This is a genomic window from Mesorhizobium hawassense (assembly GCF_003289945.1).
GTDB lineage: Bacteria > Pseudomonadota > Alphaproteobacteria > Rhizobiales > Rhizobiaceae > Mesorhizobium > Mesorhizobium hawassense.
In genome coordinates, this window is sequence record NZ_QMBP01000003.1 from 57382 (window position 1) to 287339 (window position 229958).

At 64.2% G+C, this 229958-nt stretch carries 208 protein-coding genes, 1 tRNA gene and 1 pseudogene (2 of these 210 only partly in view); 88 read left to right on the plus strand and 122 right to left on the minus strand.

Annotation, left to right across the window (positions count from 1 at the left end; genetic code table 11):
• Positions 1-1720, plus strand: the 3' portion of a protein-coding gene (locus DPM33_RS07635) for a GcvT family protein (protein ID WP_112096816.1). Its footprint begins 722 nt before the window's first position; 1720 of the gene's 2442 nt are visible here — the last part of the coding sequence; its start codon lies beyond the left edge, outside the window; the stop codon is at positions 1718-1720.
• A gap of 12 nt (positions 1721-1732) precedes the next feature.
• Here DPM33_RS07635 and DPM33_RS07640 read toward each other — a convergent pair whose 3' ends face one another.
• Positions 1733-2365 (minus strand): class I SAM-dependent DNA methyltransferase, encoded by a 633-nt coding sequence (locus DPM33_RS07640; RefSeq protein WP_112096817.1) that lies wholly within the window; start codon positions 2363-2365, stop codon positions 1733-1735.
• 102 nt (positions 2366-2467) lie between these two features.
• Between DPM33_RS07640 and DPM33_RS07645 the strand changes: the two genes are divergently transcribed.
• Positions 2468-3367: a phosphotransferase family protein gene (locus DPM33_RS07645; protein ID WP_112096818.1), complete on the plus strand. Its 900-nt coding sequence runs from the start codon at positions 2468-2470 to the stop codon at positions 3365-3367.
• 73 nt (positions 3368-3440) lie between these two features.
• Here the strand turns inward: DPM33_RS07645 and DPM33_RS07650 are convergent, their stop codons facing one another.
• Positions 3441-4364, minus strand: coding sequence for a DMT family transporter (locus DPM33_RS07650; RefSeq protein ID WP_112096819.1), 924 nt, complete (start codon positions 4362-4364; stop codon positions 3441-3443).
• A 354-nt stretch (positions 4365-4718) separates the two neighbouring features.
• Positions 4719-5999, minus strand: a complete 1281-nt coding sequence (locus tag DPM33_RS07655) for an amidohydrolase family protein (RefSeq protein ID WP_112096820.1) — start codon at positions 5997-5999, stop codon at positions 4719-4721.
• A gap of 175 nt (positions 6000-6174) precedes the next feature.
• Between DPM33_RS07655 and DPM33_RS07660 the strand changes: the two genes are divergently transcribed.
• Together DPM33_RS07660 and DPM33_RS07665 are read left to right on the plus strand one after the other, a co-directional pair.
• A complete protein-coding gene (locus DPM33_RS07660) occupies positions 6175-7929 on the plus strand; it encodes an ABC transporter ATP-binding protein (protein WP_112096821.1) in 1755 nt (584 codons plus the stop codon).
• A gap of 53 nt (positions 7930-7982) precedes the next feature.
• Positions 7983-8456, plus strand: a complete 474-nt coding sequence (locus DPM33_RS07665) for a hypothetical protein (protein ID WP_146770217.1) — start codon at positions 7983-7985, stop codon at positions 8454-8456.
• 10 nt (positions 8457-8466) lie between these two features.
• Here the strand turns inward: DPM33_RS07665 and ilvD are convergent, their stop codons facing one another.
• Positions 8467-10311, minus strand: coding sequence for a dihydroxy-acid dehydratase (gene ilvD, locus DPM33_RS07670; RefSeq protein ID WP_112097262.1), 1845 nt, complete (start codon positions 10309-10311; stop codon positions 8467-8469).
• Positions 10312-10556: 245 nt separating this feature from the next.
• Between ilvD and DPM33_RS07675 the strand changes: the two genes are divergently transcribed.
• Positions 10557-11027 carry a VOC family protein gene (locus tag DPM33_RS07675; RefSeq protein ID WP_112097263.1) on the plus strand — a complete coding sequence of 157 codons (471 nt, stop codon included), beginning with the start codon at positions 10557-10559 and terminating at the stop codon, positions 11025-11027.
• 91 nt (positions 11028-11118) lie between these two features.
• On the opposite strand, the gene DPM33_RS07680 is transcribed toward DPM33_RS07675, so the two are convergent.
• The 3 genes from DPM33_RS07680 to DPM33_RS07690 all read right to left on the minus strand — a co-directional run bounded on the left by DPM33_RS07680 (position 11119) and on the right by DPM33_RS07690 (position 13461).
• Positions 11119-12711 (minus strand): peptide chain release factor 3, encoded by a 1593-nt coding sequence (locus DPM33_RS07680; RefSeq protein ID WP_112096823.1) that lies wholly within the window; start codon positions 12709-12711, stop codon positions 11119-11121.
• A 100-nt stretch (positions 12712-12811) separates the two neighbouring features.
• Complete coding sequence (locus DPM33_RS07685; protein ID WP_167448986.1) at positions 12812-13048, minus strand: YjiS-like domain-containing protein; 237 nt, start codon at positions 13046-13048, stop codon at positions 12812-12814.
• A 131-nt stretch (positions 13049-13179) separates the two neighbouring features.
• Positions 13180-13461 (minus strand): DUF4242 domain-containing protein, encoded by a 282-nt coding sequence (locus DPM33_RS07690; protein WP_112096825.1) that lies wholly within the window; start codon positions 13459-13461, stop codon positions 13180-13182.
• 204 nt (positions 13462-13665) lie between these two features.
• Between DPM33_RS07690 and DPM33_RS07695 the strand changes: the two genes are divergently transcribed.
• Both DPM33_RS07695 and DPM33_RS07700 read left to right on the plus strand, forming a co-directional pair.
• Entirely contained in the window at positions 13666-15477 is a 1812-nt protein-coding gene (locus tag DPM33_RS07695) for a winged helix-turn-helix domain-containing protein (RefSeq protein WP_112096826.1), read from the plus strand.
• Between the two features lie 69 nt (positions 15478-15546).
• Entirely contained in the window at positions 15547-16620 is a 1074-nt protein-coding gene (locus DPM33_RS07700; RefSeq protein WP_112096827.1) for an NAD(P)/FAD-dependent oxidoreductase, read from the plus strand.
• Between the two features lie 102 nt (positions 16621-16722).
• On the opposite strand, the gene DPM33_RS07705 is transcribed toward DPM33_RS07700, so the two are convergent.
• The 3 genes from DPM33_RS07705 to DPM33_RS07715 all read right to left on the minus strand — a co-directional run bounded on the left by DPM33_RS07705 (position 16723) and on the right by DPM33_RS07715 (position 18729).
• Complete coding sequence (locus DPM33_RS07705) at positions 16723-17523, minus strand: class II glutamine amidotransferase (protein ID WP_112096828.1); 801 nt, start codon at positions 17521-17523, stop codon at positions 16723-16725.
• Positions 17524-17657: 134 nt separating this feature from the next.
• Positions 17658-18458 carry a class II glutamine amidotransferase gene (locus tag DPM33_RS07710; RefSeq protein ID WP_112096829.1) on the minus strand — a complete coding sequence of 267 codons (801 nt, stop codon included), beginning with the start codon at positions 18456-18458 and terminating at the stop codon, positions 17658-17660.
• A gap of 16 nt (positions 18459-18474) precedes the next feature.
• Complete coding sequence (locus DPM33_RS07715; RefSeq protein WP_112096830.1) at positions 18475-18729, minus strand: DUF6356 family protein; 255 nt, start codon at positions 18727-18729, stop codon at positions 18475-18477.
• 115 nt (positions 18730-18844) lie between these two features.
• On the opposite strand from DPM33_RS07715, the gene DPM33_RS07720 reads away from it, so the two are divergent.
• From DPM33_RS07720 to DPM33_RS07740, 5 genes are all read left to right on the plus strand, one after another.
• Positions 18845-19315, plus strand: a complete 471-nt coding sequence (locus tag DPM33_RS07720) for an Lrp/AsnC family transcriptional regulator (protein WP_112096831.1) — start codon at positions 18845-18847, stop codon at positions 19313-19315.
• Positions 19316-19404: 89 nt separating this feature from the next.
• A complete protein-coding gene (gene dut / locus DPM33_RS07725) occupies positions 19405-19890 on the plus strand; it encodes a dUTP diphosphatase (protein WP_112096832.1) in 486 nt (161 codons plus the stop codon).
• Positions 19891-20550: an HAD family hydrolase gene (locus DPM33_RS07730; protein WP_112096833.1), complete on the plus strand. Its 660-nt coding sequence runs from the start codon at positions 19891-19893 to the stop codon at positions 20548-20550.
• Between the two features lie 72 nt (positions 20551-20622).
• Positions 20623-21477 (plus strand): hypothetical protein, encoded by an 855-nt coding sequence (locus DPM33_RS07735; protein ID WP_112096834.1) that lies wholly within the window; start codon positions 20623-20625, stop codon positions 21475-21477.
• 79 nt (positions 21478-21556) lie between these two features.
• Entirely contained in the window at positions 21557-22360 is an 804-nt protein-coding gene (locus DPM33_RS07740; protein WP_112096835.1) for an isocitrate lyase/PEP mutase family protein, read from the plus strand.
• Between the two features lie 2 nt (positions 22361-22362).
• Here the strand turns inward: DPM33_RS07740 and DPM33_RS07745 are convergent, their stop codons facing one another.
• Both DPM33_RS07745 and DPM33_RS07750 read right to left on the minus strand, forming a co-directional pair.
• The gene (locus DPM33_RS07745) at positions 22363-23058 is read right to left on the minus strand and encodes a sulfate transporter family protein (protein WP_112096836.1); all 696 of its coding nucleotides are present in this window, start codon (positions 23056-23058) and stop codon (positions 22363-22365) included.
• 127 nt (positions 23059-23185) lie between these two features.
• Complete coding sequence (locus DPM33_RS07750; RefSeq protein ID WP_167448987.1) at positions 23186-24079, minus strand: EamA family transporter; 894 nt, start codon at positions 24077-24079, stop codon at positions 23186-23188.
• A gap of 409 nt (positions 24080-24488) precedes the next feature.
• On the opposite strand from DPM33_RS07750, the gene DPM33_RS07755 reads away from it, so the two are divergent.
• The 3 genes from DPM33_RS07755 to DPM33_RS07765 all read left to right on the plus strand — a co-directional run bounded on the left by DPM33_RS07755 (position 24489) and on the right by DPM33_RS07765 (position 27978).
• Positions 24489-25481: an adenosine kinase gene (locus tag DPM33_RS07755; RefSeq protein ID WP_112096838.1), complete on the plus strand. Its 993-nt coding sequence runs from the start codon at positions 24489-24491 to the stop codon at positions 25479-25481.
• Positions 25482-25759: 278 nt separating this feature from the next.
• Positions 25760-26458, plus strand: a complete 699-nt coding sequence (locus DPM33_RS07760; protein ID WP_112096839.1) for an antitoxin Xre/MbcA/ParS-like domain-containing protein — start codon at positions 25760-25762, stop codon at positions 26456-26458.
• A gap of 377 nt (positions 26459-26835) precedes the next feature.
• A complete protein-coding gene (locus DPM33_RS07765) occupies positions 26836-27978 on the plus strand; it encodes a porin (RefSeq protein ID WP_112096840.1) in 1143 nt (380 codons plus the stop codon).
• A gap of 91 nt (positions 27979-28069) precedes the next feature.
• On the opposite strand, the gene DPM33_RS07770 is transcribed toward DPM33_RS07765, so the two are convergent.
• Positions 28070-30349 carry an NADP-dependent malic enzyme gene (locus DPM33_RS07770; RefSeq protein ID WP_112096841.1) on the minus strand — a complete coding sequence of 760 codons (2280 nt, stop codon included), beginning with the start codon at positions 30347-30349 and terminating at the stop codon, positions 28070-28072.
• A 239-nt stretch (positions 30350-30588) separates the two neighbouring features.
• On the opposite strand from DPM33_RS07770, the gene mutS reads away from it, so the two are divergent.
• The 4 genes from mutS to DPM33_RS07790 all read left to right on the plus strand — a co-directional run bounded on the left by mutS (position 30589) and on the right by DPM33_RS07790 (position 36393).
• Positions 30589-33336, plus strand: coding sequence for a DNA mismatch repair protein MutS (mutS, locus tag DPM33_RS07775; RefSeq protein WP_112096842.1), 2748 nt, complete (start codon positions 30589-30591; stop codon positions 33334-33336).
• A 47-nt stretch (positions 33337-33383) separates the two neighbouring features.
• Positions 33384-35156: an AAA family ATPase gene (locus tag DPM33_RS07780; protein WP_146770218.1), complete on the plus strand. Its 1773-nt coding sequence runs from the start codon at positions 33384-33386 to the stop codon at positions 35154-35156.
• A 133-nt stretch (positions 35157-35289) separates the two neighbouring features.
• The gene (locus DPM33_RS07785) at positions 35290-35754 is read left to right on the plus strand and encodes a nuclear transport factor 2 family protein (protein WP_112096844.1); all 465 of its coding nucleotides are present in this window, start codon (positions 35290-35292) and stop codon (positions 35752-35754) included.
• Positions 35755-35823: 69 nt separating this feature from the next.
• Positions 35824-36393, plus strand: coding sequence for a TetR/AcrR family transcriptional regulator (locus tag DPM33_RS07790; protein ID WP_112096845.1), 570 nt, complete (start codon positions 35824-35826; stop codon positions 36391-36393).
• A gap of 9 nt (positions 36394-36402) precedes the next feature.
• Here the strand turns inward: DPM33_RS07790 and DPM33_RS07795 are convergent, their stop codons facing one another.
• The 4 genes and pseudogenes from DPM33_RS07795 to DPM33_RS07810 form a co-directional block, all read right to left on the minus strand.
• Positions 36403-37212, minus strand: coding sequence for an MBL fold metallo-hydrolase (locus DPM33_RS07795; RefSeq protein ID WP_112096846.1), 810 nt, complete (start codon positions 37210-37212; stop codon positions 36403-36405).
• 41 nt (positions 37213-37253) lie between these two features.
• Positions 37254-38114, minus strand: a pseudogene (locus DPM33_RS07800) (aldo/keto reductase).
• Positions 38115-38204: 90 nt separating this feature from the next.
• Positions 38205-38594 (minus strand): CopM family metallochaperone, encoded by a 390-nt coding sequence (copM, locus tag DPM33_RS07805; protein WP_112096847.1) that lies wholly within the window; start codon positions 38592-38594, stop codon positions 38205-38207.
• 41 nt (positions 38595-38635) lie between these two features.
• Entirely contained in the window at positions 38636-41143 is a 2508-nt protein-coding gene (locus DPM33_RS07810; protein WP_112096848.1) for a heavy metal translocating P-type ATPase, read from the minus strand.
• Between the two features lie 184 nt (positions 41144-41327).
• Between DPM33_RS07810 and DPM33_RS07815 the strand changes: the two genes are divergently transcribed.
• From DPM33_RS07815 to DPM33_RS07835, 5 genes are all read left to right on the plus strand, one after another.
• Positions 41328-44129 (plus strand): [protein-PII] uridylyltransferase, encoded by a 2802-nt coding sequence (locus tag DPM33_RS07815; RefSeq protein WP_112096849.1) that lies wholly within the window; start codon positions 41328-41330, stop codon positions 44127-44129.
• Positions 44130-44169: 40 nt separating this feature from the next.
• Positions 44170-45774, plus strand: coding sequence for a murein biosynthesis integral membrane protein MurJ (gene murJ / locus DPM33_RS07820; protein ID WP_112096850.1), 1605 nt, complete (start codon positions 44170-44172; stop codon positions 45772-45774).
• Between the two features lie 175 nt (positions 45775-45949).
• The gene (trpS, locus tag DPM33_RS07825; RefSeq protein ID WP_112096851.1) at positions 45950-47017 is read left to right on the plus strand and encodes a tryptophan--tRNA ligase; all 1068 of its coding nucleotides are present in this window, start codon (positions 45950-45952) and stop codon (positions 47015-47017) included.
• A 98-nt stretch (positions 47018-47115) separates the two neighbouring features.
• Positions 47116-47607, plus strand: a complete 492-nt coding sequence (locus DPM33_RS07830) for a universal stress protein (RefSeq protein ID WP_112096852.1) — start codon at positions 47116-47118, stop codon at positions 47605-47607.
• A 340-nt stretch (positions 47608-47947) separates the two neighbouring features.
• Positions 47948-48517, plus strand: a complete 570-nt coding sequence (locus DPM33_RS07835) for a NifU family protein (RefSeq protein ID WP_112096853.1) — start codon at positions 47948-47950, stop codon at positions 48515-48517.
• Between the two features lie 335 nt (positions 48518-48852).
• Here DPM33_RS07835 and DPM33_RS07840 read toward each other — a convergent pair whose 3' ends face one another.
• Positions 48853-49470 (minus strand): L,D-transpeptidase, encoded by a 618-nt coding sequence (locus DPM33_RS07840; protein ID WP_112096854.1) that lies wholly within the window; start codon positions 49468-49470, stop codon positions 48853-48855.
• A 226-nt stretch (positions 49471-49696) separates the two neighbouring features.
• Between DPM33_RS07840 and cueR the strand changes: the two genes are divergently transcribed.
• Positions 49697-50086, plus strand: coding sequence for a Cu(I)-responsive transcriptional regulator (gene cueR / locus DPM33_RS07845; RefSeq protein ID WP_112096855.1), 390 nt, complete (start codon positions 49697-49699; stop codon positions 50084-50086).
• A gap of 13 nt (positions 50087-50099) precedes the next feature.
• Here the strand turns inward: cueR and DPM33_RS07850 are convergent, their stop codons facing one another.
• Positions 50100-50570 (minus strand): nucleoside deaminase, encoded by a 471-nt coding sequence (locus DPM33_RS07850; protein ID WP_167448988.1) that lies wholly within the window; start codon positions 50568-50570, stop codon positions 50100-50102.
• 169 nt (positions 50571-50739) lie between these two features.
• On the opposite strand from DPM33_RS07850, the gene DPM33_RS07855 reads away from it, so the two are divergent.
• Positions 50740-50961, plus strand: coding sequence for a hypothetical protein (locus DPM33_RS07855; protein ID WP_112096857.1), 222 nt, complete (start codon positions 50740-50742; stop codon positions 50959-50961).
• A gap of 47 nt (positions 50962-51008) precedes the next feature.
• On the opposite strand, the gene DPM33_RS35780 is transcribed toward DPM33_RS07855, so the two are convergent.
• Both DPM33_RS35780 and DPM33_RS36140 read right to left on the minus strand, forming a co-directional pair.
• Positions 51009-51410 carry a hypothetical protein gene (locus tag DPM33_RS35780; protein ID WP_146770219.1) on the minus strand — a complete coding sequence of 134 codons (402 nt, stop codon included), beginning with the start codon at positions 51408-51410 and terminating at the stop codon, positions 51009-51011.
• Positions 51411-51548: 138 nt separating this feature from the next.
• A complete protein-coding gene (locus DPM33_RS36140; RefSeq protein ID WP_112096858.1) occupies positions 51549-51773 on the minus strand; it encodes a hypothetical protein in 225 nt (74 codons plus the stop codon).
• A gap of 237 nt (positions 51774-52010) precedes the next feature.
• On the opposite strand from DPM33_RS36140, the gene DPM33_RS07865 reads away from it, so the two are divergent.
• The 3 genes from DPM33_RS07865 (at position 52011) to DPM33_RS07875 (ending at position 54527) form a co-directional block, all read left to right on the plus strand.
• Positions 52011-52511 (plus strand): MmcB family DNA repair protein, encoded by a 501-nt coding sequence (locus DPM33_RS07865; RefSeq protein ID WP_164772367.1) that lies wholly within the window; start codon positions 52011-52013, stop codon positions 52509-52511.
• Between the two features lie 180 nt (positions 52512-52691).
• Positions 52692-53438: an SDR family NAD(P)-dependent oxidoreductase gene (locus DPM33_RS07870; RefSeq protein ID WP_112096860.1), complete on the plus strand. Its 747-nt coding sequence runs from the start codon at positions 52692-52694 to the stop codon at positions 53436-53438.
• Between the two features lie 42 nt (positions 53439-53480).
• Positions 53481-54527 carry an RNA polymerase subunit sigma-70 gene (locus DPM33_RS07875; RefSeq protein ID WP_112096861.1) on the plus strand — a complete coding sequence of 349 codons (1047 nt, stop codon included), beginning with the start codon at positions 53481-53483 and terminating at the stop codon, positions 54525-54527.
• A gap of 6 nt (positions 54528-54533) precedes the next feature.
• Here DPM33_RS07875 and nhaA read toward each other — a convergent pair whose 3' ends face one another.
• The 5 genes from nhaA to DPM33_RS07900 form a co-directional block, all read right to left on the minus strand.
• Positions 54534-55724, minus strand: a complete 1191-nt coding sequence (gene nhaA, locus DPM33_RS07880) for a Na+/H+ antiporter NhaA (RefSeq protein ID WP_112097264.1) — start codon at positions 55722-55724, stop codon at positions 54534-54536.
• Positions 55725-56045: 321 nt separating this feature from the next.
• A complete protein-coding gene (locus tag DPM33_RS07885) occupies positions 56046-56609 on the minus strand; it encodes an ActR/PrrA/RegA family redox response regulator transcription factor (protein ID WP_040993706.1) in 564 nt (187 codons plus the stop codon).
• Between the two features lie 269 nt (positions 56610-56878).
• Positions 56879-58204 (minus strand): ActS/PrrB/RegB family redox-sensitive histidine kinase, encoded by a 1326-nt coding sequence (locus DPM33_RS07890; protein WP_112096862.1) that lies wholly within the window; start codon positions 58202-58204, stop codon positions 56879-56881.
• A 264-nt stretch (positions 58205-58468) separates the two neighbouring features.
• The gene (gene hrpB / locus DPM33_RS07895; protein ID WP_112096863.1) at positions 58469-60931 is read right to left on the minus strand and encodes an ATP-dependent helicase HrpB; all 2463 of its coding nucleotides are present in this window, start codon (positions 60929-60931) and stop codon (positions 58469-58471) included.
• A 56-nt stretch (positions 60932-60987) separates the two neighbouring features.
• Positions 60988-61878 (minus strand): DMT family transporter, encoded by an 891-nt coding sequence (locus DPM33_RS07900; RefSeq protein ID WP_112096864.1) that lies wholly within the window; start codon positions 61876-61878, stop codon positions 60988-60990.
• A gap of 23 nt (positions 61879-61901) precedes the next feature.
• Here DPM33_RS07900 and DPM33_RS07905 point away from each other — a divergent pair, with 23 nt between their 5' ends.
• The 15 genes from DPM33_RS07905 to DPM33_RS07980 all read left to right on the plus strand — a co-directional run bounded on the left by DPM33_RS07905 (position 61902) and on the right by DPM33_RS07980 (position 76106).
• Positions 61902-62591 (plus strand): PIG-L deacetylase family protein, encoded by a 690-nt coding sequence (locus DPM33_RS07905; RefSeq protein ID WP_112096865.1) that lies wholly within the window; start codon positions 61902-61904, stop codon positions 62589-62591.
• 230 nt (positions 62592-62821) lie between these two features.
• On the plus strand, positions 62822-64153 hold the full coding sequence (locus DPM33_RS07910; protein WP_112096866.1) for an ABC transporter substrate-binding protein: 1332 nt from the start codon (positions 62822-62824) through the stop codon (positions 64151-64153).
• Positions 64154-64279: 126 nt separating this feature from the next.
• The gene (locus DPM33_RS07915) at positions 64280-65227 is read left to right on the plus strand and encodes a carbohydrate ABC transporter permease (RefSeq protein WP_112096867.1); all 948 of its coding nucleotides are present in this window, start codon (positions 64280-64282) and stop codon (positions 65225-65227) included.
• On the plus strand, positions 65224-66174 hold the full coding sequence (locus tag DPM33_RS07920) for a carbohydrate ABC transporter permease (protein WP_112096868.1): 951 nt from the start codon (positions 65224-65226) through the stop codon (positions 66172-66174). Before DPM33_RS07915 ends, DPM33_RS07920 begins: the two co-directional genes overlap by 4 nt.
• 232 nt (positions 66175-66406) lie before the next feature.
• On the plus strand, positions 66407-66610 hold the full coding sequence (locus DPM33_RS07925) for a hypothetical protein (protein ID WP_112096869.1): 204 nt from the start codon (positions 66407-66409) through the stop codon (positions 66608-66610).
• Between the two features lie 2 nt (positions 66611-66612).
• Positions 66613-67719, plus strand: coding sequence for an ABC transporter ATP-binding protein (locus DPM33_RS07930; protein WP_112096870.1), 1107 nt, complete (start codon positions 66613-66615; stop codon positions 67717-67719).
• Positions 67712-68725, plus strand: a complete 1014-nt coding sequence (locus tag DPM33_RS07935; RefSeq protein ID WP_112097265.1) for an ABC transporter ATP-binding protein — start codon at positions 67712-67714, stop codon at positions 68723-68725. Before DPM33_RS07930 ends, DPM33_RS07935 begins: the two co-directional genes overlap by 8 nt.
• 78 nt (positions 68726-68803) lie before the next feature.
• Positions 68804-70447 (plus strand): dihydroxyacetone kinase subunit DhaK, encoded by a 1644-nt coding sequence (locus DPM33_RS07940; RefSeq protein WP_112096871.1) that lies wholly within the window; start codon positions 68804-68806, stop codon positions 70445-70447.
• Positions 70448-70528: 81 nt separating this feature from the next.
• Positions 70529-71128 (plus strand): dihydroxyacetone kinase subunit DhaL, encoded by a 600-nt coding sequence (gene dhaL / locus DPM33_RS07945; RefSeq protein ID WP_112096872.1) that lies wholly within the window; start codon positions 70529-70531, stop codon positions 71126-71128.
• Positions 71128-71517, plus strand: coding sequence for a dihydroxyacetone kinase phosphoryl donor subunit DhaM (dhaM, locus tag DPM33_RS07950; RefSeq protein WP_112096873.1), 390 nt, complete (start codon positions 71128-71130; stop codon positions 71515-71517). The genes dhaL and dhaM overlap by 1 nt, the downstream gene beginning before the upstream one ends.
• Positions 71518-71536: 19 nt before the next feature.
• A complete protein-coding gene (locus DPM33_RS07955) occupies positions 71537-71839 on the plus strand; it encodes an HPr family phosphocarrier protein (protein WP_112096874.1) in 303 nt (100 codons plus the stop codon).
• Positions 71840-71880: 41 nt separating this feature from the next.
• On the plus strand, positions 71881-73455 hold the full coding sequence (gene ptsP, locus DPM33_RS07960; protein ID WP_112096875.1) for a phosphoenolpyruvate--protein phosphotransferase: 1575 nt from the start codon (positions 71881-71883) through the stop codon (positions 73453-73455).
• Positions 73456-73459: 4 nt separating this feature from the next.
• Positions 73460-73891, plus strand: coding sequence for a hypothetical protein (locus DPM33_RS07965; RefSeq protein ID WP_112096876.1), 432 nt, complete (start codon positions 73460-73462; stop codon positions 73889-73891).
• A 32-nt stretch (positions 73892-73923) separates the two neighbouring features.
• Positions 73924-74910, plus strand: coding sequence for a dihydroxyacetone kinase subunit DhaK (gene dhaK / locus DPM33_RS07970; RefSeq protein WP_112096877.1), 987 nt, complete (start codon positions 73924-73926; stop codon positions 74908-74910).
• Positions 74911-75080: 170 nt separating this feature from the next.
• The gene (locus DPM33_RS07980; protein ID WP_112097266.1) at positions 75081-76106 is read left to right on the plus strand and encodes a nucleotidyltransferase family protein; all 1026 of its coding nucleotides are present in this window, start codon (positions 75081-75083) and stop codon (positions 76104-76106) included.
• Positions 76107-76127: 21 nt separating this feature from the next.
• Here the strand turns inward: DPM33_RS07980 and DPM33_RS07985 are convergent, their stop codons facing one another.
• The 4 genes from DPM33_RS07985 to DPM33_RS36860 form a co-directional block, all read right to left on the minus strand.
• Positions 76128-77114 carry a serine kinase gene (locus DPM33_RS07985; protein WP_112096878.1) on the minus strand — a complete coding sequence of 329 codons (987 nt, stop codon included), beginning with the start codon at positions 77112-77114 and terminating at the stop codon, positions 76128-76130.
• Positions 77111-77542, minus strand: coding sequence for a lasso peptide biosynthesis B2 protein (locus tag DPM33_RS07990; RefSeq protein ID WP_112096879.1), 432 nt, complete (start codon positions 77540-77542; stop codon positions 77111-77113). Before DPM33_RS07990 ends, DPM33_RS07985 begins: the two co-directional genes overlap by 4 nt.
• Positions 77542-77829, minus strand: coding sequence for a PqqD family protein (locus DPM33_RS07995; RefSeq protein ID WP_112096880.1), 288 nt, complete (start codon positions 77827-77829; stop codon positions 77542-77544). Before DPM33_RS07995 ends, DPM33_RS07990 begins: the two co-directional genes overlap by 1 nt.
• A gap of 113 nt (positions 77830-77942) precedes the next feature.
• A complete protein-coding gene (locus DPM33_RS36860) occupies positions 77943-78086 on the minus strand; it encodes a hypothetical protein (RefSeq protein WP_245442042.1) in 144 nt (47 codons plus the stop codon).
• A 357-nt stretch (positions 78087-78443) separates the two neighbouring features.
• Here DPM33_RS36860 and DPM33_RS08005 point away from each other — a divergent pair, with 357 nt between their 5' ends.
• From DPM33_RS08005 to DPM33_RS08015, 3 genes are all read left to right on the plus strand, one after another.
• On the plus strand, positions 78444-80351 hold the full coding sequence (locus tag DPM33_RS08005; RefSeq protein WP_112097267.1) for a propionyl-CoA synthetase: 1908 nt from the start codon (positions 78444-78446) through the stop codon (positions 80349-80351).
• 123 nt (positions 80352-80474) lie between these two features.
• Positions 80475-80702 carry a hypothetical protein gene (locus DPM33_RS36865; RefSeq protein WP_245442043.1) on the plus strand — a complete coding sequence of 76 codons (228 nt, stop codon included), beginning with the start codon at positions 80475-80477 and terminating at the stop codon, positions 80700-80702.
• A 164-nt stretch (positions 80703-80866) separates the two neighbouring features.
• Positions 80867-81580 (plus strand): metallophosphoesterase, encoded by a 714-nt coding sequence (locus tag DPM33_RS08015; RefSeq protein ID WP_167448989.1) that lies wholly within the window; start codon positions 80867-80869, stop codon positions 81578-81580.
• A gap of 63 nt (positions 81581-81643) precedes the next feature.
• Here the strand turns inward: DPM33_RS08015 and DPM33_RS08020 are convergent, their stop codons facing one another.
• The 6 genes from DPM33_RS08020 to DPM33_RS08045 all read right to left on the minus strand — a co-directional run bounded on the left by DPM33_RS08020 (position 81644) and on the right by DPM33_RS08045 (position 89252).
• On the minus strand, positions 81644-84025 hold the full coding sequence (locus DPM33_RS08020; RefSeq protein ID WP_112096883.1) for a polysaccharide biosynthesis tyrosine autokinase: 2382 nt from the start codon (positions 84023-84025) through the stop codon (positions 81644-81646).
• Between the two features lie 167 nt (positions 84026-84192).
• Positions 84193-85089: a UTP--glucose-1-phosphate uridylyltransferase GalU gene (galU, locus tag DPM33_RS08025; protein WP_112096884.1), complete on the minus strand. Its 897-nt coding sequence runs from the start codon at positions 85087-85089 to the stop codon at positions 84193-84195.
• A gap of 78 nt (positions 85090-85167) precedes the next feature.
• Complete coding sequence (locus DPM33_RS08030) at positions 85168-86139, minus strand: glycosyltransferase family 2 protein (protein WP_112096885.1); 972 nt, start codon at positions 86137-86139, stop codon at positions 85168-85170.
• Positions 86129-87070 (minus strand): glycosyltransferase family 2 protein, encoded by a 942-nt coding sequence (locus DPM33_RS08035; RefSeq protein ID WP_112096886.1) that lies wholly within the window; start codon positions 87068-87070, stop codon positions 86129-86131. The genes DPM33_RS08030 and DPM33_RS08035 overlap by 11 nt, the downstream gene beginning before the upstream one ends.
• Positions 87067-88056 (minus strand): glycosyltransferase family 2 protein, encoded by a 990-nt coding sequence (locus tag DPM33_RS08040; RefSeq protein WP_112097268.1) that lies wholly within the window; start codon positions 88054-88056, stop codon positions 87067-87069. Before DPM33_RS08040 ends, DPM33_RS08035 begins: the two co-directional genes overlap by 4 nt.
• Positions 88057-88079: 23 nt before the next feature.
• Positions 88080-89252 (minus strand): HAD family hydrolase, encoded by a 1173-nt coding sequence (locus DPM33_RS08045; RefSeq protein WP_112096887.1) that lies wholly within the window; start codon positions 89250-89252, stop codon positions 88080-88082.
• Here DPM33_RS08045 and DPM33_RS08050 point away from each other — a divergent pair.
• The gene (locus DPM33_RS08050; protein WP_245442044.1) at positions 89251-90909 is read left to right on the plus strand and encodes a polysaccharide pyruvyl transferase family protein; all 1659 of its coding nucleotides are present in this window, start codon (positions 89251-89253) and stop codon (positions 90907-90909) included. The genes DPM33_RS08045 and DPM33_RS08050 overlap by 2 nt on opposite strands.
• Here the strand turns inward: DPM33_RS08050 and DPM33_RS08055 are convergent.
• The 9 genes from DPM33_RS08055 to DPM33_RS08095 form a co-directional block, all read right to left on the minus strand.
• Entirely contained in the window at positions 90811-92277 is a 1467-nt protein-coding gene (locus tag DPM33_RS08055; RefSeq protein ID WP_112096889.1) for a lipopolysaccharide biosynthesis protein, read from the minus strand. The genes DPM33_RS08050 and DPM33_RS08055 overlap by 99 nt on opposite strands.
• Positions 92274-93443, minus strand: coding sequence for a glycosyltransferase (locus DPM33_RS08060; protein ID WP_112096890.1), 1170 nt, complete (start codon positions 93441-93443; stop codon positions 92274-92276). Before DPM33_RS08060 ends, DPM33_RS08055 begins: the two co-directional genes overlap by 4 nt.
• Positions 93444-93605: 162 nt before the next feature.
• Positions 93606-94685, minus strand: a complete 1080-nt coding sequence (locus DPM33_RS08065; protein ID WP_112096891.1) for a glycosyltransferase — start codon at positions 94683-94685, stop codon at positions 93606-93608.
• Between the two features lie 59 nt (positions 94686-94744).
• On the minus strand, positions 94745-95965 hold the full coding sequence (locus DPM33_RS08070; RefSeq protein WP_167448990.1) for a glycosyltransferase family 2 protein: 1221 nt from the start codon (positions 95963-95965) through the stop codon (positions 94745-94747).
• 91 nt (positions 95966-96056) lie between these two features.
• Positions 96057-97388, minus strand: coding sequence for a UDP-glucose dehydrogenase family protein (locus DPM33_RS08075; protein ID WP_112096893.1), 1332 nt, complete (start codon positions 97386-97388; stop codon positions 96057-96059).
• 131 nt (positions 97389-97519) lie between these two features.
• Positions 97520-98404: an endo-1,3-1,4-beta-glycanase ExoK gene (exoK, locus tag DPM33_RS08080; protein WP_112096894.1), complete on the minus strand. Its 885-nt coding sequence runs from the start codon at positions 98402-98404 to the stop codon at positions 97520-97522.
• A 128-nt stretch (positions 98405-98532) separates the two neighbouring features.
• Positions 98533-98910 carry a single stranded DNA-binding domain-containing protein gene (locus DPM33_RS08085; protein WP_112096895.1) on the minus strand — a complete coding sequence of 126 codons (378 nt, stop codon included), beginning with the start codon at positions 98908-98910 and terminating at the stop codon, positions 98533-98535.
• A gap of 126 nt (positions 98911-99036) precedes the next feature.
• Positions 99037-100044: a glycosyltransferase family 2 protein gene (locus tag DPM33_RS08090; RefSeq protein WP_112097269.1), complete on the minus strand. Its 1008-nt coding sequence runs from the start codon at positions 100042-100044 to the stop codon at positions 99037-99039.
• A 22-nt stretch (positions 100045-100066) separates the two neighbouring features.
• Positions 100067-101293, minus strand: a complete 1227-nt coding sequence (locus DPM33_RS08095) for a nucleotidyltransferase family protein (protein WP_112096896.1) — start codon at positions 101291-101293, stop codon at positions 100067-100069.
• Between the two features lie 156 nt (positions 101294-101449).
• Between DPM33_RS08095 and DPM33_RS35785 the strand changes: the two genes are divergently transcribed.
• The 7 genes from DPM33_RS35785 to DPM33_RS08125 all read left to right on the plus strand — a co-directional run bounded on the left by DPM33_RS35785 (position 101450) and on the right by DPM33_RS08125 (position 107598).
• Complete coding sequence (locus DPM33_RS35785) at positions 101450-101689, plus strand: hypothetical protein (RefSeq protein ID WP_146770220.1); 240 nt, start codon at positions 101450-101452, stop codon at positions 101687-101689.
• A 104-nt stretch (positions 101690-101793) separates the two neighbouring features.
• A complete protein-coding gene (locus tag DPM33_RS08100) occupies positions 101794-101946 on the plus strand; it encodes a lasso peptide (RefSeq protein ID WP_112096897.1) in 153 nt (50 codons plus the stop codon).
• A gap of 160 nt (positions 101947-102106) precedes the next feature.
• Positions 102107-102406 (plus strand): PqqD family protein, encoded by a 300-nt coding sequence (locus tag DPM33_RS08105; protein ID WP_112096898.1) that lies wholly within the window; start codon positions 102107-102109, stop codon positions 102404-102406.
• A 25-nt stretch (positions 102407-102431) separates the two neighbouring features.
• Positions 102432-102806 (plus strand): lasso peptide biosynthesis B2 protein, encoded by a 375-nt coding sequence (locus tag DPM33_RS08110; RefSeq protein ID WP_112096899.1) that lies wholly within the window; start codon positions 102432-102434, stop codon positions 102804-102806.
• A gap of 3 nt (positions 102807-102809) precedes the next feature.
• The gene (locus DPM33_RS08115; RefSeq protein ID WP_112096900.1) at positions 102810-104723 is read left to right on the plus strand and encodes a lasso peptide isopeptide bond-forming cyclase; all 1914 of its coding nucleotides are present in this window, start codon (positions 102810-102812) and stop codon (positions 104721-104723) included.
• Positions 104720-105694: a serine kinase gene (locus DPM33_RS08120; protein ID WP_112096901.1), complete on the plus strand. Its 975-nt coding sequence runs from the start codon at positions 104720-104722 to the stop codon at positions 105692-105694. The genes DPM33_RS08115 and DPM33_RS08120 overlap by 4 nt, the downstream gene beginning before the upstream one ends.
• A gap of 8 nt (positions 105695-105702) precedes the next feature.
• Positions 105703-107598, plus strand: coding sequence for an ABC transporter ATP-binding protein (locus DPM33_RS08125; protein WP_112096902.1), 1896 nt, complete (start codon positions 105703-105705; stop codon positions 107596-107598).
• Here DPM33_RS08125 and DPM33_RS08130 read toward each other — a convergent pair.
• Complete coding sequence (locus DPM33_RS08130) at positions 107572-107973, minus strand: hypothetical protein (RefSeq protein ID WP_245442047.1); 402 nt, start codon at positions 107971-107973, stop codon at positions 107572-107574. The two genes, DPM33_RS08125 and DPM33_RS08130, sit on opposite strands and share 27 nt — an antisense overlap.
• Before the next feature lie 476 nt (positions 107974-108449).
• Between DPM33_RS08130 and DPM33_RS08135 the strand changes: the two genes are divergently transcribed.
• From DPM33_RS08135 to DPM33_RS08150, 4 genes are all read left to right on the plus strand, one after another.
• Positions 108450-109127 (plus strand): sugar transferase, encoded by a 678-nt coding sequence (locus tag DPM33_RS08135; protein WP_112096904.1) that lies wholly within the window; start codon positions 108450-108452, stop codon positions 109125-109127.
• Positions 109128-109257: 130 nt separating this feature from the next.
• The gene (locus DPM33_RS08140) at positions 109258-110490 is read left to right on the plus strand and encodes a polysaccharide biosynthesis/export family protein (RefSeq protein WP_112097270.1); all 1233 of its coding nucleotides are present in this window, start codon (positions 109258-109260) and stop codon (positions 110488-110490) included.
• Between the two features lie 119 nt (positions 110491-110609).
• Complete coding sequence (locus DPM33_RS08145) at positions 110610-111701, plus strand: acyltransferase family protein (RefSeq protein ID WP_112096905.1); 1092 nt, start codon at positions 110610-110612, stop codon at positions 111699-111701.
• Between the two features lie 26 nt (positions 111702-111727).
• Positions 111728-112999, plus strand: a complete 1272-nt coding sequence (locus DPM33_RS08150; protein ID WP_112096906.1) for an O-antigen ligase family protein — start codon at positions 111728-111730, stop codon at positions 112997-112999.
• Here the strand turns inward: DPM33_RS08150 and DPM33_RS08155 are convergent.
• The 4 genes from DPM33_RS08155 to DPM33_RS08170 all read right to left on the minus strand — a co-directional run bounded on the left by DPM33_RS08155 (position 112996) and on the right by DPM33_RS08170 (position 118330).
• Positions 112996-115086 carry an ABC transporter permease gene (locus DPM33_RS08155; protein ID WP_112096907.1) on the minus strand — a complete coding sequence of 697 codons (2091 nt, stop codon included), beginning with the start codon at positions 115084-115086 and terminating at the stop codon, positions 112996-112998. The genes DPM33_RS08150 and DPM33_RS08155 overlap by 4 nt on opposite strands.
• Positions 115083-116144, minus strand: coding sequence for a quaternary amine ABC transporter ATP-binding protein (locus DPM33_RS08160; RefSeq protein WP_112097271.1), 1062 nt, complete (start codon positions 116142-116144; stop codon positions 115083-115085). The genes DPM33_RS08155 and DPM33_RS08160 overlap by 4 nt, the downstream gene beginning before the upstream one ends.
• A 93-nt stretch (positions 116145-116237) precedes the next feature.
• Positions 116238-117179 (minus strand): ABC transporter substrate-binding protein, encoded by a 942-nt coding sequence (locus DPM33_RS08165; RefSeq protein ID WP_112096908.1) that lies wholly within the window; start codon positions 117177-117179, stop codon positions 116238-116240.
• A 113-nt stretch (positions 117180-117292) separates the two neighbouring features.
• Positions 117293-118330 carry an alcohol dehydrogenase catalytic domain-containing protein gene (locus DPM33_RS08170; RefSeq protein ID WP_167448991.1) on the minus strand — a complete coding sequence of 346 codons (1038 nt, stop codon included), beginning with the start codon at positions 118328-118330 and terminating at the stop codon, positions 117293-117295.
• A 111-nt stretch (positions 118331-118441) separates the two neighbouring features.
• On the opposite strand from DPM33_RS08170, the gene betI reads away from it, so the two are divergent.
• A complete protein-coding gene (gene betI, locus DPM33_RS08175; RefSeq protein ID WP_167448992.1) occupies positions 118442-119080 on the plus strand; it encodes a transcriptional regulator BetI in 639 nt (212 codons plus the stop codon).
• A gap of 59 nt (positions 119081-119139) precedes the next feature.
• On the opposite strand, the gene DPM33_RS08180 is transcribed toward betI, so the two are convergent.
• Genes DPM33_RS08180 through DPM33_RS08200 form a run of 5 tightly spaced genes read right to left on the minus strand, consistent with a single transcriptional unit; the run spans position 119140 to position 125600 of the window.
• Positions 119140-119967, minus strand: coding sequence for an SDR family NAD(P)-dependent oxidoreductase (locus DPM33_RS08180; RefSeq protein WP_112096911.1), 828 nt, complete (start codon positions 119965-119967; stop codon positions 119140-119142).
• A gap of 18 nt (positions 119968-119985) precedes the next feature.
• Complete coding sequence (locus DPM33_RS08185) at positions 119986-120756, minus strand: glucose 1-dehydrogenase (protein WP_112096912.1); 771 nt, start codon at positions 120754-120756, stop codon at positions 119986-119988.
• Between the two features lie 13 nt (positions 120757-120769).
• Entirely contained in the window at positions 120770-121255 is a 486-nt protein-coding gene (locus DPM33_RS08190; protein ID WP_112096913.1) for an acetone carboxylase subunit gamma, read from the minus strand.
• Positions 121256-121260: 5 nt separating this feature from the next.
• Positions 121261-123456 (minus strand): hydantoinase B/oxoprolinase family protein, encoded by a 2196-nt coding sequence (locus DPM33_RS08195; protein ID WP_112096914.1) that lies wholly within the window; start codon positions 123454-123456, stop codon positions 121261-121263.
• 14 nt (positions 123457-123470) lie between these two features.
• On the minus strand, positions 123471-125600 hold the full coding sequence (locus tag DPM33_RS08200; protein ID WP_112097272.1) for a hydantoinase/oxoprolinase family protein: 2130 nt from the start codon (positions 125598-125600) through the stop codon (positions 123471-123473).
• A gap of 122 nt (positions 125601-125722) precedes the next feature.
• Here DPM33_RS08200 and DPM33_RS08205 point away from each other — a divergent pair, with 122 nt between their 5' ends.
• The gene (locus DPM33_RS08205; protein WP_112096915.1) at positions 125723-126502 is read left to right on the plus strand and encodes a helix-turn-helix domain-containing protein; all 780 of its coding nucleotides are present in this window, start codon (positions 125723-125725) and stop codon (positions 126500-126502) included.
• A gap of 23 nt (positions 126503-126525) precedes the next feature.
• Here DPM33_RS08205 and DPM33_RS08210 read toward each other — a convergent pair whose 3' ends face one another.
• From DPM33_RS08210 to DPM33_RS08255, 10 genes are all read right to left on the minus strand, one after another.
• Positions 126526-127101, minus strand: coding sequence for a DUF1349 domain-containing protein (locus tag DPM33_RS08210; RefSeq protein ID WP_112096916.1), 576 nt, complete (start codon positions 127099-127101; stop codon positions 126526-126528).
• Between the two features lie 121 nt (positions 127102-127222).
• Positions 127223-128662 (minus strand): aldehyde dehydrogenase family protein, encoded by a 1440-nt coding sequence (locus DPM33_RS08215; protein WP_112096917.1) that lies wholly within the window; start codon positions 128660-128662, stop codon positions 127223-127225.
• Positions 128663-128779: 117 nt separating this feature from the next.
• On the minus strand, positions 128780-129265 hold the full coding sequence (locus tag DPM33_RS08220; protein WP_112096918.1) for a hypothetical protein: 486 nt from the start codon (positions 129263-129265) through the stop codon (positions 128780-128782).
• Positions 129266-129333: 68 nt separating this feature from the next.
• Positions 129334-130401 carry an ABC transporter ATP-binding protein gene (locus DPM33_RS08225; protein ID WP_112096919.1) on the minus strand — a complete coding sequence of 356 codons (1068 nt, stop codon included), beginning with the start codon at positions 130399-130401 and terminating at the stop codon, positions 129334-129336.
• 3 nt (positions 130402-130404) lie between these two features.
• The gene (locus DPM33_RS08230) at positions 130405-131253 is read right to left on the minus strand and encodes a carbohydrate ABC transporter permease (protein WP_112096920.1); all 849 of its coding nucleotides are present in this window, start codon (positions 131251-131253) and stop codon (positions 130405-130407) included.
• A complete protein-coding gene (locus DPM33_RS08235; protein WP_112096921.1) occupies positions 131253-132176 on the minus strand; it encodes a carbohydrate ABC transporter permease in 924 nt (307 codons plus the stop codon). The genes DPM33_RS08230 and DPM33_RS08235 overlap by 1 nt, the downstream gene beginning before the upstream one ends.
• Before the next feature lie 277 nt (positions 132177-132453).
• Entirely contained in the window at positions 132454-133731 is a 1278-nt protein-coding gene (locus DPM33_RS08240; protein WP_112096922.1) for an ABC transporter substrate-binding protein, read from the minus strand.
• 26 nt (positions 133732-133757) lie between these two features.
• Positions 133758-134960, minus strand: coding sequence for a PLP-dependent transferase (locus DPM33_RS08245; RefSeq protein ID WP_112096923.1), 1203 nt, complete (start codon positions 134958-134960; stop codon positions 133758-133760).
• Positions 134957-135688, minus strand: coding sequence for a FadR/GntR family transcriptional regulator (locus DPM33_RS08250; RefSeq protein ID WP_112096924.1), 732 nt, complete (start codon positions 135686-135688; stop codon positions 134957-134959). Before DPM33_RS08250 ends, DPM33_RS08245 begins: the two co-directional genes overlap by 4 nt.
• A gap of 121 nt (positions 135689-135809) precedes the next feature.
• On the minus strand, positions 135810-136517 hold the full coding sequence (locus DPM33_RS08255) for a DJ-1/PfpI family protein (RefSeq protein ID WP_112096925.1): 708 nt from the start codon (positions 136515-136517) through the stop codon (positions 135810-135812).
• Positions 136518-136632: 115 nt separating this feature from the next.
• Here DPM33_RS08255 and DPM33_RS08260 point away from each other — a divergent pair, with 115 nt between their 5' ends.
• Positions 136633-137580 carry a GlxA family transcriptional regulator gene (locus DPM33_RS08260; protein ID WP_112096926.1) on the plus strand — a complete coding sequence of 316 codons (948 nt, stop codon included), beginning with the start codon at positions 136633-136635 and terminating at the stop codon, positions 137578-137580.
• 43 nt (positions 137581-137623) lie between these two features.
• Here DPM33_RS08260 and DPM33_RS08265 read toward each other — a convergent pair whose 3' ends face one another.
• From DPM33_RS08265 to DPM33_RS08305, 9 genes are all read right to left on the minus strand, one after another.
• Complete coding sequence (locus DPM33_RS08265) at positions 137624-138496, minus strand: SMP-30/gluconolactonase/LRE family protein (protein ID WP_112096927.1); 873 nt, start codon at positions 138494-138496, stop codon at positions 137624-137626.
• Positions 138493-139392: an aldose 1-epimerase gene (locus DPM33_RS08270; protein ID WP_112096928.1), complete on the minus strand. Its 900-nt coding sequence runs from the start codon at positions 139390-139392 to the stop codon at positions 138493-138495. The genes DPM33_RS08265 and DPM33_RS08270 overlap by 4 nt, the downstream gene beginning before the upstream one ends.
• 2 nt (positions 139393-139394) lie before the next feature.
• Positions 139395-140249: a carbohydrate ABC transporter permease gene (locus tag DPM33_RS08275; protein WP_112096929.1), complete on the minus strand. Its 855-nt coding sequence runs from the start codon at positions 140247-140249 to the stop codon at positions 139395-139397.
• On the minus strand, positions 140249-141178 hold the full coding sequence (locus tag DPM33_RS08280; RefSeq protein ID WP_112096930.1) for a carbohydrate ABC transporter permease: 930 nt from the start codon (positions 141176-141178) through the stop codon (positions 140249-140251). Before DPM33_RS08280 ends, DPM33_RS08275 begins: the two co-directional genes overlap by 1 nt.
• On the minus strand, positions 141178-142485 hold the full coding sequence (locus tag DPM33_RS08285) for an ABC transporter substrate-binding protein (protein ID WP_112096931.1): 1308 nt from the start codon (positions 142483-142485) through the stop codon (positions 141178-141180). Before DPM33_RS08285 ends, DPM33_RS08280 begins: the two co-directional genes overlap by 1 nt.
• 25 nt (positions 142486-142510) lie before the next feature.
• Positions 142511-143275: an SDR family oxidoreductase gene (locus DPM33_RS08290; RefSeq protein ID WP_112097273.1), complete on the minus strand. Its 765-nt coding sequence runs from the start codon at positions 143273-143275 to the stop codon at positions 142511-142513.
• Complete coding sequence (araH, locus tag DPM33_RS08295; protein ID WP_112096932.1) at positions 143272-144222, minus strand: L-arabinose ABC transporter permease AraH; 951 nt, start codon at positions 144220-144222, stop codon at positions 143272-143274. The genes DPM33_RS08290 and araH overlap by 4 nt, the downstream gene beginning before the upstream one ends.
• A gap of 8 nt (positions 144223-144230) precedes the next feature.
• Positions 144231-145742, minus strand: coding sequence for an L-arabinose ABC transporter ATP-binding protein AraG (gene araG, locus DPM33_RS08300; protein WP_112096933.1), 1512 nt, complete (start codon positions 145740-145742; stop codon positions 144231-144233).
• Positions 145743-145812: 70 nt separating this feature from the next.
• Positions 145813-146805, minus strand: a complete 993-nt coding sequence (locus tag DPM33_RS08305; RefSeq protein ID WP_112096934.1) for an arabinose ABC transporter substrate-binding protein — start codon at positions 146803-146805, stop codon at positions 145813-145815.
• Between the two features lie 270 nt (positions 146806-147075).
• Here DPM33_RS08305 and DPM33_RS08310 point away from each other — a divergent pair, with 270 nt between their 5' ends.
• Positions 147076-147765, plus strand: a complete 690-nt coding sequence (locus tag DPM33_RS08310; protein WP_112097274.1) for a FadR/GntR family transcriptional regulator — start codon at positions 147076-147078, stop codon at positions 147763-147765.
• A 14-nt stretch (positions 147766-147779) separates the two neighbouring features.
• Entirely contained in the window at positions 147780-148928 is a 1149-nt protein-coding gene (gene dgoD / locus DPM33_RS08315; protein ID WP_112096935.1) for a galactonate dehydratase, read from the plus strand.
• A 43-nt stretch (positions 148929-148971) separates the two neighbouring features.
• Here the strand turns inward: dgoD and DPM33_RS08320 are convergent, their stop codons facing one another.
• Both DPM33_RS08320 and DPM33_RS08325 read right to left on the minus strand, forming a co-directional pair.
• Entirely contained in the window at positions 148972-149631 is a 660-nt protein-coding gene (locus DPM33_RS08320; protein ID WP_112096936.1) for a DUF2161 family putative PD-(D/E)XK-type phosphodiesterase, read from the minus strand.
• 67 nt (positions 149632-149698) lie between these two features.
• Entirely contained in the window at positions 149699-150499 is an 801-nt protein-coding gene (locus DPM33_RS08325) for a SapC family protein (RefSeq protein WP_112096937.1), read from the minus strand.
• 258 nt (positions 150500-150757) lie between these two features.
• Between DPM33_RS08325 and DPM33_RS08330 the strand changes: the two genes are divergently transcribed.
• Positions 150758-151033, plus strand: coding sequence for a DUF6916 family protein (locus DPM33_RS08330; protein WP_112096938.1), 276 nt, complete (start codon positions 150758-150760; stop codon positions 151031-151033).
• Here DPM33_RS08330 and DPM33_RS08335 read toward each other — a convergent pair.
• From DPM33_RS08335 to DPM33_RS08360, 6 genes are all read right to left on the minus strand, one after another.
• Positions 151012-151560, minus strand: coding sequence for a GNAT family N-acetyltransferase (locus tag DPM33_RS08335; RefSeq protein ID WP_112096939.1), 549 nt, complete (start codon positions 151558-151560; stop codon positions 151012-151014). The two genes, DPM33_RS08330 and DPM33_RS08335, sit on opposite strands and share 22 nt — an antisense overlap.
• Before the next feature lie 16 nt (positions 151561-151576).
• Positions 151577-152815 carry a DUF8189 domain-containing protein gene (locus DPM33_RS08340; protein ID WP_167448994.1) on the minus strand — a complete coding sequence of 413 codons (1239 nt, stop codon included), beginning with the start codon at positions 152813-152815 and terminating at the stop codon, positions 151577-151579.
• 29 nt (positions 152816-152844) lie between these two features.
• Positions 152845-153366, minus strand: coding sequence for a phage tail protein (locus DPM33_RS08345; protein ID WP_112096940.1), 522 nt, complete (start codon positions 153364-153366; stop codon positions 152845-152847).
• Between the two features lie 10 nt (positions 153367-153376).
• On the minus strand, positions 153377-153880 hold the full coding sequence (locus DPM33_RS08350; RefSeq protein WP_112096941.1) for a phage tail protein: 504 nt from the start codon (positions 153878-153880) through the stop codon (positions 153377-153379).
• 11 nt (positions 153881-153891) lie between these two features.
• Positions 153892-154389, minus strand: a complete 498-nt coding sequence (locus tag DPM33_RS08355; protein ID WP_112096942.1) for a phage tail protein — start codon at positions 154387-154389, stop codon at positions 153892-153894.
• A gap of 152 nt (positions 154390-154541) precedes the next feature.
• Entirely contained in the window at positions 154542-166178 is an 11637-nt protein-coding gene (locus DPM33_RS08360; protein WP_245442048.1) for an inverse autotransporter beta domain-containing protein, read from the minus strand.
• Positions 166179-166500: 322 nt separating this feature from the next.
• Here DPM33_RS08360 and DPM33_RS08365 point away from each other — a divergent pair, with 322 nt between their 5' ends.
• The gene (locus DPM33_RS08365) at positions 166501-167004 is read left to right on the plus strand and encodes an invasion associated locus B family protein (protein ID WP_245442049.1); all 504 of its coding nucleotides are present in this window, start codon (positions 166501-166503) and stop codon (positions 167002-167004) included.
• 110 nt (positions 167005-167114) lie between these two features.
• On the opposite strand, the gene DPM33_RS08370 is transcribed toward DPM33_RS08365, so the two are convergent.
• The 10 genes from DPM33_RS08370 to DPM33_RS08415 all read right to left on the minus strand — a co-directional run bounded on the left by DPM33_RS08370 (position 167115) and on the right by DPM33_RS08415 (position 176476).
• Positions 167115-168392 carry an L-fuconate dehydratase gene (locus tag DPM33_RS08370; RefSeq protein ID WP_112096943.1) on the minus strand — a complete coding sequence of 426 codons (1278 nt, stop codon included), beginning with the start codon at positions 168390-168392 and terminating at the stop codon, positions 167115-167117.
• Positions 168393-168445: 53 nt separating this feature from the next.
• Positions 168446-169177 carry an SDR family oxidoreductase gene (locus DPM33_RS08375; protein WP_112096944.1) on the minus strand — a complete coding sequence of 244 codons (732 nt, stop codon included), beginning with the start codon at positions 169175-169177 and terminating at the stop codon, positions 168446-168448.
• 19 nt (positions 169178-169196) lie between these two features.
• Positions 169197-169643: a MaoC/PaaZ C-terminal domain-containing protein gene (locus DPM33_RS08380; protein ID WP_112096945.1), complete on the minus strand. Its 447-nt coding sequence runs from the start codon at positions 169641-169643 to the stop codon at positions 169197-169199.
• Positions 169644-169651: 8 nt separating this feature from the next.
• The gene (locus DPM33_RS08385) at positions 169652-170725 is read right to left on the minus strand and encodes a Gfo/Idh/MocA family protein (RefSeq protein WP_112096946.1); all 1074 of its coding nucleotides are present in this window, start codon (positions 170723-170725) and stop codon (positions 169652-169654) included.
• The gene (locus tag DPM33_RS08390) at positions 170718-171047 is read right to left on the minus strand and encodes an L-rhamnose mutarotase (RefSeq protein ID WP_112097277.1); all 330 of its coding nucleotides are present in this window, start codon (positions 171045-171047) and stop codon (positions 170718-170720) included. Before DPM33_RS08390 ends, DPM33_RS08385 begins: the two co-directional genes overlap by 8 nt.
• A 10-nt stretch (positions 171048-171057) precedes the next feature.
• Positions 171058-172170 (minus strand): mandelate racemase/muconate lactonizing enzyme family protein, encoded by a 1113-nt coding sequence (locus DPM33_RS08395; protein ID WP_112096947.1) that lies wholly within the window; start codon positions 172168-172170, stop codon positions 171058-171060.
• 1 nt (position 172171) lies between these two features.
• Complete coding sequence (locus DPM33_RS08400; protein WP_112096948.1) at positions 172172-173269, minus strand: ABC transporter ATP-binding protein; 1098 nt, start codon at positions 173267-173269, stop codon at positions 172172-172174.
• 4 nt (positions 173270-173273) lie between these two features.
• Entirely contained in the window at positions 173274-174140 is an 867-nt protein-coding gene (locus tag DPM33_RS08405; protein WP_112096949.1) for a carbohydrate ABC transporter permease, read from the minus strand.
• Positions 174141-174142: 2 nt separating this feature from the next.
• Positions 174143-175039, minus strand: a complete 897-nt coding sequence (locus tag DPM33_RS08410) for a carbohydrate ABC transporter permease (protein ID WP_112096950.1) — start codon at positions 175037-175039, stop codon at positions 174143-174145.
• A 120-nt stretch (positions 175040-175159) separates the two neighbouring features.
• Positions 175160-176476, minus strand: a complete 1317-nt coding sequence (locus tag DPM33_RS08415) for an ABC transporter substrate-binding protein (RefSeq protein ID WP_112096951.1) — start codon at positions 176474-176476, stop codon at positions 175160-175162.
• A 166-nt stretch (positions 176477-176642) separates the two neighbouring features.
• Between DPM33_RS08415 and DPM33_RS08420 the strand changes: the two genes are divergently transcribed.
• Together DPM33_RS08420 and DPM33_RS08425 are read left to right on the plus strand one after the other, a co-directional pair.
• Positions 176643-177431: an IclR family transcriptional regulator gene (locus tag DPM33_RS08420; RefSeq protein WP_112096952.1), complete on the plus strand. Its 789-nt coding sequence runs from the start codon at positions 176643-176645 to the stop codon at positions 177429-177431.
• A gap of 64 nt (positions 177432-177495) precedes the next feature.
• Positions 177496-178335 (plus strand): amidohydrolase family protein, encoded by an 840-nt coding sequence (locus DPM33_RS08425; protein ID WP_112096953.1) that lies wholly within the window; start codon positions 177496-177498, stop codon positions 178333-178335.
• Here the strand turns inward: DPM33_RS08425 and DPM33_RS08430 are convergent.
• Genes DPM33_RS08430 through DPM33_RS08440 form a run of 3 tightly spaced genes read right to left on the minus strand, consistent with a single transcriptional unit; the run spans position 178332 to position 181195 of the window.
• On the minus strand, positions 178332-179459 hold the full coding sequence (locus DPM33_RS08430; RefSeq protein WP_208648379.1) for an extracellular solute-binding protein: 1128 nt from the start codon (positions 179457-179459) through the stop codon (positions 178332-178334). The genes DPM33_RS08425 and DPM33_RS08430 overlap by 4 nt on opposite strands.
• Positions 179460-179479: 20 nt before the next feature.
• Positions 179480-180640 carry a CaiB/BaiF CoA transferase family protein gene (locus tag DPM33_RS08435; RefSeq protein WP_112096955.1) on the minus strand — a complete coding sequence of 387 codons (1161 nt, stop codon included), beginning with the start codon at positions 180638-180640 and terminating at the stop codon, positions 179480-179482.
• 3 nt (positions 180641-180643) lie between these two features.
• Positions 180644-181195, minus strand: coding sequence for a MaoC family dehydratase (locus DPM33_RS08440; RefSeq protein WP_112096956.1), 552 nt, complete (start codon positions 181193-181195; stop codon positions 180644-180646).
• A gap of 205 nt (positions 181196-181400) precedes the next feature.
• On the opposite strand from DPM33_RS08440, the gene DPM33_RS08445 reads away from it, so the two are divergent.
• Positions 181401-181559, plus strand: coding sequence for a hypothetical protein (locus DPM33_RS08445; RefSeq protein ID WP_245442050.1), 159 nt, complete (start codon positions 181401-181403; stop codon positions 181557-181559).
• 13 nt (positions 181560-181572) lie between these two features.
• Here DPM33_RS08445 and DPM33_RS36870 read toward each other — a convergent pair whose 3' ends face one another.
• The 3 genes from DPM33_RS36870 to DPM33_RS08460 all read right to left on the minus strand — a co-directional run bounded on the left by DPM33_RS36870 (position 181573) and on the right by DPM33_RS08460 (position 182726).
• Positions 181573-182073 (minus strand): hypothetical protein, encoded by a 501-nt coding sequence (locus tag DPM33_RS36870; RefSeq protein ID WP_245442051.1) that lies wholly within the window; start codon positions 182071-182073, stop codon positions 181573-181575.
• 15 nt (positions 182074-182088) lie between these two features.
• Positions 182089-182164, minus strand: a tRNA-Ala gene (locus tag DPM33_RS08455).
• A gap of 163 nt (positions 182165-182327) precedes the next feature.
• Complete coding sequence (locus DPM33_RS08460) at positions 182328-182726, minus strand: TIGR02300 family protein (protein ID WP_112096958.1); 399 nt, start codon at positions 182724-182726, stop codon at positions 182328-182330.
• Between the two features lie 194 nt (positions 182727-182920).
• On the opposite strand from DPM33_RS08460, the gene aroA reads away from it, so the two are divergent.
• The 3 genes from aroA to rpsA all read left to right on the plus strand — a co-directional run bounded on the left by aroA (position 182921) and on the right by rpsA (position 187074).
• Positions 182921-184273: a 3-phosphoshikimate 1-carboxyvinyltransferase gene (gene aroA / locus DPM33_RS08465; RefSeq protein WP_112097278.1), complete on the plus strand. Its 1353-nt coding sequence runs from the start codon at positions 182921-182923 to the stop codon at positions 184271-184273.
• Between the two features lie 257 nt (positions 184274-184530).
• A complete protein-coding gene (gene cmk / locus DPM33_RS08475) occupies positions 184531-185181 on the plus strand; it encodes a (d)CMP kinase (RefSeq protein ID WP_112096959.1) in 651 nt (216 codons plus the stop codon).
• A 195-nt stretch (positions 185182-185376) separates the two neighbouring features.
• Positions 185377-187074 carry a 30S ribosomal protein S1 gene (gene rpsA, locus DPM33_RS08480; protein ID WP_112096960.1) on the plus strand — a complete coding sequence of 566 codons (1698 nt, stop codon included), beginning with the start codon at positions 185377-185379 and terminating at the stop codon, positions 187072-187074.
• A 144-nt stretch (positions 187075-187218) separates the two neighbouring features.
• Here rpsA and DPM33_RS08485 read toward each other — a convergent pair whose 3' ends face one another.
• The 4 genes from DPM33_RS08485 to DPM33_RS08500 form a co-directional block, all read right to left on the minus strand.
• Complete coding sequence (locus DPM33_RS08485; protein WP_112096961.1) at positions 187219-187926, minus strand: SDR family NAD(P)-dependent oxidoreductase; 708 nt, start codon at positions 187924-187926, stop codon at positions 187219-187221.
• Positions 187927-188126: 200 nt separating this feature from the next.
• Positions 188127-189707: a 5-guanidino-2-oxopentanoate decarboxylase gene (locus DPM33_RS08490; RefSeq protein WP_112096962.1), complete on the minus strand. Its 1581-nt coding sequence runs from the start codon at positions 189705-189707 to the stop codon at positions 188127-188129.
• A 63-nt stretch (positions 189708-189770) separates the two neighbouring features.
• Complete coding sequence (locus DPM33_RS08495; protein ID WP_112096963.1) at positions 189771-190427, minus strand: TetR family transcriptional regulator C-terminal domain-containing protein; 657 nt, start codon at positions 190425-190427, stop codon at positions 189771-189773.
• A complete protein-coding gene (locus DPM33_RS08500; protein WP_112096964.1) occupies positions 190397-191269 on the minus strand; it encodes a dimethylarginine dimethylaminohydrolase family protein in 873 nt (290 codons plus the stop codon). The genes DPM33_RS08495 and DPM33_RS08500 overlap by 31 nt, the downstream gene beginning before the upstream one ends.
• A 211-nt stretch (positions 191270-191480) precedes the next feature.
• Between DPM33_RS08500 and DPM33_RS08505 the strand changes: the two genes are divergently transcribed.
• From DPM33_RS08505 to DPM33_RS08530, 6 genes are all read left to right on the plus strand, one after another.
• Positions 191481-192296 (plus strand): ABC transporter ATP-binding protein, encoded by an 816-nt coding sequence (locus DPM33_RS08505; RefSeq protein ID WP_112096965.1) that lies wholly within the window; start codon positions 191481-191483, stop codon positions 192294-192296.
• Positions 192297-192352: 56 nt separating this feature from the next.
• On the plus strand, positions 192353-193150 hold the full coding sequence (locus DPM33_RS08510) for a transporter substrate-binding domain-containing protein (RefSeq protein WP_112096966.1): 798 nt from the start codon (positions 192353-192355) through the stop codon (positions 193148-193150).
• Between the two features lie 150 nt (positions 193151-193300).
• Positions 193301-194011, plus strand: coding sequence for an ABC transporter permease (locus DPM33_RS08515; RefSeq protein ID WP_112096967.1), 711 nt, complete (start codon positions 193301-193303; stop codon positions 194009-194011).
• Entirely contained in the window at positions 194011-194820 is an 810-nt protein-coding gene (locus DPM33_RS08520; protein WP_112096968.1) for an ABC transporter permease, read from the plus strand. The genes DPM33_RS08515 and DPM33_RS08520 overlap by 1 nt, the downstream gene beginning before the upstream one ends.
• A 91-nt stretch (positions 194821-194911) precedes the next feature.
• Positions 194912-195913, plus strand: a complete 1002-nt coding sequence (locus tag DPM33_RS08525; protein WP_112096969.1) for an Ldh family oxidoreductase — start codon at positions 194912-194914, stop codon at positions 195911-195913.
• A gap of 376 nt (positions 195914-196289) precedes the next feature.
• Positions 196290-197273: a complex I NDUFA9 subunit family protein gene (locus DPM33_RS08530; RefSeq protein WP_112096970.1), complete on the plus strand. Its 984-nt coding sequence runs from the start codon at positions 196290-196292 to the stop codon at positions 197271-197273.
• Between the two features lie 8 nt (positions 197274-197281).
• Here DPM33_RS08530 and DPM33_RS08535 read toward each other — a convergent pair whose 3' ends face one another.
• Complete coding sequence (locus DPM33_RS08535; protein ID WP_112096971.1) at positions 197282-198652, minus strand: cytochrome P450; 1371 nt, start codon at positions 198650-198652, stop codon at positions 197282-197284.
• 181 nt (positions 198653-198833) lie between these two features.
• Here DPM33_RS08535 and DPM33_RS08540 point away from each other — a divergent pair, with 181 nt between their 5' ends.
• Positions 198834-199406, plus strand: coding sequence for an NADPH-dependent FMN reductase (locus DPM33_RS08540; protein WP_112096972.1), 573 nt, complete (start codon positions 198834-198836; stop codon positions 199404-199406).
• 242 nt (positions 199407-199648) lie between these two features.
• Positions 199649-202120, plus strand: a complete 2472-nt coding sequence (gene gyrB, locus DPM33_RS08545) for a DNA topoisomerase (ATP-hydrolyzing) subunit B (RefSeq protein WP_112096973.1) — start codon at positions 199649-199651, stop codon at positions 202118-202120.
• Here gyrB and DPM33_RS08550 read toward each other — a convergent pair.
• From DPM33_RS08550 to DPM33_RS08600, 12 genes are all read right to left on the minus strand, one after another.
• Positions 202104-202871 (minus strand): alpha/beta hydrolase family protein, encoded by a 768-nt coding sequence (locus DPM33_RS08550; RefSeq protein ID WP_245442052.1) that lies wholly within the window; start codon positions 202869-202871, stop codon positions 202104-202106. The two genes, gyrB and DPM33_RS08550, sit on opposite strands and share 17 nt — an antisense overlap.
• Positions 202828-203172: a hypothetical protein gene (locus DPM33_RS36875; RefSeq protein ID WP_245442053.1), complete on the minus strand. Its 345-nt coding sequence runs from the start codon at positions 203170-203172 to the stop codon at positions 202828-202830. Before DPM33_RS36875 ends, DPM33_RS08550 begins: the two co-directional genes overlap by 44 nt.
• 260 nt (positions 203173-203432) lie before the next feature.
• Positions 203433-204839 carry an NAD(P)(+) transhydrogenase (Re/Si-specific) subunit beta gene (locus tag DPM33_RS08555; RefSeq protein WP_112096974.1) on the minus strand — a complete coding sequence of 469 codons (1407 nt, stop codon included), beginning with the start codon at positions 204837-204839 and terminating at the stop codon, positions 203433-203435.
• A gap of 1 nt (position 204840) precedes the next feature.
• Positions 204841-205260, minus strand: coding sequence for a proton-translocating transhydrogenase family protein (locus DPM33_RS08560; protein WP_112096975.1), 420 nt, complete (start codon positions 205258-205260; stop codon positions 204841-204843).
• Positions 205260-206537, minus strand: coding sequence for a Re/Si-specific NAD(P)(+) transhydrogenase subunit alpha (locus tag DPM33_RS08565; RefSeq protein WP_112096976.1), 1278 nt, complete (start codon positions 206535-206537; stop codon positions 205260-205262). Before DPM33_RS08565 ends, DPM33_RS08560 begins: the two co-directional genes overlap by 1 nt.
• Before the next feature lie 86 nt (positions 206538-206623).
• Positions 206624-206848: an aa3-type cytochrome c oxidase subunit IV gene (locus DPM33_RS08570; protein WP_112096977.1), complete on the minus strand. Its 225-nt coding sequence runs from the start codon at positions 206846-206848 to the stop codon at positions 206624-206626.
• Between the two features lie 150 nt (positions 206849-206998).
• Positions 206999-207148, minus strand: coding sequence for a DUF3096 domain-containing protein (locus tag DPM33_RS08575; RefSeq protein WP_112096978.1), 150 nt, complete (start codon positions 207146-207148; stop codon positions 206999-207001).
• Positions 207149-207235: 87 nt separating this feature from the next.
• On the minus strand, positions 207236-207997 hold the full coding sequence (locus DPM33_RS08580) for an N-acyl amino acid synthase FeeM domain-containing protein (protein ID WP_112096979.1): 762 nt from the start codon (positions 207995-207997) through the stop codon (positions 207236-207238).
• A 326-nt stretch (positions 207998-208323) separates the two neighbouring features.
• Positions 208324-210639, minus strand: a complete 2316-nt coding sequence (locus DPM33_RS08585; RefSeq protein ID WP_112096980.1) for a putative bifunctional diguanylate cyclase/phosphodiesterase — start codon at positions 210637-210639, stop codon at positions 208324-208326.
• 146 nt (positions 210640-210785) lie between these two features.
• The gene (locus DPM33_RS08590; protein ID WP_112096981.1) at positions 210786-214259 is read right to left on the minus strand and encodes an indolepyruvate ferredoxin oxidoreductase family protein; all 3474 of its coding nucleotides are present in this window, start codon (positions 214257-214259) and stop codon (positions 210786-210788) included.
• Between the two features lie 208 nt (positions 214260-214467).
• On the minus strand, positions 214468-214998 hold the full coding sequence (locus DPM33_RS08595) for a hypothetical protein (RefSeq protein WP_112096982.1): 531 nt from the start codon (positions 214996-214998) through the stop codon (positions 214468-214470).
• Positions 214991-215599, minus strand: coding sequence for a CGNR zinc finger domain-containing protein (locus DPM33_RS08600; RefSeq protein ID WP_112096983.1), 609 nt, complete (start codon positions 215597-215599; stop codon positions 214991-214993). Before DPM33_RS08600 ends, DPM33_RS08595 begins: the two co-directional genes overlap by 8 nt.
• Positions 215600-215692: 93 nt before the next feature.
• Here DPM33_RS08600 and DPM33_RS08605 point away from each other — a divergent pair, with 93 nt between their 5' ends.
• The 4 genes from DPM33_RS08605 (at position 215693) to DPM33_RS08620 (ending at position 220324) form a co-directional block, all read left to right on the plus strand.
• On the plus strand, positions 215693-216598 hold the full coding sequence (locus tag DPM33_RS08605; protein WP_112096984.1) for a branched-chain amino acid ABC transporter permease: 906 nt from the start codon (positions 215693-215695) through the stop codon (positions 216596-216598).
• A gap of 185 nt (positions 216599-216783) precedes the next feature.
• Positions 216784-217389 carry a TRAP transporter small permease subunit gene (locus DPM33_RS08610; RefSeq protein WP_112096985.1) on the plus strand — a complete coding sequence of 202 codons (606 nt, stop codon included), beginning with the start codon at positions 216784-216786 and terminating at the stop codon, positions 217387-217389.
• Positions 217386-219167 (plus strand): TRAP transporter large permease, encoded by a 1782-nt coding sequence (locus tag DPM33_RS08615; RefSeq protein WP_167448995.1) that lies wholly within the window; start codon positions 217386-217388, stop codon positions 219165-219167. The genes DPM33_RS08610 and DPM33_RS08615 overlap by 4 nt, the downstream gene beginning before the upstream one ends.
• A 128-nt stretch (positions 219168-219295) precedes the next feature.
• Complete coding sequence (locus DPM33_RS08620; RefSeq protein WP_112096986.1) at positions 219296-220324, plus strand: zinc-dependent alcohol dehydrogenase family protein; 1029 nt, start codon at positions 219296-219298, stop codon at positions 220322-220324.
• A gap of 237 nt (positions 220325-220561) precedes the next feature.
• On the opposite strand, the gene DPM33_RS08625 is transcribed toward DPM33_RS08620, so the two are convergent.
• A complete protein-coding gene (locus DPM33_RS08625) occupies positions 220562-221671 on the minus strand; it encodes a TRAP transporter substrate-binding protein (RefSeq protein WP_112096987.1) in 1110 nt (369 codons plus the stop codon).
• 241 nt (positions 221672-221912) lie between these two features.
• Here DPM33_RS08625 and DPM33_RS08630 point away from each other — a divergent pair, with 241 nt between their 5' ends.
• Complete coding sequence (locus tag DPM33_RS08630) at positions 221913-222686, plus strand: gamma-glutamyl-gamma-aminobutyrate hydrolase family protein (protein WP_112096988.1); 774 nt, start codon at positions 221913-221915, stop codon at positions 222684-222686.
• A 12-nt stretch (positions 222687-222698) separates the two neighbouring features.
• Here the strand turns inward: DPM33_RS08630 and DPM33_RS08635 are convergent, their stop codons facing one another.
• The 5 genes from DPM33_RS08635 to DPM33_RS08655 all read right to left on the minus strand — a co-directional run bounded on the left by DPM33_RS08635 (position 222699) and on the right by DPM33_RS08655 (position 226731).
• Positions 222699-223082 carry a hypothetical protein gene (locus tag DPM33_RS08635; protein WP_112096989.1) on the minus strand — a complete coding sequence of 128 codons (384 nt, stop codon included), beginning with the start codon at positions 223080-223082 and terminating at the stop codon, positions 222699-222701.
• Positions 223083-223178: 96 nt separating this feature from the next.
• Positions 223179-224162, minus strand: coding sequence for a 2-hydroxyacid dehydrogenase (locus tag DPM33_RS08640; RefSeq protein ID WP_112096990.1), 984 nt, complete (start codon positions 224160-224162; stop codon positions 223179-223181).
• On the minus strand, positions 224159-225181 hold the full coding sequence (locus DPM33_RS08645) for a LacI family DNA-binding transcriptional regulator (RefSeq protein ID WP_112096991.1): 1023 nt from the start codon (positions 225179-225181) through the stop codon (positions 224159-224161). The genes DPM33_RS08640 and DPM33_RS08645 overlap by 4 nt, the downstream gene beginning before the upstream one ends.
• An 80-nt stretch (positions 225182-225261) precedes the next feature.
• The gene (locus DPM33_RS08650; RefSeq protein WP_167449014.1) at positions 225262-226146 is read right to left on the minus strand and encodes a DMT family transporter; all 885 of its coding nucleotides are present in this window, start codon (positions 226144-226146) and stop codon (positions 225262-225264) included.
• Positions 226147-226323: 177 nt separating this feature from the next.
• The gene (locus DPM33_RS08655; RefSeq protein ID WP_112097281.1) at positions 226324-226731 is read right to left on the minus strand and encodes a DUF2000 family protein; all 408 of its coding nucleotides are present in this window, start codon (positions 226729-226731) and stop codon (positions 226324-226326) included.
• A gap of 27 nt (positions 226732-226758) precedes the next feature.
• Between DPM33_RS08655 and DPM33_RS08660 the strand changes: the two genes are divergently transcribed.
• Entirely contained in the window at positions 226759-227673 is a 915-nt protein-coding gene (locus DPM33_RS08660) for an AraC family transcriptional regulator (RefSeq protein WP_425373478.1), read from the plus strand.
• Between the two features lie 148 nt (positions 227674-227821).
• On the opposite strand, the gene DPM33_RS08665 is transcribed toward DPM33_RS08660, so the two are convergent.
• Positions 227822-228295, minus strand: a complete 474-nt coding sequence (locus DPM33_RS08665; protein WP_112097283.1) for a MarR family winged helix-turn-helix transcriptional regulator — start codon at positions 228293-228295, stop codon at positions 227822-227824.
• Between the two features lie 384 nt (positions 228296-228679).
• On the opposite strand from DPM33_RS08665, the gene DPM33_RS08670 reads away from it, so the two are divergent.
• Positions 228680-229738, plus strand: coding sequence for a CobW family GTP-binding protein (locus tag DPM33_RS08670; RefSeq protein ID WP_112096992.1), 1059 nt, complete (start codon positions 228680-228682; stop codon positions 229736-229738).
• Positions 229739-229748: 10 nt separating this feature from the next.
• On the plus strand, positions 229749-229958 hold the start of the coding sequence (imm45, locus tag DPM33_RS08675; RefSeq protein WP_112096993.1) for an Imm45 family immunity protein. It continues 228 nt past the right edge of the window; only the first 210 of its 438 coding nucleotides appear in the window; its start codon is at positions 229749-229751; the stop codon falls past the right edge of the window.

Sequence of the window (229958 nt, forward strand, 5' to 3'; positions counted from 1 at the left end):
CGCGCCGACGATCCGCGACCCCGACCGTCGCACTTATTTCAAGGAAGAGGTCGGTGGGCTGGTGATGGGCGGCTATGAGCCCAACCCGCAGGCCTGGACGACGGGCGATGTTCCCAACGACTGGGAATTCCGCCTGTTCGACGACGACTACGACCATTTCGAACAGCATATGACGCAGGCGATCGCGCGCGTTCCCGCCTTGGAAACCGTCGGCGTCAAGCAGATGATCAACGGGCCGGAAAGTTTCACGCCGGACGGCAATTTCATCCTCGGCGTCGCTCCCGAATGCGCCAACATGTTCGTCGGCGCCGGCTTCAATGCTTTCGGTATCGCATCCGGCGGCGGCGCCGGTTGGGTGCTGGCGCAATGGGTGGTCGACGGCGAGGCGCCGCTCGACCTGTGGGTGGTCGACATCAGGCGCTTCTCCAGCCTGCATCGCGACCGCGACTGGGTCCGCGACCGCACGCTGGAGGCCTATGGCAAGCACTACACGATCGGCTTTCCGCATGAGGAATATCTGTCCGGACGGCCGCGCATCGTCTCGCCGCTCTATGAGCGGCTGAAGAGGCATCGCGCGGTGTTCGGCTCCAAGCTCGGCTGGGAGCGTCCGAACTGGTTCGCGCCCGACGGCACGGCCGCCGAGGACGCCTATTCGATGGGCCGGCAGAACTGGTTCGGCCCAGTCGGCGACGAGCACCGGCATGTGCGCGAGACGGTCGGCATCTTCGACCAGTCCTCCTTCGCCAAATATGAGCTGACCGGTGCCGACGCGCTGAAGGCGCTCGACTGGATCTGCGCCAACGACATCAACAAGCCGGTCGGGCGGCTGACCTACACGCAGTTGCTGAACACCCGCGGCGGCATCGAGGCGGACCTCACCGTGTCGCGGCTCGGCGAGGATCGGTTCTACATCGTCACCGGCACCGGCTTCCGCACGCATGACCTGTCCTGGATCGGCGACCATATCGGCGCAGGCCTAGACGCAAGACTGAAAGACGTCACGGAGGAGTACGGCACCCTGTCGCTGATGGGGCCACGCGCCCGCGACGTGCTGGCGGCGGTGACGGATGCCGACGTCTCGAACACCGCCTTCCCTTTCGGCCATGCGCGCGAGATTGCAATTGCGGGCCACGGCGTGAAGGCGCTGCGCGTCACCTATGTCGGCGAGCTCGGCTGGGAGCTGCATGTACCGATCGCCGCCACCGGCGAGGTTTTCGACGCCCTGATGGCGGCGGGCAAGGCGCACGACATTCGCCCGGTAGGCTACCGCGCGCTGGAATCGCTGCGGCTGGAAAAGGGCTACCGCGCCTGGGGTTCCGACATCACGCCGAACGACACGCCGCTGGAGGCGGGCCTCGGCTGGGCGGTGAAGCTTCGCAAGAACACAGACTTCGTCGGGCGCAGGGCGCTGGAGAAGGTGGCCGGCAAGCCGCTGACCAAACGCTTTGCCGGCTTCACGGTCGGCGATCCGGAGATCGTGCTGGTGGGGCGCGAAACGATCCTGCGCAGTGGCGAGCCGGTCGGCTACCTCACCAGCGGCGGCTATGGCTATACGCTGGAGAAAAACATCGGCTATGGCTATGTGCGCAATGCCGACGGCGTCAGCGACGATTTCCTCGCCTCAGGCGATTATGAGCTGGTGGTGGCGATGGAACGCACGCCGGCAAAGATCCATCTCGAGCCGATGCATGATCCGGCCGGAGCGAAGATAAAAGCCTGACCGCCGGACCGGTCAGCTGACGCGCAGCACCAGGCCGCGGCTCGGCACGGTGTCGGTTTCGCCGGGCATCGAGGCATAGGGTCGTGTTTCCTCGACGCGCGTCAGCCTGCCCTGCGCTTCGAGCTCGGCGATACGGTCGGCGAAGCCGGCCTGCCAAAGCGTGTTCTTCACCGTCAGCACGATGACGCCGCCGGAACGGCAGATACGGATCAACTCGTCCAGGCCCTCGACCCCGACATGGCCGGATGTGAAGACGCCGGCCGAAATGATGCCGGCATAGGCGCCGTCGGCGAAGGGCAGCGGGTCGCCCATCGCCAGGCGATGCAGCGCCGTGTAGACGCCCTTGGCGCCGGCCTTGTCCAGCATGCCTTGCGAGATGTCGAGCGCCTCGACCTTCGGGTAGCCGGTGATGGAGAGCCATTCGCCGATGAGGCCGGTGCCGGCGCCGGCGTCGAGCAAGGGTTCGGCGCCGCGCGGCAGGTGCCGGGCAAGCAGCGCCAGGCAGATCGTCGGATGGCGATAGCCGGCAGCCGACATGTCGGCATCGTAGGTGTCGGCCCAGTTGTCATAGATGGCGGCCACGTCCTGCGGCCGCTTCGCCGCATAAGCGGCGCCCAGCGCGCTGTTCTGCTTACCGTCTGCCATTGCCGCTCCCGACGCCCGACTCTCGTTCAATGGATGATAGCCAAGCCGCTAAAAATGTGGAACCGTCAGAACCGTAACAAATGGCGTGAAGGGGGACACGACATGACCGACGAGCTGCGCGCGGCGCTGGCGGCCGTTCCGGTGCTGGCGGGCTATGATGGACCTCTGGAGCGGCTCGGCGGCCTGACCAATATGGTCTACAGGGCCGGCGACGTCTGCCTGCGCATTCCCGGCAAGGGCACGGAAGAATATATCAACCGCGCCAACGAGGCGATGGCGGCGCGCGAAGCGGCCAAGGCCGGCGTCAGCCCCGAAGTGCTTTATGCCGATCCGGCAACCGGGCGGATGGCGACGCGTTTCATTGCCGGCGCCGAGACGATGTCGCCCGAAAAATTCAAGGCAAGACCAGGCAGCCCGGCACGTGCAGGCGCGGCCTTCCGCAAGCTGCATGAATCGGGCGCGGTGTTTCCCTTCCGCTTCGAGCTGTTCGCGATGATCGACGACTATCTCAAGGTCTTGTCGACCAAGGATGTGGCGCTGCCGGCCGGGTATCACGACGTGGTGCGCGAGGCAGGCTCGGTGCGCGCCGCGCTTGACACGCACCCGATCCAGCTCGCGGCCTGCCATTGCGATCCGCTGTGCGAGAATTTTCTCGATACCGGCGAGCGGATGTGGATCGTCGACTGGGAATATTCCGGCATGAACGATCCGCTGTGGGATCTCGGCGACCTCTCGGTCGAGGGCAAGTTCGATGACGGCCAGGACGAGGAGCTGATGCGCGCCTATTTCGGCGGCGAGGCGCGACCGGCCGAGCGCGGGCGAGTCGTCATCTACAAGGCGATGTGCGACCTTTTATGGACGCTGTGGGGGCTGATCCAGCTCGCCAACAACAACCCTGTCGACGATTTCCGCGCCTATGCCGACGGCCGCTTCGCCCGCTGCCAGGCTCTGATGGAGACGGCGGAATTCGCCAAGCACCTCGCGGCCGTCCGCAAGGGTTAGGTGCCCAGAAAACTGGGCGCTTTCTTACGCAATTCCGGACAGAAAACCGCTACGCGCTTTTCCTGGAATTGCTCTAATTCACGCCCTTCGGCACGTTCTCCGGCGGCACCTCGGTCTCCACCACCTTCTGGCGGTGGAAGATGAACATGCCGGCGAGCACGACGATGGCCGCGCCGACCAGGATGCGCAGGCTCGGCACGTCGCCGAAGAAGGCGAGGCCGAAGACGATCGCCCAGAGAAGCAGGCTGTAATGCAGCGGCGCCAGCGTGGAGGCCGGCGCCAGCTTCAGTGCCCTCGTAATCATCAGATGAGCGGCGCAGGAGACGACGCCGAGCAACAGCATGGCGCCGAGATCGAGCGCCGACGGCGCGCGCCAGGCGCCAATGGCAAGCGCGCCGCCGACCAGCAGCGTGCCGATGGTCTGCCAGGTGACCAAAGTCGTGTCGCTGGTGCCGCGCAGCAGGCGGCTCAAGATGATGGCGAAGGCGAAAGCGATGCTGCCGACCAGCGCAAAGCCGGAAGACATGGAGAAGGCCGCCGAGGACGGTTTCAGGATGATCAGCACGCCGCAGAAACCGACCAGGATCGCCAGCCAGCGGCGCCAGCCGACCTTTTCGCCGAGCAGCAGGTGCGACAGCGCGGCGACGTAGATCGGTCCGGCCATGTAGAAGCTCATCACGTCGGCGAGCGGCAGATAGACGACCGCGGCGTAGAAAAGCGCCGTATCGGTGGTGGTGGCGACGACACGAAGGACCTGCAGAAGCGGCCGTTCCATGTGAAACAGCTTGCCAGTGCCCTGGTTGGCGATCATCGGGCCGAGCACGATGAAGGCGCCGATCGAGCGGATCAGCACCACTTGTCCGACGGAGAAGCTGGCGACCAGCCATTTGCCCATCGCGTCGTTGAGCGCGAACATGAAATCGCCGGCCAGCATCAGCAGGATGCCGGCGAGCAGCACATTCCTGATCGTAAAGTTGCGGGCAAGGGACTGGGCCATGTCGGCTCCCTAGCCGCAAGCAGCCGCTTTGACGAGGGAAATTCGTAAGACCAGCGCCGGGAATCGAAGTTGGCTGAAGCGCCGGAGCTTCGTCATCCACGGGCGGAGCGGGAGCGAAGCGGACGCGCAGACCCGAGGATCCATGCCGTGACCCCGAGCGAGGAGCGAAGTCGGCGCAAGACAAAAGTTGTTCTGCACTGCCGCACCGCTTAAAGGTAACGGCATGGATTCTAGGGTCTGCGCGCGTCGCTTCGCTCCTTGCTCCGCCCTAGAATGACGACGTCACGGGCGTTCCGACCAATTGGCGGACACGCCGTCCGCCGACGCCCGCGACCGGCCAACCGAGACGCAGACCTACACTGTTTTATGCCGCCGGTTGACCTGCGCGGGCCGGCCAGCGATCGACAGCATGGTCTCCTGCCTCGTCCGTTCCGCCACGACCTTGCCCCTGGCGATGACGCAGAGGCGCTCGGGGCGCAGGCGCACGGCCTCGATCGGATCGCCGGCGTCGAGCACGACGAGGCTGGCGCGCTTGCCGACGGCAAGGCCGAGGTGATCGAGACCCATGATGGCGGCGTTGACGTTGGTGACCATGTCGAAGCAGCGCGCCATGTCGGCCGGGCTCGACATCTGCGCGACGTGCAGGCCCATGAAGGCGACGTCGAGCATGTCGGCGGTGCCCAGCGAATACCAGGGGTCGAGCACGCAATCCTGGCCCCAGCCGACGCGGATGCCCAGCGCCAGCATCTCCTTCACCCGGGTCAGGCCGCGCCGCTTCGGAAACGTGTCGTGGCGGCCCTGCAGCATGATGTTGATCAGCGGGTTGGGGATTGCCGACACGCCGGCTTCGGCGATCAGCGGCAAAAGCTTGGAGACGTAGTAATTGTCCATCGAATGCATGGAAGTGAGATGCGAGCCGGCCACCCTGCCCGCAAGGCCGAGGCGCTGCGTTTCATAGGCAAGCTGCTCGATATGGCGCGACAGCGGATCGTCCGTCTCGTCGCAATGCAGGTCGACCATCAGGCCGCGCTTGGCGGCGATCTCGCAGAGCTCCGTCACCGAGCGCGTGCCGTCGGCCATGGTGCGCTCGAAATGCGGGATGCCGCCGACGATGTCGACGCCCATGTCGAGCGCGCGGATGGTGTTTTTCAGCGCTGTCGGCGAGCGGTAGAGGCCGTCCTGCGGAAAGGCTACCAGCTGCAGGTCGATATAGGGCGCGACGGTCTTCTTGACGTCGAGCAGGGCTTCCACGGCGAGCAGCCGGTCGTCGCAGACATCGACATGCGTGCGGATGGCGAGCAGGCCCATCGACACCGCCCAGTCGCAATAGGCGAGCGCACGGTCTCGCACCGCCTCATGCGTCAGCAGCGGCTTCAGTTCGCCCCACAGCGCGATGCCTTCGAGCAGCGTGCCTGACGCATTGATGCGCGGGATGCCATAGGACAGCGTGGCGTCCATATGGAAATGCGGATCGACGAAGGGCGGCGAGACGAGATTGCCGCGTGCGTCGATCTCGGTCGCTGAGGAGCCCGGCAAGTTCGGTTCTATCGCCCGGATGGTCTCGCCGGCAATGCCGATATCGGCAATCCTGCCATCCGGCAGCGTGCCGCCGCGCACGATGAGGTCGAAATCCATCTGTCGTCATCCCTTTCCAAGAATCGGCACCGATCGTGGCCGAAAAGACAGCCTGAAGCAGCCTTTTCTTTCTCCTGCGGCCGAAAGGTTCCATCGCGCCGCAACTCGCTCTATAAGCCGCCTCGCGCTCTCGTGGCGAATCCGAAATTCGTGCAGCCAGACACAGGACCGGCCGTTGTTTCGCTTCTTCCGTTCGACGGAAAACCAGCGCCTCATCGCGAGGCTGGTGAGGGAATCCTTCCACGAGCACAAGTTCGGCTATGGCGCGGCAATCGTGTCGATGCTGGTGGTGGCAGCGACGACTGCAGGCAGCGCTTGGATCCTGAGCGTCATCACCAATGAGTTCGTTATCTATAAAAGAGCCGACCGCGTTAATTGGATCGCCTTGGCGGTCGCCGCGATCTTCATCGCCAAGGGCATTGCCAACTTCGTCCAAGCGTATTTTATGAGTCGCGTCGGTAACGCCATCATCGCCGACCGGCAACGCAAGATCTATGACCGCATCCTGGCGCAAGGCATCGAATTCTACCACACGACCTCGTCGTCCGACCTGATCACCCGCATGACCAACAATGCGCAGGCCGCGCGTGGCGTGCTCGATCTCGTCGTGACCTCCTATGTGCGCGACCTGGTGACTTTGATTGCCCTGGTGGCAGTCATGGTCTGGAAGCAGCCGATGCTGTCGCTGATCTGCTTCGTCATCGGGCCGGTGGCAATCTATGGCGTCAACCGCATCCTGAAGCGAGTCCGCAGCATCGCTGCCATGGAATTCCGTTCGCTCGGGCAGATCGTGCATGTGATGCAGGAAACGGCGATCGGCGTGCGCGTCGTCAAATCCTTCAACCTCGAAGGCGCGATGCGCAAGCGCATGTACAAGGCCGTCTCCGACGTCGAGAACCGCGCCAACAATATCGCCACACTGGAGGCCGCCACCAGCCCGGTGATGGAAACGCTAGCCGGCCTGGCGATCGCCGGCGCGGTTTTCGTCAGCGGGTTCCTGGTGCTGCAGGGCGGCCAGTTGCCCGGCAACATCATGACCTTCATCGCGGCGCTGCTGTTCGCCTATGAGCCGGCAAAGCGATTGGCCCGCGTGCGCATCTCGCTCGAAACCGGCATCGTCGGCGTGCGCATGATGTTCCAGCTCGCCGACCGGCCGCTGACGCTCGCCGAAAAGCCTGGCGCCAAGCCTCTGCAAGCAGGCCCGGGTGAAATCCGCTTCGACAATGTCAGCTTCGCCTATCCGGAAAGCCCGCCGGTGTTCGAAGGTTTCAATCTGACGCTCAAGGCCGGCAAGATGACGGCGCTGGTCGGGCCGTCGGGCAGCGGCAAGTCGACGATCCTGAACCTGATCATGCGCATGTATGACCCGCAGACCGGCAAGGTCGAGTTCGACGGCCAGGACATTTCTTTCGCCACGCTCGATTCGCTCAGAAGCAAGATCGCCTATGTCAGCCAGGACACGTTCCTGTTTGCCGGCACCGTCATGCACAATATCCGCCTCGGCCGCGAGGATGCGACCGACGCGGAGGTGATCGCCGCCGCCAGGGCCGCCAACGCGCATGAGTTCATCAGCGCCATGGCCAAGGGATATGAGACGGAAGTGGGCGAGAACGGCTCGCTGCTGTCCGGCGGCCAGCGCCAGCGCATTTCGATCGCGCGCGCCATGCTGCGCGACGCCGAGATCCTGCTGCTCGACGAGGCGACCAGCGCGCTCGACGCCGAATCCGAAGCGCTGTTCCGCGACGCGCTGCAGCAGCTGACCGTAGGGCGCACGACGATCGTGATCGCGCACCGACTGTCGACCGTGCACCAGGCCGACACGATCGTGGTGCTGGAAAAGGGCAAGGTGCAGGAAAGCGGCCCGCACAAGACGCTGCTCAGGCAGGGCGGGCTCTATCAGAAGCTTTATGAATATCAGCTGATGCCATAAGGGGTGCGATTGTGCGCGGTGCTCGGCTCATGTCCTTTCTACGAACTGCTTTGTTGGGCACGCTTGCCGTGCAATCCCCAGCCTTGGCCCTCGACTACGACAAGGCGCATCCGCTCGACGCGGAGGACCTGGCCGAACAAGGAATAGTAAAGGCGTACCAGGAGGAGGTTTTGCCCGAGCTTCGGCGGTATGTGAAAAACCCGATCGCGATCGAGGAGAGCGTCGATGCGGATGCGCCCCGATATTCCGTGCGCGCAGCAGGGCAGGATTACGTGATATATGCCCCGGACGTTTCGGACAGCGAGGGCAGAAGCTGGGGCACCGCCACCTACGTGTTCTTCAAGATCATCAATGACCAACTCGCCGGTTCGGACGTGCGCTTCTATGCGCTGAACGGCGGAAATGATCTTTTCGGCATCTTCCTGACGCCGCAGCAAGCGGAGGACGCAAAGCGTTCGCTACCAACCCGAACGGATTGGCCTTATCTTCCTGATGCGGAATGGCCTTGGTACGGCCAGTACCACTAGCCTCGATACATCACTCGGGCACGTGTCTCACAGCGCCCTTGTCGGCGCTGGTGGCGAAGGCGGCGTAGGCGCGCAGCGCGGTCGTCACCTTGCGCTTGCGCTTCTCGGCCGGTTTCCAGGCGTCGGCGCCCTTCGCCGCCATCGCCTTGCGACGCGCGTCGAGCTCGGCGTCGCTGATGGCGAGCCGGATGGTGCGGTTGGGGATGTCGATCTCGATCGTGTCGCCTTCCTGGACCAGGCCGATGGCGCCGCCTTCGGCGGCCTCCGGCGAGACGTGGCCGATCGATAGGCCCGACGTGCCGCCGGAGAAGCGGCCGTCGGTGATCAGCGCACAGGCTTTGCCGAGGCCCTTCGACTTCAGATAGCTGGTCGGGTAGAGCATTTCCTGCATGCCTGGACCGCCGCGCGGCCCTTCATAGCGGATGACGACGATGTCGCCGGCCTTGATCTCGTTGGCAAGGATCGCCTTGACCGAGGCGTCCTGGCTTTCGAAGACGCGGGCCGGGCCGGTGAATTTCAGGATAGATTCATCGACGCCGGCGGTCTTCACGATGCAGCCGTCGAGCGCCAGATTGCCTTTCAGCACCGCGAGGCCGCCATCCTTCGAGAACGGCGTCTTTGCCGAACGGATGACGCCCGTCTCGCGGTTCGTGTCGAGCTCGTCCCAGCGGCGGTCCTGGCTGAAAGCGACCTGGGTCGGCACGCCGCCGGGCGCGGCGAGGAAGAAATCGCGGACATTCTCGGCGGAAGTGCGTGAAATATCCCAATGGTCGAGCGCTTCGCCGAGCGTGGCGGTGTGGACCGTCGGCAGGTCGCGGTTGATCAGACCGGCCTCGTCGAGCTGACCGAGGATCGCCATGATGCCGCCGGCGCGGTGGACGTCCTCCATGTGCACGTCGGACTTGGCCGGCGCCACTTTGCAGAGCACGGGCACTTTGCGCGACAGCCGGTCGATGTCCTCCATGGTGAAGTCGACCTCGCCCTCATGCGCGGCAGCCAAGATGTGCAGCACCGTGTTGGTCGAGCCGCCCATGGCGATGTCGAGCGCCATGGCGTTCTCGAAGGCGCCCTTGGAGGCGATGCTGCGCGGCAGGGCTGTTTCGTCTTCCTGCTCGTAGTAGCGCTGGGCGAGATCGACGACGAGATGGCCGGCCTCGACGAACAGGCGCTTGCGGTCGGCATGGGTGGCCAAGGTCGAGCCGTTGCCAGGCAGCGACAGGCCCAGCGCCTCGGTCAGGCAGTTCATCGAATTGGCGGTGAACATGCCCGAGCACGAACCGCAGGTCGGGCAGGCCGAGCGCTCGATGACCTTGACGTCCTCGTCGGAGATCTTGTCGTCGGCGGCCGCGACCATGGCATCGACCAGGTCGAGCGCCTGCGCCTTGCCGGCCAGCACCACCTTGCCGGCCTCCATCGGACCGCCGGAGACGAACACGCTCGGGATGTTGAGGCGCAGCGAGGCCATCAGCATGCCGGGGGTGATCTTGTCGCAGTTGGAGATGCAGACCATGGCGTCGGCGCAATGCGCGTTGACCATGTATTCGACCGAATCGGCGATCAGCTCGCGCGACGGCAGCGAATAGAGCATGCCGTCATGGCCCATGGCGATGCCGTCATCGACGGCGATGGTGTTGAATTCCTTGGCGACGCCGCCGGCCTTCTCGATCTCGCGCGCGACCAGCTGGCCGAGGTCCTTCAGATGGACATGGCCCGGCACGAACTGGGTGAAGGAATTGACCACGGCGATGATCGGCTTGCCGAAATCCGAATCCTTCATGCCGGTGGCACGCCACAGGCCGCGGGCGCCGGCCATGTTGCGGCCATGGGTGGTGGTGCGGGAACGATAGGCGGGCATCGGATTGTCCTTGCTGGCTGGCCGCGCCCGGCACGGCGGGCGGCGCTGAATTTGGTCGGCAGCGGTTATAGCGGCCATAACCCGGCATGACCACCATTTTGCACTGCGCCAGATTCTTTCGAAAAAGCAGCAGGCCTGTGTCGGATCGCGAGCTGCGCATCCGTCCTTGGGCAGACGGCATGCAATGGCACCATTCTCGGAGCCAGCCGTTCCACTATAACAAGCAGCAACCCGAGGAGCACGACATGCAAAAGATCACCACCTGCCTGTGGTTCGACAACCAGGCCGAAGAGGCGATGAATTTCTACGTGTCCATCTTCAAGAATTCCAAGGTGCTGAGCGTGATGCGTTGGCCAGAAGGCCACGCCGACGAAGGCAAGGTGCTGGTGACCACGTTCGAACTCGACGGCGTGCAGTTCCAGGCGCTCAACGGCGGGCCGCACTTCAAGTTCAGCGAGGCGACATCACAGTCGATCGACTGCAAGACGCAGGAAGAGGTGGATTATTTCTGGGACAGGCTCATCGAAGGTGGCGGCGAACCGTCACAATGCAGCTGGCTGAAGGACAAGTTCGGCGTCTCCTGGCAGGTCGTGCCGGAGCAGCTGCCGAAACTGCTTATGGACCCCGACCAGGCCAAAGCCGGCCGGGTCATGTCGGCGATGATGCAGATGGGCAAGATCGACATCGCCAAGATCGAGGAAGCGGCGAAGGGGTGATGGTTAGTGAGTAGTGAGTAGTGAGTAGTGAATGGTGAGGATTGGCATCCGCTCTTTCCGCCGACTATTCACTATTCACTATTCACCAAAATCACGCCGCCTTGTCGCGGACCTGATAGTCCTTCACCGCGGTGAAGCGGATCGCCTTCCAGCGTTCGGCCTCGTAGTTCAGCGAGAAGGCGTGCTGGGCGAGGAAGACCGGGTCGTTGTCGAGGTCGCGGGCGATATCGCCGCGATGCGCCTCGATGAAGCGCTGCACTTCCGCCTTGTCGTCGGCCGCGATCCAGCGGCAGACCGAGAAGCGCGACATCTCGAAATCCACCGGCAGCGTGTATTCGATGTTGAGCCGCTCCTTGAGCACGTCGAGCTGCAGCGCGCCGACGACGCCGACTATGGCCGGCGAGCCGTCTTCCGGCGAAAAGAGCTGCACGACGCCTTCCTCGGCCATCTGGTGCAGCGCCTCCTTCAGCTTCTTGGCCTTCATGGCGTCGCCGAGGCGCACCCGGCGCAGGATTTCCGGCGCGAAGTTCGGCACGCCGCGGAACAGTATCTCCTCGCCCTCGGTCAGCGTGTCGCCGATGCGCAGCGTGCCGTGGTTGGGAATGCCGACGACGTCGCCGGCGAAAGCCTCGTCGGCGGTGACGCGGGTGCGGGCGAAGAAGAACTGCGGCGCCGAGAGCGACATCGGCTTGCCGGTGCGCACCAGCTTGGCCTTCATGCCGCGCTCCAACTTGCCGGAGCAGACGCGCACGAAGGCGATGCGGTCGCGGTGGTTGGGATCCATGTTGGCCTGGATCTTGAAGACGAAGGAGGTCATCTTGTCCTCGGTCGCCTCGACCGTGCGCTCGTCGGCTTCCTGCGCGCGCGGCGGTGGGCCGTAGGCGCCGAGCGCCTCGATCAGGTCGCGCACGCCGTAATTGCGCAGCGCCGAGCCGAAATAGACCGGCGTCAAATGGCCCTCGCGGAAAGCGTCGACATCGAGCGGACGGCAGGCCTCGCGCGCGAGCTCCAGTTCCTCGATGAAGTCGTTGCGCTCATTTTCCGGCAAAAGCCCGGCGACGCGGTTGGAATCCGGGCCGTTGACCGGCGTGCGTTCCTTCTCGTCGTCGCTGCGGCGCACCGCGTTCTGCGCCAGGTGATAGGTGCCCGAAAAAGTCTTGCCGCGGCCGATCGGCCAGGTGACGGGTGCGGTGTCCAGCGCCAGCTTCTGCTCGATCTCGTCCAAAATCTCGAACGGATCGCGGCTCTCGCGGTCCATCTTGTTGACGAAGGTGATGATCGGGATGTCGCGCAGACGGCAGACCTCGAACAGCTTCAGCGTGCGCGGCTCGATGCCCTTGGCGGCGTCGATGACCATGACGGCCGAATCCACCGCCGAGAGCGTGCGATAGGTGTCGTCGGCAAAGTCCTCGTGGCCGGGCGTGTCGAGAAGGTTGAAGACGTTGTCGTCATATTCGAAGGTCATCACCGAGGTGACGACCGAAATGCCGCGCTCGCGCTCGATCTTCATCCAGTCGGACCGCGTCTGGATGCGGTCCTTCTTGGCCTTGACCTCGCCGGCAAGCTGGATGGCGCCGCCGAACAGCAGCAGCTTTTCGGTGAGCGTGGTCTTGCCGGCGTCGGGGTGCGCGATGATCGCGAAGGTGCGGCGGCGCGATACCGCCTGTTCGATGTCTTCTGCCAATTTGATGGAATCCTGTCTGTGGCGCGGGCTTCTAGCAGCGCTTACCCCGCATGTCGACAGTTCAGGCAGTTCGGCTCGCCCGGGAGGGCCCCGCTCATAGTCAGGCGTCGCCGTGCTCCCTGCGGCCGAACCTGGTGATCGACAGCATTTCGCCGCGCCCGATACCGATGTCGCGCAACAGATGGTCCGGGAATTCTTCCAGCCGGGCCCGGTCCCTGCGAATGCGGACGATGCGCGCGAGGAAATGTCCTGTTGCACGGCATGTCTCAACGATGGCCGCGAAGAGGCGGCTGAGCGCGGACCGATCGGCGACGAGCTCCTGCCCAAAGATGGTCATGGTCGTATCTCCTTGTTTCAACGATGAATTCGAGAGAGCCATCGATGGCTCTCCCGAAAGGATTCTTGAAGCGGGGGCAGGACCGTTCGTGCGTTGCAGCTCTCATCCCGCAAACATCACGGTCCCTCCCATCACGCGGCGGCGTATGCCGTCGTCGGGTCGAACAGGCGCTTCACCTCGGTGACCTTGGTTGCCGGGAAGCCGCTCATCTTGGCGTGGCGCTGGATGATCGCCTCGTCCTTGGCGAGGTAGACGCAGAACGTCTTGTCGTCCGTCACGAAGGATTCCACCCACTGAATATCCGGGCCCAGCTCGGCTAGAACGGCGTTCGAGGCCTTGGACGTGTCGCGAAGCTGCGCGCGCTCGAAGGTGCCGACCTTGGGAATTTCGCGCTCGATGATGTACTTCTGCATTTTGCAATCTCCTTGATCCGAGGTTCAAATGCCGCCGGGCACTCGATCAGATCGGTGCCGGTGACATCCCTGGGGCGGCTGAGGTAAACTCTCGCTTGGCCCGCCAGGCAGGCGGAGATTTACCGAACAGGCGGCCGACAGTCCTTACGCCGGCCTTATCTTCTTCTGATCCTTTGCCCATAGTCGTTACGGGGGTTGCTGCCGATGGGAATTTATAGCTTCGGCGACTTCGAGCTTAATGAGGATTCCCGCGCCCTTCGTCTCGGCGGCAGCGAGATCGAGGCGCAGCCTTTGGTGTTCGATTTCCTCGCCGTTCTGCTGCGGCATCAAGACCGGGCGATGAGCAAGGACGAGCTGCTCGAAACGCTATGGCCCGGCGTGACGGTGACCGAGGCTTCGCTGCAGCGCGTGGCGAGCCTCGCCCGCGGCATTCTTCGCCAGGGCGGCATGGAGACGGCGCTGCGCAACCTGCCCCGCTTCGGCTACCGGATTTGCATCGATCGGCCCGACGGTTCGGAAAACAAGGCCGTCCCGGCCGGCGAGGTCGGCAAGCCTTCCGGCCCCGGCTCGCCAATCCTGTTGGCCCGCGCGGCCGTTGCGGTCCGAAAATGGCGTGAAGCCGCGACCGCCTTCGCCGAAGCGGATGCCGCCGACGAACTGCTGACGGCCGATCTCGAGGAATGGGCCCTGGCGCTGGAGTGCATGGGACGGCCGATGGAAGCCATTCCGCTCCTGGCGCGCGCGGTGACTGAATACGGCGTCGCCGGCAAACGCCTGCGCGCGGCATCCCCGGCAATCACCCTTGCCATGATTCATCTGGAGAGAGGAGAGCTTGCCGCCGCCAAGGGCTGGCACAAGCGTGCCGCGCAGCTGATCGATAGCGAGACCGAGAGCCGGGAGCATGGTCTCTGGTGCTGGATGGGCGCGCGCATCAAGGGCGCGGAAGCCGAGCCGGAGCATGCGCTTGCGCTTGCCGAGCAGGCTTTCGAGGTCGGCAGGAATATTGAGGACCCGGTCGTCGAGTCGCTCGGCCTCATCTATCGCGGCTTCTTCAAGCTTTGCCTCGGCGAAACAAAATCCGGGCAGGAGGACCAGGATTTTGCCGCAGCGCTTGGTCTCTCCAGCGATGTCGACCCGATCGTCGGCGGTATCCTCTACTGCAACATTCTCTGGGCCTGCCGAAATTTCGGCGACTGGGCGAGAGCCAACCAATGGACCCTCAGCTACGAGGGCTGGTGCAGAGGACACGGGTTGGAGGAACTCACAGGCTCGTGCCGGCTGCATCGGGCCGAGGTGCTCGGCGTCCATGGCACGCTTAAGGAGGCGGAGGCGCTGGTGCGCGCCGCGCTCGACCAGCTTGCGCTCGACGCGCCCTGGGCCACGGGCGATGCGCTGCGCGTCCTGGGTGACATTCATCTTGCCGCCGGCGACTTCACCGAGGCGGAAACAGCTTATCGCGCGTCCCACGCCGCGGGCTGGGACCCGCAGCCCGGCCTTGCGCTGCTGCATCTCGAGCAGGGGCAGGCTGAGGCCGCTTTCAGCGCGCTCGAGCGGTCGCTGGTGGGGAACCGTTGGCCGACCTTGCAGCGGCGCGGTCTGGTGCTGGCCACGCTGGCCAAGGTGGCGGCACGCACCGATCGGCTGGGGCGCGCGAAAGAGGTCATCGCCGAGCTGGAAAGCGAGCCGCAACGCTGGCCGATGGCTTCGATCCGGGCGCTGGCCGCCGAGGCCAAGGCTGAACTGTTCATGCGGGAAGATCGCCTCGCGGAAGCCGCGCAGGAGCTCCAGATCGCATGCTCGCGCTGGACCGAGATCGGCTCACCGATCAGTTGCGCGGATGCGAGGCTTTCGCTCGCGGCGCTGCTCATCCAGCTCGGCGACCGAACGGGCGCGGAGTTGGAGCTCGGCACCGTTCTGGCGGTCGCCACTAAAGTGGATTCACCACGTCTCATGCGCCGCTACGAGGCGTTGATGGCCCTGCTCGCCGGCGCACCGGCGCTAGCTGCCGGCGCATAAGTCGTGCGTCTCGCTTGAGGTCCAGCCAGCGCGGTGGCATGACGGGGAAAATCTCCCCAAAGGTCGAGCATGAGCAGCGCAAAACAAGTCATCGTCATCGGCGCCGGTATCGTCGGCGCCTCGATCGCCTGGCATCTGACGAAGGCCGGCGGTTGCGTCACTGTCGTGTCGGAGAGCGGCGCCGGCGGCGTCGCGACGCCAAATTCCTTCGCCTGGATCAATGCCAGCTGGGGCAATCCCGAGAGTTATTTCCGGCTACGCGTCCGCGCCATGGCCGAATGGAAGCGTTTGGCGAGCGAGTTGCCCGGGCTGCCGCTCGCCTGGTGCGGCGGCCTGTGCTTCGATCTGCCTGCCGACAAGCTGGAAGCCTATGCGGCCGAACATTCCTCATGGGGTTACGGCATCGAACGCGTCGACCGTGAGCGGGCGGCGCAAATCGAGCCCAATCTTGTCGAGCCCCCGGATTTCGCCGTCTACGTCGCGCAGGAAGGCGTGGCCGAGCCGGTCGCCGCCGCCAAGGCGCTGCTGGCGGATGCCGAACGGCTTGGCGCGCGCGTGATCGCCGGCACGGTGGAGAGGTTGGCGTCGACCGGAGGCAAGGTCACCGGCGTGGTCGTTTCGGGCGAAATCATCTGCGCGGACGACATCGTCATCGCGGCCGGCACGGGCGCGCCGGCGATAGCCGCTACGGCCGGCATCGAATTGCCTATCAACACCCCGCCGGGCCTCATCGTGCATTCAAGTCCCCACAAGAAACTGCTCAGCGGGCTGGTGCATGCCGACAGGTTGCATATGCGCCAGACCGCCGAGGGCCGCATCATAGCCGGCTCGGATTTCGCCGGCGGCGATCCTGGCGAAAACCCGGAAGCCACGGCGCGCGACTTGTTCGCGGTCATGAAGGCGGCTTTGCGCGGCGCGGACGGACTGGAGCTCGATTTCCATACGGTCGGCTACCGGCCCAATCCCGTCGACGGTTTTCCGATCGTCGGCCGCGCCGGGGGCGTCGGCGGCCTCTACATCGCCGTCATGCATTCGGGCATCACGCTGGCGCCGGCCGTCGGTTTGTTTGCCACGCACGAGATCCTCGACGGCGAGCGCGATCCGTTGCTGGTACCGTATGGGCTGGAACGTTTCGCCCAATAGATTGGCGAGCGGTACCGCCAGTCGACGTTTTTGGAGTTAGCGCTCTACGGCGCCCCCCTCTGTCCTGCCGGACAGAGGGGGGCGCGAAGGAACTCGACCTAACTAACTGGCCAGCGCCCAACGCGTCGTCGCCGGAGCGAAAGGCCGGATGCTGGTGCCGTCCCGGGTCATCGTCACGAAGCTCGACTGCGGAATCTCGCGCCAGATACGGCCATCGCGGTCGAACGGCTCGGAGACGACGCAGCGGCCCGCGCGCTTGGCGAAGGCAGCGGTGTAGAGCGTCGGCGCGTGATCGTCAGTGGCGTAGCGAACGGCATGAAGCGCCTCGCCGTCGCTGAAGGCGGCCGTCAGTTTCAGCGACGGCTCGATGCCGGCAACGCGCGAAGCCTCGATGACGCGACTGGTGACACGCGACACCGCGCCGTAAGGATCGCTGGAGAGCCCTTCGCCAATCATCAGGCGGAAGAGCAATTCGGAATCGGTCGCCCCTTCAAGCTGATCGAACAAATCATCCGAGAGCGCGTTCTCCAGCCGACGGCGGATCTTTTCAAAACCGCCGATCTGCCCGTTGTGCATGAACGACCACCTGCCCGAGGTGAACGGGTGGCAGTTCAGGCGACTGGTGGCGCCGCCGGTCGAGGCGCGGACGTGTGCAAGGAACAGGCCCGACTTGATCTGCCGGCCAAGACTCCTGAGGTTGGAGTCGGACCAGGCTGGCAGGATGTCGCGGTAGAGGCCGGGTTCCGGCCGGTCACCATACCAGGCCACGCCGAAGCCGTCGGCATTGGTCGGAGATTTTGCCTCCCGCGCATGACTGCTCTGGGCAATCAGCGAATGGGAGGGCGCAGCGATGACATCTTCCAGGAAGATCGCGTCGCCGAGATCGGCAGCCCACCTGCACATTGTGTCCTGTCATCCTCTGTTCGTGCGTTTTCAAGCGCGCGAACTATTCCATTTCGCCGCTCGTTGGGCGCCACAGATGACAGGGTGACGGTTTGACGTCCTTACGCCGCGCTTATGTTTTGCTGATCCTTGACTCAGCCGACAAGCGCCAGCGGGGCCACCGCCGGCGCGAACTGGCGGATGCTGGTGCCACCCCTCGTCATGATGACGAAGCTCGAGGGTGGGATCGCCTGCCATTCGCTGCCGTCGCGATCGAAGGGTTCGGAGACGATGCAATGGCCGGCGCGCCTAGCGAAGGCGCCGGTATAGAGCGTCGGCGCATGGTCGTCGGTGGCGTAGCGTACGGCATAGAGGGCTTCGCCGTCGGAAAGGGCCGCGGTCAGTTTCAGCGCCGGCTCGATGCCGGCGCGGCGCGCGGCTTCGATGACGCGGCCGGTGGCGCGCGCAACCGCGCCTTGCGGGTCCGTCGCCAGCCCCTGGTCGATCATCAGGAGAAAGAAAAGCTCGGAATCGGTGGTACCTTCGCGCTGGTCGAAGACGTCGTCGGAAAGCGAGTTCTCCAGCGCACGGCGGATCTTTTCGAAGCCGCCGATCTGGCCGTTATGCATGAACGACCAGCGGCCAGAGATGAAGGGATGGCAATTCATGCGGCTGGTGGCGCCGCCGGTCGAAGCGCGGACATGCGCTAGGAACAGGCCGGACTTGATCTGCCGGCACAGGCTTTTCAGGTTGGGATCGGACCAGGCCGGCAGGATGTCGCGGTAGAGGCCGGGCTCGGGCCGGTCGCCATACCAGGCAAGGCCGAAGCCGTCGCCATTGGTCGGCGACTTGGCTTCCTGGGCACGGTGGCTCTGGGCGATCAGCGAATGGCAGGGCGCGGTGATGATGTCTTCGAGGAAGACCGCTTCACCAAGATAGGCCGCCCACCGGCACATCGCTTTCCACCATCTATCAGGCGCGATCCATCAGAGCCGCCGGCTCCTTGACCGCATGCGAGCCTCGGTTGTGCGTGCGCTCATAGAGCTCGCGAACGATTCGACTCGCCGTAGTTTCGAACAGAAATGGCAAGAAAGCGTGAACGAGCGCGGCGGCCGCCGCCATCGACAGGCGCGAACAGAACCAGGCGGCGAAGGCCATGTGGCCGAAATAGGTCTCGCCGACCTTCTCAGGGTGAGAGGTGAAGAGTGCCGTAAGCCGTGTCGTCATGGTGATCCCTCCTGCCGGGATGAGCCCCGATGATGAGTATCCTGCCACATGGCTTTGGTTCATTGATCCCAATTTGTCCTTGCCTTCTACCATTTCATGGGACATTCATCCCATTGTGGTAACGGAAATCGATGAAATCGATCGAAGATTGCTGGCCGAGCTGCAACGCAACGGCACGCTTTCGGTCGACCAGCTGTCGGAGCGGGTGGCGCTGTCGCGCAATGCCTGCTGGCGACGGGTCAAGCGGCTGGAGGAGGATGGCGTCATCATCGGGCGCGTCGCGCTGGTCGATGCCGACAAGGTCGGGCTCGGCCTCTCCGTCTTCATCCTGATCCGCACCTCGAACCATGACCCGGACTGGCTGCAGAAGTTCCGCGCGGCGGTGACCGGTTTCGCCGAGATCACCGGCGTCTACCGCATGTCCGGCGACCTCGACTATGTGCTGAGAGCCCGCGTCGCCGACGTGAAAGCCTATGACCGTCTCTACCAGCGGCTGATCGCCAAGGTGGCGCTGTCGGACGTCTCGGCCTCCTTCGTGATGGAGGAGATCAAGGAGACGACCGTGGTGCCGGTGGAGCTTCGTTGACGACGCTGGAGCCGGACGCCAAAGAAAGCCGTTGATAGGCCTACGCCGGAGTTGACCGAATCGGCATTCGCGCCGATAGGAATGCGCTCATGCGCACGGCTGTCCATCCTTCCTCCGTCATCGGCCCCACCGTCGGTTTCGTCAGGCTTCCGCATGGCGAGGGCCTGCCCCTGCCGGCTTATGAGAGCGCGGGCGCGGCCGGCATGGATTTGCGGGCCGCGGTGCCGGAAGACCGGCCGCTGCTCATTCTGCCGGGGAAACGCGCGCTGGTTCCGACCGGTCTGGTCCTGGAAATCCCAGAAGGCATGGAAGGCCAGGTGCGGCCACGCTCCGGCCTTGCCTTCAAGCATGGCCTCACCGTCCTCAACTCGCCCGGCACCGTCGACAGCGACTATCGCGGCGAGGTGAAGGTGCTGCTCGTCAATCTCGGCGACGAGGATTTCTCGGTGACGCGCGGCATGCGTATCGCCCAGATCGTCTTCGCCGCTGTGACCCAGGTTACGGTCGAGGAGCGCGCGCTGGCCGGCGGCACGACGCGCGGCGCCGGCGGTTTCGGATCGACCGGCACCGCCTGAATGCAAGTTCCAAGACTGATCATTTTCGACTGCGACGGGGTTCTGGTCGATACCGAGAACCTTGCCAATCGACGCCTCGCCGAATGGCTGACCGCCGCCGGTTTTGCGACCAGTTTCGAATATTGCCGCAAGCATTTCTCCGGCCGCAGCATGGTCTCGGTGCAGAAGGAAATTGAAGAGACGACAGACGTCGGGCTCGGCGCCGACTTCGTCGATCGCTGGAATGCCGGCCTGCCGGAACTCTTTTCGCACGGCGTCGAGGCGATCCCCTATGTGCGCGAGTTCGTCGAAGCAGTCCGCGCGGCCGGCATCGCCTATTGCGTCGCCTCTTCGGCACGGGTCTCGAAGATGCACATCACGCTCGGCCAGACGGGGCTGTTGCCGTTGTTCGAGCACGCCATGTTCTCAGCCACCATGGTCAGCCGCGGCAAGCCGTTCCCGGACCTCTTCCTGCATGCCGCAAAGACGATTGGGATTGCGCCGGCCGACTGTATCGTCATCGAGGACAGCGTCGCCGGAACGCAGGCCGGCATCGCCGCCGGCATGCGGGTGTTCTCCTACCATGCCGATCCGCTCACCGACCGCGACGGCCTGGCGGCAGCCGGCGGCATCCTGTTCGACGATATGCGAGAACTCGCCGGACTGGTGCCGATCCTTTGATCCGGCACCCGGCTTTACGGCGAAATCTTCCATGCTAGCCTGCAGCCGTCAGACAGCCGGCGGCTCCCACGCATGAAACCCACCCTGCTTCGCCTCGCCCTTGCTCTCGTGCTTCTGCCATGGCTATGGGGCCCGGCAAGCGCGGAGGACGTCGGCTTTCCGGATCTTGGCAGCGCCATCCCCGGCCACAAGGACGTCACCTATCTCGATCTCGGCAAGATGGTCATCCCCGATCTGGCGCCGAACGCCGATGGCTTCTACCACGGCACCTTGCCGATCGAGATGCGCCACATCGAGGGTCCGGACGGCGGCGGCTCGCCGCCCGAGACATCGAGCCTGCCCAACGCCGCCGTGCTCCTCATCAAAGCCGGCGGCAAGGACCGGCTGACCATGCTGTTCGATCTCGGCGACTCTCCCGACAGCGCCGAAGGCTACGCGGTGCTGGCGCTCTACGATCTGACCGGCAAGCCCACGCTGCTCGACGCGGTCAATGTCGCCGTCGACCGCAGCACCTATTTCCGCGAACCGAACAAGCTGTCGGTCGGCGCCGGCGACGATGTGCTCATCACCATGAGCACGCATTTCAATTCGAGCCAGGGCTATGTGATCACACCGCTGATCATGGTGCGCAACGACAAGTTCGAGCTGATCGACATGATCTACACCTTCGACGAAAGACTGTGCACTTACAGCCGCAAGCAGGACATCGCTTTCCGTACCATTCCCGGCAGCCAGCCGCATGCAGCCTTCAAGGTCACGGTGATCGACGCCACGATACCGAGCGGAGACAGCTGCGACGACGCGCCGCCCAAGGCGTCGTCGAAAGACATCTCCGTCATTTATCGCTGGAACAAGAAAGCGTCGCGCTACGTGGCGGGTTCAAACGCCCTCAAACGTTTGTCAGCAGAGAACGAGAAACGCTTCTGATCCAACCGCATTCGTTTGCCCGGGCCGAGCGGCCGCGTTAGGTTCGCCGCACGAAACCGCTCATGATTGAGGACCCGCCATGGACAAGGGCAAGATTTTTCGCGAACTGCATGCCTCCACCTTCGTCATGCCCAATCCCTGGGATGTCGGCACGACCAAGCTTCTCGCTTCGTTCGGTTTCAAGGCGCTGGCCACGACCAGCGCCGGCTTTGCCTTCTCGCGCGGCCTGCCGGACGGCGCCGTGACGTTCGACGCCATGATCCACCATTGCCGCGAGGTGACAGCGGCGACGGACCTGCCGGTTTCGGCCGATCTGGAGCGCGGCAAGGGCGACAGCCCCGAGCAGGCGGCCGAGACCATCTTCGCGGCAGAGGCCGCGGGCCTCGCCGGCTGCTCGATCGAGGACCATACCGGCGACGCCGCCAATCCGATCTATGATTTCACGCTGGCGACCGAGCGCGTCGCCGCCGCCGTCGAGGCCGCCCGCGCGCTCAAGCACGATTTCGTCTTCACCGCGCGGGCCGAGAATTTCCTGTGGGGCAAGAGCGACCTCGACGACACCATCAAGCGGCTGCAGGCTTTCGAGAAGGCCGGCGCCGACGTGCTTTATGCGCCGGGGATCAGCGATGTCGATATGGTGCGCACGATCTGCTCGTCGGTGAGCCGGCCGGTCAATGTGATGGCCCGGCCAGGCTTCACCGTCGCCGACCTTGCCACGGCCGGCGTCAAGCGCATCTCGCTCGGACCATGGCTGACCAATTTCGCCTATGGCATGCTGGAGACGGCGGCGCGCGAAATCCAGCAGGACGGCACATTCGGCTTCACCCGCGCCGCGATGCCGTTCGGCAAACTGCAGGCGCTGTTTCGTGGTGCAGCTGAGTAAGGCTAAACAGGCTCCCGCGCCGAAACCGCCTTGTGCAGATGCACCATCATGGCGGCCGCGAAAAGCGGCGTCAGAAGGTTGAGCAGCGGCACGGCAAGGAACACGGCGATGACCAGTCCGGCCAGGAACACCGTGCCGGCATAGTTGCGGCGCAGTGCCTTGGCCTCCGCCTCGGGGCGAAACCGCATGGCGGCGAATTCGAAGAACTCACGACCGAGCAGATAGCCATTGACGACGAAGAAGGCGGCAATGTTGATGCCGGGCACAAGAAGCAAAAGCAGCGCCACGATGTTGCCGAGGACGACCACGCCGAAGAATTTGATCGCCAGCGCAAGCGAATGCAGCGCCGGCACGGGCCTGCCGGGCGGATCGTTGGGATAGTCGGTACGCTCGACCACTTCGGCGACATCGTCGAGGAAGAGACCGGCGACGATCGCCGTCACCGGGGCGATGAGCAAAGCCATCCCCACAGCCAGAACGATGCCGGCAATGATGCCGCCCAGCCATCCGGCCCAGGACGGCAGCCCCGGCAGAAGCGTCTGCAGCCACGGCCAGGCCAGCCATTCGAGCAGGCTCTCCAGGCCGACCCAAAGCGCCAGCAGAGCGAGCAGCGTCACCCCCAGCGTCTTCAGGAAGACGGAGCGGAATTCAGGCGAGAACAGCCGGCTGGCGGCGGCGCGGGCGGCGTCTAGGATCACGGCGGATGCAGACCCCTCAACGAGAAACGACGCCCCCGAGATAGGCGGCGACGGCGGCCGGCGCAACTGTTAAGCCAGCCCAATGTGGTCCAAGGAAACCCACGACGAGATCGTCGAACCTGACCGGTCACACTTTTCCTGGAATTGCGCTGGCCCGCCGGGCGGGGATGGTCATCGCGGCAACGCCAGCGACGACGAAGCCCATGCCGACCCAGGCCGCCGGCCCCAGGCTTTCGCCGAGGAAGACGGCACCGATGCCGACGCCGATCGGCACGCGCAGATAGGCCTGCGACGTGGTGCCGACCGAGCCCAGCGTGTGGATCAGGCGGAAATAGATGACGAAGGCCAGCGCCGTCGAAAAGATCGACAGTCCGAGCAGCGCCAGGATCGATGCGGCCGACGGCGCGAGCGTCCACGACCGATCGACGATCAGGCTGAGCGGCACGAGCATCACGGCACCGCAAAGCATCGAACCCGCGGCGGGTATCATCGGGTCGAGGCCCTTGAAGCCGCGGCCGAAAATCGCCGCCCCGGCATAGGAGATGGTGGCAACGATGATCGCAAGCTGCGCCCACAACTCGTGGCCAAGTCCGCCGAGCGCCTCCGTGCCGATGATGAGACAGATGCCGACGATGCCGGCGCCGACACCGACGAGCTTGCGCGCGGTGACCGGCTCATGGCGCGTGATCAGCGCCGTCAGCAGGAAGGTGAAGATCGGCGACGTCGAGTTGAGGATGGTGGCAAGACCGGCATCGACCGAGCGTTCGGCGGCGGCGATCAGCGTGAAAGGCACGACGCTGTTGAGGCAGGCCTGGAAGGCGAAGCGGCGCCAAGTCGCCGCATCGGCGGGCATGGCACGGCCGCGCCAGCGGATGGTGGTGAAGAGAATGGCGCCGGCGATCAGGGTCCGGGCGGCGATGAAGGTCACAGGCGGGATCGTCTCGACGCCGATCTTGATGAAGGTGTAGGAAGCGCCCCACAGCACCGCCAGCACGCCAAGCAGCGCAAGGTCGGTGGTCATTTCGGTCTTTTCGGACATTTCGTGGTTCGCGTCCTTCAGCCTGCTGCCGGAACAATTCGCTTCTAGCCCGCGACGCCGCGGAAATGCTTCGATCAAGACAAAACCTTAGCTGCCAGGGTCGCGACTGATATGGGCCAGTTCGACGCGAACGCTACCGCAGCCGGCGGCGAACAATCGGCGCTGGGGCCGACATCGCGGAAGGCGGTGGCGATTTTCGGGGTAGGCAAAACAGTGCCAACTCGCTAGGGCCGGATGATTCCAGGTCGAAACGACCTGGAATCCGTCTCTAAATCAAAGAAATAGAGCATGATGTCATCCGAAAACCGCTTCACACTTTTCGGCATCATGCTCTATACCCGCGCCCGGCCGGCATGCCAGATAGCCGGGTGGTTCCTTGGCGGAGATTTTGATGCCGGAATATGACGTGCTTTGCATCGGCAATGCCATTGTCGACATCATCGCGCAGTGCGACGAGGCCTTTCTCGAAACCAACGGCATCATCAAGGGCGCGATGAACCTCATCGACGCCAAGCGCGCCGAATTGCTTTACAGCCGCATGGGACCGGCGATCGAGGCTTCCGGCGGCAGCGCCGGCAACACCGCGGCCGGCGTCGCCAGCCTTGGCGGACGGGCCGCCTTCTTCGGCAAGGTGTCGAAAGACGCGCTTGGCGAAATCTACACGCACGACATCCAGGCCCAAGGCGTCGCCTTCGATACCGGGCCGCTCGAGGGGCAACCGCCGACGGCGCGCTCGATGATCTTCGTCACACCCGACGGCGAGCGTTCGATGAACACCTATCTCGGCGCCTGTGTCGAGCTTGGTCCCGAGGATGTCGAGGCCGACAAGGCGGCCGGCGCCAAGGTGACCTATTTCGAGGGTTATCTGTGGGATCCGCCGCGCGCCAAGGAAGCCATCCGCCAGGCGGCGAAGCTGGCGCATGCGGCGGGCCGCGAAGTGTCGATGACACTGTCGGATTCCTTTTGCGTCGACCGCTACCGCGACGAGTTCCTCGAACTGATGCGTTCGGGCACCGTCGACATCGTCTTTGCCAACAGCCATGAGATCAAGTCGCTCTACCAGACCGCTTCCTTCGAGGAGGCGCTCGACGCCATCCGCAGGGATTGCAGAATAGCCGCCGTCACCCGTTCCGAGAAAGGCTCGGTCATCGTGCGCGGCGACGAGACCGTCACCATCCAGGCGACGAAGATCAAGGAACTGGTCGACACGACCGGCGCCGGCGATCTCTATGCCGCCGGCTTCCTTTACGGCTACACCACCGGACGCAGCCTCAAGGATTGCGGCGACCTCGGCTCGCTGGCCGCCGGGCTGGTGATCCAGCAGATCGGCCCGCGTCCGCGCCAGAGCTTGCGCCTGGAAGCCGAGCAGGCAGGTTTGCTTTAGGCGGTCCAGCAAAGCCGGCCGGTGTCGGGCAGTACCGTTGCGTCATCGCGAGCGGGCTGCAAAACAGGCCGTCTGTCGCGCCCCTGTCATAGAGCGCTCCTACACGCAAGATGAGGCGTTCCGCGACTGACATTTCGGCGCGCCAAACCAGGGGTGTGAAGATGCAAGCCAGCAACCTGCGGGGCCGCGGTGTCCGTTGCCGCCGCGATTTTTGCTTTCCACGATAGAATTTCAGCAACCGCCTGCGCCGGGGAGGAGCGGGGCCACAAGTCGAACGCATGACCAGATTTCAGATCCCGCCCGAGGGGATTTCGCAAGAGACCCTGGCAGGCCTAGTGACGGAGGCCGTACAGCAGGCACTGATGCAGCACGGTGTCCTGCTGGATGCACAAGCCCTGGTTTCAGCCAGTGCGCTCGCCGGCGGCGTGGCGGCCGCCCTTCCCTTCCTGCCGCGGACGCAGCGCCTCGCAATCGATTCATTCAAGGGCGACTGGACCGCGCTCGTCTCCGAATTCTTCCGTACGATGTCGGGAAGAATCGCGAGCGGTGGTTCAGCGGTGTCCGATCAGGCTTCCGAGCGCATGCCGGTGGAAGCGGGAAGGCCTCAAAATGTCCCGGAACGTGCCGCCGATCTCCAGTCGATGCCGATCGAGGATTGGGCCGGCGAGGTCGCCGGCTCAACCTATCTGGAAGAGAAGCTCCGTATCCCGCGTTCCACGCTGCATCGCTGGCAAAGACGCGGCGAGGTCGTTGCCCTGCGCAAGGGCGGCCGCAAGCATGTCTTCCCGCTGGCCCAGTTCGTCGACGGCAGGCCGGTCCCGGGTATAAGCGAGGTGTTGTCGGCGATCACCAATCCGAGGCTGGCCTGGTTCTGGCTGACCCGGCCATCGGCCGAGCTCGAAGGCCGCGTTCCCATCGAGATGTTGCGGGAAGACATGGTCGAGGATGTGCTCGGCGCCGCCCGCACCTTGGCCTGACCCTGGCTTCAGGAGTCGATCTTTCCACCTTAGTCCGCTATTTTAGAACTTTATTCGACAAATCATCCGTCATAAAACTGTAATAATTGGCACATTTGGCACATTTTACAGCTTTTCCGGCGTTTCGATTGTACTTATTGTTCAGAATGTCCCATTTTTTCAGATATGTGACGTGATATTTGGGCAACAAGACTTCTATAAGAGTCAAAAAGCCGCCTTTCCGACACAATCTCTGTTGTACGAGCCCACCGATTAGGCCATGTCCAAGGCGAAGAAGCGGCGCCGGTGCGCGCACTTTTTCACGATGGGGACGGGGGTGGCAAAAGCCGAACGGCATGTCAGGCCTGTCTTGAACCTTTGACTGGAGATTCAAGAAAATGAACATCAAGAGCCTTCTTCTCGGCTCCGCTGCGGCCCTGATCGCAGTTTCGGGCGCCCGTGCCGCCGACGCGGTTACCGTCGCCGAGCCGGAACCGGCCGAATACGTGAAGATCTGCGACGTCTACGGCGCGGGTTACTTCTACATCCCCGGCACCGAGACCTGCCTGCGCGTCGGCGGCTACATCCGTTACGACATCGGCGTTGGCGACGTCGGCTCGTTCGACGGAGCGGTCACCGCCGACCACGAGGATGGCGACCCGCAGCACACCTTCTACAAGAAGACCCGCTTCACGCTGAAGACCTGGACCGGCCAGGAAACCGAACTCGGCACGTTGAAGACGTACACCGAGACCCGCTGGAACTTCGCCAACTCCAATGCGATCACCCCGTACAACACCGCCCACAACAGCGCCCCTACGCTGAATTTTGCCTGGATCCAGCTCGGCGGTCTGCGCGTCGGTAAGGATGAATCGGCTTATGACACGTTCATCGGCTACGCCGGCAGCGTCATCCAGGATACGATCATCCCGTACGGCATCAAGGACACCAACGTCGTCCAGTACTACTTCGACGCCGGCAACGGCTTCACCGGCGTGGTCTCGCTCGAAGAGGGTTCGGGCAAGGTCGGCACGATCGACAGCTACGTCCCGCATGTCGTCGGCGGCGTGAAGTACAAGCAGGACTGGGGTGCGATCACCGGCGTCGTGGCTTACGACAGCAACTACGAGGAAGTCGCCGGCAAGGTCCGCGTGGACGTCAATGTCAACAAGCAGCTGTCGCTGTTCATCATGGCCGGCTACGGCACCGATGACAATCTCACCGACGCGACCTGGGCTATCCCGGCCGGCGGTCGCGGCTTCTACAAGCCGTGGGGCGGCAACTGGGCCGTGTGGGGCGGCGGCACCTACAAGTTCACCGACAAGGTGGCGTTCAACGTCCAGGCTTCGGCTGACGACGACAAGAACTACGCTTTGGCGGCGAACGTTGCCTATACCATCGTTCCGGGCTTCACGATCACGACCGAAGTCGACTGGGACCATTTCGGCCACTTCGACGACGGCACCATCTACGGCAACTTTACCAAGGCCGACAAGAAGGACAGCGTCGGCGGCATGGTCCGCTTCCAGCGCAGTTTCTGATCTAGGCCTCACGATCAAAAAGAAGGCCCGCGGCAGCCGCCGCGGGCCTTCTTGCTTTTTCGACTTCGGCGAAAGCCGGCGCGCCGGCGCGTCAATTCCCCGCCGTATAGGCGGCGATCGCCGCCATGTTGACGATGTCTGAGTCCTTGGCGTTCAACGACACGATCTGGACCGGTTTGTTCAAGCCGACCAGCAGCGGGCCGATGACGGTCGAGCCGCCGAGCTCCTGCAGCATCTTGGTCGAGATCGAGGCCGAGTGGAATGCCGGCATGATCAGCACGTTGGCTGGGCCGGTCAACCGGATGAACGGATATTGCGCCATGGCGCGCGGGTTAAGCGCCACGTCGGCCGCCATCTCGCCGTCATACTCGAAATCGACGCGGCGCTTGTCGAGGATGCGCACCGCTTCCTGCACGCGTTCCGAGCGCTCGCCCTGCGGATGGCCGAAGGTCGAGTAGGCAAGCATGGCCAGCCTCGGCTCATAGCCCATGCGGCGGGCAAAGCCGGCCGCCTCCTCGGCGATGTCGGCGATCTGCTCGGCGTTCGGCATGTCGTGCACGGCGGTGTCGGCGACAAGAACGGTGCGGCCCCGCGCGAGCACGATCGACACGCCGATGACCCGGTGGCCGGGCTTGGCGTCGATGATGCGGCGCACGTCGTCGAGCGCGGTGGAATAGTTGCGGGTGACGCCGGTGACGATGCCGTCGGCGTCGCCCAGCGCCACCATGCAGGCAGCGAAATGGTTGCGGTCGTTGTTGATCAGGCGCTGGCAGTCGCGGAACAGAAAACCCTTCCGCTGCATGCGCTCGTAGAGATAGTCGGTGTAGATGCCGTTGCGGCGCGACAGCCTGGCGTTGATGATCTCGATGCCCTGCTTGTTCAGGTCGATGCCGGCATTCCTGGCATTGTCCTTGATGACGTCGTCGCGGCCGAGCAGGATCGCGGTGCCGAGCTTCTGGTTCACATAGGAGACGGCGGCGCGCATCACCTGCTCTTCCTCGCCCTCGGCGAAGACGATGCGCTTGGGCTGGCGGCGCACGCGGTCGTAGATGCGCTGCAAGGTCGAGGCGATCGGATCGCGGCGTGCGGACAGCTCCTGCGCGTAGCGGTCGAGATCGAGGATCGGCTTGCGGGCGACCCCGGATTCCATCGCGGCCTTCGCCACCGCCAGCGGGATCGCCGAGATCAGGCGCGGATCGAAGGGCACCGGGATGATGTAGTTGGCGCCGAATTTCGGCCGGTTGCCCTGATAGGCGGCGGCGACATCGTCCGGCACGTCCTGGCGGGCGAGCTCGGCCAGCGCACGGGCCGCGGCGATCTTCATGTCGTCATTGATGGTGGTGGCGCGCACATCCAGCGCGCCGCGAAAAATGTAGGGGAAGCCCAGCACATTGTTGACCTGGTTGGGGTAGTCCGAGCGGCCGGTGGCCATGATGGCGTCGGTGCGGATCTCGGCCACTTCCTCCGGCGTGATCTCCGGATCGGGGTTGGCCATGGCGAAGATGATCGGGTGCTTTGCCATCGACTGTACCATGGCGGTGGTGAGCGCTCCCTTGGCGGACAGGCCGAGGAAGACGTCGGCGCCGTCCAGTGCCTCGGCCAGGCTGCGCGCCTCGGTCTTGACCGCGTGCGCCGACTTCCATTGGTTCATGCCTTCGGCGCGGCCCTGGTAGACGACGCCCTTGGTGTCGCACAGGATGATGTTTTCCGGGGCAAAGCCCATCGCCTTCATCAATTCGATGCAGGCGATGCCGGCCGCACCCGCGCCGTTGCAGACCATCCTGGTGGTCTTCATGTCGCGGCCGGTGATCTCCAGCGCGTTGATCAAACCGGCGGCCGAGATGATGGCGGTGCCGTGCTGGTCGTCGTGGAAGACGGGGATGTCCATCAGCTCGCGCAGCCGCTGCTCGATGATGAAGCATTCCGGCGCCTTGATATCCTCGAGATTGATGCCACCGAAGGACGGCCCGAGGAAGCGCACGCAATTGATGAACTCGTCGGCATCCTCGGTGTCGACTTCGAGGTCGATGGAATCGACGTCGGCGAAGCGCTTGAACAGCACCGACTTGCCTTCCATCACCGGCTTCGAGGCCAGCGCGCCGAGATTGCCGAGGCCAAGGATGGCGGTGCCGTTGGAGATGACGGCCACCATGTTGCCACGCGTCGTATAGTCGAAGGCGCGGCTCGGATCCTCGGCGATGGCGCGCACCGGAACGGCGACGCCCGGCGAATAGGCGAGGCTCAGATCGCGTTGCGTCGCCATCGGCTTGGTGGCGACGATCTCCAGCTTGCCTGGCCGCCCCATGGCGTGGAATTCCAACGCCTCCTCGGGACTGACGGAGGGGCCGCTGCTTTCGGTTTTCCTGGCCATGATGCTTTGATTTCCTCGCCTTGCACGGCACCGCTTGCATGGGTGCTTCCTTATGGATTCCACGACTAAGGCCAGAGGCGGCCGCTGTAAACCGCCAAGCGCGGCAAAGCTCATTCAATGCGGACGGGTTGCTTGAGGCACGGCACTGCGACGGCATCTGGCAGCACGATTGCTGGCTTTCCCCTGCTTTTCGAGCGCCCGGCATTAAACCCGGCTGGCCGATCTGCTAGCGTTCCGGCATGAACATGCACATGCCGACCGATCCAGACGCCCAGGAGACGACGACCCTGGCGCCCGCCACGGGCGTCATCACGCCGATGATGGAGCAATTCATCGAGATCAAGGCGGCGAACCCGGATTCGCTGCTGTTCTACCGCATGGGCGATTTCTACGAGCTGTTCTTCGACGACGCGGAGAAGGCGAGCCAGGCGCTCGGGATCGTCTTGACCAAGCGCGGCAAGCACCAGGGGCATGACATCCCGATGTGCGGCGTGCCGGTGCATGCCGCGGACGATTATCTGCAGAAGCTGATCGCGCAAGGGTTCCGCGTTGCCGTGTGCGAACAGATCGAGGATCCGGCCGAAGCCAAGAAACGCGGCTCCAAATCGGTGGTGCGGCGCGACGTGGTGCGGCTGGTCACGCCCGGCACCATCACCGAGGACAAGCTGCTCGCGCCCTCGGAATCGAGTTTTTTGATGGCGCTGGGGCGCGTCAAAGGCGGTACAGCGGGGAACCAGGCGAGCTTCGCGTTGGCCTGGATCGACATTTCTACCGGCGCCTTCCGCGTTGCCGAGACGAGCGCCGAGCGGCTGCTTGCAGACATTTTTCGCGTCGATCCACGCGAGCTGATCGTCGCCGAGCCGGTGTTCCACGATCCGGAACTCAGGCCTGTCTTCGACGTGCTGGGCCGGGTCGCCAACCCGCAACCTCCTTCGCTGTTCGATTCGGCTTCGGCCACGAGCCGCATCGCGCGCTTCTTCGAGGTGGCGACGCCGGACAGTTTCGGCACGTTCTCGCGCGCCGAGCTGTCGGCGATCTCGGGCACTATTGCCTATGTCGAAAAGACGCAGAAAGCGGAGCGCCCGCCCTTGTCGCGCCCCGAGCGCGAAGAGCAGGGCTCGACGCTGTTCATCGACCCGGCGACGCGCGCCAATCTGGAATTGCTGCGCACGTTGTCGGGCAGCCGCGACGGCTCGCTGTTCAAGGCGATCGACCGCACGGTAACCGGCGGCGGTGCGCGATTGCTGGCCGACCGGCTGATGGCGCCGTTGACCGACCCGGCGGCGATCGCGGCACGACTGGATTCGGTCTCCTTCTTCCGCTCGGAAACGCGGCTTTGCCAGGGCCTGCGGGCGAGCCTGAAAGGCGTCGCCGACATGCCAAGGGCGCTTTCCCGCCTGGCGCTCAACCGCGGTGGGCCGCGGGACCTCGGTGCCTTGCGCGCCGGCTTTGAGGCGGCGGGCGCCATCGCCGAACTGTTCTCGGCGGCCGCCCTGCCCGCCGAGCCCGCCGCCGCGCTTGCCGCGATCAAAGCCCTGCCCGAGGCGCTTGCCCGGCATCTCAGCGAAGCGCTCGACGACGAGTTGCCACTGATCAGGCGCGACGGCGGCTTCGTGCGCGCCGGCTATCATGCCGAACTCGACGAGATGCGGGCGCTGCGCGACGAATCGCGAAAAGTGATCGCCGGGCTGGAGCGTTCGCTGATCGAGGAGACTGGCATCCGTTCGCTGAAGATCCGGCACAACAATGTGCTTGGCTATTACATCGAGGTGACGGCCAACCACCATTCGATCATGACCGGCAGCGACGCCGCCAAGGCGCGCTTCATCCATCGCCAGACCATGGCCAACGCCATGCGTTTCACGACGACGGAACTGGCGGAACTGGAAACGAAGATCGCCAACGCCGCTGACAAGGCGCTCGGCATCGAGCTCGCCGCCTTCGACCGGCTGACGGCGGAAGTGGTGGGTGCGGCGGACAGCATCCGCACCGGCGCCGAGGCGCTTGCCGTTCTGGACGTGTCGGCGGCATTGGCGCTGCTTTCGGAAAGCGAGGCCTGGTGCCGGCCGCTGGTCGATGCCAGCCTCGCCTTCGAAATTGCCGGCGGGCGCCACCCGGTGGTCGAACAGGCGCTCAGGCGTTCCGGGGAAGGGCCTTTCGTCGCCAATGATTGCGACCTGTCGCCCGAGGGTGGCGCCAAGGCCGGCGCCATCTGGCTGCTCACCGGCCCGAACATGGGCGGTAAATCGACGTTCCTGAGGCAGAATGCGCTGATCGCCATCCTGGCGCAGACCGGTTCCTTCGTGCCGGCGCAAAGCGCCCATATCGGCGTCGTCGACCGGCTATTCTCGCGGGTCGGCGCCTCGGACGACCTGGCGCGCGGCCGCTCAACCTTCATGGTCGAAATGGTCGAGACGGCGGCGATCCTCAATCAGGCGGGCGAGCGGGCATTGGTGATCCTCGACGAGATCGGTCGCGGCACCGCCACCTTCGACGGGTTGTCGATCGCCTGGGCGGCGGTCGAATACTTGCACGAGAAGAACCGCTGCCGCGCGATCTTCGCCACGCATTTCCATGAAATGACCGCGCTGGCCGGCAAGCTGCCACGGCTCGCCAACGTCACCATGCGGGTCAAGGAGTGGGAGGGCGACGTCGTCTTCCTGCACGAGGTCGGCAAGGGGGCCGCCGACCGATCCTACGGCGTGCAGGTGGCGCGGCTCGCCGGCCTGCCGGAAGCCGTGGTCGCTCGCGCCAAGGAAGTATTGCACCAACTCGAGGAAGGCGAGGTCTCGGGCAAGACCAACCGCCTGGTCGACGACCTGCCGCTGTTTTCGGTGGCGGTGAAGCGCGAGGCGGCGAAGCCGGTGAAGAGCGATGCGCTGGGCGAGGCGCTCGGCGCGATCAATCCGGACGAGATGACGCCAAGGGAGGCGCTGGAGGCGCTCTACCGGTTGAAGGGGCTTAATCTGGATAGGCAGAGAGATTGACGCTTTCTATCTCAGCCAAATCATCAATCGAATTATGGTAACATAAATTGAGAACCTTTCTGAAAGGACTTCGCCTTCAATTTTATAGAGGAATTGGGAGTGACACTCAGACGATGTGTCCTTTCAAGGATTTCAATTTTTTTATTGGCTCAAATAATTCTGGAAAATCCACTGTACTCAACTTTATACATGATCATATCACGAGTTATACGTCATCACGTGATCGAAAATATCTAAATTTGTCCCCTCTTGAGCAGCACCGTGGAAAGGTGACAGGGCAGTTGGCTGTCGCTATCGGCGTACCCGCGGATGAATTTATTGCATCGGCTCTAAAAAGTATCACCAGTGAGGGGCATAGACAAAGCTCTGCTGGAGCCATCGAAACCATTGCATCTGCACTCATTGATGAAGGTTCAATTTGGTTGCGTCGTGATGGCAGCCAAAATGACCTTTGGGTGATCGATCGCCAGAAGGAAATTCAAGAATGGCGCAAAGTGATAGGTGACGGAGCCTGGAATAGGCTGTGGCAGTGTCTAACGAACCATACAGGCGGTGGATTGCAACAGCATTGGGTGCCGGAAACCCTCAAAGTATTAGCACGAGTACAATCTGTCTCACTGCCGCCGGTTAGGATGATTCCTGCATTGAGGCAAATTGGAAAAAGTGGCACCGAGTTCAACGATTTTAGCGGTGGGGGACTAATAGATAGACTCGCTGAAATTCAGAGCCCAGACCACGACAAGCGCCATGAGCGAAACTTATTCGATAAAATCAATATGTTTCTCCAACAAGTAACCGGAAAATATGCAGCCCATATCGAGATTCCTCATGATCGTGAACACGTTCTCGTACATATGGACAATAAGGTCCTACCTCTAAGCTCCCTGGGGATGGGCATCCACGAAGTAATAATGATCGCTGCGTTTTGTACCATAACCGAAGGAAGCATCGTTTGTATCGAAGAGCCCGAGATACACATGCATCCGATATTGCAGCGGGAACTAGTTTCCTACCTTAATAAATTCACCAGCAATCAGTATTTTATTGCGACGCATTCGGCGAGCTTCATCGACACGCCGGGGGCAGCTATATTTCATGTACGCAACGACAGCGAGCAGACTCGTATCCAAGAGTCGATACTAAAAAGCGACCGCCACAACATTTGTGTCGACCTCGGGTACAAGGCATCGGACATTGTCCAATCAAACGCCGTAATTTGGGTCGAAGGACCCTCTGATCGCATTTATATAAAGCATTGGATTTCCACAGCGGAGCCAGGCTTCATTGAGGGAGTTCACTACTCAATTATGTTCTATGGCGGCCGTTTGCTGAGCCATCTCAGCGCCGATTCAGACGAGATTAAAGAGTTTATTGGTTTGCGTTCGCTGAACCAGCATTTAGCCCTTGTGATGGATAGTGACAAACCCAACGCCGCGGCGAAAATCAATGAAACGAAGAGGCGACTTAAGGAAGAGTTGAGCGCAGGTTCTGGCCTTTGCTGGATTACTAAGGGTCGAGAAATCGAGAACTATGTCGAACACGCTGAGCTTCAACGAGCGGTAAAAAAACTTTATACCCCCGTGTATGACAAACCGGCAGCTGGCGGCGCATTCGATCACGCCCTCTTCTTCTATAGAACAGCACCCACCCGAAGACGCAGAGCTCAATCGGGAACGAATGACTCTGATTTGATCGAAGAGAAAGTTGACAAGGTCAGGGTAGCCAAACTGATTTGCGAGAAACCCGCTGACTTTGCCGTGATGGATTTGAAACAAAGAGTCTACGAACTGACATCGATGATACGAAAAGCCAATGCCTGATACTCATCGGTGCTAGAGCGAACTTGGCAGTGGGGGCGCTGGCGATGAAGCAATCCAACCAGACTAGCCCTTGACTCATTGTACCGATCAGTACAATCATCGATTTGATGATTGAGACCAACGGGAGACCCCTATGAGCCGTCCGCCATTGCCGCCGTTCACGGCCGAGACAGCAGCACAAAAGGCACGCCTCGCGGAGGACGCCTGGAATAGCCGCGACCCGGATCGGGTCTCGCTCGCCTATACCGAGGACAGCGTTTGGCGGAACCGGGCCGAATTCGTCTCTGGCCGCGGCGAGATCGTCGGCTTTCTCACGCGCAAATGGGCGCGCGAGCTCGACTACCGCTTGATCAAGGAGGTGTGGACCTGGAACGACAACCGCATCGCGGTGCGCTTCGCCTATGAATGGCGCGACGACAGCGGCCACTGGTTCCGCTCCTACGGCAATGAGAACTGGGAATTCGACGAAGCCGGGCTGATGCGACGCCGCGTGGCGAGCATCAACGACCTGCCTATCGCTGAAAACGAACGAAAGTATCATTGGCCGCTCGGCCGCCGGCCGGACGACCATCCCGGTCTTTCGCAACTCGGGCTCTAAAGCATGATCCCGAAAAGTGTGAAGCGGTTTTCGGAAGAGATCATGCTTGAACAAGAAGATTGAGCAAGGATGCGGCGCATTGCTCCAGATCGCGACGAGTTGCTGGGGATGATTGCGGAAGTTTTCCGCGAGCACGGCTATGAGGGCGCCAGCCTGGCCTTGATCGGCGAGGCGACGGGGCTCGGCAAGGGAAGCCTCTATCACTTCTTTCCCGGCGGTAAGGAGGAGATGGCTCGGGCCGTCATTGCCCATATCGCCGCCTGGTTCGAGGACAATGTCTTCGCGCCCCTGCGCGACAACGCCGATCCCCCGGCGGGAATCGAGCACATGCTTGCAGCCACGGACAGCTATTTCCGCTCGGGGCGCCGGGTCTGCCTGATCGGCGCCTTCGCGCTGGATGAATCGCGCGACCTTTTCGCCGGCCAGATAAGGGACTACTTCGGCCGCTGGGTGACGCATCTTGCCGATGCGCTGGAGCGATCCGGGCACCGGCCGGGCGAAGCCGGCGAGCTGGCCGAGGAAGCCGTCGCCGCCATCCAGGGTGCACTGACGCTTGCCCGCGCCGCCAATGACCTCGACGTATTTTCAAGGGCATCGCGGCGGCTGCGGGTGCGGCTTGGGTTGCCGGCTGAGGTCTAGCCAAGGCTCCTACAAGGGTTCGAAGCGGAAGGCTGTCTCGGTTCGAAAGATCCAGCCGACGCCCGGTGAATCGAGATGCGCTCCCGCAACGCACCAGGCGTTGTCGGCGGCAAGGCCCAATATCCGCAGCCGGGTCGCCCGCGCCTGTTCCTGGTCGGCGTCGAATTCCCACGTGATCTCCGGCCGATCGAACTGAAGCGACGGCACATGCACGAGGTCGCCCCAGACCAACAACGTTTCGCCGCCGCTCGCGACACGAAAGGCGGTATGGCCGATTTCATGACCCGGCGCGGCGATCGCTTCGATATTCGCGCTCAGGCGCTGTCCCGGGTCCAAAGGCTGTGCCCGATCATGAAAGCGGCGCAACCTCGCTTCCGACCGGAACATGTCGAGCTCGGCTCGGGGCACGAGCAGCCGAGAGAGCCGCGGGAAACCGTCTCCACCATCGGCAAGAACAAGCCCGTGGATATGGTCGAGATGCGTGTGGGTGAAGGCAACCGTGCGAATCCGATCGATCGCAATCCGCGCTTCGCTCAGCGCCTGCGGCAGGAACCCCATCGTCGGGTGCCAGGCGTTCGAAGATCCCGTATCGATCAGCGTGATCTCGTGGCCGTCATCGACGGCAAAGGCATTGACCGACAATCTGAGCGCGCCATCGAAGAGCGGGACCAGCGGCGGGAGATCATTGCCGAAGGGCTTGTCTCCCGGCTGGCGCAACCGCCTGACCGGCATGTCGACATAGCCGTCGCGCAATGATGTGACCCTGATGTCCCCGAGCTTGTAGGTCGTATGATGCGGCCCGGCAGAAACTCGTTCCAACGCTTGCTCTCTTCTACCGCGATTGCCAATTCAGGTTTCGGTCAGATCATTTCCAGGCCGCGCTTGCGCGTCGGCGGCGCGAAGGCGCGGTCGAGCTCGGCGAAATCCTCAGGCGTCAGTTTGATTTCGAGCGCGGCGGCGTTCTGGCGGACATGCTCCCGCCGGCCGGCCTTCGGAATGGCGATGACGCCGTCCTGCGCCATTACCCAAGCGAGCGCGATCTGCGCGGCGGTGGCGCTGTGGCGGGCAGCGACCGCCTCGAGCCTGCTGTTGCGCGCCAGCGCGCCCTGCTCGACCGGCGAATAGGCCATCAGCGGAATGCCGCGCTTGCGGCTCCACGGCGCAAGGTCGAATTCGAGCCCGCGCCGCGAGAGATTGTAGAGCACCTGGTTGGTCTGGACATTGCCGCCATTGGCCAAGCCGACCAGTTCTTCCATCTCGTCGGTGTCGAAATTGCTGACGCCCCAGTGGCGGATGTTGCCTTCGGCCTTCAGCGCCTCGAAGGCCTCGACTGTTTCGGTCAGAGGTACGCTGCCCGGCTAATGCAGCAGATAGAGATCGATGCGGTCGGTGGCGAGGCGCTTCAGGCTGTTCTCGCAGGCGCGTTTCACGCCGGAGCGCGAGGCGTTGGAAGGCAGCACCTTGGAGACCAGGAAGGTTTCGTCGCGGCGCCCGGCGATGGCCTCGGCCACCACTTGCTCGGCGCCGCCGCTGGCATACATTTCGGCGGTGTCGATGAGCGTGATGCCGAGGTCGAGGCCGAGCTTCAGCGCCGCGACCTCATCGGCATGGCGGCGCCGGTCCTCGCCCATCTTCCAGGTGCCTTGGCCAAGCACCGGAACGGCCTCGCCGGACGGCAGCTTCATGGTTCTGATCGACGAACGGTTGATTGACGGGGGCATGGCTCTCTCCGCGTGGGGCCGGATCGCAACACAGCCACAATCAAAAATCCACACCGTAGGCCTCCTGGCCGGCCGGATTTCCCGCGGTGGCTAGTTCGCCGGATGCTTGGCGAGCCAGTCCTGCATTTCCTTGATCTCGGCTTCCTGCGCGGCGACGACGCCTTCGGCGAGCTTGCGGATTTCCGGATCCTTGCCGTTGGCGATCACCACCTTGGCCATGTCGATGGCGCCCTGATGATGCGGGATCATGCCGCGGACGAAGTCGACGTCGGCATTGCCGGTGTATTTGATCATCATGTCCTTGTGCATCTTCTTCATCGCCGCCTCGTAGCCGACGGTGGCCGGGCTCTGGGCGCCCATCGCCATCTTGGACATGTCGTGCTTCATCTCCTCCGACGAGGCCGGCACACTTTCGAGAAAGACGGCAAGCAGCATTCCGGCGGCCATCAACAGCAGCACGATTTTCTTGGCCAAGGTCATTCAGGTCTCCTTCTATTGGATAGCGTATCTGGGGGCTTCGCTCAGAGTTTCAATGTTCTCAGCCGCAAAGCGTTGGCGATCACCGACACCGACGACAAGCTCATCGCCGCCGCCGCCAGCATCGGCGACAAAAGCGTGCCGGTGAGCGGATAGAGCACGCCGGCCGCGATCGGCACGCCAAGCACGTTGTAGAGGAAGGCGAAGAACAGGTTCTGGCGGATGTTGCGGAGCGTCGCCTGGGCGAGCGCACGCGCCCTCACGATGCCGTTGAGGTCGCCCTTGACCAGTGTGATGCCGGCGCTCTCGACCGCGACATCGGCGCCGGTGCCCATGGCGATGCCGACATCGGCGCTGGCAAGCGCCGGCGCGTCGTTGACACCATCACCGGCCATCGCGACGGCGGCGCCCTTGCCACGCAGTTCTTCCACCAGCGCGCTCTTGCGATCGGGCAGCAGGCCGGCGCGCACCTCGTCGATGCCGAGCCTGGCGGCGATCGCTTTTGCCGTGCGCTCGTTGTCACCCGTCGCCATGATGATGCGCAGGCCTTTGTCGTGCAGGGCCCTGATCGCCTCGGCTGTCGTTGCCTTTACCGGGTCGGCCACTGCGACGATGCCGGCGAACCTGCCGTCGACGGCGACGAACATGGCCGTCTTGCCCTCGCCCTGCATCGCCTCGGCACTGGCCGCCGGCGTCTCTATGCCGAGGTCCGCCATCATTGCCGCATTGCCGAGCGCGATCTTCCTGCCCGAAACCGTGCCCGAAACGCCCTTGCCGGTGGCGGCTTCGAAATCGGCCGCGTCGGCCAGCTTCAGGCCGCGCGCGGCGGCACCGTCGACGATCGCCTCGGCCAGCGGATGCTCCGAGCCCTTTTCGAGCGCGGCGGCGAAGGCCAGCAGCTCGTTCTCATCGATCTCCCCGGCCGCGACGACATCGGTGAGTTGCGGCTTGCCCTCCGTCAGCGTGCCGGTCTTGTCGACGATCAGCGTGTCGACGGAAGAAAAACGCTCCAGCGCCGCCGCTTCCTTGATCAGCACGCCGGCGTGCGCGCCGCGCCCGGTCGCCGTCATGATCGACATCGGCGTCGCGAGGCCGAGCGCGCAGGGACAGGCGATGATCAGCACCGACACCGCCGAGACGATGGCGAAGATCAAGCTGGGCTCGGGACCGAAGACAGCCCAGGCGATGAAGGCCAGGACAGCGACCAGCACGACGGCCGGGACGAAATAGAAGGAGACGCGGTCGGCCAGACCCTGGATCGGCGCGCGCGAGCGCTGCGCCTTGGCGACCAGTTCGACGATGCGCGACAACGTCGTCTCGGCGCCGACCTTCTCGGCGCGCATGACGAGCGAGCCGTTCTTGTTCAGCGTGCCGCCGGTGAGCGCGTCGCCTTCGGTCTTTTCGACCGGCAGCGACTCGCCGGTGATCATGGATTCATCGATCGCCGAGCGGCCCTCCAGCACGATGCCGTCGACCGGCACGGCGTCGCCGGGACGGACGCGGAGCCGGGCGCCTGTCTTGACTGTGTCGAGCGGCACGTCTTTCTCCGCGCCGTCGTCACCGATCAGCCGCGCCGTCTTCGGCGCAAGGTCGAGCAGGGCGCGGATGGCCGAACCGGTGCGCTCGCGGGCTCTGAGTTCCAGCACCTGGCCGAGGAAGACCAGCGCGACGATGACGGCGGCGGCCTCGAAATAGACCGGCACGGCGCCGTCATGGCCGCGGAACTGGTGCGGGAAGACATCGGGAAACAGCGTCGCCACAAGGCTGAAAAGGTAGGCGGCGCCGACGCCCAGCGAGATCAGCGTCCACATGTTGGGGCTGCGGTTCAGGATCGAGTCCCAACCGCGATGGAAGAACGGAAATGCCGCCCACAGCACGACGGGGCTTGCCAGCGCGAGTTCCACCCAGGTCTTCGTGCGGCCGTCGATGAGGGTCTCGAAGCTGAAGCCCAGCATCGGCGCCATGGCGATCATCAGGAGCGGCACGGAGAGCAGCGCGCTGACCCAGAGACGGCGCGTGAAGTCGACGAGCTCGGGATTCGGGCCTTCCTCGCCCGTCGGCACGCCCATCGGCTCCAGCGCCATGCCGCAGATCGGGCACGAGCCGGGCTTGTCGCGGACGATCTCGGGGTGCATCGGGCAGGTGTATTGCGTGCCCTTGGGCATTGGCTGCGGCTCGGGCCGGCCGGCAAGGTATTTTGCCGGCTCCGCCTCGAACTTGCCTTTGCAACCGGCGGAGCAGAAATAGTAGCCCTGCCCTTCATGACGTGAAAAATGCGTCGCGCTGGCGCGGTCTACGCTCATGCCGCAAACCGGATCGGTGGCGGCAAGATACGCTTCCGGCCCAGCCTCGAATTTCGTGCGGCAGCGCTCGCTGCAGAAGTGGAATGTCCTGCCGCCATGCTCGGCCGTCGGCTTGCCGGCGGCGGGATCGACCGTCATGCCGCAGACAGGATCTCGAATCACTGCATCGGCGGCAGGCGCGGCATCCTTGGCGGAACAACAGGCTCCGCCATGCGCATGACGGTGATGGTGGTGGTCGGAATGGCTCATGACAACGCCTCGAATTTCGAACTTGAGGCGGAGGTAGTCCTTCCAGCTACTGGAAGGTCAAGGGGCGGTTCGAATTTTTGGAACTTTCGCCATCCGGCCTCGTATGGCGCCGATCGCATGCGACAGGAAACGCGGCGGCCCGCCCATACACAGCGCCGCGAAAACAGGCTATAGACGCCGCCGAATGGCAAAGATCTCCCTGAAACTCGACGAAATCATCGATGGCGACGCGCTGCGCCGCGACTTGACCGCGCTGACGGCGGCGAGCGGCGGCGACGGTTCGGGACCGGCCGTCCGCACGGCCGTCCTGCAATTGCTCAAAGCCAGGCTGGCGGACGGGCGAAAGATCGCCGAGGCGATGCTCAAGGAGGATGGCGGCGGCAATGCCTGCGCCGAGCGGCTCTCGCATCTGATGGATGAGCTGATCCGGGCGCTCTATGATTTCGCCGCCACCCATGTCTACCGGGTCAAGAACCGGTCCGCGGCCGAGCGCATGGCGGTCGTGGCCGTCGGCGGCTATGGCCGAGGCACGCTGGCGCCGGGCTCCGACATCGACCTCTTGTTCCTGCTTCCCTACAAACAGACGCCGTGGGGCGAGCAGATCGTCGAATACATGCTCTACATGCTGTGGGACATGGGGCTGAAGGTCGGCCACGCCACCCGCAACATCGAGGAATGCCTCCGGCTCTCGCGCAGCGACATCACCATCCGCACGTCGATCCTCGAAGCGCGTTTCCTGTGGGGCGAACACAAGCTCTATGACGAGCTGCTCACCCGCTTCGATCATGAAGTGGTGCGCACGACCGGACCGGAATATGTCCAGGCCAAGCTTTCCGAGCGCGACGATCGTCACGCCAAGGCAGGCGAGAGCCGTTACCTTGTCGAGCCCAACGTCAAGGACGGCAAGGGCGGCCTGCGCGACCTGCAGACGCTGTTCTGGATCGGCAAATACTTCTATCGCGTGCGCACCGGCGAGGAGCTGGTCGAGAAGGGCGTCTTCACCGAGGCCGAATATCGCGAATTCCAGAAGGCCGAGGATTTTCTGTGGGCGGTGCGCTGCCACATGCATTTCCTCACCGGCAAGGCGGAAGAGCGGCTGCATTTCGACATCCAGCGCGAGATCGCCGAACGTCTCGGCTATACGACGCATCCCGGCCTCTCGGCGGTCGAGCGCTTCATGAAGCACTATTTCCTCGTCGCCAAGGATGTCGGCGACCTCACCCGCATCTTCTGCGCGGCGCTCGAGGAAGAGCAGGCCAAGCATGTGCCCGGCTTCAACCGCATCTTCCTCACCTTCTCGCGGCGCAAGCGCAAGCTCGCCGGCACCTCCGACTTCATCGTCGACAATCACCGTATCAACATCGCCGACGACAGCGTGTTCGAGCGCGATCCGGTCAACCTGCTGCGGCTCTTCTGGTTCGCCGACAAGCACGGGCTGGAGTTCCACCCCGATGCGCTGAAGCTGCTCACCCGCTCGCTCGGCCTGGTCAACAAGTCGCTCCGGCGCGACGAGGAAGCCAACCGGCTGTTCCTCGACATCCTGACGTCGGACCGCAATGCCGAGCTCAATCTCAGGCGCATGAACGAGGCGGGACTGCTCGGCAGGCTTATCCCCGACTTCGGCAAGATCGTCGCCATGATGCAGTTCTCGATGTACCACCATTATACGGTGGACGAGCATCTGATCCGCTGCATCGGCGTGCTGGCCGAGATCGAGCGCGGCGACGGCGCGAAAGTGCATCCGCTGTCGCATTCGCTGATGCCGGGGCTGAAGAAAAGCCGCGAGGCGCTCTATGTCGCCGTGCTTCTGCACGACATCGCCAAGGGCCGGCCGGAGGACCATTCCGAAGCCGGGGCGAGGATCGCGCGGCGCATCTGCCCGCATATGGGATTGTCGGCGGCCGACACCGAGACCGTCGCCTGGCTGGTCGAGAACCATCTCGTGATGTCGATGACGGCGCAGACGCGCGACCTCAACGACCGCAAGACGATCGAGGATTTCGCCTCGATCGTGCAATCGGTCGAGCGGCTGAAACTGCTTTTAATCCTGACCGTGTGCGACATACGTGGCGTCGGGCCGGGCGTGTGGAACGGCTGGAAGGGGCAATTGTTGCGTACGCTCTATTACGAGACCGAACTGCTGCTGACCGGCGGTTTTTCCGAAGTCTCGCGCGCCGAGCGCACGGCCGCGGCACGCGAACGGCTGGCCGGGGCGCTTTCCAGCTGGCCAGCGAAGGAGCGCAAGCGCTATGTCGCGCAGCATTATGAGAATTACCTGCTGACCGTCGACCTCAACGATCAGCTGCGCCATGCCGAATTCGTCCGCGAGGCGGACGCCGCGGGCAAGAAGCTCGCCACCATGGTCAAGACGCATGAATTCGAGGCGGTGACCGAGGTGACCGTGCTGGCGCCGGACCATCCGCGCCTGCTGTCGATCATTGCCGGAGCGTGCGCCGCTGCCGGCGGCAACATCGTCGACGCGCAGATCTTCACCACCTCGGACGGGCGCGCGCTCGACACCATCCTGATCTCCCGGGAGTTCGACCTCGACGAGGACGAGCGCCGCCGCGCCGAGCGCGTCGGCCGGCTGATCGAGGACGTGCTCTCCGGCAAGAGCTGGCTGCCCGAAATGATCGAGAAGCGAACCAAGCCGAAGCGCGGCGCCAAGGCCTTCCGCATTCCGCCGCGCGCCGAGATCCGCAACACGCTGTCGAACCGTTTTTCGGTGATCGAGGTCGAGGGGCTGGACCGGCCGGGCCTGCTGTCCGAGATCACCGGAACGCTCTCCGACCTGTCGCTCGACATCGCCTCGGCGCATATCACCACCTTCGGCGAGAAGGTCATCGACACGTTCTACGTCACCGATCTCACCGGCCAGAAGATCGACAGCCCGACGCGCACCGCCACCATCCACAAGCGGCTGATCGATACGCTGGACGGCAACCCGTCGGAACGTAACGGCAAGGCCAAGGCGGCGGCCGAGTGACCATCCATTTGACGCAATTTCCCTGGCAGTCGTCCCCCGCATGAGCCTAGTCAAGAAATTCGCCACCGTCGCTTCAGGCACGCTGATGAGCCGCGCGCTAGGTTTCGGCCGCGAGATGCTGATGGCGGCGGCCCTCGGCACCGGGCCGGTCGCCGACGCCTTCAACGCCGCCTTCCAGTTTCCCAACACCTTCCGCCGGCTGTTTGCCGAGGGCGCCTTCAACGCCGCTTTCGTGCCGCTCTTCGCCAAGGAGATCGAGCAGCACGGCAACGAGGGCGCCAAGCGCTTCTCGGAGGAAGTGTTCGGCGTGCTGTTTTCGGCGCTTTTGGCGCTGACCATCGCGATGGAACTCGCGATGCCGCTGATCGTGCGCTACCTGGTGGCGCCGGGCTTTGCCGACATTCCGGGCAAGTTCGAGACGACGGTACGGCTGGCGACGATCATGTTCCCGTACCTGATCTGCATGTCGCTCGGAGCCATGATGGCCGGCATGCTGAACTCGCTGCGCCGCTATTTCGCGGCGGCGATCGCGCCCGCCTTCCTCAACATCATCCTGATCAGTGTGCTGGGTTACGCCTGGTATCACGGGTTGGACGCCCATGATGTCGGCTTCGGCCTGTCCTGGGGCGTGCTGGCGGCGGGCATCGTGCAGCTCGCGATCGTCTGGATCGCGGTGCGCAATGCAGGCATCTCGATCGGCTTCCGCCGGCCGAAGATGACGCCGAACGTCAAGCGGCTCCTGATCCTGGCGCTGCCGGCGGCGATCACGGGCGGCATCACGCAGATCAACCAGCTGATCGGCACGGCGATCGCCTCGGCACAGAACAGCGCGGTGTCGTCGCTCGCCTATGCCGACCGCATCTACCAGTTGCCGCTCGGCGTCGTCGGCGTGGCCGTCGCCATCGTGCTCCTGCCGGAACTTTCGCGGGCGCTGAAATCAGGCAATCTGGTCGAGGCCGCCAATCTGCAGAACCGCTCGGTCGAGTTCACGCTGTTCATGACCCTGCCGGCGGCGGCGGCGCTCTGGGTGATGTCGGAACCGATCGTGCGGCTGGTCTATGAACGCGGCGCCTTCGCCGCCAATCACTCGACGCCGATCGTCGCCTCCATCCTGGCGATCTTCGGCCTCGGCCTGCCGGCCTTCGTGCTGATCAAGGCCTTCACGCCCGGCTATTTCGCGCGCGAGGACACGCGCACGCCGATGATCTTCGCCGCCATCTCGGTCGGCGTGAACGTCGCCACGGCGCTCAGCCTTTTCCCGTCGATGGGCGCGCCGGGCATCGCGGTGGCTTCTGCCGTCGCCGGCTGGGTCAACGCGCTGATGCTGCTCGGCATGCTGATCCGGCGAGGCCATTGGGGTCGCGACGTTCCCCTGCTGAAGCGCATCCCCCGTCTGGTACTGTCCGCGGTGGTGATGGCGGTGGCGCTCTATTTCGCCGAGCACTATTTCGCCGCAAGGATCGGACCGGGCTCGCCGCTGGTGGTGAAGGCGACGACGGTGCTCGGGCTCGTCGCCGGCGGCGCCGCGCTTTACTTCATCACCGCCTTCGGTACCGGCGGCGCCGATTTCGGCATGATCCGCAGGAACGTCAAACGCGGCGAGGCAAAGGGCGCGCCGGCGTCCAAGCCCAATCTCGACGAATAGTCAGCCTGACATCCCGCCCATCGTCGGTACTTGCTCCAGCGCTCCGGTTGGTCCATAAGCGCGCCCGTCGAAAGACTTTCGCCGCGCGCGGTTTCCAGCCGCATGATTGGCTCCAAAAAGTCTGCAACTTTTTGGAATCATGCTTATACGGCCCTCCACAAGCCATGAGGAACTCATGTCCGCCTTCAAGCCACTCGTCTTTTCGGGCGTCCAGCCGACCGGCAATCTGCATCTCGGCAACTATCTCGGCGCCATCAAGAAATTCGTCGCCCTCCAGGAACAGTCCGACTGCATCTATTGCGTCGTCGACCTGCACTCGCTGACGGCGCAACTCGTCCATCAGGATCTCGGCGACCAGACGCGCTCGATAACCGCTGCGTTCCTCGCCTCCGGCATCGATCCGAAGAAGCACATCGTCTTCAACCAGTCGCGGGTCATGCAGCATGCCGAGCTCGCCTGGATCTTCAATTGCGTGGCGCGCATCGGCTGGATGAACAAGATGACGCAGTTCAAGGACAAGGCCGGCAAGGATCGCGAGAACGCCTCGCTCGGCCTGCTCGCTTATCCGAGCCTGATGGCGGCCGACATCCTGCTCTACCGCGCCACCCACGTGCCGGTGGGCGAGGACCAGAAGCAGCATCTGGAACTCACCCGCGACATCGCCCAGAAATTCAACAACGACTTCTCCGAGAAGATCGCAGCACTCGGCGTCGGCACCGAGATGCAGGTCGGCGAGGAGACGGTGAACGGCTATTTCCCGATCACCGAACCGGTGATCGGCGGCCCGGCGGCGCGCATCATGAGCCTGCGCGACGGTTCGAAGAAGATGTCGAAGTCGGACCCGTCCGATCTGTCGCGCATCAACCTGACCGACGATGCCGACACCATCTCGAAGAAGATCCGCAAGGCCAAGACCGATCCGGAAGCCTTGCCGAGCGAAGTCGACGGACTGGAGAGCCGACCCGAAGCGGAAAACCTGGTCGGCATCTATGCCGGCCTGGCCGAGATCTCGAAGCAAGACGTGCTGAGAGAATATGGCGGGCAGCAGTTTTCGGTGTTCAAGCCGGCGCTGGCCGATCTTGCGGTCGAGAAGCTGGCGCCGATCGCCGCCGAGATGCGCCGTATCGAGGGCGACCGCGCCTATGTCGACGCCGTGCTCGAGGAGGGCGGCGACCGGGCACGCGCGATCGCCGAGGGCACGATGAAGACGGTGCGCGACATCATCGGCCTGCTGCAGGACTGATCGACGGGTTCCATAGGACCATTGCCACCCCGGCCGGCGGCTTGCCGCCGGTTCGCGGCGGTGGCAGATTGCGGCCGAACCATACCGAGCAGATAGACATGGTCTCCAAACGCCTGAGCCGCGAAGCCGGCCATCGCCGCAAATTCCTGGCGATCATCGACGACACGCCCGAATGCGAGCGCGCCGTCGCCTACGCCTCGAAGCGGGCACAGCACACAAGCGGCGTGCTGGTGCTGCTCTATGTCATCGAGCCCGACGACTTCCAGCACTGGCTGGGCGTGGAAAAGATCATGCGCGAGGAGGCGGCGGCGACGGCGCGCGCGGCGCTCGACACCTACGCCAGCAAGGTGCGCCAGGATGTCGGCATCGAGCCGGAATTGGTGGTGCGCGAGGGCAAGCCGACCGAAGAGATCCACAAGCTGATCGAGGACGACCAGGACATCGCCATCCTGGTGCTGGCGGCCGGCGCCGGCAAGGAAGGGCCAGGGCCGCTGGTCGGCGCGGTGGCCGGCAAGGGCGCCGCTTTTCCGATCCCGGTCACGGTGGTGCCGCAGAATCTGTCGGACGAGGAGATCGACAGCCTCGCCTGAGATGTGCTGATATTCAGGTGAGGCCGGCCTGCGAACGGCGGTTTCCCGCGCTTCCGGTGCTCGCGTACTTCAAGTAGGCTCCGCTCCGGCCTTTGCCGGCCGAAGCCCTCATAAATGCCTCCGCTCCATGAAGGCTACGGCCGGCGTAGGCCGGTTCTCGAAACCACCGTTCTCGACTCGGCCTGACCTGAATCTCAACACATCTCGAGTGGATGAGGGGGTCGAAAAAACATTCCGCCAACCAGCCGTTCGGGCGACGCGTTTCGCTTGAATGTCCAGCCGATAGAGCCTATTTAGAACCATTCCAAACTATCGGCCCGCGAAGGGCCTGGAGATACCCATGTTCATCCAGACCGAATCGACGCCGAACCCGGCGACGCTGAAGTTTCTTCCCGGCAAGGAAGTGCTGCGCGAAGGCACCGCCGATTTCCGCAACGCCGACGCCGCGGCGGAGGCCTCGCCACTGGCCGGCCGGCTGTTCGAAATCCCGGGCGTCACCGGCGTCTTCTTCGGCTATGATTTCATCACCGTGACCAAGGACGGCCCGGACTGGCAGCACCTGAAGCCCGCCATCCTCGGCGCCATCATGGAACACTTCATGTCCGGCGCGCCGGTCATGGCCTCGACCGCCCCGGCGAGCGATGCCGGCGAGAGCGGCGAGTTCTACGACAAGGCCGATGAGGAGCTGGTGCTGACCATCAAGGAGCTGCTCGACACGCGCGTGCGCCCGGCGGTTGCCCAGGACGGCGGCGACATCACCTTCCGCGGCTTCGAGAACGGCACCGTGTTCCTGCACATGAAGGGCGCCTGCGCCGGCTGTCCGTCGTCGACGGCGACGCTGAAGCACGGCATCCAGAACCTGCTTCGTCACTTCGTTCCGGAAGTCCAGCAGGTCGAGCAGGTCGCCTGACGCCCATTGATAGTTCTACCCTGCTGACCATCTGGCTCGGTTTTCTGCGCTTCCGGTGCTCACGTACTTCAATGTACGCTCCGCTCCGGCCTTCGCCGGCCGAAGCCCTCATAAGCGTCTCCGCCCGATGAAGGCTACGGCCGGCGTAGGCCGGTTCTCGAAAACCAAGCCAATGGATTCAGCAGGGCGAACTCTCAAAAGGGCGTCGCGCCGCGATATTCAAGCAAACCACAAAACAAAAAACCGGGCCCCAACAGCCCGGTTTTCTGTTTTTGGACGTCTTGTTGTTGCCTAGACGGTCCGCTTGCAAAAGCTTTTCGCCGTGGCCTTCGTGATCACATCACGATGACCTTGGCGCCGACCGACGTGCGGTCGTAGAGATCGATAATGTCCTGGTTCATCAGCCGGATGCAGCCCGACGACATCGCCTTGCCGATCGAGAACCATTCCGGGCTGCCATGCAGGCGGTAGCCCATGTCGCCGCCCTTGTTGAAGAGATACATGGCGCGCGCGCCGAGCGGGTTCTTCAGGCCCGGCTCCATGCCGCCGGCGAATTTGGCAAGCTCGGGCTGACGCTTGATCATCTGCGAGGGCGGCGTCCACGTCGGCCATTCGCGCTTCAGCGCGATATGGGCCGTGCCGTGCCACTCGAAACCCTCGCGGCCGACGCCGATGCCGTAGCGCATCGCCAAGCCGTCGCCCTCGATGAAGTAGAGGAACTTGTTCTGGGTATCGACGATGATGGTGCCGGGCTTCTCCGGAGAATCATACCGCACTTCCTGGCGGTGGAACCTGGCGGGAACCTTCTCGATCGGGATGCGCGGCAGCTGATAGCCGGCATCGGTCATCGCGCCATAGTTGTTGGTGAAGAACTGCCCGCCGATGGTGCTGCAGCCGCTGACCGCGGTCGACAGCGCAAGAGCGGCGAGGATTGCAAGTGACTTCAAGCGCATGAATAGGTCCGACGCCCTGTCTCTAAATCAGCGGCACGAGTCGGCCGCCTTGTTGCCATCATTCATGCTGGCATTTCTTTTGCTTGCCAAGCGCGCACTGCCTATATGCAAGGCCTTACATGCCGGTAGATGCCGAACTGCGGCATTTCCGCAACAGGCCTCACAGGATTGTGAAGCAAAATCAATGGGGCGACTTGAGAGCCGCCTGAGACCCGAGGAGAGCGCCATGAATGTCGGTGATGCCGCCGAGCGTTCCGGCCTGCCGGCCAAGACCATTCGCTATTACGAGGAGATCGGGCTGATCCGTCCGGCACGGGCCGATAACGGCTATCGCGACTACTCCGGCGACGACATCCACCGGCTCGCCTTCCTGCGCCGCGCGCGCAATCTGGGTTTCTCAATCGACGATTGCAGGCAGCTGATGGCGCTCTATCAGGATCGCGAGCGCGCCAGCCACGACGTGCGCGAGATCGCCGCCGCCCATGTCAGGGCGATCGAGGAGAAGGTGCGCGAATTGCAGTCGATGCGCTCGACGCTGCAGAAGCTGATCCATGCCTGCCACGGTGACGACCGGCCGGACTGCCCGATCCTGGACGATATGGCGGGAGCGGCCTGAGGCCGGACGGCGTTCAGCGCTTCCAGAAATCGCGGTGCGGGGCGAGCATCTCGTCGGCGATTTCGGGGAGCGGACCAAAGACCTCGATCTTTTTCTGGCCTGAGGCGAAGACGGTGCGCGAGGGCAGGCTCATCGTCGGATTCTCCGCGTGACCCCCGGTGAGCGCCAGGAGATCGGTTTCCTCGAAGCCGTAGACCAGCCGCCCGATATTGGCCCAATACATGGTGCCGGCGCACATCGCGCAGGGCTCGCCGGTCGAGACCAGCGTGCATTGCCACAGGAACTCCGGCTCGTAGGCCGCCGCGGCGCGGCGGGCGAGCTCGGTCTCGGCATGGCGCACCGTGTCGAGGTTGCCCTGCCGCATCAGCACCTGATCGTCCGGCCCGACAAGCACGCAGCCGAACGGATGATGCCCATGCGCCGCCGCTTCCCGCGCTACGGCGTCGGCGGACCGGAGGTGAGCGAGCATCTGATCACGGGTCATGGCAAGATCCCTTTCACGGCGAGATTGCCGCCAAGCGGACATGATTAGCAAGAGCTAATCTTCTCTTGCGCCACCGTTTCAAGTGTACCGCTTGCGAGGATCCCGATCTATACTCTGGTCGGAGCTGGATCGCTCTGGATTTTGCGTGTCTTCGTCGCCATCATGGGCCATGGGCATCCAGGAAGACATCGAACGTGTCGAACAGCACATCCGCGAGATCGAACAGCGGATCGAGCGCCAGCGCGCGGTGATCACCCAGGCAGAGGAAAGCGGCCTGCCGACGGAAGGCCCGCGCAACTTCCTGTGGTTCCTGAAAGAGACGCTGAGCCTGAGCCGCGACCACCTGGCCCGGCTTCTGGCGGATGAATTTCGAGCGAAGGGCCCGCAGTAAGGGATGCAGCCTTCGTCCGGTGGTTTGGGGGCGCGCCGAAATGATTTCTAATCTGGCGTGATTGAACCGGTGCCCATCGGCACGAAGAAGCACGTCCACCTGAACCGTTGATAAGCCTCGAACTTCAAGTGTGGGGTGACCGTCCGGTAAAACGTCATCAAACGTTCGCAGATATGGTATCGATCATCCGGCGCGGCTTGGACCCGTGCTCTTGGAATGAACCATTCCGCTTCCTGCGGTTCATTCATATAACTCGGGCGCGGCACCCTGACGTAATAGCCATCCTTTGTCGCCCTGACATCGCGTGGCTCTATCGGGTGGCAATCCTTATCTCCACAACATTTGTAGAGCAAAACGGGGTCGGTCTTGCCTGTATACCAGTCGTGGGCGTCAGCATCGCCAGCGAAAGCAAGCCAAACCCATGTAATATGTCTGCCCAGCCGATACATGAAAATCCCCTCGTGCCAGCCGTAGCATATTAGATATGTCTAATCTATTGGCCTGAGGTCGCAAGCCCTGAGCGCCACGAGTCCAGGTGCACCGGCCCGCGAACCTGGGACCCGCGCCAGGCAAAGGTTGGTCGGTCTTCACCAACGCTCTTCAAAAAGGCATTTGGCTGGCTCGGACCATTCAGCGGCTTCCGCGCCATTGTCGCGGAGTGTCTGGCGGAGCGCCTCTCGCAGAGCCTCGAGGTCGAAGACCGATATCGGGTCGTGTCTGTCGTCTTCGTGGCGATGGTCCATCGCGCCGTACCGGTAACAGTCGTCATATGTTGCGGGCCAGTTGCTCACAAAGACGTCACAGATGATCATTCTGGGGGCATTCAGATATGGTTACGGCCCATGACTGGTCGGGAAGCCCGCCGCTGGCCATTGAGGGGTGACTAGCGACGGGCCGGCAAATGGTTCCACCCGCTGAGGGACCGACCACCCGCCAAGACCCTCAATTCAGGCGGGCTTGGTTGGTTCCGTTGGTGGTTGGCCTGTGAAATACATGAACCCTACAATCCAAGGTTCAAACCGTGAACAAAATCTGGCATGGTGCCTGCCATGCCCATTGTTTCCCCGATTCCCCTCAACCCGCTGATCGACGGCCGCCAGTCGGAACGCGCCATGCTGGTTCGGCGCGGCGTGCAGCGGCTGCTGACCGAAATGGGCGCGCATGTGCTGCCTGAGCTTTCCCTGGCCACCGGGCGGCGCGCCGACCTCGTGGCGCTGACCAGGCAGGGCGACATCTGGATCATCGAGATCAAATCCTCGATCGAGGATTTCCGGGTCGACCGCAAATGGCCGGACTACCGGCTGCATTCCGACCGCTTCTTCTTCGCCACCCACCCCGGCGTTCCACAAGACATCTTTCCCGAGGAATGCGGCTTCATCCTCTCCGACGGCTATGGGGCGGAGATCCTGCGCGATGCGCCCGAGCACCGCATGGCGGCGGCGACGCGCAAGGCGCTGATGCTGCGGATCGCGCGTGCGGGCGCCGCGCGGCTGCTGGCAGCCGAGCTTGCCGGTGTCGCGGTGCCGGCCCTGGATGGCGAAAGCGAGTAGATCTTCGCAGCGGCGTGCCGGGTCTTGCCGCTGACGTGTAGCGTCAGGCCGGCGTTCAAACCGACCGTTGTCAAAGGCCGGCGAAGAATTTTCATTCCGCAGCGATGATTTCGGCTGATCCCGATTGTCTTCACCAACAGGCGCGTCCGGATGGCCGGCGGCCTGGAAAGAGGTGATCATATGAAATCGTTGCAGAATCAGAATGTCGTCGTCGTCGGAGGCAGCCGGGGCGTCGGCCGCTCGATCGTGGAAGCTGCGCTTGGCGAGGGAGCGACCGTGCTTGCCGTTGCCCGTGGCGCCGCCGACCTCAAGCAAGTCGCCTGGGAACGCCCGGGCCTGAAAACCCTTAGCGTGGACGCGACGGCGGAAAGTGCGCCGCAAGCGGTCTTCGATGCGCTGGCGCCCGACGTGCTGGTGGTCTGCGCGGGCGCGCTCGCCCCTGCCGCGCCGATACAGGAGCAGAGCTGGGAGGTTTTTTCCGCCAACTGGGAGATGGACGTCAAGGCGTCGTTCCTGTTCTGCCGGGAAGCCCTCAAGGGTCGGCTCAAAGCAGGCAGCCGGGTGCTGCTGATCGCCAGCGGCGCGGCCATCAGCGGCGGACCGCCGAATTCCGGCGGCTATGCCGGCGCCAAGCGCATGCAGATATTTCTGGCTGGCCACTGCCAGAAGGAATCGGACAGGCTCGGCCTCGGCCTGCGCTTCATGGCGCTTTCGCCAGCCCGCATCATGCCGGGCACAGGGGTCGGCGATCGCGGCATCGAAAGTATTGCGGCCTATATGGGCATCCGCCCGGCCGACTTCCTGGCAAGCATGAGCGACATGCAGACGCCGGACGATGTCGGACGTGCGGTGGTCGAGCTCGCGACAGGCAAGCCGCAGGGGAGTTCCTTTAGCGTGAGCGGCAGCGGCCTTGCGGCGGCGGCATGAGGCGCGCAGGATGCCGGCGCAATTCAACTCCCCGGGCTTCCCATGACTGACGCTCCCGGCCCCATCGTGCCTTTGGGCCGGTCAGGCCAGCCGGTCCTCGACCGGCCGGCCTTCGAGCGCCTGAGCGTCGCCCACCGCCGCGAGCTCAAGCTCCATTGCTACCGGATGATGGGCTCGCTCAGCGAGGCGGACGATCTCGTCCAAGAGACGCTCCTCAAGGCCTGGCGCGGGTTGTCGCAATTCGACGGACGCGGCTCGGCGCGCGGCTGGCTCTACAGCATCGCCACCAACAGCTGCCTCAATGCCATCAAGGCACGGTCGTCGGCGCGGCGTATTCTCGAGCAACCCGGGCGGCCGCCGGCCGAAGGCAGGGCGGCCGGCGGACCGGCCACCGACTTGGCCTGGCTGGAGCCATATCCGGACGCGGAACTGCCCGACATTGCCGACGACCGGCCCGGTCCGGAAGCGCGCTACGAGGCCCGCGAGACCGTGCGGCTCGCCTTCGTCGCGGCGATCCAGCTGCTGCCGCCAAGGCAGCGCGCCGCCCTGCTGCTCTGCGACGTGCTCGGATGGTCCGCGACCGAGACCGCGCAATTGCTGGGCGGATCGACTGCTTCGATCAACAGCGCCCTGCAGCGGGCTCGCGCGACGCTTGGCGAACGCTATGCCCAGGGACGGCAGCCGGAACGATCGCGGCCCAGCCCGGACGAAGGCCTGCTGCTCGAACGCTATATGGAGGCCTGGCAGGCCGACAATCTGGACGGGCTCGTCGACCTGCTGCGCGAGGACGCCATCTACCACATGCCGCCATGGCTTGAATGGTATAGCGGGCGCACGGCAATCGGCGCTTTCCTGGGGAGCGTCTGGGGGAATTTCGCCGGCTATCGAGCGGTGGCTATCGGCGCCAACGCCCAGCCGGCGGTGGGCGTTTACGCGCGCGGCCATCAGGATTCGATATGGCGGCCGCATTCGCTGCATGTCATCGAACCCACCGACGGCAAGATCGCTTCGCTGACGATCTATGTCCCGCCGCTCGGCCCCGGTTTGTTTGCGGCCTTTGGCCTGCCGCCGGAGCCTGTTGCCCCCTGAGACGTTCTAGCCCAGATCCTCTTCCGCGCCGCCGGCCGCTGGCGCCATGAGCAGCGCCGCAGCGCCCAGCAGCGCGGCAATCAGCGAACCCGCAAGGATGCCGACTTTCACGGCGTCCTGGAGCGCCGGGTCGCCGGCGAAGGCGAGCAAGCCGATGAACAGGCTCATGGTGAAGCCGATGCCGCAAAGCAGTGAAATGCCCAGCATATGCAGCCAGCCGGCATTGACCGGCAGATCGGCGAGGCCGAACCGGATCGCGAGCGCCGATAGGCCGAAGACACCGACCAGCTTGCCGACAACCAGGCCGGCGGCGACGCCGAGCGTCAGCGGCTCGACAAGTGCCGCGAAGCTCAGGCCGCCAAGCGAGACGCCGGCATTGGCGAAGCCGAAGATCGGGATGACGAGGAAGGGCACCAGCTTGTGCAGGCCGTGCTCGAGGCGGTGCAGGGGCGAATGTTCTGTTTCGTGGCTGATGCCGGGTGAACGTTCGAGCGGGATGGTGAGCGCCAGCGCCACGCCGGCCAGCGTGGCATGCACACCCGACTTCAGCACCAGTACCCACAGCAGCGCGCCGAGCAGCAGGTAGGGCCAGAGCTTCATCGCCCGCATGCGGTTGAGCACGATGAGCAGGGCGATGACGACGAAGGCGGCCGCCAGATAGGCGAGCGAAAGGCCGCTGGTATAGAACAGCGCGATGATGATGACGGCGCCGAGATCGTCGATGATGGCCAGAGCGGTGAGGAAGACTTTCAGCGAGGCCGGCACGCGGCTGCCGAGCAGCGAGAGCACACCGAGCGCGAAGGCGATGTCGGTGGCGGTCGGGATCGCCCAGCCGCCGATCGCGGCAGGATTGTCACGGTTGATGGCGACATAGACCAACGCGGGAACCACCATGCCGCCGGCGGCGGCGATGCCGGGCAGCACACGTCGCGGCCAGGTCGAGAGCTGCCCGTCCAGCATCTCGCGCTTGATCTCCAGCCCGACCAGCAGGAAGAACACCGCCATCAGCCCGTCATTGATCCAATGCGAGACGCTGAGCGGCCCGAGATAAGCGTGAAGGACGGCGAAATAGGTCGCGGCCAAAGGCGAGTTGGCGACGATGAGCGCAAGGGCAGCAGCCACCATCAGGATGATGCCGCCGGCCGCCTCGCCGTCGAGGAATTCGCGCAGGATCGATTTTGGCCGCTCGTCTCGCATGGTCCCCCCTCCGTTGCCGGTTTCCCGGTCGGCATCATTGGCGATGATGCGCAAAGCCCTTCCGCGGGGCAAGAGTCACAAATTTGCGAACGTCAGCGCTGCCCCTCATCTGCCTGCCGGCATCTTCTCCCCGTGAACGGGGAGCAGAGCGCTCTCGCGCAGGATTTCGCCAATCTCCAACGTTGCGGAGCGGAGCCGGCGTTGCGGCCAGCCCCTTCTCCCCGTCACTATACGGGGAGAAGTGCCCGGCAGGGCGATGAGGGGCAGTGCAGGCTTTCGGCGATTGGTGGTCTTTGTCACCGCCAGTCGCGTTCGAGGCAACTAACGCGGCGCCCGTTTGGCCAGTATCCGCTGCAGCGTCCTGCGATGCATGTTGAGGCGGCGTGCCGTCTCGGAAACGTTGCGGTCGCACATTTCGTAGACGCGCTGGATGTGCTCCCAGCGCACGCGGTCGGCCGACATCGGGTTTTCCGGGGGTGCCGCGCGTTCGCCGGAGGTGCGGGTGAGCGCGGCGAAGACGTCGTCGGCATCGGCGGGCTTGGACAGGTAATCGACGGCGCCGAGCTTCACCGCCGTCACCGCGGTGGCGATGTTGCCGTAGCCGGTCAGGATGATGGCGCGGGCGTCGTCGCGCTTTTCGCGGATGGCCGCAACGACATCGAGGCCGTTGCCGTCGCCGAGCCGCATGTCGACCACCGCATAGGCCGGCGGATGGGCGCGCGCCTTGGCGACCGCCTCCTCCACGCTCTCCGCCGTCTCGACCACGAAGCCCCGGGTTTCCATGGCGCGGGCAAGCCGGGTGAGGAACGGCTTGTCGTCCTCGACGATGAGCAGCGAGGTGTCCTCGCCCTCGACCATTGCGCCAGTCGTTTCGTCTCCGCTCATCTTATCGGCATCCTACTGACCAAGACCATTTCGCATCAAAACGGATTCTAGCGAATATGCCTTAAGTCCTTGTTTCCGGGCACGTCGTTCCCCAACACCGCTGCACGGTTTTGGGCGAAATGCCTTACTTTTACGCAGATACAGTTCCGCGACAGCAATGTCCAATTTTTACAGCCGGCAACAGAGCTGCCATGCGGTAATCGAAAGGGTTCGTTCAGAGTATCGCAATTCCGGACGGAAAACCGCTGCGCACTTTTCCTGGAATTGCTTTAGGCATTGTCGAACATGGTGGCCGACGCCTGGTCCTGGTTGAGGAAGAGGCCGCGCGGCCAGGCGATCTGCACGACAGCGCCCTCGCCGAGTCCGCTCGAATTGCGGAAATCGATGCTGGCGCCCGACCGTTCCAGCAAGGTCTTGGCAATGAACAGCCCGAGCCCCAGGCCGCCTCCGGCCTCCGTGCCCTGCCGCGTCGACATATACGGCTCGCCGATGCGGTCGATGATCTCGGGCGGAAAGCCCGGGCCGTCATCGGTGATGGAAAAGGTCACGTGCTCGTCGTCCCAGCTCCAGCTCACGGTGACGGTCTTCTTGGCGAAATCGACGGCGTTCTCGACCAGATTGCCGAGACCGTAGATGACGCCGGGGCTGCGCTGGCCGACCGGTTCCGGACCGATGCGCTCGCCGGGCCGCAGCCGGATCGAAATGCCGAAATCGCGGTGTGGCGCGGTCACTTCCTCGACCAGCGATGTAAGCGGCATGCGCGACAGATGCGCTTCACCTTCCGAGGACAGGCTGGTCAGACGCTTCAGGATCTCGCGGCAGCGTTCGCTCTGCGAGCGCAAGAGCTTGACGTCCTCGCCATATTTCGGGTCCTTGCCGAGTGCCTTTTCCATCTCCTTGGCGACGACGGTGATGGTGGCCAAAGGCGTGCCGAGCTCATGCGCGGCGGCGGCGGCCAGCCCGTCCAGCGCCGACAGGTGCTGCTCGCGCTGCAGCACCAGTTCGGTGGCGGCCAAGGCGTTGGCGAGCAGGCGCGCTTCAGCCGCGACGCGGAAGGCATAGATGGCGGTGAAGGCGATCGAGGCGAACACCGCCATCCACATGCCGGCGACATAGATGAACGGCATCGGCAGCGGCGAGCCCTCATACCAGGGCAGCGGCAAGTGGAAGAACACCAGAAGCGTGGCGGCAATCATCACCAGCGCGCCCAGCACCGCGGTGAGCCGCAGAGGCAACGAGGCGGCCGAGATGACGACCGGCACGGAAAGCAGCACGCAAAACGGATTGGTCAGGCCGCCGGTCATATAGAGCAGTCCGGTGAGCTGGATGCCGTCGAAAGTCAGGATGGCGAAGGCCGAGAGCGGTGTCAGGCGGTGCGCAGCCGGGTAGCGGAAGGTGAGCCATAGGTTCATCCAGGCCGAGCAGGCGATCAGCGCAAAGCACACCGACACCGGCAGCGGGAATTTCAGCCCGTAGGCGACGACGAGCACGGTCAGGCTCTGACCGACGATGGCCAGCCAGCGCAGGCGGATCAGCGTGTTGAGCCGCAGCCGCTGGCTCTGCTGGGAATCGGGCGCGCGCAGGATGTTGATCATCGACTTACGATTATAGCCGCAGGAGGGTAAGCGCTAGTAGCCCCGTTAGGGCGACTTAATCGGGTTGGCAGCCGGTGTTTCATGGTTCGTTTCGGTTCACCATCACGAACATTCGGAATTTGCCGAGGCGTCTCGCGACTTCGTCATCTACGGAGCGATGCGAAGCGGAGCGCAGACCCGTGGATGACGAAGTGATGGGCGTTTGCGCCAATCACCAACGCACATTGCCCACTGGCGCGAATGGCCCGCCGAAGCGGCACGAACCTACGTCCCGCGCGGCTTGGCACGGCTGGTGGCGGCCGCAAGCAGCGGGTTTTCCGGCCAGACATGCCTGGGGTAGCGGCCGCGCATGTCGGTGCGCACATCCGCCCAGGAGCCGCGCCAGAAGCCGGGAAGATCGCGCGTCGTCTGGATCGGCCGGTGCGCCGGCGACAGCAATTCGAGCGTCAGCGGCACGGTGCCGTTGGCGATGGCCGGATGCTTGTCCAGGCCGAACAGCTCCTGCACGCGGATCGCCAGCACCGGCCATTCGCCGTCATAGCGGATCGGCACATGGCTGCCCGAAGGCGCGTCGAAATGCGTCGGCGCCAGCGTGTCGACCTTCCGCTGCAGGTCGTGCGGGACCAGCGCCATGAGCGCCGACGACAGCGTCGCCGGCTTGATGGCCGCGAAGGAGGCATCGCCGGCGAGGAACGGCAGCAGCCAGTCGTCGAGGCGCTCGAGAAGGGCCTCGTCCGAAACGTCCGGCCATGGCGCGCCCAGGCCGCGATTGAGCCAGCCAAGCCGCTGTCGGAGTGTTTCCGCCTCCTTGCCCCAGTCGAGCAGCGACAGGCCGTGCTCGCGCAGTGCATCCAGGATGGCGCGGTCGGCATCGGCGCCCGACGGCGCCGGCAGCATCCGCTCGGACAGCGTGATGGCACCGAGCCGCGCGATTTCGCGCACCCGCACGGCGCGTCGCTCGCGGTCGAAGCTCGTCCCGCGCCTGGTCTCGATGCGATCGGCAAGGGCGGCACGGATATCGGCTTCGTCGACCGGCGCGGCAGCGGTGATGCGGGCGTTCTGTGCCTTGCCCTGCAGGTCGGCGACGACAAGCCAGGTTTCATTGGCGAGCGGATCGGCGGCATCGACCATGGCGCCCGAACCGTTGGCGAGGACGAACCGGCCGCGCTCGCCGCGCGCCCTGGCGACGCGGTCCGGCCAGGCATGGATGAGCAGCGAACCGGTGCCGGCTGGGGTGTCGGTTCTTTCTCCGCCAGCCTGCCTGGCCAGGCGTTCGGCCAATTGCCGGGCGGCATTGGCGCGCGGCGATCTTTCACCGCCGAAACGCATCAGCCGGCGCTCCAGGTCGGCGCTGTCGCCGCCCAGCCCGCGCTCGGTCAAAAGCACGGCGAGCGTCGCCGCTTCCCGCGCATGGCCGGTCTTCGCCGCCTCGGCGACCATATGCGCCAGCCGCACCGGCAGCGCCAACTTGCGCATGGCGGCGCCCGCCTCGGTCAGCCGGCCGGCATCGTCGATGGCGTGCAGCGCCTTGAGCAACACGCGCGCCTCGCTGAGTGCCGGCGCCGGCGGCGGATCGAGGAACGAAAGGCTCGACGGATCGGCGACACCGAAAGCGGCACAGTCGAGCAGCAGACCGGACAGATCGGCCTCGAGGATTTCCGGCGGCGTGAAGGCGGGCAGCGACGCCGTCTGCTCGGCGCGCCACAAGCGGACGGCCAGGCCGGGCTGGGTGCGGCCGGCGCGACCGGCGCGCTGATCGGCCGATGCTTTGCTGACGCGCACCGTTTCGAGCCGCGTCAGGCCGCTCGCCGGCTCGTAGCGCGGCAGCCGCGACAGACCGGAATCGATGACGACGCGCACGCCGTCGATGGTGATGGAGGTCTCGGCGATCGAGGTCGCCAGCACCACCTTGCGGCGGCCCGCCGGCGCCGGCTTGATGGCGGCGTCCTGCGCCTTGTTGTCGAGCTGGCCGTAGAGCGGCACGATGTCGGTGTCGGCGGAGACATTGCCGGCGAGCCGTTCGGCGGTGCGCTCGATCTCGCGCTGTCCGGGCAGGAAGGCGAGCACACTGCCCTGCTCGGCGGCCAACGCAGAGCGGATCGCCTTGGCCATGGCATCCTCGATCGCCAGGCCGGCGGGACGTTCGTCGTAACGGATCTCGACCGGGAAGGCGCGGCCCTCGCTTTCGATCACCGGCGCCTGTGCCAGAAGCCTCGCGACGCGCGCGCCGTCGAGCGTCGCCGACATGACCAGCAATCGCAGATCGGGCCGCAGCGCGCCCTGCACATCGAGCGCAAGCGCCAGGCCGAAATCGCCGTCGAGCGAGCGTTCGTGGAATTCGTCGAAGATCACCGCCGAGACGCCGGGCAGCTCCGGGTCGTCGAGGATCATGCGGGAGAGCACGCCTTCGGTGACGACCAGGATTTTTGTCCGCGCCGAGGTGCGGTTCTCCATGCGCATGGCGTAGCCGACGATGCCGCCCGGCTCCTCACCCAGCAATTCGGCCATGCGGCGAGCGGCGGCGCGGGCGGCGAGCCGGCGCGGTTCCAGCAGCACGATCCGGCCCTGCCCCAGCCATGGCGCGTCGAGCAGCGCCAGCGGCACCAGCGTCGTCTTGCCGGCGCCGGGCGGTGCCACCAGCGCGGCGCTGTTGCGCCGCGAGAGCGCTTCGCCAAGTGCCGGCAGCACGGCGGTGACCGGAAGCTCCGGCAAGGATTTCGTCGTCATGTCGCCCGCATATCAGGGGTCTCGGTCGCCATGCAACTTGCCGGACCGGTGCACGGTCAAAGCCTGGTGCGCGAAAACGGGTTCCAGCGCACGGTGCCGAGCCTGACTTCTTCGCGCACCATCGTCAGAAGGCCGGACGCGCCGACCACCGCCAGGCCGACCAATGACAGCCAGTCGGGATATTCCTGGAAGAACAGCGCGCCGAGGATGACCGCCCAGACGATCTGCGAATAATGCGTCGGCGCAATGCGGTTGGCCGGCGCGTATTTGACGGCGAGCAGCTGCAGCAGCTGTCCGCCGGCGGTGAAAAGGCCGGCCAGCATCAGCCAGACCAGCTGTCCGAGACCGGGCAGCGAGAATGACGTCGCGGCCGCGCCTACCCCGTTGAAGACCAGCCCATAGCCGACCAGCGCGCCGAGGATCGTCGTGCGCTTTTCCCGCTGGGCGAGCGAGCGCATCAGGATGACGCTGGTGGCGGCAAGGAAGGCATTGGCAAAGGCGGCGAGATGACCGAGATGCAGTTCGCGAAAGCCCGGCCGCACCACCAGCATGACACCGACAAAGCCGGCGACCACGGCCAGCCACCGCCAGGGGCCGACCCTTTCCTTCAAGATCAGCGTCGACAGGACGGTGACCAGCAACGGCGCCAGGAAGATCAGCGCGTAGACCTCCGCCAGCGGAATGGTGGTGAAGGCAAAGACGCTGAGCACGCCCGACGCGATGCCGGACAAGGCGCGCGCCTGCACCGCCCATGGCCGTTTGGTGCGCCAAAAGTCGCGCCAGCGTTCGTCCCTGGGCTTGGTGAAGAACAGAAAGCAGCCGGCAAACAAGGTCGAGAAGAAGCCGATCTCGAAGACGGTGAACTGCCCGCCCAGGCTCTTGATGACCCCGTCGCTGAACGAATAGCTTGCATAGGCGATCAGGGCGAGCAGGATTCCGTTCGGCACGTTCCATTTCCGGGAGAGTAGGCGTGAAGGTATTGGCGCTGGGGGCACATCCCGACGACATCGAGATATTCATGTTCGGTACGCTGGCCGCCTATGCAGCGCTAGGCGCAGAGCTGACTTTTGCGATAGCCACGGATGGCGCCAAGGGCGGCAAGGGCGACCCGGCGGCGCTGGTCCGCTTGCGGCGCGAGGAAGCGACCGCGGCGGCAGGCCTGCTCGGCGTCGAACCGCGCTTCCTCGACTTTCCCGACGGAGCGCTCATTGCCGATGCCGCATTCATCTCGGCGCTGAGAGCGTTGATCGGCGAGGTGAAACCCGACCTCGCCATCACCCATGCGCCCTGCGATTACCATGGCGACCATCGCGCCTTGTCCGACGGCGTGCGCATCGCGGCGTCCTTCGCGGTGCCGGTGCTGCATGCCGACACGCTCGGCGGCACCGGGTTTTCGCCGACGCATTACGTCGAGATTTCCCATCATTGGGACATCAAGGCGAAGGCGATCCGCGCGCACCGCTCGCAGGGTCCGGAGCACTATGTGCACAGGGCGCGCCTCCAGAACGAATTTCGCGCCGGACAGTGCAACGGCGCCCCTGGCGCGCTGGCCGAGGCCTTCCATTTCCAGCCGACTTTCCCCTTCGCCGACATCCGCGCGCTGCTGCCGCCGGCGCCGCCGATCCGACCGGTGACGGCGAGCGCAGGCGCGGCCAGCTGACGGCTGAGGCAAGCGTCCGGCAATCATTTCCCAACGATTTCAACGATCTTTCTCGCCATGCTGCGGCGCAGCAACGAATTCGCTTGCGCTGTTTAGTAAAAAGAGCACTACTAAACAAATTACTAAACATCGGCTGCGCCACGCGCGCCATGTTTGGGCCCTCGGAGGAGCGAGGGTCGAGGGCTCTTGAAACCGTCATCCGGACGCGTTTCGCAAATGGGAGGTAAGGCATGAAATCGACCTTGAAACTGGCGTTGGGACTGGCTTCGGCCGCACTCGCATCGACAGCCGTCTCGACCGCCGCGCATGCGGAAGACCTGACGCTGTGCTGGGCGGCGTGGGACCCGGCCAACGCGCTCGTGGAACTGTCCAAGGACTTCACCAAGCAAACCGGCATCGGCATGAAATTCGAATTCGTGCCGTGGACGAATTACGCCGACCGCTTCCTCAACGAGCTCAACTCGCACGGCAAGCTCTGCGACCTGATCATCGGCGACAGCCAGTGGATCGGCGGTGCCGCGGAAAACGGCCACTACGTCAAGCTGAACGACTTCTTCGACAAGGAGAAGATCAAGATGGACGACTTCGTGCCGGCGACCGTGGTCGGCTATTCCGAATGGCCGAAGAACACGCCGAACTACTGGGCGCTGCCGGCCATGGGCGACGTCGTCGGCTGGACCTATCGCAAGGACTGGTTCTCCCGGCCCGAGTTGCAGAAGGAATTCAAGGAAAAATATGGCTGGGACCTCGCCCCGCCGAAGACCTTCGACCAGTTGAAGCAGATCGCCGAGTTCTTCCAGAAGCGGCAGATCGACGGCAAGACCGTCTATGGCGCCTCGATCTATACCGAGCGCGGCTCGGAAGGCATCACCATGGGCGCCATGGACGTGCTCTACAGCTACGGCTTCCAGTATGAGAACCCGAAGAAGCCCTATGAGATGGAGGGCTACGTCAACTCCGAGAAATCGGTGAAGGGCCTGGAGTTCTACAAGGCGCTCTACGACTGCTGCACGCCGCCCGGCGCCTCCAACAGCTACATGGGCGAAGGCGTCGACGCCTTCAAATCCGGCCAGGTGGCGATGCACATGAACTTCGCCTTCACCTGGCCCGGCCTGCAGAAGGACGAGAATGTCGGCGGCGACAAGATCGGCTACTTCGTCAATCCGAAGGGGCCCGACGGCGACCAGTTCGCGCAGCTCGGCGGCCAGGGCATTTCGGTGGTGTCTTATTCCGACAAGCAGGAATCGGCGCTGAAATACATCAAGTGGTTCGCCAACAAGGACGTGCAGGCCAAGTGGTGGTCGCTGGGCGGCTATTCCTGCCTGAACGCGGTGGTGAACGATCCGAAGTTCCCGTCCAGCCAGCCCTACGCACAGGCCTTCCTCGACTCGATGGCCATCGTGAAGGACTTCTGGGCCGAACCCAGCTACGCGCCGCTGCTGCAAGCCTCGCAGAAGCGCTTCCATGACTATGTCGTGGCTGGACAGGGCTCGGCCAAGGACGCGCTCGACGGCCTGGTCAAGGACTGGACGCAGGTCTTCCAGGACGATGGCAAGATGTAGTCGGGGCAAGATGTAACCGAGGCTCCTCCCGAGCCGGACCGACGCGTCCCGTGCCGCCCTTGGCACGGGACGCAGTTCAGATAAATTCCATTGTCGAGAGCTACCGTGACCGAAGCAGGACTTACCATGCTCAATCGGACTGCGGACAATGCTGCCCGGGCGACCCCGGAACCATTGGCCAAGAAGATCCGGGGCATCAGCGACAAGGGCCTCGCCTGGCTGTTCATCTCGCCGACGATCCTTCTGCTGCTTGCCATCAACATCTTCCCGTTGTTCTGGGCGATCTATCTGTCGTTCACCAACTTCCGAGCCAACCGCCCCAACGAAGTGGTGAAGAACCTGGGGCTCTCGAACTACCAGCGCATCCTCGGCGACCAGGACATCTGGATCGCCATGCAGACCACCGCGCATTTCGTCTTCTGGACGATCCTGCTGCAGACGGTGATCGGCTTCACGCTGGCATGGCTGATCGACCGCAAGTTCCGCGGCCACGCCTTCTGGACCACCATCATCCTGGTTCCGATGATGCTCTCGCCGGCCGTGGTGGGCAATTTCTGGCGCTTCCTCTACGAGCCGCAGATCGGGCTGTTCTCCTATGTCATCTCCTTCGTCACCGGCATCCCGCCGACGAATGTGCAGATGCTGTCCAATGTCGAGCTGGCGCCATGGGCGATCATCATCGTCGACACCTGGATGTGGACGCCCTACGTGATGCTGATCTGCCTCGCCGGCCTGCGTTCCATTCCCGAATACATCTATGAAGCGGCCGAGGTCGACCGCGCCTCCAACTGGCGGCAGTTCTGGTCGATCACGCTGCCGATGGCGCTGCCCTTCATCATGCTGGCAGTGCTGTTCCGCGGCATCGAGAACTTCAAGATGTTCGACATGGTCAACCTGTTGACCGGCGGCGGGCCCGGCTCGACCACCGAGGTCGCCTCGATCACGCTGAAGCGGCAGGCCTTCGAAAGCTGGCGCACCGGCTATTCCTCGGCCTTCGCCATCATCCTCTTCGTCGCGGTGTTTGGCCTCGCCAACATCTACGTCAAGGCGCTCAACAAGGTGAAGCAGAGATGAGCCTGACCACCGCCCATTCCGTCGTAGCACCCTCGGCGAATTCGAAGCGGATCGCCGGCGTCATCATCGTCGCCTATGCGCTGATCTCGATCGTGCCGCTCTTGTGGATCTTCGCCACCAGCTTCAAGACGCCGCCGGATTCGATCGCCTATCCGCCGAAGATCGTCTTCCAGCCGAGCATCGAGGGCTATTGCAACCTGTTCACGACCCGCACCCGGCAGACGCCGGAATACATCAACTCGCTCGGACCGGCGACAGGCTTCTGCGACGAGACGGTGCGCAAGCGCAACATGGTGATCGCCGGGCCGTCGAACTTCCTGCCGCGTTTCGTCAACTCGCTGATCATCGCCTTCGGCTCGACCTTCTGCGCGGTGTTCCTCGGCACGCTCTCGGCCTATGGCTTCTCGCGCTTCAAGGTGCCGCTGGCCGACGACCTTTTGTTCTTCATCCTGTCGACGCGCTTCATGCCGCCGATCGCGGTGGCGATCCCGATCTATCTGATGTACCGCGAGCTCGGCCTGTCCGACACCGCGCTCGGCATGATCCTGCTCTACACCGCGGTCAACGTCTCGCTGGCGGTCTGGCTGCTCAAGGGCTTCATCGACGAGATCCCGCGCGAATACGAAGAGGCCGCGATGATCGATGGCTATACGCGGCTGCAGGCCTTCTGGCGCACCGTGCTGCCGCAGGCAACGACCGGCATCGCCGCAACCGCCATCTTCTGCTTGATCTTTGCCTGGAACGAATATGCGTTCGCAGCACTGCTCACCTCGGGCACCGCGCAGACGGCGCCGCCCTTCATCCCGACCATCATCGGCGAAGGCGGCCAGGACTGGCCGGCGGTCGCTGCGGGCACGACCATTTTCCTGGTGCCGATCCTCGTCTTCACCATCCTGCTCCGCAAGCAGCTCTTGCGCGGCATAACCTTCGGCGCGGTGCGCAAATGATTGATTTTGCATCGTCTCGCACAGCGACAGGTCGACCCCCACTCCGTCGAGCTTCGCTCGACACCACTCCCCCGATCGACGGGGGAGAGGAAAGGCGCGAACTTCATTTGGTCAGGCTCCCTTCCTCTCCCTCCGGAGGGGGGAGAGGTGGCGCTGCGAAGCAGCGACGGAGTGGGGGAACCACCTGGCAACCATCTCTCCCCGTAAACGCGGAGAAGGACTGGAGGAACGCATGAGCCGTACCGTTGTCTCCAAGCGATCCTATTGGCCCCGCTGGGCAAGGCGCGGCCTGATGGAAAACATCGCGACGGCGATCATCGCGATCGGCTTCCTGATGCTGTTCCAGCCCTTCGCGCTGTCGCTCTACACCTATTCCTTCGTCACCATGCTTACCGGCACGGTGATGTTCATCATCGTCTCGAAATTCCCGGAGTAACGATGGCTGAGATCCGTGTTCAGAACCTGAGGAAAGCCTTCGGCGCATTCGTCGCCGTGCAGGATTCCAATTTCGTCGTCGAGGACGGCGAGTTCTTCGTCATGCTCGGACCGTCCGGTTGCGGCAAGACGACGACGCTTCGCATGATCGCCGGCCTCGAACTGCCGACCGGCGGCAAGATCCTGCTCGGCGGCGAGGACGTCACCATGCGCCGGGCGCGCGAGCGCGATATCGCTTTCGTCTTCCAGCTCTTCGCACTCTACCCCCACATGAATGTGCGCAAGAATATCGGTTTCCCGCTCTTGGCGCAGGGCATGGCATCGGCCGAAATCCGCCAACGGGTCGAGGAGACCGCCAAGCTCTTGCGCATCGATCACCTGCTCGACAAGTCCGTCTCCGGCCTTGCCGGCGGCGACCGCCAGCGCGTCGCGCTGGGCCGCGCCATCGTGCGGCGGCCAAAGTGCTTCCTGATGGACGAGCCGCTCGGAACTTTGGACACCGAGTTCCGCGATCTGATGGTGCATGAGCTGCGTGAGCTGCACAACCGCATCCACGCCACGACGGTCTATGTCACGCATGACCAGATGGAAGCGATGTCGATGGCCGACAAGATCGCGGTGATGAACCATGGCGTCATCGAACAGTTCGGCACGCCGCGCGAGATCTACGACCGGCCGGCGACCATGTTCGTCGCCGATTTCATCGGCTCGCCGCCGATGAATTTCCTGAAATTCGGCGGCGGCCTTGCCAGGGGCGCGAAGGAGATCGTCGTGCAGGGCGCCAAGGTGGCGGTGCCGGAGGTGCGCGAGGATATCGCGCCCGCCGACATGGCGCTCGGCATCCGGCCCGAGCACATCCGCTTCGACGACGGCTCGAAGCTGCGCGGCGCGATCTACGGCACCGAATATCTCGGCACCACGCAGATCGTCGCCGTCGAGACGGCCGACGGCATCATCAAGGCGCGGGTGCCGGCAGGCATCCATCTCAGCCCCGGCGAACAGGTCGGCCTGGCGCTGAACGGCCCACGGCTGTCGCTGTTCGAAAAGGGTTCCGGCCGCGCGGTCAGGACCGCCATGTATGATCAGGCTGCGGAGGCGCGTCATGGCTGATGTCCGTATCCAGGGCGTAACCAAGAGTTTCGGCGATACCGTCGCGATCGACGATCTCGACCTCGCGATCAAGGACGGCGAATTCGTCGTGCTGCTCGGGCCGACCGGCGCCGGCAAGACGACGACGCTGAGGTTGATCGCCGGGCTCGAACGGCCGGACAGCGGCACGATCCACATCGGCGGGCAGAACGCCACGGCGCTGTCGCCGGCCGAGCGCGACACCGCCTTCGTCTTCCAGCAATATTCGCTCTACCCGCATCTTTCGGTGTTCGACAACCTCGCCTTCCCCCTGCGTTCGCCGGCACGGCGTTTTCCGGAGGAGGCGGTGCGCCGCCGTGTCGAGGACGTGGCGCGCATGGTGCGCATCGACCACAAGCTCGGCAACCGCTCGACAAAACTGTCGGGCGGCGAGATGCAGCGCGTCGCCATCGGCCGCGCGCTGGTGCGCAAGCCGGCTATCTACCTGATGGACGAGCCGCTGTCCTCGCTCGACGCCAAGCTGCGCGCCGATCTGAGGCTCGAGCTCAAGCGCATCCAGTCCGAGCTCGGCGCCACCATGCTCTATGTCACGCATGACCAGATCGAGGCGATGACCATGGCCGACCGCATCGGCATCCTTGCCGACGGCGTGCTGGTGCAGATCGGCACGCCGCGCGCGATCTATTCGGAGCCGGCGAACCTCCATGTCGCGGCGCGCCTCGGCCAGCCGGCGATCAACCTCCTGCCGGCCGGGCTTCTGCCCGACGGCGGCGCGCCGAGCGGAACCAAGACGATCGGCGCCCGCACCGAGCATCTCGCGATCGAAAAGGCGATGAACGGCCATGCCGACGGCGTCGTCGACTGGGTCGAGCATCTCGGCGACCAGAACCACCTGCATGTGACGGTGGGAGCGAAGAAACTGGTGACGCTGACCGATCCCGACACGCCGTTGGCCAAGGGGGACAAGGTGACGATCCGCTACGTCGCGCCGCTCTATTTCGGCTCGGACGGGCAAAGACTGATGTAGCGGGGGACTGATGTAGCCGCCTCGCGCTTTATATTCGCACACCGATTGACGACCGCAGATACGGACTGGACGAAATCCATGAAGCACTTTTTCAACCGCAAGGACACGATCGTCACCGAAGCGCTCGACGGCTTCCTGGCCACGGCGGGGGCGGGCACGCTGGCCCGCCTCGACGGCTATCCCGAGATCAAGGTCGTGCTGCGCGCCGGCTGGGACAGGACGAAGGTGGCCGTAGTCTCGGGCGGCGGGGCCGGGCACGAACCCTCGCATGCCGGCTTCGTCGGCGCCGGCATGCTGACGGCCGCCGTTTCGGGCGAGATCTTCGCCTCGCCGAGCGTCGAGGCCGTGCTGGCGGCGATCCGCGCCACGACCGGTCCCGCCGGCTGCCTGCTGATCGTGAAGAACTACACCGGCGACCGGCTCAATTTCGGACTGGCCGCGGAGAAGGCGCGCGCCGAAGGTATCGCGGTCGAGATGGTGATCGTCGCCGACGACATAGCCCTGCCGGACATCGCGCAGCCGCGTGGCGTCGCCGGCACGCTTTTCGTGCACAAGATCGCCGGGCACCTGTCGGAATCCGGGCATGACTTGTCATCGGTTGCCGCGGCAGCCCGCGCGGCGGCCAAGGATATCGTTTCGCTCGGTATCTCGCTCTCCTCCTGCTCGATTCCCGGACAGGCGCATGAGGATCGCTTCGGCGCCGACGACGGCGAGCTCGGCCTCGGCATCCATGGCGAACCGGGTGTCGAGCGCATCGCCCTGGAGGCCGCCAGCAAACTGGTCGCCATTATGGCGGAGCGCCTCGCCGCGCGGCTCGATGCCGGCAGCCGCTATGCGCTCCTGATCAACAATCTCGGCTCGGTACCGCCGCTCGAAATGTCCTTGATCGCCAACGCGGTGCTTTGCTCGCCGCTGGCCAAGGCAGTGACGCTGACAATCGGCCCCGGCCATTTGATGACCGCGCTCAACATGAACGGCTTCTCGCTGTCGCTGATCAGACTGGAGGCGGAGCGCGAGACGGCGCTGCTGGCGCCCGTCGGTCCGCATGCCTGGCTGCCGGCAAAGCCGGTCCGCGCCCCGGTCGTCGTGGCGATGGCCAAGCCCGCCGTCGGCGCAACCGCAAAGGCCGCCAGCCGCGATGCAGCCACGGAACGGCTGATCACGGCCGCCTGCCAGAAGCTGATCGCGCTGGAAGAACCCCTCAACGCTCTCGACGCCAAGGCTGGCGATGGCGACACCGGCTCCACCGTCGCGACCGGCGCGCTGAGCATTCTCGAGCGCATCGATACGCTACCGCTTGCCGACAGGGCCGCAACCGCCGCTGCAATCGGCGATACGCTGGGCACCGCCATGGGCGGGTCCAGCGGCGTGCTGCTGTCGATCTTTTTCACCGCCGCCTCGCAGGCTTTGGGTTTCGGTGCAACGCTGCCCAAGGCGCTGCTTGCCGGCCTCGGCCGGATGTCCTTCTATGGCGGAGCAAGGGTCGGCGATCGCACGATGATCGACGCCCTGGAGCCTGCCCTGAAGGCTCTCGACACCGGCGGCCTGGACGAGGCGGCGGCGCAAGCGCGCCGAGGTGCCGAAGCCACCGCCGCAATGCACAGAGCGAGGGCCGGGCGGTCCGCCTATATCGGCAGTCATCTGGATGGGGTGGTCGACCCTGGCGCTTATGCCGTTGCCGAGGTCTTCACGACCCTGGCAGAGTTGCATGCAACGGTCTGACCCCGGATGACCATGCTTCGATTGTCGGCTAGGGAGCCTTTCCACGTTGCGTATAGAGGCGGGACCAGAAGCATGACGGAAATGGCCGCAGCGGATTTCTCGCGAATGATCGCGGCGGCGGCCGATACGATTGCGGCGCATGCCGAGGAACTGACCGCGCTCGACCAGGCGATCGGCGACGGCGATCACGGGCTGAACATGAAGCGCGGTTTCGAGGCAGTGCGCGCCGAAGCGGATGCCTTCGCGGCAAAGCCGCTGCCCGAGGCGCTGAAAGCGGTCGGCACCAAGCTGGTGATGACCGTCGGCGGCGCCTCCGGGCCGCTGTTCGGCACGCTGTTCATGGCGCTCGGCAAGGACCTGCCGCCAGCGGCGGATCGCGCCGCGCTGACGGCGGCGCTGAACAAGGCGATCGAAGCGGTCGCGGCGCGCGGCAAATCGCAGCCGGGACAAAAAACCATGCTCGACGTGCTACAGCCGGTGTATGAGGCGCTGGCGCAAGGCAAGACGGCTGGCGAAATCGCCGACGCCGCCGACAAGGCGGCCGCGGCTACCGTGCCGATGAAGGCCCTGCGCGGGCGCGCCTCCTTCCTGGGAGAGCGCTCGATCGGGCATATGGACGCCGGAGCGCGCTCGACCGCGCTTCTCGTGCGCGCGGTCGCGGAAGCGATAGAGGCCATTTGATGAGCAATGTCGGTATCGTCATCGTGTCACATTCGCCCCTGGTTGCCGAGGGCACGGCCGACATGGTGCGCCAGATGGTGGGCGACGAAGTGCCGCTTGCATGGTGTGGCGGAAACGGCCATGGCGGGCTCGGCACCAGCGTCGAGGCGATCATGGGCGCGATCGAAAAGGCCTGGTCTGAGGCCGGCGTCGCCATCCTGGTCGATCTCGGCGGCGCCGAGACCAATTCGGAGATGGCGGTCGAGATGATCGGCGAGCCGCGCTCCCACAAGATCATCGTCTGCAACGCGCCGATCGTCGAGGGCGCGGTGATGGCGGCAACCGAATCCTCCGGCGGCGCCTCGCTCAAGGAAGTGGTGGCGACGGCGCATGAATTGTCGCCGTCGTGAACGAACGGGAACCGACTGAATGTCAGCATCCGCCGAAGCAACCGTTCTCATCACTCACGCCGTGGGCCTGCACGCGCGCCCCTCGGTGAAGTTCACCAAGCTCGCCAAGACGTTCGCGGCCGAGGTGGAAGTGGCGGTGGCGGCGAATGGCCCCTGGTTCGACGCCAAAAGCATCGTCAAGGTGATGGCAGCCAAGGCGCCCAAGGGAACGCTGCTGCACATCCGCGCCAGGGGCGACGGCGCAAGCAAAGCGGTCGAAGCGCTGGTCGGTCTGGTGCAGCGCGACTTCGACGAGGGCGCCGATCATGCCCGGTCCGCTTGAGACGGCTCCGCATGTCCACGGGCCCGCAGGGAACGCGAGCCATGCGGATTGACGGCATTCCAGCCTCTCCCGGGTACGCCGAAGGGCCGCTGTTCGACCTGGACCAGCCACCGGCTGCCTATCAAGGCAAAGCAAACGCGACCGAGGAAAGAGCCGCACTGGAGGCCGCGATCGGTAAAGCCGTCAGCCGGCTGGCGGCGCTGGTCGACGCCGCCGACGGCGATGCAGCCGGCATCCTCGAATTCCACATCGCCATGCTGGAGGACGACGCGCTGAGCGGTCCGGCCTTCGCGTCGATCGGTTCCGGACAACCGGCCGACGCCGCCTGGCGCGCGGCGCTCGACAGCGAGGTCGCCGGCTACGAAGCGTCCGACCAGGACTATTTCCGCGCGCGCGCCGCCGATCTGCGCGACATCCGCGACCAGGTGCTGCGGGCGATGGGCGAGGACGGTGAGGTCGCCACACCTCAGGGCGCGATCCTCTATGGCGAGGACATCGCGCCGACACGCTTCCTCGAAACCGACTGGAGCGAAGGCGGCGGCATCGCGCTCAAGCGTGGCAGCACCGCCAGCCATGTCGCGATGCTGGCGCGCTCGCGCGGCGTGCCGATGGTCGTCGGTCTGGGCGCCACGGCCGGACCGCTCACCGGCAACGCGCTGCTCGATGCCGAACATGGCGCGATCGTTTTCTCGCCATCCCCGGCTGAGGTCGAAACCTTCCGGCAATCGGCCTCCTCCTTCGCCGACCGCCAGGGCGCCGCGCGAACATTCCTGACGGAGCCGGCAGTGACCAAAGCCGGCACCGCGGTGCGCGTCCAGGTCAACATCGCCTACCCTTCGGACGTCGACGGCATCGACATCGCGACCTGCGACGGTGTCGGGCTGATGCGCACGGAATTCCTGTTCGGCAAGACGCTGCCGGACGAGGAGACACAGTACCATGCCTACCGCAAGGTGCTGGAATGGGCCGGCGACAAGCCGGTGACCATCCGCACCGTCGATGCCGGTGGCGACAAGCCGGTGCCGGGTTTCACCGTCGAGGAGACCAACCCGTTTCTCGGCTTGCGCGGCATCCGGCTTTCGCTGGCACGGCGCGATATCTTCCGCGTGCAGATACGGGCATTGCTGCGCGCCGCCATCCACGGCAATCTGAAGGTCATGTTCCCGATGATCGCCACATCCGACGAGTACAGCCAGGCTGCCGCGCTGTTCGTGGAAGCGCAGGGAGCACTTGCCGCGCGGGGCGTGGCGCACAGGCTGCCGCCGCTCGGCATCATGGTCGAGGTGCCGTCGGTGGCTCTGGCGCCGGAGGCCTTCGCCGATGTCGCCTTCTTCTCGATCGGCTCCAACGACCTGACGCAATATGTGATGGCGGCGGCGCGAGACAACGCAGCCGTGGCGCATCTCAACTCCGTCCGTCATCCGGCGGTGCTGCGGCTGATCGCTGCCGTCGCTGCCTTCGGGCGCGACAAGGGGATCCCGGTCAGTCTGTGCGGCGACGCCGGCGGCGACCCGGCCGCCATCCCGGCGCTGCTCGAAGCAGGTCTGCGCGATCTGTCGGTCGCCCCTGCCCAACTTGCCATGGCCAAGGCGGCCATCGCGGACGTGGCGGTGTAGGCGCATGACCGAGCTCGCCAAGACACCGGAGCCGGGGTCGGAGGAGGCGATCCGCGCCTACAAGACGATCCTGTCGCACGTCATCGATCAGCGCCCGTCCGGCATGCGACAGCGGCTGGCCGACGCGCTCGGCAAGCACCGCAGCTTCGTGACACAGATATCGAGTCCCACCTATTCGATACCGATCCCCTCGAAACATTTGCCGGCGATCTTTTCCGTCTGCCATTTCAGCCAGGCGGAGCGCGACCAGTTCCTCGCCGCCTATCATTTGGCGCATCCCGGCAAGATCTCCGTCGCGGCAGGCATGCGCAAGACCAGGCATGTCTCGGTCATCGTTCCCGATTTCGGCGACGACAAGCAGAACGCAGCGCTCGATCGGGCGATCAACGATTTCATCCAGAAGATCACCAGCATCACCGGCAGGAGTGGCGGCTGATCGCAATGCTTAAGGCTGTGTCGGGAGGACACATGAAGAAGTTCCTGAATTCGGTCGATACGGTTCTGATCGAAAGCCTCGACGGCTTCGCGGCCGCGCATGCCGATATCCTGATCCTCGGCGAGAAGCACAAATTCATCCGCCGCCGGGAGCTGAAGCCCGGCAAGGTGGCGCTGATCTCGGGCGGCGGCTCCGGCCACGAGCCGCTGCATGGGGGGCTGGTCGGCCATGGCATGCTGGACGCCGCCTGCCCCGGCCAGGTCTTCACCTCGCCCACACCCGACCAGATGCTCGCGGCCGTCGACGCCGTCGACACCGGCGCCGGTTGCCTGTTCATCGTCAAGAACTACGAAGGCGACGTGATGAATTTCGACATGGCGGCCGAGATGGCGGACGGCGTGCTGCAGGTGGTGACCAATGACGACGTCGCGGTCGAGAACTCGTCCTACACGACCGGACGACGCGGCGTCGCCGGCACGCTGGTGGTGGAAAAGATCGTCGGCGCCGGGGCCGAGCAAGGCATGGCCCTGCCCGACCTCAAGGTGCTGGGCGACCGGGTCAACGCGGCGACACGCTCGATGGGCGTGGCGCTGACCAGCGGCACGGTGCCGGCCGCCGGCAAGCCGACCTTCGAGATCGGCGACGGCGAGATGGAGTTTGGCGTCGGCATCCACGGCGAACCCGGCCGGCGGCGCGACGCGCTGAAGAGCGCCGACGCCATCGCGGAAGAGGTCTGCGCGGCCATTGCCGGTGACCTCGGCGACCGCGCCAAGGGGCCGGCGCTGCTGTTCGTCAACGGCTTCGGCGGCACGCCGTCGATGGAGCTCTATCTGATGTACAACAGCGCCCGAAGGATGTTCGAAAAACAGGGTGTGACGGTGATCCGCTCGCTGGTCGGCTCCTACGTCACCTCGCTCGACATGGCTGGATGCTCGATCACGCTCTCTATGCTCGACGATCAAATGACGGCGCTGTGGGATGCTCCGGTCCATACCGCGGCGCTGCGCTGGGGGATGTAGAGCAATTCCAGGAAAAGTGTGAAGCGGTTTTCCGTCCGGAATTGCGTAAAAACAAAAGGATCGAGGGGTTCGCCGTTTCCGTGAAACGGTGAACCCCTCTAGGCGTTGCTGGCTTCGCCGGTGCTTTTCTGGCAAGCATGCGCGGAACCTCGTTGCTGTTCGCCGAACCGATGCTGCCCGCGCTTTCGCTTGCCCAGGAAAAACTGCTGATCAGCCTTGCCGACCCCGAGGCGCCCGCCGATTGGGGCAAGGATGTTTCGGGGGGCGACCTGATGGCGCTGCTCGCCAATGCCGAGTTCCACGGCGTGCTGCCGATCGTGCTGCGCAAGCTCAGGGAATGCGGCGACGCCAATCTGCCGAAAGACCAGGCTTTGTTGCAAAAGCTCGCCGAGTTGCGCGACCAGGCGACGACTGCGACCGGCCAGTCGATGCTGCTGCAATATCATGGCGATCGCATCATGAAGGCGCTGGCGGCGAAAGGCGTTCCGGCCCGGATCGTCAAGGGGCCGGTGTTCGCGCGCAAGCTCTATCGCCAGCTTGCCGACCGGCCGTTCACCGACATCGACATCCTCGTCGACCCTACCAGCATCGAGGCTGCCAACAGGACGATCGCCGAATGCGGTTTCAAGCTCGGCAGCGGCGAGGCCGAGTCGCATGAGCTGCAGGAGTTCAAATGGCTGGAGAAAGAAAACTCCAGCCTGCTGATCGAACTGCATGGCAATCTCGTGCACGACACCGGCATGCGCCGGCGCCTGTCGCTCGGCTTCCGCGAGCTGCAGGCGATCGACAATAGCGAAATCGACACGCCGGCGGCACTGCTCACCATTGGCATCGTCCATGCCGCCGGCGGCCACAAATTCCACCGGCTGCAGCTTTGCGTCGACGTGTTGCAAGGCGTGCGGGCGCTGAAATCGCCGGAAGAAGAAGCCCGGCTGCTGGAGGCCGCCCGCATGACCGGCATCGAGCTCGAGCTGGCGACGGTGCTCAACGTGACCGGGCGCCTGTTCGGCGCGCCACGCGCGATCGAGCTTGCCGACCGCATCAAGCCGGTCCTCTCGATAAGGCTGGCGAAATGGCTGATCACCGGCAACATGCTGCTTCGGGTCAACTCGCGCGAAAAACTGCGCTCGCGCCTCAGCCGCGACGCGTTTCGCTGGGTGCAGAGGCTGGCGCGGCCGAGGCCTTATCCCGTCTGACGCGAGAGCTTCGCGATCGGTTTAAAGACGCACCGCGGCGCGGATCAGCGCCGCCGCCTCCACCGGCCGCGCCCCGACTTGCAGCGTGAAGGTCGGCACCGTCTTGACCAAGGCCGCGATCGTCGCCATCCGCCTTTTCTGCAGCGGCAACAGGCCGGTCATGCCTGTCCGCACATTGTCGGTGGCCAAAGCCACCATGGCGTCGGTCCTCGCCATCGGCACGAGCCTGGTCTCGCCATCGGCGGAACGGGCAAGATGCAGAACCGCCGCGATGGGCCTTGCGCGAACATCCTCGACGCGGATGATCTCGCCAAGACGATCGAGCGACACGGACTGCTCGCCCTCAGAATCCCATGTCTCGCCGAGACAGGGCGCCACGAAAGGCAGCATCGCCGCGGTGTGGCGATGGACCTTCACCTTGCGCGGCATGCCCCAGGCCGTGACGCCATCGGTCGTCGCCTTCAGGATCATGACGTCGTCCGAACAGAGGCCGAAGCCCTGCGAGGCGAGCGCCAGCGACGTCGTCGACTTGCCGGTGCCGCTCGGCGCATGGATCAGGACCAGCGCCTCGCTGCCCGGCAGCGTCAGGCCGGCGGTATGGAGCATGTGCTGCGCGCCGGCATCGAGCGCGGCATCGAGCACCGTCATCAGCAGCGTCCATTTGACCTTGCTGTCCGGGTGAACACGGATTTCGGCCCAGCCTTCATCGTCGTGGATCGCCACCGTCTGCTGGCCTGGAAAGACGAGGTGGAAGACGCGACCGGCGTCGATCATCCGGCAATGGCCATCCAGCGGCACGTCGCCGTCGAAAGCGAGTTTTCCTTCAGGGTTCTCCTGCAGCCGCGGCGTCTCGACGATGTTGACGCGAAAGCCAGGCTGGACGGGCTCGTCCAAACGCAGGGCGCCGAGCATCAGATCGAAGCTCGGCCAGAGGTCGACGCGCGCGGCGGTGATGCCGATGACCTGCCCTTTGAGGTCGTAGCAGAACGTGGTTGTCCGGTCGCTCAAGCGGCGGGCGCCTTCATGCTGGACGGGTGGCGATAGATCTCCACCATGCCGGGCTGGCTGTCGCTGACCACCGGCTTGCCGTCGAGACAGACCCAGCAATGCGCCGACAGGCTGGGCTCGTGCATCGATCTGGCATCGACGCCGAAGCGCAACTCCGGATCGAGGCCGGCCATGCGCAGGAAGCGGAAACCGAGGAGACCTTCCCGAAGACATCTGCGGTCGCGCATGAACCAGGGGCGCCGGACAGTCCGGTTGACGCGCTGGACGATGTAGGCCCACGGCAAATCACGATAGGGCGCGGGCGACCGCAGCGGCGCCAGTTTCAACACGCCCTCGAAATCGCGCCTGCCGACCAGCACCGGCATCAGCCGAGCGCTGAGCCACAGATGGGCACGGAACAGGCCGCGCAGGAACGGTCCGTCGGCCATTACGGGCCTGGATCGGCGAGGATGCCTTCGGCCACCAGTTCGGCGGCCAACGCGGCCATATCGTCGTCCAGCGTTGCCTTGTCGACCTCGAATTCGTCCGACAGCAGGTCGACGATCTGGTCGAAACTGCGCGCGCCGTCTACCTTGCCGAGGAAAGCCTCGGTCGTGTCGTTGCAGGTGTAAAGCTGGCCGCTGCGCGCCAAAAGCACGACGGCACCGTCGCCGACGTGCTGCACGGAGGCGTCGTCCGCCATTCGCAACACTGTTTCAGAACCGATATCAGCCATGCGCCCGCTCCCCCTTCGCCCGGGAGCAAATAGCGCGCCAACCTTGCGCTGTCCATCATCTCGCGCCGAAGTTGCGTCGTACAGCGGCCGTCTTGCGGCAAACGGCCGGACCGTCAGCCGACCGGGCCGCTTGCAACTGCCAAGACATTCGACAGCTTCTCACGCTTGACCAACACCGGCTTTTCATAGGTTTTCTTCATCAAAAATCCCCCGAAGGAACAATCCACGGCAGTAGGATGACGGGTGGTCGCGCCCACTGTCAAGCCGGACTGTCCCGCCAGGGTTGCCTTGCTTCCCCTAAGTAAGCTATGAGTCCACCGGGCTTTGGGGAGTGATGTTCAATGCGTTACAATTGGGAACGGGCTCCGACGGCGTTCGAGCGCCATCGGAAAGCGCTGGCGGCGGCTATCCTGATCGCCGGCGGTGTCGGGCTGATGCTGACGGCGCTGCCGCTTTAAGCCGGCTTACATCAGGGACGGTGACGGCGACGCATCCACTGAGGCGCCGAACGGAGACGTTTGCCGGCGGTGTCGACCAAATTGCAGGAAGACATGGCCGCCACGCGCGGCTTAGTCTATGGCAAGGCGGCAGAACGTTTCTTGGGAGGAAGCTGGATGGCCTCACGCTACCACGAAGTCTATGCGGGCTGGAAACGCGACCCCGTAGGGTTCTGGGCCGAAGCGGCAAAGGCGATCGACTGGTACAGGCCGGCCGACAAGGTCTTCGATCCGACGGAAGGCGTCTATGGCCGCTGGTTCGTCGGCGCTTCCTGCAACACCTGCCACAACGCCATCGACCGCCATGTCGCCGGCGGCCGCGCCGACCAGCTGGCCTTGATCCATGACAGCGCGATCACCGGCACGATCCGGAAATTCACCTACGCCGAGCTGAAGCGCGAGGTCGTCGCGCTGGCCTCGGTGATCAGGCATCGCGGCATCGGCAAGGGCGACCGCGTCATCATCTACATGCCGATGGTGGCGGAAGCGGCGATCGCCATGCTCGCCTGCGCGAGGCTGGGCGCCGTGCATTCGGTGGTGTTCGGCGGCTTCGCCTCGCACGAGCTCGCCACCCGCATCGACGACGCCAAGCCGAAGCTGATCATCACCGCGTCCTGCGGCCTGGAGCCAGGCCGGGTCGTCGCCTACAAGCCGTTGCTCGACAAGGCGATCGATATCTCGAAGCACAAGCCGGACGCCTGCCTCATCCTGCAGCGCGAGCAGCTGCGCTGCGAGATGAAGGACAATTACGACTTCGACTATGCCGATGCCGTGGCGCGCGAGCGCGCCGCCGGCGCCAATGTCGACTGCGTTCCGGTATTGGCCACCGACCCGCTCTACATCATCTATACCTCCGGCACGACCGGCCAGCCGAAGGGCATCGTGCGCGACAATGGCGGCCATATGGTCGCGCTGAAATGGACGATGGACAACGAGTTCGGCGTCAAGCCGGGCGAAGTGTTCTGGGCGGCCTCCGACGTCGGCTGGGTGGTCGGCCATTCCTACATCGTCTACGGGCCGCTTCTGCATGGCTGCACCAGCGTGCTGTTCGAAGGCAAGCCTATCGGCACGCCGGACGCCGGCACCTATTGGCGGGTGATCTCGCAGCATGGCGTGGTGGCGCTGTTCACCGCGCCGACCGCGTTCCGCGCCATCAAGGGGCAGGACCCCAGGGGCGAGTTCGTGCCGAAATACGATCTGTCGAAGTTCCGCACCCTGTTCTTGGCCGGCGAACGCGCCGATCCCGAAACCATCAAATGGGCGGAGCAGAAGCTCGACCGGCCGGTCGTCGACCATTGGTGGCAGACCGAGACGGGATCGCCGATGACGATCAACCCGGCGGGTCTCGGGCTGCTGCCGGTGAAATACGGCTCGCCCGGCGTACCGATGCCGGGCTACGACATCCGCATCCTCGACGATGCCGGCCATGAAGTGGCGCGGGGCACGCTCGGCAATGTCGTGGTCAAGCTGCCGCTGCCCGCCGGCTGCCTGCCGACGCTGTGGAATGCCGACGCCCGCTTCCGCCAGGCCTACCTCGAAGAGTTCCCCGGCCACTACAAAACCGCCGACGCCGGCATGATGGACGAGGACGGCTATCTCTATGTGATGGCCCGCACCGACGACATCATCAACGTCGCGGGCCATCGGCTCTCGACCGGCGCCATGGAAGAGGTGCTGGCGGCGCATCCCGATGTCGCCGAATGCGCGGTCATCGGCATTGCCGATGCCATGAAGGGACAGGTGCCGCTGGGCTTCGTCGTGCTCAATGCAGGCGTGTCACGCGACACCGGCGCGATCGAAAGCGAGGTGGTGGGGCTGGTGCGCGAGCGGATCGGCCCGGTCGCCGCCTTCAAGACCGTGGTGACGATCAAGCGGCTGCCCAAGACCCGTTCCGGCAAGATCCTGCGCGGCACGATGCAGAAGATAGCCGACAAGGAGGAATGGGCGATGCCGGCGACCATCGACGACCCAGTCATCCTCGACGAGATCACGGCGGCACTCAAAGGGCGCGGCATCGGCGTCTAGACTCTCGGCAGACGGCGGCGTTAACGACGAATTCACGAATTCGTCCCGCACTGCAATGGCTTGTTGTGCAATGCAGCAATAGACTTTAAAGTTCGCTTTGGGGGGCCATACCGAAGGCACGGCATGGCTCAGCACAAGATCACATTCGGCGGCGTCGACGTTCTGCGGTTCCTGGCTGCCGTCATGGTGATGTTCTATCACTATGGCTTCTGGGTCTGGGCCTTTCCCGACGGCAGTTCGGCACGCGCCACGGCATCCCGCCCCATCCCGAAATGGCTTTTGCCGGCTCCGGCTGCCGGGCCAGGGCATTCCAGGAAAAGCGTCTGGAATTGCCCAAAAACAAAGAGATAGAGCGGTTCACCCCTTCCGTGAAAATGGTTAACCGCTTGGTGTGGAATTGTTTGCATTCGGCGTGATAATCGAGGCGCAATCCAGTGCAAGTACCCGAGCCTCAATCCGTGAGCCTGTTCCAGCGTTCGAGACGACCCCGACCCGCGCCGCGCGAAAGGCTGGTCATGGATATGCACGGCACCGTGGTCTACGCGATCGGCGACGTGCATGGCTGCCTCGACGAGTTGCGGGCGCTGGAAGACAGGATCGTCCGCGACGCGCAGCGATTCAGCGGCCGCAGGATCATCATCATGCTGGGCGACTATGTCGACCGCGGGCCGCACTCGCGGCGCGTGATCGACCATTTGATGGGACCACCGCCAAAGGGCTTCCTGCGCGTCTGCCTCGCGGGAAACCACGAGGTCGCGCTGCTCCTCTACCTGGACGGTTACCTGTCGCGTGAAACCTGGCTCGGCTATGGCGGCCGCGAGACCCTTTTCTCCTACGGCGTCGACCCCGACCGGCTGATAAGCCTCTACGGTTCGAGCGAGCAGGCGGACGCGCGCATCCGCGAAGCCATCCCCGCCAGCCATATCGACTTCCTGCGCACGCTGCCGGCGATGGTCTGCTCGGACGAATGGGTCTTCGTCCATGCCGGCATCCGACCCGGCGTCTCGCTCGAGGCGCAGGACGAGGCCGATCTCCTCAACATCCGCGAGGAATTCTTTCAGGCGTCACACCGTCTCGACCGCTGGGTGGTGCACGGGCACACGATCGTCGACGTTCCTACCCTGGACGGGCGCCGGCTCGATATCGACACCGGAGCCTTTCAGACGGGACGGCTGACCGCGCTCAGGATCGTCGGCAAATATGGCCGGCTGCTGTCCTCACAAGATTAGGGCGGCTCGCCGTATCAGGCTGAGCCGCCACATGTCTTTTGTTTTTCCGATCGGAAACCCGCCTCAAGCAGCCTGCCTTGCGCGCGCTTCCGACTTCTCCAGATAGTAGCTCGAATAGCGGTCGAAGAACCGTTCCGAGCCGCCGAGCGAGCCGTATTTGGCCAGCTTCTTCAAATCGACCTTGTTGAGCACCGCGCCGATCACCTTGTTGGCGATATAGGGCTCGGATTCCAGCATCGAGCGCACCATGTTGCGCGGTGTGCGACCCCACTCGGTGACCATCACGAAGCCGTCGACCAGCGGCGCGAAGGCCTTGGCGTCGACGACGGGCCCGAGCGGCGGCAGGTCGACGATGATGTACTCGAACGTCTCCTTGGCGTTCTCGATGAAGCGGCGCATGCCGGCCGAGCCCAGAAGCTCGCTGGTGTGCGAGAACTGCCCGCGCAGCACGGCCGGAATGATCGCGAGCTTGGTCTGGCGATCGACCTTGCCGACCGACTGCCAGGTCTGGCCGTTGACCACCGCTTCCATCAGGCCCTGTTCGGCCTCCATGCCGAGGCTGCGGCTGAGGCCTGGATTGCGCAAGTCGCCGTCGATGAGCAAGGTCCTGGCGCCGTTGGCGGCGAGCAAACCCGCCAGGTTCGCGGCCACCGTCGATTTGCCTTCTCCTGGCAGCACCGAAATGACGCCGATCACCCGGCTGCCACGGTCTTCCATCACGACGTCGAAGGCGATCTTGGCGTTGCGCAACGTCTCGGCGAACATCGAGGCCGGAGCATCGATGCTGACGCGCATGCGCGCCCGTTTCTCGGCGGCGGAGAGGCTCGCCACCTTGCCGTCGACCGGCAGGTCATCGGCCTTGCTCTCCTTGGCCTTGCCGCCGCCGATCGTCGGCAGATAACCGAGGAATTTCAGGCCGACGCGGTCGCGAATGTCCTCGCCCGTCCTGAAGAAACGCTCGTTGAACTCGTTGAGCCCGCCGAAACCTGCGCCGAGCATCAGGCCGAGCACCAGCGACAGCGCCAGCACGCGCATGGTGCGTGGGCTGGAGGCGGCGAGCGGCATCGTCGCGTCGGAAATGATGCGGACCTTGCCGACCGGGAAGGACTGCTGCTGCGAGGCCTCCTCATAGCGGCTGAGGAAGGTCTGGTAGAGCGTGGTCAGCGCCTGCGCCTGCTGGTCGAGTTCCTTTAGCTTCACCTGCGACTGGTTGTCGATCGAGCTCTTGCCGGCGGCGGTGGAAATCTTGTCGCGCAATGCGGTCTCGCGCGCCTGCGCCACCTCGAAGTCGTTGCGGTAGCTTTCGGTGAGCTGCTTCAGCTGGCCGAAGATCTGCGCCGAGACATCGGCCTTTTCCTTGGTCAGCGCGACCGCCTGGGGATGATCCTTGCCGAAATTCGTCTCGACGTCCTGCAGACGCTTGGCAATGGCCAGATAGCGGGTCTTGAGCGCGATGATGACCGAGCTGCTCGGCTGATCCGAGCCGATGGCCGAATCGTTGAAGGCGCTTTCGGAGCCGCTGTCGACGATCGCCTTGTATTGCTGGTAGCGGGCGCTGGCTCTGGCGGTGTCGGCCTGGGCGACGATGAGCTGCGCGTTGAGGTCGGCGAGTTGCTTGTCGCTCAGCAACTGGCCGTCGCTGTTGGCGGACAACCCATGTTCGGCCCTGAATTTCTCGACCGCCATCGAAGCCGTCTGCGAGCTTTCGCGCAACTCGGTCAGCCGGCCCTGCAGCCATAAGGCCGCGCGCTCGGTAGCGTCGAAGCTGGCGTTGAGCTGGTCGGCGAGATAAGCATCTGCATAAGCTTTCGTGATAGCCGTGGCGAGTGCCGGGTTTGTCGCCTGGTAGCCGATGCTGATCACATTGCTGCGGCTAACGCGATCCGCCAATAATCCGGTCTGCAGCATGAGAACCGCGTAGTCGTGGGTCGCGGTCTTGATCATGGCGTCGCGCGTCGCGGCATCGACATTCTGGATGCCGGGGAGTTCATCGGCTGCATTGCCGCGGAAATAACCGACGACGCTGCGCAGGAACCCGATGCCCTTGGCCAAAGCCGATTGCGGTGGGTTCATGAAGTCCTGGTTCTGGTCGAGCTTCAGCTTGTCGACCACCTCCGACGCCAGCCGCGCTGAGTTGAGAATCTCGATCTGGCTGAGGATCGTCGCGTCGGTCTGCTGCGTGACGCTTGCAGCCGAGATGTCGTCCATGACCTTATTCATGCCCTCGTCGATGAGGACGCTCGCCCCCGACATATATTGCTTGGGTGTGGTCTGCAGATAGATCACGCCCAGGAACAGGCCGATGCTGGCGCAGACCGCCACCACCTTGGCCTGTCGGGCGGCCATGCCAAGCAGACGCTCGACGTCGATGAAGTCTTCACCCTTTTCCTGATCGGTGTTGGGCAAGGGCATCCTCTTGTCGAGAGGGAAGTTGGCATAGTTCATGTTTGGTCCAATTCCAGGTTGCAGGCGCTATCGGCCTTGGTAGATCGGCGTCGTGACCAGAAAAGACCGCGCAACGTTGTTGCCAGGATGCGCCGGGCCGGAAGGCCCGGGCGCTGCTGTGGCTGTCGCGCCATCGCGAGTTCGCATATGCACCCGAAAGATGGGCATTATGCGGCTACTTCCCGGCGCTCATGCGACCGGACGAATTGCTGCAGCATTTCGAAGACAGGCCCCTTCATGTCGTCGCGCGCCAGGGCGAAGGCGATGGTGGCCTCGATGAACCCTTCCTTGGAGCCGCAGTCGAACATGCGGCCATCGAAAGGCTGGGCGTAGAAGGGCTGGCTCTGGGCAAGACGCACCATGGCGTCGGTGAGCTGGATTTCGTTGCCGGCACCGCGCTGCTGGTTACCGAGCAGGGCAAAGATCTCCGGCTGCAGCACGTAGCGGCCGTTGATGTAGAAATTCGACGGCGCCTTGGCGGGAGCGGGCTTTTCGACCATCTCGGTGACCTTGAAGCCGGAACCGACCTCATCGCCGCGGCCAACGATGCCGTATTTGCCGGTTTCGGCCGGATCGCAGCGCTCGACGGCGATCACATTGCCGCCTGTACGCTGATAGAGATCGACCGTCTCGGCGAGGCAGCCGCGCGCGCCGAAGGACACCATGTCGGGAAGCAGCAGCGCGAAGGGCTCGTTGCCGATCACGTCGCGCGCGCACCATACGGCATGGCCGAGGCCCTGCGGCGACTGCTGGCGGATGAAGGAGGTGGCGCCGGCCTCCGGCAGCAGGTTCTCCAGCGATTCGAGCTGGGCCTTCTTGCCGGTCTGCTCCAGCGTGCCGATCAGTTCAGGATGCAGGTCGAAATAGTCCTCGATGACCGCCTTGTTGCGGCCGGTGACGAAGACGATGTGCTCGATGCCGGCCTCGAAGGCCTCGTCGACGGCATATTGCACGACCGGTTTGTCGACGACGGGCAGCATTTCCTTGGGCATCGACTTGGTCGCCGGCAAGAACCGCGTTCCGAGCCCCGCCACCGGGATGACTGCCTTCCTGACTTTCTGCATCTGGTCTTCCTTCTGAGAGAAAAAGTTTTCTACCTGTCGCCGGCTAAATCATTGTCGGAGCACGGTCTTTTCCATACTCTAAGAAATCGCCCGCATGCTTCGTCTCCCCGCCCCCACGGCAAACCGTGCCGCAACCCTTCTCAGCCGGACCGCGATCGGCATCGACATATGCCTGACCGCGGCCGGATCCCTGAGCGCCGCGCCTATCGCCTTGAGCAGCGCGCGCGCCTTGATGTGTTGAACCAGGGCCAGGAACGACGCTGCCTTGCGCAAGCTGCGGCCGCGTCTGGCGAAGGCCGCCTGGGCGCCGGTGTCCATCGGATATGCCGCCGCGAACGCCGCATCGGCGCGCATCATCGCCTCGACGTGATGCAATTCGAGCACCCGCGAGATCGAGCCGGCGCGGATGTGATAGACATAACCGACGGTCGGTTCGACGACGCAACGGCCGCCACTGGCCAGCGCGCTCGCCAAGAGAATGTAGTCCTCGCCGATGCGCAGTTCCTCGTCGTAGCGCAGTCGGTTGTCAGCGAGGAACCGCCGCTGGAAGATCGGCTTGAGATAGCCGAAATTGAAGCGCGACTCGAAGACCAGATTGCCGGCAATGTAGTCGGCCAGCGAGATTTCCCCTAGGCCCTCCAGATAGCCGGTCGGGAACATTATGTCGTCGGGCGTGCCGTCCTCGCGCACGACCCGCATATTGTCGACGGCGATGACCGCGCCAGCCGCTTCCGCCCGCGCGATCATCGCCGCCAGACGATCCGGATGCACGGCATCGTCGGAATCGAGCACCGCCACCCAGCGCCCGCGGGCAAGGTCGAGGCCGGCATTCCTCGCGCCGCCCGGGCCGCGGTTGGCCGGCAGCGCCACGACCTTGACGATGTCTTGCGGATAAGCGCGCGCCACATCCAGGGTGCCGTCGCGCGACTGGTCGTCGACGACGATGATTTCAACGGTCACGCCGCGTTGCGCGATCGCGCCGGCGATGGCGCGGTCGAGCGTCGCCTCGGCGTTGTAGGCGGCGATGACGAAGCTGACGTCAGGCTGCACGTTTGTTCCCTTGCTCTGGCGATGTGAGGCCGTATTGGCGGATTTCGCGGACGCCGACCAAACCGCTGACGACGCCAACGTGCATAATGCCGCGCAGCACGCTGCGGTTCCGCCGCACCGGGCTGATCGCGGTCAAAACGGCCATGCCGAAGCAATAGGCGGCCTTGGCGGAAGCAAGCCCGACCTGGCCGGCGCGGCGCATGCCGCCCGTATTGTGGCCGATGAGGTGGCCGTGGGTCTGGCCGAAGCGGAAGCGGCGGCGGCGCAGCCAGTCGAACGCCGCCCTGGCGCGCGGCACCACCTCGTCGACGAAGGCTTGCGGCGCAAAAGCGATGCGGCCGCCGGCCTTGACCATGGCATCGAAGAACTCGGTGTCCTCGCCGCCGGTCTGACCACGCGCCAGGCTGAAGCGCCGGCCGCGCAGGCTCGCATCGGTCGTTCTGAGCAGGACGTTGCAGGTATAGCCGGTGCGGATCTCGCCGCGCACCCAGACCGGCAAGGTCGAGTGGAAATCGCCCTTTTGCATCCAGTCCGGCGCGTCCTGGCGATAATGCGCCCGCACCGGCCCGAGCACCGTTGCGGCGCCGCTGGCGTCGGCCGTCGCCATCAATTCGACCAGCCAGCCGGGCGACGCCGTCTCGTCGTCGTCGATGAAAGCGGCGAAATCCGAAACGCTGGCATCCAGGCAGGCATTGCGGGCGATCGAGATGTTGCGCGCCGGCGCGTGGCGATAGCGGATCGGCAGCTTCAGCTCCTCGGCCAACGCCTTCACCAGCTTCTGCGCGCTGGGCTCGTCGTCATTGTCGGCAATGACGATGCCGATCTCGGATCCCTCGGGCTTCTCCAGCGCCGCGATGGAGCGCAGCGTGTCGGCCAGCTCCGGCCGGCGGAAGGTGCAGATGCAGATGTCGATCGAGCGGCCGGCCATCATGCCACCTCGCGCTGCGAGCGCGGCGTCAAGAGCTGCTGCCAGAACCCGACAGACCAGCCGAAATGCATGACCATCGCCGAGACTCCGGCCAGCGCGATACCGGCGTTGCGCTGGCGTATCGCCGTCGCCAGGCCGTAGCCGAGGCACACGGCCGTCCACAAAAGGAATGGCACCGCCGCCAGCCAGTGAACGAAGGAGAACAAGGCCAGCAGCACCACCGGCGCCACCAGCAGCGGGATCATCTGGCGGACCTTCGGCACCATGCGATGCTTCAGAACGTTCCTGGCGCGGCCGCGGCCATAGCCGAGATACTGGAAATAGAGGCTCTTCAGCGTCGAGCGCGGATAATAGACCATCTGCGTCCTGCCGCTCATCCAGATTTGGTAGCCGGCCTGGCGCAGGCGGTAGTCGAGTTCTGCGTCCTCGTTATGGCTGAAACTCTCGTCATAGCCGCCGACATGCCTGAAGGCGGCGACGCGCATCAGCGCGTGATGGCCGTGGTCGACCCATTCGCCCTCGGTCATGTGCCGGTGCTTCGAGCCGCCGGTGCCGAGCTTGGAGTTCTGCGCCGCCGCGACTGCCTTCTGCACGGCGCCGGTGCCGGCGGTCAGCATCGAAACGACGACCGAATCGGCGCCGGTGCCAAGCGCTTCCTCGACCAGCCGGTCGCAGTAATCGTCCGGATAACCGCCATGCGCGTCGATGCGGATAAGGTAGTCGGCGCCTTCGCCGAGGCTTGCCACCGCAAGATTGATGGCGGCGCTCTGGATGCGCTTCGGGTTGGCGAGCAAGATGACGCGGGGATCCTTCGCCACGATGTCTTCGACGATGGCTTGCGTGCCGTCGGTGCTGCCGCCGTCGGCAACGACGATGAGACCGCCGAGCCTTGCCGCCGCCGGCCGCAATTGGTCGAGCAGGCCGCCGATATGGGCTGCCTCGTTGAGGCAGGGAATGACGATCAGGATCGATGGAATGGCCTGCGTCATCGGTTCTTGTGCGTCCTCTACCATCACGCCGCCGCCTGTCTCGCAAAAGCCGGAGGCATGGCGGCGAGGCCGCGCAGCTTTTCGACGAAGGCCGCGCAGTCGCTGCGGTCGTAGCTCCAGGTCCGCGGATTGCGGGCCAGCACCCGCGACTTCAGACCGCGATATCCATCCTGATCCATCCGGCTCAGCATCGCCTCGATGCCTTCGGGTGTGGCTTCGGACAAAAGCACGCCGATATCCTGCCGCTTCAGGAACCGGCCGGTTTCGGTGCCGGCCATCGAGATCGGCACGGCGCCGAAGCGGCAGCCCTCATAGAGGCGGTTGGGAAGCAGCCATTCGGAATTCTGGCCGGCTTCGAAGAAATCGATCGCCCAGGAGAAATGCACCTCCTGGTAGATTCCCGCCATATCCTCCGGATTGCGGTACGGACCGCCGAAGGAAAGCCACGGTTCGGCCTCGACGAAACCATGAAAATCCGGAAATTCGGACAGCGCCGGGCGGCCCCTGAGCACGACCTCGAAACGCCCCGCCTGCCGGCGGGTGAAATCGGCCAGCAGCTCCAGCGAGCGGCGGCAGCGGAGCGCGCCGAACCAGCCGATGCGCCAGGGCGGCGGCGTCGGACCGTCATCATCGAAAGAATGGGCGGCGACGACGGATGCTGCCTCGAAATATTTGTTCTCGATCAGTTCGACGGGTGCGACGATCTGCCCGAACGGCTCGAAATAATTAGCTATGAAGGCAGGCGAGCTCGTCACCAGAAGCTTCACGTCGCGGGCAAGGCGGCGCTCGGCGCCCCGCAGCGTCCTGCCGACAAAATCATCGCGCAGCACCAGGCGATGGATATCCAGGCATTCATAGACGATGGGCACACTTGCTCCGAGCGCGGCATTGGCGCGGCGGGCCAGCGCCAGCATCTCGAGGTTGCGCGCGATGATGAGATCGGGCCTGGGCATGGCGCCCAGTTTCGCGCCGATCGACATGGCTGCCTTGGCGACCGCGCCGATGCGCTGCGCGAATCGGCCGTCGCGCGTCGCGCCCAGGTCGACAGGCTCGATACCCTCGATTTCGGCGACCGGATTGGTGGTGCGGCGGAAGCCCGCCAGGGTAACCCTGGCGCCGCCTGCCTTGAGCATTTGCACCCTCCGGCGCATCGCCGGGTCGGATACGTCATGCACAAGGTACAAGACATGCAGCATGAAACTCGACCGCTGTTGGGCCCACCCATCGGGGATGCTAGTACAGCTTTTGCTGCATCGCAACAATTTTGGTGCTGCGGAGCAAACGTCCGCACATTTTTTGTTGCACTGCAAAAATGATCCGCTACTCTCAAACGTGCCTGGCATCGATCTGGATTCCGCGTTGGCCACCAGCGTGGTGCAGCATTCCAGGGATCGCGACGCGGATTGCGTGGCAGCACTTCGGCAAACATGCCGTTTTAATCGCCGCCGGCCTGGCGACGGACGCGAAACGAGGTTCCCCATGAAAGTCGTGATCGAAAACACAGTGTGTCTGAACACGGGCGATGCCGCGATCCTTTTGGCTATCCGCCATATTCTCAGATCGATCGGCGGCGGCGATGTGCGGTTCCTGGTTTTCGACAGTCAGCCAGACGTCGCGGCCAGGCTCTACCCGAAGAAAGATTACCCGGATCTCGAATTTCACAAGCTCTTGTCGGAATCCCTGTTAAAGGATCAGCATGGCCGCGGGATAAAGGGCCGGCTCAAGTCGATCTACAATCGGGCAGTCTGGCGCGCCTTGCGTCGCTTCGCGCAAAACGGCGCCGCCAGCAGTGTTTTCTTCAGCCAGAACGACCGCAGCGGCCTTGAAGCCTATGCGAGCGCCGACCTGGTGGTGACGACAGGCGGAACCTATCTCGTCGAGAACTACGATCTCGAAAAGCGGCTCAATCAATTCCGCATCGATGCGATCTTGGGCAAGGACCCGATCTTCTTCACGCAATCGCTCGGCCCGTTCAAGAAAAGCTACAATCGCCAGGAGCTAGGTCCGATCTTCGATCGTGCTCCGCTCATCCTGCTGCGTGACGAGCGATCCAGAAATCACATACTGGATCTGGTGAAGGACCCGGGCAAATGCCATGTGGTCGCCGATGCCGTCTTTGCCCTGGCTGATACCGGCAGGATCAAGAAACATCTCGGCAGCGCACCGGCGCCAACGGGCCGCGTCGCGATTTCCGTCCGTCACTGGAGCTTCGTCAGCGACGGTGAGGATGGCATGCGTCGCTATCTCGATTCGATTCGGGAGATCGCCACAATTCTCGTCAGGGACCACGCCAAGAAGGTGACCTTCGTTTCAACCTGCCAGGGCGTGCCGGAATATGCGCATGACGACGCCAGAACTGCACGGGCGATCGTGGCCGAACTCGACCCGGAAATCGCCGAACACGTCAATGTCGACGCCGCATTTCATACGCCCGACCAGTTGATGTCGCTGGTGAAGGATTGCGACTTCGTCGTCGCGACGCGCATGCATATGATGATCATGTCGCTTTGCGTCGGCACGCCGGTGCTGCCAATCGCCTATGAATTCAAAACCAAGGAAGTCGCCAAGCGTATCGGCGTCGCCGACCTTCTACTCGACATCGATACCGTGACGCCCTCGGAAGCCGCCGAAAAACTCGGCAGATTGATCGGTGGCCTTGACCACTATCGCCGGGCAAGCCTCGAGGCCGTGCTCGAAGAGCATGCGTCGGCAATGTCGGCAACGAGGCAATTGTCGCCGTTGATAGGCAGCCGCTCACCCAATGTTGCTGGCGACATTGGCAAGAGTGGCGAACAACGCCTTGCGCGACTGCGGAACAGCAAGCATGAGGGCCAAAGCGAACCCGTAATTTAGGGCAACCGCCACAAGGATCGTGAGCAGGTCCGACTGGGCGGTCAGCAGCGCCGGCAGCGACAGGTACGAGAACCAGGCGAGCAGGGACGAGACGATGAAAAGCCCCTGTATGCCCAGGAAATCGCCAGCGGTCACGGGGCCGACACGATGGATCAGGGCGGCAAGTACCGGGACACGCAGCGCATAGCCGCTAATGGCATAGGCAGCCGCGACGCCGATGGCGCCCCAATGGAGGCCCACGATGAAGGAGGCGACGGTCGTCAGCGACGAATAGATGCCCCAGTGGAACATCGTCTTCGTCTTCCCCTGGCAGATGAATATCCACCCAGTGGTGCTCGATACGGACTGCATCAGGCCGGCGATGCCCAGCCAGGCGAAAATCGGCGCCACAGCCATCCAACGCTCGCCGAAGAGAAGCCTGACCACCTGTTCCGAAGTCAGTGTCAACGTCGCAATGCCGGGCATGGTGATGACGGCCAGCAGCCAGTTTGTCCGGACATAGATGTCTCGAAACCGCTGCTTGTCTTCATGGATGCGGCTGAGCAGCGGCACCATGATACGCGTCAGCGGCTGGTTGATGTTCTGCAGCGGAAAGAGCAGCAGCTTGTAGGCGCGATCATAGTAGCCCAGCTCGACCGCGCCGGAATATTTTCCGATGAGGATGTTGTCGAGGTTGCGAGAGAGAAAATTGACAAGGTTGAAGCCCGTTAGGTTCGCGCCGAACCTGAATATGTCGCCATCGATCTTCAGATTCGGCCAGGACGGTGTCCAGCGCGTCACCAACCAGCCGGCAACCAGCGCTACAACGGCCGAAACAGCCGGACCCAAGACCAGCGACCAATAGCCAAGTCCCCAATACGCCGCGGTTGCGGTGGCGAGCAGCCCGGCAGCCGCGGTGATTGTGTCGTTGAGCGCAAGCTGGCCGAATTGCAGATGGCGGTTCATCAAGGCAAGCGGAACGGCGGCAAGACTGCCAAAAAGCAGCGGCACGGCGGAAGCAAGTGTTATTCCCCACATTCGCTGGTCGCCGTAGAAGGCGGCAATGGCGGGGGCCAGGCAAGCCACGACCGCCCCGGCGCACAGGCCGACAACCGCGCTCAGCCAGAAGACCTGGTTGAGTTGCCGTTGATCGATCTCCTTGCGCTGGATGACCGCCTGCTGGAGGCCGAGATCCTGAAGCAGGCCGACAAAGGCCACGATCGGTCCGACGGAAGCCACCAGGCCGAAATCCTCGGGAACGAGCAGCCGGGCAAGGATGACGACCGAAAGGAATTGGATCGCTATCTTGAAACCTTGCGCGCCAGCCGTGACCAGCCCGCCGCGCAAGGCAACGCGACCAAATTGAGGGGGCGGCGGATTGGCATTCATGTGACGGATCCGGTCTTCCCCAGCCGCGCGACGATCTGCGCAAAGCGTTCATTCAAGATATCGGCATTGAAATCCGCCTCAACCTTCCTTCGGGCGGCAAGCGCTATCGGCTCGCACAGGTCTGGATTCTCGGCGACCCATGCGAGTTTGCCGGCAAGCGCAGCGACGTCCCGTTCGGGTACGAGGAAGCCTGTCTTGTGATCCTCGATCAGCTCGGGAATCCCCGAATGATAGGTGCTGACGGCGATCAAGCCGCCGGCCATCGCCTCCATGAGAGCAACCGGGATTCCTTCCAGATCGCCGTCTCGCCCGGCGACGCTCGGCAGAAGGAAGACATCGGCGCCACGCAGGCGCTGCTTGACCTCGCCGTGCGGACGCGGTCCGAGGAAAGTCACCCTGTCGGCAATACCGAGATCGATCGCGATGCGCTTCAATTGCTCCAACAATTCTCCGCCGCCGATCACCGAATAAATCCAGTCGCGATGCGGCAGGTCGGCGAGCGCGCGCAGCGCATATTCGGTGCCCTTTTTCTCGGTCAGCCGGCACACCGAGATGAAAGACACCGTACGTCCCTGCCAGGAGCGCCAGCGATATTCGATCTCGCTAGAGCGAATGCCCATGTGGTGGACCGCGACCTGGGTCGGCTCGGCGCCGGCATCGATCAGGGCCTGACGGAAGAATGCATTCACAGGTAGCTGGAGAGCCCCTTTTTCGAAAACGGGCCCGTAGTAGCCGAGTGTGTTGTCGTGCATCGGCCTGCCGACATCGGTGCCGTGGAATATGGTCACCAAAGGGGCGCGAATCCTGCGCTGCTTCATGATGCGAGCGACGCGCAGGCCGTTATGGCCAAAATGCGCCACGATCACATCGACGCTTCGCAGCTTGTGCGCGTTGGCGAGGTCGATAGCGGTGGAAAGCTTGTCCCAAAACCTGCCCGACCATTTCCTGAGCAGCGACCGGTAGCGACTGAGGCCGCCCCACCAGGAAACGACCGGTCCAGGCAATGACTGCCAACGTGCATCGTCGACATTGCTGTCCCTGCCAAAGGCCATCTCGTTGCAGACGACACTGACTTCCATCCCTCTTTCAAGGCATCCGGCAATCTGATCGAGCACGAATGTCTCGGACAGAGTGGGAAATTTATCGACTACGAAACAAATCCTCATCGGCAGGGTGTTCTCGCCCGGATCAGGCTGGAAACGTCGGCAAGGCCTGACACGTGCGGCATGAACTTTGACTCCTGTCGACACAAACTAATATAGGAATTGCTGCATCGCAACATTTTAGGTGCGCTGCAGCAAATCAGTTCGATCTCCATGCTCGGCATGCTACGCGGCGCGGCGGGCGCCCTGCCGGGCCGCTCTTTCGAGCAGATCGAGAAACACCACCAATTGCCGCGCGGGATCGAGCTCCGGGCGTTTTGAGAAGGCGAGAGCCGCAGCCGAAAGCCGCTCATACTCCTGGCGATCGTTCCACAGGCGCCGCACCGCCGCGGCCCAGTCGGCGACGGGGGCGTCGTAGTCGAGCACGACGCCACCGGGCCCGATGGCTTCGGGCAGGCCGCCACGCTTCGAGCCGACGACCGGGATGCCGCTGCAATGCGCCTCGGATGCGACGCGGCCCCAGGCTTCCTCCCATTTGCTCGGCGCAAGCAGGATTTTTGTGCGGCCATAGACCGTCTTCATATCGTTGGTGCGGTTCTCCAGCGTGACGTTCGCGAGCGGCGCGATGGTCTTCTCGATGCGGGCGCGATGGTCGTCTTCGAGCTTCCAGCTCTCCACGAACAGGAACGGGATCTCCGGGCAGGCCGCCGCAATTTTGACCGCCAGATCGAAACCCTTCTCCTCATAGGGATTGATCATGGTGACGAATTCGCCGGTCGTGTGGGTACAGTAAAGAGCGTCGTTGATGGTCGGCGGCAGAACGATGGACTCGATGCCGAACTTTTCCTCGTAGGTGCGCGCCGTGAACTCCGAATTGGCGATGTAGAGCGCCGAATCGAGTTCGCGAGGATCGCCGGCGAGCTCATGAAATTCGACGTTGTGCAGGTAGACGACCAGCGGCACGCCTTCGGCGAGGAGCGCCTTTCCAAGTAAAACGGATTTGTGGCACTGCACGACGGCGACATCGGGTCTGGCTTTCTTGACGGCGAAGGCGGCCGCGTCCCAAGGAAACCAGGCGCGCATCACCGGATAGCCGGGAAAAGTGTCGACGACCGCCGGCTGCCGCAACAGCTTCATCTTGGCGCGCGCCCTGAAGCCGAACATGCCGTCACCGAACAGCGAAGCAAGAACCGACGCCTGATGGCCGTGCTCGATCAGCTGTTCGACCAGATGGTGGGTGTTGGATTGCACGCCGCCGGTGAACTCGGGAATGTATCCGTTGCCGCTGGCAAAAAGCACTTTCATCGGTCGGCTCCTAATTCGGTCCAGCGTTATCCGGCAGCCCGGCGCTCAATTGCAGGCCGTCAGCTTGCGCCGCCCAGCAACGGAAGCTTCGACGTCATTGCCCGACAGAGGCGACTGACCGAGCCTGAAAGGGACAGCGTCGAGTACTCCCGCAAGAGCTTCGATGCAGGAACGAGTTTTCCCGCCTTCAAATCGCGGGCGAGAAAATGGGGGAAGGAATGCATGTATTCCCTGACGATGTCGGCCTTCAGGGTTCCTGCCTTCCACCGCTTCACCGCCGAGACGAATTCGTCGGCGGGGGCGGATGCCAAACCCGTGTCGTAGGCCTCGAAGGTGCGCCGCACGATGGCGCGTTCCTTGTCGCTGAGCGACGTCTTCCCGGCCCGTTCGGCGAGCAGGGCGTAGCGGCGGATATCTTCGGCCGCGTGATGCCATAATCCCTTCCTGGCCATGATGCTCGAGCGCTGCAGCAGCGCCTGCATCTCGAGATCCGCCGTCTTCGGCAGGGCCTGTTCCGAAAGATCGAGATATTCATGCAGGTCGACCGACTTGTAGATCTCTTCCATGATCACCCGGTCGTACGAGCCCCAGGCCTTTATCCGGTCGGTATAGGAAATCACCACCTTGGTGCTGCCGCGAACCATGTCGTGCTGGCGCTGGAAGAACATGAGACCGTCGACCCTGACGGCCTTGAACCGGCGCGCCAGTCTCAGCATCATCTCGTAGTCCTGCGACCGGACCAGGGTCTCGTTGAAGCCTCCCACCTCGTCATAGCATTGGCGGCGCACCAGCAGACCGGGCTGATGGACGTGGCAATATTCGAGATGCGACGGGAAGAAATTGTCCTGGCTGACATGGCCGAAGGCGACGATCTCGTAATTCCGCTGTTCGATCTGAGCCGAGCGCTGGAAACGCGCATATTCGCCGAAAGCGAAATCGGCGGTCGGTTCCCGCTCGAACGCGGCGAGAAATCGTTCAAGCGCGGTCGGGTGCGCGACATCGTCGTCGTCGAATACCCAGACGAAATCGCCCCTGCAGTGCCTCAGGGCGAAATTCAGCGCCGTCGACTTGCCGCCATTGTCCTTGCGGTAATATTCCACCGGCGCGGGGAACGAGGCGGCCACCACGCTGGTGTTGTCGGTCGAGCCGTCGTCCACGATCAGAATCTGATCCGGCACCACAGTCTGCTCGAGCAGGCTGCCAATGGATTCGGGCAGGAACTTTTCCCGGTTGAAGGTAGGGACGATGACGGTGACAGTCGGTTTCGGCTGGGCAGCCATTGGTGACCTCATCCTATTGCCGGTGCGCCGTTCGCCGGCGTGGTGTTGCAGACATGGCGACCGCAATTGTCCTTGAGGCAAGCGGCTGCCGTCATGCCGCCATCCTGCCGATCGAGAAATACTCGATGCCGTAGCGCGCGATCACCTTGGGATCGTAGAGGTTGCGGCCGTCGAAGATGACCGGCGTGGTCAGCGCGTCCTTGAGCGCGTCGAAGGACGGCGCGCGGAAGCTCTTCCATTCGGTGCAGATCAAAAGGGCGTCGGCGCCGCGCAGGGCGGCTTCCTTGGTGCCGCAAAGCAGCAGATCGTCGCGCAGACCGTAGATGGCCTGGCACTCCTGCATGGCCTCCGGGTCGTAGGCCTGCACCTTGGCGCCGGCCGCCCACAACGCTTCCATCAGCGTGCGCGCCGGCGCCTCGCGCATGTCGTCGGTGTTGGGCTTGAAGGCCAGCCCCCAGACGGCGAAGGTCTTGCCCTCGAGCGCGCCCTTGAAATAGTGGTTGACCTTGTCGAACAGGACCGACTTCTGCGCATTGTTGCGCTCCTCGACGGCGCGCAGCAATTTGGCGTCGAACTTGACGCCCTCGGCGGTCTTGATCAGCGCGCGCACATCCTTCGGGAAGCACGAACCGCCATAGCCGAGACCGGGATAGATGAAGTGGTAGCCGATGCGCGGATCGCTGCCGATGCCCTTGCGCACCTCCTCGATGTCGGCGCCCAACTGCTCGGCGAGATTGGCCATCTCGTTCATGAAGCTGATCTTGGTCGCCAGCATGCAGTTGGCGGCGTATTTGGTGAATTCGGCGCTGCGCACGTCCATCACGATCATCTTCTCGTGGTTGCGGTTGAACGGCGCGTAGAGCTCACGCATCACCATCTCGGTGTCTTCGCTGGACGTGCCGACGATGATGCGATCCGGCTTCATGCAATCGGCGACCGCCGAGCCTTCCTTGAGGAACTCCGGATTTGAGGCGACGTCGAAGCTCAGATCCTCGCGGCCGCGCTTCTTCAGCGTTTCGGCGATCCTGGCCTTGACCTTTTCGCAGGTGCCGACCGGCACGGTCGACTTGCCGACGACGATCTTGGCGCTGTCCATCTCACGGCCGATGGTCTCGGCCACCGCCAGCACATATTTCAGATCGGCCGAGCCGTCCTCGCCGGGCGGCGTGCCGACCGCGATCATCTGGATCTGGCCGTGCCTGACCGCCGCAGCCGCGTCGGTGGTGAAGCGGATGCGCCCGGCCGCGTGGTTTTCCTTGACGAGGCTTTCGAGGCCCGGTTCGAAAATCGGGATCAGGCCCTGGTTGAGCCGCTCCACCTTCTTCTCGTCGATATCGACACAAACCACCTCGTGGCCGACCTCGGCCAGCACAGCGGCCTGGACGAGACCGACATAGCCAATCCCAAACACCGTCAAATTCATTTGGTTCTATTCCTGTCAAAGGCCGGGCCACAAACGTGGTCCGGCCGGTTCAGATATCCCCCAGGCCCAACGGCCCATTCAGTCGGCATGATCTTATCCGAAAACCGGTTCCCACTTTTCGGGATCAAGCCCTAGTTGCTGTTACTTATGCTGCATGCCAGCGATTCCGGGAACTGGCATGGCTGGCCCAGGGCGGTGAAAGCGACGCGCTTGACCTCCATGGTCACCTTGCTGCCGGGATCGGCGAAGGCGCCCATCCAGTTGGTCAGCTTGTCGCTGCCCCAGAGGCTGAAGAAGATCTTCTGCGAATGCTTCGGCAGCTCGTCGGGGTTGGTCACCTCATGGACTAGCTTGCCATTGACGTACCAGCGCAGCCGGTCCTTCTCCCAGACGAAGCCGTAATCGTTGAAGCCCTTGTCGGCGCCGCCTTCGACGTCGACCAGCTTGCCATTCTTCGGCTTGCCCTGGATGTAGCTGTTGACCTGCACTTTCGACGGATCCTTGGTGAGGACCTCGAAGTCGATCTCGTCCCAGGGCTGTTTGTCCTGCGGGCCGATATAGGAGAAGAAGGCGGCGTTGAGACCCGAACCGGTACCGGTCTTCATCCGCGCCTCGTAGACGCCGTAGCCGTAGCGTTGCTTGGTCTGGATCTCGGCGCAGGCGAAGTCGCGGTCCTTCAGCTTGCGCTTTTCAAAGCCCAGCGACAGCACGCCGTCGGAAAGCCGCACGAGATCCTTCGACCATGTGCAGTTCTGGTGGGCGCCATTGGTCCAGCCGTCCGAGACGAACCAGCGGGATCGGTCGAAATTCGAAAAATTGTCGACGAAGGACGGCGCGCTTTGCACGTCCTGTTGCGCCTCTTCCGCGTGCGCAGGATGCAAGCCCGCCGCAAGGGTGGCTGCGATCGCAAGCAGGGCGCCGACGACGCCGAGCCGCAGGCTGGCCAATCCATTCCATGGCGCATGCGAAATCTCGCAAGCCGCCTCAATGGAGGTGTTGTTCGGATCTACGTTCATAACAAACTCACCTTGTGTTGTCCGCCCAACCCAAGTCATCCTCGGTTCGCATGAGCGAGCCGCTTCCGATCCTCCGCCCTTTGAACTCCTCTAATGTCTCGCACCGATGACGACACCTGAAGGCGCCGTCAGCCTCCTGCCGCTGACTGTGCGGCAGACCGACCGGAACCATCCTCGACAATCGCGTCGAGCGAATGACGCAGTTCCTTCATCAGACCTTTCTGGCGAGCCAGCTCCGCAATGCGCCGCTCGCAGTTCAGGATCGAGTTGGTCAGCGCACTGACATCCGATCCCTTGCTGGTCGACGCCGAGCCATTTTCCATCGCCTCGACCAGGAAGGCCGCGTTGGCGGCCGTCGACTTGTAGCGATTCTCCAGCCCGGCTTTCTCCGCCTCGATCTCGGCCCCGATCTGATCGAACAGCTTCGCCAGCCGGTCGAAACGCTGGAGATCGGTGTTCCGGTCGCGAGCCGGATCCCGGGATCTGAAGCCAAAAATCGAAGCCATCCTATCGGCCTTTCGAAATTGCTGCATTGCAACATAGACTGCCACTACCGCGGCGACTAGGCAACATCATAGTTCTGCGAATGCGGATTTTTTGAGGGAGCCTACGGTTTCGGAGACGGTGCGGCATCATTCGTTTACGGCATTGGTCGCCGCCATCAGGAAGCGCATCGGCGGTATTTGCTGCCTTGCAGCAATCCCGGTGCGGCGGAACAGCGCGTCGAGTTTGTCGGTGGCGACGCCGCGTACGATCGGGATCAGGTTCGACTGGCTGAAGGCGTAAGCCGCCGCCGACGCCAGGCCCCGCTCGGCCTTGACGTCAAGGAAGTTGCGCAGCCGATATTTGTCGCGGACATGGCGCTCGTGGCGCCGCAACGCGGCCTTCGAGCGCTCGGGAAGGCTGTCGATCTGAAGCAGCGCCAGATCGGCATCGGCAAGACGCTTCAGGTCCAGCGTCCTGTGCCGGCCGCTCAGCGAATCGGCCCGCACGATCGCGCCATAGCCGCAGGATTTGATGATCTTGAACCGCGCCCCGCAGGCGACGGCGCGCGCGTAGAGCTCGTAATCCTCGCCAAGGCGCAGGTTTTCGTCGTAGGTCAGCCGGTGCCGCTTGAGAAACGCCCGACTGATCACCGGTTTCAGGAAGCCGAGCTCGCCGCGCAGGACGCGGCGACGTGTGATGTTGCCGTCGATGAAGCGCTCGAAATCGAGGAATTCCGGGTCGGCCGCGAAGGGCGGCGCGGCGACCTTGGCGAGGTCGGTCGCGGTGTCGTCGCGGATCAGCATGATATTATCGGCGGCGAAATCCCAGTCGGCGCTGGCGAAAAGCCGGCGGAAGCGGCCCTCGAGGAAGAAATCGTCGGCGTCGAGAATGCTGATGAAGGGCGATCTGGACGCCCGGATGGCGGCGTTGCGAGCGGAAGACGGCCCGCGATTGACGTCGAGGCGGATGACGGCAAGCCGGCCGCTGCCGTCGTCTGCGGCCAAAGCCACATCCCTCGTGTCGTCGGTGGAAGCGTCGTCGACCACGACGACCTCGGCGACTTCCGGCTCGCGCAGCGCCGAAGCGATGGCGACGGGAATCGTGCGCGCCGCATTGCGCGCGGCAATGATGACGCAGACCCCCTGGCTCGGCATGGGCGTCGTCACGGGCATGGGTTCACCTTTCGCTTGCATGAGTGGCAGCCCCGCCCTCGATTTTGATCATGTCGACCCGGGCCGGCTGGACAGCGGCAGGACGCTCGAAGATGCGCCGGCTGAGGTCGGCGGAGGCCGCCCAACCTGCTTCGGCCAGATACCGGACAGGCTCGCGGCCGCACAGTTCCCACAGCACATGACGGCGCTGCGGCCAGCGCAGCGACGCAAGCCAGGGCGCCAGCACCATATGGAAGAGATCGGCATTGCCGATGCGCGCCAGAATGCGGGCGGCGCGCTCTGAAAGCAGCGTGCCGGCGGCGCCGAGCAGTACGTCAGCGGCGCGCAACCCCAAAAGCAGGGTGTCCGCTAGGCCCTGCCCGGCGGCGTGGTCGAGCACCATCTGCTGCTCGGCTTCGCTCAGGCGGCTGGCGCTGGCCCTCACGTCGCAGACATAGCCGGCGCAGGGCTCGCGATTGAAAAAGGCCTTGGCGACGCTGATCGAGGACAAAAGCAAGGTGTCGGCGGCGGAGGTGACAGGCAGGGCGACACCAGCCGCCTCGACTTTTCGCTTGCGGCGCAGGAAGCTGTCGGTGTCGCGCGGGCTGGGCGATCCCGGCTGCTGCAGACGGTGATGGAGGTCGGCCGTCGAGCGCCTCGCGCCATCGTCGCGGATCATGTGCTGCTCGCCGAGGAAGCGCACCCACCAGACCGAGCGCGACTTGCCGGCAATTTCGTAGCCAATCGTGCGCAGCGCCTCACGGGCCACGGCGAAGCTCGCCGGCGAAACCAGTATGTCGACATCGCCGGAGGGCTTCATGAAGTGATCGCCGTAGAGCACATGCTGCTGCAGCGGCCCCTTGAGGAAGACGAAATCGACCTGCCTGTCGCGCAGCACGCGATCGATGGCCGTCGAATCGCCGATGCAAGAGGCGTTCATGGAGATGGTGCGCCGACGGTAGCCGTCGAGCCAGCCAAGCAGTTCGGAGGGCGCCGCGCCGGCAGGCGCCCGGTGGAGCGCCTTGAGCAGGAAGACGCCGACCTTGTTCAGCCTGGCGATGTCCGCGACATTTGTCGCCGAGATTGCTGGGGCCGCCGAGATGGCCGGCGCAGGCATGTCGGCCCGGCTGGCGATGCTGTCGGCGTTGGCGCCTGGCGTGAAAAACAGCCTCAGACAAGCCTGCACATAGGCGACTTCATCGGCACAGCCGGCGGCGCGCAGCCTTTCATACGAGCCATCCTGCATTGCCATGCCCGATGTCGTTCTCCGCAAAATGCCGCCCGGGAGGCTTATATCGCAACTGCGAAGAAAAGCACCGGAAAAATTATCGCAACCGCCAAAGGTTCGGCTGGAAGAGCTCAATTTCTGCAACCCAAGCGTTTAAAATCAACTCACGCGCAATCACTTGTGAAAACAACCTCGGAGCTGCTCTGGCAGGTCGGGGAACGCCGATTTCTTGCGGCAATTTCTTCGCATCTGCGAAACCGTTTTGCTATCCGAAAAATTATCATAAATAAATCAAATGCTTATTTAAACGACGAGGACCTGCGGTTGAAATGCGGGATGGTTGAGGTTTACGATGGCGGTGTTCAAGGCTTGATCACCAACGAAAGCTGGCGCAACCAAGAATTGATTAATGCTTGGTAAATCACGCTTGACTCATGAATGTTGCCGTGCAGCAATCGCATTGCAGCATAGCGATATGCTGGCGGCATTCTGCAGCCGCTTCCAGTCCTTAAGTGGAGAGTAAAATGGAACAGAATGTTGAAAAGCATGAGTACGAGACCCCCAGCCTGACGGTTCACGGTTCGATCGAAACGATCACGCAGGGCGGTGCTGGCTCGACGGCGCTGGACGCATCGTTTCCCGCGCACACGCCGGTCGGCGAGCTGACTTTCTCATAAGCTTACAGACGCATCCGGGTGTCTAAGTTGGGGCTCCGGATGCTCTTCAAAAGGTGAGCCGGGGGGCTTTCGTCCCCCGGCTTCCTGCCGCCGAGGATCGCAGGCAACCGATCCGCGGTGAAGACCTGAGGGCGCGGCGGGCCAGCAACGAGGTTTTAGCATGCACTGGAACCCTTCGGACCATGACCGCGTGGTCGCGACCAGCGAGGCGGTGGCTTGCGAATTCGGCGCCGGACTGGCGCTGCTCCATCTCAAATCCAACGTCTATTACAGCCTGAACAGCGTCGGCGCCTTCATCTGGGAGCAGATCCAGGAGCCGCGATCGGTGCTCGATGTCCGCAGCGCCGTGCTTGCGCGCTACAATGTCGATGAGGAGCGCTGCAAGGCCGATGTCGAGGGATTGCTGATGGGGCTGACCGAAGCAGGGCTTGCGAGGCTCCACAGTGAGGAACTGGTCTAGGCTCCGCTCGCTGAGCGGCCGGGAGATGCTGTTTCTAGCGCGCTGCCTGACGGTGGTGGGCGTCGTGCGGCTCGCGCTGACGCTTTCCTCCTATAACCGTGTCCGCAGACTGGTCACAAGGCTGGACGCCAGACGCGACGCCAGCATTGCCGATCTGCGGCGGGTCGCCTGGGGCGTTGCCGCCGCCGCGCGCCTCGTGCCGGGCGCCACCTGCCTCACCCAGGCGCTTGCCGGGCAATATCTGCTCGCGCGCCAGGGCAGCGCCTCAAAGATCAGCATCGGTATCGAAAAGGGAACTGGCAGCGAGCTCAGGGCACATGCCTGGCTGATGAGCGGCAATCACATCGTGCTGGGCGGCTCGATCAACGGATTTGCCCATCTGGTCGACCATGGGTCGTGAGCGATGAGTGGCGTCGCTGGAGTTGTGCTTAGCGACAACGGCCGGCCGGCCGCGGCCAGCGATATCCAAGAGATGCTGTCGCGCATGCGCCACCGCGCTCGCGATGGTAGCTCATGGTGGGTTGACGGCAGCGTGGCGCTTGGCCACGCCTGGCTCGACACGACCGGCGAGGACGGTCCCGGTCCGCTGACGATGGCCGGCGGCAGGCTCGCCATCACCGCCGACTGCCGGCTGGACAACCGCGACGAGCTTCTGGCGCGGCTCGGGCTGCGCGACCGGTCGATCGCCGACGCGGTTCTCATCATGCGCGCCTACCTCAAATGGGGCGAGGCCTGCCCGACCTATCTGCAGGGAGATTTCGCTTTCGCGATATGGGACGGTGAGCAGCAGGCGCTGTTTTGCGCGCGCGACCATTTCGGCGTCAAACCCTTCTACTACCATTCGACCGGCAGGCGCTTCGCGTTCGCCTCGGAAATCGGACCGATCCTGTCGCTGGACGGTGTCGGCAGGCGCCTCAGCGAGCACCAGATCTCCGGATTCCTCGCCGGCTTGCCGGATGATCCGCAGGCCACGCCCTACGCCGAAATTTTCCGCCTGCCGGCGCGGCACGGCATGATGGTGGCGGACCGCAAGGTTACGCTGCGGCGCTACTGGCAGATCGAGCCGTCGCAACGGCCGTTGCGACGCGACGCGGCCGAAGAATTCAGGCACCTTTTCGCGCAATCGGTGGAGAACCGGATGCGTGGAACGTCGGCGGTTGGCGCCATGCTGAGCGGCGGGCTCGATTCATCCTCGATCGCCTGCCTCGCGGGCTTGCGGGCGGCCGCCAAGCGCAACCCGAAGCTCAAGACCTTTTCGCTGGTCTTCGACAAGGGTTCGTCGATGGACGAGAAGCCGTTCATCGACGCGGTGCTCGACGACAATCCGCTCGCCGCAACGCTGATCGCCGTCGGCAATTACGCGCCCTTCGCCGAATTCGAACGAATCCTGGAAGAGCAGGAAGGCACGTTCTTGGCGCCCGGCCTGTCCTTGACCCGCGATCTTTACCGGACGGCGGGCGCCAAGGGCGTCAAGGTGCTTCTCGACGGGCATGGCGGCGACGAAGTCGTCTCGCAAGGCCATGGGCACCTGCACGAGCTGGCCAATGCCGGCCGGTGGCTCGAGTTGTGGCGCGAGTTGCACAGCGCCGCCAACACCTATGGCGAAGGCATGCTCTCCCTTTATTTCAAGTTCCTGACCATCTATGGACCGGCCTGGCGGATCGCCAGGATGAGGGCCATGGCGAGAGGCCTTGTCGGAAGAATGCGGCGCGGGCCGGCGCCGGTGCGGCGGGCCGCCTGGGCGGCCCTCGTCAATCCGGATCTCGCCAGGCGCACCGATCTTGCAGAGCGCTTTCATCGCAGCGGCTCCATGCCGACCGCCGTCAGCGCGAGCGAAGCGCTGACGCACCGCTGGCTTCTGTCCACCGGGCTGGTGCCGCACGCCTTCGAAGTGCTCGACAAGGCCGCCGCCAATTTCGGCGTCGAGCCCCGCTATCCGTTCTGGGACAAGCCGCTCGTCGAATTCTGCCTGTCGCTGCCGGGCGAGGAAAAGCTCAAGGACGGCTTCGGCCGCCATGTGCTGCGCCGCGCCATGCAGGGCGTTCTGCCGCCGGCGGTGCAATGGCGGCGCGACAAGATCGATTTCACGCCCAACCTGATCAAGGGCATGCTCGGTAACCACCGCGAGCTTCTGGACCGGCTGCTGATATCGGAAAGCGCGCGGATCGCCCCTTATGTCAACCTGCCCGAGGTGAACGCGGTCTATGACCGCATTCTGCGCCAGCCCGAGCAGGCAACGCTGCCGGATGTCCAGCATGTCTGGCGCTCGGTGTCGCTGTCGCTATGGCTGCGGCAAGTTCAAGGAAGCCCGGCATGACTCTTTCGACCGCTTCCCTTGCGCGCCCCGAGCCGACAACCGAAACGCCAAGCGGACGCCACCGCCATTTCTATAAGGCCTACGGGCTGACCGTCAGCTCGGAGGTGGCCTTGCCGGAGCTGGAATCAACTGCGCCGGCGGCGCCGGACCTCGAGATCGTGGTCGGGCCGATCGACTTTCCAGACGCCCCGTCGCAGGGCGCCACGGCTTTTCGTTTCGTGCCGAGGCGCCAGTATCTTTCGTGGCAGGCTGTCGGCAGCTTCATGATCAGCGGCGCCAGGCGGATCGATGTCGATCCGGCGCCGGGTGTCGACGATCCGCTGCTCGCCTTCCCGCTGCTCGGACCGGTGATGGCGCTTGCCTTGCATCAGCGCGGGCTGCTCGTGCTGCATGCCAGCGCCGTTGCCGTCGATGGCAAGAGCGTGGTCTTCATGGGCGACAAGGGCGCCGGCAAGTCGACGACGGCGGGCGCGATGATCCGCGCCGGCCATCGGCTCCTGACCGACGATGTCGTGGCAATGGATTTGTCCGACCCGGACCGGCCGGTGATCCTGCCCGGGTTTCCGCAGCTCAAGCTCGCCGCCGATGCGGCAGACGTCATCCGTCTCGAGCAGGCGGACGTGCGGCCGCAGGTGCATCCGCAAATCGACAAGGCGCAGCATCGCCTGCGCGACGGCTTTGCCGCCGAGGCGGTGCCGGTTTCTCGCCTCTATGTGCTGGAGCGCGGCGAGCGGATGGCGATTTCGCCGTTGACCGGCACCGCGGCGCTGCCGGCGATCCTCAAATTCTCCTATGTCACGCGGTTCGGCCGGGAGGCGCTTCCCAGCGACTTTGCCGCCGCGCATCTGCGCCAATGCGCGCGGATCGCTGGGCGGATCGGCGTCGGTCGCCTCGAGGTGCCGGCCGGGCTCGACCGGATCGACGAAGCGGTCGCCGCGATCGAAACCGATCTGGCATCCGGGGCAAGGTGAGCCGGGACATGGGCTGGTCATCCAAGCTTCGCCTGTCGCTGTTTCGGGACGTCGCCGGCTTCGGCGCCATGGTGGCGCATGTCGGCGGGCGGCGCACGGCGACGGCGCTGACCTTCCTGATCCTGGGCAGTCTCACAGAGGGCATGTCGATCCTGCTGCTCGTTCCGCTGCTGCGCCTGATCGGCAAGCCCGATCAGGATTACGCGGTGCGGATGCCGGAGGCCCTGCATTGGCTGGCGCCCGGCGGAACGCTGTCGCTGGCGACCGTGCTCTCACTGCTCGTCGCGCTGGTGGCAATGCAAGCGATGTTCAACCGCTTCAAGTCGATCTACATGGCGCGGCTGCTCTACGACTTCGTCAACCGCGTGCGCATGAACCTGTTCGAGAGCGTCGGCAAGGCACGCTGGGGTGTTTTTACCCGCATCCGCAGCTCCGATCTCGACCATGCGCTGAACGGCGACGTCGATCGCGTGCAGGTGGCCGCCTTCTCGCTGCTGATGCTGACCCAGGCGACGCTGCTTCTGACCGGCTATCTCGTGGTGTCGCTGTTCATCTCGCCGGTGATGACGTCCTTCGCCATTCTCGCAGGCCTGGTGCTGCTGGTCGCGCTGCAACCGTTCCGGGCCCGCGCCAGCGCCTATGGCCGCACGCTGACCGGCAACCGCCAGGACCAGTATCGCACGGTCTCCGAGTTCCTCGGCGGCATCAAGGTCGCCAAGAGCCTGAACGTCGAGGCAAGCTATTTTGCCGAGCTCGGCGCGACGCTGGACAGGATGAAGGCCGACAACATCGCCTTTGTCCGCAACTCCTCGCTCGGCACCGCCCTGTTCCAGGTGGCGAGCGTGATCGGGCTCAGCCTGTTCATCTACATCGCGCTGGTCCGCTTCCACCTGTCTCTGGCCGAAATCGTCGTGCTGCTCCTGGTGTTCATGCGGGTCGCGCCGCGCTTCATGGACATGCAGCTTCAGACCCAGCAGGTGCTGATCAACCTGCCGGCCTACGCTTCGATGCAAAGCCTCCAGGCCCGCTTCGACGCCGAGCGCGAGCCGGAGCAGAACATGGCCGAGCAAGTCGCAGAACTGGCGCTCGATACCGGCCTCGACATCCGCGATGTGTCTTTCGCTTATGGCGAGGGCGACGGAAAACCGGTGGTCAGCGACATCACCTTCGGTCTGCCGGCCGGCAAGGTGACGGCGCTGATCGGCCCTTCCGGTTCCGGCAAGAGCACGATCGCCGACATGCTGCTCGGCCTGCTCGAGCCGACCAGTGGCCGGATCCTGGCAGACGGCGTGGAGATCACCGCACAGAATCGAAGGGCCTGGCGCGATCAGGTCGCCTATGTGCCGCAAGATGTGTTCCTGCTGCACGACACCATCGCCGCCAATCTGCGCCTTGCCGCGCCCGGGGCCAGCGACGATGCGCTGTGGACGGCGCTGCGCAACGCGCATGCGACCGATTTCGTCGAGCGGCTGGCACTACGGCTCGATACGGTGGTGGGCGACCGCGGCGTGCGGCTTTCCGGCGGTGAGCGGCAGCGCATCGCCTTGGCGCGGGCGCTGCTGCGCAAGCCGTCGCTGCTTATCCTCGACGAGGCGACGAGCGCGCTCGACTGGCAGAACCAGTCGCTGATCGCCCAATCGATCGAGGCGCTGCGCGGCCAGATGACGATTTTGACCATCGCCCACCGGCCATCGATGATCGCCTTTGCCGACTGGGTCGTGGCCATCGAGAACGGACGCATCGTCGAGGTCGGGCAATATCGGCGGCTGAAAGCAAAGGCCGGCAGCCGCCTTGCCAGGATGCTGTCCGGCGAGCAGGCCGAGCGCGAAGCGGCGCCGTCGGCAGACACGGAACTGGTTCTGGCGCCGGTCGAGCGATCAGTGGAGGCTGCGTCTGGCGCCTAGCTTTTCGCCGTCGGCGACCTTGTTCAGGATCGTGCCGCGGTCGGCTTCGCGGGCCTTGCCGGCTGATGTCGGCGAGGCCCGGCCAATCATGGCGAAGACCAGAAGGAAATAGCCGGCCTGGATGATGACGGCGCAGATGATGGCGCGCAGCAGGATTGTGCCCGGCGATGCGCCGTCGAAATACGACCAGCCGATGACGATCGCGAGAGCGAACATCATCCCGACGATGAATTTTGGTAGAGACATGTTCGCTGGCCCCTCAACCGAGACGAGCATGCAGAAGCTGCGACTTACCCACCCGCGTAACTCCCCGTTGCGCCAAAGAACTTTCTGGCTGCCCAATCCGGCCGGTTGCTTCCGGCCTTCCTTACCCATGCAGACTATGACAGGAACAATTTGCGACTCTATTAAGGCGGGCGGTCCGGAGCAAGGCCCGACAGGTATGGTTTCCAACGTTTTTACGAGATCGACTCTGGCATGGTGCGCCGCACACTCCGACGCCGTCAGCTATTCAGCAAGGCGACTGCCGCTCCAGTAAAACCTACGACTTTGAATAGTATTTTACCTGAATAACTTACCAATGCGAGTGCTTCCAGCGGCATGCAACCGCGATTCTTCTGCAGCAAAGAATGCACTGTCCAAAAATGGCCCAAAAGGTAGACTACATTTTCGCGGTTTTCTCTCACCTTGTCATAAACGCGCCACAAAGGTGAAAATTTGGGCAAGGCAGGTTTAATATTTAGTCAATTCATGACGTGAACATTTCATCGAGATGGGAAATTGTGTGTTGCGCTGCAGCATTTTTTTGATATCTTGCCGTAAACCATCCGTTCAACGTATGGAGCTTCTGCATGAGGGACGTCGCCAAGTCGGCTAATGCGGGTTTTGCGCAGGTCGGCGTTGATTTTCCACCCCCAATCGGCGGTCTGCTCAAACGCAGTTTCGATATCGTCGGTTCCGTGGCTGGGCTGGTTCTGCTCAGCCCGCTCTTCCTGATGGTCGCCCTGCTGGTCAAGCTTTCGGACAACGGTCCGATCTTCTATGGCCACAAGCGAATCGGCCGCGGCGGCAGGATTTTCTCCTGCCTCAAATTCCGCACCATGGTGACGGATGGCGAGCGCGTGCTCACTGCCTATCTGGCCGCCAATCCGGAAGCCAATGCCGAATGGATCGCGACGCGCAAGCTGAAGAACGACCCGCGCGTGACCCGCGTCGGCCAGGTGCTTCGCAAGCTCAGCCTCGACGAACTGCCGCAGATCCTCAACATCCTTCAGGGCGACATGAGCCTTGTCGGCCCGCGCCCGGTCGTGCGCGACGAGCTGGAGATCTATGGCAGCGCCGCGGTCTATTACCTGAAGTCGCGCCCCGGCCTCACCGGGCTGTGGCAGGTAAGCGGGCGCAACGACGTGTCTTACGACACGCGCGTCGCCTTCGACCGCCACTATGTCGAGAACTGGTCGATGTTCCAGGACATTCGCATCATCTTCAAGACCGTTCCTGCTGTGTGGATGTCGCGTGGCAGCTATTGACCGACGGACCTGCCCCTCGAACGCGGGGCGGACATCCGGCAGTGATCTCATCGGGCGGATGGGGCCAAAGCGGATCGGAAACGTTCATTTGACAAAACACCTCTTCGGACTGCCTTTCGCCTGCAGTCTCATGTCCAAAACCCCAGCCCGCTTCGCGGGCATCTTGCTTGCAGCGTCGCTGGCCATGCCGCATTTGGCGGCCGCCGGCGATTACCAGCTTGGCCCGCAAGACAAGCTCAACATCCGCGTCGCCGAATGGCAGACGGTCGACGGCACGTTCCGCGACTGGTCGGCCATCAATGGCGAATATTCGGTCGGCCCGGGCGGGACGGTCTCGGTGCCGTTCGTCGGCAACCTACAGGCCGCAGGCAAAACGACGGCCGAGGTTGCTTCGGCGATCGGGCTCGCCCTGCAGCGTAAGCTGGCGCTACCAGACAAGCCGGAAGCCTCGGTGGAGATGGCGCAGTTCCGGCCGTTCTACATTTCAGGTGAAGTCCAGAATCCTGGTCAGTTTCCCTTCGTGCCCGACCTGACCGTTCTCAAGGCTGTCAGCATTGCCGGCGGCATCCGGCGCAATGCCGACTATGGTCCGCAGATCGAAAAGGATCTGATCACCGCCAAGGGCAGCTATGACATCTATGACGACCAGCGCTTGCGGCTGATGGTCAAGCGAGCTCGTATCGACGCCGACCTCGCCGGGAAAACGACTTTCGAGGTGCCTCAGGAAATCCAGGGCGATTCGAGATTGCCGACTATCGTCGCCGACGAAACGGCGATCCTGGTTTCCGACCAGAAGTCGCTGAAGCTGAAGCTCGATGCGCTCGACGATCTGAAGGGTGTTCTGCAGTCGGAAATCGAATCGCTGCAAAAGAAGATCGCCAATCAGCAGAAGCAGGTCGACCTGGCGGCGCAGCAGGCCAACAGCATCGGTCCGCTGGCGCAGAAAGGCCTGATTGCCAATGCGCGATTGCTTTCCTCGCAGCAGACGGTCACCGACCTGCAGGGCAAGATCCTGGACTATGAGACGGCTATCCTCACCGCCAAGCAGTCGATCAGCAAGGCGGAGCAGGACGCCATCGATGCCCGCAACACTTTGGGTTCGAGCCTCACCGCCGATCGGCAGCAAACGGAAGCGAACCTAAATGAGGCAGCCTTGAGGGTCGGCATGCAGAAGGGCTTGATCGCCCAGGCATCGGACCCGGCAACGACTGCCGCCCTCACCGGCAGCCAGGAACCGCCCCTGCTCTATTCGCTGGTGCGGGTCGCCGACGGCAAGACGAGCGAGATCGAGGCCAAGGAAGATACGCCTGTGCTGCCGGGCGACGTGATCAAGGTGAAGCTGGCGCCGACGACCAGCCAGTAGCGTCGCCGGCAACGGCTTGCAAGCAACGAACCAAGGAATGGAGGCGGGAGGGACAAGTCAGGCTCGTTCGCGTCACGACGCGAGCGGGCGATCTGTTTTGGACCGCTTGAAGGCATAACATGCAGCCCGCAGCCCCGCGTCACGTGTACCTGAATCTCGACGCCATCCGCGGCGTGGCGGCGATCAGCGTCATGCTCTACCACTTCTCGCCGTTCCTGGCCGACGGCAAGGTGCTGCCGTCGAGCTATCTCGCGGTCGACCTTTTCTTCCTGCTCAGCGGCTTCGTCATAGCGCATGCCTATGACCGCAAGATCGAGAACGGCATGGGCTTCGGCTCTTTCGTGGCCATCCGCCTGATCCGGCTCTATCCGCTTTATCTCGCCGGCACGCTGCTCGGCTTCTTCTATCTGCTGGTCAAGAACAGGCTGATGCCGGCCGAATACATGCCGCTATCCGAGATCGGCATGCAACTGACGACCGGTATGTTCTTCATCCCGCTGGTGAGCGACGCCTATCACACGATCTTCCCGCTCAATCCGGCCTCGTGGTCGCTGTTCTTCGAGCTCATCGTCAACATCGCCTATGTCGCGGTCTTCGCGCTCTTGTCGCGGCGCGTGCTGACGGGGATCGTCGCCATAAGCCTCGTCTTGCTCGTCGTCGCCTCCATCTTCGCCGGCACGCTGGATTTCGGCATGACCGGCAGTACGATCCTCAGCGGCCTGCCGCGCGTGACCTTCTCGTTCTTCCTCGGCGTGCTGCTCTGCCGCTCGATGGCGCGCATCCAAGGCAGCCTCGGCTTCCTGCGGCGAGGCTTGTGGGTCGAAGGCGCGATCCTGCTCACACTTGCCGTCTTCGCCATTGCCCCGGCCGGCGGCGCACGCATTGTCTACGATCTTGCCGCGATCGTCATCGTCTTTCCGATCATGGTGGCGACCGGCGCCGTGGCGCCGACCGCGCCGCTTCTGTCAGGCTTCTATGGCTGGCTCGGGCGGATTTCCTATCCGATCTATATCATACACACGCCAATGCTGATGATCATCGCCGGGGCCGGAAAGGCCTTCTCGATCGATCCATTCGCGCATCATCCGTGGTTCGGCATCGTGATGGCGGCCCTGGTCATCGTCATCGCGGACATCGCCACGCGCGTCTATGACGAGCCGGTGCGGCGCTTCCTGCAGCGGCAGATGCAGCGCGCGCGGGCCGTGGCTTAGAGAAGGGTCAACGGACAAAATCCGGTATGAAGATTCCGAAATCCATTCTGATCGATCCCGATCGCAACGAGACCTACGGCACCTTCGCTGTCGCGGTCTCCATGATCGCGTTCGCCTACTCGCCCAATTTCGGCCAGATCCTGATCCTCGCCTATTACGCCGTCTGGCTGCCGCTGCTGTTTGTCGATTACCGGCGCTTCACCTGGAAGCTCTCCAGCGCCTGGCTGCCCATCACGCTAGCGGCCTATGTCTGCTTCTCGGTGTTCTGGTCCCAGGCTGCGGGCATCAGCGCGCGCGCGGCGGTGCAATATTCCTCGCATATCGTCTGCGCCTATGTCGCGGCGCGCACCATCAGCGTGCGCACGCTGGTGGTGGGCTCGCTGATCGGTATCTTCGTCGTTTTGCTCTATTCACTGAAAGTCGGCGCTTACGCGCTCGACATCATGGACGGCACAGTCAATTTCGTCGGTGCCTTCGGCTCCAAGAACCAGGTCGGCTTCTTCGCCTCGCTGGGCATCTTCCTTTGCCTTGCCTTCCTGGTCTTCTATCGGCGCAATTGGCTTGGCTTCGCCTGGACCGCGCCAATCATGCTTTTGTCGGTCTACATGCTGGCAATCGCCCATTCGGCGACATCCGTGGCCTCGCTGCCGGCCGTGATCGGCATCGTGTCGCTGCTCACCATGAGCAAGGTGCTGTCGCTGCGGTATCGCCGAGTGCTGTTCGTTGTCGGCGCTGGCGCGCTGGTGATGGCTGTCGTGGCGGCGCTAAACCTCGGCCTGCTGGATGTCGTGCTCGGCATCTTCGGCAAGGATTCGACGCTCACCGGCCGCACCTATCTCTGGGAACAGGGCTGGGAGGCGGCGCAGCAGCATCCACTGCTCGGCTATGGCTACGCCGCCTACTGGGTGCAGGGCTTTGCCGATCCGGAACGGCTGTGGGCGGAATTCTATATCTCGACCCGCTCGGGCTTCCATTTCCACAACACCTATGTCGAGAGCCTAGTGGAAATCGGCTTCATCGGCGTCACCCTGCTCGCGCTGGTCATCCTGCGCGCTTTCTATGGGCACGTGTCGAAAGTGGTGTTCGGCGACTGGAGCGCCGATTCGGTGGTGCTTGCCGGCGCGATCGGGTTGATGCTGATCCGCTCCTTCTTCGAGGTCGAGATGCTCGGCCCCTACTTCATGGCGTCGTTCATCGTCTATTACGGCCTGTTCACGCTGAGCCCGTTGCCGGCTTTCCATCGCCGCAGGGCTGCCGTTCCCGCCGAAGACGATGGCCGCATGCCGGCGCCGATTTAGGCAGCCGTCGAGCGCGCGACGGCGGCCTGGATGAGCCGGTCGGCCAGGATCGCCAGGAAAGCAATCGACAGGCCGGCGATGAGGCCCATGCCCGCATCGGCCTTGCCGAGCGCGACATAGACCGCCTGGCCAAGATCGCGCGTGCCGACAAGGGCGGCGATCGCCAGCATCGACAGCGCCGCCATGATGGTCTGGTTGAGGCCGAGCATAACGACCGGCAGGGCGAGCGGCAGCTTGGCCTGCAGCAGCGTCTGCAATGGCGTCGCGCCCATCTGCTCGACAGCCTCGACGACATCGGCGCGCACGTGCCTGAGCCCGTGCTCGACATAGCGGATCGGCGGCACGATGGCGTAGAGCATGATGGCGATCAGCGCCGTGAACTCGCCGACCTTGAAGAACATCAGCGCCGGAATGAGGAAGACGAATTGCGGCATGGTCTGCAACGCGTCGCAGATCGGCTTCAGGATGCGCGAGACGCGGTCGCTGTGCGCCGCCCAGACGCCGAGCGAGCCGCCGATCAACAGGCAGAGCAGCACCGCCAGCGTGCAGAGATAAAGCGACTGCACCAGTTGCGGCCACAGTCCGTTGACCAGGATCAGCGCGAAACCGGCAAGGGCGAACAGGCCGAGGCGATAGCCCGCCACCTGTCCCGCAAGCAGCGCGACGGCGAGGATGAAGTCCGGCCAGGGCAGGCCGAGAAAGCCGGTATAGAGAATGACGCCAGCGGCCAAGACCACCAAGGCTTCCCGTGCACCGAAGCGTCGCATCGCCAGCCCGGCCACGGCCAGGACCAAGACGAAATAGACCGCTGCCATCGTTGGCGACAGCGCGAAGCCCCAGATGGCCGGCGTGGCCGCTCCGGAAATGCCGACCCGCATCGGCAGCAGCAGGCAATAGAGCACGGTGTTGCGCACGCCATCGAAGAACCACGCATAGTCGCGGACGATGCCGAGCAGCCATTGATTGACGCCGCCCATTTCAGTCCGCAGCGCGGTTTCGGGCAGGAATGTCGCCCCCGGCGCGACAAGGCGGATGACGATCGCCAAGGCAAGCGCAACCGCCAGCGACAGTACCAGCCGACGCGGCGTCATCCAGCGCATGGCGCGCGTCGGCCCGGTCTCCGGCGGCTTGGCGAAGCCGATGGTGAGGCGGTCGATAAGGATAGCGAGCAATGCGATGACCAGGCCGGAGAGGATGCTCTGGCCGAATTCGGCCTTGCGCATCGACGACAAAACCTCCCAGCCGATATCCTCGAAGCCGCCGATGATGGCGGCGACGATGACCATCGACAGTGCCGCCATGGTCGTCTGGTTGAAGCCGACGAGAAGCTGCGGCAAGGCCGTCGGCACCTCGACCTGCCAGAATTGCTGCCGGCGCGTGCAGCCGCTCATCAGGCCGGCCTCGCTGATTGCCGCCGGCACGCGGTCGAGCCCGAGCATGGTGTTGCGCACCGTCGGCGGCGTCGCGTAGATCGCCGAGGCGATCAGCCCGACCACCGGCCCGAAGCCGAACAGCAAAAGCAGCGGGATGAGATAGGCGAAGGCCGGCACCGTCTGCATCAGGTCGAGCGCGCCGTTGAGCACCGGGCGCAGGCGCGGACGGGCATAGCCAAGCACGCCGAGCAGGAAGCCGAGCACGGTCGAGATCGGCACCGCCAGCAGCACCAGCGCAAGCGTGTTCATGCTCTGCGGCCAATAGCCGGCGAGCAGGATATAGGCGAGCGTGGCGAGCGCGAAGATCGCCAGCCTTTCGCCGCTCGACTTCAGCGCAAGCGCAGCGACAGCCAGCATCACCGCCGGCCAGGGCAGCCAGGCGAGCGCCAGCCGCGCGCCGCGCATCGGCGCGTCGAGCAAAGCGGAAAGCGCCCGGAACCCGGGCTGGATGACGGCGACGACCGCATCGGTCACCGCGTTGATGTAGGACGCAAGCGGCAGCGTCCATTGCTTGGGGAAATTGACCAGCCAGGGGAGCTCGGTTTTCAGAAGCAGGCAAAGGACCGTCAGCACGCCCAAGCCGCACCAGGGCAAAAGGGCCGGCGCGATGGCGAGCCTTCGCGGGGATCGTGCGATCGCGGCCGGCGCGGTCATTCGCGCGTGCGCCTTGCCTGCTCGCGCTCCAGCACGGCGAGCACCGCGCCGGCGCTGAGCAACGCCGGCGGATTGTCGCCCAAACCGGGGACGGTGAAGGCGCCGACGCCGGACGCGAGTTGCGGGATCAGAGCTTCGAGGCTGGTGTCGGCGGCGATGGTGCGTTCAGGCAGCGCCGCGCCGTTGGCGGGCGTGGCGATGTCGCCGGCCGTGATGACGCGCAGCAGCGGCATGTCCTCGGTGAACTGCGCGACATAGTCGTCGGCCGGATTGAGCACGATGTCGGCCGGGCGGCCGATCTGCACGATCTTGCCTGCCCGCATGATCGCCAGCCGGTCGGCGAGGCGGAAGGCCTCGGCGATATCGTGGGTGATGAAGATGATGGTCTTCTTCAGCATGCGTTGCAGGCGCAGGAACTCATCCTGCATCTGCTTGCGGATCAGCGGATCGAGCGCCGAGAACGGCTCGTCGAGGAACCAGAGCTCTGGGCCGACCGCGAGCGAACGGGCAATGCCGACGCGCTGCTGCTGGCCGCCGGAGAGCTGGTGCGGGAACGACACCTCGCGGCCTTCGAGCCCGACCAGCGCGATCATCTCGCGGGCGCGGGCTTCGCGTTCCTTCACCGGCTTGCCCTGGATCTTCAGTGGGAAGGCGACATTGTCGAGGACGGTGAGATGCGGCAGCAGGCCGAAATTCTGGAACACCATGCCCATGGCGTGGCGGCGCAGCTCGATCAGTTCCTTGCCGCTGGCGGCGAGAAGGTTCTTGCCGTCGAGCAGAATTTCTCCGGCGCTCGGCTCGACGAGGCGCGACAGGCAACGCACCAAGGTCGATTTGCCGGAGCCGGACAGGCCCATGATGACGAAGATTTCGCCGGTCGCCACCTCGAAGCTGGCGTCGACCACGGCCGGCAGATGCGCTTCAGCGCGCAAGCGCTCGGCCAGCGCGTCGGGATCGATGACATAGCCGCGCGAGTCGAAGTAATAGGCCGGCCGCCGGCCGTAGACTTTCCAGACATTGCGGCAGGCGAGCTTGATCGGGCCTAAGGCGGCGTTCATCGGATGCCATCCATGCGAATTGCTCGCCCGGCTCCGCGTACCGCGGAAGCCGGGCATCGATTGCTTTCAGCCTTTTCCAGGCATGGCGCCCGACTATCCCTTGGCGCCGTCGACCCAGGGTTTCCAGACCGCTTCGTTCTTCTCGACCCAGGCCTTGACCACCGCGTCGAGGTCCTCGCCCTTCTTATCGACGGCGAGCATCATCTTCTCCTGCTCGCCGGCGTCCATCTTGAACCCCTTGAGCAAGGCATAGGCCGCCGGCCATTTGGCGCCGAAGCCCGACCAGACGATCTTATCGACATCCGGCGGGGTGATGCAGTGCTCGTTGGTCTGCTCCTTGCAGGGCGGCATGGTCACCCAGCCGACATCGTTTTCGGCCAGCGCGTAGTGCGGTCCCCAGAACATCATCACCAACGGCGTCTTGGCGGCTTCGGCGGCTTCGAGTTCGGCCACGAGCGCGCCCTCGGAACCGGAGGGAACGGCGGTGTACTGCATGTTGTTGTCGGCAAGGATCGTGGCGGCGCGCGAGCCCCAGTCGGCCGGATAGTCGAGGAAGCGCGCATTGGGCGCGGTCTCCGGCGTCGACAGCGCCTTGATGCAGTCCGGCTTGTTGAGCGCATTCCAGTCGGGCAGGCCGGGGCAGACCGTCTCCATATATTTCGGATAGATCCAGCCCTCACGCGTCTTCAGATCGAGCTTGCCGATGTCCTCGATCTGCTTGGCGGCAAGCGTCTTCGGATAGATGTCGCCGACATTGTTCATCCACACCTCGACCGAGGCGCTGAGCGAGCCGTCGGCGAGACCGGAAAACTGCGGAAAGTTGCCGGCGGTGACATATTCGACTTTGTAGCCGAGCTTCTCCAGAAGCTGTCCGGCGATGTGCGTGGAGACGTGCGCACCGGTCCATTCCAACATGGCGAGCTTGATCGGCTCGTCCTTGGCGCCGAGTTCGGCGCTCAAGCCGGGCGTCGTGGCGGCAAGCACCAGCGCCAGGCCAATTCCTGCATTTCTCAGTCCGTTGGTTCCATTCGGCATGATCGTTCCCCTGTCTGGATGTTATGGTTCAAGTTTCATCCTTGATGGCGAGGCTGCCGCTAGCCTCCTTTCCGCGTTCCGCGCGCCACTCCCCTGGCCGCCGGAACAGTCCGTTACCGCGCAAAGCTGATGACGTACCTTCCTTTCGACCGGCCCTGTTCGAGGGAGACAAGCGCTTCCGACACGTCATCGAGCCCGATGATCTCGACGGTCGTCTCAAGTGGCTGCTCGGCATGCATGGCAACCAATTCGCGCATCTCCTGCCTGGTGCCGACGCTGGTGCCGGTGATGACGACGCCGGTGGCCGTCAGCCATTCCTGGATGAGCGGCACCGGCTGGAAGACCATGGCGGCGGCGATGATCCTGCCGCGCGGCCGGACGCCCGCGACCATCGCGTCCCAGGTCGCGGTGGTCGGCGCGAAGTTGATGCAGGCGTGGTATTTCTCGCCCTTCGCCGCCAACCGTGAAGGCAGACCGCTGTCGCCGATTTCGGTTTCCACCGCGCCATAGCGGCGGGCGACGTCCAGCTTCGCCGGATCGCGGTCGACCGCGAGCACATCGACGCCGAGCCGACTGGCGATCTGCACCGCGTAGAGGCCGAGGCCGCCGCAGCCGAAGACGATGCATTTTTCGCCGGCTTTGAGCCCGGCACGCTTCACCGCGCCATAGGCGGTGATGCCGGCGCACATCACCGGAGCGGTGCTCACCGGATCGATGGTACCGGGAAGCGCCACCGCGAAGCTCGCGTCGCAGACCACATATTCGGCGAAAGCGCCGGGCACGTTCAGGCCGTGGGCGCGATGGTGCTGGCAGAAGGATTCGTAGCCATCCAGGCATTCGTCGCAGCGGCGGCAGGTATCGTGGATCCAGGGCACGCCAGCGAGGTCGCCGAGCGACCAGCCGCCGACGCCCTCGCCGATCGCCTCGACGCGGCCTATGCCCTCGTGGCCCATAACGAAGGGCGATGCGGCATGCGGCGGAATGCTCTCGCCGCGCCAGATATGCACGTCGGTATGGCAAACGCCGCAGGCCTGCAGCCGCACCAGGATCTGGCCGAGACCGGCAATCGGGCGCGGCACGCTGGTGACGTCCAGCGGCTCGCCGTAACTGCCCAGCACCGCGGCCCGCATCGTTTGTGTGTGCGACGTCATCGATAGTCCGTCCGGCAACTGCTTGCCTTCGCAGCCTAGACCTGCGAAAATCATATGACAATACAAAAATTTGTTAGGGCGTACAAAATTTTCGTCGGATATACGAAACCCATGACGGCCAAAGCAAAAAAACAACGAACCCGCATCGAGGACATCAGGCGGGTCGAGCTGATCGAAGCGGCGCACCGCATCTTCCTGCGCGATGGGCTGAAAGGCCTGACGACGACCCGCATCTGCCACGAAGCCGGCATGTCGCAAGGCATCCTGACCTACTACTTCAAGGACAAGGATCAGGTTCTGTTCGAGATGGTGCGCTACGCCAACCGTGTCCTGATGGATGCGGTGGTGATCAATCTGCGCCAGGCCGAGACAAGATGGGATCGCCTCACGGCAATCGTCGACGGCAACTTCCCGGAAGAAAAATTCGAGCGCAACACGGCCAATGCCTGGGTGTCGTTCTATGCGGAAGCCGCGCACAATCCGCGCTATGCGCGGCTGCAGGAGCTGTTCTACAAGCGCCTGCGCTCGAACATCGGCTCGGCGCTGTCGCCGCTGTGGTCGAGAGAGGAAATCGACCACTTCGTGCGCGGCTTTGCCGCCATGCTGGACGGCTTCTGGCTGCGGCGCGGCCATTCGGACGACGCCATTTCGCATCTGGAGGCGAGGGCGCTGCTCGTCGAATATTCGGAAAAGATGCTTGGCGCGGCCATGGTGTCGAAGCTGAAGCGGCTTCAGCTGCAGGCGGCGTGACGTTTTGGAAGGCGTCGCCGGCTGCGAGCGGTTGCAAGCGCTCCATGCCAGCGCGGGTTTCACCATAAAGCTCCGCCGGTGATTTGGATGTTCTCCATGGTGATCCCCCTGGCCAGGTCAGAGCAGAGGAACACCGCGAGCGCGGCGATCTCCTCCGGTTGCATCATGCGGCCTTGGGGATTGCCTTTCCTGAATTCGTCCATCAGGTCCTCGGCGCTGCGGCCCTTGCCTTCGCGCTCGACGACCTGCGCCACGTTGCGGCGCATCAGCTCGGTCTCGACCCAGGTCGGGCTGATCATGACGCAGGTGACGCCATGTGCCGCGCCTTCGAGCGCGACGCAGCGGGTCAGCCCAAGCAGGCCGGCCTTGGAGGCGCAGTAGGCCGGATTGTCCTTCCAGCCGACGGAAGCGGCCGTTGAACCGATGTTGACGATGCGGCCCCAGCCACGCTCGATCATGCCGGGCAGGACGGCGCGCGTGGTGCGGAAGGCGCCGGTGAGGTTGGTGTCGACGATCTTGTCCCAAAGCTCGTCGGAATGGCCGCAGACCGGCTGCTCGGCAGTGGTGCCGGCGGCGTTGACGAGGATGTCCGCCGGCCCGATCGCCGCCTGGGCTTCGGCAAAGAAGAGGTTGGTGAGGTCACTGTCGCGCACGTCGAGATGCACGGCGTGCACCTTCGTGCCGTGGGCCGCAAGCGCCAACCTGACGCGTTCGATCTCGTCGGCGCCGGGATAATAAGCGGCGTCCACCCTGCCCGCCTGTGGCGGCGCTACATAGGAGCCGACGGCGACATTGGCGCCGGCCTTGGCCAGCGCCGTCGCAACGGCAAAGCCCATGCCGGAGAAACCACCGGTGACGATGGCGCTGCGGCCGGTGAGGTTGTTCATCGCAAACGCGCTCCGTGTTCACACTGCAAGATAGCCTCCGTCGACGACCATTTCGGAGCCGGTAACGAACTTCGATTCGTCCGAGGCGAGATAGAGGACCATGTAGGCGATGTCGCTGGGCTCGCCGAGGAAGCCGATCGGGTGGCGGGAAAGCGCCTTGGCCTTCTCCTGCTCGAGTTTTCCCAGATCGCGCAGATAGTTCTCGGTCTGCGGCGTCCAGATATAGCCGGGATGGATGGAATTGCAGCGGATGCCGTAGCGTTGTTCGGCGCAGTGCACGGCGACGGCCTTGGTCAAGGTGCGTACCCCACCCTTGGAGGCGCAATAGGCCGCAAGCTCGGCCTCGCCTATGATGCCGTCGATGGAGGAGAGATTGATGATCGATCCGCCGCCGGATTTCTTCATCAGCCTGATGGCTTCCTGGCAGCCAAGGAAGACGCCGTCGAGATTGACCGCCATAGTGCGCCGCCATTCGGCTAGCGTGGTGTCCTCGATATTTTTGGCGATGGCGATGCCGGCATTGTTGACCAGAACGTCGAGCCGGCCGAAGCGCTGCTCGATCGCGGCCATGAGGGCGGACCAGTCCTCGGGTTTCGACACGTCGTGGCGCAGCGCCAATGCCCCGCCGCCGGCCTTGACGATCTCCGACGCCGTATCTCCAGCCAAGGCTTCGTCGATGTCGCTGACGACAAGCCTTGCACCTTCGCCCGCCAGCAGAAGCGCGGATGCCCGTCCGAGGCCGAGCCCGGCCCCGGTTACGACCGCTACCTTGCCTGCGACGCGGTTCACAAAATCAATGTCCTTACAATGGTTTGCCCAGCCAGTCGCGGTAGAAACCTTCGAGGTCCGGTTCGAAGTCATGCACGATCGGGTAGCCGGGCGCGGCCGCTTCAACCTCATGCAGAGTCCCGCATTGCGGGCAGATGAACTCGCGGATCTCCATCCATTCCGGATCCGGCAGATCGCTGTTGGGATAGATTTCGCGCAGCGATTCCTCTGTGTCGCGGACGATGATCGCGGCCTTCAGCTTCCAGTTCTTGCGGTAGTCGCCGAAGCAATGGCCGCATTCGCATTTCGTCACCCGCTCCTCGCCGCTCTGGCAGATGAAGAGATGGTCGCCCACGGGGAGCAGGATCGGATCCTTCCAGCCCACACGGTCCTGCAGCACCGCGACATATTTGAAGAAGCGGTCATCGTCCTTATAGGCGCTCATGATGCGGCGCGTCTGCGGCCAGGGCAGCGTACCGCCAACCAGATCGGCGATGACTTCCTTGCTGTATGAGGTCATGGTCCTTACTCCACGCCGAAGGTCGATTTGGCATCGACATCCCAGAAGATCGAAAAGTCCCTGGTGAAGCGCGCGGAAAGCTTGATGGCGCTGGCATACATCTTCTTCACCTCGGGTGCGAAATCGGCCACCTTGACCCGTTCGCGCTCCTTGGCCACCCATTCCGACACCGGTCTGGCGCGTGCCAGGCGCTGTGCCCGCATATCGGCGCGGTGGCGCTTGGTGGCTTCCAGATTGGCGACCGGGAAGCCCTCCGCATCCTCATCGAGCATGATGCCGAAGATTCCTTCGGCCGCTTCCTTGGTGAGGAAGCCGTTCTCGACGTCCCAGGCGGTCTTGACCGGATCGCGCTCCAGTACGTCGCCATAGCCACCGCCGCCATTGTAGGAGTGGGTGAAGACATCGCCGGTCTTGTGCGGCGCTGTGATGTAGGGGCCCTCCATCGTCACGTGCCGGCCTTCGAGCCGCACCTCCAGCTCCGAGCGGTATGGATTGGTGCCGGTGTGGTGCGCCAACGGCGCGCCCTTTTTGGCAAGCTCGAAGATGTTGGTGTCGCGGACCGCGCGGTGCTTTTGGCAGGTCGGTGCCGGATAGCCGCCGCAGAGACCGCCATTGTCGAAGACGCGGGAGGAATGCTCGGACGTCACCAGCCGCAGATGGTCGGTCTTGGAAACCAGCCAGGTCGACAGGAAGGAACAGCCACCGCGATATTTACCGGCGCCGCCCGAATTGGGAACGATGGAGCGGCCGATATAGAGCATCGGCATGTTCTGTTCCCAGATCTCGATGTTACCCATGTCGGATTCCGGGTTCCAGCCGACATAGGCGGTGTCCAAACCGTCCTTGATCGCGAGCGCGCCGGAGCCGGCGGCGGCGCATTCGAAGTGCGCCATGCCGAACAAAGTGCCGTACTGGCTGGTGCCGCCCATCTCGATCATCGGACTGTTGACCTGGCCGACGAACGCTTCCTCGACAAAGCCGCGTGCGATGAAGGAGCGCGACAAGAGCCGCTGGAAGACGCCGTAAGCCGGCAAAAGAAGCGCCCAGGAGGTGGCGGTCGCCACCATCTCGTTGTCGGGGTTGGTCCAGGTGCCATGCGGCAGCTTCAATTCGGTCGCCATCCAGGCGCCGTCATTGACCAGGCCCTCGAAGTTCATGTGCTGGGTCAGCGTCACGAACATGCCGCCATCCATGCCGGCCGGCGTGCAGTTCATCGAATGGTAGCCCCAAGGCTGCGTGCCCTCGAAGTCCATGATGATCTTGCCGTCCGAGGTGATCTCCATCTCGATCGGCATGTTGTAGAGCCAGTCGGGATCGCCGAGCGGCTGGTAGCCAGGCTTGCCCGCTGTGACATGGCCATAGAAGGTGTGGCCGCGATAGATGCCGGGCACGGTGAGCTGGCGCGTGCGGGCGAGTTGGGCGCGGCGGCCTTCCTCGATGAACTCCTTCGACACCTGCATCCAGTAGTCCAGGCCGATCTCGTCGATCAGCGCCTTGACGCTCTCGCGCATGTCGATGCAGGAGGCGACCTTGGCCTTCTCGTCGAGCACCCAATAGATCGGCATGCGCAGATTGCGTTCGCAGCGGATGACATAGTCGCGACGGATCTCGTCATTCTCGCCGACCTTTTCGGCGCAGACGAACAGGCCTTCGGTGAAACGCTCCTGCGCCAGCGCCACGTCGCCGCCGGGCGTGATGCCGCCGGCCTCCAGCTCGTGGCAAACCGCCCCCGCCCAACCAACCAGTCTGCCGGAATGGAAGATCGGCACCACGTCCATCACATCGGGCACCTGCACGGTGCCGATGAAGGCGTCGTTGTTGGCGAAGATGTCGCCGTCGCGGATTTGAGGATTTTCCTCGTAGCCGTTGCGGATCATCCATTTGATGAAGCGGCTCATCGTGTGCACATGCACCATGATGCCGTTGGAGAGCGCGATCGCGTCGCCTTCCGGCGTGTAGATGGCGACGACCATTTCGCCGACCTCGCGCACGCCGGGCGAGGCGGAGATGCGGCGCGCCATCTCGCGCGCCGAGACACAGTAGGCGCGCAGCTTGGTGTGCAGCGTTTCGAATTTCAGCGGATCCTGGTTGCGCAGCTCCAGCTCGGTGATGCCGTCATAGCAGCCGGTCTCTTCCATCAGCCGCTCGGATTCGATCAACCTTTCGCGGATGCGCAGCGCAGAGGCGGGTTTGTCCAGCATGGCGTTCGCCCTTCTCAAGCGTGGGTGTAGTGCAGCAGCGTCCATTCATCGACATGGACGCGATCCTGCGGGTGGACGACGAGGGTGGTCGCCGGATGTTCGATGATGGCCGGGCCGATTACTTCGTGGCCGGGCTGCAAAAGGTCCATCTCGTAGAGATTGGCCTTGTGCCAGCGGCCGCCAATATAGGCCTCGCGCACACCCTTGTGGGCGGAACCGGGATCGGACTTGCCGAGCGGCCGCTTGAGCAGCACCGGCTTGACCTTGTCGGCGGTGGCGATCAGGCCAAGTTCGGTGATCGAGAAGCCGGCTTCGCCATAGCGCGAGACGCGATGGTTGACCTTGGCGTAGACCGCCTCGAATTCGGCGATGATTTTGCGCATGTCGTCGGCCGAGTGAAGCGCCGACAGCGGCGCCATCACCTCGACGTCCTCGAGCTGGCCGGTGTAGCGCATCATCAGGAACGGCACGGTCTTGATCTTCTCGCGCGCATGGCCGTCGGCGATCATTTCGTCGACCGCTGCCTTGGTGAGATCGTCCCAGACAGCTGTGACCTTCCTGCCGAAGGCGACCAACTCGTCGTCGCTCGCCCGCGCGCCGATGTCGATCTGCGTCGACACCGAATGCCGGCGCATGAAATCGGCGGTGGTGCAGCCGAACGCCGAGAAAGCGGCGGCGAACTGGAAGGTGATGATGTCCTTGAAGCCGATGCCACGTGAGCAGCCGGCGAGATGCAGCGGCCCGGAGCCGCCATAGGATAAAAGCGTGAATTCCGACGGATGGATACCCTGTCCGGAAATGACGCGGCGCAGCGCGTTGTTGGCGTCGGCCTCCAGCATGTCGATCATGCCTTCGGCCGCTTCCTCGACACCGACGCCGAGCAGGCGCGAGCATTTTTCCTCGAATGCTTTTCTGGCCTTCTCGACCTGCAGCACGACCTTGCCGCCGAGGAAATAGTGCGGGTTCAACCGGCCGAGGATGGCGTCGCAGTCGGCGATCGTCGGCTCGGTGCCGCCCTTGGCGAAGCAGATCGGGCCGGGATCGGAGCCGGCGCTTTCCGGTCCGAGCGAGACTTTCCTGGTCAGCGGGTCGACCTTGAGGATCATGCCCGCGCCGGCGCCGATCGTGTCGAGATGCAGCGTCGGCACGTTGAGCTTGAAGCGGTCCATCAACGGCTCGTTCTCGATCCGTGTCTGGCCACGGGTGATGACGCCCATGTCGAAGGAGGTGCCGCCCATATCCGAGCAGATCAAAGAGTCGTTGCCGATCAGCTTGCCGACATAGGCAGCACCGAGGATGCCGCCGATCGGGCCGGAAATCATCGTCTCGTGCAGGCGCGGATGGTTGATTGAGGTCAGGCCGCCGAAGGAGAGCAGCGTCTGCACGCCGTATTTGAAGCCGTATTTCTTCGAGACGTCCTCGATGCCCTTGAGCTGCTTGCGGCCGCGCGAGGTGGCATAGGCCTCGATCAGCACCGAGTTCAGCCGCGACTGCTCGCGGATGACCGGACGCACCTCATGGCTGGTGTAGACCAGGATGTCGGCGCCGGCGGCAGTGATCTCCTCGCGGCAGATCTCGGCGATGCGCTTCTCATGCTCCGGATTGACATGCGAGAAGACAGTCATGATGCAGATCGCCTCGACCTTGTCGGCAATCAGCTTCTTCGCCGCCGCATGCACCTCATGCTCGTAGAGCGGCAGGATGACGTCGCCGAACTGGTCTATGCGCTCGGTGACGCCGTGCGTGCGGCGGCGCGGCACCAGCGGATCGGGATGGTGGTGGGTGACCGCGTGCAAGCGGTCGGCGTAGGAATAGTCGGCCCAGGCCTGCAGGCCGCGGCCCATCAGGATCATGTCCTCCAGCCCCTTGGTGGCGATCAGCCCGAGCTTGCGACCGGTGCGCGACAACAGCGTGTTGAGCATGCCGGTGCCGGAATAGAGCACCACGTTAACGCCCGAGAACAGGTCCTGAAGCGAGATGCCCCAGGCATCGGCCGCGTCCTCGGCGGACGCAAGGAAGCCCTCGGCCTCGTCCTTCGGCGTCGTCGCCGACTTGCCGATCTTGAAGTGACCGTCCTGATCGACAAGGATCGTATCGGTCATGGTGCCGCCGGCGTCGATGCCGATGACGATTGGATTGGTAATGATCTGGTCCACGGGTCGCTTTCCCTTGCCGAGAATGACCACAGGCTAGATTCGATCGCCCGGATCGCGCCATATGCCTAAAGACACAATGACCGCGCGGCGCGGTTCGCCGAAAAAAGGGCATGCGCATGGGCAATATCTGGGCGCCGCTGGCCAAGGCGATCGCCGCCACCGGCACCGACCGGCATGTCGACTGCCTGATCGACCTGATCGGGGCGGACATCGCGCATGATTTGGTGACGGTCACCCGCTACTCGGCGACCAAGACGCCGGAATTCGTCAAGCACCGGCGCTTCTCGGACGAGATGGTGCGGCGCTATCTCGACAACTACTATGTCTTCGATCCCTTCTATGCCTCGTGGCGCAGCCAGCGCCGGCTCGGCATCATGCCGCTCAAGAGTCTGGCAGACGAGGAGGCCAAGCGCGGCCAATACATAGCCGGCTTCCTGGCGCAGTCGGAGATCTGCGACGAGGTCGGCATCATGCTTGCCGATGGCGGCGACTGGTGCCTCGGCATCTTCCTCGATCGCTCGACCTTGCCGTTCAAGGACAGCGAGATCGCGCTGCTCAGCGAGCGGCTGCCGGTGTTCGAGGCGCTGCATGCGCTCGACATCAAGGCGCGCGGCTCAGACTTTTCCCGCACCTCGGCGCCGAGCGGTCCCGGCGCCTCGCCGCAGCAGAAGCCGAGCATTCCGCAGAGCCTATGGCCCGAACTGTCGCTGCGCGAGCGCGAGCTGGTGCAGCTTATCCTCGCCGGCCACCCGACCGCCAACATCGCCGCGCGGCTCGGCATCACCGTCGGCACGGTCAAGAACCACCGCCGGCGCATCTACGAGAAGCTCGACATCACAACCGAGCGCGAATTGTTCCTTCAATTCTTCCAGCACCGTATCGATGCGTAGGATAACGCCAGCGTCTGCATCGCTCAGTCGTGCAGATCCCGCGAAATTGAAGGGCCGATGGTAAAGCCGGAAAACGTCACCTCAAAGCCTTCGCGCTGCGGCGAGCAGCACATCATGCCGACATCGACCGATTTCGAGATCGGGAAATAGGCCAGCCGCACCGGCTTCCAGTGCCCATCCGAGGCGTCCAGATACTGGATGCGGATCGCCTCGGCGTGACGGGTCAGGCGGATCCTGACGCCGTCCTTGCCGGCGGCGATGGCGACCAGCGACCAGTCGGAGGTGTCATTGGTGACGACGACGGAGAAGTAGGCCAGCCCGTCGGTGTATTCGATGCCGGCCTTGATCCAGTGCGTTTCGCTGAGGCGCAGCATCAGCCCCGCCTGATCGTAGAGCACCTTGTAATCGCCCCTGACGGTGACCTCGGCAGAGAAGTCACCCTCGACGGATCGGTAGAGGAAGTGGCCGTTGTCGCGCCAGAAGCCGTAAAAAGTCTCGCGCCAGAAATCCGTTTCCTTGGCCGTTCGAACGGTGAACGCCCCGTCGCCGAACGTATGGTGCGGCGGCGGGTTGAGCCACGTCATGCCGGCCACGCTCATCGATCTTCTCCCGGATTGGATTAGAGCAATTCCAGGAAAAGTGTGAGCGGTTTTCCGCCCGGAATTGCGTCAAAACAAAGAGATAGGGCGGTTCGCCGTTTCCGTGAAACGGCGAACCGCTCTAGCCGGCGAACGTATAGGCCGTCTTCACCGTGGTGTAGAACTCCATCGCGTAGCGACCCTGTTCGCGCGGGCCGTAGCTCGAGCCCTTGCGGCCGCCGAACGGCACGTGGAAATCGACGCCCGCCGTCGGCAGGTTGACCATCACCATGCCGGCTTCGGAGTTGCGCTTGAAATGCGTCGCATGCTTCAGGCTGGTGGTGCAGATGCCGGAGGTGAGGCCGAACGGCGTATCGTTGGCGACGCTAAGCGCCTCGTCGTAATCCTTGACGCGGATGACGTTGGCGACCGGGCCAAAGATCTCCTCGCGCGAGATGCGCATGGCGTTGGTCGAGCCAAGGAACAGCGCCGGCCGCAGATAGAAGCCGGGCGTCTCGCGCTCCAGCCGGTCGCCGCCGAAAGCGAGCTCGGCGCCTTCCTGGCGGCCGATGGCGATATAGTCCTCATCCTGCTTCAGCTGGGTCTGGTCGACGACCGGGCCGATCTGGGTCTTGGCATCGAGCGCATCGCCGATGACGAGCTTGTCCAGGCGCTCCTTCATGGCGTCGACGAAGCGGTCGTGGATGCCCTCGGCGACGATAAGGCGCGAAGAGGCCGTGCAGCGCTGTCCGGTCGAGAAATAAGCGCCGTTGATGGCGCAATCGACGGCCGTGCCAAGATCAGCGTCATCGAGCACGACGAGCGGATTCTTGCCACCCATCTCCAGCTGGAACTTGCGCATATGCTCGACGCTGGCCGCGGCGACGCGCTTGCCCGTGCCGACCGAACCGGTGAAGGAGATCGCATTGACGTCCGGGCTGTCGAGCATGGCCTGGCCGACCACAGAGCCCTTACCCATGACGAGGTTGAGCACGCCCTTGGGCAGGCCGGCGCGGTGCAGGATATCGACGATGGTCCAGGCGCTTTCGGGCACCAGCTCGGCCGGCTTGAAGACGATCGTGTTGCCGTAAGCGAGCGCCGGAGCGATCTTCCAGGCGGGGATGGCGATCGGGAAATTCCACGGCGTGATGATGCCGACGACGCCGACGCCCTCGCGGGTCATCTCGACGCCGACGCCCGGCCGCACGCTCGGCACCATCTCGCCCGACAGGCGCAGCGTCTCGCCGGCGAAAAAATCGAAGAGCTGCGCGGCGCGGATCGTCTCGCCGACGCCCTCGGCCAGCGTCTTGCCTTCCTCGCGGGCCAGCGAGCGGCCGATCTCATCCTTGCGCGCCATGATCTCGTCGGAAGTTTTCTTCAGCACCGCGTGGCGGGCGAGCGGCCCGGAGCGCGACCAAGCCGGAAAGGCCGCCTTGGCGGCCGCGATGGCCTGCTTGGCCTGCTCCGGCCCGGCCGAAGCGTATTCGCCGACGACATCGTTGGTGTTCGACGGATTGATGTTGCGCGAGCCGGCCTCGCCAAGCCACTCGCCATCGATCAGGTTCTTACGCAGCACGGTCATCTTGTTTCCTTGAGTTTGGTCGCGGCAGCCGTCGGCCGGGTCAATTGTCAGACAAATGATATAGTCATTGTCCGACAGGAGGTCTACCCGCGATCTTAAACCTAGAGCCGGCTGCCGTCAGGTAGAGAACGACCAGAACAGGCAGGCAAGCGTGACCGCGCCGAAGATGACGAAGAACAGGCTTCTGAGCAGGACGTTGCGGCGAAGCTCGTTCATGGTGAGATGCGCCGCGACGATCGCCGCGACGAACAAGAAACGCCAGTTGAAGAGCGCCCAAAGCACCTCATGCTGGCCGAAGGCCCATCTGGCAAGCAGCGAGCCGACAATCGTCGCGAAGAGCATGATCGTCGCCCAGAAGATCGCGTCGGCGGCATGGGTCAGCACGACGCCGGCGGCGCGGATGGGCAGGATCATAATCAGCATGGCGCCGAAAAAGTAGACGGCGGCGATGGCCAGGAAGGAGCCGGCATCCGCGATGCCGTCGAGACGCTTGACGCCATACGCGCCATAGGGATAGCCGTGCCTCGCCACGGCCAAGGACAGCGCCATCAGCAAGCCGCCCAAAACCGTGACCAGTGCGAATGTGCCGAGAGCCTTGCTCATGCCGTTTCCTGTCGAGACGAATCAACAGGAACGATTTTAGCCTACGGTCGTCCGACCTGCATCGAGGTCTAGCCGATCCTGTTACCGCTCTTCGGATCGAACAGATGCAGCGCCGCCGGATCGGCGGCAAGGCGGATGGCGTCACCCGGCTTCACGTTGCTGCGGCCCATGACGAAGACGCAGATCTGCTGGTTGGCCAGCCTGACATAGAACTGCGTCGAGAGACCAAGCGGCTCGACCACCTCGACCTCGGCTTTCAGCGACCCGTCATCGACCAACTTGATGTGCTCCGGCCGTAGTCCGATGGTCAGGTCATCTCCGTCGCTCAGCGGCAGGCCATCCGGCAGCCGCAGCTTCTGACCATCGGCGAGCACGGCGTCCACCTTGCCGCCCTTGGCGACTTTTGCCGGCAAGAAATTCATCCCCGGCGAGCCGATGAAGCCGGCAACGAAAGTGTTGGCCGGCCGATCGTAGAGCTTGAGCGGATGGCCGACCTGCTGCACATAACCGTCATGCATGACGACGATGCGGTCGGCCATGGTCATGGCCTCGACCTGATCGTGCGTGACATAGACCGACGTCGTCTTGAGCTGCTGATGCAGCGCCTTGATCTCGGCGCGCATATGCACGCGCAGCTTGGCGTCAAGGTTCGACAGCGGCTCGTCGAACAGGAACACCCTCGGGTCGCGTACGATGGCGCGCCCCATGGCGACGCGCTGGCGCTGGCCGCCGGAAAGCTGGCGCGGCAGACGGCCGAGGAAGTTGTCGAGGCCGAGACGCTTGGCCGCCGCACCCACCCTGCCGTCGATCGTCGTCTTCTCGGCCTTCTTCAGCATCAGGCTGAAGCCCATGTTGGAGGAGACATCCATATGCGGGTAGAGCGCGTAGGACTGGAACACCATGGCGATGTCGCGGTCCTTGGGCGCGACGTCGTTGACCAGGCGCTCGCCGATATGGATCTGGCCACCAGTGACCTCTTCGAGGCCGGCAATCATGCGTAAGAGCGTGGACTTGCCGCAGCCGGACGGGCCGACCAGAACGACGAACTCGCCATCGGCGATTTCGAGATCGACGCCGTGCAGGATGCGCAGCGCGCCGTAATCCTTCTCGACGTTTTGCAGCGTGACGGAAGCCATCTTTTATCCTTTGACCGCGCCGGCGGTGAGGCCGGTGACGAGATAGCGTTGCAGGAAGGCGAAGAAGACGCAGACCGGGATCAGCGCCAGGATGGAGGCGGCCATCATCTGCCCCCAGTCGACGGCGAATTTGCCGATGAAGGTGAGTAGGCCGACGGCGAAGGTCTTCTGCTCGTCGCTGGAGATCAGCATCAGCGCGAACAGCAATTCGCTCCAGGCGGCGGTGAAGACGAAGCCGAGCGTGGCGCCCATGCCGGGCAGAGTGAGCGGCACGATGACCCTGCGCATCGCTTGCGTGCGCGTGCAGCCGTCGATCATGGCCGCCTCCTCCAGGTCCTTCGGGATGCCGTCGAAGAAGGACTGCATCAGGAAAGTGGCGAAGGCGGTGTTGAAGGCCGTGTAGATTATGATCAGCCCGATCAGGCTATTGGTCAGGCCGAGATCGCCCATGATCCGGTAGATCGGCGGGATGACCATGACGAGCGGAAAGGTCTGGGTGAGCAGCAACAGGATCGCCAGCGTCGCCTTGCCGCGGAAGGTGAAGCGCGACATGGCGTAGCCGGCGAGCGTGGCGAGGACCGTCACCAGGGCCGCCGTCGACACCGAGACGATGACGCTGTTCAGGAAATAGCGCGGAAAGTCGGAGGCTTCGAGCACGGTGTCGAAGTTCTTCAGCGTCGTCTCCGACGGCCAGAAGGTGATGCCTTCGGAATAAAGCAGGCGCTCGGGCGTTACCGAGATCTTCAATGTCCAGAAGATCGGGAACAGCGCGAAGATCATATAGGCGGCGATTGCCGAGTAGAGCCCGATGCCGCCGACAATGCGTGAGGAGGTGGAGCGACCGGCGATCATCAGACGTGCCTCACCAGCGTGCGGCGGATGGCGATCAGTCCGATGGCATAGGCAATGAGCAGCACAAGGAGCAGCACCGCGACGGCCGAGGCATAACCCTTGTCGAGCGACTTGAAGGCGCTGACATAGATGTAGACCGGCACCGTGCTGGTGGAGCCCGCAGGCCCACCTTCGGTCATGACGAAGATCAGGTCGGCGAAGGTGGCGATCCAGATGGTGCGCAGCATGACGGTGATGACGATGGTCGGCGCCAGAAACGGCAGCGTCACCTTGGTGAAGCGCTGCCATGGCGAGGCGCCGTCGATGGCCGCGGCCTCATGCAGCTCGGACGGGATCGACTTCAGCGCGGCGAGCAGCGTGATGGCGAAGAAAGGGATGCCGAACCAGATGTTGGCGACGATCGGCCCCCACATGGCGGTGGCCGGATCGGAGAGCACATTGGTCGGTTCGGCCTTCAAGCCCAGCGCGAAGAGCCAGTGCGGCAGCGGTCCGATGATCGGGTTGAACAGCCAGGCCCAAGTGAGACCGGAGAGGAAGGATGGCACGGCCCAGGGCAGAAACACTACGGCCTGCACGACCTTGCGGCCGTGGAAGGGCTTGTCGAGGAGCAGCGCCAGGCCCAGCCCAAGGAAGAACTGGAAGAACAGGCTGGCCACCGTCCACCACAGCGTGTTGACCAGCGCCTGGCCGAGCACCTGGTCGGAGAACATCGCCTGGTATTGGGCAAGGCCGACATATTGCGACTTGAAGGCCGAGAATTTGCGAAAGGAATAGCTGATGCCGATGACCAGCGGCACCAACAGCACCAGGACCAGAAGCACGATAGCCGGCGAAAGATAGAGCCATGGCTCGATCGCGGCCTTGCTCAGCCGCCTCTTTTGCGGCCGGGCGGCGGATCGGATTTCGGACACTGCGTAGGTCATACGGTGCTCGCGTTGAAAGATGGGGGCGGCGTGGCAGCAGCGTCCTTCTCCCCATTCACGGGGAGAAGATGCCGGTTCACCCTCCGTAGCTGCAGCGCAGCTGCTGCGGAGGAGGGCAGGCAGATGAGGGGCGGCGCTGGCTTACGAAATGCTGGCGCTGCCCCTCATCCGGGCATTTCTGTACATGTCGTTATCCCAAAACCGCTTCGCACTTTTGGGCGACATGCATCGCGTGACACCTTCTCCCCGTGAAACGGGGAGAAGGAAAAGCCTGCGCTTACTTCTTGTTCTTAGCCAGCCAGGCCTGCTGCTCTTTCGTCAGGAACGCCGCCCATTCGTCGGCGACCTGCTTGGCCGGCTTCTGGCCGAGCAGGACTTCCTGGAAGTTCTTGATCGCCACCTGGTCGACGAAGTTGCCGAGGTTTTCCAGATGCGTCGGCGGCGTCACCATTTCATATTTGGAGCTGTCGCTGAGCTCGGTGAACCAGCCCTTGAACTGCTCGGTCTTGAAGTGGGCGTCCTGGTCGGCGCCGTTGTGGATCGGCACGACACCGACTTCCTTGGCCCATTCCAGATTGTCCTTGGGCGAAAGCAGCGTCGCCATCAGCTTCCAGGCCTCGTCCTTGTGCTGGGAATTGGCGAACATCGCCCAGCCGGCATAACCCAGCGTCGGATAGGATTTGCCGCTCGGGCCGACGGGCAGCGGCGCGACTGCAAAGTCGTCGGCGCTCATCTTGTCGGCGATGCCGAGCAGCGCGTCCGGATCCTGGTTGAGCATGGCGCAGGTGCCGGAATAGAAGCCCGTCACCGTTTCGTTGAAGCCCCAGCTCACGGCATCCTTCGGCGCCAGACCGTTCTTGTACATGTCGGCCAGCATCTGCAGGCCTTTCACCGAGCCCTCGTCATTGATGGTCGAGGTGCCGTCGTCGTTGAAGTAACCACCCTTGCCGGCGGCGATGTTCATGAACATGTGCATGCCGTTGAAGGCGCCGGGGCCGCCGCGCAGGCAGTAGCCGTATTTGCCGGGAATGGCCGAGATCTTCTTGGAATCCGCGACAAACTCGTCGAGCGTCGCGGGCGGGCCGTCGAGGCCGGCCTCCTTGAACAGCTTCTTGTTCCAGAACAGCGCGTTCACATAGTAGCCGTAGGGGATCATGAACTGGGTGTTGTTGACGGTCGAGCCGAACTGCTTGGCGCGATCGCCGAGGGTCTTGGCGTCGTCCCACTTGGCCATATACGGGCCGAGATCCTCGAGCTGGGCATTGTTGGCGTAAAGGCCCATCCAGCGTTCCGGCATCTCGACGACATCGGGCGTGTCGCCGGCCTGCACCATGGTGAGGAATTTTTCGAAGGCCTGGCCCCAGGGCAGCGAGACCACCTCCACCTTGATGCCGGGGTTGGAGCTCTCGAACTCGGCGATCTGCTTCTTCAGGAATTCGGTGCGCGGCGGGCTCGTGATGACCTCGACCAGCTTGATGGTGGTGTCGGCCAGCGCGCCGCTGGCGGAAATCGCCAGGCCGGCCACGGCGGCAAGCATGAAGGTCAGTCTTTTCATCTTCAGGACTCCCATTTTCGATCCATTTATTTTTTTGACTTGTCGAAGGCTTGGGCGATGTCGGCCCAGAGATCCTCGACATTTTCCAATCCGACATTGAAGCGGATGGTTCGGGGGCTGACGCCGAAGCGCGCCATCGAATTGATGCCCGGCGTCTGCTCGAGCGAGGCCTTTGCCGGCACGACCAGGCTTTCATGGCCGCCCCAGCTGACACCTATGCGGAACAGCTTCAGCGCATCGACGAAGGCCGGGATGTCGACATCCTCGGTGACCTCGAAGGAGAACAGCCCGGCATAGCCGGCAAGCGTCTTCTTGCCGGGATGGTTGGAGTAAGCGGGGTGGTTGACGCGCTCGACCTTGCCATGCGCCTTCAGCCGCTCGGCAATGGTGAGTCCGCTCTTCATGTGGTGCGGGAGTCTCAGCGGCAGCGTGCGCAGGCCGCGCAGCAGCAGCCAGCCTTCGAAGGGCGACAGCTTGCCGCCGAGCTGGGAATAGGTCTGCTCGTTGATGTGCTTGATGTGGGCGGCCGAACCCGCGACCACGCCGGCGACGGTGTCGCTGTGGCCGCTCAGATATTTCGAAGCCGAATGCAGCACCAGGTCGACGCCATGCGTGATCGGCTTCTGGAAGACGGGACTGGCCCAGGAATTGTCGATGGTGGTGACGATGCCCTGCTCTTTCGCCAGCCGCGTCAGATGCTCGAGGTCCTGCAGCTCGAACATCATCGAGGTCGGGCTTTCGAGGTAGAGCAGCTTGGCGCCGGGAATTGCAGCGGCAACCGCGTCGGGATCGGAGCCGTCGACATAGTCGACCTTGATGTTGAGGCGCGGGAACAGCCGCTCGAACAGCCGGTAGGCGTCGCCGTAGCAGTTGCGCACGGCTACCATGCGCTCGCCGGCGCCGACGAAGGCGAGCACCGTGGCGCTGATTGCCGCCATGCCGCTGGAAAAGCCGCGTGCAGCCTCGGCGCCTTCGAGCGCCGCCACGCGCGCCTCGAACTCCATCACCGTCGGATTGTCGCCGCGCGAGTAGATCGGCTGCTTTCTTCTGCCGGCAAAGGTGTCGGCCATGTCGGCGTAGTTGGCGAAGGTGAACAACGACGTCTGGTAAATCGGCGGCACCACAGCGCCTCCCGGGAACGGATCGTCATGCGCCAGAAGCGTCGCCGCCTCGCCGAGATAGTCGCTGGCCAGCGAAGCCGGATCGAAAGTGTTGGGCTGCTCGTTCATCTGCGGTCCGAAAGTTTGAGGTTGGCGGCACCGCGCTTCAGATCGTCCTCGACGGTGGCGATGAGCTTCAGCGCCTCGCGCCTAGCGCCGTCGGGGTCACGCGCGGCGATGCAATTGAAGATGGTGCGGTGGTAGGGGAAGCTGGCATGACCGAAATCGCGCACGCCGAGCGGATGTTCCCAGAAGCGGTGAAACATCTCGTACATGGCGGCGATGATCTGTTCGAACAGCGGATTTCCCGAGGCGCGGAAGATCGCCTGGTGGAATTCCCAATCCTCGTCCGAGGACATGCCGGCGCGGGTCTGGAAGGCCTCTTCCATGAGGTCGAGCTTGCGCTCGATCTCGGCGAGCTCGACCTTGCCGGCACGAATGGCGCAAAGTGCCGCCGCCTCCGCCTCCAGCGCGCGACGGATCTCCAGCGTGGACATCAGGCCGGCGAAATCATTGCCGCCGGCTAATGTCAGCGGCATGTGCAGCATGTCTGGCGAGACGGCCGCCTTGAGATAGGTACCCGAGCCCTGGCGTCGTTCGACGAGGCCGAGGCCCTCCCAGCGGGTCAGCGCCTCGCGCACCGTGTTGCGGCTGACCTTGAGGCGTTCGGCGAGAATGCGCTCGGTCGGCAGCTTTTCGCCGGGGCCCAGAGCCTCCTGCCGCACGAACCCCGCCAACGCCTTCAGCACCGCGTCATCGCGGGCCGTCGTCTGGATGGGGGGCAGGAAATCGGTCACGCCGGCCGCGCCTAAAGTGGTTCAATGGTCCAACCAATTTCTGCACAGGCGGAAAGATGAGTCAACAGTCGAAACGAAAGAAGTCGAGCGGCGCGATATCGGGCCGTTCGGTCCGATCCGGTCAGGCGCGGATGCGTGCTGGCGGGGCCGCCGGGCGCTGTTGGCGCCAGCGAGCGAACATTTCCTCACGCACCCGCCTGGAGCCCGCGAGCCGCTCCTTCGCCTCCGCCAGCACGGCCGGCGAAGCCTCGGCGGGCGTGCCGGAGCGGAAGGGAGGCGCCGGCGCATATTCGAGCGAGAGCTGCACGATTTCCGCTTCCGCCTGGCCGAGCAGCCTTGCGACGAGCGCCAGGCCGAAATCGATCCCCGAAGTGACGCCGCCGGCGGTGATCAGCTTGCCGTCCTCGACGATCCGCGCATCGACAGGGATCGCACCGAACTCTTCAAGGAAATCATGCGCATACCAGTGCGTGGTGGCGCGCTTTCCCTTCAGCAATCCGGCCGCGCCAAGCACAAGGGCGCCGCTGCACACGGACGTGATGTAGCGCGCCTGCGCCGCGCGCTCCCAGACGAAATCGAGAACCGCCTTGTCCTCCAGCAGCGCGTTGACGCCGCCGCCGCCCGGAATGCACAGCACGTCGAGAGGCGGGCAGTCTTCGAAGGTCGCCGTCGGCGTAAGGGACAGGCGCGTCGACGACGTCACCTGATTGCGGTCCTTCCAGATCAGTTCCACCTCGGCGCCCTTGACCGTTGCCATGACCTCATAAGGCCCGGTGAGGTCGAGCTGCTGGACGTTGGGGAAGACGAGAATGCCGAAACGAAGGGACATGGGAATCTCCGTGGGTTGACTGCTCGCAAGTTGACTTGGGGCAGTTGACTTGCGGCAATCTACGGCATCATGCTTTGGCACGATTGCCATTTACCCCTCGTTTCAGGCCAAACCCATGCGCCGTATCGAAATCCTCGCCTATCCCGACATCCAGCTCCTCGATGTCAGCGGACCGCTTCAGGTTTTCGCGAGCGCCAACGACTTCGGGACGCAGGCCGGCGAGCCGGCCGGCTATGAGCCCGTCGTCGTCGCCGCCTCGCCGCGCATCAGGACGTCGTCCGGTCTCGTGCTGGAGGCAGCAGCGCTGCCGGCGCAGGGACTTGAGGTCGACACAGTGATCGTGCCCGGCGGATGGGGCGTCAACGCGGCCTGCGAAGATGCCGAGCTGGTGGAGTGGATCGCCGGCCGCTCGCGCGACGCCACGCGAACGGCTTCCGTCTGCAGCGGCGCGATGCTGCTGGCGCAGGCCGGCCTGCTCGACGGCCGCCGCGCGGTTACCCATTGGGGCCGCTGCGCGGAATTCGCCAAGCGCTTCCCGGCGGTTCGGCTCGAACCCGACCCGATCTTCATTCGCGACGGCAATGTCTGGACCTCCGCCGGTGTGACGGCGGGCATCGACCTCGCGCTGTCCTTCGTCGAGGCCGACCTTGGCCGGCGCATGGCGCTGGCCGTGGCGCGCGAACTGGTCGTGTTCCTGAAACGCCCCGGCGGCCAGGCGCAGTTCAGCCAGACCCTCAAGCTGCAGGAAGGCGATGGGCGCTTCGACCAGCTGCATGGCTGGATCCTGGACAATCTGAGCGGCGACCTGACGCTGGAGCAGTTGGCCGAGCACGCCAACATGAGCCGGCGCAGTTTCTCGCGGCGCTATCAGGAGGCAACCGGGCGGACACCCGCCCGCGCCATCGAGGAGATCCGCATCGAAGCGGCGCGGCGGATGCTGGAGCGGGGGCAGACGGTCAGCCAGACGGCCCGGCGCTGCGGCTTCGGCTCCGAGGAAACGATGCGGCGCGGCTTCTTACGCGTCCTCGGCACCAACCCGCGCGACTACCGCGAGCGTTTCTGATCGCGACCGGCTGCGCCGTGCGCCGGCCATGGCTTGATGCGTATCACCCGGCGAAGCGCGGCTCCGGCACGCCGCGCACGCCGACGTCGAGCGCAAGCAGCGAGCCGGCCAGCGGCTGGCGCTCAAGGTCGGCCCCGCTGGAATCCCAGATGGCGGTGGTGACGTAGAGCGTCGCAAGATCCGGGCCGCCGAACATGCAGCTAGACGGGCGCTGCACCGGCAGTTCGACGATGCGGTCGATCGAGCCATCCGGCGCGTAGCGCACCAGCCGCCAGCCGTCCCATTGCGCATTCCACAGATAGCCATGCTCGTCGATCGTCGAGCCGTCCGGCGTTCCCGGCTGGTCGGCGGTCGAGGCGAAGAGCCGGCGATTGGCGATGGTCCCGGCCTCGTGATCATAGTCGTAGGCGTAGATCGCGTCGTCCGGTGTGTCGGCGAAATAGAAAATGCGGTTGTCGAGGCTCCAGACCAGCGAATTGGAGATGCAGATGCCGTCCTCCAGGCGCGTGACTTTCAAATCCGGATCGAGACGGTAGAGCGAGGCGCTGTGGTCCTTGAGGTTGTCGTCCATCGTGCCGGCCCAGAACCGGCCCTTGCGGTCGCATTTGCCGTCATTGAAACGGTTGGTGGGAATATGTGCCTCAGGCCTGGCGATCCAGTCGATCTTGCCGGTCTCCGGGTCAAAGAACGACAGCCCGCTTTCGAAGGCGCAAACCAGACCGCCCTTTTCGCGCAGTGCGAACGATCCAATGCGTTCAGGGAATTGCCATTCGCGAATAGCACCCGTGGCATGGTCGAAACGGCGCAGCCGCTTGTTCTCGATATCGACCCAATAGAGCGCCTGCTCCTCCACATCCCAGACCGGAACTTCGCCAAGCTTGTCGCGCGAGCGGAAGACCTCCGTAACGATGGTCATGTCGCCTCTTCCATCGCGCTGCGTGACAATGCCATGGAAATCTCGGCCCCCTGCCCCGGCGCCAGAACCGTCAGGCCACCCAGATCCGGCAGGTTATGGCCGTTGGCCGCGTGGCTCATCGGCTCGAAGCAGAAGAAATCCTCGCGATAGTTCGGATCGAATTTTCTGTCCGAAACGAAAACGAAATAGCGTGACAACGCCGGAGCGGTTTCGATGCCGAGCCGCATGCGCCGTTCGGGCCAGACAATCGAAGCGATGCCGTTCCAGTCTTCGAAGCCGTTGTTGACCCAATGGCGCGGCAGCTTGCTTGACCGGCTAAAATCCAGAATGTCGGCAATGGCGATGCGAGCGTCGGGAAGCCAGCCCGCCTTTTCCGTCCAGTAGCTCGTCGCCGGCGCCTCAAGCGTGGTTTCCGGCGTCAGCGGGAAGAAGGGGTGCCAGCCAAGCCCGAACGGCATCGGCCATTCGCCGAGATTGGTCACGCCGAGCGTTGCTCTCAGAGTTCTGTCTTCGCATTCGAAGCGTTGTGTTGCGCGGTAGCGGTACGCCTGCCCTTGGAATTCGAATGACAGCGACGCGCTGGTGTCGTCGTGGCCGTCCAACGCCCAGTCGCTCAGCCAGCCGTCGCCGTGCAGGTAGTGTTTGTCCCAAGGCGTATTCGGCGCCAGGCGATGCTCGATGCCCTCGAATTGAAACCGGTTGCCTTCGACCCGATTGCCAAACGGCACGAGCGGGAAACATCCGGTCTTCAACGGGTCGCGGTCCGGGCCTTCGGGCGGAGGGCGAAGCAGCGGCCGCCAGCCACCGCCAAGATCGGCGTCCACACGCCAGATGGTGCCGCCTTGCGTCGAGAGCACGCAGCGCAGGCGATCGCTGGCGATCTCGATATCGGCCATCGTCAGCCCTTGATGCCCGTCGCGGCGATGCCGCGCACGAAGTGGCGCTGCAGCGCCAGGAAGAAGATCGCCGTCGGCAGCGTGGCAACGACGGCGGAGGCCATCAGCACGCTCTGCTTCATCGACATGCCGGCGCCGCCGACCAGCGTCGCCAGTCCGACGGGAAGGGTGCGCGTCTCGTCGGAGTTGGTCGCGATCAGCGGCCAGAAGAAATTGTTCCAGCTGGCGACGAAGGTGAAGATCGCCACCGTGGCAAGGCCCGGCTTGGTCAGCGGCAAAAGGATGCGCCAGAAGAAGCCGAAACGGCTGCAGCCGTCCATGACGGCGGCATCCTCCAGTTCCCTCGGCACGGCCTGGAAGAACTGGGTCAGCAGGAAGACGCCGAAGGCGTTGGCCGAGGTCGGCACGGTCAGGCTGAAGATGCTGTCGACAAGGCCATAGCTGTTCAGGCCGAGGAACAACGGCACGAAGAGCAACTCGTAGGGCAAAAGGAAGGTCGCGAAGATCACGCCCATGATGACGCGGCGTCCAGGAAATTGCATGCGCGCCAGCGGATAGGCGGCCAGCGCGTCGACCGCAAGCGTCAGCACCGTAGTCAGGATGCCGACGACGGCCGAGTTGCGGAACCAGGTCAGCATCGGGAAGCGCTGGAACAGCGCACCATAGGCTTCGAGCGTCGGGTGATCCGGGATCCAGGCCGGCGGATAGGCGTAGATCTCGCTCTCGGGCTTTATGGAAGTAACCAGCATCCACAGGATCGGCGCGCCCCAGAGCGCGGTGACCACCACCATCAGCACATAGGCGAGCGAGCGGCCGCCGAGCGATCTTCCGGCACGGTTGGAGCGCTGATCCTGCATCAGATCGCCTTCATCAGCTTCATCTGGGCCAGCGAGAACACCAGTGTGATCAGGAGCAATACCACGCCTGCGGCAGCGGCCGGGCCCATCTCGAAATTCTGGAAGGCGGTGAGGTAGATGTACTGCACGATGACGAAGGTGCTCGCCTCCGGGCCGCCTTGCGTCATCACATAAGCCTGGCCGAAGACGCGCCAGCCATTGATGATGGTGAGCGCTGTGACCAGCGCCATGGCCGGCCGCAGCAAAGGCAACGTGATATAGACGAAGCGCTGCCACGGACCGGCGCCGTCGAGCGTGGCAGCATCGTGCAGCTCTTCCGGAATGTCCTGGAGTGCGGCCAGGAAGATGATCATGTTGGTGTTGACGGTCCACCAGATGGTCGTGATCGCCAGTGCCGGCATCGACCAATGCGGGTCCTTGAGCCAGGCGATCGGCTCGATGCCGATGGCGGTGAGGTAGTAGTTGACGAGGCCGGTGCCCTTGTCGAACAGCCAGCCCCAAAGGATGCCGACCGTCGAGACCATGACCACGTAGGGCAGGAACACCACCGTGCGCACGAAGGCGGTTCCCTTGAGCTTCTGGTCGAGCAGCATGGCAAGCGCGAGCCCCAGAACGACCATCGGGATCGCCGTCAGGAAGACGAAATAGAAGGTGTTCTTGATGGCGGTCAGGAACAGCGGATCGGCGAATATCTGCCGGTAATTGTCGAGGCCGATGAATTCCGGCGTGCCGAGGATGTCCCAGCGCATGAAGCTGATGCCGACGGCGGCGAGTGTCGGCAACAGCATGAAGGCGATGAACAGCGCCAGGTAGGGCGACAGGAAGAGATAAGCAGCAAGCGTCATGCCGCTGCGCACCGCGCCACCCTCCTGCGCGAATGCGCGGCGGGCCCTGGAACGGCCCGCCGGTTCTGTTGCCAGCGATGTCATCAGCCCTTCTTCAGCTGCGCGTCGAGACCTTCCTTCATTGCCTTCAACGCGTCAGGCACCGGCTTGGAGCCGCTGAGCGCGGCCTGCAGATTGGTGACCAGCGGCGTCGGCTTGTCGAAGGAGAAGACAGAGAGATATTGCGGGATCAGCGGCTCGTAGACGATGTTCGGGAGGTCGTCGACGAAGGACTTGAAATATTTGTACTGCTCGGTGCCGGTGAAGGCGGCGCTTTCGCGCACCGCCTTGCTCTGCGGGATGATGCCGACGGTGGTGGCGGGCGCGGCGAAATTGTCGAAGAACCATTTCATGAAGGTGCCGTCGGCGGCGAGCTTGTCGTCGCTTTTCTGCTTCGAAACCGCCATGCAGTGCGAGTTCGCCCACACCGCCGGCTTTGCGCCGAAAACGGGAAGCTGCGCGGTCATGAAATTCATCTTCTGCGCCATGCGCAGATTGACCTCCCAGGGGCCGATGAACTTCATCGCCACCTGCTTCGAAGCGAAGGCGTCCTCGCCCTTGTTGCCGCCGACTTCCGGGTTGGTCACGCCATGCACGTTGATCAGGTCGACGAGGTATTGGAGCGCCTTTTGCGAGGCGTCGCTGTCGACCGCGGCAAGGCCCTTGTCGTCGAGGAAAGTGCCGCCGAACTGGTACATCAGACTGAACCAGATCCAGCGCGCCGTCGCCCAGGTGTTCGGCAATTCGAAGCCATAGCGGGTGACCTTGCCGCTGCCGTCCTTGACGGTGAGCTTCTTTGCCCATTCGAGGAATTCCTCGCCGGTCTTCGGCGGCTTCGACGGATCGAGCCCCGCCTCCTGCACCATGTCGACATTGTAGTAGAAACCGAGCGGGTGCACGTCGAGCGGCGCGGCATAGACCTTGCCGTCGAAGGTCACGCCGGTTCGGCCGGCGTCCGGAACCTGCGACAGGTCGAGGCCGGACGAAGCGACGACATCGTCAATCGGACGGATGACTTTTCGCGTCGCGAATTCCGGCAGCTCGGTAATGTGGAAGAGCACCAGGTCCGGCGCGCGGCCGCCGGCCGAGGAGACCACCCATTTGGAAAACAGCGTATCCCAGTCATAGCCGGTCGGCTCGACCGCGACGCCCTTGCCGCCCTTGTTGAAGGTGTCGATGACGCCGTTCAGCGCCGTGGTGTTGTCGGCGCCGGTCCAGCCATGCCAGAGCGTGACCTTCTGGTCCTGTGCGAACGCGATGCGCGGCAACGAACCGGCCAGCGCGGCGCCCGCGCCAAGCGCGAGCGCCTGGCGACGTGTCAGCAGGGATTTTGCGAAGACATCATTTGCCATTGTTTCCTCCGATTCATGGCTTGTTTCAGGGGTGGTGAAGCACGCTCAGACCGCCATCCGCGACGAGGCAGGCGGCGTTGATGAAGGGGCATTCGTCGGAGACGAGAAATACCGCGGCCATGGCGATCTCTTCCGGCGTGGCGATCCGCCCGCCCGGGTGCAGCGCCAACGTCTTGGCGCGTGCAGCCTCCGGGTCTTCGAAACTGTTCCAGTAATCGATGACCTTCTGCGTGGCGACGTAGCCAGGCGCGAGCGCATTCACGCGGATATTGTTGCCGGCATATTCGATCGCCAGCGACCTGGTCAGGCCGAGCAGCGCGTGCTTGGCGACGGGATAGGGAAAGGTGTGCGGGATGATGGTGAAAGCGTGCGTCGAGGCGATGTTGAGGATCACCCCGCCACCTTGCCCGATCATGCCAGGGAGTGCGGCCCTGGCGCAGTGCCAGGCGCCTTTCACGTTGACCTCGAGATTGCGCGTCCAGTCGTCCTCGGAGGCGTCGAGCGGCGTCGAAAAGACATTCATGCCGGCATTGTTGATGACGGCGTTGACCGGTCCGATGGCTTTCGCGGCCGCCGTCATCGCGGCGTCGATGGCCTTAGCGTCGGCGATGTCGGCCGCCGCATGCGCGACGTTGCCCAAGCGCGCGGCGCTTTCGGCGAGCAGGCCAGCGTCGCGGTCGACCAGGAACAGCTCGGCCTTCTCGCGCAGGCAGGCCTCGGCAATGGCGTAGCCGATGCCTTGCGCGGCGCCGGTGAGGAAGATGCGTTTTCCCTGGAGCCGTGCCATCAGCGCCGCCCTAGAGCCGAGGAGCGCAGATTGTCGAGCAGGACCGCCAGAAGCAGGATCACGCCGCGCACGATGTATTGGTAGAAGGCCGGGATGTTGAGCAGGTTCATCGCATTCTCGGCGATGCCCATGATGAGCACGCCGACGATGACGCCCGACATCGTCGCGCGACCGCCGGCAAGCGAGACGCCGCCGAGTACGCAGGCCGAGATCACCGAGAGTTCTAGCCCGACCGCGGCGTTGGGCTGGCCGGAGGTGATGCGTGAGGCAAGCAGGATGCCGGCGATGCCGCACACCACGCCCTGCAGCGTGAAAATCCAGATGCGCGTCCTGTCGACATTGACGCCGGCGAGGCGCGAGGCTTCCGGATTGCCGCCGATGGCCAGCGTGTTCTTGCCGAAGACGGTGCTGTTGAGCACGAAGCCGAAAATGGCGAAGAGCACCGCCAGCACCCAGACCGGCGTCGGGATGCCGAGCAGTTTCGACAAAGCCAGCTGGTAGAAATCCGGGCTGTTGATGCCGACGGCGCGGCCGTCCGACGAGATCAGCGCAAAACCGCGCACGATCTGCATCGTGGCCAAGGTGGTGATCAGGGCGTTGATGCGGAACTTGGCAATGACGACGCCGTTGACCCAGCCGACGACAGCGCCACAGGCGATGGCCGCGATCAGGCCGAGCGGGATCGAGGCGGTGTAGTTGGACGCCATCACCGCGACCATGCCGGCAAAGGCGACGATCGAGCCGACCGACAGGTCGAAGTCGCGCGCCGCAAGACAGAACATCATGGTGCAGGCGACGATGCCGACGGTGACCACCGACTGCAGCAGGCCGAGCATGTTGCGGTCGGTCAGGAAGTTCGGCACGAGCAGCGACACCAGCGCGAAGGCGACGATGAAGATGACGACGAGGCCTTGTTCGCCGAGCAGGAGTTTTTTCAGCTGATCGGTCATGCAAATCCTCAGGAGGCGATCGCGTCGGGGGTTTTCTTGTCGGGAAGCGCCGCAGCCAGGATCGCCTTTTCAGCGAACTGGCCGCGCGTGAGCTCGGCGCTGATGCGCCCGCCGCACATGACCAGGATGCGGTCGCAGATGCCCATCACTTCCGGCAGCTCGGAGGAAACGACGACGATCGCCATGCCGCCCTCGGCAAGCTGATAGAGCAGCTCGTAGATCTCCGACTTGGCGCCGACATCGATGCCGCGCGTCGGTTCGTCGACGATCAGCACGCGTATGCCCTGCTCCGACAGCCAGCGGCCGAGGATGACCTTTTGCTGGTTGCCGCCGGACAGGTTGACGATGTCCTGCCTGCGCGACGGCGTGCGCACCTTGAGCTTCTTGATGAAGGTCTCGGCGGTCGCGATCTCGCTGGCGCGGTTCAGAACGCCGAAGCGGGTGTGATGGCGCCTGGACGAGATGTTGATATTCTCCTCGATCGAGCGGCCCTGGATGATGCCGTCATGCTTGCGGTCCTCCGAGCAGAGCACGATGCCGGCCCGGATCGCCTCATGCGGGCTGGCGGCGGCAATTGTCTTGCCGTCGACGGCGATCGTGCCGCCCGAACGCGGGTCGGCGCCGAAGACCAGCCGCATCAGCTCCGAGCGGCCGGCGCCGATCAGGCCGAAGAAGCCGACGATCTCGCCGGCGCGAGCTTCGAAGCTCGCCGGCGTCCGCAGCCTCGCGCCGCTCAGCCCATCGACCTTGAGCCGTACCTCGCCAGTTTTTCTTGGGCGAAAACCCCAGATGTCGGAAATCTCGCGGCCGACCATTTCGGCGACGACCTGGTCGCGCGTCACATCTTTCAGCGATGTGTGATGCGCGGCGAGCTTGCCGTCGCGCAGCACCGTCAGGCTGTCGCAGAGCCGGAACACCTCGTCGAGGCGGTGCGATACATAGATGATCACCTTGCCTTCGCCGCGCAGCCGGTCGATCAGCGCGAACAGGATCTCGCTTTCGCGCGAGGACAGCGACGAGGTCGGCTCGTCGAGCGCGATGACGCGGGCGTCGAGCATCACCGCCTTGGCGATCTCGACCATCTGGCGTTCGCCGATCGACAGCGTCTTGACCTTGCGGCGCATGTCGATGTCGATGCCGGCCGATTTCAGCTTGGCGCCGACATCGTCGAGCATGCGGCGGCGGGCGATGACGCCTCCGCTCGCCGGAAAACGGCCAAGGCTGAGATTCTCGGCGACGGTCAGCTCGGGCACCAACTGCAATTCCTGATGGATGACGATGACGCCGTTGTCGAAAGCGTTCCTGGTCGAGGCATAGGCCTGGACCTTGCCGTCGATGCTTATTTCGCCGGCATCGGCATGCTGGTCGCCGGAGAGGATCTTGATGAGGGTGGATTTGCCGGCGCCATTCTCGCCCATCAGCCCGTGCACGGCGCCCTTTTCGACGCGGAACGACACATCCGACAGGGCTTTGACGCCCGGATAGGTCTTGGTGATGTTGGAGAATTCGAGAAAGGACACCGGCCTCGATCCTTCTTGAGCATGCCAAACGGGCGGCGGTCCGCGCCGCCGCCCGTTTGTACAGGGAGGACTATTCGATGCCGAGGTCCTTGCGCACCTTCTGGTAGTCGTCGCGCTTGGCCAGCGCCCCGGCGGTCAGCGTCAGCTTGGCCGGCTCCTTGTTGTTGGCGATCCAGTCATACATGTTGAGCGCCGTCTCGTAGCCGTGACGCTTGGGCGAGATGATGACCGTGCCGACGAAGCCGGTCGCGGCCGGCTTCTTGAACTCGTTGATCGCCGATTCCGCGCCGCCGATGCCGACGCCGATCATGCCGTCGGCCGGAATGCCGACGCTTTCGGAAGCGCGCACGGCGCCCAGCACCGCCTCGTCATTGAGGCCGAAGGCGATCCACTTCTTGATGTCAGCATGGGCGTTGAGCACTACGGTGGCGGCGTTGAGTGCGGCTTCGGTGTCGGTCTTGGCCTGGGGAGCGTCGAAGATGTCTCCAGCCTTGAAGCCGGCGGCCTTCAGCACCGAGATCGCGCCTTCGACACGGTCTACGGCGGTCGGCAGCTGGTCGTAGGAAACGCGGATCGCGCCAACCTCATCCATCTTCCAGCCGCGCGCCTTCATCTCGTCGAGGATGGCTTGACCGACGGCCTCGCCGATCTTGGTGGCGGAGATGCCCATATGCGGCACGTCTTCCAGCGGCTTGCCGTCGGCGCCGACGAGGCGGTCGTCCACCGTCATCAGCTTGAGATTGTTCGCGGCGGCCTTGGCGACGATGCCCGGGCCGAGCTTCACGTCCGGCGTGCAGACGACGAACCCTTGAGCGCCTTGAGCGCCAAGATTGTCGATCGCCGACATCAGCTTCTCACCGTCCTCGGCGCCGATCTTGACGAGCGAAAAACCCTTTTCCTTGGCGGCCTGGTCGGCGAACTTCCATTCGTCCTGGAACCACGGCTCTTCCGGCTGTTTGACGATGAAGCCTATCTTGGTGTCCTGCGCATAGGCGGACGCGATGGTCGTGGCGGACAAAACGGCGAGAGCACCCGCGACGAGCGCGGTTTTCAAAAGTCGCATGATTACCTCCCAGTGAACGGCCGAGTGCAGGCTCGGGTTCGCAAGGTGTAATCAGTTTTATCATACTCGTCAATTGATCTGGTATGATAAATGATATAGATGGTGTGATCAGTAGTCGCTGGCGCAAATCACTCGCATCCGCTAAGGCCGGACCAAGTGCGCGCAAACCGAAGGGTTCGCTGCCTTGGAGGAGGGGCTGAGGTGAACGAAACACCGAAGAAGGCTGACGAGGACAAGGAAGCGCGCGAGACCACGCGCCGTCCGCGCGTCATGCCGGATGTGACCAAGGCGATCGCCTCCGATATTTTTTCCGGCCGCTATCCGGCGGGATCGTCGCTGCCGACCGAGAACGATCTCGGCATCGAATATGGCGTCAGCCGCACCGTCATCCGCGAAGCGCTGAAGGTGCTGGCGGCCAAGGGGCTGGTGCTGTCCCGGCCACGCGTCGGCACGGTGGTGTGCGACCAGGACAACTGGAACATCATCGACCCGCAGGTGCTGGCCTGGCACGCGCCGCACGCGCTGGACGACAAGCTGTTCGACGCGATCCTCGAAACCCGCCGCGCCATCGAGCCGCTGGTGGCGGAACTCGCGGCGACGCGGGCGACGCTGCAGGAGATCGCCGACCTCGAGGTGGCCTGGCAAGGCATGGCCGGCGCCGGCGAGGACCTGACGCAGTTCTCGCGTTCCGACATCGTCTTCCACCAGATCGTCTATGGCGCGAGCCACAACCCGATCTTCCGCCAGATCGGCAAGCTGATCGACACGGCGCTTTTGTTTTCGCTGGAAGCCACGGCGACGATTTCCCCGGTCAGGCGCAGGGAAGCCGCGGCCGCGCATGGCGAGGTGGTCGAGGCGTTGCGCATGCGCGACGCGACCGCCGCGCGCAATGCCGCCAGCAAGATCCTCGATCTGGCCGCGCGCGACCTGACCAGCGCCAAGAAACTGAAAAACAACTGAGACTGAACGCCCGCATGAAAATCACCGCCTTGACCACCTACATCGTTCCGCCGCGCTGGCTCTTCCTCAAGATCGAGACCGATGCCGGCATCAGCGGCTGGGGCGAGCCGGTGATCGAAGGCAAGGCGCTGACGGTCGAAGCGGCGGTCAAGGAACTGGCCGACTACCTGATCGGCAAGGATCCGCGCCTGATCGAGGATCATTGGACGGTGATGCATCGCGGCGGCTTCTACCGCGGCGGGCCGATCCTGATGAGCGCTATCGCCGGCATCGACCAGGCGCTGTGGGACATCAAGGGCAAGGCGCTCGGCGTGCCGGTGCATGAACTGCTCGGCGGCAGGCTGCGCGAGACGATCAAGGTCTATTCCTGGATCGGCGGCGACCGGCCGGCGGAAGTGGCGGCGGGCGCCAGGGAAGTGGTGGCGCGCGGCTTCCAGGCGCTCAAGATGAACGGCACCGGGGAGCTGCAGATCGTCGACAGCCACGACAGGATCGATGCCGCGGTCGAGCGGGTCGCCATGGTGCGCGAGGCGGTCGGTCCCAATATCGGCATTGCCGTCGATTTCCATGGCCGCGTGCACCGGCCGATGGCGCGCATCCTGGTCAAGGAACTGGAGCCCTACCGGCTGATGTTCATCGAGGAGCCGGTGCTGAGCGAAAACCGCGAGGCGCTGAAGGAGATCGCGGCGCTCGGCTCGACGCCGATCGCGCTCGGCGAACGGCTCTACAGCCGCTGGGACTTCAAGTCGGTGTTCGAGGAGGCGGTCGTCGACATCATTCAACCCGACCTGTCGCATGCCGGCGGCATCACCGAATGCCGCAAGATCGCCGCGATGGCGGAAGCCTATGACGTGGCGGTGGCGCCGCACTGCCCGCTCGGCCCGATCGCGCTTGCCGCGTGCCTGCAGCTCGATGCCGTGAGCTACAACTGCTTCATCCAGGAGCAGAGCCTGGGCATCCACTACAATGCCGGCAACGACTTGCTCGACTACGCCGCCAACAAGGACGTGTTCCGCTACCAGGATGGCTATGTCGCCATTCCCGACGGTCCGGGCCTGGGCGTCGAGATCGACGAGGATTATGTGAAGGAGCGCGCCAAGGAAGGGCACCGCTGGCGCAATCCGATCTGGCGCCACAAGGACGGCTCGTTCGCCGAGTGGTAAGTGGACGCCGAGTGGTAAGCCGAATTTTTCGCCAAGCGATGGTTTATAGGGCTACCGCCGCAGGCGTGATCGCGGCGAGACCGACTTCGGTCAGCGCGTAGATGCCGCGCTCGGCACGAGCGAACCAGCCATAGTAACTATTTTGCAGGATGCTCGCCGCGCGCGGTGAAAGGGCTTTGAGGTCACGCGGCCGCTTCGGGCCGTCGGCCATGGCGGCGGCGCAGGCCAGCGCCTCCTGCCGATAGGCGGTCATGATCGGCTTCCTGCGCGTGCTGCCGCCGATGGACGGATCGCCCTTGCGGCGATGATGCTCCTCGACCAGGCGCGAGCGCCGCCGCGGGTCGCGGCGCGGCGGCAAGGCGACGGGACTGAGCAGCAGCTCCACCTCACCCTTCTTGCCGACACCCAACAGGCCAAAGCCGAGGCGGCGGCACAGCGCGCGAAAACGGCGGTCGTGCTCGCGGCCCTTGCCGCGCGCCGACATATAGGCGGCCAGCCAGACTTCGTCGCAGGCCGCGGCGCGGTCGACGGCCTGGAGAACCAGCTCGAGATTGAACTGGAGCTTCAGTTCGCAGATGACGACCACCGGCGGCTCGCCGGCGCGCACGCCGACCACGTCGCAGCCGCCGATCTCGCCCTTGACGGCGAAATCCATGCTCTCGAGGAACCGCTTCACCGGCTCGTAGAGGGACGTTTCCTGCATGGCCAAGGCATAGCCGATTCGTGGTTGGCCAGCCCATCCCAACAATCAGGGTGGTAGTTGTCTGGAGCTATATCCGCTTGCGCAGCGATGCCTGATAGACCAGCGACGACCAGCTGTTGCTGGAAGCCAGATGGCAGTAGATCAACGCGAGCGCTCCGGATTTCCTGAGATCGAGGAAGGCTTCGTCGCCGAGCTTGTTGAGCGCCTGCTCGTCGATCACCTGGAAATCGGTGAGGTTCAACACCTCGCCGCCTTCCAGCGTCACCTTGCTCTGGCGCGGCGCGAACAGGCCGTGCGCGTCGATTTTCTCGACGATGGCGCGGGTGGCGTTGAAATCGTTCTGGAACTGGCTGCAGAAGGCGAGCGCCTGCTTGGTCGCTTCGGTCGGCTCGGTGCCGTTGAAGAACGGCGCCAGCTTGCCGCCATCGTCGCGGAACGGCGCCACGAGCTGGTCGACGACGCGTTCGCTGGCGCGGTCGACGCAGAGCGTCAACCGGCCGGACGCCGCCGACTCATCGGCAAGGATGAAGGGATAGCGCCGCACATAGGCCGGAATATAGTGCGGCTCGGTCCAGCGGCCGTCGGCGTCGACGAACAGGTTCTCGTTCTGGCGCACGCCGGTGATGATCACCGGCGCCTTGGCCGGGCCGATGAAGACGATCGGATAGGAGCGCATCGCGCCCGGCATTTCCGACGCCGCTATGGGAATCGCATGCGCCGACCGGGCGAAGCCGAAATCGGCCCGCGCGATCAGACCGAGCGAGCCATGGCGTATCGGGTTGAGCGCCTCGGGCTTCAAGTAGAACAACGGCAGCCCATTGCTGGCGGCGCTTGCCGCCGACGCCATGTCGTTCCTGGCTTCAGCCATGTTTCGCATCCTCCCACGGTGCTTCAAAAGCCATGAATGGCTTGGCTTACAACGGGTTTAGGCCAGCGCGGGGGCTGGCGCAACGGCTGGAGCGGCGGGCGTCCGACAGAATCTTCGAGCCGCTCCAACCTCCTTCCTAAGCGCGGGTCCGAATGGAGGGCCGCCAAGCACTTTTCCTGCCCCGGTCCGCGCGCTATGGACAAGGTGGTGCCGGGCAACGAAATTGGCGGCTGAAGCAAGCGATCGAGGGTGGGCGAGATGATTTCGGTTACGGATTTCGATCGGGCTGTCGGCCAGACCTTCATCGTCGAGACCAATGGCAAGATGGTCGCGCTGGAATTGAGCGCGGTGAAACACATCGCCAACAGCCCGCGCGAGGATGGCGGCTTCTCCTTGCTGTTCAAGGGACCGCGCGAAATGCTTTTGCCGCAGGCGACCTATCGCTTTGTCGGCAGCGAGCTTGCGCATGACATATTCATCGTGCCTGTGTCGCAGGATGCGACGAGCTATAGCTATGAGGCCGTCTTCAACTGAGGGCCTTCGCCGCCCTTGCCGGACGACGCAGCCGGGCGCGCCATCAGATCGTAGACGCCCTTGTCCTCGGCGATCTCGAAGCCGAGCCGCAGATAGAGCCGTCGCGCCGGATTGTTCTTCTCGACATGGATCGACACCGCCTTGCCGACGGCAGCGGCTTCGTCGATCAGGTCGTTGAGCAACGCGGTGCCGAAGCCCTTGCCGCAATGCTCGGGCCAAAAGGCGATGTCGATGATCCGGTGTTGGCTCGGCCAGCGCTCGATATAGAGACGCCCGATCCGCTCGGCGGCATGCTCGACGACGCACCAGTCGGCTTCCGGATAGTGGCGCCGGTAATGCGCGCGCTGCGCCTGGAACTGCATATCGAGGAATTGCGCCTTGGCTTCCGGCGGCCAGGGCACGTCGGCCAACTCGGCGGCGCGCGTGGAGGCATAGAGCGCGCCCAGGAACGGCACGTCCGAATCCGCCTCGGGCCGCAGCGCAAGCCCGAGAGCTACTGCCCGGGTATAATATTTGCCGGCTATCATTCCGACGTCGACGCCATCAAACTGGCGGCGTCAGGTCGCGCACCACGACGATCTGCTTGAGGTTTCTCGAGGTCAGCTCCGTCCAGCTCCACTCCCATTCGGAGCTGTCCATGGCCATCTGATTGATCGTCCACAGACTGTTCGAACCATCGTTGGTGATCATCATCGAGAACAAGGCAAGGCGACCGTCGGCATTGTAGTCGAGCGACAACCTCGTGTTGGCGCCGGACGAATTGAAGTCACGCCAACCCGACCAGTTCTGGGTGGCGGCGTCATACTGGGCGTTGAAGGAATGGACGTGCTGCTGATCAGACGCCGCCAGCATGATGTCGCCATCGCCCTGTATGCCGGCGCAGAGCGTGTATTTGGGGACACGGCTGTAGCCGGGTGTCGCCCAGACGGTCCAGGTGTCGGAGCCGGCAGGCTGCTGCTTGGTGTGCAGGACCTGGCCCGGCTGCGTCATGGCAAAGAGATTGGTGGCGCCGAGCGGACCGACGACCGGCGCCATCTCGGTGATCTTGTTGCCGTTGTCGATCTGCACCCATTGCGTCCAGTCGGAGGGCTTGAGCGCCTGCGCGATGGCCTGCTGGCAGCGATAGAGCTGCAGGTTGGAATTGATGCCGAACAGCGCAATGCGGCCGTCGGCCTGGCGCAGCGCGGTAATCGCCACCAGCCCGCCGGAGATCTGCTGCCAGGCGCTCCAAGGCTGGGCCGGCGGCCTGAGTTCGTCGACGGTGACGACGATCGGCGTGGTGGTGCCGGGCGGCGTGATGGTCTTTTGCACCTGAACGATCACGTCCGGATTCTGGTACATCCACCAGATGCGGCCCTGGTTGTCGGTAAGAAAGATTTCGATGCGACCGTCGACATCGCGCGCCATCGACAGCTTCTGGTAGCTGGTGGCGCCGGGCGGCGCGCCGACATTGACCGGCGCGAGCCATTTCTCGGCCGGTCCCGCCTGGTTCGGATCCTCGGCGATGAAAGACAGGTTGACGGTTCCCGCCTGCTGACCCACGACCGCGACGCGACCGTCCTTGGTGATGCCCGCCGTCATGATGACCCAGGCGCCGGGGGCGATGGGCGACCATGCCGACGGCCATGGCCCATTCGGCGAGGTCTGCGCCTTCTGGATCAGGCGCCCGGCGTCGGCATCGATACCGACGACCATCAGCCGCGACAGTTCGAAGAAGGATGCGCCCGGCACGTGCCCGGTTGGCGCGGCCTGGGAGGGTAAGTGAGCGTCTTGGTCAGCCATGGTGTCAGCCCTGCCCTATTGGCTCGAAATCAGGTTCTCGGTGGGAAAACGCCTTGCAGCGCAATGCAGAAATTGCAGGTGAGAAAAGGCTGCAGATTGTTGTGCGGCTGGTCGCCACCGGCAGGGGCGACCGCCTGGTCGCTCATGTTGGTGAGGTTGACCGTTGCCGAATAAGCCTGGCCCGGGCTGGTGCGCGCCAGCGAGCGCGCGGAACTTGGGGTCGCCAGATTCGCCGGATTGATGTTGCCCGTCATGCCGTGCGAATGCATCGGGATTTCGGATTCAAGAAGCGTCACCGTCTCGGAACCACCGGTTTCGCCAAGGTCGTGCAGCGAAAGGCCTGGTCCTTGTCCAGGGTGCATCGGCGCCCGGCCCTGCAGGTCGGGCAGTGCGAAGTTCGACTTGCCGTTGCCGCCATAGGTGGTGCCCAGCAGCGAAAACAACGCCGTGTTCTGTGACAGCGGCAGAAGCTGGCCATCGCACAGAGCCCACCCCTTGGGCGCGAAGTTGAACGGGAAGATGCGGATTTCGGCGACGAACGGATCGGCCATGACGGTCCTCTCAGGTCTGCGACGGGAAGATGCCGAACAGCGAGATGATGAAATTGACGCAGAGATACGGCTGGAAATTCGTATGCGGCTGACTGCCGCCGGTCGACGAGCAAGACTGCAGGGACATCGCCGAACCCGCCGGGGACTCGCGATAGATCTGCGTGGCGCCGACCTGGCCGACGACGCTGCCGGCGGGGCTGTTGCCCAGGGCATTGTTCAAAGAAGCCAGGAACGGGTGCGAATGCGCCGGGATCTGCGACACAGTCAATGTGACGTCTTCCACGCCGCCGGTTTCGGCAAGGACAAAGCTATTGCCTTGGTGCATCGGCAGCCGACCCCTCAGATCGGGCAATGCGAACGTGCTTTCGCCGTCGCCGCCATAGGTTGTGCCTATCAGCTGGAACAGTGTCTCGTTTTCGGAGATCGGCAGGAGCTGTCCCTCGCAGAACATCCAGCCGGCCGGCGCGAAATTGCCGGCAAATATGCGAACTTCGCCAACATAAGGTTGTGCCATGGTCGCGTTCCTCAGGTCTGCGACGGGAAGATGCCCTGCAGGGCGATGCAGAAGCTCAAGGTCAGATACGGCTGCATGTTGAGATGCGCCTGGCTGCCACCGACATTGGCCAGCGTCCCCGGATCGAGGCTCACCAGATTGGCAGCCGAAGTGTAGACGTTGGCGACGGTGGCCAGCAGATTGTTGGTCGGCGCAGGCTGATCGGCGTTGGCGGTGGCTCCTCGCGCCGAGTGCGTATGCGTCGGCAACTCCGCAATCGACAACGTGTGACCCTGTTCGCCACCGCGCTCGCCCAGCGTATGACCCCCGCCGACATGGATCGGGATCCGCCCGCGATAGTCGGGCAGGCCGAAATTCACCCGGCCGTCGCCGCCGAAGGTCGTACCGAGCAGAGAGAACAGCGCCTGGTTCTGATTGATCGGCAGGAGCTGGCCATCGCAAAGCGCCCAGCCTTTGGGCGCGAACACAAAAGACATGATTCTGATTTCGGAAAGAAATGGTTCCGACATCGTCCCCTCCTCGCTGTAGATTTATATTAGCTCAGCGATGTTCGATTACGCAACGTCAATACTGCGTGAAAGCTGAAAATTTTTTAACTTCACTTTTACTAAAGTTGCGCCCTGTAGCACATGCCACTTTCAAGACGCACTCTGGACAAGACTTACGGCGTCACCAAGGGCGGAAGCGTCGGCAGCGTGTTGACGAATGTGATCGTGCCACTTCCGCCCGTCGTATCCACCGTCGACACGCCGGTGTTGTCATCCAAGATGACGCCCAGTGCGGTGCTCTGGGCCGAGCCATTTCTCGACAGGTTCAGATGCGTGCTGGCACCGAAATTGCTCAACTCGACATCGGTCGCGTAGTTGGCGGCATGTGTCAGGGTATTCTTGCTGCCCGAACCGCCGGTGCCCGAGCCGATAACGACATTTGTCGTGCTGGTGTCGGTGGCAGTGGCGCCATTGTCGACCATCAGCGCGGCAAACGGGCTCACGCTCGTCGGCGAGGTCACGCTGTTGCCGTAGATCGTGGCGTTCATCGTGGCGCTGCCGTCGTTGTTCTGCAGGTGGATGCCGACATTTCCGACCCCGGTGATGGTGTTGTTCTGGATCAGGGTCGTCAGCGTCCCGGTTCCCGCCGCGCGGACGAAAATGCCGTCGGAGTTGGAGTTCGTCTTCGACGGGCCGATCTGGTTGCTGGCGATCGTGCCGGCCATGGTGCCGTTATCCTGGCCTTTGGCGACAAAGATGCCGACCGTGTCAAAGGCGTTGGCGCCACCGTCGGTGAGGATATTGTGCGAAATATCGAAGGTCGTCGTCGCGGCGGAGACAAGGCCACCGGAGCCGCTGCGGATATCAACCGCGGTGCCGCCGCCGGGAACGATCGCCTGGCCGTTGTGGAAGGTGTTGCTGCGCACCACGGCGTCCATGGTGGCATTGTTGTTGGCGGCGAACGCGATGAAGTCGGCGCGTGTGCCGGCGAAGGTGCTGTTGGTCAGCGTGTAGTTGGCGGTCGCGCTGTTGTAGACCTGTCCGCGAACGTTGTCGTTTCCGGTCGAGCCCACCAGACCGAAAGCGATGTTATCCATCGTCAGCCGGGTCAACGTGCCGCTGGTGTTGTAGAGATCGATATTCTCGTCGAAGCCGCCGGAGATGCTGGAGTTGGTGATCGAGGAGGTGCCGAGCAGATTGTCGAAGCGGATCGAGCCCTCTTCGCGATCGCCGGCATTGTTGGAACCGTTGACGCCGTTGATGGTCGTGCCGGACATCGCGAAATTGGTGACGGTGTTGCCGTAGACGGCGAAGTTCGAGAAGTCGTTGAGCTGCATGTTTGTGAACGATGCGCCAGACGTATTCTTGAGGAAGATGCCGGTGCCGACGCTTCCGCTCGCGGTCTGGCCGCCCGCGTCCGTGCCGGTCAGGATATCGGCGCCGGTCTTGCTCGAAATCGTTCCGCCCGAGCCTGCCGCGCCGGTGCCCGTTACCGTCAGCCCGCCAAGGGCACCTGTGGTGTCGAGCACGATGCCTGCGGCAGTGCCGCCGCTCGACGAGATGCTCTGGAATTTCAAGCCCGAGGCGCCGATGTTGGTGCTGACGACATTGAGCGCGGTCGCCTGGCCCGAATTGATCGTGCTGCCGCTAGCGGTGGCGCTGACCGTGCCGCCGCCAGTGGCATTGAAGCCTATGCTGTTGCTGGCCGAGGTGTTGATGGTCAGCGCGCCGGTGAAGTTGAGCGTCGAGCCGCTGTTGGCGTTGAGGAAGATGCCGTCGCTCGACCCAGTCGAGGAAACCGCGCCGTTTAGGGTGACCGTGCCGCCGGTGCGATTCTGGATATCGATCGTGCGGCCGTCGCTGGTCTTGGTGACCGAGCCGCCATAGGTGACGGACACCGTACCGCCCGAGCCGAGGAAAGCCGCGCCGGTGGCACCGGTCAGCGAGCCGCTGCCGAGATTGACAGTGCCCACGCCGGTGACGCCGCTGACCACGACGTTGTTGGTGCCGCCGGTCGATGTCGTGGAGGTGAAGTTGATGCCCGTCGTGGTGGCGACGCCGTTGAGGTTGACGGCCTGCGCGTTGGTGGAGCTGACCGTGCCGGTGGTCACGTTGATCGTGCCGCCGTTCGTGGCGCTGAAGCCGGTCGTGCCGTTGGTGGCGATGTCGATGTTGGAGAAGCCAATGACCGACGACTGGCCGTTGTTGTTGATCGACACGGCAGTGGCGGTCAACGGCGTGGTGGTGCCGATGTCGACCGTGCCGGTGAATGAGACATTGCTCGCAGCCGTCGCGCCGGAGATGACGATGCCGCTTACGGCGCCGTTCGCCGTCACGGCGCCGGCATAGGTGAAGCTGCCGCCACTGCGGCTGGTGATGCTTGCCGCCGTGCCCGAGCCCCCAACAGCAATGGAGCTGGCGCTGTCGAAGTTGATCGCCGCATTACCGCCGGTGACCGTAATGCCACTGCCGCCCGATATGTCGACATTGGTGCCGTTGATCGTGCCGCCCGGACCCGAGGCGCCGCCAAAAGCGATGCCGGTGCCGGTCGACGCGGCGGTGATGTCGAGGTTGGTGAGGGTCGTCGTGCCGGTGGTGTTGCGCAGGTCGAAGGCAATGCCGGTGGCGCCGGTGCTGGTGACGTTGGTGATGGTGGAGTTAAGCGCGTTGAGGATGACATCGGTGGCATTGCCGGAGAACGCCACATTGTCGATCGTGGTGTTGGTCGACGGGGTGATCTCGACGCCAGCGGTGGTGAAGTTGCGGATCGTCATATGGCTGATCGTGGTGCCGGACGCACCCGAGCCATTGTCCTTGATGCCGCGCGCACCGCCGTCGAGGATGAAGCCGTCGATGATGTTTCCGCTGGCGCCGAGCGTGATGGCATTGTTGCCGGCGCTGGTGGTCAGCGTCGCGGCGCCGTTCGGCGTCTGGTCGGCGATCGAGATGCTGTTGCTGGCGAGATGGATGGTCGACGGCACCGTCATCGCCAGGTTGATGTTGCCGTTGCCGAAGCCGCGCACCTGCTCATTGGCCGCGAGGTTCAGCGTGTTGTCGGCATTGGTGCCGGCGGCAGTGATGGTGCCGCCATCGTTGACGAGGACCAGGATGTCGGTTGCGACCGCCGCGGCTTCCGCCGTGGCCAGCGTCGCCAGATTGTTCTGGTCACGGCCGGAGCCGTCGCCCGTGGCGCCGGCGCCGACGAAGTAGATCTTGCCTATGCCGAAGCCGAGGCCGGGGCTGGCCGCGAAATTGACGTCCTGGAAATTGTAGCTGCCCAGCGTCGGCGCGCTGGAGGTGTCGATGCCGACATTGGCGCTGATGGTCGAAAGCTGATCGGTCGTCGACTCGCCGTCGCCATAGGTGAAGTTGAGGTTGGTCGTCGAATTGAGGAAGACGCCGGTGTTGACGCCGGCGATGCTGGAGCTGGCGCCGCCCGCATTGGCGTCGCCGAGGCGCACGGTCTGGCCGCCGGTGGCGCCGCGCAGGTCGACGCCGATCGAGGTGCCGGCTGCGGCCGCATTGGTGACGTCGAAATCATCGGCCGTCACGGCCGCGTTGATCGTCGCGCCGTTGAGATCGAAGGCAACGGCAGCGCTGTTGTTCAGGCCGATGTCGAGATCGTCGAACGACAGCGCGGCACCCAGCGTGCCGGACACATCCACGCCGCGCGAGGTGATGCCCTGCAGGTTGACCGTGCCGAGCGCGACCGTGCCGCCGCCCGACGAAGCGACATTGGCGAGCGCAATGCCCGTGGCTGCTCCGTTCGCCGTCACGGTGCTGAAATTGAGGCCGGTACTTCCGACAGTCACGCCGCTGAGGTTCAGCGCGGTTCCGGTCGTGGTATTGATCGTGTTGGTGTTGCCGGCAACGTTGACCGTGCCGCCACCCGTGGCATTGAAGCCGGCGCCGGAGGTGGTGCTGATGCCCAGGCCGCCGGCAAAATTGACGGTACCGTTGGTGTTGCCGGTCAGGCTCACGGCATCGTTGGTGCCGGAGTTGATCTGCTTGCTCCCGCCCGAGAAGGTGACGGAAGCGGCAGTGCCGTTGTTGATGTTGGCAACGACGATCTGGCCGCCATTGGTCGGCGAGCCGTCGGTCAGATCGCCCGAAAGCGTGACCGAGCCGCCGGTCAGTTCCTGGATCGAGACAGCCGCGCCGCCGCCGCTGGATAAGATATTGCCGGCATAGGAGATCGTCGCATTGCCGCCGCTCTGGTCGGTGGCCGAGCCGACGTCGAAGGCGGCGCCCGTGCCGGTGTTGGTCAGCGTGCCGGTGCCGAGATCGAGCGAGCCCGCCACGTTCTGCAGGTTGATGCCGTTGGCCGTGCCCGAGAAACTGGCGTTGACCGAGGTGAAGCCGCCGTTGAGAGTGGCCGAGGTGATGTCGACGGCTGTTCCGTTCGAGGTGCTGACGCTGCGCGTGCCGGCGCCCGTCACATTGACGGTGGTGGCGGGCGGTGCGCCGCTGCTGGAGACGCGGAAGCCGGTGCCCGTGGATGTGGTGATGCCCAGCGTGCCGTCGAAGGTGACGGTGGTGGTGCTGGCGGCGTTCTCGATGTTCACGCCACGGCCGGCCGAGGCCGAATTGTCGATCGTGGTGTTGCCGAAGGTGTAGGTGCCGCTCGAATTGAGAACCTCGATGCCGGCGCCGCCCGAAGCGGTGACGTTGACGGCGTCGAGATCGACATTGCCGCCGCCAGCGCCGCTGATCAGCACGCCCTGGCCGGTGGCGCCGGTCGAGGTCACACTGTCGAAATGGACGCCGCCGGCGCCGATCGCGCCCTGCAGCGACAGCGCCGTCTGGCCGGTCGCGTTGATCGTGGTCGAGCCGGCATCGGCGACCGTAAGCACGTTCAGGCCCGAGAAATCGAGGCCGGTATCGGCCGAGGTGGTGATGTCGAGGCCGCCGTTGAAATTGACGGCGCCGGCGGCGGTGCCGCCCGAGATCGACACGCCATTGCCGCCGGTGATCGTCACCTGGTCGGTGAAGGTCACCGCGCCGCCGGTGCGGTTGGCGATGTTGATGCCGCCGCCGATCAGCGTGCCGGGCGTTACACCGTTCGGCAGGATGCCGCGCGAGACCTGGATGGTGCCGGAGCCGCCGTTCACGTCGAGCAGCGTGCCGGCAACGTTGATGTCGTTGTTGATGACCGACAGATTGCCGGTCAATCCCGCGACCTTGATGGCGGTCTGGCCGGCCGCCACGTTGCTGATCGTGACGCCTTCGATGGTGATGCCGCCGGCATTGCTGAAACCGGGGGCGCTCTGGTCGATCAGGAAAGCGGAGCCGCTGGCGCCGCTGAAATCGAAGGCCGTATGGCGCACCGCGTTGTCGCCGAGCAGGTGCATGAAGTCACCGGTGCCGGTGACCACGGTCTCGTCGCCGGTGATGTTGCCGCCGGTGGCGCCGAGGCTGCCATGGACGTTCACCGGCTGGATGGTGCCGATCGAGACGACATTGCCATTGCCGAAGCCGGTGATCGTCTGACCCGAATCGAGCGTGAAGGCGCTGGAGCCGAGATCGATCGGACCGACGAAGGCGAAGTTCTGGGCGCCGGTGAGCGCGTCGGCGGCGGCAAGCGAAATGGTGCTGACGCCCATGCTGAGGTTGCCGGTCGTGCCGGCGTTGATAAAGCCGCCCGACTGCGAAACCAGCGTGACCGCGCCCGGCGCCGAGGCCAGGTTGGCGCTGCCGGTGAAGAACACGTCGTCGAAGTCGTAATCGCCGAGCGTCGGATCGAGGCCGACCGTGTCGACGGTGTAGCCGTTCGTCGCCGCGGAGATCGAGGATTCCAGCCCGTCGGTCGAATCGCCGTCGCCGAAGGTGAAGGTGGCGTCGGCCGAGGTGGCGGTGGTTTGGCCGGACGACAGATCGACGCCGATGCCGACATTGGCGATCGAGGACCCTTGGAAGAAGGTGATGACCTTGTTGCCGGTCGTCGAGGACAGATCGATGCCGCGCGAGGTGAGGTCGCCGAGGCCGGTGATGGTGGCGGCAAGGCTGAAATCGGCGGTAGTGGACGAGCCGCTGAAATCGATGCCGGTCTGGTTGGCGCCGATATTGCTGACGGTCGTGGCGCCGAACACGACGTTGGCATTGGTGCCGCTGAAATCGATGCCGGCCGTGTTGGCGGCCGAGCCCATCGTCACCGTGGTGCCGCCCGAGAAGGTCACCTGGCCGGCATTGTTGGCGATCTCGATGCCGTTGCCGCCGGCGCCCGAGACTGTGACGCTGGCGAAGCCGGCACCGGCGCCGCTTGCCACGTTCGAGACCGAGAGGCCGTTGCCGGTCGCATTGGTGATCGACAGCAGCGCCAAGTCGTTGAATGTCGCGTTGCCGGCAAGCCCGCCGATCACCGCGCCGCCGCCGCCGGTGGCGGTCAGTGTCTTGCCGGCGGCGAAGGTGATCGCCCCGCCCGTCGGCGCCGTCGTCGTGCCGATGGCGAAGAGATTGCCGGTGCCGGTAGAGGTGACATTGCCCGTGAACGCGACGGAACCGCCGGTGGTGCCGTCGATCTTGATGGCCGTGCCCGGCGCGCTTGCCGAGCTGGAAATGTCGGCCGAAACGGTGATCGCCGCGCTGCCGCCGGACACCACGACGCCGTTGCCGGCGCCGGAATTGGTGATGGTGCCACCGATCGAGATCGTGCCGGTGTTGTTGGTCAGATTGACGTCGTCGCCGGCAATGCCGGTCGTGACCAGATTGTTGACGCTGACAGTCGCGCCGCTGCCCTGCACCGCGAAGCCGGGGACCGTGCCGCCGGCCGTCGCGATCGTCGTCGTGTCGTTGAAGGTGTAGGTGCCGCTGGCGACATTGGTGAGGCGGATGGCGTCGGTGCTGGCGCGACTGATATCGACGGCGCCGAAGGTGACGTTGCCGCCGCTGGTGTTCGAAATGACGATGCCGCTGACGTCGGTGGCGCCTGAGCCGTCCACGTTGACGCTGTCGAAAGTGACACCGCTGGCGCCGATGGTGAGGCCGGTTGCGCCGCCGAGCTGGATACCTCTCTCGGTCGCCCCACTGCCGGTCTTGATCGTGTTGGTGCCGGTCACGTTCAGCGTGCCGCCATCGACGGCGCTGAAGGCGAAGCTGCCATCGGTGGTCAGGTCGAGTCCGCCGGTGAAGTTGATCCTGCCGCCTGCGTTACTGCCCAGATCGATGGCATTGGCCGAACCGTTGACGTTGGCGGTGATCTTGCCGCCAAAGGTGGCGGATCCACCGGTCATACCGCTGATCTGGACCGCGCCCGCGGTGCCCGTCTTGTTGATGGTGCCGTTGTAGGTGAGATTCGGCGTCGACGCGGAGATAATGAAGGCATTGCCAACCGCACCGGCGATGGAACTTTGATCGTCGAAGCTCAACGTGCCGGTCGTGCCGCCGGCGATGTTGACGCCGGTGGTGGTCCCGGTGATGTCGAAATTGTCGAAGGTTGCGGTGCCACTGTAGTTGGCCGCCGCGAGCGCCGTGCCGCCAATACCGCCGATCGTGATATTGGTGAAAGTGTTGGTGGCGCTCGAATTGTTCAGCACGATGCCCGTCTGAGCGGACTGGACGGTCAGATTCGTGACGCCGGTGGCGCCCGAGGCGCCGGTCAGGTCGAGGGCAGTGGTGGCACCGGTGACGGTAACGCCGTCGACCGTCAGGCCGTTGATTCCCGACCCGTTGATCGCCGCACCGGCGCCGGCGTTGCTGACGCTGAGGTTCTGGACGAGGTTGCCGTTGGCGAGGTCGATGGCGCTGCCAGCCGAATTGTTGAGCGTCGCGCCGCCATTGCCGAACGGATCGGCCTGGGTGCCGCCGGTGACGACATTGGCGCCGGTGACGTTGGCCGGCGGCGCGCCGAGATCGACCGTCGCGCCATTGGCGAAGGAAACGAGCGACTGGCCGGCGGCAAGGGTGAAACCGTCGGCATCGGTGTTGATGTTTCCAGCGCCGTTGTTGACGAGGACGAAAACCGTGTTGGCGGCGGTGGTCAGGTCGTCAGCGGCCGCCGCGTTGATGAGATCGCCCACGTCCGCGCCACTGCCGGTGCCGGTGTCGGCAGCGCCGACGAAGACGATGTTGGCGGCATCGAACAGCTGCGGGCCGACAAGCGCCGTGCCGTTGAAGGCATAGGTGCCGCTGCCGGCCATCAGGCCGCGCATGTCGAGCGAGGCGACCGTGCCGGTGATCGAGGCGCCGCCGGCGGCGCCGAAAGAGAGGGTGGTGTTGGCGGTGGCGCCACCCGCGCCGTGCGTGCCCATCTGCACGCCGGTGCCGGCCGAGATGACGCCGCTGCCGATGGTGACCGAGCCGCCGGCGGTGCCGGAGAGATCGATGCCGGTCGAGGTGCCGGCGCCGCTGATGTCGAGCGTCGTTGCGGTAAAGGTCGAGGAACTGCCGGACAGGTCGAGGCCGGTCTTGCCGGTCGGCAGGTTCGTGATGTCGATATTGCCGAGGCCGATGGTGCCGTTTACGCCAAAGATGTCGATGGCGTTCTGGCCGGGTTGGTCGATCGCGACATCGCCGAAGGTGACGGTGCCGGAATTGGTGTCGAGGATAATGCCGGAACCTGTTGGCGCGGTGACGGTCACCTTGCCGCCGAACCCGACCGTGGCCGAGCTGTTCTGGATGACGATACCATTTGGAACGTTGGAGATCGTCGTCGTGCCAGTGATTTCAAAGCCGCCGGTGACGTTCGAGAGAGCTATGCCGGTGCCGCCGGCAGTATGGCTGAGGCTGCTCAGCGTGACGTCCAGCCCGATCTGCGAGGCACTGAACCCCTGGCCGGAATTGCCGGAAATCGTCCCGCCGGTCGTCGTCAGCCTGCCGGCGCCGGTCGAGGTTGCATCGACGCCGCTGCCGGTATTGTTCTGCGAATTGAGCGTCTGGAAATTGTAGGTTCCATCGCCATTGATCGACAGGCCATCAGCACCGTTGCCGCTCAGTGTCGTGGTGCCGTTGAAATTGTAGGTGCCGCCGCCCTGCACGGACAGGCCGGCGCCGGAATTGCCGCTCGAGGTCAGATTGGTGGCACTGACGCCGTTGGTGCCGTCGAACAGCACGCCGGCAAGGCTGGCGCCGCTGACCGACATGCCGGTCAGCGTGACGCCGGTGACGCCGCTGCCATGGACTCCGTTGGCGCTGCCGCCCGAAATGTTGAAATCGAGCAGCGAGGTGTTGTTGGCCAGCGTGACGGCGTCGCCGGCGCCGGTGTTGGTCAGCGTCGCGGCGCCGTTCGCATCCGAGACGACCTGGTCGTGCTGGACATTGTCGCCGGTGACGTTGATCGGCACCCCGCCGAGCGAGAAGGTGCGGCGATTGCCGAACGAGGCCAGCGTCTGGCCGGCGCTCAGCGTGAAGCCGCCGGCGGTATCGATCGGCGTGTTGCTGGCGTCGTTGACCAGCACGAAGATCGCCGTACCGTCGGTATTGGCGTCGGCCGTCGCGATCGAGGCAAGATCGAGCAGCGAGGATCCGTCGCCCGTTCCCGTTGCGGCAGCACCGACGAAGATTACGTTCTGCGTGTCGAAAAGCTGCGGCCCGCTGAAGGTCGTCGAACCGAACGCATAAGTGCCGAGCGTCTGGTTGAGGCCGCGCGCGTCGAGCGACGCGGTGATGCCGGCGATCGACCCGCCGCCGAAGGTGAAGCTGGCATTGGCCGAATCAGCCGGCGTGCCGGCAATGCCGAGACGCACGCCGGTGTCGACATTGGCGATCGTGCCGCCATTGGTGATGATGATGACCGCGCCAGCGGCGCTCGGCGAGGTGAGGTCTATGCCGATCGAGCCGGCCGCACCCGTGCCGGTGACGTTGAGCGACTGGGCGGTGAAGTTGGTCTGGCTGCCGGAGAAGGCGAGGCCGGTGCCGGCACCGAGCCCGGAAATGACGATGTTGCCGGCGACCACGGCGGCGTTGACGCCGGTGAACGACAGGCCGTCGGCGCCGGGATTGGCGATGGTGATGTCGCCGAAACGGATCGATGCCGGGGAATTGCTGATCGCGATCGCCGCGCCGGTCGTGTTCGAGATGGTGGTCGCGCCGTTGACGGTGAAGCTGCCCGACACCTGGTCGAGAATGACGCCCGACACGCCGCCGTTCTGCGTGATGGCATCGAGCACCACATGGGCGGTGATCGGGTCGATGAAGACGGCGGTGCCGCCGTTGCCGGAAATGGTGCCGCCGGTGGTGGTGAAACTGCCGCCGCTCGACGTGCCCTGCACCGTTATGCCGCGGTCGGTGTTGTTCTGGGCATTGACGGCGGCGAAGGTGTAGGTGCCCTGCCCGGTGACATCGAGGCCGTCATCGGCATTGCCGTTGAGCGTCGTCGTGCCGGTGAAATTGTAGGTGCCGTTGTCTTCGATGTGCAGGCCGTCGAGGCCGTTGCCGGTCGCGGTGAAGTTGGAGGCGCTGACGCTGGTCGAATTGCCGGCGAAGTCGGCGCCGTTGCCGCCGGCGCCGGTGACGGTGACGTCGGTCAGCTTCGTGCCGACGGCGTTGTTGCCGAAGATGCCGTCGCCGCCGCCGGTGATGGTGATGCCGCTCAGCGTGTCGTTGCTGGCCAAGGTGATGACCGGGTTGGCGGCGTTGGTGCCCTGGATCGTGCCGTTGCTGCCGCCGAAATCGTAGGTGCCGATGCTGCCGTCGGCGAGCCTGGCCTGGACGCCGCCGCCACCGCCGATGACGGTCTGACCCGCTGCCAGATTGACGCCACCGGTGGTGATGTTGCCGCTGCCGCCGAGCGCGACGACAAAGCCATTGGCACCGGCATGGCTGACGGCATCGTCCAGCGTCGTCGGATCGCCTATCGTGCCGAGGCCGAGGGAATTGCCGCCGTCGGCGAAGAAGAAATTGCCGAAGGCCGCATTGGTGGCGGCGTTGATGGCCACGCGCGTCGTCGTGCCGGTGACCTTGTCCTGGCTTTCCAGCCTGACGCCGATATCGCCGCGCACGCGCTCGTTGAGCCGTTTGCGCAGGCCCGGACTGACCGTGGAGACAGGGTCCGACGCATCGTCGGCGGAAGCTCCCGTGCCGGGTACGTTGAACGGCACCGTCAGCCGGACGCTGCCGGCGAACTGGGTGTCGTCGCGATTGTCGTTGCGCACCTCGCCGGTGAAGGTCAGCGACGTGCCTTTGCCGATGACGTCGCCGAAGGTGTACTCGATCCCCGCCTTGACGCCGGTGGTCGCGCGGTCGTCGCCGTCCGGATCGGCGAAGTGGTAGGCGCCTACATCGAAGCGCAGCGACTGGTTTTCCGGCAGGTCGATCGGCGCCTGGACTCCGACCTCGCCCTCGATGCCCCAGGCGGCATAGGTGCGGTGGTCGATCGTCGAAATCTCTTCGAGCAACTGGTTGCCGACCAGCGACAGCGTCGAATCGATGCCGTTCGAGCGACGGTCCTTGCTGATCGGCAGGTAGACATTGACATGCGCGTCGTATTTCGAGGTGATCGCCTCGAGGCCGAGCGTCGTGGCGACGAACTGGTGGCTGTCGTCGTTCTGGATGTTGAGGTAGGCGTAGCCGCCGATCATCAGATCCGGATTGACGATGCGGCGCACACCCAAGCCGACATCCTGGCCGAAGCCGCTGTCGAAATCATATTTGGAGCGCACATCCAGGAACAGGACGGATTCGAGATTCTGCTTGACCGGCAGGAAGCCTTCGAGCGCCGAAAAGCCGCTGTTGGAGTTGGCGCCGATGATGGCGCGGACCTGGGGCTGCCACAGGCCGGCATCCTCGGCATGCGCGGCCAAGCCCGACAAGGCGAGCGCGACAGTGGTCAGCGCGGATGTGCGCAGCAACATGCCGGAGCGGCGGGATGCGGCCAATGCTCCGCCCCGCCGCATTTGGCGCTCAGCGGTCTTCCCCCGACGTTCAGTCAGCCCTGTGCGCGAGCGCATCTACCCGTCCCGGCTGCCGCCATGCTCTTCCACTGGGATAGCGGATACTAATGTGTTGCATGGTATTGCACGGCAATTAGCGGTTGCGATACGGTATTAACACGGAATTTAGAGTCATGTTGCAGTAGAGCAACACCAACTTTGCCTCAACGACTCGAACTCCATTGAGCCGGCTATAGATGGCGAAATTGAAATGTGACGATCGGAGTATATATTAGTGCGGCTTAATGTATCTGAGCGGTCGGGATGCGTGGCCCTTGGCCTCGGCGCGCTTTTGTTGCTGACGGGCGTTGCCATGGCGGAGGATGCCACGCCAGCAGAGACGAAGCCCGCGGACGTCAATCCATGGGCCGTCAACTGTTCATCCGGATCGACCGGCACGGAACTGCAATGCCAGGTTTCGCAGAACCTTACCGAAGCCAAGACCGGCCAGCGGGTGCTCACCGTCACGGTGCGGCGCCAGCAGGGCGCCCAAGGCTTTGCTATGTTGCTTGCCTTGCCGCATGGACTGTTCCTGCCTTCGGGCGCCTCTTACCAGATCGACAGCGGCAAGAAGGCTACGGTCGCCATCCAGACCAGCGACCAGAACGGCGCCTATGCCGCGGTGCCGCTATCAGCGGAGCTGATCAAGGCGATGCGGTCCGGAACCGCGCTGAACGTCGGCATGGAATCGGTGACGCGCAAACCGGTGACCATTCCGGTTTCGCTGAAGGGTTTCGGCGCGGCGATCGACAAGGTCCAGGCGACCAAGTAACGCGACGCCTCGGCAAGCAACCCTCAAGTCGAGGACCAGGCGCTGGGCGTGACGCCGCAAGGCAGCGGACATGGCGCTTCAGCGTTTCTCCGCGCCATCGTTTCGACTTATCAGCCGCGGTGCAAGTAATCCTCGATCGACTTCGCCTTCATCTCGATCGAGAAGCCAGGCGCGGCCGGCGGCATGTAGGCCGCGTCGCTTATTGCGCAGGGCTCGAGGAAGTGCTCGTGCAGGTGGTCGACATACTCGATGACGCGGCCGTCCTTCGTGCCCGACACCGCGACATAGTCGATCATCGACAGATGCTGGACATATTCGCACAGGCCGACGCCACCGGCATGTGGCCAGACCGGCAGGCCGAACTTGGCGGCGATCAGCAGCACCGCCAGCACCTCGTTCAACCCGCCCATGCGGCAGGAATCGATCTGCACGACATCGATCGCGCCGCCGGCGATGAACTGCTTGAACATGATGCGGTTCTGGCACATCTCCCCGGTCGCCACCTTGATCGGCGCCACCGCCTTGCGGATTTTGGCATGGCCGGCAACGTCGTCCGGGCTGGTCGGCTCTTCGATGAAGAAGGGCTTGGCGAAGGCCAGGCCCTTGAGCCAGTCGATCGCCTGGTCGACCTCCCAGACCTGGTTGGCGTCGATCATCAGGTAACGGTCCGGGCCAATCACCTCGCGAGCGATCCGCAAGCGGCGGATGTCGTCGGCGCGGTCGCGGCCAACCTTCAGCTTGATGTGATTGAAGCCATCGTCGACCGCTTCCTGGCAGAGGCGCCTGAGCTTGTCATCGGGATAGCCGAGCCAGCCAGCGGAGGTGGTGTAGCATGCATAGCCGTCGCGCTCGAGCGTGGCGATACGTTCGGCCTTGCCGGCCTCGGTCTTCTTCAGGATCGCCAGCGCTTCGGCCGGGGTGATCGCATCGGTGAGGTAGCGGAAGTCGACGATGCGCACGATCTCTTCCGGGCTCATTTCGGCGACCAGGCGCCAGACCGGTTTGCCGGCTTCCTTGGCCCACAGGTCCCAGACCGCGTTGACCACCGCGCCGACCGCGAGATGCATGGCGCCCTTGTCCGGACCGATCCAGCGCAGCTGGCTGTCGCCGGTCACATGATGCCAGAAGCGGCCGGGATCCTGCTTGACCCAGTCGAGATCGAGCCCGACGACGAGGTGGCGCAGCGCTTCGATCGCCGCGCAGCAGATCTCGTTGCCGCGACCGATGGTGAAAGTGAGGCCGTGGCCTTTCAGCGACGGGGCCTCGGTGTCGAGGATGACATAGGCGGCCGAATAATCCGGGTCCGGATTCATCGCGTCCGAGCCGTCGAGGCTTTGCGAGGTCGGGAAACGCAGATCGAAGGTTCTGAGGTCCGTGCTTTTTGTCATTGCTGTCTCTTGGCTGACCTGCCTTTTAACTCATGCTGGTGGCCGAAACCGCCTCAGATCGACCAGCCGCCGTCGATATTATAGGTCTGTCCCGTCGTATAAGTCGCGCCGGCGAGATAGACGGCGAGATCGGCGATCTCATCCGGCGTGCCGATCCTGCCCATCGGCTGGCGGGCGATGAAGGCCGCGCGGGCAGTCTCGTAATCACCTTGAGCCTGCATGCGGCCCTGAAGCGAGGGGCTTTCGACGGTACCTGGGCAGATGGCGTTGCAGCGAATGCCCTTGGCGACATAGTCGGCGGCGATCGATTTGGTCAAACCGATGACGGCCGCCTTGGTGACGCCATAAGCGAAGCGGTTCGGCACGCCCTTCGGCGCGCCGGCGACCGAGGACATGTTGATGATCGAACCGTCGCCGCGCTCCAGCATGCCGGGCAGCACAGCGCGGATGGTGCGGATCATGGCACGCACATTGAGATTGAAGGCGAAATCGAGATCCTCGTCCTTCATCTCCAGGATCGAGCCTGCATGGACGAAGCCGGCGCAGTTGAACAGCACGTCGACGCGGCCGATCTCGGCGAAGGCGGCCTTCACCGCATCGTCGTTGAGCACATCGAGTTTTCGCGTCGTGACGGCTGGCGTCTTGCCAAGTTCGGCCAGGGCCGCCTCGTTGATGTCGGTGGCGTGGACGATGGCGCCCGCCTTGGCGAAGGCCAAAGCGCTTGCCCGTCCGATGCCTTGCGCCGCGGCCGTGACGACCATGACCTTGCCTGTGATATCCGCCATGTTCCTTGTCTCCGTTCTTTCAGCCGGGCCGCCGCTCGACGACGTAGATGTGATCCGCCGCCAGCACGACTTCGTCGCGCTGGTTCAAAACCTCGACGCGTTCGATGACGCGCCCTGAAGCGGGCCGCTTAGGGTCATCCTCCTTGGCGGCGATGGTGGTCCGCGTGCGGATCGTGTCGCCGATGAAGACCGGCTTGATGAAGCGCAGCCGGTCGTAGCCATAGGAGAAGGCGACGGGGTTGATGACGCTCGCCGTCAGCCCGACGCCGACGGAGAAGACCAGCGTGCCATGCGCGATGCGCTGGCCGAAGGGCGTCGTCTTCATGAACTCGGCGTCCATGTGATGCGGGAAGAAATCGCCAGTGTGGCCGGCATGGACGACGAAGTCGGTCTCGGTGATGGTGCGGCCGGTGGTCAGGCGCGAGGAGCCGATCTCATAGTCCTCGAAATAGGTGGTCTGTTCCATGTCCTGCCTTACGGCTTTGCGGCCAGCGGCGTTGCCGGCGCGGCACTCGATTTATAGGCGGCCTCGACCAGCGCCATGGTGTTCCAGGCATCCTCGACCGAGCTGACCAGCTCGGCGTCTTCGCCGGAGGCGAAGCGCTGGACATTGGCCATGCGGCCGACAAAGGCATCGGGGAACCATTCGCCGGCGAGCGGGACCGTGACCCACTTCGACCCGCCCTTGGGATGGATTTCCAGGATGTCCGGCTCGCCGCGCGGATAATCGAGATTGAGGCCGAGCTTGACGTAAGCCGCGCCCTCGGTGCCGCAGATGCGGAACTCGCAGGCCTGATAGCGTCGGCCGAATTTGTGGTCGTGGTTGATCGAAAGCCCGCAGCGCACCGTGTCGCCATAATCGAGGATGGCACTGGTGCGGGTCTGCGCGACCTTGTGGTTGGGGTGGCCGAGCGTCTTGGCGTGCACGCCGAGCGGATTGCCTAGAAGCTGGCGGATCAGGTCGAGATAGTGGATTGAATGCATGGCGATCTCGACGCGCGGCGCCTTGAGCAGGAACTCCCAGAGCTGCCACGGCGTGTCGAGCGCGAGCAAGGCATCGAAATCGACGACCTCGCCCAGCCAGCCCTTGGCGATGGCGTCCTTCAGCGCCAGCATCATCGGCGCGAAGCGCAGCTGGAAATTGACGGCGGCCTTGAGATTCTTGGCGCGGCAGATCTCGAGGATCTCGGTTGCCTCGCCGAGATAGTTGCCCATCGGCTTCTGGATCAGCGCCACCGCGCCGTCCGGCAGCGCCTTCAGCACCTCAGCGTGCCGGCCTGGCGGCGTGGCTAAATCGAAGATCGCGTCCTTCACGGCCGCTGCCTCCTCGACCGAACGGAACGCCGTGACGCCCCATTTTTCAGCCAAAGCCTGCGCCTTCGCCTGATCCGGATCGTAGAGGCCGGCAATCGGGAAGCCGCCTTTGCGGTAGGCGGGAAAATGCGCGTCGCCGACGATCGAGCCGGCGCCGAAGGTGACGATCGGGCGCGGCTTCGAAGGCTTCGGCCAGGACTGCGACAGCGATGCCGGATCGAAGGCATCAGTCATGATGGAAGACCTCGTCCATCGTCGCCCACCACTCGCCTTCCTTGCGGGTCTTCAGCGGCTCCTGGCAGGGCATGCAGACCGCCCACCATTCCTGCGTCTTCGGGTCGGCGGCCATTCGGGCCATGTCTGCGGCATAATCGGTGCCGTGATACTCGAAATAGGAGAACAGGAGGTTTTCCGGCCGCTTCAGATAGATCGAGTAGTTCTTTATGTTGCAGGTCGAGATCATGCTGAGAACGTCCGGCCAGACGGCGGCGTGGAGGCGGACATATTCCTCGACCTTCTCGGGCTTCAGCCCGAGCACCATGCCCATGCGCTGCATCATCCGCCTCCTATTTCACGATCGCCGTGGTGAACTCGGCGATGCTTCTTGCCTTGACTGCGTCCCAGTCCCAGTCGATGCCGATGCCCGGCTCGCTCGGCGCCAGCGCATGACCATTCTCGATGCGCATCTTCCCGCCCGTCAACTCATCGAGCTGCGGGATGTATTCAACATATTTGCCGTTCTGGATAGCGCAGGTGAGGCTGACATGCAGTTCCATGAGGAAATGCGGGCAGACCGGCATGTCGAAGGCCTCGGCGGCATGGGCGACTTTCAGCCAGGGCGTGATGCCGCCGATGCGGCCGACATCGACCTGGACGATGCTGCAGCCGCCTTTCTGCATGTACTCGCGAAAGTGCCTGATCGAATAGAGCGACTCGCCGACCGCGATCGGCGTCGCCGTCGAATTCGACAGCCGCACGTGGCCGTCGATGTCGTCGGCCGGCAGCGGCTCCTCGATCCAGGCGAGATCGAGCTCGCGCAGCCGCTCGGCGCGGCGGATCGCCTCGTCGACCGAAAAGCCCTGGTTGCAGTCGGTCATGATCTCGTAGCCGTCGCCGACCGCCTTGCGCACCGCAGACAGCCGCGAAAAATCCTCGGAGCCGTGCGGCTTGCCGATCTTGACCTTGGAACCGGTGAACCCCTTCGCCTTCGCCGCCAGCGCATCATCGACCAGCGCCTCTGTCTCGATATGCAGCCAGCCGCCCTCAGTGGTGTAGAGCGGGCAGCGGTCCTTGGCGCCGCCGGCGAGCTTCCAGAGCGGCAGGTTCTGCTTTCTTGCGCGCAGATCCCAAAGTGCCGTGTCGATGGCGGCGAGCGCGATCGCGGTGATGGCGCCGATGGTGGTGGCATGGGTGGCGAATTCGAGATCGTGCCAGATCGCCTCGATCTGGTCGGCGTCGCGGCCGATCAGGCGCGGCGCGAGATGGTCGGCCAGAAGCCGCATCACCGACGAGCCGCCGGTGCCGATCGTGTAGCTGTAGCCGGTGCCAGACGCGCCGTCGGAATCGGTAATGGTGACGATCGGCGTTTCCTGGCTGACGAAGCTCTGGATTGCGTCCGTGCGTTTCACCTTCGGCACGAGGTCGACCATGCGCAGTTCGATCTTCTCGATTTTCGCCATGTCAGTCCCTCAGCGATTTGCCGGTCTCGGCGGAGAACAGATGCGCGCGGCTCAAGTCGAAGCTCATGCCGATCCTGTCGCCGGCCTTAAGCGGCTTCGGGTTGAGCATGCGCGACACCCAGTCGGTGCCGTTGAACTCGGCGAAAACCAGCGTCTCGTTGCCGAGCGGCTCGGTGATGCTGACCGGCAGCTCGACGCGGTGGACTTCGGTTTCGCCGCCTGAACTCAGGCCGTGGCCGGCGGGGTAAAAATCGTCCGGGCGGATGCCGAACACGACCTTGTCGCCGGCCGATGTCTTCGACTTGAACTGGGCGGGCAGCGGCAGGCTGTCGCCGCCGCTGAACATTAGCCTGCCATCGCTTACCGTCGCCTCGTGCAGGTTCATCGGCGGCGAGCCGATGAAGCCGGCGACGAAGCGGGTCGCCGGCCGGCTGAACACCTCGTCCGGCGTGCCGACCTGCTCGATATGGCCTGCGCGCATGATGACGATGCGGTCGGCCAGCGTCATCGCCTCGACCTGGTCGTGGGTGACGTAGATGACCGTCGACTTCACCTTGGCGTGCAGCTTCTTGATCTCGGTGCGCATCTGCGTGCGCAGCTTGGCGTCGAGGTTGGAGAGCGGCTCGTCGAACAGGAAGACATCGGGATCGCGCACGATGGCGCGGCCCATGGCGACGCGCTGGCGCTGGCCGCCGGAAAGCTGGGAGGGGCGGCGATCAAGCAGCTCATCGAGACCGAGGATAGCGGAGGCCTCGGCGACGCGCCTGTCCATGTCGTCCTTGGCGGCGCCCGCGATCTTGAGCGAGAAGCCGAGATTCTCGCGCACCGTCATATGCGGGTAGAGCGCGTAGGACTGGAACACCATCGATATGTTGCGCGAGCGCGGCGGCAGGTCGTTGACCACGCGGCCGCCGATGTCGATGTTGCCGCCGCTGATATCCTCGAGACCGGCGATCATGCGCAACGTGGTCGACTTGCCGCAGCCCGACGGACCGACCAACGCGATGAATTCGCGGTCGGCGATGTCGAGATCGATGCCGTGCACGATCCCGATATTGCCGTAGCGCTTGGTGAGCTTTTTCAGCGAAACCGTTGCCATGAAGTCAACCTTTCACCGCGCCGGAGGTCAGGCCGCCGACGAGGTGTTTCTGGACGATGTAGGTGAGGGTCAGCGCCGGGATGATCATCACCACCGCCAGCGCGCACATGCCGCGCCAGTCGATGGTGAACTCGGCCGTGTAGTCGAGCAGCCCGACGGGCAACGTCTTGGAATTGACGGAACGGGTCAGCTGCGAGGCCAGCGCGAACTCGTTCCAGCAGGTGAGGAAGGCGAAGATCGCGGCCGAGGCGATGCCGGGCCGCGCCAGCGGGAACTCGACCTGCCAGAACGCCTGCCAGCGGGTGCAGCCGTCGATCTGGGCTGCCTCGGCGAGGTCCTTCGGCACCTGGCGGAAGAAGCCGTCGATCAACCAGATGGTGAAGGGGATGTTCAATGCGACATAGGCGAGGATCATGCCGAAATGCGTGTCGATGATGCCGAGGCGCGCATAGACGAAGAACAGCGGCAGCGACATGGCGATGCCGGGCACGGTGCGCGTCAGCATCAGGCCGAGGAACATGCCGGACTTGCCGCGAAACCGGTAGCGCGCGAAGGCATAGCCGCCGGCCATGCCGATGGCGACCGCGATCACTGTCGAAGTGACCGAGATGATCAGCGAGTTGCGGAAATAGTCGAGCACGGGGATGCCGCCTTTGCCGATGCCGCTGAACATCGCGATATAGGCATCGAAGGAGAGCTGCTGCGGGACCCACACCGGCGGCTTGGCCATGATCTCGACCGTGGGCCTCAGCGACGACAGCACGATCCAGATGCCCGGCAGGCAGATCAAGAGCATTGCGAGGAACAGGCCGACTCGGTGCGCGACGGTCAGCGCGCGGCGGGTGAGGCGGGCGGAGGCGTTCTCGTCCATCGTCACCACTCCGCGCCGATCTGCGCGCGCGCCGCGGCGAGCTTGTTGTAGAAATAGACGGTGAAGGCGATCGACAGCAGGATCGAGAAATAGGCCATGGCGTTGGCGAGACCCATGCGGGCGTCGCTATAGGCGGTGCGCCCGACCAGCGTCCATAAGAGCTCGGTGCGGCCAGCGGGGCCGCCGTCGGTCATGATCTTGACGATGTCATAGGCGCGCGCCACGTCGAGCGAACGGATCGTCATGGCGATATAGGCAAAGGGCATGACGAACGGCCAGGTCACATAACGGAAGGTCTGCCAGGGCGTGCAGCCATCGACGCGCGCCGCCTCGATCGGCTCCTTCGGCATGGCGAGCAGGCCGGCCAGGATCAGGATGGCGAAGATCGAGGTCGACGACCAGACTTCGGCGATGGTGATGGCGGTGAAGGCGAGATGGCTTTCGATCAGCCAAGGAATGGCGTCCTGCGTAATGCCGAACGACTGCAGCGCGTTGTTCACCAGGCCGATATTGTCATTGAACATGAACTTGAACTGGAAGCCGACCAGGATCGGCGAGAACATCATCGGGAACATCATCAGCGTGCGCAGGATGCGCTGGCCGCGCGTCGCCTTCTCAACCAGCATCGCCAGGCCGAGGCCGAGCAGCATTTCGAGATTGAGCGCGACGGTGAGCAGAAGCACTGTTCTACCGAAGGCATACCAGAAGTCCGGATTGCTCAGGATAGAGACGTAGTTTCTGAAGCCGATCAGCACGAAGAAGGTCTCGGGCCGGGTCAGCCGAAACGGCGTGAAACTTGAATAGAGCGACAAAAGCAGCGGCACGAGCACCACCGCCGCCAGCACGACGAAGGCCGGCAGCAGAAGAAGAATCGGCGCGGATGGCTTGAAGCCCTTCATCGGGATCCTGTTGGCGAAGTGAACTGATCCAACCGCGGCCGAAACCGAGGATGGCATATTTCGCGAGGCTACGCGGCCGCCTCCCCGGTTTGCGGGGAGGCGGTTGCGGGGCGCGGCTGCCTAGAGCTTGCCAGCGTCCTGGAGGATCTGCGTTGCCTTGGCGGCGGCGTCGTCGAGCGCCTGCTTCGACGTCTTGTCGCCGAGGATGGCGGCCTGCAGCTCCGGATAGACGGCGTTGGAAATCTCGATCCATTCCGGGGTCTGCGGCACCGGGAAGGCATTCTTGGCGGCTTCCTGGAAGGCCTGCAGCACTTCGGTCTTGTACGGATCGGATTTCGCCTGCTCGATGTCCCATTCCCACACCTTGGTGCGGGTGGGCAGCGGGCCGGCAGCGGCTTCCAGCTTCTGGCTGTCCTCGTTGGTCAGCCACCAGACCAGCGAGGCGGCGGCCTCCTTGTTGGCGCAGTTCTCGGTGACCGAGAAGCCATGCGCGCCGGACCAGCCCGAGCGCTTGCCGGACGAACCCTTGGGCTGAACCTTGACGCCGACATTGCCGGCGACCTTGGACGACTTCGGATCGTTGAAAAAGCCGGCCCAGCCCGGCCAGTCAAGGTTGATCGCCACGGTGCCGGAAGCAAAGCCCTGGCCGAGATCGTCCCACAGATAGTTGGTGGTGCCGGCCGGCACGGCCTTGGCCTTGTAAAGGTTGACGAACCAGTCGAGCGCCTTGACGCCGGCCTCGGAATTGAAGGCGGGCTTGCCATCCTTGTCGAGATACTCACCGCCGTCGGCGATCACCATCTCGTAGAAGCGGCCGTTGATCGCCTCTTCCTTGCCGGCATATTGGGTGCCGTAGAAATCGGGCGGGCTGGCGAAGAATTCGGCCTGCTGCGCCATCTCGTCGAACGTATCCGGCGGCGCGAGTTCCTCGCCGTATTTATCCTTGTAGGCCTTCTTCTTGGCTTCGTCCTGGTAGAGGCTCTTCTGATAATAGAGAGCGGAGACGTCGAACTGCGCGCGCGGCAGCATCACCAACTTGCCGTCCAGCGTGCCGGCGGCAACGTTGGACGGGACGAAGGCGTCGATCTCCTCCTTCGGCAGCAGCTTGGCGAGGTCGGTGTAGATGCCCGGATATTGCGGCGCGAACGAGGTGTGGTTGGAGCCGACGCACCAGGTGATCGAGTTGGAGGCGATGTCCGACTTGATCTCCTTGTCGAGATCGAAATGGTTCTTCTTCGACAGGATGTTGACCTTGGCGCCGGTCAATTTCTCCCACTCGGGAATGCGCTCGTAGAGCTTCTCATATTGCTGGCCGCCGATCAGCTTGGCGTCGATCGTCACGCCCGGAAATTTGCCGGGCAGATCGGCTGAAAACGCCGTGCCACCCAGCAGCAGCCCGGCCAGGCCGGCGGATATGCCTAGAAGCAGTCTCGTCATGTTCTCCTCCCATGAGCCTGCGGCGACGGCCCGCAGGATGCGGAACCGCGCCGATCAGGTTTCATTCATATGCAAATAGCATTTTCATTCCCGGGTCAAGCCGATTATGCTTCCCGCCGAATGAAGTTCATGCATATATGCAGGTCGAAATTCACTGGAGGGATCGGTGGCAGAGGAAGAAGACGGAGATCGCTACCGCGCGCCCGCGCTCGACAAGGGCCTGGACATCCTCGAGCTGCTGTCGAGCGTGGATGGCGGGCTGACGCAGGCGGAGATCGCCAAGCGGCTCGACCGCAGCCCGAACGAATTCTACCGCATGCTCGACCGCCTGGTGCGGCGCGGCTATGTCACCAAGATCGACGGCGACCGCTATTCGCTGACGCTCAAGCTGTTCGGGCTCGCGCAACTGCACGCGCCGGTGCGCCGGCTGGTGTCCTACGCAACGCCGATCATGCGCGAACTGGCCGAAACCTCATGGCAGGCCAATCAATTGGTGGTGTTCGACCGCGGCGCCGCCGTGGTTATCGCGCAGCAGGAAGCGCCGCGCTACTGGGGTATCTCGATCCGCGTCGGCTCGCATATCAGCCTGTTCGACACCGGCTCCGGCCATGTGCTGCTCGCCTTCCGCTCGCCGGAAGAGCGCAAGATGATGATCGCCGAGCACCTGCAGAGCACCGAACAGCTCAACCTGACACCGGAGTTCTTCGCCCGCCTCGACCAGGTGCGCGACCGCGGCTACGAGATGATGGCGTCGTTGCAGACGGCCGGCGTCTACAATCTCTCGACGCCGGTGCTCGGACCCGACGGCAGAGCCATCGCGGCGCTGACCATTCCCTATATCACCCTCGTCAACGCGCCCACGGCGCCGGATATCACGCTGACGATTCGGCATCTTCAGGACGCCGCGGCGAGGCTATCGCAGCTCGCCGGGTCCGATGTGCCGCAATCATCCTAATTTCTTATTTGAATAATGGATTTTTAGGCGGGATATTGTCCGGCACAATGGAGGAGGCGCCGCCATGATCATCGACACGCATCTGCATCTCATCGACCAGAGCGCGCTTCGCTATCCATGGCTGGTCGGCGTGCCGGCATTGAACCGAGATTTCTCCTACGAGGAATATGCCGCCGATGCGCGGCGCTCAGGCATCGAAGGCGTGTTGCATATGGAGGTCGACGTAGACCCCGCCGACATCGCCGCCGAGACCGCTTATGTGAAATCGCTCGCCGGCCGGGCGGGCAGCCTGCTTCGAGGCGCGATCGCGTCCTGCCGTCCCGAGGAGGCCGGCTTCGAAACCTATCTTGAGACGGTCAAGGCAGAGCCGTTCGTCAAGGGTTTTCGCCGCGTGCTGCATGTGGTGCCCGATGATGTCTCGGAAGGTGCGCTGTTTCGCCAGAACATCAAGCGGCTGGCCGGCACCGGCCTGACCTTCGACCTGGTCGTGCTGCCGCATCAGATCCCGAAGGCGGTGGCGCTCGCCGATCTGGCGCCCGACGTCCAGTTCGTCCTCGACCATTGCGGCGTGCCCGACATCAAGGGCAACGCCGAGCATCCGTGGCGCGAACATATGGAGGCAATCGCCAAGCGGCCGAACGTCACGGCCAAGATCTCCGGCGTCGTCGCCTATGCCGATCCGGCGACATGGACGGTCGATACGCTTCGACCCTATGTCGAGCATACGATCAGAAGCTTCGGCTGGGACCGGGTGATCTGGGGCAGCGACTGGCCGGTCTGCACGCTGGGCGGCGGGCTGACGACCTGGATTGCCGCCACGCACGCGCTGTTGGCCGGAACAAGCGAGTCGGAGCGAGCGCGCCTGCTGTCCGGCAATGCTCGCCGCCTGTGGCGGCTCAATTAGCCGACGGCGGCCGGCGCGAAACTCTCTCTGAAGAGGCGGTTGATGTCGGCGACGACACGCCTGGCGTCCTGCCTGCCGGCAAGACCTTCATTGACCCGGTCGGACGCCTGCTCCTGGAAGGCCATGTAGCCGTTGTGGCGCGGGCGGACCCAGGCGCCTTTAAGCGTCGCCCTGGTCGCGCGATAGAAATCGCCGGTCGCGGCGTTGACGGCATCATCCTCCCAGGCCGCGGCATGGCCGGGCTGGCCGCCGGCGGCGGCGTAAGGCCCGCGCTGCACGTCACCGCTGGCGATCCAGTAGGCGAAGTCGATCGCCGCGTCGCGCGCGGCGGAAAAAGCCGAGACGGCAATGCCGGTACCGCCGAGCGCCGAGCCGACCGGGCCGTCGCCGCCGGCGACAGGCATGTCGGCAAAAGCGAGACGGTGCGGCCGGAAACCCGCCACGGCATAAGGAACATAGCCGTAGACCAGCGGCGTGCAGGCAATACGCGATCCGGACTCCGCCATCCTTTCGAACACCGCGATCGGGTCCATCGTCAGGCACGCGGGATCGACGAGCGACGCGATCTCACGCAGCATTTCGAAAGCGGTTTCGCCGGTCTCGCCATAGACCAGGTCGGCCGAACCGTCGACCGTGCATGGCCGGCCGAGCTCGGCGGCCAACGTGTAGAAGCACATCAGCGAATGCGGCGGCCTGAGCGGCAAGAGCACGCGGCCCTGCTCGGCAAGCGCCAGCACTTCGGTCCAGATTTTCGGCGCGCCCTCGATCAGATCGGGTCGCCAAGCCTGCACCTGAGTGGCGGCATCGATCGGGAAACCCCACTGCCGGCCCTGCCAGGTGTAGCTCGGATAGGATTGGCCGACGCTTGCCCTGGCCAGCGCTTCGCGCTCCGCCTCGCGCCCAGGCACATCGAGCGGCACCAAGCATTTCTCGGCGGTGATCTGGCCGACATGCGGATGGTCGATGACGATCAGATCGTAAGCGCGGGCGAGTTCTTCGACAGGAAAGGACTCGAAATCCTGCAGCGAGCGCTTTTCCCATTCGACCGAGACGCCGGTCTTTTCCTGCCACAGAGCCGAGCACGCCACCATCGGGTCGTAGCCGCGCGGGTGGTTCCAGGTCATGCCTTTCAACGAAACACCGCTCACAGGCCGAACTCCGCGCGGATTTTTTCGCTGTGCTCGCCGATGCGCGGCGCCGCGCGCTCCACCCTGGTGCGCGCGCCGTCGACGCGCAGCGGCGAGCGTGTGGTGAGGATCGCGACATTGTCCTCGCGAGTCACGGTCTGCAGCATGTCGAGCGTCTTGAAGCCGTCGCTTTGCATCAGTTCCGGCCAGGTCAGCACCTTGGCGCACCAGACATCGGCGGGCTCGAGGACGGCCAGCCATTCGTCGATGGTCTTCTCGGCGATGCGCCCGGCGATGATCGCCTTGATCTCGTCGCGGGCGGTGAACCAGGTCGCCGGCTTGTCGCGGAATGGATCGAGCGCGGGCAGTTCCAGGAGATCGCCAATTTTCGGGATCGGCGTCATGGCGATCGCCAGATAGCCGTCCTTGGCCGGATAGACGCCATAAGGCGCCGACAGATAGGCATGCGCGCTGCGGAAGGACGAGCGTTTCGGCTGACGGCGGCCGTCATTGAGATGCGTGGTCAGCACCTCGAACTGGAAGTCGACCAGCGACTCGAGCAGGCTGGTTTCGACATGGCCGCCCTCACCGGTGATGCCGCGCCGCACGAGCTTGGCGAGGATGCCTTGCGCGCTGGCAGCGCCCGCCAGCATGTCGGCGATCGCCAGGCCGAACGGCACCGGCCCCTGCTCCTCGTCGCCGTTCAGCCACATCACGCCGGAGCGCGCCTGCGCCAACAGGTCCTGCCCGGGGCGTTTCACCCAGGGGCCGTCCTCGCCATAGCCGCTGATCGAGGCATAGACGAGCCGGGAATTGAGCGTCCTGACATGCTCATAGTCGAGGCCGAGGCGTTCGATGACCCCCGGTCGAAAATTCTGGATGAGAACATCCGCCTTGGCGATCAGCCCGCGCAGCGTGGCGAGATCGGCCCCGTTCTTGAGGTCGACGGCAAGGCTCTCCTTGCCGCGGTTGATGGCGTGGAAAATGGTGGAGTCGCCGCCGATCTCGGTGTCGCTGAGATAGAGCCGGCGCGACAGGTCGCCGCCGTCGGGCCGTTCGATCTTGATGACGCGCGCGCCGAGGTCGAGCAGGCGCAGCGAACAGTAAGGGCCCGACAGGAACTGGCTCATGTCGATGACGACGAGGCCGGTCAGCGGAAGTTCTTTTTCAGCGGCCACGGTTCACTTCTCTGTCTTGCCGACGAAATCGGCCGGGTTCTTGTATTTCACCGTCTGCAGATGCTCGCAGTAGAGCACCAGCTCTCCTTCACCCTTGAAGACTTCATAGCTGGCGCGGATCAGGCCCATTTCCTTGTAGCGCGGTTTTTTGTCGAGGTTGGAGCGGATCGAATAGATGGTGTCGCCGATGAAGACCGGCTTGATGAAGCGCAGTCTGTCATAGCCATAGGAAAAGGCGTTGACGCAGTTGGTGGCGACGAGGCCGAGCCCAGCTGAAAAGACGAAGGCGCCGGCCACCAGCCGCCGGCCGAAAATGCCCTCCTTCTCGGCGAACATCTGGTCCTGCACGTAAGGGTGGATATCCAGCACAAGCGCATTGAACATATGGCTTTCGCCCTCGGCGATGGTGCGGCGGAGCGAGCGGATTTTGTGGCCGGGCTGCCAGTCCTCGTAGAACCAGTTTTCCGAATTCCAGACCGGTATGTCGGCATGCGCCTCGGGCATGTCGGCCGGATGCGTCGAGGCGACGCCGACGGTCGGCGAGAACGCGGTCATGCGGCGCTCCGGGAGGTTGCGGCGCGGCCTGCACGGCGGGTCCGGGCACGATGCCGGATGGCGAGACGCATAATCGCTTTTCCTCCCGTCGATTTTCTTTTGTGAATAATATTTTCACATATGGGAGATTCTTGCAAGCGACGGTTGGCGAAATTTTTGGAAAGCCGGCACAGGGGCAGCAGCGCCGGCGTGGGAGGAACCATCGATGCGAAGCATCTGTCTGGTTTTCGCCGGCAGCCTCAATCGCGAGGCGCCCTATTTCCAGGGCGCGCGCGGCGTCCGGCTCGGTGTCTACGCCTTCGACCAGGCGACGCTTGCCGTGCAGAAGCTGTGCGTGCGGATCACGCGCGACCCGCTTCCTTAGTAGCCGATTTTGATCACTGGCTAACCCGGACGAACGCGCCGGTGTAGGTCTGCCCGGCAAGCGCATAGGTAACGCTGAGCGTTCCTGGCGACGGCATCGTGGCTGTGATGTCCGCGCCGTTCGGCAGGCGGCCGAGCTTCAATGTGTTTCCAGCGATCCGCCCTGAGCCGTCGGCGACGCCCGGCTTGTTGTCGGCCAGATCGCCCCATGCGTAGCTGACCGTCACCTGCCCGCCCTGGGACACCGTCAGCACGGCCAGTTTGCCATCATACATGCCGTTGAGCTGACCTGCCCATATACCGGAGAACGCGGCGTATTTCGCCGGAACGCCCTTGGCCGGGGGGACCACGGCAACGGTCTGGTCCAGGGCCGCGGAATTCGACGGAACTGGCGCGGGAGCCGCAACGGCAGTCGGAGCGGGCTGCGGTTCAGCAACAGGTTGCGGATAAGCAACAGGTTGTGTGTCTGGAGTGGATTGGCAGGCGACCAGGGCAAATGCCGAAAATCCAAGCATTGCCAGGAGACTGTTTGGTGGAGCCAATCGGAATCGAACCGACGACCTCTTGAATGCCATTCAAGCGCTCTCCCAACTGAGCTATGGCCCCACTCCCGGCAGTCAGCCGGCGCCGTTTCCGGCGAAGAGATCCGGCGCGGTCGGGACCGCGCCGTCGTTTAGTGCTGGCGGCTTCTAGCGCCGCCTTCGGACAAGATCAAGCCTTCAAAAGCCGCTTTTTCGTCACAGGCCAAAATGGCCGGCAAACGATCCGATCAGACCTCGTCCTCGTCGTCGCCGACGCCGATCATGTCGGAGACGTCGTCGTCCTCTTCTTCTTCGTCGGCAAGGAAAGTATCGTCCTCGTCATCGCCGAGATCGACGTCTTCATCCTCGTCGTCGCCGAGATCGGGAAGAGCGTCGCCGCCGCCCTTGGCCTCGTCATCGGCTTCCTCGAGCGAGACGACTTCGGCGCCTTCTTCTTCGTCGCCGTCCACTTCCTTGTCGGCGACTTCCTCTTCTTCCTCGATGGCGGAAATCTTGCCTTCGTCGAAATAGGAGCGCGGATAGCTCTTGCCCGTATAGGGCGAGACGATCGGGTCTTTGTTCAGGTCGTAGAATTTCCGCCCCGTCTCGGGGTCGACACGCTTTGTGCCAAGTTCAGCTTTCGCCACAGCAAGCCTCGTCAAAAAAAGAATGGTCCCCTTAGCCGCAGTTTACGGCGCTGTCAAAGCCAAAAGACATGCGCGCAAAACCCGCTTTTCAAAGGCTTGCGCCAAGGGGATGACCATTGCCGCGCGCCGTGATACGAGACCGCCGCATCATGACGAACCGTGCCGGCCAGCCGGCATTTCATTTGGAAGACAAAATGTCTCATTCCGCCGCCGCTAAACCAGCCACGGCCCGCAAATCCCCCGCCCTTGCCGGCACCGCACGCGTGCCGGGCGACAAATCGATCTCGCACCGCTCCTTCATGTTCGGCGGCCTCGCTTCCGGCGAAACCCGCATCACCGGCCTGCTCGAGGGCGAGGACGTGATGCGCACCGGCGCGGCGATGAAGGCGATGGGCGCGCATATCGAGAAGCGCGGCGCCGAGTGGGTGATCCGCGGCACCGGCAACGGGGCGCTGTTGCAGCCGGAAGGCCCGCTCGATTTCGGCAATGCCGGCACCGGTTCGCGGCTGACCATGGGTCTCGTCGGCACCTATGACATGGAGACGACCTTCATCGGCGACGCCTCGCTTTCCGGCCGGCCGATGGGCCGCGTGCTCGACCCGCTGCGCCAGATGGGCGTGCAGGTGCTGAAGGCAGCGCCCGGCGACCGCATGCCGATCACGCTGCGTGGCCCGAAACATGCCGCGCCGATCACCTATCGCGTGCCGATGGCGTCGGCCCAAGTGAAGTCGGCGGTGCTGCTTGCCGGCCTCAACACGCCTGGCATCACCACCGTGATCGAACCGGTGATGACGCGCGATCATACCGAAAAGATGCTGAAGGGCTTTGGCGCCAACCTGACGGTCGAGACCGACGAGCGCGGCGTGCGCCACATCTTCATCGAGGGCCAGGGCAAGCTGACTGGACAGGCCATCGCCGTGCCCGGCGACCCATCCTCGGCCGGCTTCCCGCTGGTCGCCGCGCTCATCGTGCCGGGCTCGGACATCACGATCGAAAACGTGCTGATGAACCCGACCCGCACCGGCCTGCTTTTAACTCTGCAGGAGATGGGCGGGCGCATCGACATCCTCAATCCGCGCAATGCCGGCGGCGAGGACGTCGCGGATCTGCGCGTGCGGTATTCCGAGTTGAAGGGCGTCATCGTGCCGCCGGAGCGGGCACCGTCGATGATCGACGAATATCCGGTGCTGGCCGTTGCCGCCAGTTTCGCCGAGGGCGAGACGCTGATGCAGGGCCTGGAGGAATTGCGCGTCAAGGAATCCGACCGGCTGGCGGCCGTGGCCAACGGGCTGAAGCTCAACGGCGTCGACTGCAGCGAGGGCGAGGCTTCGCTCGCAGTGCGCGGCAGACCGGGCGGCAAGGGGCTGGGCGGCAGTGGCCAGGAAATAGCGGTGAAGACGCATCTCGACCACCGCATCGCCATGAGCTTTCTGGTGATGGGGCTGGCGACGGAAAAGCCGGTGACCATCGACGACGCCAACATGATCGCGACGAGCTTTCCGGAGTTCATGGGATTGATGAAGGGGCTGGGCGCGGAGATCGAGTGACGGGCGATGGGTTGGGGTCAAACTGAAATGCCGGCGGGACAGCGCCCCCCTCTGTCCTGCCGGACATCTCCCCCACAAGGGGGGAGATCAGCCCTTGTCGCGGCTTTCGCCAATCGCCCACGTTGCAGAATTGAGCGAGGCGCCAATACTGCCAATCTCCCCCCAAGTGGGGGAGATGTCCGGCAGGACAGAGGGGGGCGCGAAGGATCACGGCACTCGTCTTGTTCCTTGCGCCCTCTATTCATGGCGAGCAGCCAATGACCTCGACCTTTACCATCGCCATCGACGGCCCGGCCGGCGCCGGCAAGGGCACGCTGGCCCGCCGGCTTTCCGACCACTACCGCCTGAACCTTCTCGACACCGGCCTCACTTACCGCGCCGTCGCCCACAAGCTGCTCGAGCTCGGCCTGCCTCTCGACAATGTCTCGGCGGCCGAAACCGCGGCGCGGCAGGTCAACCTGTCGAGCCTCGACCGGACAGTGCTGTCGGCCCATGCCGTGGGCGAGGCGGCCTCCAAGGTCGCCGTCATTCCCACGGTACGGCGCATCCTGGTCGAAAAGCAGCGCGCCTTCGCCAAGGCACCGCCGGGCGCGGTGCTCGACGGCCGCGACATCGGCACCGTGGTGTGCCCTGATGCCGACATCAAGCTCTATGTCACGGCAAGTGCCGCGGTGCGGGCAAAGCGCCGGCTGGCCGAGATCGAGAGCATGGGCGGCAGCGCCGATTTCGCCACGATCCTCGCCGATATCGAGCGCCGCGACGAGCGCGACATGGGCCGCTCCGACTCGCCGCTCAAGCCGGCGGCAGACGCGCACTTGCTTGATACCAGCGAAATGGCTATAGAAGCCGCGTTTCTGGCGGCGATGGCGATCGTTGACGACGTCCTTGCCAAGAGAAACAAGGCCTGATTACGGGTTTTCGATTGCCGTCGGCGGCGAAAATACCCATATCGGGCAAGAACCAGCCTGCCAGCATTCTTATGCGCCGGACTTGCCGCCTGAACAGCGGCCAAGGGCTTTCAGCCCGGAACGCCGGCAGGCTCAACGCAACGCTAACCCACGGCGCCCGCCCCGCTCGAAATGCGAGGCATTCCAGGAGAAACAATGTCAGTAGCTAATCCGTCTCGCGACGATTTCGCGAGCATGCTCGAAGAATCATTCACCGCCGGCCATTCCGGCGAGGGCCAGGTTGTCCGGGGCACGATCACCGCGATCGAAAAGGACATGGCCATCATCGACGTCGGCCTCAAGGTCGAAGGCCGCGTGCCGCTGAAGGAATTCGGCGCCAAGGGCAAGGAATCCTCCCTCAAGGTCGGCGACACCGTCGAAGTCTATGTCGAGCGCATCGAGAACGCGCTTGGCGAGGCCATGCTGTCGCGCGAGAAGGCTCGCCGCGAAGAGAGCTGGGTCCGTCTCGAAGAGAAGTTCACCAAGGGTGAGCGCGTCGAAGGCGTCATCTTCAACCAGGTCAAGGGCGGCTTCACCGTCGACCTCGACGGCGCCGTGGCGTTCCTGCCGCGCAGCCAGGTCGACATCCGCCCGATCCGCGACGTCACCCCGCTGATGCACAACCCGCAGCCCTTCGAGATCCTCAAGATGGATCGCCGCCGCGGCAACATCGTGGTGTCGCGCCGCACCGTGCTCGAGGAAAGCCGCGCCGAACAGCGTTCGGAAATCGTGCAGAACCTCGAGGAAGGCCAGGTGGTCGAAGGCGTGGTCAAGAACATCACCGATTACGGTGCGTTCGTCGACCTCGGCGGCATCGACGGCCTGCTGCACGTCACCGACATGGCTTGGCGCCGCGTCAACCATCCGACCGAGATCCTCAACATCGGCCAGACGGTCAAGGTGCAGATCATCCGCATCAACCAGGAAACCCACCGCATCTCGCTCGGCATGAAGCAGCTCGAGTCGGATCCGTGGTCGGATATCGGCACCAAGTTCCCGATCGGCAAAAAGATCAAGGGCACCGTCACCAACATCACCGACTACGGCGCGTTCGTCGAGCTGGAGCCGGGCATCGAAGGCCTAATCCACGTTTCGGAAATGTCGTGGACGAAGAAGAACGTGCACCCCGGCAAGATCCTGTCGACGACGCAGGAAGTCGACGTCGTGGTGCTCGAGGTCGATCCGGCCAAGCGCCGCATCTCGCTCGGCCTCAAGCAGACGCTGGAGAATCCGTGGCAGGCTTTTGCCTCGAGCCATCCGGTCGGCAGCCAGGTCGAGGGCGAGGTCAAGAACAAGACCGAGTTCGGCCTGTTCATCGGCCTGGAAGGCGACGTGGACGGCATGGTGCACCTCTCCGACCTCGACTGGACCCGTCCGGGCGAGCAGGTCATCGAAGAGTACAATCGCGGCGACATGGTCAAGGCGCAGGTGCTCGACGTCGACATCGAGAAGGAGCGCATCTCGCTCGGCATCAAGCAACTGGCCCGTGACACGGTCGGTGAAGCGGCCAACAGCGGCGAGCTGCGCAAGAACGCCGTCGTCACCTGCGAGGTCATCGGCGTGAAGGATGGCGGTCTGGACGTGCGGCTGGTCGACAGCGGCATCGAGACCTTCATCAAGCGTTCCGACCTCTCGCGCGACCGCGACGAGCAGCGGCCCGAGCGCTTCACCGTCGGCCAGAAGGTCGATGCGCGCGTCATCGCCTTCGACAAGAAGACCCGCAAGCTGCAGGTCTCGATCAAGGCGCTGGAAATCGCCGAGGAGAAGGAAGCGGTCGCCCAGTACGGCTCGACCGACTCCGGCGCCTCGCTGGGCGACATCCTGGGCGCGGCGCTGAAGAAGCAGGGCAGCTAAGCCAAGCCTCTTCAACGGACGAACAGCAAAAAAACCCGCCGGAGCGATCCGGCGGGGTTTTTCTCTTGTCGGGATATCAGAGCAATTCCAGGAAAAGTGTCAGCGGTTTTCCGTCCGGAATTGCGTATAACAAAGAGATAGAGTTCAGGCGCGGCCGTAGAGCGGGACCAGCGTGCCGCTCATCGCCTGGTTGGCGGGTGAGGCGAGATAGGCGATCGCTTCGGCCGCAGCCTCGAGGCTGACCCATTTGGCGAAATCGGCGTCGGGCATGTCGGCGCGGTTGGCGGGCGTGTCGAGCGTCGAGGGCGCAACGGCGTTGACCAGGATGCCTTTGCCTTTCAGCTCTTCGGCCATCGCCACCGTCATGGCCGCGACCGCCGCCTTGCTCGCGGCATAGGCGACCATCCCGGAGCCGCGCCTGGGTTCGAGGCCGGCGCGCGCGGTGACATTGACGATGCGGCCGGCCGTGTTGGAGGCCAGCATCGAGCGCACCGCGGCGCGGCTGCACAGGAACGCCGTGCGGGCGTTGGTGTCCATCATTTCGGCGAAGGAGGCGGACTCGATCTTTTCGACCGGCGCCATGGTGAAGCCGCCGGCAAGGTGGATCGAGGCCCAGAGCTCGGGTAGCTGATGGTAGAAGGCCTCGACCTTGGCCGAATCCGACAGGTCGACATTATGCGCCAGATGCACGCTGGCGTGGGCTGCAAAAGGAAAATGCGGCGGCGCCGCCGCGTGGGCGTTCGGCACGTGGCAGATCGCGCCCTGTTCAAGCAACCTGCCGACAACCGCGCCGCCGAGCGCCCCAGTGCCGCCCGTCACCACGATATGCCTGCCATTCAGCGTTTCCGTCATACTTTGACCGCTCCTGTCATATTTTTTATGATTATATCTTGGGTTATGCCGCCCCAGCCTCGAACGTCGCCCCTTTCGCGCTGTCACTCAATTGAAATATCGACATGGCTGGCGCAGCGTCTTTGCATGCGTCGGAGCATGGCGGGCGATGCCAGTTGCTGGTGCGCCGATATGGACCAAGCAACGGTCGCGCCAGTCTTTCAGTCGACGGTGATTTCGATGACGCGCGGCTTGCCGGCCGCCCGCGCGCGCTTCAGCGCCTCGGTGAGGCCGCCGACCCCGGCCAGCCGCTCGGCCTCGATGCCATAAGCGTCGGCGAGCTTGCAGAAATCCGGCGGCGCCGGCGATACGCCGACCGGCTCGACGCCCACATCGAGCATCGAGGTCTCGATCTCGCGATAGCCGCGATTGTTCCAGACGACGAAAATGACCGGCGTTTCGGCATCGAGCGCGGCGCCGATCTCCGGCAAAGTGAACTGGAAGCCGCCGTCGCCGGTGAGGCACACCACCGGCGCTTGCGGAACGGCAAGCGCCGCGCCGATCGCCGCCGGCGGACCGTAGCCCAGCGCGCCGAAACCGGTCGCGGCGTTGAACCAGCCGCCGGGACGGTCGTGGTCGTAATAGAGGTTGGCGGCATAGATGGGCTGTGTCGAATCGCCGACGATGATGGCGCCCGGCAGCGTGTCGCGGATCAGTTCCACGGCGCGCAACTGCGCCAGATATTCCGGCCTCAATTCGGCCAGCGCCGCTTCTCGCCCCGCTGCCGCGCGGCCTTCGCCGTCTTTCGCGGCGACGTGGTCCTGCCCAAGCGCGGCAAGCAAAGCCTCGATCCCTTCGGCGCAATCCGCCTGGATGCCGACCGTCACCGGACGGCGTGCGATCTGGTCGGCGCCGATGTCGATGCGGATCAGGTTCTTCGGCAGCACGAAGCCGCCGTCGCCATAGCCGTCATAGTCGGTGGGGCCGAATTCGGTGCCGGCCGCGATCACCAGATCGGCGTCCGCCATCAGCGCGCGCACCGCCTTGAGGCTGGGGCTGGCCGGCACGCAAAGCGGATGGCCATGCAACAGGCCACGCGCATTGGCGGTTTCGACCACGGGCGCGCCAAGCGTCTCGGCCAGGCGCCGCAGCGCCGCGTCGGCCTTTTTGGCGCCGCCGCCTGACAGGATCAGCGGCCGACGGGCGGCCTTGCAGAGCCGCGCCGCCTCGGCAGTCGCCGCCGCGTCCGGCGCGGGCGGCGCGACATTGCTCAGCGCCGCCGCGATGCCGTCGGCCGGTTTGACCATGACGTCGGTGGGAATTTCGATATGGACCGGGCCCGGCCGCGCCGACGAAAACAACGCGAAGGCGCGGGCGAGCGCGCCCGGCAATTGATGGGCTTCAGTGACGCGCTCGGAAGACAGCGCCACCTTTTCCATCATGCCGCGCTGGTCGGGCAGCTCATGCAGGAAGCCGAGCCCCTTGCCGAGCGTATCGGTGGCGTTGACGCCGGAGATGACCAGCATCGGTACCGAATCGGCGCGCGCCTGACCCATGGCGGTGATGGTGTTGGTGAGCCCCGGCCCGGTGATGACGAAGGCGACGCCCGGCCGGCCGCCGGCACGCGCATAGCCGTCGGCCATGAAGCCGGCGCCCTGCTCGTGGCGCGGCGTGACATGGCGGATCTTCGAACGCGCCAGGCCGCGATAGAGCTCGACCGTGTGCACGCCCGGAATACCGAAGACGGTGTCGACGCCATGCGCTTCGAGCAAGGTGATCAGCGCTTCGCCGATGGTTGTCATTGGTTTTCTCCTATTTGTTTTTCGCAATTCCGGACGGAAAACCGCTTGTCACTTTTCCTGGAATTACTCTAGCGGCCCAAGGCCGAGTTCGGCCTCGACGGCCTTGATGCCAATCGCCGCCAATTCGCCTTGCGAAAACATCTCGCCGGCCAGGCAGCCTTCGATCCAGAGCCCGTCGATGATCGCGTTGATCGCGATGGCGTGGCGGCGCAGCTCAGCCGCGTCCGGCTTGCGCCGTTCGGCGGCGAGCACTTCGGCCACGACCGCTTCCACCTCGTTGCGAAAGCCAAGGTAGCCTTCGCGGTGGGCGCGGGCGAGCGTCGGATCCGCGCCGGCGCGGCCAAGAAAGGTTGCCCAGAGCGAGAATACCCGCTGATCGATGATCGGCGCGTTGAGATTGGCGGTGACGAAAGCCGCAAGCCGCTGGCGCGGCGAGGCATCGTCCATGACCAAAGCCGCTTTAGCTTGCTCGGTCATGCGGCCCATAAGTGCCGCATAGGCCTCCTGCAGCAGGTCTTCCTTGCCGGGGAAATAGTGCCGGATCAGCCCGGCGGTGACGCCGGCGCGCAAGGCGATGGTGCGCACGGTGGCGCCCCGCAGGCCATGTTCGGCCACGCTGTCCAGGGTCGCATCGATCAGGTCCTGCCGCCGCCGCTCCTCGCCCTCGCGGCGGAACTTGCGGCGCGCATTCATTGGCGCAGGATCGGCCGCGTCAGGCATGTCGGCCCGCCTTCACAGGCGATGCAGAGCGCATCCGCCTCGAATATCTCGACCGTGCAGCCGGCGGCTTCCATCGCGGCCTTGGTCTTGGGGAAGCCGGCAACGGCAATCACCTTGTGCGGACTGGTCGGCAGCACGTTCAGGCTGAGGCCGTTGGAAGCGGCGAACTCTCCGGCGTCGCCTTCGACCAGTCGGATGCCGCGCGCCTTCAGCATCTGATAGAACGCGGCCGGCAACAGCGGTGAATAGACCAGAGCGAGGTCGTCGGCGAGCGGGCTGATCACCGACATCAGATGCAGGCACGCCTCTTCGCCCTGCCACAGCGGCAGATCGAAGCCGTAGACGGAAATGCCCAGCGGCGTCAGCAGGTTGGCAACCTGCTGGATGCCTTCCTGGTTGGAGCGGACGCCGCGCCCGATCGCCAGCGTGCGGGCGTCCACCCACACGCAATCGCCGCCCTCGACCTGGCCGGGAGCCTCGACGCGGCCGAGGATCGGGATGCCCAGTCTTTTATAGGTTTCCTCGTGCAACGAGGGCTCCTTGGCGCGCAATGGCTTGCCCATGGACAGGATCAGCGCGCCGCGGTCGGTCATCAGCGACGGGTCGTGCGTGAACACCGAATCTGAAAGGCCGTCGGCCTTGTCCTCGATCCATTCGATTTCGGCGCCGGAAGCCGCCACCAGCTCGGCAAGGAGCGCATGCTGCGAGGCCGCTTTCGCCGGGTTGAAGCCCGGGCCGTAGTGCCAGGCAGCCCTGTCGGCATCGCGCATGGCGTTGGCCGCCGACCGCATCAGCACGCGCCGCAGCGGCGCCGCCATGGACTGTGATCCGAAAGCGCTCATCGATGCCCTTTTAAGCTGAAAAAAATCGAAAAATTTTCATGAGCGGCTATTTATACACTTGCACAACAACGCCGCAAGTGCCGTAATGTGCGGGATTGACGGGCTCGCGCTGTTGGGTCCATGCTGAAGTCTGGAGCGGGCAGTGCAGCGTAATGTTGATTAGCCGGATAGACGTTCGACGACCTGCCGTCGGCCAAATAGAGGTCACCCGGTGAGCGCGGTGGACGCTGCCGCAGTCCGATCAGGCGAGGCGCAAAACAGCGCCGCCGAAGCCATCCACGTCGAAAACCTGCACAAGAAGTTCGGTCAGCTGCACGTGCTGAAAGGCGTTTCGCTGTCGGCGCGCGACGGCGAGGTGGTCGCCATCATCGGCGGTTCCGGTTCCGGCAAATCGACGCTGTTGCGCTGCATCAACTGCCTGGAAAACCCGACCAGCGGCATCATCCGGGTCAATGGCGAGGAGATCAAGCTCAAGGCCGACAGCCACGGCCACACGGTTCCGGCCGATCGCCGGCAGATCGAGCGCATCCGTTCCCGGCTCGGCATGGTGTTCCAGAATTTCAACCTCTGGAGTCACATGACCTTGATCGAGAACGTCATCGAGGTTCCGGTGCATGTGCTGGGCGTCAAGCGCGACGAGGCGATCGCGCAAGCCGAGAAGCTGCTCGCCCGCGTGGGGCTGGCGGAGAAGCGCGACGTCTATCCGGCATTTCTGTCCGGCGGGCAGCAGCAGCGCGCCGCGATCGCCCGCGCGCTGGCGATCAATCCGCGCGTCATGCTGTTCGACGAGCCGACGTCCGCGCTCGATCCCGAGCTGGTCGGCGAGGTGCTGAAAGTGATCGGCGACCTGGCGCGCGAGGGGCGCACCATGGTGCTGGTGACGCATGAAATGAAGTTCGCCCGTGAGGTCGCGACGCATGTCGTCTACCTCTACAACGGGCTGGTCGAGGAGGAAGGTCCGCCGGAACAGCTGTTCGGCGCGCCCAAATCCGAAAGGCTCAAACAATTCCTCCGCAATGTCGGCTAGGAGCCGGCATCAAGCGGGGCGAAAACCGGGAACAACAACAAACTGGGAGTCCTGACATGAAGACTGTTCTCAAGACATTCGCGGCGGCGCTGCTACTCGGCGTCGCGGCGATGGGCGGCGTGGCAAAGGCCGAGCAGGTCAAGATCGGCGTCGCCGCCGAGCCATACCCGCCCTTCACCTCGCCCGATGCCAGCGGCAAATGGGTAGGCTGGGAGATCGAATTCGTCGACGCGGTCTGCGCCGAGGAGAAGCTCGATTGCGTGATCACCCCCGTCGCCTGGGACGGCATCATTCCGGCGCTGACGACGAAGAAGATCGACGCCATCGTCTCCTCGATGTCGATCACCGCCGAGCGCGAGAAGACGATCGACTTCTCGGACAAGTACTATAACACCCCGACCGCCATCATCGGACCGAAGGACCAGAAGTTCGGCGCGACGCCGGACGATCTCAAGGGCAAGGTGATCGGTGTTCAGGTCTCGACCGTGCATGCGGTGTACGCCAAGAAGCATTTCACCGGCGCGCAGGAGATCAAGGAATACCAGACGCAGGACGAAGCCAACAACGATCTGGCCGCCGGCCGTCTCGACGCGGTGCAGGCCGATTCCATCGCCCTCGGCGAATTCCTCAAGACCGACCAAGGCAAGGCCTGCTGCGACCTGAAGGGCATGGTGGCTCCGGACGACGAGGTGCTTGGACCGGGCGTCGGCGCCGGCATCCGCAAGGAAGACACCGCGCTCAAGGAAAAGTTCAACGCCGGCATCAAGGCGATCCGCTCCAACGGCAAGTATGACGAGATCTCGAAGAAGTATTTCGACTTCGACATCTATGGCGGCGCCACGCAGTCGAACTGAACCCTCTCGCAAATGAGTGAGGGCATGGCGTCCGCGCCATGCCCGATCCTTGCAACGCACGCCTGCCGCTGACCTGGCCGTCAGTGGCTCGCCAGCAATCCGGGGGCGAAGCTGATCGACGCCTTTCTTCCGGCCTCCGCGGCCGGCATCATGGAACTCCTGTCACCCGTGGCGCCCGGCTGGGGCGGCACGCTTCTGGTCGGGTTGCTGCATTCGATCGAGATCGCCATCGGCGCCACCTGCCTCGGCCTGATGATCGGCACCGCCGGCGCCTTCGGCAAGCTCTATGGCGGTCCGGTGACACGCGATCTGCTGGCCATCTACACCACAGTGGTCCGCGCCGTGCCGGAACTGGTGCTGATCCTACTGCTCTATTACGCAGGCACCGATCTCATCAACCAGGTGTTGACGGCAATGGGCTACCAGCGCGTCGATATCAGCGGGCTGGCGGCCGGTATTTTCGTGCTTGGTTTCGTCCAGGGCGCCTATTCGACGGAAGTGATCCGCGGCGCTATCCTGGCCATCCCGCAAGGCCAGATCGAAGCGGCCCGCGCCTACGGCATGTCGCCGGGCCTGATGCTGCGACGCGTCACGGTACCGGCCATGCTGCCTTTCGCCCTTCCCGGTCTCGCCAATCTCTGGCTGATCGCCACCAAGGACACCGCGCTGCTCGCCGTCGTCGGCTTTTTCGAACTGACGCTGGCGACGCGCCAGGCGGCGGGCGTCACCAAGGCCTATCTCATCTTCTATCTCGCGGCCGGCGCGCTCTATCTCGCGCTCTCGCTGTTCTCCAACCTGGTCATCGGCCGCGTCGAGGCTTGGTCGCGACGCGGCATGCCCTCCGTCAAGGAGGCACGCTGATGTCGGCCGAAGCCTCCGCGATCAACATGGCGGCGCGCGCCTCGATCTGGCTCAAGCCGCACCGCATCGTGCTGATCCTGATAGCCTTGGCCCTCGTCCTTTGCGCAGCCTTCTTCATGCGCTGGGACTGGCTGCCGCAATATTGGGAAATGGGCCTGATGGGCATCTGGCGGGCGCTCTGGATTCTCGCCGTCACCTGCGCGCTGGGCTTTGCGCTTGCCGTGCCGCTGGGGCTCGCCCAGGCCGGCGGGCCGATCTGGTTTTCGGCGCCGGCGAAGGTCTTCTGCACCATCATCCGGGGAACGCCACTGCTCTTACAGCTCTGGCTTCTCTATTACGGCCTCGGCTCGATCTTCCCGCAATATCCGTGGATCCGTGAATCGTGGCTTTGGCCGTATCTGCGGCAAGCCTGGCCGTATGGCGTGGTGGCGCTGACCTTGTCCTTCGCCGGTTATGAAGGCGAGGTGATGCGCGGCGCCTTTGCCGGCGTGCCACGCGGGCAGTTGGAAGCCGCCCGCGCGTTCGGCATGAGCCGCTGGAAAATCTTCCGCCGCATCTGGCTGCCCCAGGCTTTTTACCGGGCACTGCCGACCTTGACCGGCGAAACGGTGCTGCAGTTGAAGTCGACGCCGCTGGTGGCGACGATCAGCGTCATCGACATCTTCGCGGTCTCCTCCAAGGTGCGCCAGGACACCTATCTGACCTACGAGCCTTTGCTCTTGCTGGCGCTGATCTATATGACGATCACCGGCATCCTGGTCTTCGCCTTCAGCCGGATCGAGGCTCGGATTCCGGTGAAGATCGGGTAGTGAATGGTGAATAGTGAATGGTAAATGGTCGCAATTTTCGCGCCCTCGTCTAAGACCACTATTCACTATTCACCATTCACCAAGGCTCACCATGCAACTCAGTCTCGAACAGGCAACAGGCCTATGCCGGATGGCGGCGCTCGGCGCCGGCGCCAATGAGGAGGCGGCGCAGTCGCTGACCGCCTCGATCATCGCGGCGGAAGCCGAGGGCCTGTCGAGCGTCGGCCTGTCGCATTTCATCGATTATCTGGAAGCGATCGAAGCCGGCCGTATCGACGGCAATGCCGATCCGGTCATCACAAGGCCGGCGCTCGCGGTCTATCTTTCGGATGCGCGCGGCGGGCTTGCCCATACCGGCTTCGACCGCAGCATCGAGGATCTCGTCAAGGCGGCGAAGCTGTTCGGTGTGGCGATCTTCTCGCAAAAGAACGCCTATACATGCGGCGCGCTCGGCTATTTCACCGGACGGCTGGCCGAGCAGGGGCTGGTGTCCTTCGCCGCCACCAACGGGCCGGCGGTGCTCGCCGGCTCAGGCTCGATCAAGCCGGTCTATTGCACCAACCCGATGTCCTTTGCGTCGCCCGCCGCCGACGGGCCACCTTTGATCATCGACCAGTCGTCGAGCGCCACCGCCTTCGTCAACATCCGCAAGGCGGCCGAGGAGGGCAAGAATATCCCCGAAGGCTGGGCGCTGGACGTCAGCGGCAACCCGACCACCGATTCGGCGGCGGCGATGAAAGGTGCGATGCTTGCCTTTGGCGGTCAGCGCGGCGCCAACATCGCGCTGATGGTCGAGGTGCTGGCCGCGGGCATTTCCGGCGCCAACTGGTCGCTCGACGCGCCCTGGTTCTCCGGCGGGCCGGACAGCCCCGGAACCGGCCTCTTCGTACTCGCCATCGAGCCCAAGCTGCTCGATCCGGAGTTCGAGCAGCGCATGAAGGATCAGCTCGACCGGCTGCGGCGACGCTATGGCGTGCATATTCCCGGCCGGTCCCGGGCCGAAGCCGCGGAGAAGGCAAAGGCACGCGGCATTGCCACGTCCAAGGCGGTTGTACAGCGCATTTCTGAATTCGCCGAGCGTTATTCCGCCTGATTTTCTCCCGCGATTGAACCTTTTCCCGACCTGACACGACCCATATCCGGCACCCCATACCGCGAGCCGCTCGTTGGCTTCATCCGGCTCGCGGTTGGCGGCGCCGTGCCGGGCGTTCAGGGCGGGGGCGGGCGTGCTTGCTTCACGCCACCTTGATACCGTCTCAGGTCAGGCCGCCTCGTTGGACCCTGCTTCGGCGTGGACACTGCCCGGAAAACCCCGCTTCGGCGGGGTTTTCTGTTCTATCCAAAAGCGGTGGGAGCCGCGTCCCGGGCGAGTTCAAAAACAAGACGGCGGCGACTTCCGGTCGCTCTTTGCCTTTGGCGAGAAACGGATTAAGAAACGGCTTCAGCCAAGCACTCGCGCGGAGCCAGTCATGACCGAAATCCTGCAGACCCCCAAGCTCGTCGTCGTCTTCGGCGGCTCGGGTTTCGTCGGTCGCCATGTCGTGCGGGCGCTGGCCAAGCGCGGCTACCGCATCCGGGTCGCATGCCGGCGGCCCGACCTTGCCGGCCATGTGCAGCCGCTCGGCAATGTCGGCCAGATCCAGCCGGTGCAGGCTAATGTGCGCGTGCGCTGGTCGATCGACCGCGCCGTGCAGGGCGCCGACCACGTCGTCAATCTCGTCGCGATCCTGCACGAGACCGGCCGCCAGAAATTCGGCGCCGTGCACGATTTCGGCGCGCGCGCCGTCGCGGAGGCCGCGCGCTCGGTCGGCGCCGGCCTTACCCACATCTCGGCGCTCGGCGCCGATCTCAATTCGCCGTCCGACTATGCCCGGACCAAGGCGCTCGGCGAGAAAGCCGTGTTCGACACGATTGCGGACGCCGTCATCTTACGGCCGTCGATCAATTTCGGACCGGAAGACAGCTTCTTCAATCGCTTCGCCAACATGGCGCGCTACTCGCCGGTGCTGCCGCTGATCGGCGGCGGACAGAACAAGTTCCAGCCCGTCTATGTCGGCGACGTCGCCGAAGCGGTGGCGCGCTCGGTCGACGGCAAGATCAAGGGCGGCCAGATCTATGAGCTCGGCGGCCCGCAGGTGCTGACCTTCAAGCAATGCATGGAAGAGCTGCTGATGGTCGTCGAGCGTCGTCGCCTGCTGGTGCCGGTGCCGTTCTGGGTGGCGAACATCCAGGCCTCGATCCTCCAGCTGCTGCCCAATCCGCTGCTGACCAAGGACCAGGTGCTGCAGCTGCGCGAGCACAACATCGTCTCGGACGAAGCCGCCAAGGCCGCCAGGACGCTTGCCGGGCTAGGCATTCAGCCGCAGGCGATCGCCACCATCCTGCCGAGCTATCTCTGGCGCTTCCGCGCCGCCGGCCAGTTCCAGCAGCGCCGGCCGATCGCCGACCGTTAGGATCTCCCTTAAGTCCGACGGGAGACCTGCATCGGCAGGCCGCCCTGTGGCTGCGTTGTGAGCTTCTGCACGGGCCACGGCCGCGTTTCGGCCGTCGCGTCGAAGCGGAAGCGCGACAACAGGATCGCCAAAGCGATGATCGCCTCCTGCATGGCGAAGCTGGCGCCGATGCAGACGCGCGGCCCGGCGCCAAAGGGCAGATACTGGAAGCGGTCGATCCGGTCTCGGTTCTCCGGATGGAAACGCTCCGGCATGAAGGCGTCCGGCCGATCCCAAAGTTTTCTGTGGCGGTGCACGACCCAGGGCATCACCAGCACGGCGGCGTATTTCGGGATGTAAAGGCCGTTCCAGGTCTCCGGCTCGATCGGCTCGCGGTTGATCGAGGGCGCCGGCGGATAGAGCCGCAACGCCTCCTCGAAAGCGGCGCGGGTGAACGGCATGGCGTCCAGCCACTTCGTCGGATCGGGCTCGCGGGCCAGCACCGCGTCGATCTCCTGCTCGACCTTGTCGCGCTCCCAAGGCGCTTCCGCCAGGCAATAGATCGCCCAGCCCAGCGCCCGCGCGGTCGTTTCATGGCCGGCGCCGATGAAGGTGATGATGTTGTCCTCGACCTCGGCGCGGGTCAGCCCGTCCGGTCCCTCGGCGCGCAGCAGAAGCGTGAGAAAGTCCTGCGGCACGCCATCGGGATCGCGCTTCATCCGCTCTTCGCGCATCCTCACCGTGCCGGCGACGATGTTGCGGAAATAGGCCATGGTCTTGCGGCCGCGGATGCGGGTGAGCCTAGGCAGCCATTCCGGGGCGCGGAGAAGATCGAGCGGATCGACGCGGCCCATGGTCTCGAACAGGCGGTCGATTTCCTTGGCGAAGCTGCCCGGCTCGCCGGCGATCTCGCCGGAAAACAGCGTCTCGGCCAGGATGTCATAGGTGAGCAGCGTCATGTCGTGGGCGATGTCGGACATGCCACCCGCCTCGTAGCGGGTGACGAATTCCAGCGTGCGCTTCAGCATCGGCGCGGCGAAGCCGAAGATGTGGCGCGGCGTGAACACCGGCGCCATCGCCTTGCGCGAGCGCTTCCAGACCTCGCCCTCGGCGGTGAGAAGGCCGTCGCGCAGGATCGGGCGCAGGATCATCTGGCGCACCGTCGCCATCTTGTAGTTCTTGGCATTGTCGATCAGCACGTGGCGGATGAGGCCGGGATCGTTGGCGACGATCAGATGTCCACCAACACCATTCGCCGAGATCCAAGGCTCGTTATAGGTGTGCTCGCCCCACAATTCGAGCGGGTTGCGGTAGACGATGCGCATCATCTCCAGCGTCGAGGGCGGCTCAGTGCGCGGCTTCGGCGCCGGCGGCACGAAGGGGGCGGGCTTGGTGTCCATGAGGCATGCTCCGCTGACAGCGGCAAATGTAGTGCCCGATGAAGCCGGCGTCCATGAGAACGAGCGCCATACCCGGCTGCCGCGTCTCGCCGGAATGTGACCGGCGCCCGCAAATGCCTGCTTGTTGCCGGTGGGAGCATGCTTTAGTCACCAACGGATACCGTAAAGCTAGGAGGCCAAAGTGAAGCATCGTCTGGACATCATCATCGGCAGCACGCGGCCGGGACGCGCCGGGCCGATCTTCGGCGGATGGCTCGAGGGCTTCGCGCGCGAGCACGGCAAGTTCGAGCCGGTGCTGACCGACATCGCCGCGTTCAACCTGCCCATGCTCGACGAGCCGCATCATCCGCGCCTGCGCAAATACGAGAACGACCACACCAAGGCGTGGTCGCAGGCGATCGATGCCGCCGACGCCTTCGTGTTCGTGGCGCCCGAATACAATTACTTCGTGGCGCCGGCGATCGTGAACGCCATCGACTATCTGCTCCATGAATGGCGCTACAAGCCGGCGGCGATCTTCAGCTATGGCGGCGTGTCCGGGGGCCTGCGCGCGGCGCAGGCCTTGAAGCCGCTGCTCACCTCCGTCGGCGTCATGCCGATCCCGGAAGGCGTGGCGCTGCCCGCCTATGCGACGTTGCTCGACCAGAACCGTGCATACCACGCCAGCGAACAGGTGCGGGGCGGCGTAAAGACGATGCTCGACGAATTGTCCCGCTGGAGCGAGGCGCTGAAGACGCTGCGCGCCGCCGAATAGGCACCGGGAAGGCAATTGTCAGGCCGCGCTTGGGCGCGGCCTATGTGTCTCATCGACGCTTCCCGTCGACACGCCAGGAACCGTATTCGCGTCAGGCGCGGAAAGGCCTCGCCGCCAAGCCGGCAAAATGGCCGCAAACCTTGGAAAAGCAGCCGTTTGCGCCTATATCTAGGACATCAAAACGGCGCGATTCGCGGCCATTTTTCCGCGCCGGGCCAGTGACATCAATCAGACAGGTTTTCATGAGCGACCAGACCGAAAGCGCCAATGGCGCGGAAGCCGAGTACGGCGCCGATTCCATAAAGGTTTTGAAGGGGTTGGATGCCGTGCGCAAGCGGCCGGGCATGTATATCGGCGACACCGACGACGGCTCGGGCCTGCATCACATGGTCTATGAGGTGGTGGACAACGCCATCGACGAGGCGCTGGCCGGCCACGCCGACCTCGTTTCGGTGACGCTCAATCCCGACGGATCGGTCACCGTCATCGACAATGGCCGCGGCATTCCGACCGATATCCACCCCTCGGAGGGCGTGTCGGCGGCCGAAGTGATCATGACGCAGCTGCATGCCGGCGGCAAATTCGACCAGAATTCCTACAAGGTTTCCGGCGGCCTGCACGGCGTCGGCGTGTCGGTGGTCAACGCGCTTTCAGCCTGGCTGAAGCTCAAGATTCGCCGCAACGGCGAAATCTACGAAATGAGCTTCACGCATGGCAATGCCGATGCGCCGCTGAAGGTGACCGGCAGCTACGTTCAGGACAAGCAGCCCGGCACCAATGAGGGCCGCAGCGGCTCCGAGATCACCTTCTTCCCGTCGACCGAGACCTTCACCATGGTCGAGTTCGACTACAACACGCTGGAACACCGGCTGCGCGAGCTCGCCTTCCTCAATTCCGGCGTACGCATCATCCTGATCGACGCTCGCCATGCGGACGTCCTACGCCACGAGTTGCACTATGACGGCGGGCTGGAAGAGTTCGTCAAATATCTCGACCGGGTGAAGAAGCCGCTGATCGAGACGCCGATCGCCATCCGCGCCGAGCGCGACGGCATCACCGTCGAAGTGGCGATGTGGTGGAACGACAGCTACCACGAGAATGTGCTGGCCTTCACCAACAACATCCCGCAGCGCGACGGCGGCACGCATCTGGCCGGTTTCCGCGCGGCGCTGACCAGGCAGATCACCGGCTACGGCGAATCGTCCGGCCAGACCAAGAAGGAAAAGGTCTCGCTCACCGGCGACGACTGCCGCGAAGGGTTGACCGCCGTTCTCTCGGTCAAGGTGCCGGACCCGAAATTCTCCTCGCAGACCAAGGACAAGCTGGTCTCGTCCGAGGTGCGGCCGGTGGTGGAGAGCCTGGTCAACGAGGCGCTCGGCACCTGGCTGGAAGAGCATCCGAGCGAAGGCAGGGTGGTGGTCGAGAAGGTGATCCAGGCGGCCGCCGCCCGCGAAGCCGCGCGCAAGGCGCGCGACATCACGCGCAAGAGCACGCTCGGCGTCACCTCGCTGCCCGGCAAGCTTGCCGACTGCCAGGAGCGCGACCCGGCGAAGTCGGAAATCTTCATCGTCGAGGGTGACTCCGCCGGCGGCTCGGCCAAGGGCGGGCGCTCGCGGCAGAACCAGGCGATCCTGCCGCTGCGCGGCAAGATCCTGAACGTCGAGCGAGCGCGCTTCGACCGCATGCTCTCGTCCGACATGATCGGCACGCTGATCACCGCGCTCGGCACCTCGATCGGCAAGGACGAGTTCAACGCCGACAAGCTGCGCTACCACAAGATCATCCTGATGACGGACGCGGACGTCGACGGCGCCCACATCCGCACGCTGCTGCTCACCTTCTTCTTCCGGCAGATGCCGGAACTGATCGAGCGCGGCCATCTCTATATCGCCCAGCCGCCGCTCTACAAAGTGACGCGGGGAAAAAGCTCGCAATATCTCAAGGACGAAAGCGCCTATGAGGAATATCTGATCGAGTCGGGCCTCGACGAGGCTTCCCTGGCGCTTGCTTCCGGCGAAGTGCGGACCGGCCAGGATCTCCTCAGCTCGGTCAGCGACGCGCTGGCCGTGCGCCAGCTGATCAACGGGCTGCACACGCGTTACAACCGCAGCGTCGTCGAGCAGGCGGCAATCGCGGGCGCGCTCAACGCCGACGTGCTTGCCGATCTCGGCCGCGCCAACGCCATGGCCGAGCGTGTCGCCCAGCGGCTCGACATGATCGCCGAGGAAACCGAGCGCGGCTGGACCGGCCGGCTCTCGGCCTCCAATGACGGCTCCGGCGGCTATGTGTTCGAACGCACGGTGCGCGGCGTCAAGGATGTGGTGCAGCTCGATGCCGGGTTGATCGCTTCGGCAGACGCGCGTCAGCTCGACCGCTACGCCTCGCGCCTGACGGAAGTCTATGGCGAGCAGCCGACGCTCCGCCGCAAGGAGAGCTCGGAGCTGCTTTCGGGCCCGCTGGCGCTGCTCAATGCGGTGTTCGCTTCCGGCCGCAAGGGGCTCACCATGCAGCGCTACAAGGGCCTCGGCGAGATGAATGCCGAGCAGCTCTGGGAAACCACGCTCGACCCGAACGTTCGCTCGCTGCTGCAGGTCAAGGTCAATGACGCGACCGACGCCGACTCGCTGTTCTCGCGGCTGATGGGCGACGAAGTCGAGCCCCGGCGCGAGTTCATCCAGGACAACGCGCTGTCGGTCGCTAATCTGGATATCTGAGCGATCGTTCGAAGAAACTTACCAGCGCCGCGTTCAGGCGCTGGTGAAACGCCGCCCGGTCGAAGCCAGGCGCGTCGGCGCAGATCCTGGGAACGGCGGCGCGCATTTGAGCGCTGCATGGCGGCAGGAAGGCGTAGTGGCCCGCCAGGGGCTCGACATGGTACTCCGGCGGATGCGGCAACGCCGAACGGATGTGTCCTTCATACCAGGGGTCGGGTTGATGCCGGTCGTCGGCCGCGCGCCATAGCAGCACCGGGATCTGCACCGAAGCGAGATCGGCGCTGTCGAAGACGAAACCGAAGGCCGGCGCGGCGGCTGCGATGGCGCGGACACGCCGATCGGGCTTCCAGGCATCCGGCGGTGGCCGGGGCACTTGCGCAACTGAATGGATGCCCGCTTCCGCCAGGGCGGCGCAAAGATCGTGCTCGGGGTTTGCCGAGCAATATGGGTCGATCCTGTCGAGCTTGGGCACGCCCCCGGCCTCGACGAGCACGGTGAAGCCGCCATTCGAGAATCCGAAGGCGCCGATGCGCTGCTGATCGATTTCGGCATGACCCTGCCAGTCCTTCAGCATGAAATCGATCAGCCGGCTCAGCTGGGCGGGCCGGCGCCACAGCATCAGCACTTTGCTCTGATCGTCATGAGTATCGCCGGCCTGCCTGACCGCGGCGACTATGAAGCCGGCCTCCGCCAATGCGAGCGCCGTATCATAGTGGCCGGCGTAGGATCCGCCGCCGCCATGCGAGATCACGATAAGCGGCAGCGCATGGCCCTCGACCGGACCCGGACGGCACGACCCGCTGTTTGAAGTCCTCCAGGGGCACATCGTGCGGCTCGCCGGTTGTCGGATACCAGACACCGGCAACCAGCGGCGCTTCGCTGCCATTGGGAATATGGACGACTTCAAAGCCTACCGGGGAAGGATTCGCGGTATCCTTGGTCGCTACACTGGTTGCCGCCGCGCCGATCGGCGCAACATCCGCGGCCAGGCTCTTACCCCCGGTGAAAAACCCCGAGAGCACGATCAGGCCGATGGCTGCGGCTTTCCGCATCTCCGGGACTTCCCTTCAGGACGATTTGTCCTTCCAACCCGGCAGGGAAAAATGGCGCTTCCAAGGAATTGATGCGGGCAGCGGAAGCGGTTTTGCTGACGATTTGTTGAACTCCGCCGCCGGTGCCGTTCAAAAGCAAAAGCCCGGCGCGAAGCCGGGCTTTCTGGAATCCGATGGTTGGCTTCCGCGGAAGGTTGCGGGTAGGCTGACAACTTCTTGCAGAAGTTGCGGGCCGACAACTTTCCTGCAGAAGTTGCGGCTCAGTGATCCATGGCCTTGACGATTTCCTCGGTCATCTTCTTGGCGTCGCCGAGCAGCATCATGGTGCCGTCCTTGTAGAACAGCGTGTTGTCGATGCCGGCATAGCCGGAGCCGAGCGAGCGTTTGACGAACAGGCAGGTTCGGGCCTTGTCGACGTCGAGGATCGGCATGCCGTAGATCGGCGAGGCCTTGTCGTCGCGCGCTGACGGGTTGGTGACGTCATTGGCGCCGATGACATAGGCGACGTCGGCCTGCGCGAATTCGGAGTTGATGTCCTCCAGCTCGAACACTTCGTCGTAAGGGACGTTCGCTTCCGCCAAAAGGACGTTCATGTGGCCGGGCATGCGGCCGGCGACTGGGTGGATGGCGTATTTCACCTCGACGCCGTTGGCCTTGAGCTTGTCAGCCATTTCGCGGAGCGCGTGCTGCGCCTGGGCGACCGCCATGCCGTAGCCCGGCACGATGATGACCTTCTGCGCGTTCATCATCAGATAGGCCGCGTCGTCGGCCGAGCCCTGCTTGACGGTGCGCTCGATGCCGTCGTCCGCCGCCACGGCCGTCTCGCCGCCGAAGCCGCCGAGGATGACCGAGATGAAGGAGCGGTTCATGCCCTTGCACATGATGTAGGACAGGATCGCGCCGGACGAGCCGACCAGTGCGCCGGTGATGATCAGCGCCAGGTTGCCGAGGGTGAAGCCGAGTGCCGCCGCCGCCCAACCCGAATAGGAGTTCAGCATCGACACCACGACCGGCATGTCGGCGCCGCCGATCGGGATGATCAACAGCACGCCGAGCACCAGCGAGGCCAGCACGATCAGCCAGAAGACGAGCTTGGCTTCGGTGGTGACCAGAAGCACGATCAGCACCACAAGTGCTACGCCTAGCGCGATGTTGATGAGATGGCGGCCGCCGATCATGATCGGCTTGCCGGACATGCGACCGTCGAGCTTCAGGAAGGCGATGACCGAGCCGGTGAAGGTGATGGCGCCGATAGCCACGCCAAGGCTCATCTCGATCAGCGCTTCGGCGTGGATGTCGCCCGCCGTGCCGATCCTGAAGCTTTCCGGCGCGTACATGGCGGCGGCCGCGACCATGACGGCGGCAAAGCCGACGAGAGAGTGGAAGGCAGCGACCAGCTGCGGCATCGAGGTCATGGCGATACGGCGCGCGGTGACGGCGCCGATGCCGCCCCCGATCGCCAGCCCCAGCACGATCAGGCCGAAACGGCCCACCGAGGGCGCCAAAGGCAGAGCCAGCGCCAGGGTCGTGGCAATGGCGATCGCCATGCCGATCATGCCGAAGAGATTGCCCCGCCGGCTGGTGGTCGGGTGCGAGAGCCCGCGCAGCGCCAGGATGAACAGGATGCCGGAGACGAGGTAGAGGAAGGAGGCGAGATTGACGGTCACGTCACTTTTCCTTCTTCTTGTACATGGCGAGCATGCGCTGGGTGACCAGGAAGCCGCCGAAGATGTTGACCGAAACCAGCACCAGGGCGACGAAGCCGAAGCCGGCGGCAAGGCCCGAAGCCGAGATTCCGACGGCGAGCAACGCGCCGACGACGATGACCGAGGAGATGGCGTTGGTGACGGCCATCAGCGGCGTGTGCAGCGCCGGGGTCACCGACCACACGACATAATAGCCGACGAAGATCGCCAGCACGAAGATGGCGAACTGGAAGACGAAGGGATCGACGGCGCCGCCCGAGAGCGCGTGTGCCGCGTCACCGGCCGCTCCGGCACCCGGCGCGGTTGCCATGTTCTGCACCGCGAGCTTGACGGCGGCGGTCGCCTGATCGAGCTGGTCAAGGGCTTTCTGCAAGGCGTCCATCACGCGGTCCCTTCTGACTTGGACGAGGGCGACTTGGCTGCGGATTTGCCCGTAGCGGATTTCCTCGCCGGCTTCTTCTCGGTCGCGTCGGCGACCATGGTCTTGGCCGGGACGGCTGCCGGCTCGGTGCGCGGCTCTTCGGCCGCCTTGGCGAAGTTCGGATGCACCACCTTGCCACCGTCGGTCAGCATGGTCGCCTTGACCAGTTCGTCATCGCGCCTGATGGCAAGCTGCTTCGCCGCCTTGTCGACCATGGTTTCGAGGAAGGCATAGAGGTTCTTGGCGTAAAGCAGCGAGGCCGATGCCGCGACGCGGCCAGGCACATTGAGATGGCCGACGATCTTGACGCCGTTTTCCGTCGTCACGACCTTGCCGGGAACCGCGCCCTCGACATTGCCGCCGCGCTCGACCGCAAGGTCGATGATCACCGAACCCGGCTTCATCGAGGCGACCATGGCGGCCGAGACCAGCTTCGGCGCCGGACGTCCAGGGATCAGCGCCGTGGTGATGACGATATCCTGCTTGGCGATGTGCTCGGCGGTGAGCGCGGCCTGCTTGGCCTGGTATTCCTTCGACATTTCCTTGGCGTAGCCGCCGGCTGTCTCGGCCGCCTTGAATTCCTCGTCCTCGACGGCCAGGAACTTGGCGCCGAGCGACTGCACCTGTTCCTTCACCGCCGGGCGTACGTCGGTGGCGGTGACGACGGCGCCGAGGCGGCGCGCAGTGGCGATCGCCTGCAGGCCGGCGACACCGACGCCCATGATGAAGGTCTTGGCTGCCGGCACGGTGCCCGCCGCCGTCATCATCATCGGTAGCGCACGGTCATATTCGCCCGCCGCATCGATCACCGCCTGGTAGCCGGCGAGGTTGGCCTGCGAGGACAACACATCCATGACCTGCGCGCGCGTGATGCGCGGCATGAACTCCATAGAGAAAGCGGTGATGCCGGCCTTGGCCATCGCGGCCACGGCGGCATCATTGCCATAGGGATCCATGATGGCGATAACGGCAGCGCCCGGCTTGTAGCCCTTCAGCTCGGCATCCGTTGGCCGGCGCACTTTCAGGACGACGTCGGCCTTCCTGGCGTCGGCCGCCGTTCCGATCGTGCCGCCGGCGGTGGCGAAATCCTGGTCAGGGATGCGAGAGCCGAGGCCGGCGCCCTTTTCGACGATCACGTCGAAGCCGAGGCCGGCCAGACGCTTGACCGTCTCCGGCGAGGCCGCGACGCGCGGCTCGTTCGGGTCAATCTCACGAGGGATGAATATGATTTGTCCCACCGGATGATCCTTTCGGCTGGAACCTTGATTACGCAAGGCGTCGGCCGGGACGTCCGGCGACGTCGAGGGCAATGGGCTTGGGAAGTCTACCGCAGAATGAGAGCGCCTACGGCGTTAACCAGGATGAACACGATCAACGCCGAGAAGAAGCCGCCGACGAAGAAGCCGAAGGCCATCGCGATGAGGATGGCGGCACAGACCAGCGAGCCGTATTTGGCGAGGCCGAGAAAGCCCTTGTAGGTACGGTCATGCTCGGCATAGTCCATCTGCGCGCCAAGCTCGACAGGACCGGTCGGCGAGTGATCAGCCATGGAAGTACCCCTTCGAAAAAGCCTTTGAGGCACATAGCGAAAAGCCGAACCAAGAGCAATGGCGCTATTGCCGCACTGCCCGCGACAACAGCGTCAAAGGAAAATTGAAATTGGATGCCGTGCCTTCGCGCGTGCGGCCGGCGCAAGAATTCAGCTGGCGAGATGCGGGAACAGGCCAAGCAGGCCGACGACGATCAGGTAAAGCGCGACGATGTAGTTGAGGAGCCGCGGCACCACCAGGATCAGCACGCCGGCGATCAGCGAGATCAGCGGCGTCAGCGCAAACGAATGGATGGTCATGGAGCGGGTCCTTTCCTGCGACAGGCGCTATTCGCCGTCTTACTGGGCTGCGGACCTGATAACGGCCCAGCCAGCGAAAGGTTCGCCTCAGGCAGCGGCGCGATAATATTTCGCCGTCGGCACGATGGAGAGCGGCGTCAGCCGGTTGATCGCCGGATTACCGAACATCAGCCGTTGCTCCGTCGGCGTCGATTGGTAGAAGGGGAACCGTTCGAGCGTGCGGCGCATATTCTCGCCGGCCGGGATTTCGAACAGCGCGATCGGGGCGAGAACGCCCGGGAACTGCTTGGCCTCGCTCTTCTGCACGGCATTGAAGAACCGAGCATAGAAATGAGAATGCTCGACCTTGACCGGGGTCAACACCGAGTCCTGGCCAAAATAATTGGAGGCCACCATGGCGATCCGGAGTGTCAGGAAGGGCAGCACGCCGGGCGCCGGCGCGGCGTCGGGATCGGTCGCGAAGCGGGTTCCGTCGATGAAGGTTTCGCCACGGGCAAGTCGTTCGAGGAGGACTTCCGGATAGGCGTCGATCGACGGCGAGTATGGCTGCGCGGCGGAAATATAGTGAAAGCGCAATGTGCTGACCAATTCACCGTAGCAATAGACGCCGAACCGGTAGGAATTGGGCAGATTATCCCAGCGATCCTCGAACATCCCGCTGGCGATCGGGCCGCACATGCCGGATTTGAGATAGGATTGGTAGCGGAGCCGGTAGATCGCCTCGAGATCCTCGCCCCCGGTGATGAGGCGATATTCGACATGCTCCAGAAGCTGCATCATCGTACGATTGAGCAGGGAGTCAGCCTTTGAGCTGGCGCCAGCCGACGCACCCTTAGCCGCAGCTTCCATTATTGTCCGTCCTCGAATTCCGCCTATGAATAGGCTATTCGACTTGAAATGAGACACAAGCTGAAAATTCGCGATCGCTGATTTACCGCTTGTTAACCTTAATGGCCGTGCCTGCTGTAGGAGAAAGAAGCAAATTCCACCGTGGGCAGTTATCTGCCCCCACCTGAAATCCACCATCAAGATCGGTTTGGATTTAAAGCTTGGAAACGCGAGGCGTAGCGGGTTTAGACTATGCTTGAGCAGGCCGCGTTTCTTAAGAGCGCGCACCCGCCTGCCTTTAAACGCAATTCGACCGGAGAACCGGTCCATACTTTTCCTGGGATTGCTTAGCTGGCTGTCCGTTTGCCGGCGATACGCAGGTCCGCGGCGAAGGGCCATGTGACGCTCGACATCGTCTCGATGCCCGACGCGCTGAGCGCGGCGCCGAAGAGGAAGCCCTGCACGAAGTCCGGCTTGACCGAATGAACCAGCGTCTTCAGTTGCTCGAAGGTCTCGACGCCTTCGATGGTAACGGAGAGGCCCAGCGTCCGGGACAGGCTGACGATGCCCTTCAGAAGATCGAGCGACTGCCGGTTCTGGTTGACGTCGACCAGGAAGGAGCGGTCGATCTTGATCTTGTCGAGCGGCAGCTTGTGGAGATAGCTCAGACTGGAGTAACCGGTGCCGAAATCGTCAAGCGCGATGCGCACGCCAAGCGCCTTCAATTCCTCGATCGACTCGCGCGTCAGCGACTTGTCGTCGAGCAAGGCGGTCTCGGTGACCTCGATTTCGAGCCGGTGCGCCGCCAGGCCCGACTTGGCCAACGCGTCCCTGACCTTCTGGACGATGTCGCGGCTGCGGAAGTCCTTGGCCGAGAGGTTGACCGACACGCTGGTCTGGGCCGGCCATTTGGAGCATTCGGCGCAGGCTGCCTCGAGCACGAACGTGCTGATGTCGGAAACGATGCCCATCTCCTCGGCGAGCGGGATGAAGACGCTTGGCGAGACCGGGCCGAGATCGGGGTGGTCCCAACGGCAGAGTGCCTCGCAACTGGCGATGCGCATGGTGTCGACGGCCACGATCGGCTGATAGACGACGCGCAATTCCCTGGCCTGCACGGCATTGCGAAGATCGGCCTTCATCAGCTGGCGATTGCGGAAGGCGGCATCCATGGCTGCCTCGAACAGCCGCCAGCTGTTCTTGCCGAGCTCCTTGGCCTTGTAGAGGGCAAGGTCGGCCTTGACGATCATGGCGTCCGCGTCGGTATCCTTGACCCTGGAGAGCACCGCGCCACCGCTGGCCTGGATGCGCAGCCCGTGGCCGGCGACGTCCACCTCGCCCTGCAGGTCCGCGAAAATCTCGTCGAGCAGGGTGCTGAGATGGCTCTCGTCCTCGACCCGGTCGAAGAAGACCATGAACTCGTCGCCGCCGAAGCGGCTGACGGTGATGCCCGGTCCGGCGATCGCGGCGAGACGCTCGGCCACTGCATAGATCAGTCCGTCGCCGACCGGATGTCCAAGCGTGTCGTTGACGCTCTTGAAGTCGTCGAGATCGAGCACCGCGAGGCCGCAGAGCCGCTCCTGGTCGCCGGAGGCCATGGCCTCGCCGACCAGCTCGTGGAAATAGGCGCGGTTCGGCAGGCCGGTCAGATTGTCGTAGCGCGCCATGAAGCGGATCTTCTCCTCCGCCTCGACGCGAGCCGTCACGTCCTCGAAGGTGATGACGCCCAATTCCTGGCTGCCTTCACGGGCGGAGAATTCGTAGTGCTGGCCATTGGCGAGTGAGACCAGAACCTTGCGGTCGCGGCCTTCGCGCAGCGCGCGCGTCAGCTGCGCCTCGATGTAGCGGCAGTCTTTCGGCGCCAGCATGCCGCCGGCGACGCCGCGCATCAGAAGGCCGTGGATCGAGCGTCCGAGCAACGCATCGCCCGATTTCAGCGACATCAGGCGGGCGGCTTCGGCATTGGCCACCGCGACGCGCCCGTCGGGGCCGAGCATGACCAGGCCATGCGACATGGTGTTGAGCGCGCGGTCGAACCGGCGCGTCAGGTTCCTGGCCTGCTTGTGGCCGATGACGGCGGAAAAGAGCACGTTGCGGACATGGTCGGCGCTGTTGATGGTGATGAAGGTCAGCGGGATGATCATCAGGCCGAGCAGGACCGAGGGGAAATCCATGCGCAGCAGGAGCCCCAGCGCCGCCGGACCGATGAAGGTCACGGAGAAAATCCGCACCATCTGCGGCGAGCCGTAGTTGCGGCCGACGACCGTGACCAGGGTCGCGATGGTCAGCGACGTCGCGGCCAGCTCGGCGAAAGGATCGGGATAAACATAGATCGATATGAAGCACAGCGAGCCGAGCCCGAGGCCCTGCAGGCTGCCCTTCAGGATGTAGTTGCGCTCCCACTGCCTCGCCTCTTCGACATTGGCTATGGTGCCGCCTGCCTTCAGGAAGCCGCGTATCCCCAAGTAACGGAAAAGGCTGATGGAGAGCAGAGCGAAAGAAAAAGCCAGAAACAGTGGGTTGTGCGTCCGCCAGTAGATCATGAATCCGAGGATCCAGTAGCAAACGCCACCGATCACCAGCATGTGGGCGTTGTCGAACAACGACCGCACAAACTGGATGTAAACATCCGCGGGGATGTTCTCGGTCTTTGTTCTACCCATGCCGTTGGCCCAACACTGCGCCTTGTCATGCCATACCGGCCTTAAGAAAGGCTTAGAACAGCATTAGACCCCGGTTGCGGAGGGTTGCGACAAGCGAGGCAGACCAGGAAATTGAGGGGTTTGATGCAAAATTGGCGCCGGCGTGGTCACTCCGCCGCGCGAAGCGCCGGCTCCGTTGGCGCCTGGGCCAAACGCTCGATCAATCGCTCGCGCTCGCCCGCCGCTTTCCCGGCGCTAGCCCGGCGGACATGGCCGTAGCCTCGGATGAGCGCCGGCACCGAAGCCAGCGCCGCCGCGGCCTCGACCCTTCCCGGCGCCAGCGCGCCGGCGATGAGATCGAGATCGGCCTCGTATTCTTTCAGCAACCGCCGCTCGATGCGCCGCTCGGCGGTGTAGCCAAACAGGTCGAAGGCGCTACCGCGCAGCCCCTTCAATGCCGCCAGCAGCCGAAAGCCCTTCATCATCCACGGGCCGAAGCTCGATTTCCTTGGGCTGCCGTCATTGCCGCGCCGGCCGAGGATCGGCGGCGCAAGATGGAATTCAAGCTTCTCGTAGCTCTGGAATTGCTTGGCGAGGTCGGCGGCGAAGGAGCCGTCGGTGTAGAGCCGCGCCACCTCATACTCGTCCTTGATCGCCATCAGCTTGAAGAGGTTTCTGGCGACGGCCTCGGTCACCGCGGTCGAGCCGGGCACGGCCTTGGCTTCAGCGGCGCGCAGCGTTGCCACGCGGTCGGCATAGCGCCTGGCGTAAGTAGCGTTCTGATAGGCGGTGAGGAACGCGGCGCGGCGGGCGATGACGTCGTCCAGCGTCTCGACCGGCTTCGACGCCGGCTTGCCGGTCTGGGCGACCAGGCCGCGCACGAAATCGGGCTGGTGCGCGGCACGGCGGCCCCAACGGAAAGCAGCGACATTCATCGCCACCGCTTCGCCGTTCAATTCTATCGCCTTTTCAACGGCTTCGGCCGAGAGCGGCAAGCCGCCATGCTGGAAGGCGAAGCCGAGCATGAACATGTTGGCGCCGAGCGAATTGCCGAACAAAGCGGTGGCCGTGCGGGTGGCATCGAAGAAGTGCGCGTTATCCTCACCGGCAGCGGCGCGGATCGCCTTCTTCAGCCGCTCGACCGGCAACGAGAAATCGGCGGAACGGGTGAATTCGCCAGGCATGATCTCGGCGGTGTTGGCGAGAAAGATCGTGTGGCCCTCGCGCACCGCGCCCAGCACCTTCTTGGCGCCGGAGACGACGAGGTCGCAGCCGAGCACGAGGTCGGCCTTGCCGGCCGAAACGCGAATGGCGTGGATGTCCTCCGGCGTCGGGGCGATGCGGACATGGGTGAAGACCGAGCCGCCCTTCTGGGCGAGGCCGGCCATGTCGATCATGCCGCAGCCCTTGCCTTCCAGATGCGCGGCCATGCCGAGCACGGCGCCGACGGTGACGACGCCGGTGCCGCCGACGCCGTCGATGATCGCCGCCCAGCCTTGGCCGCCCATGCGGAACTCGGCCGGCGCGGGCACGCCATCCAGCGGATCGGCCCTGCCGGCAATGCCTTCGGCCTTCCTGATCTTGCCGCCATGCACGGTGACGAAGGACGGGCAAAAGCCGTTGACGCAGGAGAAATCCTTATTGCAGCTCGACTGGTCGATACGGCGCTTGCGGCCGAATTCGGTCTCGACCGGCTGGATCGAGACGCAGTTCGACTGCACGCCGCAATCGCCGCAGCCTTCGCAGACCAACTCATTGATGAAGACGCGCTTGTCGGGATCGGGGAAGGTGCCACGCTTGCGGCGGCGACGCTTTTCGGCGGCGCAGGTCTGGTCGTAGATCAGCACCGAGACGCCCTTCACGTCACGCAATTCGCGCTGGACGAGATCGAGGTCGTCGCGGTGATGGATGGTGATGCCGGCCGGGAACTCGGCCTTGCCGGCATATTTGTCCGGCTCGTCGGTGACGACGGCGATGCGGTCGACGCCCTCGGCACGCACTTGTTTCGCGATCATGTCGACGGTCAGGCCGCCCTCATGCGGCTGGCCGCCGGTCATCGCCACCGCGTCATTGTAGAGGATCTTGTAGGTAATGTTGGCGTCGCTCGACAGCGCGAAGCGGATCGCCAGCACGCCGGAATGGTTGTAGGTGCCGTCGCCGAGATTCTGGAAGACATGGTCGCGCTTGGAGAACGGCGCCTGGCCGACCCATTGCGCTCCCTCGCCGCCCATGGCGGTGAAGCCAACGGTGTTCCTGTCCATCCACAGCGCCATGAAGTGGCAGCCGATGCCGGCGGCGGCCAGCGAGCCGTCCGGCACCTTGGTCGAGGAATTGTGCGGGCAGCCCGAGCAGAAGAAGGGCGTGCGCGAGCCGATGTCGAGCGTGTCGGCGAGCATCGCCTGGAACTGGCGCAGCTTCGCCACCCGCGCGGCGATCTCTTCGGAATGGCCTATGGTGCGCAGGATCCGTTCGCCGAGCGCGATGGCGATCTCGTTAGGATCGAGCGCGCCCTTGGCCGGAAACAGCCAGTCGCCGCGCTCGTCCTTCTTGCCGACGATCACCGGTTGCGTGGCGGTGCCGTAGAGGTTCTCGCGCAGCTGCACCTCGATCAGCGAGCGCTTTTCCTCGACGACGACGATGGTGTCGAGGCCGCGCGCGAACTCGGCGATGTGCTGGAAATCCAGCGGCCATGGGCAGCCGACCTTGAACAGGCGGATGCCGATGCGGTTGGCGGCCTGCTCGTCGATGCCGATATCCTCCAGCGCCTGGCGGACATCGAGATAGCTCTTGCCGATGGTGATGACGCCAAGCTTGGGATTGCGGCCGCCGGAGTAGACGATGCGGTTCAGCCCGTTGGCGTGGATGAAGGCCGAAGCGGCGGCACGCTTATACTCGTGCAGCCGCTCTTCCTGGCCGAGCATGTCGATCTCGTGGCGGATGTTCAGGCCGCCCGGCGGCATGTCGAACTCAGGGATGACGATGTTGAGCCGTTCGATCGAGGCGTCGACCGATGCGGACGATTCGATGTTGTCCTTGACGCATTTGATCGCCGCCCAGGTGCCGGCGAAACGCGACATGGCAAAGCCGTAGAGGCCGTAGTCGATGATCTCCTGGACGCCGGCCGGATTGAGGATCGGCACCATGGTGTCGACGAACAGGAACTCGGTGGCATGCGCATTGGTCGAGGATTCGGCCATGTGGTCGTCGCCCATCAGGGCCAGCACGCCGCCATGCTTCGACGAGCCGGCAAGATTGGCGTGGCGGAAGACGTCGCCGGAACGGTCGACGCCCGGCCCCTTGCCGTACCAGACCGAAAAGACGCCGTCATGCGTGCCCTCGCCCAGCAATTCGGTCTGCTGCGAGCCCCAGCAGGCGGTGGCGGCAAGCTCCTCGTTGAGGCCGGGCTGGAAGACGATGTCGGCCTGGGCGAGCTGCTTCTTGGCCCGCCAGAGCTGCATGTCGAGGCCGCCCAGCGGCGAGCCGCGATAGCCGGAGACGAAGCCCGCGGTGTTGAGACCGGCACGGCGGTCACGCTCGCGCTGCATCAAAAGCATGCGCACGACAGCCTGCGCGCCGGAAAGGAAGACGCGCTCCTTGCCAAGGTCGAACTTGTCGTCGAGCGCGACGTCGTGCAGCGTCATCAGGCATTTCCTCTGCGGCGGCGCTTACCAAAAAGCGGCCAACGTCGGAGTGGGACGCCGCAGTCTTTCTTCCCTTGCGGGAGAGGTCAAACAAAATCGCAGGTGCCAAATAACACGCAACAAACGGTCTGGCGAGTAGTTCGCCGCGCACGCAAGGTCATGCTAACCGCTTCGTGAAGAACAAAAATTTCGCGTTGAAACACGCATTTCAGGTCGCCTTCGAGCAATCGGGCTTCGCCTCGTCGGGCAGCTTGCCGTCGGGATGACCGGCGAGGTCGGGATTGAGCTCGTATTTCGGCCCAATCACCAGCGGCCGGTCCGGCAGCATGGTCTGGTCCTCGGACGAGGTCATGGTGGTATCGATGCTTTGCAGCAGCGTGCCGTTGGCATCCTGGATGCGGATCGAGACGGAATAGGGCTTGTCCTTGACCACGCAGGTGAGCGGCGGGCTGGTCAGCGTGATATGCGGCAGCTTCGGCCAGATCTTCTGGTTGACGATGAGCGGCTCGCCGCCGGCCGGGTTCTGGAAGCTCACCACCGCGACCTGGCCGTCGACCATCCGCCGCAGCGGCTTCAGCGTGATGACATAGGTGGCGATGGCTAGCCGGTAGTTGAACTCGAACAGCTTGCCGGAGATGGCGAAAAGCTGGTCCTTGCCGGTGTCGCGGCAGGCGCCGAGCGCGACCGCGGCGGTCAAAGCGGCGCCGACGACGATCGAACGGAAGAAACTGCTAGCCATTGGTTGCCTCCTTGCCCGCCGTGCGGCGGCGGTAGTAACGGTTTGCCTTCTGGCGGTTGCCGCAGACGGCCATGTCGCACCAGAGGCGGCTGGCGTTGCGGCTGCGGTCGACGAACAGCCAGCTGCAATTGGGACAGATTCTGAGTCGCGCCACCGTCTCGTCGCGCAGCAGCGACAGCGCCGACACGGCCAGAGCCGCCTCGAAGGCAATCGGCGTTTGCGGATCGCCGAAAGGCTGGCCCGGCGTCCCGATCTCGGTCGCGCTGCCGGACAGTCCGCCGGCGCAGGCCGTCAGGAAATCGGGCAGGTGGCTGGTCGCGACCGCGCCGTTCGACACGGCATGGCGAAACAGGCGGTCGGTCGCTTCGCGGATCGAGATGACGGCCGGCTTTATGCCGTTCGGCTCCTGCGCCTTCAGCCGCCGGCCGCCGAGCTCGGCGGCGCGGAAACCGCTCGCCGCTTCGGCGAAGCGGGCGATCTCGGCCGGATCGTCGAAGCGGTCAAACGTTTTTTCCGGATCGTTGCGCAGCACGACCGTGTTCGCCGTGTCGAGCGCAAGGATGCCGCCGGTGAAGCGGTGCGGGGTCCAGGAGACTGTCATGAGAGAAATCTAACCGATAAAACGCATTTGACAAGTTAGATTCCGAATGCAAGTTTTCGGGCGGGTCGGATTGTCCGGCCCGTGGGACACCGCATGCTCTATTTCTTCCAGCAGGTGCTGAACGGGCTGCATTCGGGCGCGCTCTATGCGCTGCTCGCCTTCGGCTATGTGCTGACCAACGGCATCCTGCACCGCACCAACCTTGCCTATGGCGCGCTGTTCGCCTTTTGCGGCCAGACGATGATCCTGACCGCCGCCTTCGGCTACCAGGCGCTATGGCTGACGCTGGCCGCGGCGGTGGCGCTCGGCGTGGCCGCCGCCGTGCTTTACGCCGCGCTGATCAGCCATGTCCTGTCGCGCAGCGTGTTCGAACGGCTGGCCGACCGTTCGCCCAACGCCATCGTGGTGACGACGCTCGGCATCCTGATCTTCCTGTCGGAGGCCAGCCGCATCGCCGCCGACACGCATGATTTGTGGCTGCCGCCGATGCTCGCCACCCCGATCATTTTCGCCGAGGGCGACGGCTTCAAGGTCACGCTCACCGTCATCCAGTTGCTCGACTGCGCGGTGGTCGTCGCGCTGGTGGCGCTGGCGGCCTGGCTGTTTTCCCACTCCAACTTCGGCCGTTCATGGCGCGCCGTCTCCGACGATCCGAAGGCGGCGGCGATGTGCGGCGTCGACGTCACCGCGGTGTTCCGCCGCGCCGTGCTGTTCGGCGGTTTCTGCGCGGCCCTGGCCGGCGTTCTGGCGGGTCTCTATTACGGCAATGTCAGCTTCGGCACCGGACTGGTCTACGGTCTCAAGATCCTGTTCGTGACGGCCGTCGGCGGCTATCTGTCGCCGCTCAAGGCAGCCCTTGGCGCCGCCGCCTTCGGCATGGCCGAATCGCTCTGGGCCGGCTACTTCCCGCTCGAATGGCGCGACGCCTGGATCTACCTCTTCCTCGTCGCCATGCTGGTGCTGATCGGCGCCGGGCGCGATCAGGCCAAGATCGCCTGAGCTTTCCCAGACTTTGGTTGCATGACGTATCGTCAAACGGTGGCGTTTCGGCGCTGTCTGGCGTGCCGACCTGTTCGGCGCGGCTTTGCCATGTTGACCTGCCGGACCACGCACTGCATACCGTTGGGCCAAGCGACGCGACACCGGGGGGGAATCGGGCGCGGGGCTGATCAGGGAGGATATGCATGGTCGGGCTTCTCGCTCTTTCCAGGACGATCGATCGCATCAATGAATTCATCGGTCGCTGGGTCTCGTGGCTGATCCTGCTCGCGATCCTGGTCAGCGCCGGCAATGCCGTCATCCGCAAGGTGTTCGACATCTCCTCCAATGCCTGGCTGGAGCTGCAATGGTACCTGTTCGGCGCCGCTTTCATGCTGGCCGCCGCCTACACGCTGAAGCAGAACGACCATATCCGCATCGACATCGTCTACGGCATGTTCTCGCAGCGCGTGCAACATTGGATCGACCTGCTCGGCCACCTGCTCTTCCTGATGCCCTTCGTGGTGCTGATGGTGATCTATTTCGTGCCCTACGTGTCGCTGTCCTTCCACAGCGGCGAGATGTCGACCAATGCCGGCGGCCTGATCGTGTGGCCGGCCAAGGCGATCCTGCTGGTCGGCTTCTTCCTGCTCGCGCTGCAGGGTGTCTCCGAGATCATCAAGAAGATCGCCATCATGCGCGGCGACATGGACGATCCCAATCCCTTCGTGTCGGCGCATGACCAGGCCAAGCTCGAGGCCGAGGCGCTGGCCGAAGAAGCCAAGGCGATCGCGGGCGAGGTCCGCTCATGATCGAATTCATCGCCCAGAACATGGCGCCGATCATGTTCGCCTCGCTGATCATCTTCCTGTTGATCGGCTACCCCGTCGCCTTCTCGCTCGCCGCCAACGGCCTGCTGTTCTTCTTCATCGGCGTGGTGCTGTCGCCCTATTCCGGCGGGTCGATCAACCTCGCCTGGCCGCTGCTGCATGCGCTGCCCGACAATTTCTACGGCACCAGGGTGATGTCCAACGACACGCTTCTGGCGATACCGTTCTTCACCTTCATGGGCATCGTGCTGGAACGCTCCGGCATGGCCGAGGATCTGCTCGACACGGTGGGGCAGCTGTTCGGCCCGATCCGCGGCGGGCTTGCCTATGCGGTGATCTTCGTCGGTGCGCTGCTTGCCGCCACGACCGGCGTGGTGGCTGCCTCCGTCATCGCCATGGGCCTGATTTCGCTGCCGATCATGCTGCGCTACGGCTACGATCGGCGTCTCGCGTCAGGCGTCATCGCAGCCTCGGGCACGCTGGCCCAGATCATCCCGCCCTCGCTGGTCCTGATCGTGCTTGCCGACCAGCTTGGACGCTCGGTCGGCGACATGTATGCCGGCGCCCTGGTCCCCGGCCTCGTGCTGACCGGCATCTACATGCTCTACATCCTGATCGTGTCGATCGTCCGGCCGAACGCGATGCCGGCATTGCCGCTCGAAGCCCGCACGCTCGGCCACGGCGTGATCTCGCTGATCGTGGCGCTGCTGGTCGCCGGCGCGATCTCCTATGCGGCCTATCGGTACCTCGCGCCGGCGCATGGCGACAATGCGGACATCCTTGGCGCCGCCGTCGGCGTGATCGTCATCTACATCGTGGCGATCGCCGACCAGCGGCTCAGGATCAACATGATGTCCAAGCTGGCGCAGCAGGTGGTGATCGTGCTGATCCCGCCGCTGGCGCTGATCTTCCTGGTGCTCGGCACGATCTTCCTCGGCATCGCCACACCGACCGAGGGCGGCGCGATGGGTTCAGTTGGCGCGTTGATCATGGCTGCGGCAAAGGGGCGGCTGTCGTTCGACGTCATCAAGCAGGCGCTGGCCTCGACGACGCGGCTCTCCTCCTTCGTGCTGTTCATCCTGATTGGCGCGCGGGTGTTTTCGCTCACCTTCTACGGCGTCAACGGTCACATCTGGGTCGAGCACCTCTTGACCTCGCTGCCCGGCGGCGAGACCGGCTTCCTGATCGGCGTCAACATCCTGGTCTTCGTGCTCGCCTTCTTCCTCGACTTCTTCGAACTCGCCTTCATCATCGTGCCGCTGCTGGCGCCCGCCGCCGACAAGCTCGGCATCGACCTGATCTGGTTCGGCGTGCTGCTCGGCGTCAACATGCAGACGAGCTTCATGCACCCGCCCTTCGGCTTCGCGCTGTTCTACCTGCGCTCGGTCGCGGCCCGCGTGCCTTACCTCGACAGGATCACCGGCAAGCAGATCGCGCCGGTCACCACCGGGCAGATCTATTGGGGCGCGGTGCCGTTCGTCTGCATCCAAGTGATCATGATCGGGCTCACCATCGCCTTCCCGCAAATGGTCATGCGCTACAAGGGGCCGGTGGTGGAGCCCGGCACTATCGACATCAAGCTGCCCGACATGCCCGCGCTGGCGCCGCTCGGCACGCCCCCGGCCAACAATGACGCGGCTCCCGCCAGTGGCGGCGCGCCGGCGGCGCCCGACCTGTCGCAACCGCCCAATTTCGGCGACGCGCCGACCCAGCCGGCAGCGCCGGCGCCGGACCTGTCGCAACCGCCCAAATTCAACTAGGGCATTTCACAGAAACGGAGAAATGCCCTATCTCTTTGTTTTGACGCAATTTCGGACGGAAGGCTACGGCGAAGCCGCCGAGCCTAACCGCTTCACACTTTTCCTGAAATTGCTCTGAGGTGATAGCCATGAGAGCCGTGCGACTGGAAGCGGTGGGCAACATCGGGTTGCGCGAGATCCCAAAACCCGTTCCAGGGCACGAGGACGTTCTCGTGCGCATCGAGGCCTGCGGTGTCTGCGGCACCGACCGGCATCTTTTTCACGGCGAGTTCCCCTGCACGCCGCCGGTGACGCTCGGCCATGAGTTCGCCGGCATCGTCGAAGCCGTCGGCGAGGCGGTGTCCGGCATTGCGGTCGGCGACCGCGTCACCGGCGATCCCAACATCGCCTGCGGACGCTGCGCCCACTGCCATGCCGGCCGCGTCAATCTCTGCAGCAATCTCAGGGCCATCGGCATCCACCGCGACGGCGGCTTCGCCGACTACGTTCTGATGCCGCGCAAGCAGGCGTTCAAGCTGCCGGCAAATCTCAAGCCGATGCATGGCGCCTTCTGCGAGCCGCTGGCCTGCTGCCTGCACGGCGTCGACCTCGCCGCGATCAGGCCGGGCGCGTCGGTGGTGGTGCTTGGCGGCGGCGTCATCGGCCTGCTCGTCGTGCAACTGGCGAAGCTCGCGGGGGCAACGACCATCATCCTGTCGACCAGGCAGGCCTCGCGCCGCGCGCTCGCCGAGGAGCTCGGCGCGACGGCGACGATCGATCCGAGCGCCGGTGACCCTGTCGCAGCTATCGCCGGTCCGTCCGGCCTGGTGCCCGGCGGTGTCGACGTCGTGCTGGAATGCGCCGGTGTGCGCGATACGGTGGAGCAATCGACACGGATGGCCCGGGCCGGCGGCACCGTCGTCATCATCGGCGTCGTGCCGCAAGGCATGAAGGTGGAAATCGAGCCGTTCGATCTTTTGTTCCGCGAGTTGAAGGTGCTCGGCTCCTTCCTCAATCCGTTCACGCATGACCGGGCGGCGCAGTTGATTGCCTCCGGCGCGATCGAGGTCGACAGGCTGATTTCGAAACATGTCAGCCTGGAAGAAGCACCGGACGTGATCGCCAACCCGCCCGCGCCAGGAGAGGTCAAGGTGCTGGTGGTGCCGGGCAAAAGCTGAAGTGCAGTCTTGCAGCGTCGGCGATTGGCGAACCCGCCGATGACAGCGCCCCTCTCCCCGTCACTATACGGGGAGAGGATGCCGGCAGGCAGGTGAGGGGCAGCGCCAATGCTGGATAGATAAGGCACGAGGTTGGGGCTTCAGCCTTCCGCTTGAGCCCAGGGCAATTCAACCGCCGAAGCCTGCGCCGCCCCGCACCTTCTCCCCGTATAGTGACGGGGAGAAGGTGCTAAACGCCTACAGCTTGCCGTTGCGCTGCTGCACCATCATGAAGGTGTCGTAATTGTATTCGGCGACCTGGGCCCACAGATAGTGCTCCTTGCGAAAGGCCTTGATCGATTCCCAGATCTTCTTGAACGGCGCGTTGTTGGATTCCATCTCGGCATAGACCTCGTTGGCCTTCTCGAAACAGGCCGCCATGATCTCCTGACTGAACGGCGCCAGCTTGGCGCCGCCGGCAACCAGCCGTTTCACGGCGGCCGGGTTCAGGTAGTCATATTTCTGCAGCATATTGGCGTCGGCAGCCTGCGCAGCCGTGTGCACCAGCGACTTATAGGCCGGCGACAATTCCTCGTACTTGGCCTTGTTGAACATCAAATGGACGGTCGGGCCGCCTTCCCACCAGCCGGGATAGTAGTAATAGGGAGCGACCTTGTAGAAGCCGAGCTTTTCGTCATCATAAGGGCCGACCCATTCGGCGGCGTCGATGGTGCCCTTTTCCAGCGCCGGGTAGATGTCGCCGCCGGCGATCTGCTGCGGCACCACCCCGAGCTTCTGCACCACTTTGCCGGCAAACCCGCCGATGCGCATCTTGAGGCCGGAGAGGTCGGCGACGGTGTTGATCTGCTTGCGGAACCAACCGCCCATCTGGACGCCGGTGTTGCCGCCCGGCAAGCCGAACAGCCCTTGCGTGGCAAGGAACTCGTTGAACAGGTCGATGCCACCGCCATGGTAATGCCAGGCATTCATGCCGCGCGCGTTCAGCGAGAAGGGCACGGCGGCGCCCAGCGCCCAAGTGGGATCCTTACCCCAGTAATAATATGCCACCGTATGGCAGGCCTCGACGGTGCCGGCCGTGGTGGCGTCGGCGGCCTGCAGGCCGGGAACGAGCTCGCCCGAGGCGAAGACCTGGACCTGGAAATTGCCGTCGGTCGCTTCCGACAGCATCTTGGAGAAGACTTCTGCGCCGCCATAGATCGTGTCGAGCGATTTCGGAAAGGACGATGCCAGCCGCCAGGTCACTTTCGGATTGGACTGGGCTATCGCCGGCGTGGCAAGCGCCGCGGCCGCTGCCGCAGCACCGACACCGGACGCACCGGCCTTGCGGATGAATGAACGACGATCCATGCAGTTTCCTCCCTTGCGGATCAGCTGACCGACCTAAAGGCCTTGCTGCCTTGGCCGGTTGCGCGAAACAATACACGGGCAAGATGTCGAGTCCAGCATCACGGGCAACGTGCAACTATAGTCTAACGCCATTCGCCCTGGCCTATGCGAGGCAGCGAAACTTGCCATGGCAAACTGCCTTCAGATCGCCTATTTTGCAGGCAGTCTAACTCCTTAGCTCTCGAAGGAACGCAAACCCAAAATGCAGCAGCCGCTCGTCGCAGTCTCGTCCGACGTCCGCCAGTTCGACAACTACACCTGGCACGCAGCACCCCAGCAATATCTGGAAGCGGCGGTCGCGGGGGCCGGGGTGTTTCCGCTGCTGGTGCCGTCCTTCGGCGATCGGCTCGACCTGGACGAATTGCTGTCGGCGGTCGACGGCGTCATGGTGACCGGTTCGAAGTCCAATGTGCATCCTTCGCTCTATGGCGGCGATCCGAGCGAGGCCAACGGCCCCTACGATCCGGCGCGCGATGCCACCACGCTGCCACTGATCCGCAAGGCGATCGAGCGCGGCGTGCCGCTGCTTGCCATCTGCCGCGGCATCCAGGAGCTGAACGTTGCGCTGGGCGGCACTCTGGGCACCGAGATCCAGGAACGCGAGGGCTCGCTCGACCACCGCGCGGCGGTGAGCGACAATCAGGACGAGCGCTTCGGCATCCACCAGACGATCTCGATCAAGCCTGGAAGCTGCCTTGCCGGCGTGTTCGGCGCCGGGGAAATCAAGGTGAACTCCTTGCATCGCCAGGCGATCGACCTGCTGGGCTCCAGGCTCCAGGTCGAGGCTTTGGCCACCGACGGAACGATCGAGGCGGTCTCGGTCAAGGATGCCCGCGCCTTCGCGGTCGGCGTGCAATGGCACCCCGAATATTGGGTGAAGTCGGACAGCAACTCCGCCAAGATCTTCAAGGCTTTCGGCGATGCCGTGCGGCTGCACGCGGCGGCGAAGACCGGAGCCCGCGCGGCGGCGGAGTAATTCCGCTTAATCTCAGTCGTTGTTCAGCGCCAGAAGCGGCGCGGCCGGCGCGTAGGACTCGTAGCCGTGGCCATCGGCAACACCGAAGGTGACGATCGGGTCGACGCCGTTCTGGCTGAACGCCACGGATCCATCCGCCTGCTCGCGCCAGAATTTGACGTGCTCGATGCCAGGCATCAGCTTACGGCAATTCGGGGCAACGCTGAGCAGGGACAGGCCGTTGGATATCTCGGCGCCGCGATGAACGGCGCAGGCTGCTTCGTCACCGTTGGCGGTCAGCTGATAGTCGCTTGACGGAGCAGCCTCCGGGGTGGCGCTTCGACCGTCGCCGCCTTGCAAGAAATGCACGCCTCCGAACAATGCAACCGACGCGACCAAACCCGCTGCGAGCTTCACCCTGCTTCTCCATGCTTACGCAGTATGGAAAATGATTTCGAAGGGTTAAGCGGGCGTTAAAGCGCGGCAAAAGCATTAATGAATGTGGCGATGATGCTAAGCCCGGGCCTTCACGTTGACCGTTTCCGGAACCGGTGTGAGCGGCCGGCGCTCGCCGAACCAGGCGACGAGATTGTCGACGCAGAGATCAGCCATGGCGCGGCGCGTGTGTTCCGAGGCCGAGCCGACATGCGGCAGCAGCGAGACGTTGGGCGCATCGAGCAGCGCCTGCGGCACGTTCGGTTCGTCGGCAAAGACATCCAGCCCGGCGGCGGCGATGGTGCCGTTCTTGAGGGCGGCGGCAAGGGCTGCCTCGTCCACCGTCGAGCCGCGGCCGATATTGACCAGGACGCCGTTCGAACCCAGCGCTGACAAGACCTCGGCATTGATCGCCTTCTCCGTGGCGGCGCCGCCTGGCGCAATGCAGATCAGTGTGTCGACAGCTTCGGCAAGGCCTTTCAACGTGGCATGGTATTGGTACGAGAGGCGTTCGACCTTGCGGCGGTTGTGGTAAGCGATCGGCAGGCCAAAGGCTTCAATGCGGCGCGCCACGGCAAGGCCTATGCGGCCCATGCCGAAAATGCCGACGCGGCGGCCGCGCAAGGTAAGCCGGCTCAGCGGGTAGTGGCCCTTCCTGACCCAGTCGCCGTCGCGCAGCCATTTCTCGGCGACGTACATTTCGCGCACCGTGTTGATCAGCAGGCCGATCGTGGTGTCGGCGACCTCCTCGGTCAGCACATCAGGCGTGTTGGTGACCATGATGTTTTTCTTGGCCGCATGGCCGGCATCGACCGAATCATAGCCGACGCCGAAGGACGCGATGAGCTCGAGGTTGGGAAGCGCGTCCATCATTGCCGCATCGATGCCGGCGAAAGAAGCGATGGCGCGCACGTCGCGGCGCATCTCGTCGGTGACCAGCGCCGGATCGGCGCGCTCGATCCTGACCCGTTTGAAGGTCCGGTCGATACGCTCGACAGCATGGTCGTTGAAGTGCCCCGGCACCAGAACGGCGACGGTCTGCAACTCCCCAGGCTTGGTCATGCACGCTCCACCGGCTTGCCGGTCGACTGCCGCACATGCAGTTCCGGCTTGATCAATTCCTGCGAGGGCCGCACCGCCTGCCCGTTCAATTTATCGAGCAGGGCGCTGGCGGCGCGGCGGCCGACTTCGCGCTGGCCGTTCCAGACCGTGGTCAGCGCCGGCGTCGCGATCGCCGCCTCCTCGAGATCGTCATAGCCGGTGACCGAGACATCGACGCCCGGCACGAGGCCGGCGCGCGCGATGCCGTTCATCAGTCCGATGGCGACCAGATCATTCCAGCAGCAGGCCGCGGTCGGCTTGTCCTTCAGCGCCAGAAACTGTCCCGCGGCCTCGAAACCGCCCTGCTTGGTGCGCGGTCCGGGAATGCGCCAGGACGGCCTGACCTCCAGCCCGGCCGCCTCCATGGCGTTGACATAGCCCTGGTAACGATCGCGGCCGGTCGATGTCTGGTCGGTGCCGCCAATCATGGCGATGCGCTTGTGGCCGAGCGAGATCAAATGATTGGTGGCTAGCGCGGTGCCATAGGCATCGTCGCCGCGGAACACCGGCACGTCGGCGCCGGCGACGGTGCGCGCGATCAGCACCGCCGGCAGGCCGTTTTCCTCGGCCATGATGATGTCCTCGGCCGGCGTGCCGATGGCCGGCGACATGATGACGCCGTCGGCGCCGAGCTGCAGCAGCGTGTCGATGAAGGTGCGCTGCTTTTCGAGCTGATCGTAGTGGTTGGACAGTATGAAGGTCTGGCGGCTGCGGTCGAGCTCGCTTTCGATCGAGCGCAGGATCTCGGCGAAGAACGGGTTCATGATGTCGTGCACGACGACGCCGACGATGCCGGAGCGCGAAGTGCGCAGCGATGCGGCGCGGCGGTTGTAGATATAGCCGATGGCGCGGGCGTGTTCCTTGATACGCTCGCGCGTGGCGCCGGCCACCAGCGGGCTGTCGCGCAGCGCCAGGGACACCGTTGCCGTGGAGACGCCGAGCGCATCCGCGATCGTCGAAAGCTTGATCTTCTGTGCCAGTGCCCTTCGCTCCCCAGGGTCTTCAGATTCAGGTCTTTAAATTGTTTAAAACGGCCTTATGCCATCGGATTTGGAGCAAATCAAAGTTTTTTCGCCAGAGTTTCAGCTTCGGTATCCACCGTCGCGAGGTTGCGCAGGCGCAGCCGGTGCTCGCGATGGATGATGTAAAGACCGCTGGCGACGATGATGGCCGCGCCCAGCAACGTCCAGCGATCCGGGAACTGGTGGAAGATCACCCAGCCGGAAACGATCATCCAGACCATTTGCGAATAGGGGTAAGGCGCAAGTGCCGTGGTGGTTGCGAGGCGATAGGCCTGCACCAGCAGATAGTGACCGCCGGCGCCGAAGACGCCCAGCATCAGCAGAATGATCCAGTGCCAGCCGTCCTGCGGCAGCGCATGCGAGAAGGGCAGCGTTGGCAACAGCAGCACGGCCGGCGCCAGGGCCGAGAACAGGATCAGGCTCTCGGACGTCTCGGTCGACGACATGCGCCGGGTCATGATGACGTAGAAACTGTTCGACAGCATCGAGCCCAGCGCGAAGAGATGGCCGATACCGAACACGCCCACGCCGGGCCGGGTGATGACGAGAACGCCGACAAAGCCGGTGAGGATCGCCAGCCAACGCCGCCAGCCGGCCCATTCGCCGAGCAGCGGGCCGGCAAGCGCGGTGATGACCATCGGGCCGAAGAAATAGATCGACGTGGTCTCGGCCAGTTGCAGCGTCTTCAGCGCCAGGATGTTGAACATGGTCGAGCCGAAGAGCAGGCAGCCGCGCAAGATATGGGCCGGCAGGTTGTTGGCGCGGAAGCGCGACGGCTCGCGCCAGCCGCGCAGGAAGAGACCCACCAGCAGCACATGGACGGTAAAGCGCGTCCAGGCGACGATCAGCGCCGAGACGCCGGCCAGCACCAGATATTTGCTGGAGGTGTCGAGAAAGGTGAAGCAGACATAGACGCAAAGCATCAAAAGCATCGCCGCGGGCGGCGTTGCGCTGTCGTCTTGGGTTTTGGAAGCAGACAAATTCGGGCCGGGAGGAAGCAAAGGCGGAGGTCCCACCTTTGCGGCAATCAAAGCTTGCCGGCAAGCCAATTGTCCGATGTGGCCGGACCAAAAGCGGCCGCTGCAACAACACCCGTCGATTCAGGCGTGCATGCGAGCGCCCTTGGTGATCTTGTCGACCAGCTTCTTTTCGGCGCGAAGCGCGATGCCGACGATCTTGGCGTCGTCGGGACCAAATTCGGCGAAGACGGAGCGGTTGGCGATGTCGTGGCCGGTCGCGAACATCTCCTCGACATAGGCGGATGCCGTGACGCCGCGCTCCAATGCCCGACGATGGATCGTGCCCAGCGTCGCCCCATCCGTCGACAAGACGATGACCGGCTGGATGGACATGGGGTTGTAGCGATTGCCGGCGCGGTCGCGATAGGCCTCGCCGATGATCTGGGGGAACTGCGCCACGATACCGCTGGTCAGGAACGCCGTGACGTTGAGCTTCTGCCACACAGGCAGATCGTCGCGCAGAACAATTGCAATTTTCGAATCGAACACCAAGATGGAAACTCCGGGAGACGGCCCATGACGGGCATGGATGACGCGATGACGCTGGGTCTAGGCGGCGAGACGCTGGAAGGTCTTGAACGTTCGTGCGCGGGTGCGAGCAGGGACCGCATCATTGCGGCGCCGGGCGGCCTCGGTCTCGAACGCATCGAGGCGCGCTTCCACGGCAACGCCTTCGACCTGCACCGGCACGACACTTATGCCATCGGCGTGACGCTCGACGGCGTGCAGCGCTTCCACTATCGCGGTGCCGTGCAGCACAGCCTGCCCGGCCAGGTGATCGTGCTGCATCCGGACGAATTGCATGATGGCGGCGCCGGCACGGAGGACGGCCTGCGCTACAGGATCCTCTATCTGGAGCCCTCCCTGCTGCTCGACTGCCTCGGCGGCGAGCCGTTGCCTTTCGTCCGCGACGCCGTGGTCAGCGACCCTCGCTTGCGCGATACGCTGCTCTCGGCGCTGACGCCGCTGGACGAGGAACTCGGCGACCTGTTCGTGGCGGATTTCGTTGCACAGCTGGCGCAGGAATTGCGACGCCATGCCGGACAGCCGGCAAAATCAGCGGGCAAGACCGCATGGCGCGCGGCGTCACTTGCCCGCGACTATCTGGAAGAGAATGCCGAGCGTCCGGTTCGCTCCGACGAATTAGAGGCCGTTACCGGCCTCGACCGTTACGCACTGTCGCGGCATTTCCGCGCGACCTATTCGACCAGCCCGCATCGCTTCCTGTTGATGCGCCGGCTGCAAAGGGCGCGGCGCATGATCGTCGAGGAAGAGTCGCTGGCGGAAATCGCCGCTGCCGCCGGCTTCAGCGACCAGAGCCATTTCAACCGGCATTTCAAGAAGGCGTTCGGGGTGACGCCTGGGCGCTGGGCTACGCTGGTGCGAAGCGCGACGCGTAGCGTCGTCGCGAAACCGCGAGACGCCCGATGATAGCTCTCAGGCGCGACGCGCAGCGTCGTCGCCCTTTCAGTTAAGCTGCTGATGCTTGGGTGGCGATTGAAGCGACGATGCTGCGCATCGCGCTGACGGAACAATGTCGACGTGGGTGCGTGGAGCGACGACGCTGCGCGTCGCGCTTTCACGCCTCATCCAACTCCGCGTCGTCGTCGATCAACACCAGATCTTCGTTCGACAGATTGGCCTCGATGCGGGCCAGCAGCTTGAACAGCGCCTTCTGGTCCTTCTTGTCGAGGCCCTTCAGCGCCTGCTTCTCGGTCTTCTTGACCGACTTCTCGATGGCGCGGATGGTTTCACGGCCGGACTCGGTGAGGAAGATGTGCGCCTGGCGGGCATCGGCCGAGGAGGCGCGCTTCTCCAGGAAACCTTGCGCCTGCAGCCGGTTGATGGTCTTGGTGATGGTCGGCGGGCGCACGCCCAGCCGGCCGGCGAGATTGCCCGGGGTCTGGCCGTCCTCACGGTCGAGTGCCAGCATGATCTGGTCCTGGCCGGCGTAGAAGCCATGCGCCAGAAGCCGCGCCGCGAGCGCCGTGCGCGCCAGCCGCGCCGCCGAATGCAGCCGGCTCATTGTCGCTGTCTTGTCCGCCTTGGCCATGGTCATTCCCTCTTCGGCCGAACCGGTGCGGACAGCATAGAGGCTGCGCGGCGGCTGGCAAATGACGATTTAAAGAGTCCGGCTTGGAGAACGCTTTGCCGGCAAGCATTGCGGTGCCCGCGCAGGTGATGCCAGAGGTTTATTTCAGTTAGATGACAAACGACTTTTGGCTCGACGGGATTCACAACGGAAAGAGCACGATCGCGAGGCGGCGCCTCCCACCGCTCGCTCGTTTGACCGTTGGGATCCCTCCCGCTCCGTCCTTGGCGCCTGCCCTGACCAAGGCCTCGGCTGGCCCAGCGGTTTGCGACGTGCAAAAGCCGCCGCGCCATCCTATATGAGGCCGACAAATCCCTAGGGACATCGATTTTTTCGAGGCAAGCCATGAGCGATGCACAGACGCAAATCCCCGTAACCGTTCTCACCGGCTATCTCGGCGCGGGCAAGACGACGCTGCTCAACCGCATCCTGTCGGAGAACCACGGCAAGCGTTACGCCGTCATCGTCAACGAGTTCGGCGAGATCGGCATCGACAACGACCTGATCGTGGAATCCGACGAGGAAATCTACGAGATGAACAATGGCTGCGTGTGCTGCACGGTGCGCGGCGACCTGATCCGCGTCGTCGAGGGCCTGATGAAGCGGCCCGGCCGCTTCGACGCCATCGTCGTGGAGACCACGGGCCTCGCGGACCCGGTGCCGGTGGCGCAGACCTTCTTCATGGATGACGACGTGCGCACCAAGACCAAGCTCGACGCGGTGGTGGCGCTGGTCGACGCCAAGCACCTGCCGCTGCGACTCAAGGATTCCAAGGAAGCCGAGGACCAGATCGCCTTCGCCGACGTGGTGGTGCTGAACAAGACCGACCTCGTCACGCCCGAAGAGCTCGAAAAGGTCGAGGCGACGATCCGCGCAATCAACCCGGCGGCAAAAATCCATCGCACGCAGCGTTCCGGCGTGGCGCTCGACGAAGTTCTCGACCGCGGCGCCTTCGACCTGTCGCGCGCGCTGGAGAACGATCCGCATTTCCTCGACGCGCATGACCACGATCACGACCATGAATGCGGCCCGGACTGCGATCACGACCATCACCATCATGACGGTCACGATCATCACCATCACCACCATGCCTCCGACATCCATGACGTCACGGTTAAGTCGGTGTCGCTGCGTGGCGGCGAGATGGACCCGAAGAAGTTCTTCCCCTGGATCGAGAAGGTGACCCAGATGGAAGGGCCGAACATCCTGCGGCTGAAGGGCATCATCGCGCTGAAGGGCGACGAGGACCGCTATGTGCTGCAGGGCGTGCACATGATCCTCGAGGGCGACCACCAGCGGGCCTGGAAAGACGGCGAAAAGCACGAAAGCCGGCTGGTCTTCATCGGCCGCGACCTCGACGACGAGCGGCTCAAGAAGAGCTTCGACGCCTGCCAGGCGGCCTGATTCCGACGACATGGCGCAAACCTGGGCTCGAAGCACCTGGAAGACGACCCGTCGGGTGCTGGCGGAGATTCCAGATCAAAGCCTCTGGCGCGGCGACGTCATCCGGTTCGTCCACGATCCGTCGCTAGGCCCCGGTTCGCCGCCGGCCGAGTTCATGCTCTTCGAGACGTGGGGGTATGACGACGTACTGGGGTTGCTAAAGCTCAAGGGCTACAAAGCT

Bases quoted from the DNA above. Each gene is read 5' to 3' on its own strand.
- DPM33_RS08410 (WP_112096950.1), bottom strand. From the start codon at position 175,039: ATGAAGGGCTTCAAGCCATCCGCGCCGATTCTTCTTCTGCTGCCGGCC.
- DPM33_RS07690 (WP_112096825.1), bottom strand. From the start codon at position 13,461: ATGCAGAAGTACATCATCGAGCGCGAAATTCCCAAGGTCGGCACCTTC.
- DPM33_RS08620 (WP_112096986.1), top strand. From the start codon at position 219,296: ATGAGAGCCGTGCGACTGGAAGCGGTGGGCAACATCGGGTTGCGCGAG.
- DPM33_RS08535 (WP_112096971.1), bottom strand. From the start codon at position 198,652: ATGGACACCAAGCCCGCCCCCTTCGTGCCGCCGGCGCCGAAGCCGCGC.
- DPM33_RS07935 (WP_112097265.1), top strand. From the start codon at position 67,712: ATGGCTGATGTCCGTATCCAGGGCGTAACCAAGAGTTTCGGCGATACC.
- DPM33_RS07715 (WP_112096830.1), bottom strand. From the start codon at position 18,729: ATGACGACACGGCTTACGGCACTCTTCACCTCTCACCCTGAGAAGGTC.
- DPM33_RS07850 (WP_167448988.1), bottom strand. From the start codon at position 50,570: ATGACCCGTGATCAGATGCTCGCTCACCTCCGGTCCGCCGACGCCGTA.
- DPM33_RS08665 (WP_112097283.1), bottom strand. From the start codon at position 228,295: ATGGCCAAGGCGGACAAGACAGCGACAATGAGCCGGCTGCATTCGGCG.
- DPM33_RS36870 (WP_245442051.1), bottom strand. From the start codon at position 182,073: ATGCTTGGATTTTCGGCATTTGCCCTGGTCGCCTGCCAATCCACTCCA.
- ptsP (WP_112096875.1), top strand. From the start codon at position 71,881: ATGCGGATTGACGGCATTCCAGCCTCTCCCGGGTACGCCGAAGGGCCG.
- DPM33_RS07920 (WP_112096868.1), top strand. From the start codon at position 65,224: ATGAGCCTGACCACCGCCCATTCCGTCGTAGCACCCTCGGCGAATTCG.
- DPM33_RS08530 (WP_112096970.1), top strand. From the start codon at position 196,290: ATGACCGAAATCCTGCAGACCCCCAAGCTCGTCGTCGTCTTCGGCGGC.
- DPM33_RS07815 (WP_112096849.1), top strand. From the start codon at position 41,328: ATGGCAAAGATCTCCCTGAAACTCGACGAAATCATCGATGGCGACGCG.
- DPM33_RS08520 (WP_112096968.1), top strand. From the start codon at position 194,011: ATGTCGGCCGAAGCCTCCGCGATCAACATGGCGGCGCGCGCCTCGATC.
- DPM33_RS08040 (WP_112097268.1), bottom strand. From the start codon at position 88,056: ATGACGCAGGCCATTCCATCGATCCTGATCGTCATTCCCTGCCTCAAC.
- DPM33_RS08160 (WP_112097271.1), bottom strand. From the start codon at position 116,144: ATGAACGCCGCCTTAGGCCCGATCAAGCTCGCCTGCCGCAATGTCTGG.
- DPM33_RS08605 (WP_112096984.1), top strand. From the start codon at position 215,693: ATGCTCTATTTCTTCCAGCAGGTGCTGAACGGGCTGCATTCGGGCGCG.
- DPM33_RS07990 (WP_112096879.1), bottom strand. From the start codon at position 77,542: ATGGCCGACGGACCGTTCCTGCGCGGCCTGTTCCGTGCCCATCTGTGG.
- DPM33_RS07770 (WP_112096841.1), bottom strand. From the start codon at position 30,349: ATGGCCAGGAAAACCGAAAGCAGCGGCCCCTCCGTCAGTCCCGAGGAG.
- DPM33_RS08345 (WP_112096940.1), bottom strand. From the start codon at position 153,366: ATGGCCGATCCGTTCGTCGCCGAAATCCGCATCTTCCCGTTCAACTTC.
- DPM33_RS08120 (WP_112096901.1), top strand. From the start codon at position 104,720: ATGACTCTTTCGACCGCTTCCCTTGCGCGCCCCGAGCCGACAACCGAA.
- DPM33_RS08055 (WP_112096889.1), bottom strand. From the start codon at position 92,277: ATGAATGCCAATCCGCCGCCCCCTCAATTTGGTCGCGTTGCCTTGCGC.
- DPM33_RS07685 (WP_167448986.1), bottom strand. From the start codon at position 13,048: ATGACCATCTTTGGGCAGGAGCTCGTCGCCGATCGGTCCGCGCTCAGC.
- DPM33_RS08670 (WP_112096992.1), top strand. From the start codon at position 228,680: ATGAGCGATGCACAGACGCAAATCCCCGTAACCGTTCTCACCGGCTAT.
- DPM33_RS07735 (WP_112096834.1), top strand. From the start codon at position 20,623: ATGAAACCCACCCTGCTTCGCCTCGCCCTTGCTCTCGTGCTTCTGCCA.
- DPM33_RS08230 (WP_112096920.1), bottom strand. From the start codon at position 131,253: ATGATCGCCGGTCGCTCCACCTCCTCACGCATTGTCGGCGGCATCGGG.
- DPM33_RS08445 (WP_245442050.1), top strand. From the start codon at position 181,401: ATGCGAAGCATCTGTCTGGTTTTCGCCGGCAGCCTCAATCGCGAGGCG.
- DPM33_RS08335 (WP_112096939.1), bottom strand. From the start codon at position 151,560: ATGATAGCCGGCAAATATTATACCCGGGCAGTAGCTCTCGGGCTTGCG.
- DPM33_RS08490 (WP_112096962.1), bottom strand. From the start codon at position 189,707: ATGACAACCATCGGCGAAGCGCTGATCACCTTGCTCGAAGCGCATGGC.
- DPM33_RS08590 (WP_112096981.1), bottom strand. From the start codon at position 214,259: ATGACGCTGCACGACGTCGCGCTCGACGACAAGTTCGACCTTGGCAAG.
- dut (WP_112096832.1), top strand. From the start codon at position 19,405: ATGCGCACGGCTGTCCATCCTTCCTCCGTCATCGGCCCCACCGTCGGT.
- DPM33_RS08005 (WP_112097267.1), top strand. From the start codon at position 78,444: ATGGCCTCACGCTACCACGAAGTCTATGCGGGCTGGAAACGCGACCCC.
- DPM33_RS08625 (WP_112096987.1), bottom strand. From the start codon at position 221,671: ATGGATCGTCGTTCATTCATCCGCAAGGCCGGTGCGTCCGGTGTCGGT.
- DPM33_RS08615 (WP_167448995.1), top strand. From the start codon at position 217,386: ATGATCGAATTCATCGCCCAGAACATGGCGCCGATCATGTTCGCCTCG.
- DPM33_RS08220 (WP_112096918.1), bottom strand. From the start codon at position 129,265: ATGAGCAAGGCTCTCGGCACATTCGCACTGGTCACGGTTTTGGGCGGC.
- galU (WP_112096884.1), bottom strand. From the start codon at position 85,089: ATGCAGAAAGTCAGGAAGGCAGTCATCCCGGTGGCGGGGCTCGGAACG.
- DPM33_RS08330 (WP_112096938.1), top strand. From the start codon at position 150,758: ATGATTTCGGTTACGGATTTCGATCGGGCTGTCGGCCAGACCTTCATC.
- DPM33_RS07940 (WP_112096871.1), top strand. From the start codon at position 68,804: ATGAAGCACTTTTTCAACCGCAAGGACACGATCGTCACCGAAGCGCTC.
- gyrB (WP_112096973.1), top strand. From the start codon at position 199,649: ATGAGCGACCAGACCGAAAGCGCCAATGGCGCGGAAGCCGAGTACGGC.
- DPM33_RS08660 (WP_425373478.1), top strand. From the start codon at position 226,759: ATGACGGGCATGGATGACGCGATGACGCTGGGTCTAGGCGGCGAGACG.
- DPM33_RS08070 (WP_167448990.1), bottom strand. From the start codon at position 95,965: ATGGCTGCCCAGCCGAAACCGACTGTCACCGTCATCGTCCCTACCTTC.
- DPM33_RS07655 (WP_112096820.1), bottom strand. From the start codon at position 5,999: ATGGATTTCGACCTCATCGTGCGCGGCGGCACGCTGCCGGATGGCAGG.
- DPM33_RS08170 (WP_167448991.1), bottom strand. From the start codon at position 118,330: ATGACGTCGCACACACAAACGATGCGGGCCGCGGTGCTGGGCAGTTAC.
- DPM33_RS08065 (WP_112096891.1), bottom strand. From the start codon at position 94,685: ATGAAAGTGCTTTTTGCCAGCGGCAACGGATACATTCCCGAGTTCACC.
- DPM33_RS08340 (WP_167448994.1), bottom strand. From the start codon at position 152,815: ATGGCTGACCAAGACGCTCACTTACCCTCCCAGGCCGCGCCAACCGGG.
- DPM33_RS08375 (WP_112096944.1), bottom strand. From the start codon at position 169,177: ATGGCGGATATCACAGGCAAGGTCATGGTCGTCACGGCCGCGGCGCAA.
- DPM33_RS07645 (WP_112096818.1), top strand. From the start codon at position 2,468: ATGACCGACGAGCTGCGCGCGGCGCTGGCGGCCGTTCCGGTGCTGGCG.
- DPM33_RS08405 (WP_112096949.1), bottom strand. From the start codon at position 174,140: ATGGACGAGAACGCCTCCGCCCGCCTCACCCGCCGCGCGCTGACCGTC.
- DPM33_RS08285 (WP_112096931.1), bottom strand. From the start codon at position 142,485: ATGGCAAATGATGTCTTCGCAAAATCCCTGCTGACACGTCGCCAGGCG.
- DPM33_RS36865 (WP_245442043.1), top strand. From the start codon at position 80,475: ATGGCTCAGCACAAGATCACATTCGGCGGCGTCGACGTTCTGCGGTTC.
- DPM33_RS08395 (WP_112096947.1), bottom strand. From the start codon at position 172,170: ATGGCGAAAATCGAGAAGATCGAACTGCGCATGGTCGACCTCGTGCCG.
- DPM33_RS08125 (WP_112096902.1), top strand. From the start codon at position 105,703: ATGGGCTGGTCATCCAAGCTTCGCCTGTCGCTGTTTCGGGACGTCGCC.
- DPM33_RS08085 (WP_112096895.1), bottom strand. From the start codon at position 98,910: ATGGCTTCGATTTTTGGCTTCAGATCCCGGGATCCGGCTCGCGACCGG.
- DPM33_RS08205 (WP_112096915.1), top strand. From the start codon at position 125,723: ATGCGCATGGGCAATATCTGGGCGCCGCTGGCCAAGGCGATCGCCGCC.
- DPM33_RS07865 (WP_164772367.1), top strand. From the start codon at position 52,011: ATGCCCATTGTTTCCCCGATTCCCCTCAACCCGCTGATCGACGGCCGC.
- DPM33_RS08320 (WP_112096936.1), bottom strand. From the start codon at position 149,631: ATGCAGGAAACGTCCCTCTACGAGCCGGTGAAGCGGTTCCTCGAGAGC.
- trpS (WP_112096851.1), top strand. From the start codon at position 45,950: ATGTCCGCCTTCAAGCCACTCGTCTTTTCGGGCGTCCAGCCGACCGGC.
- DPM33_RS08640 (WP_112096990.1), bottom strand. From the start codon at position 224,162: ATGACCAAGCCTGGGGAGTTGCAGACCGTCGCCGTTCTGGTGCCGGGG.
- DPM33_RS08015 (WP_167448989.1), top strand. From the start codon at position 80,867: ATGGATATGCACGGCACCGTGGTCTACGCGATCGGCGACGTGCATGGC.
- DPM33_RS08570 (WP_112096977.1), bottom strand. From the start codon at position 206,848: ATGGCTGATCACTCGCCGACCGGTCCTGTCGAGCTTGGCGCGCAGATG.
- DPM33_RS08430 (WP_208648379.1), bottom strand. From the start codon at position 179,459: ATGACCTGGAACCACCCGCGCGGCTACGACCCGATGGTGGCGTGCTCG.
- murJ (WP_112096850.1), top strand. From the start codon at position 44,170: ATGAGCCTAGTCAAGAAATTCGCCACCGTCGCTTCAGGCACGCTGATG.
- DPM33_RS07925 (WP_112096869.1), top strand. From the start codon at position 66,407: ATGAGCCGTACCGTTGTCTCCAAGCGATCCTATTGGCCCCGCTGGGCA.
- araH (WP_112096932.1), bottom strand. From the start codon at position 144,222: ATGACCGATCAGCTGAAAAAACTCCTGCTCGGCGAACAAGGCCTCGTC.
- DPM33_RS08500 (WP_112096964.1), bottom strand. From the start codon at position 191,269: ATGAGCGCTTTCGGATCACAGTCCATGGCGGCGCCGCTGCGGCGCGTG.
- DPM33_RS07840 (WP_112096854.1), bottom strand. From the start codon at position 49,470: ATGCGCTTGAAGTCACTTGCAATCCTCGCCGCTCTTGCGCTGTCGACC.
- DPM33_RS08270 (WP_112096928.1), bottom strand. From the start codon at position 139,392: ATGGCCGATATCGAGATCGCCAGCGATCGCCTGCGCTGCGTGCTCTCG.
- DPM33_RS08165 (WP_112096908.1), bottom strand. From the start codon at position 117,179: ATGCCGAATGGAACCAACGGACTGAGAAATGCAGGAATTGGCCTGGCG.
- DPM33_RS08595 (WP_112096982.1), bottom strand. From the start codon at position 214,998: ATGGCTAGCAGTTTCTTCCGTTCGATCGTCGTCGGCGCCGCTTTGACC.
- DPM33_RS08355 (WP_112096942.1), bottom strand. From the start codon at position 154,389: ATGTCGGAACCATTTCTTTCCGAAATCAGAATCATGTCTTTTGTGTTC.
- DPM33_RS08140 (WP_112097270.1), top strand. From the start codon at position 109,258: ATGTCCAAAACCCCAGCCCGCTTCGCGGGCATCTTGCTTGCAGCGTCG.
- DPM33_RS07835 (WP_112096853.1), top strand. From the start codon at position 47,948: ATGTTCATCCAGACCGAATCGACGCCGAACCCGGCGACGCTGAAGTTT.
- DPM33_RS08100 (WP_112096897.1), top strand. From the start codon at position 101,794: ATGGAACAGAATGTTGAAAAGCATGAGTACGAGACCCCCAGCCTGACG.
- DPM33_RS07640 (WP_112096817.1), bottom strand. From the start codon at position 2,365: ATGGCAGACGGTAAGCAGAACAGCGCGCTGGGCGCCGCTTATGCGGCG.
- DPM33_RS07760 (WP_112096839.1), top strand. From the start codon at position 25,760: ATGACCAGATTTCAGATCCCGCCCGAGGGGATTTCGCAAGAGACCCTG.
- DPM33_RS07910 (WP_112096866.1), top strand. From the start codon at position 62,822: ATGAAATCGACCTTGAAACTGGCGTTGGGACTGGCTTCGGCCGCACTC.
- DPM33_RS08525 (WP_112096969.1), top strand. From the start codon at position 194,912: ATGCAACTCAGTCTCGAACAGGCAACAGGCCTATGCCGGATGGCGGCG.
- DPM33_RS07965 (WP_112096876.1), top strand. From the start codon at position 73,460: ATGACCGAGCTCGCCAAGACACCGGAGCCGGGGTCGGAGGAGGCGATC.
- DPM33_RS07875 (WP_112096861.1), top strand. From the start codon at position 53,481: ATGACTGACGCTCCCGGCCCCATCGTGCCTTTGGGCCGGTCAGGCCAG.
- DPM33_RS08575 (WP_112096978.1), bottom strand. From the start codon at position 207,148: ATGACCATCCATTCGTTTGCGCTGACGCCGCTGATCTCGCTGATCGCC.
- DPM33_RS08280 (WP_112096930.1), bottom strand. From the start codon at position 141,178: ATGACATCGCTGGCAACAGAACCGGCGGGCCGTTCCAGGGCCCGCCGC.
- DPM33_RS08610 (WP_112096985.1), top strand. From the start codon at position 216,784: ATGGTCGGGCTTCTCGCTCTTTCCAGGACGATCGATCGCATCAATGAA.
- DPM33_RS36875 (WP_245442053.1), bottom strand. From the start codon at position 203,172: ATGCGGAAAGCCGCAGCCATCGGCCTGATCGTGCTCTCGGGGTTTTTC.
- DPM33_RS08115 (WP_112096900.1), top strand. From the start codon at position 102,810: ATGAGTGGCGTCGCTGGAGTTGTGCTTAGCGACAACGGCCGGCCGGCC.
- DPM33_RS08370 (WP_112096943.1), bottom strand. From the start codon at position 168,392: ATGACAAAAAGCACGGACCTCAGAACCTTCGATCTGCGTTTCCCGACC.
- DPM33_RS08510 (WP_112096966.1), top strand. From the start codon at position 192,353: ATGAAGACTGTTCTCAAGACATTCGCGGCGGCGCTGCTACTCGGCGTC.
- DPM33_RS07885 (WP_040993706.1), bottom strand. From the start codon at position 56,609: ATGAGCGGAGACGAAACGACTGGCGCAATGGTCGAGGGCGAGGACACC.
- DPM33_RS08415 (WP_112096951.1), bottom strand. From the start codon at position 176,476: ATGACGAGACTGCTTCTAGGCATATCCGCCGGCCTGGCCGGGCTGCTG.
- DPM33_RS08305 (WP_112096934.1), bottom strand. From the start codon at position 146,805: ATGCGACTTTTGAAAACCGCGCTCGTCGCGGGTGCTCTCGCCGTTTTG.
- cueR (WP_112096855.1), top strand. From the start codon at position 49,697: ATGAATGTCGGTGATGCCGCCGAGCGTTCCGGCCTGCCGGCCAAGACC.
- nhaA (WP_112097264.1), bottom strand. From the start codon at position 55,724: ATGCGAGACGAGCGGCCAAAATCGATCCTGCGCGAATTCCTCGACGGC.
- DPM33_RS08150 (WP_112096906.1), top strand. From the start codon at position 111,728: ATGAAGATTCCGAAATCCATTCTGATCGATCCCGATCGCAACGAGACC.
- DPM33_RS07755 (WP_112096838.1), top strand. From the start codon at position 24,489: ATGCCGGAATATGACGTGCTTTGCATCGGCAATGCCATTGTCGACATC.
- DPM33_RS08260 (WP_112096926.1), top strand. From the start codon at position 136,633: ATGCGCCGTATCGAAATCCTCGCCTATCCCGACATCCAGCTCCTCGAT.
- DPM33_RS08560 (WP_112096975.1), bottom strand. From the start codon at position 205,260: ATGGACGCCTTGCAGAAAGCCCTTGACCAGCTCGATCAGGCGACCGCC.
- DPM33_RS07650 (WP_112096819.1), bottom strand. From the start codon at position 4,364: ATGGCCCAGTCCCTTGCCCGCAACTTTACGATCAGGAATGTGCTGCTC.
- DPM33_RS35780 (WP_146770219.1), bottom strand. From the start codon at position 51,410: ATGTATCGGCTGGGCAGACATATTACATGGGTTTGGCTTGCTTTCGCT.
- DPM33_RS08585 (WP_112096980.1), bottom strand. From the start codon at position 210,639: ATGGGTAGAACAAAGACCGAGAACATCCCCGCGGATGTTTACATCCAG.
- DPM33_RS08210 (WP_112096916.1), bottom strand. From the start codon at position 127,101: ATGAGCGTGGCCGGCATGACGTGGCTCAACCCGCCGCCGCACCATACG.
- DPM33_RS08275 (WP_112096929.1), bottom strand. From the start codon at position 140,249: ATGCAGGATCAGCGCTCCAACCGTGCCGGAAGATCGCTCGGCGGCCGC.
- DPM33_RS08495 (WP_112096963.1), bottom strand. From the start codon at position 190,427: ATGCCTGACGCGGCCGATCCTGCGCCAATGAATGCGCGCCGCAAGTTC.
- DPM33_RS08050 (WP_245442044.1), top strand. From the start codon at position 89,251: ATGAAACTCGACCGCTGTTGGGCCCACCCATCGGGGATGCTAGTACAG.
- dhaK (WP_112096877.1), top strand. From the start codon at position 73,924: ATGAAGAAGTTCCTGAATTCGGTCGATACGGTTCTGATCGAAAGCCTC.
- ilvD (WP_112097262.1), bottom strand. From the start codon at position 10,311: ATGCCCGCCTATCGTTCCCGCACCACCACCCATGGCCGCAACATGGCC.
- DPM33_RS08650 (WP_167449014.1), bottom strand. From the start codon at position 226,146: ATGCTTTGCGTCTATGTCTGCTTCACCTTTCTCGACACCTCCAGCAAA.
- DPM33_RS07740 (WP_112096835.1), top strand. From the start codon at position 21,557: ATGGACAAGGGCAAGATTTTTCGCGAACTGCATGCCTCCACCTTCGTC.
- DPM33_RS08240 (WP_112096922.1), bottom strand. From the start codon at position 133,731: ATGAAAAGACTGACCTTCATGCTTGCCGCCGTGGCCGGCCTGGCGATT.
- DPM33_RS08310 (WP_112097274.1), top strand. From the start codon at position 147,076: ATGCCGGATGTGACCAAGGCGATCGCCTCCGATATTTTTTCCGGCCGC.
- DPM33_RS07915 (WP_112096867.1), top strand. From the start codon at position 64,280: ATGCTCAATCGGACTGCGGACAATGCTGCCCGGGCGACCCCGGAACCA.
- DPM33_RS08245 (WP_112096923.1), bottom strand. From the start codon at position 134,960: ATGAACGAGCAGCCCAACACTTTCGATCCGGCTTCGCTGGCCAGCGAC.
- DPM33_RS08130 (WP_245442047.1), bottom strand. From the start codon at position 107,973: ATGGGTAAGGAAGGCCGGAAGCAACCGGCCGGATTGGGCAGCCAGAAA.
- DPM33_RS07700 (WP_112096827.1), top strand. From the start codon at position 15,547: ATGAGCAGCGCAAAACAAGTCATCGTCATCGGCGCCGGTATCGTCGGC.
- rpsA (WP_112096960.1), top strand. From the start codon at position 185,377: ATGTCAGTAGCTAATCCGTCTCGCGACGATTTCGCGAGCATGCTCGAA.
- DPM33_RS08145 (WP_112096905.1), top strand. From the start codon at position 110,610: ATGCAGCCCGCAGCCCCGCGTCACGTGTACCTGAATCTCGACGCCATC.
- DPM33_RS08440 (WP_112096956.1), bottom strand. From the start codon at position 181,195: ATGACCGCGTTCTCGCCGACCGTCGGCGTCGCCTCGACGCATCCGGCC.
- cmk (WP_112096959.1), top strand. From the start codon at position 184,531: ATGACCTCGACCTTTACCATCGCCATCGACGGCCCGGCCGGCGCCGGC.
- DPM33_RS07790 (WP_112096845.1), top strand. From the start codon at position 35,824: ATGCGGCGCATTGCTCCAGATCGCGACGAGTTGCTGGGGATGATTGCG.
- DPM33_RS07750 (WP_167448987.1), bottom strand. From the start codon at position 24,079: ATGACCACCGACCTTGCGCTGCTTGGCGTGCTGGCGGTGCTGTGGGGC.
- DPM33_RS08020 (WP_112096883.1), bottom strand. From the start codon at position 84,025: ATGAACTATGCCAACTTCCCTCTCGACAAGAGGATGCCCTTGCCCAAC.
- dgoD (WP_112096935.1), top strand. From the start codon at position 147,780: ATGAAAATCACCGCCTTGACCACCTACATCGTTCCGCCGCGCTGGCTC.
- DPM33_RS07730 (WP_112096833.1), top strand. From the start codon at position 19,891: ATGCAAGTTCCAAGACTGATCATTTTCGACTGCGACGGGGTTCTGGTC.
- aroA (WP_112097278.1), top strand. From the start codon at position 182,921: ATGTCTCATTCCGCCGCCGCTAAACCAGCCACGGCCCGCAAATCCCCC.
- mutS (WP_112096842.1), top strand. From the start codon at position 30,589: ATGAACATGCACATGCCGACCGATCCAGACGCCCAGGAGACGACGACC.
- DPM33_RS08325 (WP_112096937.1), bottom strand. From the start codon at position 150,499: ATGGCTGAAGCCAGGAACGACATGGCGTCGGCGGCAAGCGCCGCCAGC.
- DPM33_RS36140 (WP_112096858.1), bottom strand. From the start codon at position 51,773: ATGATCATCTGTGACGTCTTTGTGAGCAACTGGCCCGCAACATATGAC.
- DPM33_RS08195 (WP_112096914.1), bottom strand. From the start codon at position 123,456: ATGCTGGACAAACCCGCCTCTGCGCTGCGCATCCGCGAAAGGTTGATC.
- DPM33_RS08265 (WP_112096927.1), bottom strand. From the start codon at position 138,496: ATGACCATCGTTACGGAGGTCTTCCGCTCGCGCGACAAGCTTGGCGAA.
- DPM33_RS08035 (WP_112096886.1), bottom strand. From the start codon at position 87,070: ATGATGGCCGGCCGCTCGATCGACATCTGCATCTGCACCTTCCGCCGG.
- DPM33_RS07695 (WP_112096826.1), top strand. From the start codon at position 13,666: ATGGGAATTTATAGCTTCGGCGACTTCGAGCTTAATGAGGATTCCCGC.
- DPM33_RS07995 (WP_112096880.1), bottom strand. From the start codon at position 77,829: ATGGCTGATATCGGTTCTGAAACAGTGTTGCGAATGGCGGACGACGCC.
- DPM33_RS08135 (WP_112096904.1), top strand. From the start codon at position 108,450: ATGAGGGACGTCGCCAAGTCGGCTAATGCGGGTTTTGCGCAGGTCGGC.
- DPM33_RS08630 (WP_112096988.1), top strand. From the start codon at position 221,913: ATGCAGCAGCCGCTCGTCGCAGTCTCGTCCGACGTCCGCCAGTTCGAC.
- DPM33_RS08215 (WP_112096917.1), bottom strand. From the start codon at position 128,662: ATGACCGTGCTGCGTAAGAACCTGATCGATGGCGAGTGGCTTGGCGAG.
- DPM33_RS08060 (WP_112096890.1), bottom strand. From the start codon at position 93,443: ATGAGGATTTGTTTCGTAGTCGATAAATTTCCCACTCTGTCCGAGACA.
- DPM33_RS07765 (WP_112096840.1), top strand. From the start codon at position 26,836: ATGAACATCAAGAGCCTTCTTCTCGGCTCCGCTGCGGCCCTGATCGCA.
- DPM33_RS08515 (WP_112096967.1), top strand. From the start codon at position 193,301: ATGGAACTCCTGTCACCCGTGGCGCCCGGCTGGGGCGGCACGCTTCTG.
- DPM33_RS08580 (WP_112096979.1), bottom strand. From the start codon at position 207,997: ATGGAAGCTGCGGCTAAGGGTGCGTCGGCTGGCGCCAGCTCAAAGGCT.
- DPM33_RS08380 (WP_112096945.1), bottom strand. From the start codon at position 169,643: ATGGAACAGACCACCTATTTCGAGGACTATGAGATCGGCTCCTCGCGC.
- DPM33_RS08385 (WP_112096946.1), bottom strand. From the start codon at position 170,725: ATGACTGATGCCTTCGATCCGGCATCGCTGTCGCAGTCCTGGCCGAAG.
- DPM33_RS08235 (WP_112096921.1), bottom strand. From the start codon at position 132,176: ATGACCTACGCAGTGTCCGAAATCCGATCCGCCGCCCGGCCGCAAAAG.
- copM (WP_112096847.1), bottom strand. From the start codon at position 38,594: ATGACCTTGGCCAAGAAAATCGTGCTGCTGTTGATGGCCGCCGGAATG.
- DPM33_RS08180 (WP_112096911.1), bottom strand. From the start codon at position 119,967: ATGAACAACCTCACCGGCCGCAGCGCCATCGTCACCGGTGGTTTCTCC.
- DPM33_RS08045 (WP_112096887.1), bottom strand. From the start codon at position 89,252: ATGCTGCATGTCTTGTACCTTGTGCATGACGTATCCGACCCGGCGATG.
- betI (WP_167448992.1), top strand. From the start codon at position 118,442: ATGACGGCCAAAGCAAAAAAACAACGAACCCGCATCGAGGACATCAGG.
- DPM33_RS07955 (WP_112096874.1), top strand. From the start codon at position 71,537: ATGTCAGCATCCGCCGAAGCAACCGTTCTCATCACTCACGCCGTGGGC.
- DPM33_RS07810 (WP_112096848.1), bottom strand. From the start codon at position 41,143: ATGAGCCATTCCGACCACCACCATCACCGTCATGCGCATGGCGGAGCC.
- DPM33_RS08425 (WP_112096953.1), top strand. From the start codon at position 177,496: ATGATCATCGACACGCATCTGCATCTCATCGACCAGAGCGCGCTTCGC.
- DPM33_RS08110 (WP_112096899.1), top strand. From the start codon at position 102,432: ATGCTGTTTCTAGCGCGCTGCCTGACGGTGGTGGGCGTCGTGCGGCTC.
- DPM33_RS08600 (WP_112096983.1), bottom strand. From the start codon at position 215,599: ATGACAGTCTCCTGGACCCCGCACCGCTTCACCGGCGGCATCCTTGCG.
- dhaM (WP_112096873.1), top strand. From the start codon at position 71,128: ATGAGCAATGTCGGTATCGTCATCGTGTCACATTCGCCCCTGGTTGCC.
- DPM33_RS07870 (WP_112096860.1), top strand. From the start codon at position 52,692: ATGAAATCGTTGCAGAATCAGAATGTCGTCGTCGTCGGAGGCAGCCGG.
- DPM33_RS08090 (WP_112097269.1), bottom strand. From the start codon at position 100,044: ATGCCGAGCCAGGGGGTCTGCGTCATCATTGCCGCGCGCAATGCGGCG.
- exoK (WP_112096894.1), bottom strand. From the start codon at position 98,404: ATGAACGTAGATCCGAACAACACCTCCATTGAGGCGGCTTGCGAGATT.
- DPM33_RS08400 (WP_112096948.1), bottom strand. From the start codon at position 173,269: ATGGCAACGGTTTCGCTGAAAAAGCTCACCAAGCGCTACGGCAATATC.
- dhaL (WP_112096872.1), top strand. From the start codon at position 70,529: ATGGCCGCAGCGGATTTCTCGCGAATGATCGCGGCGGCGGCCGATACG.
- DPM33_RS08105 (WP_112096898.1), top strand. From the start codon at position 102,107: ATGCACTGGAACCCTTCGGACCATGACCGCGTGGTCGCGACCAGCGAG.
- DPM33_RS07890 (WP_112096862.1), bottom strand. From the start codon at position 58,204: ATGATCAACATCCTGCGCGCGCCCGATTCCCAGCAGAGCCAGCGGCTG.
- DPM33_RS07980 (WP_112097266.1), top strand. From the start codon at position 75,081: ATGCTGCCCGCGCTTTCGCTTGCCCAGGAAAAACTGCTGATCAGCCTT.
- hrpB (WP_112096863.1), bottom strand. From the start codon at position 60,931: ATGACGACGAAATCCTTGCCGGAGCTTCCGGTCACCGCCGTGCTGCCG.
- DPM33_RS07675 (WP_112097263.1), top strand. From the start codon at position 10,557: ATGCAAAAGATCACCACCTGCCTGTGGTTCGACAACCAGGCCGAAGAG.
- DPM33_RS08350 (WP_112096941.1), bottom strand. From the start codon at position 153,880: ATGGCACAACCTTATGTTGGCGAAGTTCGCATATTTGCCGGCAATTTC.
- DPM33_RS07710 (WP_112096829.1), bottom strand. From the start codon at position 18,458: ATGTGCCGGTGGGCGGCCTATCTTGGTGAAGCGGTCTTCCTCGAAGAC.
- DPM33_RS08225 (WP_112096919.1), bottom strand. From the start codon at position 130,401: ATGGCTTCCGTCACGCTGCAAAACGTCGAGAAGGATTACGGCGCGCTG.
- DPM33_RS08255 (WP_112096925.1), bottom strand. From the start codon at position 136,517: ATGTCCCTTCGTTTCGGCATTCTCGTCTTCCCCAACGTCCAGCAGCTC.
- DPM33_RS08075 (WP_112096893.1), bottom strand. From the start codon at position 97,388: ATGAATTTGACGGTGTTTGGGATTGGCTATGTCGGTCTCGTCCAGGCC.
- DPM33_RS08190 (WP_112096913.1), bottom strand. From the start codon at position 121,255: ATGACCTCATACAGCAAGGAAGTCATCGCCGATCTGGTTGGCGGTACG.
- DPM33_RS07855 (WP_112096857.1), top strand. From the start codon at position 50,740: ATGGGCATCCAGGAAGACATCGAACGTGTCGAACAGCACATCCGCGAG.
- DPM33_RS08155 (WP_112096907.1), bottom strand. From the start codon at position 115,086: ATGACCGCGCCGGCCGCGATCGCACGATCCCCGCGAAGGCTCGCCATC.
- DPM33_RS07785 (WP_112096844.1), top strand. From the start codon at position 35,290: ATGAGCCGTCCGCCATTGCCGCCGTTCACGGCCGAGACAGCAGCACAA.
- DPM33_RS08390 (WP_112097277.1), bottom strand. From the start codon at position 171,047: ATGCAGCGCATGGGCATGGTGCTCGGGCTGAAGCCCGAGAAGGTCGAG.
- DPM33_RS07705 (WP_112096828.1), bottom strand. From the start codon at position 17,523: ATGTGCAGGTGGGCTGCCGATCTCGGCGACGCGATCTTCCTGGAAGAT.
- DPM33_RS07830 (WP_112096852.1), top strand. From the start codon at position 47,116: ATGGTCTCCAAACGCCTGAGCCGCGAAGCCGGCCATCGCCGCAAATTC.
- DPM33_RS08485 (WP_112096961.1), bottom strand. From the start codon at position 187,926: ATGACGGAAACGCTGAATGGCAGGCATATCGTGGTGACGGGCGGCACT.
- DPM33_RS07930 (WP_112096870.1), top strand. From the start codon at position 66,613: ATGGCTGAGATCCGTGTTCAGAACCTGAGGAAAGCCTTCGGCGCATTC.
- DPM33_RS08095 (WP_112096896.1), bottom strand. From the start codon at position 101,293: ATGGCAATGCAGGATGGCTCGTATGAAAGGCTGCGCGCCGCCGGCTGT.